184 protein-coding genes, 7 tRNA genes and 1 pseudogene (1 of these 192 only partly in view) are annotated in these 211220 nt (G+C 72.3%); 139 read left to right on the top strand and 53 right to left on the bottom strand.

The features are described from left to right. Together DQ392_RS13435 and DQ392_RS13430 are read right to left on the bottom strand one after the other, a co-directional pair. The coding region (locus tag DQ392_RS13435; protein WP_281272982.1) for a helix-hairpin-helix domain-containing protein at positions 1 to 407 on the bottom strand (407 nt) is incomplete at its 3' end. Continuing rightward, a complete protein-coding gene (locus DQ392_RS13430) occupies positions 404 to 1459 on the bottom strand; it encodes an aldo/keto reductase (RefSeq protein WP_114015803.1) in 1056 nt (351 codons plus the stop codon). The genes DQ392_RS13430 and DQ392_RS13435, both read right to left, overlap by 4 nt. A gap of 85 nt (positions 1460 to 1544) precedes the next feature. Here DQ392_RS13430 and DQ392_RS13425 point away from each other — a divergent pair, with 85 nt between their 5' ends. Both DQ392_RS13425 and DQ392_RS13420 read left to right on the top strand, forming a co-directional pair. Then, positions 1545 to 2597 carry an LLM class F420-dependent oxidoreductase gene (locus DQ392_RS13425; protein WP_114015819.1) on the top strand — a complete coding sequence of 351 codons (1053 nt, stop codon included), beginning with the start codon at positions 1545 to 1547 and terminating at the stop codon, positions 2595 to 2597. 515 nt (positions 2598 to 3112) lie between these two features. Then, positions 3113 to 3904 carry a ferritin-like domain-containing protein gene (locus DQ392_RS13420; protein ID WP_114015802.1) on the top strand — a complete coding sequence of 264 codons (792 nt, stop codon included), beginning with the start codon at positions 3113 to 3115 and terminating at the stop codon, positions 3902 to 3904. 115 nt (positions 3905 to 4019) lie between these two features. On the opposite strand, the gene corA is transcribed toward DQ392_RS13420, so the two are convergent. After that, entirely contained in the window at positions 4020 to 5012 is a 993-nt protein-coding gene (corA, locus tag DQ392_RS13415) for a magnesium/cobalt transporter CorA (protein WP_114015801.1), read from the bottom strand. 67 nt (positions 5013 to 5079) lie between these two features. Between corA and DQ392_RS13410 the strand changes: the two genes are divergently transcribed. The 4 genes from DQ392_RS13410 to mshC all read left to right on the top strand — a co-directional run bounded on the left by DQ392_RS13410 (position 5080) and on the right by mshC (position 8684). Then, positions 5080 to 5784 (top strand): histidine phosphatase family protein, encoded by a 705-nt coding sequence (locus tag DQ392_RS13410; RefSeq protein WP_114015800.1) that lies wholly within the window; start codon positions 5080 to 5082, stop codon positions 5782 to 5784. A gap of 74 nt (positions 5785 to 5858) precedes the next feature. After that, positions 5859 to 6449, top strand: coding sequence for a DUF3090 domain-containing protein (locus DQ392_RS13405; RefSeq protein WP_114015799.1), 591 nt, complete (start codon positions 5859 to 5861; stop codon positions 6447 to 6449). Then, a complete protein-coding gene (locus tag DQ392_RS13400; RefSeq protein WP_425470524.1) occupies positions 6413 to 7387 on the top strand; it encodes an SCO1664 family protein in 975 nt (324 codons plus the stop codon). Before DQ392_RS13405 ends, DQ392_RS13400 begins: the two co-directional genes overlap by 37 nt. Before the next feature lie 67 nt (positions 7388 to 7454). Beyond that, on the top strand, positions 7455 to 8684 hold the full coding sequence (gene mshC / locus DQ392_RS13395) for a cysteine--1-D-myo-inosityl 2-amino-2-deoxy-alpha-D-glucopyranoside ligase (protein WP_114015797.1): 1230 nt from the start codon (positions 7455 to 7457) through the stop codon (positions 8682 to 8684). Between the two features lie 103 nt (positions 8685 to 8787). On the opposite strand, the gene DQ392_RS13390 is transcribed toward mshC, so the two are convergent. From DQ392_RS13390 to DQ392_RS13365, 7 genes are all read right to left on the bottom strand, one after another. After that, positions 8788 to 9768 (bottom strand): PAC2 family protein, encoded by a 981-nt coding sequence (locus DQ392_RS13390; protein ID WP_114015796.1) that lies wholly within the window; start codon positions 9766 to 9768, stop codon positions 8788 to 8790. A gap of 236 nt (positions 9769 to 10004) precedes the next feature. Continuing rightward, the gene (locus DQ392_RS13385) at positions 10005 to 10676 is read right to left on the bottom strand and encodes a FadR/GntR family transcriptional regulator (RefSeq protein WP_114015818.1); all 672 of its coding nucleotides are present in this window, start codon (positions 10674 to 10676) and stop codon (positions 10005 to 10007) included. A 36-nt stretch (positions 10677 to 10712) separates the two neighbouring features. Further along, complete coding sequence (locus DQ392_RS34450) at positions 10713 to 10877, bottom strand: hypothetical protein (RefSeq protein ID WP_181856409.1); 165 nt, start codon at positions 10875 to 10877, stop codon at positions 10713 to 10715. Positions 10878 to 10958: 81 nt separating this feature from the next. Next, positions 10959 to 12563: a glycerol-3-phosphate dehydrogenase/oxidase gene (locus DQ392_RS13380; protein ID WP_114015795.1), complete on the bottom strand. Its 1605-nt coding sequence runs from the start codon at positions 12561 to 12563 to the stop codon at positions 10959 to 10961. Positions 12564 to 12568: 5 nt separating this feature from the next. After that, positions 12569 to 14113, bottom strand: a complete 1545-nt coding sequence (glpK, locus tag DQ392_RS13375; protein WP_114015794.1) for a glycerol kinase GlpK — start codon at positions 14111 to 14113, stop codon at positions 12569 to 12571. 85 nt (positions 14114 to 14198) lie between these two features. Next, positions 14199 to 14963 carry an MIP/aquaporin family protein gene (locus tag DQ392_RS13370; RefSeq protein WP_114015793.1) on the bottom strand — a complete coding sequence of 255 codons (765 nt, stop codon included), beginning with the start codon at positions 14961 to 14963 and terminating at the stop codon, positions 14199 to 14201. Between the two features lie 273 nt (positions 14964 to 15236). Beyond that, a complete protein-coding gene (locus tag DQ392_RS13365; protein WP_114015792.1) occupies positions 15237 to 16001 on the bottom strand; it encodes an IclR family transcriptional regulator in 765 nt (254 codons plus the stop codon). Positions 16002 to 16220: 219 nt separating this feature from the next. Here DQ392_RS13365 and metH point away from each other — a divergent pair, with 219 nt between their 5' ends. The 3 genes from metH to DQ392_RS13350 all read left to right on the top strand — a co-directional run bounded on the left by metH (position 16221) and on the right by DQ392_RS13350 (position 22555). Further along, a complete protein-coding gene (gene metH, locus DQ392_RS13360; RefSeq protein ID WP_114015791.1) occupies positions 16221 to 19751 on the top strand; it encodes a methionine synthase in 3531 nt (1176 codons plus the stop codon). A gap of 104 nt (positions 19752 to 19855) precedes the next feature. Beyond that, positions 19856 to 20557, top strand: coding sequence for an HAD family hydrolase (locus tag DQ392_RS13355; RefSeq protein ID WP_114015790.1), 702 nt, complete (start codon positions 19856 to 19858; stop codon positions 20555 to 20557). A gap of 405 nt (positions 20558 to 20962) precedes the next feature. Further along, positions 20963 to 22555 (top strand): ABC transporter substrate-binding protein, encoded by a 1593-nt coding sequence (locus DQ392_RS13350; protein ID WP_181856403.1) that lies wholly within the window; start codon positions 20963 to 20965, stop codon positions 22553 to 22555. A 345-nt stretch (positions 22556 to 22900) separates the two neighbouring features. On the opposite strand, the gene DQ392_RS13345 is transcribed toward DQ392_RS13350, so the two are convergent. Both DQ392_RS13345 and DQ392_RS13340 read right to left on the bottom strand, forming a co-directional pair. Then, positions 22901 to 23572 carry a response regulator gene (locus tag DQ392_RS13345; RefSeq protein ID WP_114015788.1) on the bottom strand — a complete coding sequence of 224 codons (672 nt, stop codon included), beginning with the start codon at positions 23570 to 23572 and terminating at the stop codon, positions 22901 to 22903. Between the two features lie 64 nt (positions 23573 to 23636). Then, positions 23637 to 24518: a RecB family exonuclease gene (locus tag DQ392_RS13340; RefSeq protein ID WP_114015787.1), complete on the bottom strand. Its 882-nt coding sequence runs from the start codon at positions 24516 to 24518 to the stop codon at positions 23637 to 23639. Positions 24519 to 24655: 137 nt separating this feature from the next. Here DQ392_RS13340 and DQ392_RS13335 point away from each other — a divergent pair, with 137 nt between their 5' ends. From DQ392_RS13335 to prcA, 9 genes are all read left to right on the top strand, one after another. Then, a complete protein-coding gene (locus DQ392_RS13335) occupies positions 24656 to 25936 on the top strand; it encodes a site-2 protease family protein (RefSeq protein WP_114015786.1) in 1281 nt (426 codons plus the stop codon). 183 nt (positions 25937 to 26119) lie between these two features. Next, positions 26120 to 27025: a tRNA (adenine-N1)-methyltransferase gene (locus tag DQ392_RS13330; RefSeq protein WP_114015785.1), complete on the top strand. Its 906-nt coding sequence runs from the start codon at positions 26120 to 26122 to the stop codon at positions 27023 to 27025. A gap of 252 nt (positions 27026 to 27277) precedes the next feature. Then, positions 27278 to 27838: a hypothetical protein gene (locus tag DQ392_RS13325; RefSeq protein WP_114015784.1), complete on the top strand. Its 561-nt coding sequence runs from the start codon at positions 27278 to 27280 to the stop codon at positions 27836 to 27838. Between the two features lie 284 nt (positions 27839 to 28122). Beyond that, a complete protein-coding gene (gene arc / locus DQ392_RS13320; protein ID WP_114015783.1) occupies positions 28123 to 29886 on the top strand; it encodes a proteasome ATPase in 1764 nt (587 codons plus the stop codon). 226 nt (positions 29887 to 30112) lie between these two features. Beyond that, positions 30113 to 31624 carry a depupylase/deamidase Dop gene (gene dop, locus DQ392_RS13315; protein ID WP_114015782.1) on the top strand — a complete coding sequence of 504 codons (1512 nt, stop codon included), beginning with the start codon at positions 30113 to 30115 and terminating at the stop codon, positions 31622 to 31624. Between the two features lie 157 nt (positions 31625 to 31781). Continuing rightward, entirely contained in the window at positions 31782 to 32000 is a 219-nt protein-coding gene (locus tag DQ392_RS13310) for a ubiquitin-like protein Pup (protein WP_114015781.1), read from the top strand. A 96-nt stretch (positions 32001 to 32096) separates the two neighbouring features. Beyond that, complete coding sequence (locus tag DQ392_RS13305; RefSeq protein ID WP_425470523.1) at positions 32097 to 32366, top strand: endonuclease domain-containing protein; 270 nt, start codon at positions 32097 to 32099, stop codon at positions 32364 to 32366. Further along, on the top strand, positions 32318 to 33163 hold the full coding sequence (gene prcB / locus DQ392_RS13300) for a proteasome subunit beta (RefSeq protein ID WP_114015779.1): 846 nt from the start codon (positions 32318 to 32320) through the stop codon (positions 33161 to 33163). Before DQ392_RS13305 ends, prcB begins: the two co-directional genes overlap by 49 nt. A 53-nt stretch (positions 33164 to 33216) precedes the next feature. Beyond that, entirely contained in the window at positions 33217 to 33954 is a 738-nt protein-coding gene (gene prcA, locus DQ392_RS13295) for a proteasome subunit alpha (protein WP_114015778.1), read from the top strand. 122 nt (positions 33955 to 34076) lie between these two features. On the opposite strand, the gene DQ392_RS13290 is transcribed toward prcA, so the two are convergent. After that, positions 34077 to 35048, bottom strand: a complete 972-nt coding sequence (locus tag DQ392_RS13290; RefSeq protein WP_245981431.1) for a LacI family DNA-binding transcriptional regulator — start codon at positions 35046 to 35048, stop codon at positions 34077 to 34079. 168 nt (positions 35049 to 35216) lie between these two features. On the opposite strand from DQ392_RS13290, the gene DQ392_RS13285 reads away from it, so the two are divergent. From DQ392_RS13285 to DQ392_RS13240, 10 genes are all read left to right on the top strand, one after another. Continuing rightward, complete coding sequence (locus tag DQ392_RS13285) at positions 35217 to 36536, top strand: MFS transporter (RefSeq protein WP_114015776.1); 1320 nt, start codon at positions 35217 to 35219, stop codon at positions 36534 to 36536. A 15-nt stretch (positions 36537 to 36551) separates the two neighbouring features. After that, positions 36552 to 37913, top strand: coding sequence for a Pup--protein ligase (gene pafA, locus DQ392_RS13280; protein ID WP_114015775.1), 1362 nt, complete (start codon positions 36552 to 36554; stop codon positions 37911 to 37913). 370 nt (positions 37914 to 38283) lie between these two features. Beyond that, positions 38284 to 39174 (top strand): FKBP-type peptidyl-prolyl cis-trans isomerase, encoded by an 891-nt coding sequence (locus DQ392_RS13275; protein WP_245981417.1) that lies wholly within the window; start codon positions 38284 to 38286, stop codon positions 39172 to 39174. Between the two features lie 131 nt (positions 39175 to 39305). After that, positions 39306 to 39680, top strand: a complete 375-nt coding sequence (locus DQ392_RS13270; RefSeq protein WP_114015773.1) for an FKBP-type peptidyl-prolyl cis-trans isomerase — start codon at positions 39306 to 39308, stop codon at positions 39678 to 39680. A gap of 159 nt (positions 39681 to 39839) precedes the next feature. Continuing rightward, entirely contained in the window at positions 39840 to 40856 is a 1017-nt protein-coding gene (locus DQ392_RS13265) for a helix-turn-helix transcriptional regulator (protein ID WP_114015772.1), read from the top strand. Between the two features lie 15 nt (positions 40857 to 40871). Beyond that, a complete protein-coding gene (locus tag DQ392_RS13260) occupies positions 40872 to 41834 on the top strand; it encodes a helix-turn-helix transcriptional regulator (RefSeq protein ID WP_114015771.1) in 963 nt (320 codons plus the stop codon). Between the two features lie 108 nt (positions 41835 to 41942). Next, a complete protein-coding gene (locus DQ392_RS13255) occupies positions 41943 to 42173 on the top strand; it encodes a hypothetical protein (RefSeq protein ID WP_114015770.1) in 231 nt (76 codons plus the stop codon). Between the two features lie 248 nt (positions 42174 to 42421). Then, positions 42422 to 42709, top strand: a complete 288-nt coding sequence (gene tatA, locus DQ392_RS13250) for a Sec-independent protein translocase subunit TatA (RefSeq protein WP_114015769.1) — start codon at positions 42422 to 42424, stop codon at positions 42707 to 42709. Between the two features lie 98 nt (positions 42710 to 42807). Beyond that, positions 42808 to 43785, top strand: a complete 978-nt coding sequence (tatC, locus tag DQ392_RS13245; protein ID WP_114015768.1) for a twin-arginine translocase subunit TatC — start codon at positions 42808 to 42810, stop codon at positions 43783 to 43785. A gap of 235 nt (positions 43786 to 44020) precedes the next feature. Beyond that, positions 44021 to 46831: a DEAD/DEAH box helicase gene (locus tag DQ392_RS13240; RefSeq protein ID WP_114015767.1), complete on the top strand. Its 2811-nt coding sequence runs from the start codon at positions 44021 to 44023 to the stop codon at positions 46829 to 46831. 398 nt (positions 46832 to 47229) lie between these two features. On the opposite strand, the gene DQ392_RS13235 is transcribed toward DQ392_RS13240, so the two are convergent. Both DQ392_RS13235 and DQ392_RS13230 read right to left on the bottom strand, forming a co-directional pair. After that, positions 47230 to 48099 (bottom strand): siderophore-interacting protein, encoded by an 870-nt coding sequence (locus tag DQ392_RS13235; protein WP_114015766.1) that lies wholly within the window; start codon positions 48097 to 48099, stop codon positions 47230 to 47232. A 120-nt stretch (positions 48100 to 48219) separates the two neighbouring features. After that, a complete protein-coding gene (locus DQ392_RS13230; protein WP_114015817.1) occupies positions 48220 to 49125 on the bottom strand; it encodes a 5'-3' exonuclease in 906 nt (301 codons plus the stop codon). Positions 49126 to 49466: 341 nt separating this feature from the next. On the opposite strand from DQ392_RS13230, the gene DQ392_RS13225 reads away from it, so the two are divergent. Next, a complete protein-coding gene (locus DQ392_RS13225) occupies positions 49467 to 50585 on the top strand; it encodes a quaternary amine ABC transporter ATP-binding protein (RefSeq protein ID WP_114015765.1) in 1119 nt (372 codons plus the stop codon). Then, on the top strand, positions 50578 to 53193 hold the full coding sequence (locus DQ392_RS13220; RefSeq protein WP_114015764.1) for an ABC transporter permease/substrate binding protein: 2616 nt from the start codon (positions 50578 to 50580) through the stop codon (positions 53191 to 53193). The genes DQ392_RS13225 and DQ392_RS13220 overlap by 8 nt, the downstream gene beginning before the upstream one ends. 709 nt (positions 53194 to 53902) lie before the next feature. On the opposite strand, the gene DQ392_RS13215 is transcribed toward DQ392_RS13220, so the two are convergent. Further along, complete coding sequence (locus tag DQ392_RS13215; protein ID WP_114015763.1) at positions 53903 to 54862, bottom strand: TIGR03557 family F420-dependent LLM class oxidoreductase; 960 nt, start codon at positions 54860 to 54862, stop codon at positions 53903 to 53905. 108 nt (positions 54863 to 54970) lie between these two features. Between DQ392_RS13215 and DQ392_RS13210 the strand changes: the two genes are divergently transcribed. After that, complete coding sequence (locus DQ392_RS13210) at positions 54971 to 55699, top strand: helical backbone metal receptor (protein WP_114015762.1); 729 nt, start codon at positions 54971 to 54973, stop codon at positions 55697 to 55699. A 65-nt stretch (positions 55700 to 55764) separates the two neighbouring features. Here DQ392_RS13210 and DQ392_RS13205 read toward each other — a convergent pair whose 3' ends face one another. The 3 genes from DQ392_RS13205 to DQ392_RS13195 all read right to left on the bottom strand — a co-directional run bounded on the left by DQ392_RS13205 (position 55765) and on the right by DQ392_RS13195 (position 58919). Next, positions 55765 to 56493, bottom strand: a complete 729-nt coding sequence (locus DQ392_RS13205; RefSeq protein WP_114015761.1) for a gamma-glutamyl-gamma-aminobutyrate hydrolase family protein — start codon at positions 56491 to 56493, stop codon at positions 55765 to 55767. Positions 56494 to 56556: 63 nt separating this feature from the next. Continuing rightward, the gene (eat, locus tag DQ392_RS13200; RefSeq protein ID WP_114015760.1) at positions 56557 to 58044 is read right to left on the bottom strand and encodes an ethanolamine permease; all 1488 of its coding nucleotides are present in this window, start codon (positions 58042 to 58044) and stop codon (positions 56557 to 56559) included. A gap of 140 nt (positions 58045 to 58184) precedes the next feature. Then, positions 58185 to 58919 (bottom strand): FadR/GntR family transcriptional regulator, encoded by a 735-nt coding sequence (locus DQ392_RS13195; RefSeq protein ID WP_114015759.1) that lies wholly within the window; start codon positions 58917 to 58919, stop codon positions 58185 to 58187. A gap of 72 nt (positions 58920 to 58991) precedes the next feature. Here DQ392_RS13195 and DQ392_RS13190 point away from each other — a divergent pair, with 72 nt between their 5' ends. The 5 genes from DQ392_RS13190 (at position 58992) to DQ392_RS13170 (ending at position 64996) form a co-directional block, all read left to right on the top strand. Beyond that, a complete protein-coding gene (locus tag DQ392_RS13190; protein ID WP_114015758.1) occupies positions 58992 to 60359 on the top strand; it encodes a glutamine synthetase family protein in 1368 nt (455 codons plus the stop codon). A gap of 12 nt (positions 60360 to 60371) precedes the next feature. Further along, a complete protein-coding gene (locus tag DQ392_RS13185) occupies positions 60372 to 61790 on the top strand; it encodes an aldehyde dehydrogenase family protein (protein WP_114015757.1) in 1419 nt (472 codons plus the stop codon). Continuing rightward, on the top strand, positions 61787 to 62572 hold the full coding sequence (locus DQ392_RS13180; protein ID WP_114015756.1) for a 3-oxoacyl-ACP reductase: 786 nt from the start codon (positions 61787 to 61789) through the stop codon (positions 62570 to 62572). Before DQ392_RS13185 ends, DQ392_RS13180 begins: the two co-directional genes overlap by 4 nt. A 102-nt stretch (positions 62573 to 62674) precedes the next feature. Continuing rightward, positions 62675 to 63964 (top strand): HAD family hydrolase, encoded by a 1290-nt coding sequence (locus DQ392_RS13175; RefSeq protein WP_114015755.1) that lies wholly within the window; start codon positions 62675 to 62677, stop codon positions 63962 to 63964. 126 nt (positions 63965 to 64090) lie between these two features. Further along, positions 64091 to 64996, top strand: a complete 906-nt coding sequence (locus tag DQ392_RS13170; RefSeq protein WP_114015754.1) for a DUF2510 domain-containing protein — start codon at positions 64091 to 64093, stop codon at positions 64994 to 64996. A 58-nt stretch (positions 64997 to 65054) separates the two neighbouring features. Here the strand turns inward: DQ392_RS13170 and DQ392_RS13165 are convergent, their stop codons facing one another. Beyond that, positions 65055 to 66269, bottom strand: a complete 1215-nt coding sequence (locus DQ392_RS13165; RefSeq protein ID WP_114015816.1) for an amino acid deaminase/aldolase — start codon at positions 66267 to 66269, stop codon at positions 65055 to 65057. A gap of 919 nt (positions 66270 to 67188) precedes the next feature. On the opposite strand from DQ392_RS13165, the gene DQ392_RS35205 reads away from it, so the two are divergent. The 4 genes from DQ392_RS35205 to DQ392_RS13145 all read left to right on the top strand — a co-directional run bounded on the left by DQ392_RS35205 (position 67189) and on the right by DQ392_RS13145 (position 71294). Beyond that, complete coding sequence (locus DQ392_RS35205; protein WP_245981414.1) at positions 67189 to 68310, top strand: hypothetical protein; 1122 nt, start codon at positions 67189 to 67191, stop codon at positions 68308 to 68310. Next, positions 68307 to 69509 (top strand): type VII secretion-associated serine protease mycosin, encoded by a 1203-nt coding sequence (mycP, locus tag DQ392_RS13155; protein WP_114015753.1) that lies wholly within the window; start codon positions 68307 to 68309, stop codon positions 69507 to 69509. The genes DQ392_RS35205 and mycP overlap by 4 nt, the downstream gene beginning before the upstream one ends. Positions 69510 to 69646: 137 nt before the next feature. Continuing rightward, entirely contained in the window at positions 69647 to 70393 is a 747-nt protein-coding gene (locus tag DQ392_RS13150; RefSeq protein WP_114015752.1) for an SseB family protein, read from the top strand. Positions 70394 to 70529: 136 nt separating this feature from the next. Next, the gene (locus DQ392_RS13145; protein ID WP_114015751.1) at positions 70530 to 71294 is read left to right on the top strand and encodes an MIP family channel protein; all 765 of its coding nucleotides are present in this window, start codon (positions 70530 to 70532) and stop codon (positions 71292 to 71294) included. A gap of 73 nt (positions 71295 to 71367) precedes the next feature. Here the strand turns inward: DQ392_RS13145 and DQ392_RS13140 are convergent, their stop codons facing one another. Next, positions 71368 to 71754, bottom strand: coding sequence for a DUF1844 domain-containing protein (locus tag DQ392_RS13140; protein ID WP_114015750.1), 387 nt, complete (start codon positions 71752 to 71754; stop codon positions 71368 to 71370). 415 nt (positions 71755 to 72169) lie between these two features. Between DQ392_RS13140 and infC the strand changes: the two genes are divergently transcribed. The 8 genes from infC to DQ392_RS13100 all read left to right on the top strand — a co-directional run bounded on the left by infC (position 72170) and on the right by DQ392_RS13100 (position 81722). Further along, positions 72170 to 72850, top strand: a complete 681-nt coding sequence (gene infC / locus DQ392_RS13135) for a translation initiation factor IF-3 (RefSeq protein WP_114015815.1) — start codon at positions 72170 to 72172, stop codon at positions 72848 to 72850. 102 nt (positions 72851 to 72952) lie between these two features. Then, entirely contained in the window at positions 72953 to 73147 is a 195-nt protein-coding gene (gene rpmI, locus DQ392_RS13130; RefSeq protein WP_114015749.1) for a 50S ribosomal protein L35, read from the top strand. A 110-nt stretch (positions 73148 to 73257) separates the two neighbouring features. Further along, positions 73258 to 73641 (top strand): 50S ribosomal protein L20, encoded by a 384-nt coding sequence (rplT, locus tag DQ392_RS13125; protein WP_114015748.1) that lies wholly within the window; start codon positions 73258 to 73260, stop codon positions 73639 to 73641. 214 nt (positions 73642 to 73855) lie between these two features. Next, entirely contained in the window at positions 73856 to 74659 is an 804-nt protein-coding gene (locus tag DQ392_RS13120; RefSeq protein ID WP_114015747.1) for a TrmH family RNA methyltransferase, read from the top strand. A 108-nt stretch (positions 74660 to 74767) separates the two neighbouring features. After that, positions 74768 to 75832 carry a sensor histidine kinase gene (locus tag DQ392_RS13115; RefSeq protein WP_114015746.1) on the top strand — a complete coding sequence of 355 codons (1065 nt, stop codon included), beginning with the start codon at positions 74768 to 74770 and terminating at the stop codon, positions 75830 to 75832. Between the two features lie 206 nt (positions 75833 to 76038). Continuing rightward, on the top strand, positions 76039 to 77169 hold the full coding sequence (pheS, locus tag DQ392_RS13110; protein ID WP_114015745.1) for a phenylalanine--tRNA ligase subunit alpha: 1131 nt from the start codon (positions 76039 to 76041) through the stop codon (positions 77167 to 77169). Then, a complete protein-coding gene (gene pheT / locus DQ392_RS13105) occupies positions 77169 to 79727 on the top strand; it encodes a phenylalanine--tRNA ligase subunit beta (protein ID WP_114015744.1) in 2559 nt (852 codons plus the stop codon). The genes pheS and pheT overlap by 1 nt, the downstream gene beginning before the upstream one ends. Before the next feature lie 228 nt (positions 79728 to 79955). After that, positions 79956 to 81722 carry an MFS transporter gene (locus DQ392_RS13100; protein ID WP_245981412.1) on the top strand — a complete coding sequence of 589 codons (1767 nt, stop codon included), beginning with the start codon at positions 79956 to 79958 and terminating at the stop codon, positions 81720 to 81722. A 103-nt stretch (positions 81723 to 81825) separates the two neighbouring features. Here the strand turns inward: DQ392_RS13100 and DQ392_RS13095 are convergent, their stop codons facing one another. From DQ392_RS13095 to DQ392_RS13085, 3 genes are all read right to left on the bottom strand, one after another. Continuing rightward, entirely contained in the window at positions 81826 to 82698 is an 873-nt protein-coding gene (locus DQ392_RS13095; protein WP_181856407.1) for a 3-hydroxybutyryl-CoA dehydrogenase, read from the bottom strand. A 265-nt stretch (positions 82699 to 82963) separates the two neighbouring features. Then, positions 82964 to 83164 carry a DUF1918 domain-containing protein gene (locus DQ392_RS13090; protein WP_114015743.1) on the bottom strand — a complete coding sequence of 67 codons (201 nt, stop codon included), beginning with the start codon at positions 83162 to 83164 and terminating at the stop codon, positions 82964 to 82966. Positions 83165 to 83211: 47 nt separating this feature from the next. After that, entirely contained in the window at positions 83212 to 84183 is a 972-nt protein-coding gene (locus DQ392_RS13085) for a DMT family transporter (protein ID WP_114015742.1), read from the bottom strand. Here DQ392_RS13085 and DQ392_RS13080 point away from each other — a divergent pair. Further along, positions 84182 to 85642, top strand: coding sequence for an aminotransferase-like domain-containing protein (locus DQ392_RS13080; RefSeq protein WP_114015741.1), 1461 nt, complete (start codon positions 84182 to 84184; stop codon positions 85640 to 85642). The genes DQ392_RS13085 and DQ392_RS13080 overlap by 2 nt on opposite strands. 63 nt (positions 85643 to 85705) lie before the next feature. Here DQ392_RS13080 and DQ392_RS13075 read toward each other — a convergent pair whose 3' ends face one another. Together DQ392_RS13075 and DQ392_RS13070 are read right to left on the bottom strand one after the other, a co-directional pair. Further along, complete coding sequence (locus DQ392_RS13075; protein WP_114015740.1) at positions 85706 to 86692, bottom strand: aldo/keto reductase; 987 nt, start codon at positions 86690 to 86692, stop codon at positions 85706 to 85708. Between the two features lie 109 nt (positions 86693 to 86801). Next, complete coding sequence (locus DQ392_RS13070; RefSeq protein WP_114015812.1) at positions 86802 to 87512, bottom strand: class I SAM-dependent DNA methyltransferase; 711 nt, start codon at positions 87510 to 87512, stop codon at positions 86802 to 86804. Between the two features lie 327 nt (positions 87513 to 87839). Between DQ392_RS13070 and argC the strand changes: the two genes are divergently transcribed. The 5 genes from argC to DQ392_RS13045 are packed head-to-tail and all read left to right on the top strand — an operon-like array spanning position 87840 to position 92805. After that, the gene (argC, locus tag DQ392_RS13065; protein ID WP_114015739.1) at positions 87840 to 88886 is read left to right on the top strand and encodes an N-acetyl-gamma-glutamyl-phosphate reductase; all 1047 of its coding nucleotides are present in this window, start codon (positions 87840 to 87842) and stop codon (positions 88884 to 88886) included. After that, the gene (gene argJ / locus DQ392_RS13060) at positions 88883 to 90055 is read left to right on the top strand and encodes a bifunctional glutamate N-acetyltransferase/amino-acid acetyltransferase ArgJ (RefSeq protein ID WP_114015738.1); all 1173 of its coding nucleotides are present in this window, start codon (positions 88883 to 88885) and stop codon (positions 90053 to 90055) included. Before argC ends, argJ begins: the two co-directional genes overlap by 4 nt. Beyond that, on the top strand, positions 90052 to 91029 hold the full coding sequence (argB, locus tag DQ392_RS13055; RefSeq protein ID WP_114015737.1) for an acetylglutamate kinase: 978 nt from the start codon (positions 90052 to 90054) through the stop codon (positions 91027 to 91029). The genes argJ and argB overlap by 4 nt, the downstream gene beginning before the upstream one ends. Then, on the top strand, positions 91026 to 92234 hold the full coding sequence (locus tag DQ392_RS13050) for an acetylornithine transaminase (protein WP_114015736.1): 1209 nt from the start codon (positions 91026 to 91028) through the stop codon (positions 92232 to 92234). Before argB ends, DQ392_RS13050 begins: the two co-directional genes overlap by 4 nt. Before the next feature lie 43 nt (positions 92235 to 92277). After that, the gene (locus DQ392_RS13045) at positions 92278 to 92805 is read left to right on the top strand and encodes an arginine repressor (protein WP_114015811.1); all 528 of its coding nucleotides are present in this window, start codon (positions 92278 to 92280) and stop codon (positions 92803 to 92805) included. Positions 92806 to 92846: 41 nt separating this feature from the next. Here the strand turns inward: DQ392_RS13045 and DQ392_RS13040 are convergent, their stop codons facing one another. The 3 genes from DQ392_RS13040 to DQ392_RS13030 form a co-directional block, all read right to left on the bottom strand. Then, positions 92847 to 93212, bottom strand: coding sequence for a DoxX family protein (locus tag DQ392_RS13040; RefSeq protein WP_114015810.1), 366 nt, complete (start codon positions 93210 to 93212; stop codon positions 92847 to 92849). Between the two features lie 235 nt (positions 93213 to 93447). Continuing rightward, a complete protein-coding gene (locus tag DQ392_RS13035; RefSeq protein WP_245981411.1) occupies positions 93448 to 94455 on the bottom strand; it encodes a bile acid:sodium symporter family protein in 1008 nt (335 codons plus the stop codon). 198 nt (positions 94456 to 94653) lie between these two features. Continuing rightward, the gene (locus tag DQ392_RS13030; RefSeq protein WP_114015734.1) at positions 94654 to 95538 is read right to left on the bottom strand and encodes an SCO6745 family protein; all 885 of its coding nucleotides are present in this window, start codon (positions 95536 to 95538) and stop codon (positions 94654 to 94656) included. A 73-nt stretch (positions 95539 to 95611) separates the two neighbouring features. On the opposite strand from DQ392_RS13030, the gene DQ392_RS13025 reads away from it, so the two are divergent. The 7 genes from DQ392_RS13025 (at position 95612) to DQ392_RS12995 (ending at position 103524) form a co-directional block, all read left to right on the top strand. Next, entirely contained in the window at positions 95612 to 95992 is a 381-nt protein-coding gene (locus tag DQ392_RS13025) for a DUF488 domain-containing protein (RefSeq protein ID WP_114015733.1), read from the top strand. Between the two features lie 100 nt (positions 95993 to 96092). After that, positions 96093 to 97289, top strand: coding sequence for an argininosuccinate synthase (locus DQ392_RS13020; RefSeq protein WP_114015732.1), 1197 nt, complete (start codon positions 96093 to 96095; stop codon positions 97287 to 97289). A gap of 115 nt (positions 97290 to 97404) precedes the next feature. Next, positions 97405 to 98832 (top strand): argininosuccinate lyase, encoded by a 1428-nt coding sequence (gene argH / locus DQ392_RS13015; protein WP_114015731.1) that lies wholly within the window; start codon positions 97405 to 97407, stop codon positions 98830 to 98832. 238 nt (positions 98833 to 99070) lie between these two features. Then, positions 99071 to 100042 carry an aldo/keto reductase gene (locus DQ392_RS13010; protein ID WP_114015730.1) on the top strand — a complete coding sequence of 324 codons (972 nt, stop codon included), beginning with the start codon at positions 99071 to 99073 and terminating at the stop codon, positions 100040 to 100042. A gap of 100 nt (positions 100043 to 100142) precedes the next feature. After that, positions 100143 to 101216 carry an alpha/beta fold hydrolase gene (locus tag DQ392_RS13005; protein ID WP_114015729.1) on the top strand — a complete coding sequence of 358 codons (1074 nt, stop codon included), beginning with the start codon at positions 100143 to 100145 and terminating at the stop codon, positions 101214 to 101216. A gap of 194 nt (positions 101217 to 101410) precedes the next feature. Next, positions 101411 to 101962 (top strand): TetR/AcrR family transcriptional regulator, encoded by a 552-nt coding sequence (locus tag DQ392_RS13000; protein ID WP_114015728.1) that lies wholly within the window; start codon positions 101411 to 101413, stop codon positions 101960 to 101962. Beyond that, positions 101959 to 103524: an MFS transporter gene (locus DQ392_RS12995; RefSeq protein ID WP_245981409.1), complete on the top strand. Its 1566-nt coding sequence runs from the start codon at positions 101959 to 101961 to the stop codon at positions 103522 to 103524. The genes DQ392_RS13000 and DQ392_RS12995 overlap by 4 nt, the downstream gene beginning before the upstream one ends. A gap of 152 nt (positions 103525 to 103676) precedes the next feature. On the opposite strand, the gene DQ392_RS12990 is transcribed toward DQ392_RS12995, so the two are convergent. Further along, a complete protein-coding gene (locus tag DQ392_RS12990; protein ID WP_114015727.1) occupies positions 103677 to 104354 on the bottom strand; it encodes a lysophospholipid acyltransferase family protein in 678 nt (225 codons plus the stop codon). Between the two features lie 308 nt (positions 104355 to 104662). Here DQ392_RS12990 and DQ392_RS12985 point away from each other — a divergent pair, with 308 nt between their 5' ends. From DQ392_RS12985 to DQ392_RS12975, 3 genes are all read left to right on the top strand, one after another. Further along, the gene (locus tag DQ392_RS12985; RefSeq protein WP_114015726.1) at positions 104663 to 105838 is read left to right on the top strand and encodes a glycerophosphodiester phosphodiesterase; all 1176 of its coding nucleotides are present in this window, start codon (positions 104663 to 104665) and stop codon (positions 105836 to 105838) included. A 128-nt stretch (positions 105839 to 105966) separates the two neighbouring features. Continuing rightward, entirely contained in the window at positions 105967 to 106650 is a 684-nt protein-coding gene (locus DQ392_RS12980) for an RNA polymerase sigma factor (protein ID WP_342774940.1), read from the top strand. Then, on the top strand, positions 106641 to 107135 hold the full coding sequence (locus tag DQ392_RS12975) for a GNAT family N-acetyltransferase (RefSeq protein ID WP_114015725.1): 495 nt from the start codon (positions 106641 to 106643) through the stop codon (positions 107133 to 107135). Before DQ392_RS12980 ends, DQ392_RS12975 begins: the two co-directional genes overlap by 10 nt. Before the next feature lie 119 nt (positions 107136 to 107254). Here DQ392_RS12975 and DQ392_RS12970 read toward each other — a convergent pair whose 3' ends face one another. Continuing rightward, complete coding sequence (locus DQ392_RS12970) at positions 107255 to 107704, bottom strand: hypothetical protein (RefSeq protein WP_114015724.1); 450 nt, start codon at positions 107702 to 107704, stop codon at positions 107255 to 107257. Then, complete coding sequence (locus DQ392_RS12965; RefSeq protein WP_114015723.1) at positions 107697 to 108068, bottom strand: hypothetical protein; 372 nt, start codon at positions 108066 to 108068, stop codon at positions 107697 to 107699. Before DQ392_RS12965 ends, DQ392_RS12970 begins: the two co-directional genes overlap by 8 nt. Before the next feature lie 70 nt (positions 108069 to 108138). On the opposite strand from DQ392_RS12965, the gene DQ392_RS12960 reads away from it, so the two are divergent. From DQ392_RS12960 to DQ392_RS12925, 8 genes are all read left to right on the top strand, one after another. Beyond that, the gene (locus DQ392_RS12960) at positions 108139 to 108792 is read left to right on the top strand and encodes an HAD-IA family hydrolase (protein WP_114015722.1); all 654 of its coding nucleotides are present in this window, start codon (positions 108139 to 108141) and stop codon (positions 108790 to 108792) included. Between the two features lie 435 nt (positions 108793 to 109227). Then, on the top strand, positions 109228 to 110289 hold the full coding sequence (locus tag DQ392_RS12955) for a methionine ABC transporter ATP-binding protein (RefSeq protein WP_114015721.1): 1062 nt from the start codon (positions 109228 to 109230) through the stop codon (positions 110287 to 110289). Then, positions 110286 to 111836 (top strand): MetQ/NlpA family ABC transporter substrate-binding protein, encoded by a 1551-nt coding sequence (locus DQ392_RS36190; protein ID WP_114015720.1) that lies wholly within the window; start codon positions 110286 to 110288, stop codon positions 111834 to 111836. The genes DQ392_RS12955 and DQ392_RS36190 overlap by 4 nt, the downstream gene beginning before the upstream one ends. 143 nt (positions 111837 to 111979) lie before the next feature. Next, positions 111980 to 112705, top strand: coding sequence for a GNAT family N-acetyltransferase (locus DQ392_RS12945; RefSeq protein WP_114015719.1), 726 nt, complete (start codon positions 111980 to 111982; stop codon positions 112703 to 112705). Between the two features lie 136 nt (positions 112706 to 112841). Further along, entirely contained in the window at positions 112842 to 114077 is a 1236-nt protein-coding gene (cbiE, locus tag DQ392_RS12940; RefSeq protein ID WP_114015718.1) for a precorrin-6y C5,15-methyltransferase (decarboxylating) subunit CbiE, read from the top strand. Between the two features lie 257 nt (positions 114078 to 114334). Then, positions 114335 to 118990 carry a nicotinate-nucleotide--dimethylbenzimidazole phosphoribosyltransferase gene (gene cobT / locus DQ392_RS12935; RefSeq protein WP_114015717.1) on the top strand — a complete coding sequence of 1552 codons (4656 nt, stop codon included), beginning with the start codon at positions 114335 to 114337 and terminating at the stop codon, positions 118988 to 118990. Positions 118991 to 119336: 346 nt separating this feature from the next. Then, positions 119337 to 120584: a uroporphyrinogen-III C-methyltransferase gene (gene cobA, locus DQ392_RS12930; protein ID WP_114015716.1), complete on the top strand. Its 1248-nt coding sequence runs from the start codon at positions 119337 to 119339 to the stop codon at positions 120582 to 120584. Positions 120585 to 120723: 139 nt separating this feature from the next. Next, complete coding sequence (locus tag DQ392_RS12925) at positions 120724 to 121569, top strand: TrmH family RNA methyltransferase (protein WP_114015715.1); 846 nt, start codon at positions 120724 to 120726, stop codon at positions 121567 to 121569. A gap of 30 nt (positions 121570 to 121599) precedes the next feature. Here DQ392_RS12925 and DQ392_RS12920 read toward each other — a convergent pair whose 3' ends face one another. Beyond that, on the bottom strand, positions 121600 to 123075 hold the full coding sequence (locus tag DQ392_RS12920) for a serine/threonine-protein kinase (protein ID WP_114015714.1): 1476 nt from the start codon (positions 123073 to 123075) through the stop codon (positions 121600 to 121602). A 633-nt stretch (positions 123076 to 123708) separates the two neighbouring features. Here DQ392_RS12920 and DQ392_RS12915 point away from each other — a divergent pair. The 3 genes from DQ392_RS12915 to DQ392_RS12905 all read left to right on the top strand — a co-directional run bounded on the left by DQ392_RS12915 (position 123709) and on the right by DQ392_RS12905 (position 125535). Beyond that, positions 123709 to 123918, top strand: a complete 210-nt coding sequence (locus tag DQ392_RS12915; RefSeq protein ID WP_114015713.1) for a hypothetical protein — start codon at positions 123709 to 123711, stop codon at positions 123916 to 123918. Between the two features lie 263 nt (positions 123919 to 124181). Continuing rightward, positions 124182 to 125159 (top strand): phosphotransferase family protein, encoded by a 978-nt coding sequence (locus DQ392_RS12910; protein ID WP_114015808.1) that lies wholly within the window; start codon positions 124182 to 124184, stop codon positions 125157 to 125159. An 82-nt stretch (positions 125160 to 125241) separates the two neighbouring features. Next, positions 125242 to 125535, top strand: coding sequence for a TFIIB-type zinc ribbon-containing protein (locus tag DQ392_RS12905; RefSeq protein WP_114015712.1), 294 nt, complete (start codon positions 125242 to 125244; stop codon positions 125533 to 125535). Positions 125536 to 125605: 70 nt separating this feature from the next. Here the strand turns inward: DQ392_RS12905 and DQ392_RS12900 are convergent. The 5 genes from DQ392_RS12900 to DQ392_RS12880 all read right to left on the bottom strand — a co-directional run bounded on the left by DQ392_RS12900 (position 125606) and on the right by DQ392_RS12880 (position 126046). Beyond that, positions 125606 to 125680 (bottom strand) — tRNA-Val (locus DQ392_RS12900). Between the two features lies 1 nt (position 125681). Continuing rightward, positions 125682 to 125753, bottom strand: a tRNA-Val gene (locus DQ392_RS12895). Positions 125754 to 125792: 39 nt separating this feature from the next. Next, positions 125793 to 125864 (bottom strand) — tRNA-Val (locus tag DQ392_RS12890). A 1-nt stretch (position 125865) separates the two neighbouring features. Beyond that, positions 125866 to 125939, bottom strand: a tRNA-Cys gene (locus DQ392_RS12885). A 34-nt stretch (positions 125940 to 125973) separates the two neighbouring features. After that, positions 125974 to 126046, bottom strand: a tRNA-Gly gene (locus tag DQ392_RS12880). 152 nt (positions 126047 to 126198) lie between these two features. On the opposite strand from DQ392_RS12880, the gene DQ392_RS12875 reads away from it, so the two are divergent. Genes DQ392_RS12875 through DQ392_RS12865 form a run of 3 tightly spaced genes read left to right on the top strand, consistent with a single transcriptional unit; the run spans position 126199 to position 129055 of the window. Beyond that, positions 126199 to 127305 carry a chorismate-binding protein gene (locus tag DQ392_RS12875; RefSeq protein ID WP_114015711.1) on the top strand — a complete coding sequence of 369 codons (1107 nt, stop codon included), beginning with the start codon at positions 126199 to 126201 and terminating at the stop codon, positions 127303 to 127305. 38 nt (positions 127306 to 127343) lie between these two features. Continuing rightward, a complete protein-coding gene (locus tag DQ392_RS12870; RefSeq protein ID WP_114015710.1) occupies positions 127344 to 128165 on the top strand; it encodes an aminotransferase class IV in 822 nt (273 codons plus the stop codon). A 41-nt stretch (positions 128166 to 128206) separates the two neighbouring features. After that, positions 128207 to 129055: a GNAT family N-acetyltransferase gene (locus DQ392_RS12865; protein ID WP_114015709.1), complete on the top strand. Its 849-nt coding sequence runs from the start codon at positions 128207 to 128209 to the stop codon at positions 129053 to 129055. Positions 129056 to 129064: 9 nt separating this feature from the next. Here DQ392_RS12865 and DQ392_RS12860 read toward each other — a convergent pair whose 3' ends face one another. After that, positions 129065 to 129568, bottom strand: a complete 504-nt coding sequence (locus DQ392_RS12860; protein ID WP_114015708.1) for a DsbA family protein — start codon at positions 129566 to 129568, stop codon at positions 129065 to 129067. 102 nt (positions 129569 to 129670) lie between these two features. On the opposite strand from DQ392_RS12860, the gene DQ392_RS12855 reads away from it, so the two are divergent. Next, positions 129671 to 130132, top strand: coding sequence for a hypothetical protein (locus DQ392_RS12855; protein ID WP_114015707.1), 462 nt, complete (start codon positions 129671 to 129673; stop codon positions 130130 to 130132). A 162-nt stretch (positions 130133 to 130294) separates the two neighbouring features. Continuing rightward, positions 130295 to 130456 (top strand): hypothetical protein, encoded by a 162-nt coding sequence (locus tag DQ392_RS34445; RefSeq protein WP_181856402.1) that lies wholly within the window; start codon positions 130295 to 130297, stop codon positions 130454 to 130456. A 57-nt stretch (positions 130457 to 130513) separates the two neighbouring features. Here the strand turns inward: DQ392_RS34445 and DQ392_RS12850 are convergent, their stop codons facing one another. Next, the gene (locus DQ392_RS12850; RefSeq protein WP_114015807.1) at positions 130514 to 131083 is read right to left on the bottom strand and encodes a CGNR zinc finger domain-containing protein; all 570 of its coding nucleotides are present in this window, start codon (positions 131081 to 131083) and stop codon (positions 130514 to 130516) included. A 404-nt stretch (positions 131084 to 131487) separates the two neighbouring features. Further along, positions 131488 to 131901 (bottom strand): SsgA family sporulation/cell division regulator, encoded by a 414-nt coding sequence (locus DQ392_RS12845; protein ID WP_016467747.1) that lies wholly within the window; start codon positions 131899 to 131901, stop codon positions 131488 to 131490. Positions 131902 to 132101: 200 nt separating this feature from the next. Here DQ392_RS12845 and DQ392_RS12840 point away from each other — a divergent pair, with 200 nt between their 5' ends. From DQ392_RS12840 to DQ392_RS12810, 7 genes are all read left to right on the top strand, one after another. Continuing rightward, positions 132102 to 132473, top strand: a complete 372-nt coding sequence (locus DQ392_RS12840; RefSeq protein WP_245981407.1) for a TIGR02611 family protein — start codon at positions 132102 to 132104, stop codon at positions 132471 to 132473. Positions 132474 to 132542: 69 nt separating this feature from the next. Further along, a tRNA-Val gene (locus DQ392_RS12835) sits at positions 132543 to 132617 on the top strand. A gap of 65 nt (positions 132618 to 132682) precedes the next feature. Next, positions 132683 to 133153: an SRPBCC family protein gene (locus DQ392_RS12830; protein ID WP_114015705.1), complete on the top strand. Its 471-nt coding sequence runs from the start codon at positions 132683 to 132685 to the stop codon at positions 133151 to 133153. Between the two features lie 51 nt (positions 133154 to 133204). Continuing rightward, a tRNA-Val gene (locus DQ392_RS12825) sits at positions 133205 to 133276 on the top strand. A 178-nt stretch (positions 133277 to 133454) separates the two neighbouring features. Further along, positions 133455 to 134369 (top strand): hypothetical protein, encoded by a 915-nt coding sequence (locus DQ392_RS12820; RefSeq protein ID WP_114015704.1) that lies wholly within the window; start codon positions 133455 to 133457, stop codon positions 134367 to 134369. A 149-nt stretch (positions 134370 to 134518) separates the two neighbouring features. Continuing rightward, on the top strand, positions 134519 to 136501 hold the full coding sequence (gene thrS, locus DQ392_RS12815) for a threonine--tRNA ligase (protein WP_114015703.1): 1983 nt from the start codon (positions 134519 to 134521) through the stop codon (positions 136499 to 136501). Positions 136502 to 136593: 92 nt separating this feature from the next. Then, entirely contained in the window at positions 136594 to 137133 is a 540-nt protein-coding gene (locus tag DQ392_RS12810) for an HIT family protein (protein ID WP_114015702.1), read from the top strand. Positions 137134 to 137240: 107 nt separating this feature from the next. Here DQ392_RS12810 and DQ392_RS12805 read toward each other — a convergent pair whose 3' ends face one another. Together DQ392_RS12805 and DQ392_RS12800 are read right to left on the bottom strand one after the other, a co-directional pair. After that, complete coding sequence (locus tag DQ392_RS12805) at positions 137241 to 138920, bottom strand: hypothetical protein (RefSeq protein ID WP_114015701.1); 1680 nt, start codon at positions 138918 to 138920, stop codon at positions 137241 to 137243. Positions 138921 to 139152: 232 nt separating this feature from the next. Then, on the bottom strand, positions 139153 to 141369 hold the full coding sequence (locus DQ392_RS12800) for an elongation factor G-like protein EF-G2 (RefSeq protein WP_114015700.1): 2217 nt from the start codon (positions 141367 to 141369) through the stop codon (positions 139153 to 139155). Positions 141370 to 141593: 224 nt separating this feature from the next. On the opposite strand from DQ392_RS12800, the gene pgsA reads away from it, so the two are divergent. The 15 genes and pseudogenes from pgsA to DQ392_RS12725 all read left to right on the top strand — a co-directional run bounded on the left by pgsA (position 141594) and on the right by DQ392_RS12725 (position 157428). Further along, the gene (pgsA, locus tag DQ392_RS12795) at positions 141594 to 142346 is read left to right on the top strand and encodes a phosphatidylinositol phosphate synthase (protein ID WP_114015699.1); all 753 of its coding nucleotides are present in this window, start codon (positions 141594 to 141596) and stop codon (positions 142344 to 142346) included. Then, positions 142343 to 143281 carry a phosphatidylinositol mannoside acyltransferase gene (locus DQ392_RS12790; protein ID WP_114015698.1) on the top strand — a complete coding sequence of 313 codons (939 nt, stop codon included), beginning with the start codon at positions 142343 to 142345 and terminating at the stop codon, positions 143279 to 143281. The genes pgsA and DQ392_RS12790 overlap by 4 nt, the downstream gene beginning before the upstream one ends. Further along, a complete protein-coding gene (locus DQ392_RS12785; RefSeq protein WP_114015697.1) occupies positions 143278 to 144450 on the top strand; it encodes a glycosyltransferase family 4 protein in 1173 nt (390 codons plus the stop codon). Before DQ392_RS12790 ends, DQ392_RS12785 begins: the two co-directional genes overlap by 4 nt. 57 nt (positions 144451 to 144507) lie before the next feature. Continuing rightward, positions 144508 to 145056: pseudogene (locus tag DQ392_RS12780) on the top strand (LemA family protein); the annotation flags it as partial. A gap of 331 nt (positions 145057 to 145387) precedes the next feature. Further along, positions 145388 to 146320, top strand: coding sequence for a pyridoxal 5'-phosphate synthase lyase subunit PdxS (gene pdxS, locus DQ392_RS12775; RefSeq protein WP_114015696.1), 933 nt, complete (start codon positions 145388 to 145390; stop codon positions 146318 to 146320). 48 nt (positions 146321 to 146368) lie between these two features. After that, positions 146369 to 146959 carry a pyridoxal 5'-phosphate synthase glutaminase subunit PdxT gene (gene pdxT / locus DQ392_RS12770; RefSeq protein WP_114015695.1) on the top strand — a complete coding sequence of 197 codons (591 nt, stop codon included), beginning with the start codon at positions 146369 to 146371 and terminating at the stop codon, positions 146957 to 146959. A gap of 109 nt (positions 146960 to 147068) precedes the next feature. Further along, the gene (locus DQ392_RS12765; protein WP_114015694.1) at positions 147069 to 147821 is read left to right on the top strand and encodes a YebC/PmpR family DNA-binding transcriptional regulator; all 753 of its coding nucleotides are present in this window, start codon (positions 147069 to 147071) and stop codon (positions 147819 to 147821) included. A 173-nt stretch (positions 147822 to 147994) separates the two neighbouring features. Continuing rightward, positions 147995 to 148570: a crossover junction endodeoxyribonuclease RuvC gene (gene ruvC / locus DQ392_RS12760; protein ID WP_114015693.1), complete on the top strand. Its 576-nt coding sequence runs from the start codon at positions 147995 to 147997 to the stop codon at positions 148568 to 148570. After that, positions 148567 to 149184, top strand: a complete 618-nt coding sequence (ruvA, locus tag DQ392_RS12755) for a Holliday junction branch migration protein RuvA (RefSeq protein ID WP_114015692.1) — start codon at positions 148567 to 148569, stop codon at positions 149182 to 149184. The genes ruvC and ruvA overlap by 4 nt, the downstream gene beginning before the upstream one ends. Before the next feature lie 4 nt (positions 149185 to 149188). After that, positions 149189 to 150247, top strand: a complete 1059-nt coding sequence (gene ruvB / locus DQ392_RS12750; RefSeq protein WP_114015691.1) for a Holliday junction branch migration DNA helicase RuvB — start codon at positions 149189 to 149191, stop codon at positions 150245 to 150247. Positions 150248 to 150410: 163 nt separating this feature from the next. Then, the gene (gene yajC, locus DQ392_RS12745; RefSeq protein WP_114015690.1) at positions 150411 to 150947 is read left to right on the top strand and encodes a preprotein translocase subunit YajC; all 537 of its coding nucleotides are present in this window, start codon (positions 150411 to 150413) and stop codon (positions 150945 to 150947) included. Positions 150948 to 151125: 178 nt separating this feature from the next. After that, positions 151126 to 152952, top strand: coding sequence for a protein translocase subunit SecD (gene secD, locus DQ392_RS12740; RefSeq protein ID WP_114015689.1), 1827 nt, complete (start codon positions 151126 to 151128; stop codon positions 152950 to 152952). 1 nt (position 152953) lies between these two features. Next, positions 152954 to 154078 (top strand): protein translocase subunit SecF, encoded by a 1125-nt coding sequence (gene secF, locus DQ392_RS12735; RefSeq protein WP_114015688.1) that lies wholly within the window; start codon positions 152954 to 152956, stop codon positions 154076 to 154078. A 3-nt stretch (positions 154079 to 154081) separates the two neighbouring features. Then, positions 154082 to 154657, top strand: coding sequence for an adenine phosphoribosyltransferase (locus DQ392_RS12730; protein ID WP_114015687.1), 576 nt, complete (start codon positions 154082 to 154084; stop codon positions 154655 to 154657). Positions 154658 to 154845: 188 nt separating this feature from the next. Further along, positions 154846 to 157428: a RelA/SpoT family protein gene (locus DQ392_RS12725; RefSeq protein ID WP_114015686.1), complete on the top strand. Its 2583-nt coding sequence runs from the start codon at positions 154846 to 154848 to the stop codon at positions 157426 to 157428. Between the two features lie 134 nt (positions 157429 to 157562). Here DQ392_RS12725 and DQ392_RS12720 read toward each other — a convergent pair whose 3' ends face one another. Further along, positions 157563 to 158792 carry a DUF349 domain-containing protein gene (locus tag DQ392_RS12720; RefSeq protein ID WP_114015685.1) on the bottom strand — a complete coding sequence of 410 codons (1230 nt, stop codon included), beginning with the start codon at positions 158790 to 158792 and terminating at the stop codon, positions 157563 to 157565. Positions 158793 to 158960: 168 nt separating this feature from the next. Continuing rightward, positions 158961 to 159770, bottom strand: a complete 810-nt coding sequence (locus DQ392_RS12715) for a peptidylprolyl isomerase (protein WP_114015684.1) — start codon at positions 159768 to 159770, stop codon at positions 158961 to 158963. Between the two features lie 207 nt (positions 159771 to 159977). Between DQ392_RS12715 and DQ392_RS12710 the strand changes: the two genes are divergently transcribed. From DQ392_RS12710 to DQ392_RS12695, 4 genes are all read left to right on the top strand, one after another. After that, positions 159978 to 160697 (top strand): MBL fold metallo-hydrolase, encoded by a 720-nt coding sequence (locus tag DQ392_RS12710; protein ID WP_114015683.1) that lies wholly within the window; start codon positions 159978 to 159980, stop codon positions 160695 to 160697. An 11-nt stretch (positions 160698 to 160708) separates the two neighbouring features. Continuing rightward, entirely contained in the window at positions 160709 to 161971 is a 1263-nt protein-coding gene (hisS, locus tag DQ392_RS12705) for a histidine--tRNA ligase (RefSeq protein ID WP_114015682.1), read from the top strand. 71 nt (positions 161972 to 162042) lie between these two features. After that, positions 162043 to 162672, top strand: coding sequence for a vitamin K epoxide reductase family protein (locus DQ392_RS12700; protein ID WP_425470522.1), 630 nt, complete (start codon positions 162043 to 162045; stop codon positions 162670 to 162672). A 104-nt stretch (positions 162673 to 162776) separates the two neighbouring features. After that, complete coding sequence (locus DQ392_RS12695) at positions 162777 to 164174, top strand: replication-associated recombination protein A (protein WP_114015680.1); 1398 nt, start codon at positions 162777 to 162779, stop codon at positions 164172 to 164174. On the opposite strand, the gene DQ392_RS12690 is transcribed toward DQ392_RS12695, so the two are convergent. Together DQ392_RS12690 and DQ392_RS12685 are read right to left on the bottom strand one after the other, a co-directional pair. After that, positions 164161 to 165534 carry a PP2C family protein-serine/threonine phosphatase gene (locus DQ392_RS12690; protein ID WP_114015679.1) on the bottom strand — a complete coding sequence of 458 codons (1374 nt, stop codon included), beginning with the start codon at positions 165532 to 165534 and terminating at the stop codon, positions 164161 to 164163. The two genes, DQ392_RS12695 and DQ392_RS12690, sit on opposite strands and share 14 nt — an antisense overlap. Positions 165535 to 165626: 92 nt before the next feature. After that, positions 165627 to 166430 carry a DUF2470 domain-containing protein gene (locus tag DQ392_RS12685; RefSeq protein WP_245981403.1) on the bottom strand — a complete coding sequence of 268 codons (804 nt, stop codon included), beginning with the start codon at positions 166428 to 166430 and terminating at the stop codon, positions 165627 to 165629. A gap of 55 nt (positions 166431 to 166485) precedes the next feature. Between DQ392_RS12685 and rpsD the strand changes: the two genes are divergently transcribed. From rpsD to nusB, 14 genes are all read left to right on the top strand, one after another. After that, positions 166486 to 167097 carry a 30S ribosomal protein S4 gene (gene rpsD, locus DQ392_RS12680; RefSeq protein WP_114015677.1) on the top strand — a complete coding sequence of 204 codons (612 nt, stop codon included), beginning with the start codon at positions 166486 to 166488 and terminating at the stop codon, positions 167095 to 167097. Positions 167098 to 167345: 248 nt separating this feature from the next. Further along, positions 167346 to 167786 (top strand): DUF948 domain-containing protein, encoded by a 441-nt coding sequence (locus DQ392_RS12675; protein ID WP_114015676.1) that lies wholly within the window; start codon positions 167346 to 167348, stop codon positions 167784 to 167786. Positions 167787 to 167792: 6 nt separating this feature from the next. Beyond that, on the top strand, positions 167793 to 168188 hold the full coding sequence (locus DQ392_RS12670) for a DUF6167 family protein (protein WP_114015675.1): 396 nt from the start codon (positions 167793 to 167795) through the stop codon (positions 168186 to 168188). Further along, the gene (gene alaS / locus DQ392_RS12665) at positions 168188 to 170863 is read left to right on the top strand and encodes an alanine--tRNA ligase (protein ID WP_114015674.1); all 2676 of its coding nucleotides are present in this window, start codon (positions 168188 to 168190) and stop codon (positions 170861 to 170863) included. Before DQ392_RS12670 ends, alaS begins: the two co-directional genes overlap by 1 nt. Then, positions 170863 to 171360, top strand: a complete 498-nt coding sequence (gene ruvX / locus DQ392_RS12660; protein ID WP_114015673.1) for a Holliday junction resolvase RuvX — start codon at positions 170863 to 170865, stop codon at positions 171358 to 171360. The genes alaS and ruvX overlap by 1 nt, the downstream gene beginning before the upstream one ends. Positions 171361 to 171491: 131 nt before the next feature. Continuing rightward, positions 171492 to 173486, top strand: a complete 1995-nt coding sequence (gene mltG, locus DQ392_RS12650; protein ID WP_114015672.1) for an endolytic transglycosylase MltG — start codon at positions 171492 to 171494, stop codon at positions 173484 to 173486. A gap of 15 nt (positions 173487 to 173501) precedes the next feature. Further along, on the top strand, positions 173502 to 174338 hold the full coding sequence (locus DQ392_RS12645; protein ID WP_114015671.1) for a shikimate dehydrogenase: 837 nt from the start codon (positions 173502 to 173504) through the stop codon (positions 174336 to 174338). A gap of 173 nt (positions 174339 to 174511) precedes the next feature. Further along, positions 174512 to 175696 carry a chorismate synthase gene (aroC, locus tag DQ392_RS12640; RefSeq protein ID WP_114015670.1) on the top strand — a complete coding sequence of 395 codons (1185 nt, stop codon included), beginning with the start codon at positions 174512 to 174514 and terminating at the stop codon, positions 175694 to 175696. Next, complete coding sequence (locus DQ392_RS12635; RefSeq protein ID WP_114015669.1) at positions 175693 to 176226, top strand: shikimate kinase; 534 nt, start codon at positions 175693 to 175695, stop codon at positions 176224 to 176226. Before aroC ends, DQ392_RS12635 begins: the two co-directional genes overlap by 4 nt. Then, positions 176223 to 177323, top strand: a complete 1101-nt coding sequence (aroB, locus tag DQ392_RS12630) for a 3-dehydroquinate synthase (RefSeq protein ID WP_114015668.1) — start codon at positions 176223 to 176225, stop codon at positions 177321 to 177323. The genes DQ392_RS12635 and aroB overlap by 4 nt, the downstream gene beginning before the upstream one ends. A gap of 220 nt (positions 177324 to 177543) precedes the next feature. Then, complete coding sequence (locus DQ392_RS35190) at positions 177544 to 178608, top strand: AAA family ATPase (protein WP_245981402.1); 1065 nt, start codon at positions 177544 to 177546, stop codon at positions 178606 to 178608. Positions 178609 to 178724: 116 nt separating this feature from the next. After that, a complete protein-coding gene (locus DQ392_RS12615; protein ID WP_114015666.1) occupies positions 178725 to 179906 on the top strand; it encodes an aminopeptidase P family protein in 1182 nt (393 codons plus the stop codon). An 81-nt stretch (positions 179907 to 179987) separates the two neighbouring features. Then, positions 179988 to 180554 (top strand): elongation factor P, encoded by a 567-nt coding sequence (gene efp / locus DQ392_RS12610; RefSeq protein WP_114015665.1) that lies wholly within the window; start codon positions 179988 to 179990, stop codon positions 180552 to 180554. Between the two features lie 2 nt (positions 180555 to 180556). Beyond that, a complete protein-coding gene (gene nusB / locus DQ392_RS12605; protein WP_114015664.1) occupies positions 180557 to 180982 on the top strand; it encodes a transcription antitermination factor NusB in 426 nt (141 codons plus the stop codon). A 246-nt stretch (positions 180983 to 181228) separates the two neighbouring features. Here nusB and bldD read toward each other — a convergent pair whose 3' ends face one another. After that, a complete protein-coding gene (bldD, locus tag DQ392_RS12600; RefSeq protein WP_114015663.1) occupies positions 181229 to 181729 on the bottom strand; it encodes a transcriptional regulator BldD in 501 nt (166 codons plus the stop codon). Positions 181730 to 181968: 239 nt separating this feature from the next. On the opposite strand from bldD, the gene pyrR reads away from it, so the two are divergent. The 13 genes from pyrR (at position 181969) to metK (ending at position 196817) form a co-directional block, all read left to right on the top strand. Further along, positions 181969 to 182625, top strand: a complete 657-nt coding sequence (gene pyrR / locus DQ392_RS12595; RefSeq protein WP_114015662.1) for a bifunctional pyr operon transcriptional regulator/uracil phosphoribosyltransferase PyrR — start codon at positions 181969 to 181971, stop codon at positions 182623 to 182625. Positions 182626 to 182836: 211 nt separating this feature from the next. After that, on the top strand, positions 182837 to 183832 hold the full coding sequence (locus DQ392_RS12590; RefSeq protein ID WP_114015661.1) for an aspartate carbamoyltransferase catalytic subunit: 996 nt from the start codon (positions 182837 to 182839) through the stop codon (positions 183830 to 183832). A gap of 1 nt (position 183833) precedes the next feature. After that, complete coding sequence (locus DQ392_RS12585) at positions 183834 to 185129, top strand: dihydroorotase (protein WP_114015660.1); 1296 nt, start codon at positions 183834 to 183836, stop codon at positions 185127 to 185129. A 5-nt stretch (positions 185130 to 185134) separates the two neighbouring features. Continuing rightward, positions 185135 to 185731 carry a PH-like domain-containing protein gene (locus tag DQ392_RS12580; protein WP_181856400.1) on the top strand — a complete coding sequence of 199 codons (597 nt, stop codon included), beginning with the start codon at positions 185135 to 185137 and terminating at the stop codon, positions 185729 to 185731. Beyond that, positions 185731 to 186921, top strand: a complete 1191-nt coding sequence (carA, locus tag DQ392_RS12575) for a glutamine-hydrolyzing carbamoyl-phosphate synthase small subunit (RefSeq protein WP_114015659.1) — start codon at positions 185731 to 185733, stop codon at positions 186919 to 186921. Before DQ392_RS12580 ends, carA begins: the two co-directional genes overlap by 1 nt. After that, entirely contained in the window at positions 186914 to 190249 is a 3336-nt protein-coding gene (carB, locus tag DQ392_RS12570) for a carbamoyl-phosphate synthase large subunit (protein ID WP_114015658.1), read from the top strand. Before carA ends, carB begins: the two co-directional genes overlap by 8 nt. A gap of 88 nt (positions 190250 to 190337) precedes the next feature. Beyond that, the gene (locus DQ392_RS12565; RefSeq protein ID WP_114015657.1) at positions 190338 to 191453 is read left to right on the top strand and encodes a quinone-dependent dihydroorotate dehydrogenase; all 1116 of its coding nucleotides are present in this window, start codon (positions 190338 to 190340) and stop codon (positions 191451 to 191453) included. Continuing rightward, on the top strand, positions 191450 to 192289 hold the full coding sequence (gene pyrF, locus DQ392_RS12560) for an orotidine-5'-phosphate decarboxylase (RefSeq protein ID WP_114015656.1): 840 nt from the start codon (positions 191450 to 191452) through the stop codon (positions 192287 to 192289). The genes DQ392_RS12565 and pyrF overlap by 4 nt, the downstream gene beginning before the upstream one ends. Positions 192290 to 192539: 250 nt before the next feature. Beyond that, positions 192540 to 192863, top strand: coding sequence for an integration host factor (locus DQ392_RS12555; protein WP_114015655.1), 324 nt, complete (start codon positions 192540 to 192542; stop codon positions 192861 to 192863). A 37-nt stretch (positions 192864 to 192900) separates the two neighbouring features. Beyond that, positions 192901 to 193497 carry a guanylate kinase gene (gmk, locus tag DQ392_RS12550; RefSeq protein ID WP_114015654.1) on the top strand — a complete coding sequence of 199 codons (597 nt, stop codon included), beginning with the start codon at positions 192901 to 192903 and terminating at the stop codon, positions 193495 to 193497. A 105-nt stretch (positions 193498 to 193602) separates the two neighbouring features. Further along, positions 193603 to 193881, top strand: a complete 279-nt coding sequence (rpoZ, locus tag DQ392_RS12545) for a DNA-directed RNA polymerase subunit omega (protein ID WP_027737075.1) — start codon at positions 193603 to 193605, stop codon at positions 193879 to 193881. 187 nt (positions 193882 to 194068) lie between these two features. Continuing rightward, entirely contained in the window at positions 194069 to 195247 is a 1179-nt protein-coding gene (gene coaBC / locus DQ392_RS12540) for a bifunctional phosphopantothenoylcysteine decarboxylase/phosphopantothenate--cysteine ligase CoaBC (RefSeq protein ID WP_245981423.1), read from the top strand. 361 nt (positions 195248 to 195608) lie between these two features. Continuing rightward, positions 195609 to 196817, top strand: a complete 1209-nt coding sequence (metK, locus tag DQ392_RS12535) for a methionine adenosyltransferase (RefSeq protein ID WP_114015652.1) — start codon at positions 195609 to 195611, stop codon at positions 196815 to 196817. Between the two features lie 542 nt (positions 196818 to 197359). On the opposite strand, the gene DQ392_RS12530 is transcribed toward metK, so the two are convergent. Genes DQ392_RS12530 through DQ392_RS12515 form a run of 4 tightly spaced genes read right to left on the bottom strand, consistent with a single transcriptional unit; the run spans position 197360 to position 202740 of the window. Continuing rightward, positions 197360 to 198691 (bottom strand): hypothetical protein, encoded by a 1332-nt coding sequence (locus DQ392_RS12530; protein ID WP_114015651.1) that lies wholly within the window; start codon positions 198689 to 198691, stop codon positions 197360 to 197362. Positions 198692 to 198725: 34 nt separating this feature from the next. Beyond that, a complete protein-coding gene (locus DQ392_RS12525) occupies positions 198726 to 200684 on the bottom strand; it encodes a hypothetical protein (RefSeq protein WP_114015650.1) in 1959 nt (652 codons plus the stop codon). Next, the gene (locus DQ392_RS12520; protein WP_114015649.1) at positions 200681 to 201424 is read right to left on the bottom strand and encodes a toll/interleukin-1 receptor domain-containing protein; all 744 of its coding nucleotides are present in this window, start codon (positions 201422 to 201424) and stop codon (positions 200681 to 200683) included. The genes DQ392_RS12525 and DQ392_RS12520 overlap by 4 nt, the downstream gene beginning before the upstream one ends. 41 nt (positions 201425 to 201465) lie before the next feature. Then, on the bottom strand, positions 201466 to 202740 hold the full coding sequence (locus DQ392_RS12515) for a helix-turn-helix domain-containing protein (RefSeq protein WP_114015648.1): 1275 nt from the start codon (positions 202738 to 202740) through the stop codon (positions 201466 to 201468). Positions 202741 to 202954: 214 nt separating this feature from the next. Here DQ392_RS12515 and DQ392_RS12510 point away from each other — a divergent pair, with 214 nt between their 5' ends. The 3 genes from DQ392_RS12510 to DQ392_RS12500 all read left to right on the top strand — a co-directional run bounded on the left by DQ392_RS12510 (position 202955) and on the right by DQ392_RS12500 (position 206454). Beyond that, on the top strand, positions 202955 to 203596 hold the full coding sequence (locus tag DQ392_RS12510) for a TetR/AcrR family transcriptional regulator (RefSeq protein WP_245981399.1): 642 nt from the start codon (positions 202955 to 202957) through the stop codon (positions 203594 to 203596). A gap of 265 nt (positions 203597 to 203861) precedes the next feature. After that, positions 203862 to 206039 carry a primosomal protein N' gene (locus tag DQ392_RS12505; RefSeq protein ID WP_114015646.1) on the top strand — a complete coding sequence of 726 codons (2178 nt, stop codon included), beginning with the start codon at positions 203862 to 203864 and terminating at the stop codon, positions 206037 to 206039. A gap of 181 nt (positions 206040 to 206220) precedes the next feature. Beyond that, positions 206221 to 206454: a hypothetical protein gene (locus DQ392_RS12500; RefSeq protein WP_114015645.1), complete on the top strand. Its 234-nt coding sequence runs from the start codon at positions 206221 to 206223 to the stop codon at positions 206452 to 206454. 163 nt (positions 206455 to 206617) lie between these two features. Here DQ392_RS12500 and DQ392_RS12495 read toward each other — a convergent pair whose 3' ends face one another. Further along, positions 206618 to 207250 (bottom strand): hypothetical protein, encoded by a 633-nt coding sequence (locus DQ392_RS12495; protein ID WP_114015644.1) that lies wholly within the window; start codon positions 207248 to 207250, stop codon positions 206618 to 206620. Positions 207251 to 207631: 381 nt separating this feature from the next. Here DQ392_RS12495 and fmt point away from each other — a divergent pair, with 381 nt between their 5' ends. The 3 genes from fmt to rpe all read left to right on the top strand — a co-directional run. Then, positions 207632 to 208594, top strand: coding sequence for a methionyl-tRNA formyltransferase (gene fmt, locus DQ392_RS12490; RefSeq protein WP_114015643.1), 963 nt, complete (start codon positions 207632 to 207634; stop codon positions 208592 to 208594). Positions 208595 to 209055: 461 nt separating this feature from the next. Then, positions 209056 to 210567, top strand: a complete 1512-nt coding sequence (locus tag DQ392_RS12485) for an RsmB/NOP family class I SAM-dependent RNA methyltransferase (protein WP_114015642.1) — start codon at positions 209056 to 209058, stop codon at positions 210565 to 210567. Between the two features lie 126 nt (positions 210568 to 210693). Further along, positions 210694 to 211220, top strand: partial view of a ribulose-phosphate 3-epimerase gene (gene rpe / locus DQ392_RS12480; protein ID WP_114015641.1) — the 5' portion only. The gene runs 157 nt beyond the window's last position; 527 of the gene's 684 nt are visible here — the first part of the coding sequence; it begins with the start codon at positions 210694 to 210696; the stop codon falls past the right edge of the window.

The following is a 211220-nucleotide window of genomic DNA, read 5'->3' as shown; positions in this document are numbered from 1 at the left end:
AGGAGGGCGCGGGCGAATCCGTCGGCCTGTTCGGGCCGCACCCCCGCGACCGCGAGCAGCTGCCACGGGTCGGCACGCAGCACTTCGGCGGCGCCCTCGCCGAGGGCCTCGACCACGCGCGGGGCCAGGGACTCGGGCGCGCCGCCTTCCGCCAGCAGGGCCCGCACCTCCTCAGGGACCACGACCCGGCCCTCCCCGTGCGCGGGACGTGGCGCGGCCGAGCCGGCCGGGGCGCGCCCCGCCGGTACGCTCCCGGCGTCCGCGCGGCCCTGTGCGCCGCCGGGCGCCGGCCTGCGGGCCGGGGAGGCGGGCTGCTTCCGCTCGGTGAAGAAGGAGTCGGCGGAGCGCTCGCCGCTCTCCACCGCGCGGACGGCGGCGAGGAGTTCGGCTGTCCGATCGTTGCTCACAGCTCGCTCCAGTCCTGGTCGGGGTAGCGGTGCACGGGCGCCGAGACGTCGTCCAGCGCCGCGCGAATTTCACCAGGAAGACTAAGGCCCTCCACTGACAACGCCTCCGCGAGCTGCTGCGACGTGCGCGCGCCGACGATCGGCGCCGTCACGCCCGGCCGGTCGCGGACCCACGCGAGCGCCACCTGGTGCGGGGGCAGCGCGAGCCCGTCCGCCGCCGTCGCCACCGCGTCCACGATCCGCCCCGCGGTCTCGTCCAGGTACGGCTCGACGAACGGCGCCAGCCGCTCCGAGGCGCCGCGCGATCCCGGGGGCGGGGGTCCTGGCTGCCGGTACTTGGCGGTGAGCACCCCGCGGCCCAGTGGTGAGGAGGGCAGCAGGCCGATGCCGAGGTCGAGCGCCGCGGGCAGCACCTCGCGTTCGACGCCGCGTTGCAGCAGCGAGTACTCCATCTGGGTACTGGCCAGCCGGTGCCGTACGCCCGGCGCCGCCAGCTGCCAGGTGCCCGCCTTGGCCAGCTGCCAGCCCGAGAAGTTCGACACCCCGGCGTAGCGGGCGCGCCCGCTGGCCACGGCGGTGTCCAGCGCCTGGAGCGTCTCCTCAAGCGGTGTGCAGGGGTCCCACGCGTGCACCTGCCACAGGTCCACGTGGTCGGTGCCGAGCCGCTCCAGTGAGGCGTCGAGCGCGGCGAGGAGGTGGCCGCGCGAGCAGTCGAAGCGGCGGTCGGGTTCCGGGACACTGCCGGCCTTGGTGGCGATGACCAGGTCCCGGCGCGGCACCAGGTCGCGCACCATCCGCCCCAGCAGGTACTCGGCCTCTCCGTCGCCGTACACGTCGGCGGTGTCCACGAGGGTGCCGCCCGCCTCCCAGAACGCCTTGAGCTGGTCGGCGGCGTTGCGCACGTGCTGTTCGTGGCTCTCGCCCGACTCCTCGCGGCCGCTGTGCGCCCCGCCGCTGCCCGAGGGCCCGCCGCTGCCCCGCGCCCAGCTGAGGGTGCCGAGTCCGATCCGGGATACGCGCAGGCCAGTGCGGCCGAGGTGCCTTAGCTCCATGGGCGTTGAGCGTAGTTGTGGTGGGCGTTAGAGTCCGTGGGGTACGGGACATTACTGATCAGTAGGGAGTTGGGTGCGGATGGGGATGCGACTGGGCATCAACCTCGGCTACTGGGGCGCCGGGATGGATGCGGACAACCTGGCCGTCGCCAAGGAGGCCGACCGGCTCGGCTACGACGTGTGCTGGGCGGCCGAGGCCTACGGGTCGGACGCCGCGACCGTGCTCACCTGGGTGGCGGCCCAGACCGAGCGGATCGACGTGGCCTCCGGCATCTTCCAGATCCCCGCGCGGACCCCGGCCATGACCGCCATGACGGCCGCGACGCTCGACTCCCTCTCCGGCGGCCGTTTCCGCCTCGGCCTCGGCGTCTCGGGACCGCAGGTCTCGGAGGGCTGGTACGGGGTGAAGTTCGACAAGCCGCTCGCCCGCACCCGCGAGTACGTGGAGATCATCCGTAAGGCGATGTCCCGCGAACGGCTGACCCACGAGGGCGAGCACTGGACGCTTCCGCTGCCCGGCGGCCCCGGCAAGCCCATCAAGCTGACCGTCCACCCCGAGCGGGAGGAGATCCCGCTCTACATCGCCGCGATCGGGCCCAGGAACCTGGAGCAGACCGGCGAGATCGCCAACGGCGCGCTGCTGGTCTTCTTCTCCCCGGAGCACGCCGAGGAGACGACGCTCCAGCACCTGCGGGCGGGCCGCGAGAAGGCCGGCAAGAGCATGGACGGCTTCGACGTGTGCCCCACTGTTCCGATGGCGCTGGGCGACGACATCGACGCGCTGGCCGGCCTCTTCCGCCCCTACACCGCGCTGTACGTGGGCGGCATGGGCAGCCGCAAGCAGAACTTCTACAACAAGCTCGCCCAGCGCATGGGCTACGCGGACGAGGCCGCCGAGATTCAGGACAAGTACCTGGCCGGCGACAAGGAGGGGGCCGCCGCCGCCATTCCGCGCGACCTGATCGACTCCACCACGCTGATCGGCCCCAAGGAGCGCATCGCCGAGCGGATGCGGGCCTACGCGGACGCCGGGGTGACGACGCTGTCGCTGGCCCCCGCGGGGTTCACGCTGGACGAGAGGCTGGCCGCGCTCCGGGCCGGCGTCGAGGCCCTGGAGCTGGCGGGGCTGGCCTCCTAGGGAGTGTCTTCAAAGTAGCGGCGTCCGCCCGGAGGGCGTGCCAGGCGCCGCCAGGCAGGCGGGACTTTGAAGACACGACCTAGGGGCCGCCCCACGGACTCCCCGGACCTCCCGGCGTCCCCTCGGACACACCGCACCGGACGTCCCGGGCCATCCGGCAGGGAGGTCGCCGGCCCGTACGGAGGTCACGGGCGCGTAGGGGCGGCGCGGCCCGTACGGGGGCGCGGCCCGTACGGGCTACGGCGCCGTACCGCGTTCGCGGTGCAGTCCGCCGTCAGGTGTTCGCGGCCGTGGTGGGGGCTCGGGGGTCATCCCCGCCACGGCCGTCACGCAGCACAACGCCGGTCCGTCCGCGCGGTTACGCGGTGGACGCGAGGTTACGCGCCGGGTCGAGCGCGTCTGATGCGTTCTGCGCAGAACGGCTCAGCATCTGTTGCCCCGAAGCGTGCGTGGCATTTGACTCGTTCCTTGCAAATGTCGTGCTTTGTGGGATCTCGCGCACGGAGGTGGCAGCGATGCTCTCGGCCAGGAGTCTGTTCACGGAAATCCTCGACAACGACGAGTCCTTCCGGCTCTTCTGTTCCATCGCCGCCAGTGGTGAGGCGCAGGGCGGCTGGGAGAACGGCCGTATCGCCGCGCTCGTCCCCGAGACCCAGCGCTCTCTCGCGCCGAAGATCGCCCGGCACGGTGCGGACGAGGACAAGCACGGCCGGATCTTCATGGCGCTGCTGAACAAACGGGGGCTGGAGGCGGCCGAGATCCCCGACGACACCGACTACACGATGATCCTCGAAGGGCTGGGCATCGGCCTGGCCCACGAGAAGCTGCGCCGCGAGGAGCCGCTGACCGAGCGGGACGTGCTCGCCTACCTCGCGCACAGCCGGGTCACCGAGCAGCGGGCCGCCGAGGAGATGGCCCTGTTGGTGAAGGTGGCGGGCGACCGTCCGGACCTCGGCCGCGCGGTCGCCATGATCTCCCGGGACGAGGACAACCACCTCGCCTACTGCCACGAGGAGCTGCTCCGGCTGGCCCGCGCCGGGCACGGCCGCGCCATCCACACGCTGCTGCGGGAGAGCGCCATGGCGGAGATCACGGTCTACCGCGACGTCGGTCTCGCGGTGATGAGCCGGATGGCGCGCATCCTGGGCTGGTCACGCGCCAGGTACACGCTTGTCGCGCTGGGCATCCACGGCCGGTACGTCTACGAGCGGCTGGGCGGCTGGCGGCGCATGGTCCGCCTGCGGATGCCCGAGCGGCGCGACGCGCTGGGTACGGGCCGGGCGGAGGCGGCCGTCGAGTTCGCCTGAGGCGCCGGGGCCGGACGGCCCGGCGCGGGGGCCCGGGGGACGCGCCACCACCTCCCGCCCCCTCCGGAGCGGCCACCTGAAGCGGCCACCCCGAGTGGCCCCGTGCCGCGCCGGCTCAGAACCAGTCCCTGCGCTTGAAGATGCGGAACAGCACCACGCAGATGGCGACCATCAGCAGGATCGTCGCCGGGTAGCCCCACACCCAGTGCAGCTCCGGCATGTGGTCGAAGTTCATGCCGTACACCCCGGCGATGGCCGTCGGTACGGCGAACATCGCCGCCCAGGCCGAGATCTTGCGCATGTCGTCGTTCTGGCGCACGCCCATCTGCGCCAGGTACGCCGAGAGGATGTCCGTCAGCAGCCGGTCGATGGACTCCACCTGCTCGTTGACCCGCGAGAGGTGGTCGGCCACGTCGCGGAAGAACAGCCGCGAGTCCCTGTGCACGAACGGCAGCCCCGCGCCCGTCAGCCGGGTGACCGGGTCGGTCAGCGGCATGGTGGCTCTGCGGAACTCCAGGGCGCGGCGTTTGAACTCGTAGATCCGCCCGGCCGTGACCGCGCCGAGCCGCGCCTCCTTGGCGAAGACGGCGGCCTCCAGCTCGTCCAGGTCCTCGTGGAGCGCGGCGGCGACGTCGAGGTAGTGGTCGACGACGGTGTCGCTGACCGCGTACATCACCGCCGTGGGGCCGTGCCGCAGCACCTCGGGGTCCTCCTCCAGGCGCCTGCGGACCGAACCGAGCGGGTTCGCCCCGCCGTGCCGGACGGTCAGCACGAAGGAGTCGCCCACGAACACCATCAGCTCGCCCGTGCTCAGGGTGGCGGCCTCGTCGTCGTACGCGACCGGCTTGAGCACCAGGAACAGCGAGTCCGCGTACACCTCCAGCTTCGGCCGCTGGTGGGCGTGCAGGGAGTCCTCCACCGCCAGCGGATGCAGCCCGAAATCGCGGGTGATACGGGCGAACTCCTCCTCCGTCGGCTCGTGCAGGCCGACCCACAAGAACGCGTCGTCGAAGGAGCGGGCCCGGTGCAAAGCGGCGGAGAAGTCCTCCGGCTGCTCGGTCCTGTGCCCGTGCCGGTAGAGCGCGCAGTCGACGATCACCTCTCGCATTGTCCCGCGCACAGGCCGCTCCACAACCGGGCAGCCGCATCCGGGCGGACTCGCTTAGGGTTGCGGCATGCCCACGCTCATCCTCGTACGTCACGGCAGGTCGACGGCCAACACCGAGGGGCTGCTGGCCGGCCGCACGCCCGGGGTCGCCCTGGACGAGCACGGCCAGCGGCAGGCCTCCGGGCTGGTGCGCCGGCTCGACGAGCTGCCCCTGGTCGCCGCCGTCAGCAGCCCGCTGCGCCGCTGTCAGGACACCCTCGCCCCACTGGCCGAAGCCCGCCCCGGGATGCCGCTGCACACCGAGGAGCGCGTCAACGAGTGTGACTACGGACAGTGGTCGGGGCGCAAGCTCGCCGAGCTGAGCGACGAGCCCCTCATGGCCACCGTGCAGCGCCACCCCTCGTCCGCGGCGTTCCCCGGCGGCGAGTCGATGCGCGCCATGCAGCACCGTGCGGTGGAGGCCGTACGCGACTGGAACGCGCGCATCGAGGCGGAACACGGGGCGAGAGCCGTCTACCTGATGTGTTCGCACGGTGACGTCATCAAGTCGATCGTCGCCGACGCGCTCGGCATGCACCTCGACCTGTTCCAGCGCATATCGGTCGGCCCCTGCTCGGCCACGGCCATCACCTACACGCCGCTGCGCCCGTTCCTGCTGCGGCTGGGCGACACCGGGGAGCTCGGCTCCCTCGCGCCGCCGGCCCCGACGGAGGAGGAAAGCGGCCCTGAGGAGGGCTCGCAGGGCAACGCGACGGTGGGGGGCAGCGCCTGAGCACGATGATCGGTACGCACAGTAGGGTGCGGTTGTCCGAAGCCACTCAAGCTGTCGATCCAACGGAGCAGAACGTGTCCCGTCAGGTGTTCCTGTACGACCCGCCGGACCGGTTCGTCGCCGGTACCGTCGGGCTGCCTGGCCGCCGCACCTTCTTCCTCCAGGCCAGCGGGCAAGGCCGCACCACCAGCGTGGCCCTGGAGAAGGCGCAGGTCGAAGCGCTCGCCGAACGGATCGACGAGCTGCTGGACGAGGTGGTGCGGCGCTCCGGCGGCAGCGCTCCCGTCCCCGCCGTGGCGCCTTCCGAGGTCGACGACACCGCGCCGCTGGTCTCCCCCGTGGAGGAGGAGTTCCGGGTCGGCACCATGGCGCTGGCCTGGGACGGCGAGGGTGAGCGCATGGTCGTGGAGGCGCAGGCCGTCGTCGAGCTGGAGCCCGGCGAGGACGAGGATCTCGCCGACGCCGAGGAACGGCTGTTGCAGGACGACGAGAACGGTCCGCCGATGCTCCGTGTGCGGATCAGCGGCACCATGGCGCGGGCCTTCGCCAAGCGGGCCATGGAGGTCGTCAACGCGGGCCGTCCGCCGTGCCCCCTGTGCAGCCTGCCGCTCGACCCCGAAGGACACGTATGTCCGCGCCAGAACGGATACCGCCGGAGCGAATGAGCGGCACAGCATCCCGGAGTGCGGCGCAGCCGGCCGCCGAGACGACCCGGCGGCTGATCGCGCAGGGCACGCTGACGGTCCGCGGACAGATCACCGAGGCGTCGAACGCGGTGCTGTTCGGCACGGTCGAGCACGAGGGCATCGTCCTTCCCTGCGTCTACAAGCCGGTCGCCGGCGAACGCCCGCTGTGGGACTTCCCCGACGGCAGTCTCGCCCAGCGTGAGGTGGCCGCCTACGAGGTCTCGCGCGCCACGGGATGGGACCTGATACCGGCGACGGTGCTGCGCGACGGCCCCTACGGGACGGGCATGTGCCAGGCGTGGGTGGGAGAGCCGCCGGACGCGCCGGAGACCGGTTCCGCTGAGGGCGCGGGCGGGGACGACTCCGAGGACGGCACTCCCCAGGACGGCGGCCAGCAGGGCGGCGCCGAGGAGGACGGCTCCGGGACAGGCCCCGCGCCACTGCTCGCGCTGGTGGGCGAGCAAGAGCCGGGGGAGGGCTGGAAGGCCGTCGGCTTCGCGGATGTCGGCGGCGGCAGGACGGCGCTGCTCGTACACGCCGACGACCCCGCGCTGCGGCGGCTCGCCGTCCTGGACGCGGTGATCAACAACGGCGACCGCAAAGGGGGCCACCTGCTGCCCCGCCCCGACGGCACCCTGTACGCCATCGACCACGGGGTCACCTTCCACGTCGACGACAAGCTGCGCACCCTCCTGTGGGGCTGGGCGGGCGAGGAGCTGACCGGCGAGGCGGTCGAGGCGCTGCGCACCCTCTCAGGTGAGCTGGCCGTGGGCGCTGAGCTGGCGGCACGGCTGGCCGAACTGCTGACGGACGCCGAGGTGGAGGCCGTGCGGGGGCGGGTGGAGGCGCTGCTCAGCTCGGGAGCGCACCCGCTGCCCAGCGGCGACTGGCCCGCCATCCCCTGGCCCCCCGTCTAGGTACCCGGCGCCCGAACGGCGTGCATCCGGCCGGATACGGAACACCAGTCCGGGTTAGGCTCAAGGTATGCATGCCTGGCCCGCTTCCGAGGTCCCCGTCCTGCCTGGCCAGGGCCGCGACCTCGACATCCACGACACCGCGACCGGTGGCCGGGTGGCTCTCGCCCCCGGTCCGGTTGCCCGTCTCTACGTGTGTGGCATCACGCCCTATGACGCCACACACCTGGGGCACGCGGCGACCTACAACGCGTTCGACCTCGTGCAGCGCGTGTGGCTCGACACCAAGCGGCAGGTTCACTACATACAGAACGTCACCGACGTCGACGATCCACTCCTGGAGCGGGCCGTCGCCACGGGCACCGACTGGACGGCCCTGGCCGAGCGTGAAACCGCCCTCTTCCGCGAGGACATGACAGCTCTTCGGATGCTGCCGCCGAAGGACTACGTCGGCGCCGTGGAAGCCATCCCGAAGATCGTTCCGCTGGTCGAGCGGCTGCGCGACATGGGCGCCGCCTACGAACTGGAGGGCGATGTCTACTTCTCCGTGGAGTCCGACGCCCACTTCGGCGAGGTCTCCCGCTACGACGCGGAGACGATGGGGCTGCTGTCCGCCGAGCGCGGCGGCGACCCCGAGCGGCCCGGCAAGAAGAACCCGCTCGACCCGATGCTGTGGGTGGCGGCCCGCGAGGGCGAGCCCCACTGGGACGGCGGCTCCCTCGGCCCCGGGCGCCCCGGCTGGCACATCGAGTGCGTGGCCATCGCCCTGGAGCACCTGGGCATGTCCTTCGACGTGCAGGGCGGCGGTTCCGACCTGGCCTTCCCCCACCACGAGATGGGCGCCTCGCACGCACAGGTCCTCACGGGGGAGTTCCCCTTCGCCCGCACGTACGTGCACGCCGGGATGGTCGGTCTGAACGGCGAGAAGATGTCCAAGTCCAAGGGCAACCTCGTCTTCGTCTCCCAGCTGAGGCGGGACGGCGTCGACCCGGCCGCCATCCGGCTCGCCCTGCTGGCCCACCACTACCGTGCCGACTGGGAGTACACGCAGGCGGTGCTGGACGAGGCGAAGGAGCGTCTCGCGCGGTGGCGCGACGCGGTCTCGCGCCCCGACGGGCCGCCCGCCGAGGACATGCTGGAGAGCGTGCGGGTCGCCCTCGCCGACGACCTCGACAGCCCCGCGGCGCTGGCCGCGGTGGACGCCTGGGCCGAGGAGCAGGCCACCCGGGGCGGCACGGACGAGGGAGCCCCCGGCCTCGTCTCCCGGACGGTGGACGCGCTGCTGGGTGTGGCGCTGTAGCGTCCCGGTCGGCCGGCGGCCCGGCGGTGCCCACTTCACCGGCACCGCCGGGCCGCCGCGCTCGGAGCGGGGGCCGCCGCGCGGCCACGCGGCCGGGGCCGGGCTACTCCTCGCCGTCCTCGTCGCTGTCGCCAGGTCTGGGGGGTTCACCGCCGGGCTTGGGCGGCGGAGGCTGTGTTCCGGACTCCCGGCGGTAGGGGGCGGTGCCCGGCGCGGTTCCGCCGTCGGGGGCGCCGTCGCGCCGGCGCAGGTAGCGCTCGAACTCCTTCGCGATGGCCTCACCCGAGGCCTCCGGCAGCTCCGCGGTGTCCCGGGCCTCCTCCAGGGACTGCACGTACTCGGCGACCTCGCTGTCCTCCGCGGCGAGCTGGTCGACGCCCAGCTGCCAGGCGCGCGCGTCCTCCGCGAGCTCCCCCATCGGGATCCGCACGCCCAGCATGTCCTCCAGGCGGTTGAGGAGAGCGAGCGTCGCCTTCGGGTTGGGCGGCTGGGAGACGTAGTGCGGAACGGCGGCCCACAGGCTGGCGGCGGGCACGCCCGCGTGGGTGCAGGCCTCCTGGAGGATGCCGACGATGCCCGCCGGGCCCTCGTACCGCGACTCCTCCAGGTTCATGGTGCGGGCCAGGTCCGGGTCGGAGGTGACGGCGGTGACGGGGACGGGCCGGGTGTGCGGGGTGTCGCCGAGCAGCGCCCCCATCACGAGGACCAGTTCGACACCGAGTTCGTGCGCGAAGCCGAGGATCTCGTTGCAGAAGGAGCGCCACCGCATGCTGGGCTCGATGCCCCGCACCAGGACCAGGTCGCGCCGTTTGCCCTTGCCGTCGGAGTCCTCGACGCGGATCACGGACAGGCGCGTGGTGGGCCAGGTGACCTTGCGGACGCCGTCGTCCATGAAGACCTGCGGCCTGTTGACCTGGAAGTCGTAGTAGTCCTCCGCGTCGAGGGCGGCGAAGACCTCGCCCTTCCACTCCCGCTCCAGGTGTGCCACCGCCGTGGAGGCGGCGTCCCCCGCGTCGTTCCACCCCTCGAACGCGGCCACCATGACTGGGTCGACCAGCTCGGGAACCCCCTCCAGCTCGATCACCCAGCGCCTCCTTAGCCTGCTTTCGCCTGTGCGGCGTGCCGTTCCGTCTGCTCCGCGCCGGTGGCCGCTCCCGCTGCCGCCGACGCGCTTCGTGCGGGCCCCAGCCTACGGCGTGACGGTGCCTGTGCCGCAGCCCCCGCACGGCGCCCGTGACCGCTGCGCGCCGAGGCCGGCCACGCCTTTCCCGGCAGCACATCGGACCTGTGGGCATGGGCGGCCGGGACGCACGCCGGGGCTCACAGGGTCGAGCGCAGCCACTGCTCCACGCTGGCGATGTGCACCGTGGACCAGGAGCGCGCGGCCTCCGCGTCGCGGGCGCGCAGCGCGGCGAGGATCTGCCGGTGCTCGTGCAGGGTGCGGCTGACGGCGTCCTGCTGGGTGAGCCCCCGCCACACCCTGGCGCGGGTGGTCGGCCCCGACAGGCCGTCCAGCAGCGAGCACAGGACGGTGTTGCCGCCGGCCGCCACGATGCGCCGGTGGAACTCCAGGTCGGCCGCGACCAGTTCCTCCACGGAGGGTTCCGTGCCCAGCGCGTCCAGCTGCCTGCCCAGCGCGTCCAGCTCCTCCTCGGTGATCCGCGCTCCGGCCATCGCCGTGGCGGCGGGCTCCAGGATGCGGCGCACGGCGAGGAACTCCAGGACGGTGTCGTCGCGGTGGAAGTCGACGACGAAGCTCATCGCCTCCAGCAGCAGTTTCGGGTCGAGACTGGTCACGTAGGTGCCGTCGCCCTGGCGTACGTCCAAGACCCTGATGAGGGCCAGGGCGCGGACCGCCTCGCGCAGGGAGTTGCGCGACAGGCCCAGCTCGGTGGCCAGCTCGCTCTCCTTGGGCAGCCGGTCACCTGGGCCCAGCGCTCCCGAGACGATCATTCCTTTGATCTTCTCGATCGCCTCGTCGGTAACCGCCACGCTGCCTCCCATAGACATCGGATGTCTGCCCGTCGATTATGAACCGTCCGGCGCACACCAGCCCCGCCGGTAGGCCGCCCAGTCTTCCGCCGTCGCCGCGAAATCGACATACAGGGCGACGCCGAACCTTCTGCCCGGCGTCGCGGGCCGGGCCGCCTCGTGCGCGCCCTCGTCCCGCTGTGCCCCCGCCCCGGTGCTCATGCCAGGGACAGTGCCACGAGCGCCCCCTCGACGTGGCGTCGAGGGGGCGCTCGTTACGAAACTGCCGAACTGGTGTACCGGTCAGCGCTGCTTGAGCACGTCCTCGATCCGTCCGCGGACGTCGTCGGTGTCCAGGCCGCGGATCGTCAGCGTGGTGCGGCGACGCGCCACGTCGTCCACCGTCTCGGCCCACTCGTGGTCGCGGGCGTAGACGACCTGCGCCCAGATCTCGGGTCCGTCCGGGTGGATGCGCTCACCGAGCGAAGGATCCTCGTTGACCAGACGGGCGATGTCGAAGGAGAGCGAACCGTAGTGGGTGGCCAGCTGGCGTGCCGTCAGCGGGTCCATCCGGACTCCGGGCTCGCGGTCGACCAGCAGCCGGTGCGCCACCGCGTTGGGGTTGGCGATACCGGGCAGCGGGGTACGCCGCACCAGGTCCTTCACCGGCACGCTGTCGTCAGCGATGCCTCCGCCCGGCAGCTTCTCCAGCTTGTCCATGACCGTGCGGCCGATGTGCCGGTAGGTCGTCCACTTGCCGCCCGCGACCGACAGCATGCCGCCCCGGCCCTCGGTGACCACCGTCTCGCGCTTGGCGGACTCCACGCCGCCGGGACCGCCGGGCAGCACCCGCAGCCCCGCGAACGCGTACGTCATCAGGTCGCGGTCCAGGTCCGCGTCCCGAACCGAGAAGGCGGCCTCGTCGAGGATCTGCTGGATGTCGGACTCGGTCGCGGCGACGTCGGCCGGGTCGCCGGTGTACTCCTCGTCCGTGGTGCCCAGCAGCAGCTGGTCCTCCCACGGCAGCGCGAAGGTGATGCGGTACTTGTCGATCGGGGTGGCCATCGCGGCGCCCCACGGCGACTTGCGCTTGAGCACCAGGTGGGCGCCCTTGGACAGCCTGATGGAGGGCGCCGCACCGCTGTCCTCCATCTTCCGCAGGTGGTCCACCCACGGCCCCGTCGCGTTCAGCACCAGGCGCGCGTCGACGCCGAACTCCGTACCGTCCGTCCGGTCCTTGAGCTCCGCGCCGGTGACCCGGCCGTCGGAGAAGCGCAGCCCGGTGACCTCCGCGTGGTTGAGTACCACGGCGCCCGACTCGGCCGCGGCGCGGACCGTCATCACGGCCATCCGCGAGTCGTTCATCTGGTGGTCGCCGTAGACCGCGACGGCCTTGAGGTTGTCGGTGCGCAGCGCCGGGTTGTCGGCCGCGGCCTTCGCCGGGGAGATGACGCGGCCGACGCCGTCGCCGAACGCGGACAGCGCCGAGTAGGCGAAGACGCCCGCGCCCAGCTTCGCCGCGCCGTGCGGACCGCCCTTGTAGACGGGCAGGTAGAAGGTGAGCGGGTTGACCAGGTGCGGGGCCACGTCCTTGGCCAGCACCCGGCGCTCGTGGTGGTTCTCCGCGACGAGCTTGACCGCGCCGGTCTGCAGGTACCGCAGGCCGCCGTGCACCAGCTTCGAGGACGCGGACGAGGTGGCGCCGGCGAAGTCGCCGGCGTCCACCATCGCGACCCGCAGCCCCGACTGCGCGGCGTGCCAGGCGACCGAGGTCCCCAGGATGCCGCCGCCTATGACCAGCAGGTCGTACGTCGCGTTCGCGAGCAGCCCTCTGGTCTCTGCGCGGCCAGGATTGCTGCCGGCAGTCGGGTGCGTCCCGAGGGTGGGGACGCTCTGCAGGGTGTTCATTGCTCTCAGTTCTCCTCTTCGATCCAGCCCATGGTCCGCTCGACGGCCTTGAGCCAGTTCCGGTACTCCCGCTCGCGCGTGTCCGCGTCCATGCGGGGGGTCCATTCCGCGGCGCGCTTCCAGTTGGCCCGCAGCTCCTCGGTGCCCGACCAGAAGCCGACGGCCAGACCGGCCGCGTACGCCGCGCCGAGACACGTCGTCTCGGCCACCATCGGACGGACGACCGGGGCGTCCAGTGCGTCCGAGATGGTCTGCATCAAAAGGTTGTTCGCGGTCATGCCGCCGTCGACCTTGAGCGAGGAGAGCTCCACCTCGGAGTCCTTCTGCATCGCGTCGACGATCTCCCGCGTCTGCCAGGCCGTGGCCTCCAGCACCGCGCGGGCCAGGTGCGCCTTGGTGACGTAGCGGGTCAGGCCCGCTATGACGCCGCGCGCGTCCGAGCGCCAGTACGGGGCGAACAGCCCGGAGAAGGCCGGGACGAAGTAGGCGCCGCCGTTGTCCTCCACCGAGCTGGCCAGCGTCTCGATCTCGGCGGCGCTGTTGATCAGCCCCATCTGGTCGCGCATCCACTGCACCAGCGATCCCGTGACCGCGATGGAGCCCTCCAGCGCGAAGACCGGCTCCTGGTCGCCGATGCGGTAGCCGACCGTGGTGAGCAGCCCGTTGTAGGAGTTGACCGGCTGGTGCCCGGTGTTCATCAGCAAAAAGGTGCCGGTGCCGTAGGTGGACTTCGCCTCGCCCTGGTCGAAGCAGGTCTGGCCGAACAGCGCCGCCTGCTGGTCGCCGAGCGCGGAGGCCACGGGCAGCCCGGCCAGGTCACCGGTCGCCTCGCCGTACACCTCGGACGAGGAGCGGATCTCGGGCAGCAGCGCCATCGGGATGCCGAGGGAGGCGCAGATCTTCTCGTCCCAGCTCATGGTGTGCAGGTTCATCAGCATGGTGCGGGACGCGTTGGTGACGTCCGTGACGTGCTTGCCGCCGTTGGGGCCGCCGGTCAGGTTCCAGATGACCCACGAGTCCATGGTGCCGAAGAGGATCTCGCCCCTCTCGGCGCGCTCGCGCAGCCCGTCCACGTTGTCGAGCAGCCAGCGGATCTTCGGCCCGGCGAAGTACGAGGCCAGCGGCAGCCCGGTCTCGCGGCGGAAGCGGTCCTGGCCGACGTTGCGGCCCAGCTCCTTGCAGAGCGCGTCGGTGCGGGTGTCCTGCCAGACGATGGCGTTGTGCACCGGCTTTCCGGTGGCCTTCTCCCACAGCAGGGTCGTCTCGCGCTGGTTGGTGATGCCCAGCGCCAGCACGTCCCGCTTGGTGATCCCCGCCTTGTCCATCGCGCCGCCGACGACCTGCTGGACGTTGGTCCAGATCTCGGCCGCGTCGTGCTCGACCCAGCCCGGCTTCGGCAGGATCTGCTCGTGCTCCTTCTGGTCGACCGCGACGATCCGGCCGTCCTTGTCGAAGACGATGCAGCGGCTGGAGGTGGTGCCCTGGTCGATGGCCGCGATGAAGGGGCCGCCGCCGTGCGCGGAGGCGTGGGTCTCGTGGGTGTCGCTCATGGTGTGTGTGCTCCGATGCGTCGTTGTGTCGGTCTGCCGGCCCGGGTGGCGGCCCGCCGCCGGGCGGGGCTCCCCGGGTGCGGGCTCATCCCCACGCGAGGTTGTAGACGCCCGCGGCGATCGCGGCGCCGGCCAGCGGCCCCACCACCGGGACCCAGGCGTAGCTCCAGTCGCTGCCGCCCTTGTTGGGCAGCGGCAGCACCGCGTGGATGATCCGGGGACCGAGGTCACGGACCGGGTTGATGGCGTAGCCCGTCGGGCCACCGAGCGAGAGACCGATACCGACGACGACCAGCGCGGTGATCAGGGCGCCCATCCGCCCGAGGCCGACGCTGCCGTCGGCGTCCTTGACCAGGCCCTGCGTCAGGATCGCGATGATCAGCACGAAGGTGGCGATGAGCTCGGTGAGGAAGTTCAGCAGCGGCTTGCGCACCTCGGGGGAGGTGAAGAAGACGCCGTGCACCTGCCCGGGGTTCGCGTCCTTCATCTCGGCGGCGTCGGGCTCGCGGAGAGTGACCTGGAACTGGCTGTAGTAGGCCAGCCAGACGAGGACCGCGCCGATCATGGCGCCGAGCAGCTCGCTGCCCATGTAGACGGGCACGTCCCCCCAGGGGGTGTCGCCCTTGATGGCGAGGGCCAGCGTCACCGCCGGGTTCAGGTGGGCTCCCGAGGACTGCGCCACGTAGGCGCCGGTGAGCACCGCGAAGCCCCAGCCGAAGGCGACGGCCACCCAGCCGGCCTCGAACGCCTTGGAGCGCTTCAGATTGACGGCGGCGCACACGCCGCCACCGAGGAGGACCAGCAGCATCGTGCCGAGGACCTCGCTCGTGAAGATGTCAGAGCTGGACACCCGCGGACTCCTTTGTCCTTTTGTCTTTGGGGGCACCCCCGGCCGGAGGCCGGGGGAGGATAAGCGGGTCGGGTCGGTAAGCCGGTCGTTCCCCGTCCGGTGTTCGACAATGTCGACCGCTGAACGGCAACTCTTCTCCTCTACGGAGGTCGCGTCAAGGGGCTGTGACGGATCACTCCCAGGTGCCCATCGTGCGCGCACGCGCCCCGTCCGGCACGTCGGGGCGGGCCACCGGGGCGCCGCATCCCCCGGGCCCCGGGCGGCCGCGCGCCCTCAGAAGCGCCGCGCACCCAGGTCGCGCGAGACCGCACGCGCCGTGTCCCGCACGGCCGCCACCAGCAGCGCACGCAGATCCTCGCCCTCGCAGACCCGCTCCACGGCGCCCGTGATCCCCACCGCGCCCACCGGCATCCCCCGCCGGTCGTGGATGGGGGCCGCCACCGACGCGAGCCCGTCCCAGGTCTCCTCCACGTCGGACGCCCAGCCGCGCCCCCTGGTCAGCTCCAGGACCGCCTCCAGGCCGTCCTCGCCGGTCACCGTCCGCTCGGTGAAGGCCTGCCGCTCCCCGTCGAGCGCCTCGCTCAGCGCCACCGGGTCGTAGGCCGTCAGCACCTTGCCCAGCGCCGTGCTGTGCAGCGGCTGCATGGCGCCCACCTCCAGCACCTGGCGGCTGTCGTCCGGGCGGAAGACGTGGTGCACGATCAGCACGCCCTGCTGGTGCAGGACGCCCAGGTAGACGCTCTCGCCGCTGGAGCGGGCCAGGTCGTCCGTCCACACCAGGGCGCGTGCCCGCAGCTCGTGGACGTCCAGGTAGCTGTTGCCCAGGCGCAGCAGCTCGGCGCCCAGCTGGTAGCGCCCGGTGGCCGTGTCCTGCTCGACGAAGCCCTCCTGCTGGAGGGTGCGGATCAGACCGTGCGCGGTTCCCTTGGCGAGGTCGAGCGCGGTGGCGATCTCGGAGAGCCCGAGCCGTCGCTCACCGCCCGCGAGCAGCCGTAGCACGGCCGCCGCCCGCTCCAGCGACTGGATGGTCCGGGCCATCGGTCCTCCCTGACCTGCCGTTCCGTCATTCGACAATGCCGAACGGTATCGCTTCATGTCGACGCGCCGGTAGTCGGGATCGAGCCGTGATCGGCCCGCGGAGTGTCCGATGGTCGGAATGTCGACCTGCACTCTTGCGTCCGCCCGCTACGCTGACCGGGTGCGCTGCCTCACCGGCACGCAAAGCCGACAGCCGTCGCAACCCAGGGAGCCTCTTCCATGGCATCGAGTTCGAAGTCGCCGAGCAGCACGTCCGCATCCTCGAACCCCACCCGGGCCGACGCCCTTCGCCAGGCACTGGCCTCGCGCGTGGTCGTCGCCGATGGAGCGATGGGGACGATGATCCAGGCGCAGGACCCGACGCTGGAGGATTTTCAGCAGCTCGAAGGCTGCAACGAGATCCTGAACGTGACCCGCCCCGACATCATCCGGTCGGTCCACGAGGAGTACTTCGCCGCCGGCGTGGACTGCGTGGAGACCAACACCTTCGGCGCCAACCACGCGGCGCTGGGGGAGTACGACATCACCGACCGCATCTTCGAGCTGTCCGAGAAGGGCGTGGCGATCGCCCGCGAGGTCGCCGAGGAGTTCGCGTCGTCCGACGGCCGGATGCGCTGGGTGCTGGGCTCCATGGGTCCCGGCACCAAGCTGCCCACCCTCGGACACGCCCCGTACGCCACGCTGCGGGACGCCTACCAGTGCAACGCCGAGGGCATGATCGCCGGCGGGGCCGACGCGCTGCTGGTGGAGACCACCCAGGACCTGTTGCAGACCAAGGCGTCGGTCATCGGCGCCCGCCGGGCCATGGAGGCCACGGGCGTGAGCCTGCCCCTGCTGTGCTCGGTCACCGTCGAGACGACCGGCACCATGCTGCTCGGCTCCGAGATCGGCGCGGCCCTCACGGCGCTGGAGCCGCTGGGCATCGACATGATCGGGCTGAACTGCGCCACGGGCCCGGCCGAGATGAGCGAGCACCTGCGCCACCTGGCCCAGCACGCCCGCGTCCCGCTCTCCTGCATGCCGAACGCCGGTCTGCCGGTGCTGGGCAAGGACGGCGCCAGCTACCCGCTCACGCCCGGGGAGCTGGCGGACGCGCACGACACCTTCGTCCGCGACTACGGGCTCTCCCTGGTCGGCGGCTGCTGCGGTACGACACCCGAACACCTGCGCCAGCTCGTGGAGCGGGTCCGCGGCATGGAGCAGAGCGCGCGCGAGCCGCGCCCCGAGCCGTCGGCGGCCTCCCTCTACCAGGCGGTGCCCTTCCGCCAGGACACCTCGTACCTGGCCATCGGCGAGCGCACCAACGCCAACGGCTCCAAGAAGTTCCGCGAGGCCATGCTGGACGGCCGCTGGGACGACTGCGTGGAGATCGCCCGGGAGCAGATCCGCGAGGGCGCCCACATGCTCGACCTGTGCGTCGACTACGTCGGCCGCGACGGCGTCGCCGACATGGCGGAGCTGGCCGGACGGCTGGCCACCGCCTCCACGCTGCCGATCGTGCTGGACTCGACCGAGATCGCCGTCATCCAGGCGGGGCTGGAGAAGCTGGGCGGCCGCGCCGTCATCAACTCCGTCAACTATGAGGACGGCGCCGGCGCCGACTCCCGGTTCGCGAAGGTCACCAAGCTGGCCGCCGAGCACGGCGCGGCCCTCATCGCGCTGACCATCGACGAAGAGGGCCAGGCCCGCACGGCCGAGCACAAGGTCGCCATCGCCGAACGCCTCATCGAGGACCTCACGGCCGACTACGGCATCCGCGAGTCGGACATCCTCATCGACACCCTGACCTTCACCATCTGCACGGGCCAGGAGGAGTCCCGCAAGGACGGCGTCAACACCATCGAGGCCATCAGGCAGCTCAAGCGCAAGCACCCGGACGTGCAGACGGTGCTGGGCCTGTCGAACATCTCCTTCGGCCTCAACCCGGCCGCGCGCATCGTGCTCAACTCCGTCTTCCTCGACGAGTGCGTCAAGGCGGGCCTGGACTCCGCGATCGTGCACGCCAGCAAGATCCTGCCGATCGCCCGCTTCGACGAGGAGCAGGTCGAGGTGGCCCGCGACCTGGTCTACGACCGGCGCAGCGAGGGCTATGACCCGCTCCAGAAGCTGATGCAGCTGTTCGAGGGCGCCACCGCGAAGTCGATGAAGGCGGGCAAGGCCGAGGAGCTGGCGGCCCTGCCGCTGGAGGAGCGCCTCCAGCGGCGGATCATCGACGGCGAGCGCAACGGCCTGGAGGCCGACCTGGACGCCGCGCTGGAGGAGCGTCCGGCGCTCGACATCGTCAACGACACGCTGCTCGCCGGGATGAAGGTCGTCGGCGAACTGTTCGGCTCGGGACAGATGCAGCTGCCCTTCGTGCTCCAGTCGGCCGAGGTGATGAAGGCGGCCGTGGCCCACCTCGAACCGCACATGGAGAAGTCCGAGGACTCCGAGGGCAAGGGCACCATCGTGCTGGCCACGGTCCGCGGCGACGTCCACGACATCGGCAAGAACCTGGTGGACATCATCCTGTCCAACAACGGCTACCAGGTCGTCAACCTCGGCATCAAGCAGCCGGTGGGCGCCATCCTGGACGCCGCGGCCGAACACAAGGCGGACGTGATCGGCATGTCGGGCCTGCTGGTGAAATCCACGGTGATCATGAAGGAGAACCTGGAGGAGCTCAACCAGCGCCGGATGGCCGACGACTTCCCCGTCATCCTCGGCGGCGCGGCGCTCACCCGCGCCTACGTCGAACAGGACCTGCACGAGATCTACGAGGGCGAGGTCCGCTACGCCAAGGACGCCTTCGAGGGGCTGAGCCTCATGGACGCCCTGATGGACGTCAAGCGCGGCGTGCCCGGCGCCAAGCTGCCCGAGCTCAAGCAGCGCCGGGTGGCCAAGCGCACCATCGACATCCCCGAACCGGAGGAGAACGACGGCTCCATCCGGTCCGACGTGGCGGTGGACACGCCCGTGCCCACCCCGCCGTTCTGGGGCACCCGCGTCATCAAGGGCATCGGCCAGCACGACTACGCCTCCTGGCTCGACGAGGGGGCGCTCTTCAAGGGCCAGTGGGGGCTCAAGGAGTCCCGCAAGGGCGACGGGCCCTCCTACGAGGAGCTGGTGGAGGCCGAGGGCAGGCCGCGGCTGCGCGGCTGGCTGGAGCGGTTGCAGACGGAGAACCTGCTGGAGGCGGCCGTCGTCTACGGCTACTTCCCCTGCTACTCCAAGGGCGACGACCTGATCCTGCTCGACGAGCAGGGCAACGAGCGCACCCGCTTCACCTTCCCCCGCCAGCGGCGCGGCCGCCGGCTGTGCCTGGCGGACTTCTTCCGCCCCGAGGACTCGGGCGAGACGGACGTCGTGGGCCTCCAGGTCGTCACCGTCGGCTCCCGGATCGGCGAGAAGACCGCCGAGCTGTTCGCGGACAACGCCTACCGCGACTACCTGGAGCTGCACGGACTCTCGGTCCAGCTGGCCGAGGCACTGGCCGAGTACTGGCACGCGCGGGTCCGCAGCGAGCTCGGCTACGCGGGCGAGGACCCGAACGAGATGCAGGGCATGTTCGACCTGAAGTACCGGGGAGCGCGTTTCTCCCTGGGCTACGGCGCCTGCCCCAACCTGGAGGACCGGGCCAAGATCGCCGAGCTGCTGCGCCCCGAGCGGATCGGCGTCGAGCTCTCCGAGGAGTTCCAGCTCCACCCCGAACAGTCGACCGATGCCATCGTGCTGCACCACCCCGAGGCCAAGTACTTCAACGCCCGCTGAGCACGCACGTCGTAGACTGATCGGTCCGGTTCAGGCCGGTCGTCCCCTTCCACCGGGTAGAGAGGGGACGACCGGCCTTGTCGTCCCTTTGGAGGTGTTCGCGGATGGCCGGTACTTCCCCCGCCGTCACCACCCTTACGGGTGAAGAGCCCGCTTTGCAGGCCGTGCTGCTGGACATGGACGGCACGCTCGTCGCCACCGAGGACTTCTGGTGGGACGCGGAGGTAGAGGTCTTCGCCGAGCTGGGACACCGGCTGCGGGACGAGTGGCGGCAGATCGTGGTCGGCGGCCCCATGTCGCGCAGCGCCGGCTTCCTCATCGAGGCCACGGCGGCGGACATCGCCGTGGACGAGCTCAGCGTGCTGCTGAACGCCAAGTTCACCGAGCGTCTCGACAAGGGTGTCGAACTGATGCCCGGGGCGCGCAGACTGCTGGCCGAGCTGGCCGCGCACCGGATCCCCGCGGCCCTGGTCTCGGCCTCCCACCGCACCGTGGTGGACCGCATGCTGACCTGGATCGGACGGGAGAACTTCGCCCTCACCGTCGCCGGGGACGAACTGGTGCGGACGAAGCCCCACCCGGACCCCTATCTGATCGCGGCGCGCAGGCTGGGCGCCGATCCGGCACGGTGCGCCGTGGTCGAGGACACCGCCACCGGCGTCGCCGCGGGGGAGGCCGCGGGGTGCCAGGTCGTGGCCGTCCCCTCCATCGCGCCCATCGAGCCCAAGTCGGGGCGCACCATTGTGAGTTCGCTCGAAGAAGTCGATCTCGAATTGCTGCGTTCCCTGATCATGGTCGCTCGCTGAACGCCCGGCATTCCGCCGAAGCGGCATTGCCACTGTTCCGGGAAACCCCGTCCGGGGCGGGCGGCCGGCGGATTCCGTGAGCCGTCGGAGAAGGGCGAATTACGGTGTCCGGTGCCCGGATTGGTCCAGTGACCTTCGTCACGTTCACCCCTCTCGACAGGCGGCCACCCCTGTGGTGCTCCTGTGGCTGGTGGGGAAAATGTCCTTCCCTTGTGTCCGCATTGGTGGGGCGACGCCAAATACGTTCCGACGTCCGGATAGCGGACAGGAAGCCCGTGGTTCCTGTCCGTGAAAGCTCCCTGGTGACCAAGGCTTCAGGGATTACCCGAGCGGACGATTAATGTCGGAGCACCGGCCATTCCACCCCCTGCAACAAACCCCGGCCGGGCGAGGAGATCGTCGACGATGAACCGTAAAACTCTGGTGCTGCCCGTGCTCGTCGGGCTTCTCGCGCCCGCTCTCGCCGCATGCGGGTCGGAAGAGGGCGGGAGCGCGGACGGCGAACCCATCGTCGTCGGGACGACGGACCACTTCGCGGCCGGCAAGGGCGCGCCCGCTCCGTTCGACCCCGCGGCCGCGTACGACGTCGCCGCCTGGAGCGTCATGCGCAACACCTTCCAGACGCTGCTGCGCCTGCCCCGCACCGGCACCTCGCCCGAGATGGACGCCGCGTCCCAGTGCGGCTTCACCGACGCGCAGAACGAGCAGTACCGCTGCACCGTGCGCAAGGGGCTGACGTTCTCCAACGGGAACGAGCTCGACGCCAAGGACGTCGCCTTCTCCCTCCAGCGCCTCCAGCGCATCAACCACAAGGGCGGGCCCGCCGTCCTCTTCAGCAACCTCGACCGCGTCGAGGCGCGAGGCAAGCGCGAGGTCGTCTTCCACCTGAAGAACCCCGACGCGACTTTCCCGTACAAGCTGACCACGCCCGCGGCCGCCATCGTCGACAGCCAGACCTACCCGGCCGACTCGCTGGTCCGCGGCTCCGAACTGACCGGCTCCGGCCCGTACGCCCTCGACCGCATCAACGCCAAGTCCGCCTCGCTCACCAAGAACCCGCACTACAACGGCGGCCTGGAGATGCACAACAGCAAGATCGAACTGCGTTTCTTCGACACCTCGCGCTCCATGGAGAAGGCGCTCAAGGCCGACAAGATCGACGTCATGGGCCGCACCATCTCGCCCGACCAGGCCAACCGGCTCGAAGGCGCCCAGAACAAGGGAATCGAGCTGGTCGAACAGCCCGGCCAGGAGATCCGCTACCTCGCCTTCGACACCGACGACGACACCGCGGGCAAGAAGGCCGTCCGCCAGGCCATGGCCCAGCTCGTCGACCGCAAGGAGATCACGCGCGACGCCTACGACCGCAGCACCGAGGCCCTCTACAGCCTCGTGCCCGCCGGGCTGACCGCGCACCGCAACTCGTTCTTCAGCAAGTACGGGGAGCCCGACAAGGAGAAGGCCGAGCGCATCCTGAACGGCGCCGGCATCCACAAGCCCGTCGAGCTGACCCTCACCTACACCACCGACCACTACGGCGACGCCACCGCCAAGGAGTTCGCCGCCCTCAAGAAGCAGCTCAACGACAGCGGCCTCTTCAAGGTGAAGACCAAGGGCGTCGAGTGGAGCACGTTCCGCCCCGCGGCCACCAGCGGCAAATACCAGGTGTGGGGCTACGGCTGGTACCCGGACTTCCCCGACGCCGACAATTTCGTCGCGCCCTTCTTCGAGAAGGACAACTTCCTCGGCTCGCCCTACACCAACCGGAAGATCCGCGACAAGATCGTCCCGCAGACCCGCCGGCAGACCGAACGCACCTCGACCACCGAGGCCTTCGGCCGCGCGCAGGACATCGTCGCCGAGGACGTGCCCGTCCTGCCGCTGTGGCAGGGCAAGCAGTACCTGGCGTCGGGCGACGACATCACCGGCGTCGAATGGGCCCTCAACTCCTCCTCCGTGCTCCAGTTCTGGGAACTGGGCCGCGGCGAGGAAGGCTGACGGCTGACCCCGAGGGCGCGCCCCCCCCCGAGCCTCGCCCCGCCGTCTCGGCCCGCCCCCGGTCCACGGCTCCGGAGCCGGAGCCGTGGACCGGGACCGAGGACAGGGACAGCGCAAGGGTGGCCGGGAGGGGAAGGGACGACGGCCTCCGCCAAGGGGAAAGGCGACGGCCGCCGCCCGAACGACGAGGCGACGGCCGTCGGTCGGGATGTCGGGCCGCGAACGGCTGCCGGCCGTCACGGCAGGCCGGGAGCCTTCCGGCGTGGACGCCGGGCCGGAAGCCGCTCCCCGTGGAGACACCGGGCCGCTGAACGGCCGCCGGCCCACGCCGGCGGCCGCGAGCGGCTACGCGGAGCCCGGCCGGACGAGGCCGCTCTCGTAGGCGTACACCGCCGCCTGCACCCGGTCACGCAGCCCCAGCTTGGTCAGCACGTGGCCGACGTGGGTCTTGACCGTCGTCTCGCTCACGAACAGGTCCGCGGCGATCTCCGCGTTCGACAGCCCGCGCGCCACCAGCTTCAACACCTCCACCTCGCGCTCGGTCAGCTGGTGCAGGGTGTCAGGCACCGGCTCCTCACCCGAGGGCAGCTTGCCCGCGTACTTGTCCAGCAGCCGCCGCGTGATGCTCGGCGCCAGCATCGCCTCGCCCGCCGCCACCACCCGGATGGCCTGCACCAGCTCCCCGGCAGGGGCGTCCTTGAGCAGGAACCCGCTCGCGCCGGCCCGCAGCGCCTCCACCACGTACTCGTCCAGGTCGAACGTCGTGAGGACCAGCACCTTGGCCGGTCCTTCCTTGGCCGGGCCGGTGATCCGCCGGGTGGCCTCCACCCCGTCCATCCGCGGCATCCGGATGTCCATCAGCACCACATCGGGCTGGAGCGCCCGCACCTGGTCCAGCGCCTGCAAGCCGTCCCCCGCCTCACCGACCACCGCCAGATCCTGCTCGGCCTCCAGAATCATCCGGAAGCCGGTGCGCAGCAGCGGCTGGTCGTCCACCAGCAGTACGCGGATTGCCACAGGAACTCCTTCGGCGGGGCGGCAGCGATCGCCCCATTCTCACCCAGCCGCCGTGGCGACCCGCTCAGTCCCCCGCCTCTGTGGCCGCCACCTCCCCGGCCGAGCGCGGCTCCGGCAGCCGGGGCTGGATCGTCAGCGGATACGGCGGGGGAGTGCCACCGAACTCGGGGCAGTGCGCCTGGTGGTCGCACCAGCCGCACAGCTTGCCGGGCCTGGGCCGCCAGTCACCCGTCTCCGTCGCCCTGCTGATCGCGTCCCACAGTGCAAGCAGCTTGCGTTCCGTGGCACGCAGGTCGCTCTCCTGCGGGTCGTAGGTGAGCACATCGCCGCTGCCGAGGAAGACCAGTTGCAGCCGCCGGGGCAGCACGCCGCGCAGTCGCCACAGCACCAGGGCGTAGAACTTCATCTGGAACAGCGGCCCGTCCGCGTACTCGGGCCGTGGCGCCTTGCCCGTCTTGTAGTCGACGATGCGCACCTCACCCGTCGGTGCGACATCGACGCGGTCGATGATGCCGCGCAGCCGCAGCCCCGACTCCAGCCGGGCCTCCACGAACAGCTCCCGCTCGGCGGGCTCCAGCCGGGTGGGATCCTCCAGGGTGAACCACCGCTCGACCAGCTCCTCGGCCTGCGTCAGCCACTGCGCCAGTTGGGCGCCGTCCTCGGCGTCCTCGGCGAACAGCTCCGCCAGCTCGGGCCGCTTGGCCAGCAGCCGCTCCCACTCGCCGGCCACCAGGCCCCGGGCGCGCCCCGCGCTGCGCTCGGCGGCAGGCGCGTCGAAGAGTCTTTCGAGCACCGCGTGGACCACCGTGCCGCGGGTGGCGGCGGCGGAGGGTTTCTCCGGCAGTTTGTCGATCACCCGGAAGCGGTAGAGCAGCGGGCACTGCATGAAGTCCGCTGCCCGGGAGGGCGACAGCGAGGTCGGCGGTGTGGCCGCGCGGGTTTTCATGGGATAAGACCCTAAGGCCCACCACTGACAGCGGACACTTACCATCGACGGCAGACCCCTCGCACCGTACGGCAGGCCGATCCGGCAGGCGGCGCGGCGGAGCGGCGGGACGCGAGGGAAGCAGCAGAGGGGAACCCGTGGCGGACGAGGACAACGACGGGATGCCGGCGGCCGGTGGCTCCGGCCAGGGGAACGGCCATGGTGGGCCGTCCTCCCGCAAGCCGACCCCCGGCAGACCCGCCCGCCCAAACCCGCCCGGCGGCGGCATCCTGATGGGGCGCCCCTTCGGCGTTCCGGTCTACGTCGCGCCTTCGTGGTTTTTGGTGGCCGCGCTCATCACGTGGGTCTTCGGCGGCCAGCTCGAACGGGTCCTGCCCGAGCTGGGCGCTCTGCGCTATCTGATCGCGCTGTTCTTCGCCGTGGCCTTCTACGCCTCGGTGCTGGTCCACGAGCTCGCCCACACGGTCGCCGCGCTCCGCTTCAAGCTGCCGGTGCGCCGCATCCAGCTACAGTTCTTCGGAGGCGTCTCCGAAATCGAGAAGGAGTCGGAGACGCCAGGGCGTGAGTTCGTCCTCGCGTTCGTGGGGCCGCTCTTCTCGCTGCTGCTGGCCGGGGTCTTCTACGCCGCGATGCGCGCGGTGGAGCCGGGCACCGTCCCCGGCGTCCTGCTGGCCGGGCTGATGGTCTCCAACCTGCTCGTGGCCGTCTTCAACCTGCTGCCGGGGCTGCCGCTGGACGGCGGCCGGATGCTGCGCGCCATCGTGTGGAAGATCAGCGGCAAGCCCATGACCGGCACGGTCGCCGCCGCCTGGGTGGGCCGGGCGCTGGCCGTGGCCGTGCTGATCGGACTTCCGCTGGCCACCCACGCGGGCGGGCTGGCCAGGGGCGGCGTCAGCGGTATGGACTCCCTGACCGACGCGCTGCTCGCCGCGATCCTGGCGGCCATCATCTGGACCGGCGCGGGCAACAGCCTGCGGATGGCCCGGCTGCGCGAGCGCCTCCCCGAGCTGCGCGCCCGCACGCTGACCCGCCGAGCGGTGCCCGTCGAGACCGACACCCCGCTGTCCGAGGCCCTGCGCCGCGCCAACTCCGCCGGGGCCCGCGCACTGGTCGTCGTCGACGGCAAGGGTGACCCGCTCTCCCTCGTACGGGAGGCCGCCATCGCCTCCGTTCCCGAGCACCGGCGCCCCTGGGTGGCCGTCAGCACGCTGGCGCAGGACCTCAAGGAGGGCATGCGCGTTCCGGCGGAGCTGGCGGGGGAGGACCTGCTGGAGTGGCTGCGTGCCACCCCCGCGACCGAGTACCTGGTCGTGGAGGACACCGGTGAGATCTACGGGGTGCTGTCCACCGGGGACGTCGAGCGGGCGTTCGTCGCGGCCATGTCCAACCACGCCGACGGCCGGAGCGCCCGTACCTGAGCCCGGCCGGGCCGAGGGGGGCCGGTCTCCGGGGCGCAGTGCCCGAGACCGGGCAGGGCGAGGGGTCTGGCGGCCCGGGGGTTCCGGTCGCCGGCGGGCTGCCGGGGTCCCGCGGCTGGTGGTGGCCCGTGCCCCGGGCGGCCCAGCGCACCGCGGCACGCCGGGACCGGCTAGGCTGTCGGCATGTCCGAACCGACCGGTGCCGCCCGCCGTCGCGGGCCCTTCAAGGTCGGGGACCAGGTCCAGCTCACCGACCCCAAGGGCCGCCACTACACGATCACCCTCGAAGAGGGGAAGAGCTTCCACACCCACAAGGGAGCCTTCCCCCACGACGAGCTGATCGGTGCGCCCGAGGGGAGTGTCGTCCGTACCACCGGAAACGTCGCCTACCTCGCGCTGCGTCCCCTGCTCCCCGACTATGTCCTGTCCATGCCACGGGGGGCCGCCGTCGTCTACCCCAAGGACGCCGGCCAGGTGCTCGCCATGGCCGACATCTTCCCTGGCGCACGCGTCGTCGAGGCAGGCGTCGGCTCCGGCTCCCTGAGCGCCTTCCTGCTCCGCGCCATCGGCGACCAGGGCATGCTCCACTCCTACGAGCGCCGCGCCGACTTCGCCGACATCGCCCAGCAGAACGTGGAGCGCTACTTCGGCAGCCCCCACCCCGCCTGGACCCTGACCGTCGGCGACCTCCAGGACAACCTGTCCGACACCGACGTCGACCGCGTCATCCTCGACATGCTCGCCCCCTGGGAATGCCTGGAGGCCGTCTCCAAGGCGCTGGTGCCCGGCGGCATCCTGTGCGCCTACGTCGCCACCACGACACAGATGGCCCGCATGGTCGAGTCGATCCGCGAGTTCGGGACGTTCAACGAGCCGCAGGCATGGGAGACCATGGTCCGCAACTGGCACGTCGAGGGCCTCGCCGTCCGCCCCGACCACCGCATGATCGGCCACACCGGCTTCCTGCTGACCGCCCGCCGCCTCGCCGACGGCGTCGAGCCCCCGCTGCGCCGCCGCCGCCCCGCAAAGGGCGCCTACGGCGAGGACTACACGGGACCCGGCAGCCAGTCAGGCGGCCGCGCCTCCTAGCGGCTGCGTCTCTCAGCGCAACCGGCCCGGCTCGACGGGCCCCCGAACGACACGCCCACTGCCCCGCACCCGCCGCGAAACCGGGTGCGGGGCAGCCGTGTTGGGAAGCGGGAACGAGCCGAAGGGGACCCGGACGTTCCGTGCCGGTGTGACCTGTGGCACCATGCGAAGCACCTCCTCCTCGCACCCGCTCCGCACTCCTCGCCGCTCCACACCGCACACGTCGTCGCCCGCACCCAGGAGTCACCCCGCGTGACGGAACTGCCGCACACCCGCTCCCGTACGGCCCACTGGCTCGCCACCGCCGCCGCCCTCGCCGCGGTCCTCGGGGCCACCGCGCTCCTCCAGCCGGCCACCGCCACCCCGGCTTCCTCCTCCGGCGACTCCTCCGCCCCGGCGCCCGATCCGGACCAGGCCCACTACCCCCTCGACTGCGGGCAGGGCGGCTCCGGGACCGACGTACTCGATGCGGCGAGCGCCGACTTCGACGGGGACGGCACCGACGAGACCGTCGCCGTCGTCCGCTGCCGCGCCCACGGCGGCACCCCGCCCAGCGCCGTCTTCGTCCTCGCCAGGTCCGCCGACGCAGGCGCGCCCCGGGTCGCCGCCACCCTCGTCGAGCAGAGGGAAGGGATGTCGGTCGACGACCTCGCCGTCCGCGGCGCCGCCATTTCCGCCACTCTGCTCGGCTACTCCTCCGCCGATGTGCCCCGCTGCTGTCCCGACAAGCGCCGCAAGGTCAAGTGGGAGTGGCGCGAGGGGAAGTTCGTCCTGCGAGCCGCGCCGGTCGCGGGCGGCGGACTCAGCGTCTGAGCAGGCGCTCCGGTGCCGCGCACGGCCCGCGAGACGGCCGCGCCGAGCCGCCCGGCCTGAGGCGTCCGGCGGTGAAACAGGGCCGCTGTTGAAGGGTGTTGAACATCTCGCCGCCGCAACCGGTCGCTTTGCGATGGTGGTGGATGGGTATTCCCAGTGCTGAGGGGAGTGCGCAAGGGTGAAGATCGGACACACCCCGACCGTCTTTGTGATCTAGGGGTTTCAACCCGCACCGGCCCAGGTAGGGTCGAAGCGTCCAGCTCCCCCTGGAGGAGGTGAGGACCGTGGCAGCCCACGACGACGACACCAACCGCGGCATCCGGCCCGGTCGGGGCGACGACCCGTCCGGCCAGATCGCCTACCTTGAGCAGGAGATCGCCGTCCTGCGCCGCAAGCTCGCCGACTCTCCGCGCCACACTCGTATTCTCGAGGAGCGGATCGTCGAGCTACAGACCAACCTGGCCGGCGTGTCCGCCCAGAACGAGCGCCTGTCGAACACGCTCCGCGAGGCGCGCGACCAGATCGTGGCCCTCAAGGAAGAGGTCGACCGGCTCGCCCAGCCGCCGTCCGGCTTCGGGGTCTTCCTACAGGCCAACGAGGACGACACGGCCGACATCTTCACCGGCGGCCGCAAGCTGCGGGTGAACGTCAGTCCGAACGTGGAACTCAAAGAGCTCGAGCGTGGCCAGGAGGTCATGCTCAACGAAGCGCTCAACGTGGTCGAGGCCATGGAGTTCGAGCGCGCGGGTGACATCGTCACCCTCAAGGAAGTGCTGGACGACGGGGAGCGAGCGCTCGTCGTCGGCCACACGGACGAGGAGCGCGTGGTCCGGCTCGCCGAGCCGCTGCTGAGCGCCACCCTGCGGGCCGGGGACGCCCTCCTGCTGGAGAGCCGCTCGGGCTACGTCTACGAGGTCGTGCCCAAGAGCGAGGTCGAGGAGCTCGTCCTCGAAGAGGTCCCCGACATCGACTACACCAAGATCGGCGGGCTCGGCGGCCAGATCGAGCAGATCAGGGACGCCGTCGAGCTGCCCTACCTCTACCCCGACCTCTTCCGGGAGCACCAACTGCGCCCGCCCAAGGGTGTGCTGCTCTACGGCCCGCCGGGATGCGGCAAGACGCTGATCGCCAAGGCGGTGGCCAACTCGCTGGCCAAGAAGGTCGCCGAGGTCACGGGCAAGCCGCAGGGCAAGAGCTACTTCCTCAACATCAAGGGCCCCGAGCTGCTGAACAAGTACGTCGGCGAGACGGAGCGGCACATCCGCCTCGTCTTCCAGCGGGCCCGCGAGAAGGCCAGCGAGGGCACGCCCGTCATCGTCTTCTTCGACGAGATGGACTCCCTCTTCCGCACGCGTGGCTCGGGCGTCAGCTCGGACGTGGAGAACACCATCGTCCCGCAGCTGCTCTCCGAGATCGACGGTGTGGAGGGCCTGGAGAACGTCATCGTCATCGGCGCCTCGAACCGCGAGGACATGATCGACCCGGCGATCCTGCGCCCGGGACGCCTCGATGTGAAGATCAAGATCGAGCGCCCCGACGCCGAGGCCGCCAAGGACATCTTCTCCAAGTACCTGACCTCCACGCTGCCGCTGCACGCGGACGACGTGGCCGAGCACGGCGGCAACCTGGAGGCCGCAAGCGACGCCATGATCCAGTCGGTCGTGGAGCAGATGTACGCGGAGTCCGAGGAGAACCGCTTCTTGGAGGTCACCTACGCCAACGGTGACAAGGAAGTGCTCTACTTTAAGGACTTCAACTCCGGCGCCATGATCGAGAACATCGTCGGCCGCGCCAAGAAGATGGCCATCAAGGCCTACCTCGACCACAACCAGAAGGGTCTGCGCGTCTCCCACCTGCTGTCCGCCTGCGTGGACGAGTTCAAGGAGAACGAGGACCTGCCCAACACCACCAACCCGGACGACTGGGCCCGCATCTCCGGTAAGAAGGGTGAGCGGATCGTCTACATCCGCACCCTGGTCACCGGCAAGCAGGGAGCGGACACCGGCCGGTCCATCGACACCGTCGCCAACACCGGTCAGTACCTGTAGAGAGGACCAGTCCGGCTGCGGGTTCCCGACGGGGCACCCGCAGCCGGATCGTTTCCCGGCGCCAAGGAAGTCCCCCCGGTGATCTGCCGCCCCCGGCCCGCGCGTCATAGGCTCGTCCCTACCGCCGAGACGCGCAGTGGCGGGAGGGGGCCGCACGCGGGAAGGACGCGCAGCGGGACTTGAACGGCGGTCCACCGGCGGACCGCCGTCAGGCAAGGAGGGCAGCATGACCGTACGGCGCGTAATGGGCATCGAGACCGAGTACGGGATCTCCGTGCCCGGCCACCCCAACGCCAATGCCATGCTCACCTCGTCCCAGGTGGTCAACGCCTACGCGGCGGCGATGCACCGGGCGCGGCGCGCCCGCTGGGACTTCGAGGAGGAGAACCCGCTGCGGGACGCCCGCGGCTTCGACCTGGCCCGTGAGTCGGCCGACGCCAGCCAGCTGACCGACGAGGACATCGGTCTGGCCAACGTCATCCTCACCAACGGTGCGCGCCTCTACGTCGACCACGCCCACCCCGAGTACAGCGCCCCCGAGGTCACCAACCCGAGGGACGCCGTGCTGTGGGACAAGGCGGGGGAGCGGATCATGGCCGAGGCCGCCGAACGGGCGGCCGAGGTGCCGGGTACGAGCCCCATCCACCTCTACAAGAACAACACCGACAACAAGGGCGCCTCCTACGGCACGCACGAGAACTACCTGATGAGGCGGGAGACCCCCTTCTCGGACATCGTGCGGCACCTGACCCCGTTCTTCGTCTCCCGCCAGGTCGTGTGCGGCGCGGGACGGGTGGGGCTGGGCCAGGACGGCAGCGAGCACGGGTTCCAGCTCAGTCAGCGCGCCGACTACTTCGAGGTCGAGGTGGGGCTGGAGACCACGCTCAAGCGCCCCCTCATCAACACGCGCGACGAGCCGCACGCCGACGCGGAGAAGCACCGCAGGCTGCACGTGATCATCGGGGACGCGAACCTCTCGGAGGTCTCCACCTACCTGAAGCTGGGCACCACCGCGCTGGTGCTCTCCATGATCGAGGACGGCTTCATCGCGGTGGACCTCGCCGTCGACCAGCCGGTGCGCACCCTGCACCAGGTCTCGCACGATCCGACGCTCGCGCAGCTGATCACTCTTCGTAATGGGCGCACTCTGACAGCGGTCCAGCTCCAGATGGAGTACTACGAGCTCGCCCGCAAGTACGTGGAGGAGCGCTGGGGCGCGGACGCGGACGAGCAGACCCGCGACGTGCTGGCCCGCTGGGAGGACGTGCTCGGCCGGCTGGAACGCGACCCCATGACCCTCTCCAGGGAGCTGGACTGGGTCGCCAAGCGCGAGCTGATGGAGGGCTACCGCCGCCGTGACCAGCTCGACTGGGACGCTCCCAGGCTCCACCTGGTGGATCTCCAGTACGCGGACGTGCGCGGCGACAAGGGCCTCTACAACCGCCTCGTCTCCCGCGGCTCGATGCAGCGCCTGCTCTCGGAGGAGGAGGTCAAGGAGGCGGCCTTCAAGCCCCCCGAGGACACCCGTGCCTACTTCCGCGGCCGTTGCCTGGAGCAGTACGCCGACGACGTGGCCGCCGCGTCCTGGGACTCGGTGATCTTCGACCTGCCGGGCCGTGACTCTCTGCAACGAGTTCCCACGCTGGAGCCGCTGCGGGGTACCCGCAACCACGTCAAGGAGCTGCTCGACCGCTGCCGGACGGCGGAAGAGCTGGTCAAGGTGTTGTCCGGGAACTGATGCGGGGGCCGAATCGTGGCTATTCGGTCCGCCGGGCGGGAATCATCGGGGTGGTTCCCGGACGTTGAAGCAACCAAGGAGCCGATGTCAGTCCCGGCTTGTAGGGTCTGATCTTGTACGTTCCGCGTGCATCACCGAACCGAGCGGGGTGAGGGAAATGGCGACCAAGGACACCGGCGGCGGACAGCAGAAGTCCACCCGCCAAACCGAGGAGACCGAGGAGCAGGCGCAGGACGCGCAGGCTTCGGAAGACCTCAAGGAGCGCCAGGAAGCGCTGTCGGAGGACGTCGACTCGGTGCTGGACGAGATCGATGACGTGCTCGAGGAGAACGCCGAGGATTTCGTGAGGTCCTTCGTGCAGAAGGGTGGCCAGTGATTCTCCCTTCGAAGCGAAGGGAGAGGCCCGGGCGGGTGGCGGTGTGGCCGAGCGCGGTGCGCGCCGTCGGCGGAGCCTGTTCCCGGTGGCCTGTGGGTGCCGCCGGAGCCGGACGGGACGGCTCCGCGCGGGAGCGCCGCCCGCGTGCGCGCCTCCGCGCGGCAGAGCCGAAGACCGTGCCCGGAGCATGTGGAACACGATCATGAGCCGGGTAAGGTCCGGGGCGTACCGTGCTTCAGCCGCGACGCCGCGCTGGGGCACCTCGAGGATCGGCCGGACGCCCGTCGGCGCGCGGCCGCCTATGTGGAAGGAAACGTGTGGAAGCCGAAATTCGTAGCACCGGGCGTCTACCTGCTGCCTTCCTGACGCCGGGGTCGTCGTCGTTCATGGACTTCATGTCCACCCACGCTCCCGAGCAGCTGCCGGGCAACCGGTCGCTGCCGCCCGTCGAGGGCGCCGTCCAGGCGCCCCACGGGACGACGATCGTGGCCGCGACCTTCGCCGGCGGCGTCGTCCTGGCCGGGGACCGGCGGGCGACGATGGGCAACGTCATCGCGCAGCGCGACGTCGAGAAGGTCTTCCCGGCCGACGAGTACTCGGCGGTGGGCATCGCGGGCACCGCGGGCCTGGCCGTGGAGATGGTCAAGCTCTTCCAGCTGGAGCTGGAGCACTTCGAGAAGGTGGAGGGCTCCACGCTCTCCCTGGAGGGCAAGGCGAACCGCCTCTCCACGATGATCCGCAGCAACCTGGGGATGGCCCTGCAGGGGCTCGCCGTGGTCCCGATGTTCGCCGGGTACGACGTGGACAGGGACAGGGGCCGCATCTTCTCCTACGACGTGACGGGCGGCCGCTCGGAGGAGTACGGCTTCGCCGGTGTCGGCTCGGGCTCCGTCTTCGCCCGCGGCGCGCTCAAGAAGCTCTACCGGGAGGAGATGACGGAGGAGCAGGCCGCCACCGTCGTCCTCCAGGCCCTCTACGACGCCGCGGACGACGACTCGGCCACCGGCGGCCCGGACATGACGCGCCGCATCTACCCGATCGTGGCGACGATCACCCAGGACGGTTACCGCAGGCTCGGCGAGGACGAGGTCTCCGGGCTGGCCCAGGCGGTCTACGACGGCCGCCTCCAGCAGCCCAACGGCCCGCAGGCTCCGGCCTCCTAGGCCCGGACACCCCGGACATCGCATCCATACGGACAGGAAGGGACGGATAGCCGGTGTCGACGCCGTTCTATGTGTCGCCCCAGCAGGCAATGGCCGACCGCGCGGAGTATGCCCGCAAGGGCATCGCGCGCGGCCGCAGCGTGGTCGTGTTGCAGTACGCGGACGGCATCGTCTTCGTCGCCGAGAACCCTTCTCGGGCGCTGCACAAGGTCAGCGAGATCTATGACCGCATCGCCTTCGCGGCGGTCGGCAAGTACAACGAGTTCGAGAACCTGCGCATCGGCGGCGTCCGCTACGCCGACCTGCGCGGGTACACCTACGACCGCGAGGATGTCACCGCGCGGGGTCTGGCCAACGTCTACGCCCAGACGCTGGGCACCATCTTCTCCTCGAACGCGGAGAAGCCCTACGAGGTCGAGCTGATCGTCGCGGAGGTGGGCGCGGCCCCCGAGGACGACCAGATCTACCGCCTGCCGCACGACGGCTCCATCGTGGACGAGCACGGTTCGGTCGCCGTCGGCGGCAACTCGGACCAGATCGGCAGCTACATGGACCAGCGGCACCGGGAGGGAATGTCGCTGGGCGAGGCGCTGAAGCTGGGTGCCGTGGCGCTGGCGCGGGACAGCAGCGGTGGCGAGCGGGAGCTGTCGGCGGAGCAGCTGGAGGTTGCCGTGCTCGACCGGCAGCGCTCCCAGAAGCGCAAGTTCAAGCGTGTCCCCGCCGCCCAGGTGGCCCGTCTGCTGGAGGAGACGCCCACTCCGGAGGCGAGCGAGGACTCCTCGGAGGAGTAGCCCGTGACGGCCCGGGGCCCGGACGTTCCGCGTCGCGCTCCGGGCCGTGGAGGGTCGTTCCTCACCGCGTGACGACCGACTGTGCCGGGGCCCGGGCGGGCGTCGGCAGACCGTACCGGGTCTCAGGGGCGCGGCCCGGTCGAGCCGCGCTCCAGCAGGCGTACCGGGAGCCGGACCGGCCGCGGCGGCCGCCCTTCCACGACGGCCAGCAGCGCTTCCATGCCGGCCGCGCCCACCCGCTGGGCCGGAAGTGCCACGGTGGTGAGTTCGGGCTCCACGGCGGTGGCGAGCGTCAGGTCATCGAACCCGGTCACCGACACCTCCTCCGGTACCCGCAGCCCGAGTCGCCGCGCGGCCTTCAGCGCTCCGGCGGCCAGCAGATCGTCGTCGCACACGACCGCGGTCGGTGTGCGTGCGCTCCCCGGGGCCAGCACCCGTGTGGCCGCGTCCAGCCCGCCCGCGACGCTGAGGGCCGCCCTTTCGGTACGCACCACGGCGCCCCCTCCCGCCCGCAGGGCGTGTGCGAGGGCTTCCGCTCGCGCGGTGAAGGTCCAGGAGTCCACGTCGGCCGCGAGGTGGGCGACGTCGCGGTGGCCGAGCGCGAGCAGATGGGCCGCCACCTGCCGCATGCCGTCGGCGATGTCGACGTTGACGGTGGCGTCGCAGTCCCCCTCGTCGCTGTCCAGCATCACCAGGGGCAGGCCCTCGCCGCGGAGGGTGGCGAGGGCGTCGGGGGCCATGGAGGAGGCGATGACGCCGTCCAGGGCCGTGCGGGCCGAGGCGAAGGGGTCGGGCGTCTTCTCGATGCCCTCGGGGGAGGGGTAGAGGACGATTCCGAAGTCGTGCGAGGTGGCGACCTCGACGGCTCCTTGGTGCACGGCGGCGAAGAACTCCCCGGTGAGGGCGGGGACAACGAGCAGCGCCGTGCGGGTGCGGCCGAGGCGCAGGGTGCGGGCCGCCAGGTTGGGGCGGTAGCCGAGGGTGCGGGCCGCGGCGCGTACGGCCTCGGCGGTGCGGGGCGAGACCCTGCCCTCCCATTTGCCGCCGAGGACGAGGGAGACGGTGGCCTGGGAGACTCCGGCGGCGTCCGCCACGTCGTGTCCGGTGGGGCGTGCGGAGCGGGCCGCCGTCTGGTGGCGGCGTGGGGTTCCGCCGTCTCGGGTGTGCTGTGCCGGCACGGAAACTCCTTCACCGCGGCTCGCTCGCATGGTACGTATGGCGAGCGCGTTATACGTAAAACTATGACGGAGGGGCGGGGTGGAATGGCGACGGGCTACGCCGAACTGCTGCGGGCCAGGCACGCGGTGCGCCTGCTGGCGGGAACGCTGGTGGGCAGGCTGCCGAATGCGACGGGCCCTATCGCCATCGCGCTCTTCGTCCGCGCGGAGGGCGGCAGTATGACGCTCGCCGGGGCGCTCTCCGCGTTCTACGGGCTCGCCACGGCGTTCGGCCAGCCGATGCTGGGCCGCCTGGTGGACCTGTTCGGGCAGCCCAGGGTGATGCTGCCCGCCGCGGTGCTCTCCGCGGCGGGCGCCGGGACGCTCGCCCTCACGGGGGTCGGCCTGCCGCCGCTCGCCTGCGGATGCGTGCTGGTGTTCGGACTGTTCACGCCTCCGCTCGAGGGCGGCCTGCGGGCGCTGTGGCCCAGCGTGCTGCGCCGCCAGGAACAGGTCCACACGGCCTACGCGCTCGACGCCGTCGCCCAGGAGGTGATGTTCGCGGCGGGACCGCTGCTGGTGACGCTGCTGGTCGCAGGGTGGAGCGAGGCGGCCGCGCTGCTGGTGGTCAACGCGCTGGGGGTGCTGGGCGCCCTCTCGGTCGTCCTCTCGCCCCCGTCCCGCCGCTGGCGGTCGGCGCCCCGTACCCCGCACTGGCTGGGCGCGCTGCGCTCGCCGGGGCTGAAGGTGATGCTGGCGTCGTTCTTCTTCGTCGGCCTGGCGCTGGGCACGTTCGCGCTGGCCGCCGTCTCCTACGCGGACGACCACGGCGACCCGCTCATCTCGACGTACCTGCTGGCGGCCCAGGGCGCGGGCGCGCTGGTGGGTGGTGTCGCCTACGGGGGTCGCGGCTGGCCGGGCACCCACGAGGGCCGGCTGCTGGCGCTGGTGGGCCTGTTCGCGGCGGGCAATCTGCCGCTGGCCCTGGTGCCCGGCGTACCGCCGATGGTGGCGCTGGGCGCCCTTTCGGGATGTTTCCTGGCTCCGGCGCTGGCGTGCGCGTTCGTGGTCGTGGACCGGCACGCGCCGTCCGGCACGGTGACCGAGGCGTTCTCGTGGCTGGTGACGACGTTCGGCGTGGGTGCCGCCGCGGGCACCGCCGTGGTGGGCACGGTCCTCGAGTCGGCCGGCACGGGGGCCGGGTTCGCCCTGGCGGGGGCCGGGGGACTGGCCGCGCTGGGCGTCATGCTGGCGGGGCGCGGGGCGCTGCGCCTGACGGAGGGTGACGCCCGCCGTGTGGCGGCCGGCGCTCCGGCCCGGCCGCCGGGCGGGGAAACTCCGCCGCCCGAGGCGGAAACCCGAGCCCCAGGTGCGCAAACAGATCGGAACGGTGACCCGGAACCCGGTTTCAGATCGTCTCTGTAGGCGTAATGTTCAGTCATGGACCGCCGAATCTTCGGGCTGGAGAACGAGTACGGCGTCACATGTACGTTCCGGGGGCAGCGGCGGCTGTCCCCCGACGAGGTGGCGCGGTACCTCTTCCGCCGTGTGGTGTCATGGGGCCGCAGCAGCAACGTGTTTCTGCGGAACGGCGCGCGCCTCTATCTGGACGTGGGCTCGCACCCGGAGTACGCGACACCCGAGTGCGACAGCGTGACCGAGCTGGTCACCCACGACAAGTCGGGGGAACGCATCCTCGAAGGCCTCCTGGTCGACGCCGAACGCCGTCTGCACGAGGAGGGCATCGCGGGCGACGTCTATCTCTTCAAGAACAACACCGACTCGGCGGGCAACTCCTACGGCTGCCATGAGAACTACCTGGTGGCCAGGCACGGGGAGTTCTCCCGGCTGGCGGACGTCCTGATCCCGTTCCTGGTGACGCGGCAGCTGGTGTGCGGCGCCGGCAAGGTGTTGCAGACCCCGCGGGGCGCCGTCTACTGCGTCAGCCAGCGCGCCGAGCACATCTGGGAGGGCGTCAGCTCGGCGACGACGCGCTCGAGGCCCATCATCAACACCCGTGACGAGCCGCACGCCGACGCCGAGCGCTACCGCAGGCTGCACGTCATCGTGGGCGACTCGAACATGTCCGAGACGACGATGCTGCTCAAGGTCGGCGCCACCGACCTGGTGCTGCGCATGATCGAGGCGGGCACCGTGATGCGGGACCTGACGCTGGAGAACCCGATCCGGGCGATCCGCGAGGTCAGCCACGACATCACGGGCCAGCGCAAGGTTCGGCTGGCCAGCGGCCGGGAGGCCTCGGCGCTGGAGGTGCAGCAGGAGTACTTCGACAAGGCGCTGGACTTCTGCGACCGGCGCGGTATCCGCACGGGCCGGGTCGAGCAGGTGCTGGAGCTGTGGGGCCGGGCTCTGGAGGCGGTCCGCACCCAGGAGCTCGACAAGATCAACACCGAGATCGACTGGGTGATGAAGTACCAGCTCATCGAGCGGTACCGGAACAAGAACAACATCACGATGTCGCACCCGAGGATCGCGCAGATAGACCTCGCCTACCACGACATCCACCGCCGCAGAGGGCTGTACTACCTGCTGGAGCGCAGCGGCAAGGCGACCAGGATCTGCAACGACGTGAAGATCTTCGAGGGCAAGTCGGTGCCGCCGCAGACGACGCGCGCCCGGCTGCGCGGCGACTTCATCCGGCGGGCCCAGGAGCAGCGCCGCGACTTCACGGTGGACTGGGTGCATCTGAAGCTGAACGACCAGGCACAGCGCACGGTGCTGTGCAAGGACCCGTTCAGGTCGGTGGACGAGCGGGTGGAGAAGCTCATCGCGGGCATGTGACGTGAGCATGCGCGCCGAGGGCGCTGGCGTCGCGCATGCCACCTGAGTGTGACGGACGTCTCCTCGCGTGCGCTCCGTGGGGCGCGCGGCCTGGCACGGCCGCGCGCTCGCGCGCAGGTGGAGGGCGGATCGGGTCTCTTCCGAGCGTCCTGAGGCGCTCCCGGTCAGCCTGGCGTTGACAGGTGGCGGGAGTGTGCCGTGTCGTCGGCGGTGGCGGCCTCGTTGCCGGGTCGTAGGCTGAGGCACCGTACGCACACCCCTGAACCCGCGAGTGGAATACATGTTGCATTTTGCCGGGGGCTCGAACCCCCGTACCCCCCGAGCCTCCCGGGCCCTTTCGAGGAAGGGCACGCGCCGCATCGCCGCGCTCGTGGCCGTACCGTTGCTCGCCGTCTCGGTGGCGGCCTGCTCAGACGACGACGGGTCCGACTCCAAGCCCCCGTCCGTCAGCGGGTCGTGGGGCAAGAAACCCAAGATCGACAAGGGGGCCGGCGACCCGCCGTCCGACCTGAAGACGCAGGTGCTCAAGAGCGGCGACGGGCAGAAGGTCCGCAAGGGCGACGCGGTCAGCGCGCACTACGTGGGCCAGCTGTGGAACGGCAAGGAGTTCGACAGCAGCTGGAAGCGCAAGGCCCCCGCCACCTTCCAGATCGGCACGGGCAAGGTCATCAAGGGCTGGGACGAGGCGCTGGTCGGCAAGAAGATCGGCAGCCGGGTCGAGATCGTCGCCCCGCCGAACAAGGGCTACGGCAAGAAGGGCCAGCCGCCCACGATCCCCGGCAACTCCACGCTGGTCTTCGTCGTGGACCTGGAGAAGATCGCGCCGAATAAGATCGACGGCAAGCCCGTGGACAAGCCCCAGAACTCGCAGCTGCCCAAGGTCAGCACGAAGGTCGACAAGGACAAGGCGCCGTCGATCGAGATGCCCAAGGGCAAGGACGAGGCCCCGGACGAGCTGATCAGCGAGACCGTCGTCAAGGGCGACGGCAAGAAGTCGGTCGACGAGAAGAGCACCATCCTCACCCACTTCACGGCCAAGGCGTGGAAGGGCGGCAAGCAGCTCGACGACACCTGGGCACAGGGCGGCGCGCCGCAGGAGATCCCGGTCGCGCAGATCCCCGGCTGGGGCAAGGGCCTCAAGGGCGCCAAGGCGGGCAGCCGCGTGGTGGTCTCGGTGCCGCAGAGCGAGTTCCCCAAGGAACAGCGCAAGCAGTTCAAGGACGGTGTCGTCTTCTCGGTCGACATCCTCGAGGTGAAGTGACCGCCTCAGGTGAAGTGACCGCCTCGCCGTGAGGTGACCGCTCGCACCGGTCCGGCCGGTCTGCGCGACGCGGCCACGTCCGTGGCAGACTGGCGCGGTTGTCCCGCAGATTCGTTCGTAGGAGCAATTTCGTGAGCATCGACAAGCCCGAGGTCGATTTCCCCGAGGGCGCCCCGCCCGCCGACCTGGAGATCCAGGACCTGTGGGAGGGCGAAGGAGCCGAGGCCAAGGCCGGCGACAACGTCTCCGTGCACTACGTGGGCGTCTCCTTCTCCTCGGGTGAGGAGTTCGACGCCAGCTGGAACCGCGGCAAGCCGCTCCAGTTCCAGCTCGGCGCAGGCCAGGTCATCGAGGGGTGGGACAAGGGCGTCCAGGGCATGAAGGTCGGCGGTCGCCGTCGGCTGACGATCCCCGCCCACCTCGCCTACGGTGACACCGGCGCGGGTGGCGGGCGGATCAAGCCGGGCGAGACGCTGATCTTCGTCTGCGACCTCATCGCCGTCTGACAGCAGAGAAACACCAGGGAAGCGGCGGTCGGAAACGGGCGTCGCTACCACACGGGCCGGGAGTCCCGCACCTCGCGGGGCTCCCGGCTTTTGTCGACGGCCGCGCCGACGGTACGGTCAAGGGTCCAGAAGAGCATGAGAGAGGGCACGAGGGTACCCATGGCGATTGCCAAGGCCGAGCGGCTGATGAATCTGGCGCTGTGCCTGCTGGGGGCCCGCCGCCCGCTCACCAAACGGGAGCTGCGCGCCTCCATCGAGGCCTATGTCGAGGCCTTCGGCTCGGGAGAGGCCGGTGCGGCCTCGGGCGGTGAGGGCGCCACCGGCTCCGCCGAGTCCTTCAGCCGCATGTTCGAACGGGACAAGGACGACCTGCGTGAGCTGGGCCTGGTCATCGACACCGTCGAGAACGTGGACGGGGAGACCGCCTACGTCGCCCGCCGCGACAGCAACCGCCTTCCGCCGCTGGCCCTGGACGCCGCCGAGGCCACCGCGCTGGGGCTCGCCGCCCGCGTCTGGCAGCAGGCCCGCCTCGCGGCCGCGGCCAGCGGGGCCTTGCAAAAGCTGCACGCCGCGGGCGGTATGCCGCCCGGGGCCATCCCCGAGCAGGGCGGGGAGCGCCAGCTCGGCACGCTGGAGCCGCACATCCCCGCGCGGGAGGCCGCGTTCGAGCCGCTCATGCTCGCCTGCCGCGACCGCCGCCCCGTCGTGTTCGACTACCGCAAGTCCAACGCCGCCCGCTCCGAACGGCGCCAGGTCGAGCCCTGGACGCTGGAGTGCTGGCGCGGGCACTGGTATCTCGCGGGCTGGGACCGGGGCCGGCAGGACGAGCGGGTCTTCCGCCTCTCCCGGATCACCGGCCCCGTCCGCTCGCGGACCGGCGCCTTCTCCGCTGCCGTACCCGATCAGGTGACGGTGCGGGAGACGGTGGAGCGCTGGGCGGGTGAGGGAGCCACCAGCACCGCCCGCATCAAGCTGAGGGAGGGCGCGGGCTACCCGCTGCGCGCCCGGGCGCTCGCCACCCGGAAACTCGGATCCGGGTGGGACGAGTTGGAGATTCCGTACGGGCACGGGCTGGACGCCTGGCTGGTGGAGTTCGGCCCCGACGTCGTCGTGCTGGAACCCGCCGAGCTGCGTGCCGACGTCATCGACCGGCTGCGCGCCGTCGCCAAGGGCTGAGGGGAGGAGAGCCGCATGGCTGTGAACGCGATCGATCAGACCCGCAGGATGCTCTCGCTGGTCACCTACCTCAAGGACCGTCCGGGGGCCAGGGTCGAGGAGGTCGCACGCGCGTTCGGCATCAGCGCCGACGAGCTGATCTCCGATCTGAACGTGCTGCCCATGTGCGGTACGAGCTTCCGCGGCGGGGACCTGCTGGAGATCGACACCGATGGCGAGCGCATCTGGTGGCGCAACTCCGACGCGCTGGGTGCCGACACCGCCCAGCCGCTGCGGCTGGCCGCGGACGAGGCCACCGCGCTGCTGGTCGCGGCCCGCGCCGTGGCCACCCTCCCGGGGCTGCGCGAGAGCGACCGTGACGCGCTCCAGCGGGCCACCGCCAAACTGGAGTCGGCCGCGGGGGAGACCGCGGGCGCCAGCGCCCGGCTGTCGGTCACCTTCGAGTCGGAGGGCGGCGTCTTCGCCGACGTCGACCGGGCCATCGCCGAGCGCCGCAGGCTGTGGATCAAGTACTACTCGCCGGCCAGGGACGAGCTGACCGAGCGCGAGGTCGACCCGATCCGCCTCTTCGCCGTCGGCCACACCTACGTCGAGGCCTGGTGCCGCCTCTCCGAGGCGCGGCGCACCTTCCGGCTCGACCGGGTCGCCGAGATCGAACTGCTGGACGAGCGGGCCGATCCGCCGCCGATAGAGCCCCGCGACCTGAGCGCCGGGCTCGTGCAGCCCGCAGCCACCGATCCGGAGGTCGTCGTCGAGGTGGGGCCCGGCGGGCGCTGGGTCGCCGAGTACTACCCGTACGACAGCGCGGAGGAACTGCCCGACGGTGGTCTGCGCATCACCCTGCGCACGCCGGATCCCGCCTCCCTGCGCCGCCTGGCCCTGAGGCTGGGGCGCGACGGGCGCATCACGGCCCCGGCGGACCTGGCCGCGAGCGCCCGGGAGGCCGCCGGGAAGGCACTGGCCGCGTACGACGCGTAGGCCGTGGTGTGGGCCCCGCTCCCGGGTCGCCGGCCCGCGGAGGGGCGGCTGCCGGGAGGCGGAAGCGGTGATTCGGCAGGCCCTCGGTGACGGCCTAAGCTGGCGGGCATGCTCTGGCCGATGTTCTTCCTGGCGCTCGCGTTCTGCGGGATCGCCGTCCTCGGAGTCCTCGCCGTCCGTGTGGGACTGGAGGTGCGGCGCTTCTCGCGAGCCGTCGGTGACAGCTCGGAGCGGATCACACGAGCGGCTCAGAATCTGGAGCGCGCGGCGCTTCCGCTGGCGGCGCGCGGTGGCCGCGGGCCGGGCACGGGCGGCGCCGAGGACCCGGAGGGAAGGTAGCCGCAGGGGCCGCGAGACGTCGCGGACATCGCCGTCGTACAGGCGGTCTCCAGGTGAGCGCGGAGGAGCGGTAGGCTGCCTGATGTCGCGTCGATGCGGCCTGGAGCGCGCAATCGGGTCGATGCACGGGGATTGCCCGGTGTTCACTCCGCAGGGTTACGATCGATTCGGCACGTCAGCACGATGCAGCCAGTCCGATTCATCCGGCAGGTACAGCAACCCGCCGCCCGGCGAGAAGGTAGTGGCACATGATCGCAGGTTTGAAGCCCATGGAGATCGTTCTGATCCTCCTTGTCATCCTGCTGCTGTTCGGCGCCAAGAAGCTCCCGGACATGGCCCGTTCGCTCGGCAAGTCGGCCCGCATCCTCAAGAGCGAAGCCAAGCAGATGAAGAAGGAAGGCTCCTCCTCCGACAGCGACACGGAAAAGCGTGGCGACGCGAGCCAGTCGACGGCGAAGACCATCCAGGCGGCGCCGGGCGACGTGGCGACCTCGCGCCCCGTCTCGGAGCCGGCCGACCAGGCCAAGCAGAGCTGAGCGGCCAGGCGCGCCGACCGTCTTCCCGTCCGTCGCCCGGTGCCGGCCGAGCGGCGGCGGAGCACGCTTATCCGACACTTCGAGACTGAGGACCAGGGTTGCTCAAGTCCGCCCGTAAGCAGGGTCAACAGCAGAAGGATCCCGAGGGGCGCATGCCGCTCGCGGACCACCTGCGGGAGTTGCGCAACCGTCTCATGAAGTCGGTGCTGGCCATCCTCGTCGTCACGATCGTGGCGATGATCTACTACAAGCAGATCGCCGACTTCCTGATGAACCCGGTGCGCGAGTCGGTCGGGTGCAGCAAGGGTTTCGGAGAGGCCGCCAAGGAGGGCGAGACCTGCGCCGAAATCACCATCAACGGCCTGATCGCCCCCTTCACGATCATGCTGAAGGTGGCGCTGACCGCGGGCGTCGTCGTCGCCTCGCCCATCTGGCTCCACCAGCTGTGGGGCTTTCTCGCCCCCGGGCTGCACAAGCACGAGAAGCGCTACGCGCGCTCCTTCGTGGGCGCCGGCGTGCCGCTGTTCGTGGCCGGGGCCTACCTCGCCTACCTGATCCTGCCGAAGGCCGCCGAGACGCTGCTGGACTTCAGCCCCGAGGGTGCGGGCAACCTCATCCCGCTCGACGACTTCCTCAACATCGTCACCCGTCTGGTGATCGTTTTCGGGCTCGCCTTCGAGCTGCCGCTGCTGCTCGTCCTGCTGAACTTCGGCGGTGTGCTGACCGGCAAGCGGCTCCTGGGCTGGTGGCGCGGCATGGTCATCGGGATCACCGTCTTCTCCGCCGTCGCCACCCCCACGGGCGACCCGCTGACGATGCTGGCGCTCGCCGCGCCGATCGTGGCGCTGTACTTCAGCGCGGTCGGCATCTGCCTGTTCAACGACCGCAGGCGCAAGCGCGACAACCCCTACGCCGGTCTCGACGACGACGAGGCCGCCCCGCTCGACCACGCCCCGGAGACCGTCGGCGCCTCCGACGGCCTGCCCGCGCCCCGCACGGGTGCCGAACCCGACACCGGCGGGGACACGGGTCACGGCGACGGACCCCGGCGCGGCGGCTACGACGACATCACCTGAGCGACCACCGACCGCCGGTGACCGGGACGGTACGGCTGCCGATCGCCCGTGACCGGCGCGGCGGGGCCGCCGTCCGCCTGTGACCCGGGCGGCACCGCCGACCGTCCGCGGGCGGTCCTCGGCCGGGCGCCGCTCCCTCCACCGGTCGCGCGCCCCGGCCCGGCTCGGCCCACGTGCCATCAGCCGGTAAAGATCGTGAGTTGTGTCGGGGGCGGCCGGTAGGCTCGTACATACGATGACCGAGGATCTGTCCCCAGCAGAGCGGTACGCGGCGGCGCGCGAGCGAGCCGCGGAGCAGGCCACCGCTCTCGCCCCCTTCCGTGACATGTACGACTTCGATCTGGACCCCTTCCAGATAGAGGCGTGCCAAGCCCTCGAAGCAGGAAAGGGGGTGCTGGTCGCCGCGCCGACCGGTTCAGGCAAGACCATCGTGGGCGAGTTCGCCGTCCACCTGGCCCTCACCGAGGGCCGCAAGTGCTTCTACACGACGCCCATCAAGGCGCTGTCGAACCAGAAGTACAACGACCTGGCCAAGCGGTACGGCTCCGACAAGGTCGGCCTGCTGACCGGTGACAACAGCGTCAACTCCGAGGCGCCCGTCGTCGTGATGACGACCGAGGTGCTGCGGAACATGCTGTACGCGGGCTCCAAGTCGCTGCTGGGCCTCGGCCACGTCGTCATGGACGAGGTCCACTACCTCTCCGACCGCTTCCGCGGCGCCGTGTGGGAAGAGGTGATCATCCACCTCCCGGCGTCGGTGACCCTGGTGTCGCTGTCGGCGACGGTCTCCAACGCGGAGGAGTTCGGTGACTGGCTGGACACCGTGCGCGGCGACACCCAGGTGATCGTCTCCGAGGAGCGCCCGGTGCCGCTGTGGCAGCACGTGCTGGCCGGACGGCGGATGTACGACCTGTTCGAGGAGTCGCGGGACAAGCGCGAGGTCAACCCCGACCTGGTGCGCATGGCCCGGATGGAGAACAGCCGCCTGCCCCGCGACCGCCGCAGAGGGCGGCCCCAGCGGGAGGCCGACCGCGAGCGGGAGCGCCGCCAGCGCGCCAGGATCTGGACGCCGAGCCGCCCCGAGGTCATCGACCGGCTCGACGCGGAGGGGCTGCTCCCCGCCATCACCTTCATCTTCAGCCGCGCGGGCTGCGAGGCCGCCGTCCAGCAGTGCCTGTACTCGGGGCTGCGGCTGAACGACAACGCGGCCCGAGCGAGGGTCCGCGAGCTCGTCGAGGAGCGCACCAGCGACATCCCCGACAAGGACCTGCACGTTCTGGGCTACTTCGAGTGGCTGGAGGGCCTGGAGAGGGGCATCGCCGCGCACCACGCGGGCATGCTGCCCACCTTCAAGGAGGTCGTCGAGGAGCTGTTCGTCCGCGGGCTGGTCAAGGCGGTCTTCGCCACCGAGACGCTGGCGCTGGGCATCAACATGCCGGCGCGTTCGGTGGTGCTGGAGAAGCTGGTCAAGTGGAACGGCGAACAGCACGCCGACATCACCCCGGGCGAGTACACGCAGCTGACGGGGCGCGCGGGCCGGCGCGGCATCGACATCGAGGGCCACGCCGTGGTGCTGTGGCAGCGCGGCATGGACCCGGGCGCGCTCGCGGGTCTGGCCGGGGCGCGGACGTATCCGCTGCGGTCCTCCTTCAAGCCGTCGTACAACATGGCGGTCAACCTCGTCTCGCTGTTCGGCAGGCACCGCTCGCGTGAGCTGCTGGAGACGTCGTTCGCCCAGTTCCAGGCCGACCGCTCGGTCGTCGGCATCTCCCGGCAGGTGCAGAAGAACGAGGAGGGCCTGGCGGGCTACCGCGCCTCCATGACCTGCCACCTGGGCGACTTCGAGGAGTACGCGGGGCTGCGCAGGCAGCTCAAGGACCGCGAGACGGAGCTGGCCAAGCAGGGCGCCAACCAGCGCCGCGCGCAGGCCGCCACCGCGCTGGAGCGGCTCAAGCCGGGTGACGTCATCCACGTGCCCACCGGCAAGTTCGCGGGGCTCGCCCTCGTGCTGGACCCGGGGGTGGGCGGCGGCCGCGGCTCGGGGCACCGCAGGGGCTACGACGGCGGTGCCGGCAGCGAGGGGCCCCGCCCGCTGGTGCTGACGGCGCAGCGGCAGGTCAAGCGGCTGGGTCCGATCGACTTCCCGGTCCCTGTCGAGCCGCTGGAGCGGATGCGGATTCCCAAGTCGTTCAACGCGCGCAGCCCCCAGTCGCGGCGGGATCTGGCCTCGGCGCTGCGCACGAAGGCGGGCCACCACGTGCCCGAGCGGCACCGCAAGCAGCGTTCGGCCGCCGCCGACGACCCCGAGATCGAGCGGCTGCGCAAGGCCATCCGCCAGCACCCCTGCCACGGGTGCGACGAGCGCGAGGACCACGCCCGATGGGCCGAGCGCTATCAGCGGCTCAGGCGCGACACCCGCCAGCTGGAGCGGCGCATCGAAGGGCGCACGAACACCATCGCGCGCACCTTCGACCGGGTCTACTCCCTGCTCTCCGAGCTCGGCTACCTCTCGGGAGATCACGTCACCGACGACGGGCGGGTGCTGGCCCGGCTCTACGGCGAGCTGGACCTGCTGGCTTCCGAGTGCCTGCGCGAGGGCGTGTGGGAGGGGCTGCCGCCCGCGGAGCTGGCCGCCTGCGTGTCCGCTCTGGTCTTCGAGGCGCGCAACGGGGACGACGCGCTGCCGCCCAAGATGCCCGGTGGCCGGGCCCGCGCCGCGCTGGGTGAGATGGTGCGCATCTGGGGGCGGCTGGACGCGCTGGAGGAGGACCACCGCCTCAGCGCCGCCGAGGGCGTCGGCCAGCGCGAACCCGACCTCGGTTTCGCCTGGGCCGCGTACCGCTGGGCGGAGGGCCAGGGGCTGGACGAGGTGCTGCGCGAGGCCGACATGCCCGCGGGTGACTTCGTGCGCTGGTGCAAGCAGGTCATCGACGTCCTCGGGCAACTGGCCGCAGCGGCGCCGGCGTCGGGCACCGTGGCCAGGAACGCCCGCAAGGCGATCGACGGCATGCTGCGGGGCGTGGTGGCCTACTCCAGCGTCGGCTGAGCCCCGCCCGCGCTGTCTCGGGCGGGCCGCGAGCCCCGAAGGGGGGCGCGGGGAACGGCGCGACAAACCACGTCCCACCCGCGCACTGCACATGACGAGCAGGGGCAGCCCCTCGTCAGCACGCTCCGCGGGAGCCCCTGAGGCAACGCCGGCCGACGCGCGGCTCGCCGCAGCGAGCGGTCGCCAACCAGGTGGGGGCGCAGCCGGACCGGACCCGTCCGTCCGCCCCGGGATGCCGGGGTCCGGCCCCCGGACCCCGAAGCCCGCGCCCGAAGGGGCGCGGGGAACGGCGCGACCAGCCACCCCACCTGCGGACCGCGCGCGACGAGTGGCGGGACCCCCTCACAGCACGCTCTTGCCAGAGCACCACTCCGTCGGAGCGCCCGAGGCTCCGACGGTCACGCGGCGGAGGTCTGGCCCTCCTGCTCGGCCTCGACCTGGGCGTTCCACTCGCGCTTGGACGCCTGCCAGCCGTCCTCGTCCGCGCCGAGGCGCCAGTACCCGGAGATGGAAAGCTGCTCCCTGGCGATGCCGCGCTCGAGGCGCAGGTGGCCGCGGAGTTCCTTGACGAACCCCGCCTCGCCGTGGACGAAGGCGAGCACGCGTCCCTCGGGGAAGTCCAGTTCCCGTACGGCGGTGACGAGGCGTTCGCCGACCGGCGCCGCGCCCCGGTGCAGCCAGACGATCTCGGCGCCGGGCGGCGCGGCGAGTGGCTGTTCCTCCTCGGCCCCGGCGACCTCGATGAACGCCCGGACGGGCGCCCCCTCGGGCACCCGGGCCAGCGAGGCGGCGATGGCGGGCAGCGCGCTCTCGTCGCCGACGAGCAGGTGCCAGTCGGCGTCGGGGCTGGGGGAGTAGGCGCCGCCGGGGCCGAGGAAGTACACCTCGTCGCCGACGCCGGCGGACCGTGCCCAGGGGCCTGCGAGGCCCTCGTCCCCGTGGACGACGAAGTCGATCGTCAGCTCGCCGGTGGCCGGATCCCAGGCGCGCACGGTGTAGGTGCGCATGGCGGGCCACTGGTCGCGCGGCAGCTCGGCGCGGATGCGCTCGATGTCGAACGGCTGCGGGTAGTCGACCCCGGGCGCGGGAAAGAGCAGTTTGACGTAGTGGTCGGTGTGCTCGCCCGCGGGGAAGCCCGTCAGGCCGTCGCCTGAGAGGACGACCCGCACCATGTGCGGGGTCAGCTGTTCGGTGCGGGCCACGCGGGCGTGGTGGAGCTGCGGCTTCCGGCGGGCCGGGCGGGCTGGACTGGCCTGGCGGTCTGGCACGGGGCCTCCATGGACGGATGCGGGCACGGGCAGAGGGCACAAACGGAGAGACCGTAACTTAGGTATGCCTAACTTAACAGACGCGTGCCCGCATGATCATCGAAGGTCCACGGTGGGGGATCAGCCCGCGAGCGTGGTCAGCAGCCGTCGCAGCGATCCGCCGAGCCCCCACCGCTCGGCCAGCTCCGCGAGACGGTCCTGCTCGCGCGCGGTCCGGGGCAGTGCGAGGTCGGCGTCGGGGAGCTCCACGTCCCTGGCGACCCGCACCACGGCGGGTGCGACGTCCAGGTAGGCGGCGGCCTCCTTGAGTTTGGTGCGCTGCGCCGGGGTGATCCGGGAGACGGGGTCCGCCGCGGCTGCCCGGATGCCGTCGAGGTCGCCGTACTGGTCCAGCAGCTTCGAGGCGGTCTTCTCGCCGATGCCGCGCACGCCGGGCAGGCCGTCGCTGGGGTCGCCGCGCAGTACCGCCAGATCCGCGTAGCCGGCACCGTCGACCCCGTACTTGGTCGCCAGCGCCGAGCCGTCGTAGACGTCGAGGCTGCCGACGCCCTTGACCGGGTAGAGCACGCGGACCGCGCGCGCGTCGTCGACGAGCTGGAAGAGGTCGCGGTCGCCGGTGACGATGTCGACGGGGCCCGTGGCCCGGGTCGCCAGCGTGCCGATCACGTCGTCGGCCTCGTACCCCGCGGCTCCGAGGCGGGCGATCCCCACGGCGTCCAGCACCTGCTCGATCACCGGCACCTGGGGGCCGAGGGTGTCGGGTGTCTCCTCCTCGTCAGGGCCGCCCTCGATCTCCTCGGCGACGCGGTGGGCCTTGTAGGAGGGGATCAGGTCCACCCGCCACTGGGGGCGCCAGTCGGCGTCCATGCAGGCCACCAGCGCGTCGGGCCGGTGGTCGTGGACGAGCCTGGCGATGAAGTCGAGCAGGCCGCGCACGGCGTTGACGGGGGTGCCGTCCGGGGCGCGGACGCTGTCGGGGACGCCGAAGTAGGCGCGGAAGTAGAGCGAGGCGGTGTCCAGGAGCATCAGCCGGGGGCCGCCGGGCCCTTCGGGGGTCTTCGGTGCGTTTGCCGTGTTCGCCGGAGTGATGGTCACGGCCCGATGATGCCGCATGGGTCGGACAGCGCGTGCGCGGCGCGGAAGGGCCCTCGTGGGGCGCGTGGGACGTGGGCGGAGGCGGTGCGTCCATTTTTGCCGGTATGAAGCGCGTCACTACCGGTTTGGAAGTTGAACTTTCGAGCAGGAGCACCCTGGCAAGGCCTTCGTGTAAAGTGCATCTTTCCGGTATGCACCGTTTGCAGCGATTTACCGCTCGAACCGAAGCGTGGGGGTGTGCCGGTACCTGTTGTCAAGACAAGAAGGTGAATGTGTCCAGGCTGAGAGCCGAACACCTGTACAAAGTGTTCGGGAGGAGAGCGGACCAGGCAGTGGCCAGGCTGGAAGCCGGCACCGACCGCGAGGAACTGCGTGCCCAGGGCACGACCGCCGCAGTGATCGACTCCTCCTTCGAGGTTGAGGAGGGGCAGATATTCGTGGTCATGGGGCTGTCAGGCTCCGGTAAGTCCACGCTGCTGCGGATGCTCAACGGCCTCCTCGAGCCCACCGCGGGACGGGTCCTGTTCGACGGTGAGGATCTGACGGCGCTCCCCGCGCGCGAGCTGCGTGAGGTACGAGCCCACAAGATCAGCATGGTTTTCCAGCACTTCGCGCTCTTCCCCCACCGCAGCGTGCTGGAGAACGCCGCCTACGGCCTCGAAGTACAGGGCGTACCACGCGAGGAGCGCGACAAGCGCGCCACCGAAGCCCTGGAACTGGCCGGGCTCAAGGGCTGGGAGGCGTCCTGGCCCGACGAACTGTCCGGCGGTATGCAGCAGCGGGTCGGCCTCGCCCGCGCGCTGGCCACCGACGCGGACCTGCTCTTGATGGACGAGTCGTTCAGCGCCCTGGACCCGCTGATCCGCCGTGACATGCAAGACCAGCTCCTCCAGTTGCAGAAGACGCTGAAGAAGACCATCGTCTTCATCACCCACGACCTCAACGAGGCCATGCGCCTGGGTGACCGCATCGCCGTCATGCGTGACGGACGCATCGTCCAGATCGGCACCGCCGAGGACATCCTGGTCCGTCCGGCCACCGACTACGTCGCCTCCTTCATCCAGGACGTGGACCGTTCGCGGGTGCTGACCGCGGGGTCGATCATGGATGAGGACAAGGCCGACGCGGCCGCCGCACAGGGCCGCGGACTCGGCAAGGCGCCGACGGTCACCACCGAGACCCCGCTCGCCGAGCTGTTCACCCCGTTCTCCACCAGCGAGGACGCGATGATCGTCACCGACGACGCGGGCACCCCCGTCGGCGTCGTCGACCGGGAGCGGCTGCTGGCCGCCCTCGCCGAGGAACCCCGCGTGGACGCGGCCGCCGCGGTGCCCGCCGGCGTCGCGACGGAGAAGACGAGCAAGGACGCCGGGGTGAGAGCACGTGCCTGAGTTCCACCCCGGAAACTGGGTCGAGGACGCCGTCGACTGGCTTCAGACGCACCTCGGCTGGCTCTTCGACTTCATCAACACGGTTCTGACCGGGCTGTACGACGGGATCAACGCCGTCCTGGGCGGCGGCGAGCCGCTGCTGCTGGCCGGTATCTTCGCCGTCATCGCGTTCTGGCTGCGCGGGCTGGCCGCGGGCGTCATCGCCTTCGTGGGCTTCGTGCTCATCGACCTCTTCCAGTTGTGGGACGAGGCGATGCAGACGCTCTCGCTCGTCCTGGCCGCCGCCGTCATCACCATCGTGATCGCGGTGCCCACCGGTATCTGGGCGGCGCGCAAGAAGTCGGTCAGCGCCGCGGTGCGCCCGGTGCTCGACGTGATGCAGACGATGCCGGCCTTCGTCTACCTGATCCCCGGCGTGATGTTCTTCTCCGTCGGCACGACCCCGGGTCTGCTGGCGACGATCATCTTCTCCATGCCGCCCGGCGTCCGGATGACCGAACTGGGCATCCGGCAGGTCGACGGCGAGCTGGTGGAGGCCGCCGAGGCGTTCGGCACCAGCCCCAAGCACACGCTCACGCGGGTGCAGTTCCCGCTGGCGCTGCCGACGATCATGGCCGGTGTGAACCAGGTCATCATGCTCGCGCTGTCCATGGTGGTCATCGCCGGTATGGCCGGTGCTCCCGGTCTCGGTGAGCGGGTCTACGCGGCCGTCACCCAGGTCCAGATCGGTCTGGGCGTCGAGTCGGGTGTCGCCGTCGTCATCCTCGCCATGTACCTGGACCGGATGACCGGTGCCCTCAACGTGCGGGTCTCGCCGCTCGGCCGCCGCGCCGCGGCGAAGGCGACCGCGATGATGGGCCGGATGCGCTTCGTGCGCTACAAGCCCGGTTCGGCCGTCGCGCTGTGCGGCGTCGTCGTCCTCGCGCTGGTCGCCGGCGGTATGAACTTCGCCGACTCCGGCTCCAAGGAGCAGGCCTCCGGCAGCACGAACGTCGGCAAGGGCAAGCAGCTCAACATGGGCTACATCCCCTGGGACGAGGGCATCGCCACCTCCTACCTGTGGAAGGAGGTGCTGGAGCAGCGCGGCTTCAAGCCCAACCTCAAGCAGTTGGACGCCGGACCGCTCTACACCTCCCTCGCCCAGGGCGAGACGGACTTCCAGACGGACGCCTGGCTGCCCACCACGCACCAGCAGTACTGGGACAAGTACGGCTCCAAGATGGAGAAGCTCGGCTCCTGGTACGGCCCCACGTCGCTGGAGCTGTCCGTTCCCTCCTACGTCAAGGGCGTGAAGTCCCTGGCGGACCTGAAGGGGAAGGGCAAGAAGTTCGACGGGAAGATCATCGGCATCGAGTCCAGCGCCGGTGAGATGAAGATCCTCAAGGAGAAGGTCCTCAAGGACTACGGCCTGGAGGGCGAATACAAGGTCGTCTCCTCCAGCACCTCCTCGATGCTCTCCGAGCTCAAGCGCTCCATCCAGAAGAAGGAGCCGGTCGTCGTCACGCTGTGGTCCCCGCACTGGGCCTACAACGCCTACGACCTGACCAAGCTGGACGACCCCAAGGGCTCGTTCGGCAAGGGAGAGAAGCTCTACAACGTCGGCCGCAAGGGCTTCGCCAAGGACAACCCGGTCGTCGCCAGCTGGCTGAAGAACTTCCACCTCAAGGAGAAGCAGCTCACCTCCCTGGAGGACAAGATCCAGGGTGCGGGCAAGGGCCAGGAGCAGAAGGCCGTCAAGGAGTGGCTGAAGGACCACCCGGGCTTCGTCGACAAGATGGCGCCGGCTCCCGGCGGCGAGAAGAAGCAGGGCAAGGACGCCGGCAAGGCCGTCCAGATGGGCTACTTCCCCTGGGACGAGGCCATCGCGACGACCTACCTGTGGCAGAACATCCTGGAGGACCGCGGCTACAAGCCGAACGTCAAGCAGCTCGACCCCGGCCCGCTCTACACGGCGCTGGCCCAGGGCCAGATGGACTTCCAGACGGACGCCTGGCTGCCCACCACCCACGAGCAGTACTGGCGCAAGTACAAGGACAGACTGACCGACGTCGGCTCCTGGCACGGACCGACCTCGCTGGAGCTGTCCGTGCCCGATTACGTCAAGGGCGTCGACTCGCTGGAAGACCTCAAGGGCAAGAGCGACATGTTCGGCGGGAAGATCACCGGCATCGAGTCCAGCGCGGGCGAGATGAAGATCCTCAAGAAGGTGCTCAAGGACTACGGCCTGGACAAGGAGTACAAGGTCGTCTCCTCCAGTACCTCCTCGATGATCTCCGAGGTCGACCGTTCGGTGAAGCAGAAGAAGCCGGTCGTGGCGACCACCTGGTCCCCGCACTGGGTCTACAGCAAGTACCCGATGAAGAAGCTCGACGACCCCAAGGGCTCCTGGGGCAAGGGCGACCACATCCATGTCACCGCCAAGAAGGGCTTCGAGAAGGACTTCCCCGAGCTGTACGGCTGGCTGAAGGACTTCCACATGTCCGAGGACGACCTCGGCTCCCTCGAGGCCACGATCCAGAGCGGCGGCAAGGGCAAGGAGAAGGAGTCGGCGCGCAAGTGGCTGGACTCCCACCCGGGCATGGAGGACAAGCTGGCCCCGGTCAAGTGACCGGCGCCGCGGCCTGATCCCACCGCCTCAGGGACGGCCCCGCGCCGCGTGCGAGAGCACGCGGCGCGGGGCCGTCCCGCGTTTCGGGGGCGCGGTAATCCACATGACGGGCCGCGAGGGGACGCCTACCTTCGTACGCGTGAACGAACGCACCTCCAGGTGCGAGGACGACGGTTACTCCTTCGGCGGATTCCACGGGTTCGATCCCTGACACCGTCGTCGCATCCGGTCACGGGAGGCGGGCTCGGCACATCGAGGGGAGCACCCGGTGCGCAGACCACGGATACGTCACTCCGGCTGAACCGGCCGTCGCCGCACCGAGACCTCGGGCGCCTTCCGGTGGACGCCGTGCGCGCCGTCCTCTCCCCGGGCGCGATGCCGTTCCTCCTCCGTCGACGCACCCGCTGTCGACGGGCAGTCATGCGATGCGGGGGAATCATGAGCGAGTTCGACAAGCGGCGCTCCACGGCGCCGCGCACGCTCACCACCACCTACGAGGGCGGCAGGGCGTACGTGTGCGACACCCGGTCCGAGCCGGCGCTGCTCGCCGTCGTCGACACCACCGGGTACGCACCCCCGGCCCTTGATCCGTCCCGGCCCAACCGGTTCGAGATCGGCGGCTTCTCGGACGAGCTGTTCACGGTGATGGAGCTGCGGGCGCGCGGGGAGTCCGCGCCCGCCGTGGGAGGGGTGGCCCCGCCCGAGGGGCTCAGCCGCCGTGGAAGGCGGGCAGCACCTCGTCCGCGTAGACGCGGAAGAACTCCTCGTGGCGGGAGCCGATCTGCTGGACGTACACCTCGTCGAACCCGGCGTCCGCGTAGCTGCGCACCCGGGCCCGGTGCCGTTCGGTGTCGGGCCCGCACACCATCTGGTCGGCCACCGCGTCCCGCGGTACCAGGGAGGCGGCGGCCGCGAAGTCCTTCTGGCGGGTGAGGGTGGAGGGCACCTGGCCCGGCAGCAGTTCGTTGGCCCAGAGCCGGTGCGCCTGCTCCAGCCCGTCCTCCTCGTCGGGCGCCCAGCACACCTTCATGCCGCCCTGCACGGTCCGCCGGCCGCCGCCCGCGTCGCGGTAGCGCGCGACCAGTTCGCGGTCGGGGGAGGCGGTGCAGAAGGCGTCGCCGATGCGCGCGGCCAGTTCGACGGCCTTGGGGCCGAAAGCGGAGACGGAGATCGGCACGGGCTGTTCCGGCACCGTGTAGAGGCGGGCGTCGTCGACGCGGTAGTAGGTGCCGTGGTGGGTGGTGCGCTTGCCGGTGTGCAGCCTGCGGATGATTCCGACGGCCTCCTCCAGGCGGGCCAGCCGTTCGCCCGGCGGCGGCCAGTGCTGGCCGAGGATGTGTTCGTTGAGCGCCTCGCCGGATCCGACGCCCAGGGTGAAGCGGCCCTCCAGCTGCACGGCGGCGGTCGCCGCCGCGTGGGCGACGATGGCCGGGTGCATCCGGAAGGTGGGGCAGGTGACCGCGGTGCCGACCGGCAGCGAGGTGGCCTGGGAGAGCGCTCCGATGACGGACCAGACGAAGGGGCTCTGGCCCTGGGCGTCCATCCAGGGGTGGAAGTGATCGGAGATCCACAGCCGCTGGAATCCGGCTTCCTCGGCCATCTGTGCCTGGCGGACCAGTTCGCGGGGTCCGAATTCCTCGCAGGAGAGAAAGTATCCGATGCTGACCATGCACCAATGGGTACCTTTTCCACCCATAACGAAACAGAACTGTCAGGCCGTCACCTCCCTGCGTACTCCCCGCGTCCTTCCTGAGCGTTCTCTCCGTAGGGTGGAGCCATGACGTGCCGGTCGGTGGTGTCCCTCGTTCCCTCCCTCACCGAGGCGGTGGCCGCCACCGCGCCCGGTCTCCTCGTCGGCGCGACGGACTGGTGCACGCACCCGGGCGACCTCGACGTCACCAGGGTGCGCGGCACCAAGAACCCGGACGTGGCGGCCGTCGTCGGGCTGGCCCCCGACCTGGTGCTCGCCAACGAGGAGGAGAACCGCCCCGAGGACCTGCGCGCCCTCCGGCAGGCAGGGTTGCGGGTCCTGGTGACGGAGGTGCGCTCGCTGGAGCAGGGCTTCGCCGAGCTGCACCGGGTGCTGACCGAAGGCTGCGGCCTGCCGCGCCCCGACTGGCTGGACGCGGCCGAGCACGCGTGGGCGCGGCCCCGCGTTCGCCTGGACGTACGGGCCGTCGTCCCCGTCTGGCGGCGGCCGTGGATGGTGCTGGGCGCAGACACCTTCGCCGGTGGACTGCTGGCGCACCTCGGCGTGCGCAACGTCTACGCCGCGCACGCCGAGCGCTACCCCCGGGTGCCGCTTTCACAGCTCGCCCAGCCCGGCCGCGCCGAGGTGGTCGTCCTGCCCGACGAGCCCTACAGGTTCACGGCCGACGACGGACCCGAGGCCTTTCCCGGCACGCCCGCCGCGCTCGTCAGCGGACGGCACCTCACCTGGTACGGGCCCTCGTTGGTGCAGGCGCCCGACGTCCTCGGTGCGGCGCTGTCGGCCGCGCTGAGCTGAGCCGGCCGCCCACGAGCTCCGCGCACCGGCCGCCGGACCCGCGCGTCAGCCGCCGGGCCCGTGGATCAGGCGCTCCCGCCGACCCGCCGCTCCTGTGCGGCCGCTACCAGGGCGGCCATCACGCGCAGGTCCTCGCCCGCCTCCGGGTGCCACTGGACGCCCAGCACGAAGCCGTCGGCGTCCGGGAACTCGACTGCCTCGACGGTGTCGTCGCCGGCGGCGTGGGCGCTGGGGACGAGGCCCGCGCCGAGCGCGTCCAGCGCCTGGTGGTGGTAGGTCGGCACGGTGACGGAATCCTCCTCGTCCAGCACCTTGGCGAGCAGCGTGCCGGGGACCGGGACGATCGCGTGCCTGCCGAAGACCCCGGGCGCGCCACGGTGGGCCCGGGTGGTCGGCATGTGCTGGACGAGCGTGCCGCCGAGGGCGACGTTCAGCAGCTGCATGCCCCGGCAGACCGCGAGCAGCGGCACGCCGCGGGCCATCGCCTCACGGGTGAGGGCCAGCTCCCAGGCGTCCCGTTCGGGATAGGGCGGCCCCGTGCGCGGGTCCCGTTCCGCCCGGTAGCGGGCCGGGTCCACATCGGGGCCGCCCGCGGTGACCAGCCCGTCGAGGCGGGAGACCAGGTCTGCCACCGCGGCGGGGTCCTCGTCGGGCGGGAGGAGCAGGGCGCGGGCGCCCGCGCGGTGCGCCATGCGGTGGTACGCCGCAGGCAGGAGGGCTGCCGGCAGGTGCCAGTTGCCCCAGCGGGCCGAGGGTTCCAGGTAGGTGGTGATGCCGATGAGGGGCGGTGTCACGGTTGCTCCTGGTGCGGGTACGGAACGAGAAAGGAGCGGGGGAGAGGGGCGCGGTGGGCGTGCTCAGTCCCGCAATTCTTCCTCCGCCTTCGCCAGCGCGGCGAACTCCTCCTCCGGGGCGGCCGCCACCAGCCGGTGGCGGGAGTAGAAGGCGAAGTAGGCGAGGGCCACCGCGTAGACCAGCAGGGCGATCAGCGCGGCCCGCTTGTCGACCAGGAAGGTGGCGACCAGGGCGGCGAGCGCCAGGACGAAGGCGACCGAGGAGGTGAGGACGCCGCCCGGGGTGCGGTAGGGGCGCGCCAGGTGGGGTTCGCGCTTGCGCAGCACGATGTGGGAGAGGGACATCAGGGCGTAGGAGATGGTGGCACCGAAGACGGCGATGTTCAGCATCGTGGCCCCCTCACCGCTGCCCGCGGCCAGGGCGAAGCCGAGGGCGCCGGGGAGCAGCAGGCCGAGGTAGGGGGCCTTGCGGCGGCTGGTGAGGGAGAGGAAGCGGGGCAGGTAGCCGGCGCGGGAGAGCGCGAACAGCTGGCGGGAGCCGGCGAAGATGAGGGAGAAGAAGGACGCCACGAGGCCGGCGAGGCCCGCGTAGTTGACGACGCGGGAGAGCGCGGTGGCCTCGCCGCCCGGCTGAAGGGCCTCGACCAGCGGGTTGCCGACGTCCTGGAGGGCGGCGGAGCCGCGTGCCCCGGTGGCGGCGACGAAGGTGAGCAGGGCGAGCAGCAGCAGGACCCCCATGGAGGCGGCCATCGCCTTGGGCAGCGTACGCGCCGGGTCGCGGGTCTCCTCGGCGGCCAGCGGCACGCCCTCGACCCCGAGGAAGAACCACATGCCGAACGGGAACGCCGCCCAGATGCCCAGCAGCCCGAACGGCAGCCAGGAGTTCGCACCGGCCGCGCCGTGGTCCACGGGGATGTCGTCGAGGCCGCTGATGTGGAAGTCGGTGAGGGCGCCGAAGACGAACACCAGCAGCGCGGCGACGGCGATCGCGGTGACGACGAGGGAGAAGCGCAGCGCCTCGCCGACGCCCCACAGGTGGACGCCGATGAACAGGACGAAGCAGGCCAGGTAGACGGGCCAGCCGGACTCCAGGCCGAACAGGCCGAGGGAGGCGACGTAGTCACCGATGAAGCAGACGATGGCGGCCGGTGCGAGCACGTACTCGATCAGGATGGCGGTGCCCGTCAGGAAGCCGCCCCAGGGGCCGAGGGCACGGCGGGCGAAGCCGTAACCGCCGCCCGCGGTGGGCAGGATGGCGGACAGCTCGGCCAGCGCGAAGACCATGCAGGTGTACATGAGGCCCATCAGGACAGCCGCGATGGCCAGTCCGCCGAAGCCGCCCTCGGCCAGGCCCGCGTTCCATCCCGAGTAGTCTCCCGAGACGACGTAGGCGACACCGAGTCCGGTCAGCAGCAGCGGGCCCGCGCTGCCGCGCCGCAGGGTGCGGCGCTCCAGGTAGGCGGCGTCCGGGTCGGGGCGCGGTGCCGCGGCGGGTGGGGCCGGGTCGCCGTCCCGCACGGGATCGGACCAGGACGCGGACTGTTCGGTCATGTGCCACACTCCCGCCGTCAGCCAATGGTGTGCTGGCACACCTTTGTGCGCGCGGGTCGTCCAGCGCAACCCTTGTGCGGCAACAAGCTGCGACCGCGGGCGGCGTTCCGGGGCGTACGGGACACAGCGCGCGCCCGGCCTCACGCCAGGAAGCCCCGCAGCAGGGACGCCGTCCCCGCGCAGTGCTCGCGTGCGATCGCCCGCGCCCCCTCGCCGTCCCCCTCCAGCACGGCGGCCACCAGCGCGGCGTGCTGCCGCTGGGCGTGCTCCAGGTTCCGCACGAGCAGCGGGATGCGGCCCAGCAGGTCGTTGAGGGAGGCGCGGACCGCGGCGTACTGCACGGTCAGGGACGGCGATCCCGCCAGCTCCACCAGCGTCAGGTGCAGCAGCGTGTCGTGCCTGCGGTAGTCGGTGAGCGCCGCCTCGCGGGTGGCGTCCAGTGCCTCGCGCAGCCGCGCGGCCTCGGCGGCGGACAGGCCGCGCGCCGCGCACAGCTCGGCCGCCCCCGCCTCCAGCACCTCGCGGAAGGCGAGCGTGTCCTCCAGGTCGGGGGCTTGTGCGCCGCGCACCCGCTCCCGCGCCGCCGCGCCGCCGGCGGGCGACGGGCGGGGGAGGACGAAGGTGCCGCCGTACCGGCCGCGCCTGCTGACCACGACGCCCTGTTCGGCCAGCACCCTCAGCACCTCGCGGAGGGTGACCCGGCTGATGCCCAGGCGCTCGGCCAGCTCCCGCTCGGCGGGCAGCCGTTCGCCCTCGGCGACCAGGCCCAGCCGGACGATCTGGAGTATCTGTTCCAGCGCTTCCTCGAACCCGTTTCCCGCGCGCACCGTGCGCAGCACCGTGGCCAGCCTGTCGTCCTGCGGCGTGGAAGGCATGGGAACCTCTTCCGTTTCAATGGTATCCGTGACTACCTTATGGCTTCCGCTGACCCGACAGGAGGCCCGCTCGTGGCAGACCGCCCACCACCCCTCTCCGTCGACGAACTGAGGAACAGCGTCGACGCGGGCGAGACCGACACCGTCGTCCTGGCCTTCACCGACATGCAAGGCCGCCTGGCGGGCAAGCGGTTCGCCGCGCCCTACTTCCTCCAGCACGTCCTCGACGGCGGCAGCGAGGGCTGCAACTACCTGCTCGCCGTCGACGTGGACCTCAACACCGTGGACGGCTACGCCATGGCCTCCTGGGAGCGCGGCTACGGCGACTTCGCCATGCGCCCAGACACCGCCACCCTCCGCCGCGTCCCATGGAACCCGGGCACGGCGCTGCTGACCGCCGACCTGGCCTGGCACGACGGCTCGCCCGTCGTCGCCTCGCCCCGGCAGATCCTCTTGCGCCAGCTCGACCGGCTCGCCGAGCGCGGCTGGAGCGCGTACGCCGGCACCGAGCTGGAGTTCATGGTCTTCCGCGACACCTACGAGCAGGCCTGGGACAGCGGCTACCGCGGCCTGACCCCCGCCAACCAGTACAACGTCGACTACTCCGTCCTCGGCACCGGACGCGTCGAGCCGCTGCTGCGCAGGATAAGGAACGAGATGGCCGCGGCCGGCATGGTCGTCGAGTCCGCCAAGGGCGAGTGCAACCTGGGACAGCACGAGATCGCCTTCCGCTACGCCGACGCACTGACCACCTGCGACCAGCACGTCGTCTACAAGACGGGTGCCAAGGAGATCGCGGCGCAGGAGGGCCAGGCCCTCACCTTCATGGCCAAGTACGACGAACGCGAGGGCAACTCCTGCCACATCCACCTCTCGCTGCGCGACGAGAGCGGCGCGGCCGTCCTCGCCGACGACGCGGGCGAGGCGGGCATGTCGCCCCTGATGCGGCACTTCCTGGCGGGACAGCTGGCCGCCATGCGGGAGTTCACCCTCCTCTACGCCCCGAACATCAACTCCTACAAGCGCTTCCAGCCCGGCTCCTTCGCCCCCACCGCCGTCGCCTGGGGACCCGACAACCGCACCTGCGCCCTCCGCGTCGTCGGCCACGGACCCGGGCACCGGCTGGAGAACCGGGTCCCGGGCGGAGACGTCAACCCCTACCTCGCCGTCGCCGGCATGATCGCGGCCGGACTGCACGGCATCGACAACGCGCTGGAGCTCCCCGACGCCTGCACGGGCAACGCCTACGAGGGCGACGCGGCGCACGTCCCCGCCACCCTGCGCGAGGCCGCGCTGCTGTGGCAGGGCAGCGGCCTGGCCCGCGAGGCCTTCGGCGGCGAGGTCGTGGACCACTACGCGAACATGGCCCGCGTCGAACAGCGGGCCTACGACACGGCCGTGACGGACTGGGAGCGCTACCGCTCCTTCGAACGGATGTGAGGACCCACCGCAGTGCAGCACGCAACCGCACAAGGCCGCACCGGGCCGCCGGCCGAGCAGCTGGAGATCATCAACCCGGCGACCGAAGAGCTGATCACGACCGTCCCCGTCACCACCCCGCAGCAGGTGGACGCCGCCGTCACCCGCGCGGCGGCGGCACAGCGCACCTGGGCGGCGCTGGCACCGGCCGACCGGGCCAGAACGCTGCGCCGGTTCGCCTCCGCCGTCGACGGCCACATCGAGGAACTGGCCGTCCTGGAGACCCGCGAGGCCGGGCACCCGCTGGGCAACGCCTGCTGGGAGGCGGGCAACGTCCGCGACCTGCTCGACTACTCCGCCGGCGGTGTCGAACGGCTGACCGGTCAGCAGATCCCCGTCGCCGGGGGCGTCAACCTGACCTTCGCCGAGCCGCTGGGCGTGGTCGCCGTCATCGCCCCGTGGAACTTCCCCATGCCGGTCGCCGCCTGGGGAACCGCGCCCGCGCTCGCCGCCGGGAACGCCGTGCTCCTCAAACCGGCCGAGACCACTCCGCTGACCGCGCTGCGGCTGGCCGAACTGGCGCTGGAGGCCGGCCTGCCCGAAGGGCTCTTCCAGGTACTCCCGGGCGAAGGACCCGTCACCGGCACCGCGCTGGTCGAACACCCGCGCGTCGCCAAGGTCGTCTTCACCGGCTCCACCGCCGTCGGGAAACGCCTCATGGCCCAGTGCGCCGCCACCGTGAAACGCCTGACCCTCGAACTCGGCGGCAAGAGCCCCAACATCGTCTTCGCCGACGCCGACCTGGAACGCGCCGCGGCCGCCGCCCCGGGATCCTTCCTCGACAACACCGGACAGGACTGCTGCGCCCGCAGCCGCATCCTCGTCCAGCGCAGCGTCCACGACCGCTTCCTGGAACTGCTGGAGCCGGCCGTCCACGCCTTCCGCGCCGGCAATCCGGCCGACGCCGGCACCGACATGGGCCCGCTCGTCTCCGCACGCCAGCGCGAGCGCGTCCGCTCCTACGTGCCCGAGGACGCGCCCGCGCTGATCCGCGGCACCGTGCCCGAGGGCCCCGGCTTCTGGTACCCGGCCACCGTCCTGGCGGGGGCACCGGGCGACCGGGCCGCGGCCGAGGAGATCTTCGGCCCCGTCGCCGTCGTCCTCCCCTTCGACGACGAGGACGAGGCGGTACGGCTCGCCAACGACACCGACTACGGGCTCTCCGGCTCCCTGTGGACCCGCGACGGCGCACGCGCCCTCCGCGTCTCGCGGGCCGTCGCCGCGGGCAACCTGTCCGTCAACTCGCACGCCAGCGTCCGCTACTCCACCCCCTTCGGCGGCTACAAGCAGTCGGGGCTCGGCCGCGAGCTCGGCCCCGACGCGCTCGCCGCCTTCACCGAGACCAAGAACGTCTTCCTCAGCACCGAGCCGAGTACCCGGGAGAGCCCGTGACCGACCAGACCGCCGCATGCCGCCGCCTCGTAGGACGTACGGCCGTCGTCACCGGCGCCGGCAGCGGTATCGGACTCGCCACAGCCCGACGGCTGGCCTCCGAGGGCGCCCACGTGGTCTGCGCCGACGTGGACGCCGAGCGGGGCCGGGCCGCCGCCGAGGAGTCCGCGGGACTGTACGTGCAGGTGGACGTCACCGAGCCCGAGCAGGTCGAGGCGCTGTTCCGCACCGCGAACGAGACCTACGGCTCGGTGGACGTCGCCTTCAACAACGCGGGCATCTCGCCACCAGACGACGACTCCATCCTGGAGACCGGCCTGGACGCCTGGCAGCGCGTCCAGCACGTCAACCTGACCTCCGTCTACCTGTGCTGCAAGGCGGCGCTGCCCTACATGCGCGCCCAGCAGCGCGGCTCCATCATCAACACCGCCTCCTTCGTGGCCCTCATGGGCGCCGCCACCTCCCAGATCAGCTACACCGCCTCCAAGGGCGGCGTGCTGGCCATGTCCCGCGAACTGGGCGTCCAGTTCGCCCGCGAGGGCATCCGGGTGAACGCCCTGTGCCCGGGGCCGGTGAACACGCCCCTGCTCAAGGAGCTCTTCGCCAAGGACCCCGAGCGCGCGCAGCGCCGCCTGGTCCACGTCCCGGCGGGCCGCTTCGCCGAGCCCGAGGAGATCGCCTCGGCGGTGGCGTTCCTCGCCAGCGACGACGCCTCGTTCGTGAACGCGGCCGAGTTCCTGGTCGACGGGGGCATCGCGGGCGCGTACGTCACTCCGCTGTAGCCCGCGCCACTGTGCTGCGATCCGGCCCGGGCGCCCACGGTGCGGCGCCCCTTGGATGTAGCGTGCACACGGTCAACGTCGACGACCCAGGAGGGGCGCCACATGCGCAGCAGACCCGTGCTGACCGGCCTCACCATGGCTGCGGCTCTCGCAGCCACTCTCGCACCCGGACCCGCCCAGGCCCAGGGCCACCACGGCGGTGCCCACTGCCCCCAGCTGTCCACCGAGTTGCCGTGGCACGGCGACAACCGCGCCAAGCTCCAGCGCACCATCGACGAGCGCGGCACCTGCTCACCGCACTGGCGGGGCGGCAAGCACCGGCCCGTGGCCGCGTTCGACTGGGACAACACGATCGTCAAGAACGACTCGACGGACGCCACCATCTCCTGGGCGCTGCGGCACGACAAGATCCTGCGGCCCAAGGACTGGGCGGCCACCAGCGAGTGGCTCACCCCGGCGGCCGACCGCGCGCTGACCGAGGCGTGCGGCACCGACGTCCCCGTCGGGCGCCCCCTCCCCACCTCGACGAACGACGACTGCGCCGACGAGATCCTGCAGGTGCGCGGCGAGGCGGAGACGATGAGCGGCCAGGAGGCCTTCGCCGGGAAGTGGAACCACCGGCGCACCGTCCCCGAGTACGCCTGGGTGCCGCAGCTGTTCGCGGGCCACACGGTCGCCGAGCTGCGCTCCTACGCACGCGCGGCCCGTGACGAGGCGCTGGCGGCGCCCGTCGGCAGCGAACGGAAGGTCGGCACGCACACGGTCCCCGCGTACAGCCGCTACTACGCGCAGCAGAAGGACCTCGTCCGCACCCTCCAGAAGGCCGGCTTCGCCGTCTACATCGTCTCGGCCGGCTCGGAACCGGTGACCGAGGAGTGGTCGAGCGGCGTCGGGATCGACCGGAAGCACACCCTCGCCATCCGCAGCGTCGTCAGGCACGGCCGCATCACCCCCTACACCGAGGGCTGCGGAGGCACCGGCGTCAGCAAGGGCGAGGAGATCCCCTACATCGAGGGCAAGCGCTGCGTCATCAACCAGGAGATCTTCGGCATCGAGGGGAAGAAGGCCTGGAAGAAGCAGGACTGGCGGCACCGTGTCGCGATCGGCGGGGGTGACGCGGACACCGACGTGACGTTCGTCGGCGACGCCACGGGGACGCACCTCGTGCTCAACCGCAACAAGCCGGAGATCATGTGCCGCGGGTACGACGACGCGGACGGGCGCTGGGCGGTGAACCCGATGTTCATCGAGCCGCTGCCGCGCCAGGAGGACGCCTACCCGTGCTCCAGCGAGGGCTTCACCAACCCGGACGGATCCCTCGGCCCCGTCCGCAGGGGTGACGGCTCGGTCATCCCCGACCAGGAGGACACGGCCTACGGCGAGGACGCGTAGATGATCGAGTAGGGCCTCTCGTCCGTACCGTGCCGGAACCGCGGGCCCAACACGCGCTGCGGGGGCGCCTCTTGCAGGGGCGCCCCCGTGTGTCGTACGGATGTGCCATAGAGTTCGAGCGTGAGCATGACGACCCCGCCCGGCTGGTACCCAGAACCCGGGCAGACGCCCCAGTATCCGCCGCGGGAGCGCTGGTGGGACGGCCACGCCTGGACCGCCCAGACCCGGCAGGCCGCGGGCACGCCCCTCGCTCCGGGCGGCGGCCGGTCCGGGCGCCGCCCGCTCATCGGGCTCGTCGCGGGGATCGCGGGCGCTGTCGTGCTCGCCGCAGCGCTCGCCGTGGGCAGCGTCCTCCTGCTGGGCGGTGACCCCGACAAGGGCGGCGGCACCGAGGCCGGACCCGGCGCCCCCTCCGAGGCACCCGAGGGCACAGGCCCCGGCGAGGAGGACGAAACCACCCCGCCACGGGAGGACGAGCCGCCCTCGAAGGTCCCAAAGGTCGCCCGCGATCCCCTTCTCGGCGTCGGTCTCACGGTGCCCGAGGGGTGGGAGCGGGCCAGCGACAGCCACGCGGCCGTCAGCAGCGAGCAGGCATACGAGTGCCCCGCCTCCCACAAGGAGGAATGCGTCAGGGGCGGCGGCGTCCTCCAGTCGACGAACGGCGCCTGGAGCGACAAGGAGACGCTCAAGAAGCTCACCGAAGCGCAGGTGGCCGAGAACGCGGAGACGTCGTACCCGAAGAAGTCGTACGGCGGCGTCACCGGGCACCAGGTCGTCGAGTCGGGTTCCGTCACCGTCGCGGGCGAGCCGGGCTACCGCGTCAGGTGGCGCGTGGCCAACAAGCTCAAGCCCGACGCCTACGTCGAGGCCGTCGTCTTCCGCTCACCCGAGAGCTCCGAGCGGACCCTCGCGCTGCTGAGCAGCGTCGACATCGCCGAGGACGCGCCCGGGGCCTCCGTCCTGGACGAACTGCGCAAGGGCGTCGTCGGCACCGGCGACGGCGAGGAGGAGGGCCCCCGCGAATCCGTCTGAGCGGGGCCAAGCGGGCCGGCCGGAAGGAGGCGGCGCCCCGCACGGCCGCAAGCCTCGCTCACAGGAACGTCATACCCTCGCCCCGGTACGTCGGCACGGACTCCACCACCCGCTCGCCCGCCACCAGGTGCAGCCTCTCGAACCGTTCGCACAGCTCGCCCGACTTGGCGTGCCTGAACCACACCTTGTCCCCGATCAGCAGATCGTCGGCGGGCTGCCCCAGCAGCGGTGTCTGCACCTCGCCGGGGCCTTCCTGCGCGTCGTAGCGCAGCCCGCCCGGCAGGTACGGCTGCGGCAGCCGGTCGCGCCCCGCCACGCCGGAGGCCGGATAGCCCCCGCCCAGCACGGTCACCACCCCCACGCCCGGCCTGCGCACCACGGGCATGGCGAACAGCGCCGCGGGACGGCCGGTGAACGAGGTGTAGTTGTCGAACAGGCGCGGCACGTACAGGCCCGAGCCCGCGGCGATCTCCGTGACCGCCTCCTCGGCCGCCGTGTGCTGCACGCTGCCTGTGCCGCCCCCGTTGACGAACTCCACGTCCGGGGCCACAGCGCGCACGGCCGCCACCGCCGCCGCCCGGCGGGCGGCCAGCTCACGCCGCGCCGCCGCCTGCATCAGCCGCACCGCGCGTGAGCGCAGCGCAGCCCCGGGAACGGCGTCGCCGACCCCCGCCACGTGCCCCTCGTAGGCCATCAAGCCCACCAGCCGGAAGCCGGGCCGCCGCTGGACGAGACGCGCTACGGAGGCCAGATCAGCGGGGGAGTGCAGCGGCGAGCGGCGAGCACCGATGCGCACCCGCCCGCCCAGCATCCGAAGGGACGTGTCGAGTTCGAGACAGACACGGATCTCCTCGCGGCCACCCTCCCGCGCGGCGTCGATCAGCGCCAGCTGCGCGGGATCGTCGACCATCACGGTCACCGAAGCCGCCAGTTTCGGGTCCCCCGCCAGCTCCGCGTAGCCAGACCTGTCGGCCGAGGGGTAGGCGAGCAGCACGTCCGTGACGCCCGCGCGGGCCAGCCACAGCGACTCGGCGAGGGTGTAGCTCATCACCCCGCGGAAGCCGTTCCGTGCCAGCACCCGCTCCAAGAGCGCACGGCAGCGCACCGACTTGGTGGCGACGCGCACCGGTTTCCCCCCGGCCCGCCGGACCAGGTCGTCGGCGTTGGCGTCGAACGCCTCCAGATCGACCAGGGCGAGCGGCGCGTCCAGGTGAGCGGTCGCACGGTCGTACCGTGCGCGGTCGGCGGCGAGATCGACAGTCGAATCGAACACCCTCGCAGCTTGCCAGAGCCGCGCGCCGCGGCACAGCCCCGGCGCCCGCCGATCCCGCGCCGCACCCTGCGCGTTCGCCCACCTCGGCACGGCCCTCAGCGCCGGCTCGGGCGGGTTGCCCACCTGCCAGGTCGGCACCGTAGAGTGACGCCGCACGCCGTGACGGGACGGCACACGGCAACAGTTCACTGTGGCCCCGGCGAACCGCCCTGCACCGCACGGCGTTCGTGCGGGCCGCATCGCGCGAAGGGGGGCGCACATGGGAGCCGACGCCGAGCGCGCCCCGGTCCCCGAGCGTCCCTCCACCCCGCCCAGGCCCGCCGTGCCGCCGCGCCCGTCCCGCGCGCCGGCCGACGTGTCCCACGCGACGCCCCCACCGTCCGTGCCGACGCGACCGGCCGCCCCACCCCGCCCCGCCGTTCCTCCACGCCCGAGCGTCCCCCCGCGCCCCGCCTTCTCGCTGTTCACCGCCCCCGGACCCACGGGCGGACCGGACAGCACCCCGGCCGAGCCGACCAGCACAGCCGCCCGCGGCGGTGGCGACCTGGACGAGCCCGGTGAGGAAGCCGCCCCCTCGGGCGGTGCCCAGCAGGAGACGGGTGGCGAGCCGGAAGCGGAGCCGACACCGGAAGACGAGTCCAGCGAACAGATGCCACATCCCCGGGAGAACACCGAGGAGACGGAGGCGGAGCGGTCCGGGCACACGCCGGTGACCGCCCCCGGCGACCGCTCGCGCGCCCTCCGCCCCCCGGTACCCGCCTCACCGCCCCAACCCGCTCCCCCCACCGGAGAACCCCTCACGGCCCCGCGTCTTCCCCCGCAGCGCCCGCACCCGGGCCGCCGCGACGCCGATCCCCGGCCGCCCCGGAACCCGGAACCGAACACCGCCCCTCCCTCTCGTCCGGCGGACGCCGGGACCGTGGCCACCACCGCGAAGGCGGCCACCGCCCCGCCCCGCCCCGGCACCGAGGCCGCACGCACCCCGGCACCGCCCACCGGGCCGCCCCGTGCCACGCCGCCCGCCCCGCCACCCGGCTCGACGCTGCTCGACGACGCCCCCCGCGCTGTTCCGCCGGAGACCGCCCCGCCGGTGCCGGCCGCTTCGCCGCCGCACGAGGACGCGTTCGGTGCCGGGGACGGACGGCCGGAGGGACGCTCCCCGCTGGCCGTGCGGACCGTCGTCGCGGCCGTCTGCCTCGTGCTCGGCGTCGGCCTGCTCGGCGGCTCGGGCGCCGGCATGCTGCTGAGCGGGGACACCGAGCAACGCCCCGCTCTCGCGCAGGGATTCGACGGCGCGCGGGCCGCCTGGCACGAGATCCCCGTCGACGAGCTGTTCCCGCGCACGCTCCAGGGGAAGGGCGCGGGGCCCGGCGGCGCGGACCGGAGCTGGACGCGCGTCGCCGTCGCCCCGGACGGCACCTGCGCCCACGCGTTCGACCCGCTGCTGGCCAAGGCGCTCGCCCCGGTGGGCTGCGCCCGGCTGGTACGGGCCACCTACACCGACGAGACCACCAGCCGTGTCACCACGGTCGGGCTGATGTTCACCAAGGCGGACCCGGCCGCCATGCGCGACCTGCGCGAGCGGTTCGCCACCCAGAACCTGACCGAGCGCACCGATCTGATGCCCCGCCCGTACGCGGCGCGCGGCACCCTCGCCGCGGACTTCGGCGACGCACAGCGCGCCAGTTGGTCCCTCCACGTGCTGCGGGACGTGCCCGTGGTGGTCTACTCCGTCTCCGGCTTCGCCGACGGGCGGGTCGTCACCGACCCCCAGCCCGCCGGGGCCGCCACCCGCAAGGGTGAGACCTCAGCGGCCGCTCAGGCCGGGCTCGGACACGACGCGCAGGGCATCGCCGACCGCGTCGAACAGCGGCTCCGCAAGGCGACGATCGAGGGCCACGAGGACAAGGACGAGTTCCCCCGGCCACCGGGCGACCGGGGGAAGAACGAGCCACGGAGCGACCGGGGCACCGGGGCGTCCCGCAGCGACCGGGGCGAGGACGAGTCGCCGAGCGGCCAGGAGAAGGGCGAACCCCGATGAAGCGGCTGCTGCGTACCGTGCTCCCCGTGCTGTGCGCCCTCCTGGCCGTGGCCCCGGCCACCGTCGGCACCGCGCACGCGCGGGGGGAGGGGCTCCAGCGCCAGGAGTGGGCCCTCAGGGCGCTCAATGCGAAGGCCGCGTGGAAGACCACCAAGGGCCAGGGCATGACCGTGGCCGTGCTCGACACCGGCGTCGACGCCGACCACCCCGACCTGCGCGAGAACGTGCTGGCGGGCGAGGACCTGGTCGGCATGGGCGCCAGCAGGGGAGACCGCGCCTGGGCACGGCACGGCACGGCCATGGCCGGCATCATCGCGGGACACGGGCACGGCAAGGGCGGCGAGGACGGGATCCTCGGCGTCGCGCCCGAGGCCCACGTGCTGCCCGTGCGCGTACTGCTGGAGGACCAGGACCCGCAGCGCGCCAAGGCCCGCGACGAGCGCGGCACGGCGCTGGCCAAGGGCATCCGCTGGGCCACCGACCACGGCGCCGACGTCATCAACCTCTCGCTGGGGGACGACAGCGACTCCGCGCACCCCGACGCGCACGAGGACGCCGCCGTCCGCTACGCGCTCCGCAAGGGCGTGGTCGTCGTCGCGTCGGCGGGCAACGGCGGCGAGGACGGTGACCACGTCTCCTACCCCGCCGCCTACCCGGGCGTCATCGCCGTGGCAGCCGTCGACCGCAAGGGGGCACGGGCCTCCTTCTCCACCCGCCGCTGGTACGCCACCGTCGCGGCGCCGGGCAAGGACATCCTCATCGCCGACCCCGACCGGACCTATTACCAGGGGTGGGGCACCAGCGCCGCGGCGGCGTTCACCTCGGGCGCCGTCGCGCTGGTCCGCGCCGCGCACCCGGACCTGAGCCCCGCGCAGATCAAGGAGCTGATCTCGGACACCGCCCGCAACACCCCGGAGGGCGGTCGCAGCGACGCCGTCGGCACCGGCGTGGTGGATCCGGCGGCCGCCATCGAGATGGGCTCGCACGTCAAGCCGGAGAAGCAGCGGCCGCGCGTCGGTGAGTACGACAAGGAGTACTTCGGCGCGGCCCGCCCGGCGGACGGTGCGGGTCCCGGCTGGTTCGCGCTGGTCGCCGCCGTGGTGGGGGTGCTGCTGATCGGCGTGGCCTTCGCGGTCCACCGGGGCGTCGCCTTCCGCGTCCCGCCCCGCCTGCGGCGCGGGCCTCCCCGCCCGCTGTGAGGCCCGTCCGCCCGTGAGGTGCCCGAGCCCGCCATGACGTGCCCATGCCTGGCCCGAGGCGCCGGGGCCCCGGAGCCCCTCCTCGTGGGGGCCGGGCCCGCGCCGGGCCCCCGCCGGGCACCCGATAGGCTCGGCGGGTGGCGCTCAAGAACATCCCCCGGTCGGCCTTCTCCCGCGACGACGGCACCGCGGACGACGCGCTCGCCGAGGCCCTGGCCGCGTGGCGGGCCGACCCCCGCGCGCCCGCCGCCGAGTCGCGCGTCCTTCAGGCGCTGGGCGGGGCGCGGCTGCTGGTGCCGGTCGTCGCCGTCCTGACGGAGGCGGAGACCGGCCAGGACGGACTGCGCCGCGACAAGACCAGCGAGATGGCCGTGCCCACCCTCAACGCGCCGGGCGGGCGCCGCGCGCTGCCCGCCTTCACCTCCACCGAGGCGCTGGCCCGCTGGCGTCCCGACGCGCGGCCCGTCGCCGTCCCGCTCCACCAGGCGCTCCAGGCGGCAGCCCACGAGAAGGCCGACACCGTGGTGCTGGATTTGGCAGGACCTGTGACCTACGAGCTGACCGGACCCGCGCTCCACGCGCTGGCAGCGGGCCGCACGCACAGCCGCCCGCTCGACGACCCCGCCGTCGGCGAGGCGGTACGCGCAGTTCTCGCCGCCGAGCCGGAGATCGCCGGTGCCCATCTGGCGCCCGGCGACTCCACGGGCGACGGCACACTGGCCCTCTCGCTGACGCCGGGCGCCGACGTGCCGGCCGTGGCCCGCCGCGTCGCGGAGGCGCTCGCCGCCGACGAGACGGTACGCGCCCGGCTGGTGGAGGGGTTCGACCTGGCGCTGCTGCCACCGGGCAGTGCCCTGCCCGAAAACGCCTTCTACCGAGCCTGACCAGGGCGGAAAGGCGCCCTCCCGGGAGCGGCGGGCCCGCCCGAGGTGCGAGCCGCCCTGACGCGTCGGACACTCGGGAGGAAGCGCCGGGACGGACCGTCCCGGCCTGCTCCTACGACCCCCACGGGAGGTCGACATGCAGGTCAAGTCGCTCCAGGCGAGTCCGGAACAGCTCAAGAACCTGGAAGACAAGCCCCAGCCGGTCGCCGCGGAGTTCCTGGGCACCCTGCTCCTGGTGTTCTTCGGAGTGGGTGCGGCCGTGCTGGCCGCCGAGTACGTGGGCTCACTCGGTATCGCGCTCACCTTCGGCTTCGTGATGCTGGCGCTCGCGTACGCGATCGGCCCGATCTCCGGCTCGCACCTGAACCCCGCGGTGACGCTGGGCATGTTCCTCGCGGGCCGCCTCGACCTGGAGCTGGCGGTCAAGTACTGGGTCGCGCAACTGGTGGGCGGCATCGCGGGAGCCGCGCTGCTCTTCCTGGTCGCCAAGCAGGTACCGGGTCTACAGACGAGCGAGACGTTCGGCAGCAACGGCTTCGGCGACCGCTCGGCCGTCCACATCAACACCGGGGGCGCGTTCGTCGCCGAGATGGTGCTGACGTTCCTGTTCGTCTACACGGTGCTGGCGGTCACCCACAAGGTGGCGGTCGTCGGCTTCGACGGGCTGCCCATCGGCATCGCGCTGGCCGTCGTCCACCTGGTCGGCATCCCGCTGACCGGTACCTCGGTGAACCCGGCCAGGAGCCTGGGCCCCGCGATCTTCGCGGGCGGGGCCGCGCTGACCCAGCTGTGGATGTTCATCGTCGCGCCGCTGGTGGGCGGGGCGATCGCGGCGTACGTGCACGTGCTCACGCACCCCCAGCCCAACCGCAGGCCGCGCCGCGAGATGCGGGTGAGCTGAGCTGAGCTGGGCGGCCGGGTGTGCGGACGCTGACGGGCCGCTGTGCCGCGGGAAGGACCGGGCGCCGGGCGGCTCAGCCGTGTACGGGTCCCGTGTACTTCTCACCGGGGCCCTGGCCGGGCTCGTCGGGCACGGTCGAGGTCTCCCGGAAGGCGAGCTGGAGCGACTTGAGGCCGTCCCGCAGCGGTGCGGCGTGGTACGAGCCGATCTCGGTGGCGCTCGCAGTGACCAGCCCGGCCAGTGCGTGGATCAGCTTCCGCGCCTCGTCCAGGTCCTTGTGCTGCTCGCCGTCCTCGGCCAGCCCGAGGTTGACGGCGGCGGAGCTCATCAGGTGCACCGCCACCGTGGTGATGACCTCGACGGCCGGGACGTCCGCGATGTCGCGGGTCAGGCTGTCGAAGTCGGGACTGTTCTGGCCGGAGGGGTCGAAGGGCTGCCCGGCGGCTGCGGCGTCGCTCATGCGGCTCAGCCTAAGCCCCGCCCGTCGACCGCCGTCGTACGGGCCGCTCGTACCGTACGCGGGCTCTTCCCGCGGGCTCTTCCGGTGGGCGGGCAGGTGGGCCGGCAGGCGTGTGTGCCGGCGGGCCCCGTCCGGTGTGCCGGCGGGCGACGGCAGGTGGCGGGCGGTGCCGGGCGGCGCTCCGCCGGGCCTGCTGGTATGCTCGGGAGACGACCGGCCGGAGACCGCCCGCACGAAGGCGGACCCCGGCCCGCAAGTGGAGGCTCCGATCTCCCACCTGGTGGCCCTGTGGGCCGCGGGTCAAAGGTCAGGCTGCGCCCCGCGGAGTTCCGCGGCGGTGCTCCCGGTCTGTGAGGAGCCCCGCCTGTGACCCGTCCGGGGCGCTTTGCGCTTTCTGCGGCGGTGGTCACCACTCATTACAGACTCGTGCGCGGTCGTCCGCCAGACGGTCGCGCGGTGTACCCGAGGAGGCCCCATCAGCGCCGAGCCCCGCATCAACGACCGGATTCGCGTCCCCGAGGTGCGACTCGTCGGTCCCAGCGGCGAGCAGGTCGGCATCGTGCCGCTTGCCAAGGCCCTTGAACTCGCACAGGAGTACGACCTCGACCTGGTCGAGGTGGCGGCGAACGCCCGCCCGCCGGTGTGCAAGCTCATGGACTACGGCAAGTTCAAGTACGAGTCGGCCATGAAGGCCCGTGAAGCGCGCAAGAACCAGGCGCACACGGTCATCAAGGAAATGAAGCTCCGGCCGAAGATCGATCCGCACGACTACGACACCAAGAAGGGTCACGTCGTCCGGTTCCTCAAGCAGGGTGACAAGGTCAAGATCACGATCATGTTCCGCGGTCGTGAGCAGTCCCGCCCCGAGCTGGGCTTCCGACTGCTCCAGCGGCTCGCGGACGACGTGGCCGACCTGGGCTTCGTGGAGTCCAACCCGAAGCAGGACGGCCGCAACATGATCATGGTTCTCGGTCCGCACAAGAAGAAGACCGAGGCCATGGCCGAGGCCCGCGAGGCCCAGGCGGCCCGCAAGGCGGAGCGCCAGCAGGGGCCTGCTCCAGCCGAGGCGCCCACCGAGGAGACCGCCGAGGCGTGAGCCCTCCCGGGGCACCGCCCCGGAACCGACACGGAACAACTGGCGCTTCCGCCTGCCCGCGCGGCGATCCGGAGGCGTCACTGACGAGGAGAGAACGGCGACATGCCGAAGAACAAGACGCACAGTGGTGCCCGCAAGCGCTTCAAGATCACCGGCTCCGGCAAGGTGATGCGCCAGCGCGCCGGCCGCCGCCACCTTCTCGAGCACAAGCCGTCCACGCTGACGCGTCGCCTTGCCGGTAAGACCGAAGCGGCCCCGGCGGACGCCAAGAAGATCAAGAAGCTTCTCGGCAAGTAGGACCCCGCTCGACCGGGACCCCATCGATCCGGGTCGGAGCGGACGGCGTCGAGCGGTGAGCGGCGACGCCGGGCAGACCGCCTCCCGGCCCCCCAACAAGGAGTAATCACGTGGCACGCGTCAAGCGGGCAGTAAACGCTCAGAAGAAGCGCCGGGCGATCCTGGAGCAGGCCAGCGGCTACCGCGGTCAGCGTTCCCGCCTGTACCGCAAGGCGAAGGAGCAGGTCACCCACTCCTACGTCTACAACTACAACGACCGCAAGAAGCGCAAGGGCGACTTCCGTCAGCTGTGGATCCAGCGGATCAACGCCGCTGCCCGCGCCAACGGCATCACCTACAACCGCTTCATCCAGGGTCTGAAGGCCGCCTCCGTGGAGGTCGACCGCAAGATGCTGGCCGACCTCGCGGTCAACGACGCGGCTGCCTTCACCGCGCTGGTCGAGGTCGCGCAGAAGGCGCTGCCGAGCGATGTGAACGCCCCGAAGGCCGCCTGAACAGCTGCGGCCGCGCCGGCGAGCGCGCTTGCCGGCCTGCACCGCCCGGCCTTCCTCCCTCAGCCTCAGGCCGGGGGATTGCGGCCTCTCGCCGCCGTGGTTTCCGCCCCCTGCTCCGCGCGGGGGCGTTTCCACGGCGGCGAGAAGTCTGTGCGGCGGCCGGGTCCGGCGGCCCTCTCCGTCGCACTCTTGGAAAGTGAGCGAACTCTCCCCGATGCCGCCCGAGTTGACCTCCCTGCGCTCGCCTCGTGTCAGCACCGCACGCAGGCTCGGCAAGCGCGGCTTCCGCGCCAAGGAGCGGCGGTTCCTCGCCGAGGGGCCGCAGGCCGTGCGGGAGGCGCTGGCGCACCTGGTCGAGGTGTACGTGACGCCCGAGGCCGCCGAGCGGCACGCGGACATCCTGCGGGCGGCCCGCGCCGCACGCCTGCCGGTGCTCACCGCTTCCGACGAGGTGCTCGGCGAGATGGCCGACACGGTCACCCCGCAGGGCATCGTCGGGCTCTGCCGCTTCCTCGACCGGCCCCTGGAAGAGATCGCGGCGGCCCGGCCGCGGCTGGTGGCCGTCCTCGCCCACGTACGCGACCCGGGCAACGCGGGGACGGTCCTGCGCTGTGCCGACGCGGCGGGGGCCGACGCCGTGGTGCTGACCGACGCGTCCGTCGACGTCTACAACCCGAAGGCCGTGCGCGCCTCGGCCGGTTCGCTCTTCCACCTGCCGGTTGCCGTGGGCGTGCCCGTCGAGGAGGCGCTGCGTCAACTGGCCGTTGCCGGTGTGCGGGTGCTGGCGGCCGACGGCGCGGGGGAGCGGGACCTGGACGAGGAACTGGACGCGGGGTCGATGGCCGGGCCGACGGCCTGGGTCTTCGGCAACGAGGCGTGGGGGCTGCCGGAGGAGACCCGTTCGCTGGCCGACACCGTCGTGCGGGTGCCCCTGCACGGCCGCGCCGAGAGCCTCAATCTGGCCACGGCGGCGGCCGTCTGCCTCTACGCCTCGGCGCGCGCCCAGCGCACCCGGTGACCGCGCGCGGTGACAGCCCGCACGGTGAGGGTGCCGCGCGGTAACCCTGAGCTAGTAGGGTGTCGGCCCCGGGTGGCGGGACGAGGTGTCGGAAAGGGGCGGTACGGGATGGATGTGAACCCCGACGACCTGCCCGACGGGCTCGTGATCGCCGACGCAGGCGGCGACGTCGTCTGCTTCAACGCGGCGGCGGCCCGCCTCACAGGCCGGGAGCCCGGCGAGGCGCTGGGCAGTCCGCTGCCCGCCGTGCTGCCGCTCGAGGATCTGGACGGACGTCGCTGGTGGCAGCTGACCGACCCCTATCGCGGCCTGGCGATCAGCAACGGGCACCCCGAGCGGAACCTGCTGCTGCCGGGCGGACACGAGGTACTGGTCTCGGCGCGGTACGTCCGCGCGCGGGCGGGGGGCCCCGTCCAGCGCGTCGTCGTCACTCTGCGCGGTACCGAGGCGCGGCGGCGCACCGAGCGCAGCCACGCCGAGCTGATCGCCACCGTCGCCCACGAACTGCGCTCGCCCCTCACCTCCGTCAAGGGTTTCACCGCCACCCTGCTGGCCAAGTGGGGGCGGTTCACCGACGACCAGAAGCGGCTGATGCTCCAGACCGTCGACGCGGACGCGGGCCGCGTGACCCGCCTGATCGCCGAGCTGCTCGACATCTCCCGGATCGACTCGGGGAGACTGGAGGTGCGCCGCCAGCGGCTGGACATCGCCAGGGCCGTGCGGCGGCACGTGGGCGCCCACCTCGCGGCGGGCGAGCCGGACTCCCGCTTCGCGGTCGACATCGCGGCCGACCTGCCCGACCTGTGGGCGGACCCGGACAAGATCGACCAGGTGCTCGGCAACCTGCTGGAAAACGCGGTGCGGCACGGCGAGGGAACTGTCACCATCGAGGTCCAGCCCGCCTCGTCCCCGCGCGATCCCGGGGAACCTGGGGAGAAGGCCACGACCGTCACGGTCACCGACGAGGGGCCCGGCATTCCGGAGGAGTCCATGAGCCGTGTGTTCACCCGCTTCTGGCGGGGCAGCAGGCGCGGCGGCACGGGCCTGGGCCTCTACATCGTCAAGGGCATCGTCGAGGCACACGGTGGCGTGATCACCGTCGAGCGGGCGCCCGTGGGCGGCGCCCGGTTCCGATTTACCCTGCCCGTGGGCGCCCCGGCCTTCCTGGCCTGACGGATCCGATCCCGCTGATCCGCGATCACACGGCGCGCACGGGCCCACCCCGGAACCTGACCCAGGCCGCTGCCGCGGCCTCCGCTTACCCGTCCTCGGGTACGCCCCCGTAGACTCGGGCCCCGGCACGCATGTCCGGGACGGGGCGCAGCCAGGGGGCACTCTCCCAGCGACAGCTGGGAGACAATCGGAAACCACGGGAAGAGATGTCGGCACCCAACAAGTCGTACGACCCTGTCGAGGTCGAGGCACTGAAACCGGAAGAGATCGACCGGGCCACAGACGAGGCGCTCGCCGCCGTCGCGGCGGCCGGTGATCTGGAGGCACTGCGCGAGGTGAAGGTGGCCCACGCGGGCGACCGCTCCCCGCTGGCGCTGGCCAACCGCGAGATCGGCGCCCTGCCCCCGCACGCGAAGGCCGAGGCCGGCAAGCGTGTCGGGCAGGCGAGGGGCGCGGTCAGCAAGGCGCTCAAGGCCCGCCAGGAAGAGCTGGAGCGGGAGCGCGACGAGCGGGTGCTGGTCGAGGAGGCCGTGGATGTCACGCTGCCCTACGACCGCCGCCCCGCCGGCGCCCGCCACCCGCTGACGACGCTCTCGGAACGCGTCGAGGACGTCTTCGTCGCGATGGGCTACGAGGTGGCCGAGGGCCCCGAGGTCGAGGCGGAGTGGCTGAACTTCGACGCCCTCAACATCGGGCCCGACCACCCGGCCCGCACCATGCAGGACACCTTCTTCGTGCGCGGCCGGGACGGCTCGCCGACCGAGGAGGACTCCGGCGTCGTGCTGCGTACCCACACCTCGCCGGTGCAGATCCGGTCGCTGCTGGAGCGCGAGCTGCCGGTCTACGTCATCTGCCCGGGCCGCGTGTACCGCACCGACGAGCTGGACGCCACACACACCCCCGTCTTCGGCCAGGTCGAGCTGCTGGCCATCGACGAGGGCCTGACCATGGCCGACCTCAGGGGCACGCTCGACCACATGGTGCGGGCGCTGTTCGGCGAGGGCCTGGGCACGCGGCTGCGGCCCTCCTACTTCCCCTTCACCGAGCCGTCCGCCGAGATGGACATGGTGTGCTTCGTGTGCCGGGGCGCGTCCGTGGGAGACCCGGACAACCCGTGCCGCACCTGCTCCAGCGAGGGCTGGATCGAGCTGGGCGGCTGCGGCATGGTCAACCCGCGGGTGCTGACGGCCTGCGGCGTCGACCCGGAGCGCTACAGCGGGTTCGCCTTCGGGTTCGGCATCGAGCGGATGCTGATGTTCCGCCACAACGTCGAGGACATGCGAGACATGGTCGAGGGTGACGTGCGCTTCACCAGGCCGTTCGGGATGGAGATCTGATGCGGGCGCCGCTGTCGTGGCTCCGGGAGTACGTCGAGGTGCCGGCCTCCGAGTCCGGCCGGGACGTCGCGGCCAGGCTGATCGCGGCCGGTCTCGAGGTCGAGACGGTCGAGCAGACCGGAGCCGGTCTCACCGGTCCGCTGGTGGTGGGCCGGGTGCTGGCCATCGAGGAGCTGACCGGCTTCAAGAAGCCGATCCGCTACTGCCAGGTGGACGTCGGCCGGGGCCCTGAGGCCCCGCAGAACATCGTCTGCGGGGCCACCAACTTCGCCGTCGGCGACAACGTCGTCGTCGTGCTGCCCGGCGCCGTGCTGCCCGGCGGGTTCGAGATCAGCGCCCGCAAGACCTACGGTCACGTCTCCGAGGGCATGATCTGCTCCGAGCGCGAGCTGGGCATGGGCGAGGACCACGACGGGATCATGGTGCTGCCGCCCGAGGCCGAGGTGGGCGCCGACGCCATCGAGCTGCTGGAGCTCGTCGACGAGGTCCTCGACATCGCCGTCACCCCCGACCGCGGCTACTGCCTGTCGATGCGCGGCCTGGCCCGCGAGACGGCCACCGCCTACGGGGTGCCGCTGCGCGACCCGGCGCTGCTGGACGTGGCCACGCCCAACGCGCACGGGTACCCCGTCGAGGTCGCCGACCCGCTGGGCTGCGACCGGTTCACCGCCCGTACGGTGTCGGGGCTGCGCCCCGGCGCGGTCTCGCCGATCTGGCTCAGGCGCAGGCTCCAGAAGGCCGGCATGCGCCCGGTCTCGCTGCCGGTCGACATCACCAACTACGTGATGCTGGAACTGGGCCAGCCGCTGCACGCCTACGACCGCCACCGCGTCGAGGGACCGATCGGGGTGCGAGCGGCCCGCAGCGGGGAGAAGCTGACCACGCTCGACGGCGTGGCGCGCGTCCTCGACCCCGAGGACCTGGTCATCACCGACGACCGCGGGCCCATCGGCCTCGCGGGTGTCATGGGCGGCGCCAACACCGATATCGCCGACGGCGAGGGCGGTGGCGAGGCGCAGCGCACCACGGACGTGGTGATCGAGGCCGCCCACTTCGACCAGGTGCGGGTGGCCCGCACCGCGCGCCGCCACAAGCTCTCCTCCGAGGCCTCCCGCCGCTTCGAGCGGGGCGTCGACCCGGAGGCGGCGGCCGCCGCGGCACAGCGCAGCGTCGACCTGCTGGTGCTGCTGGCCGGCGGCACCGTGGAGCCCGGCGTCACCGAGATCCGCACCCCCTCGGGCCCGCGCACCGTCCGGATGGCCGCCGACCACCCCGACAGGGTCGCGGGCGTCGGCTACGGCCGCGAGACCGTCGTGCGCCGCCTCCAGCAGGTCGGCTGCGATGTCTACGGGGACATCGGCCCGAGCGCCCTGGAAGGCGGCGAGCGGTCCACCGAGGGTCCCGAAGAGCTGACGGTCACCGTGCCGTCCTGGCGGCCCGACCTGAGCGACCCCAACGACCTGGCCGAAGAGGTCATCCGCCTGGAGGGCTACGAGAACCTGCCCTCCACCCTGCCCAGGCCGCTGCCGGGCCGCGGGCTGACCGAGCGGCAGCGGCTGCACCGCCGCGTGGGCCGTGCCCTGGCGGGCGCCGGCTACGTCGAGGCGCTGTCGTACCCGTTCGTGGGCGAAGCCGTCTTCGACCAGCTCGGCCTGGAGCCGGGCGACGCGCGCCGCCGCACCGTCCAGCTGGTCAATCCGCTCTCCGACGAGGAGCCGGGGCTGCGCACCACGCTGCTGCCGGGGCTGCTGGGCGCGCTGCGCCGCAACGACGGCCGCGGCAGCCACGACCTGGCGCTGTTCGAGACCGGTCTGGTGTTCCTGCCGACCGGCACCGAGACGGTCGCCGAGCGGCTGCCCGTCACCCAGCGGCCCACCGACGAGCAGGTGGCCTCCCTGGACGGTGCGCTGCCCGAGCAGCCCCGGCACGTGGCGGTCGTCCTGGCGGGCGCCCGTGAGCGGGCCGGCTGGTGGGGCGGTGGCCGCCCCGCCGACTGGGCCGACGCCATCGAGGCCGCCCGCACCGTGGCCGCTGAGGCGGGCGTCGAGCTGACGCTGGAGAGCGGCCGGTACGTGCCCTGGCACCCGGGCCGGTGCGCCGCGCTCCACGTCGAGATCGACGGCGACCGCACCCTGGCAGGCCACGCCGGTGAGCTGCACCCGCGCGCCCTCAAGGCGCTCGGGCTGCCGCCGCGCACCTGCGCGATGGAACTCGACCTCGACCTGGTGGAGCGCGCCGGCGCGGGCGCGCTGCGCGCCCCGCACGTGTCCACGTTCCCGGTGGCCACCCAGGACGTGGCCCTGGTGGTGGATGCCGCGGTGCCGGCCGCCGAGGTGGAGAGCGCGCTGCGCGCGGGCGCCGGTGAGCTGCTGGAGTCGCTGCGGCTGTTCGACGTCTTCACCGGCGAACAGCTCGGGGCGGGCCGCAAGTCGCTGGCCTACGCGCTGCGCTTCCGTGCCTTCGACCGGACGCTGAAGGCGGAGGAGGCTTCCTCCGCGCGGGACGCGGCCGTCGCGGAGGCCGTCGAGCGCACCGGCGCGGTGCTGCGCGGGGCCTGAGAACGGGCCACCCCTCCCCGGCGCGCGCCGGGGGGGGGGGGAGGGGACATCCGTCACCGGCGGGTGTCCCCTCCGCCGTGGCGCCTCATCTTTTCGGGTGAGATGACCGGTCGGGCTCCGGGTGCGGGGGCGAGGCTGGTTACGGGTGACGAGGTGGCAGCAGCGAACTCATCATCCCGTCCGGCGGACGCTCCGCTCCGCAGCCTGATCCCTGCACGTATCGACCGGATGCCCTGGTCCGGCTTCCACACGAAGATGATCGCGGCGCTGGGCTGTGCGTGGATCCTCGACGGGCTGGAGATCACGGTCGCCAGCTCGGTCACCTCGATCCTCACCCAGGAGGACACCCTCGGGCTGTCCTCCAGCGAAGCGGGTCTGATCGCGACCGTCTACCTGGTCGGACAGGTGACGGGCGCGCTCTTCTTCGGCCGGATGGCCGACAGGTTCGGGCGCCGGAAGCTCTTCCTGCTCACGTTCGGCGTCTACCTGTTCGGCAGCGGCATGACCGCGCTGACCTACGGGCAGGGCCCCGGCTGGGACGCGTACCTCTACCTGACCCGCTTCATCGCCGGCACCGGCATCGGAGGTGAGTACGCCGCCATCAACTCGGCCATCCAGGAGATGATGCCGGCGCGCTTCCGGGGCCGGGTCGACCTGCTGGTCAACGGCACTTACTGGGCGGGCGCCATCGTCGGCACCCTCGCCGAGCTGGTGATCCTCGCCTACTTCGACGACACCGTCGCCTGGCGCATCGGCTTCCTGCTCGGCCCCGTGCTCGGCTTCTCCGTGCTGTTCGTACGCCGCCATCTGCCGGAGAGTCCACGCTGGCTGATCATGAACGGGAGGGAGGCCGAGGCGGAAGCCGCGATCGGCCGCATCGAGGCGGCCGTGCGCCGGCACGGCAAGAAGCTGCCGCCGGTCGACGAGAAGGACGCCATCGAGATCAGCGAGTCGGCGCACAGCACCTACGTGACGCTGCTGCGGGTGCTCTTCAGGGAGTACCCCAAGCGCGCCGTGCTGGCCTCGACCCTGATGATCACCCAGTCGTTCCTCTACAACGCGATCTTCTTCACCTACACGCTGGTGCTCACCACGTTCTACGGCGTCTCCGCCGCGAGCGCCCCGATGTACCTGCTGGCCTTCGCCGCCGGGAACCTGCTCGGGCCGATCGTGCTGGGTCCCCTCTTCGACATCGTCGGCCGCCGCTGGCTGATCGCCGGCACCTATCTCTTCTCCGGGTGCGCGCTGGCGGTGACCGCCTCCCTGTTCGCGGCGAACGTCCTGACGGCGACCACGCAGACCGTCGCCTGGTGCGTGATCTTCTTCTTCGCCTCGGCCGGCGCGTCCTCGGGCTATCTGACGGCCGGTGAGATCTTCCCGCTGGAGGTACGCGGCAAGGCCATCGCGCTCTTCTTCGCCATCGGGCAGGCCGCGGGGGCGACGGGCCCTTACCTGTACGGCTGGCTGATCGGCGACGGCAGCAACCGGGGCAGGCTCTACGTCGGGTTCCTCGTCGGCGCCGTCATCATGGTCATCGGCGGTCTGGCCGAGACCTTCCTCGGCGTGGACGCCGAGCGCAAGCCGCTGGAGTCGGTCGCCAAGCCCCTCTCCGTCGTGCGCACGTCGGTCGGTGCGGCGCGCAGGCGGACGGTGCGGAAGCTGCGCAAGCCGGGCGCACCGCAGGACGCGGGGGCGCCACCGGGCGAGGAGCGGCCACCGGCCGGCGCCCCGGATGCGGGCGCGGGTGCGGGAGCGGGCGTGCCGCCCGTTGCGGGGGTGCGTGAGGCGGCCGAGGCCGGTGCGGCGCTCGGCGCGGGACCGGTCGAGCCGGAGCCCGCCGCGCTTCCCGACGAGATCTCGAAGGCGACGCCAGGAGCCGCGCCGGACGACACCGCCGCCCAGGCGCAGGACGGGAACGACACCGCTGCCCCGGCGAAGGACGGGAACGACCCCGATCCGGGGGACGAGCCGACGGCCGGCACGCCCGCGGTGTGAACCGGCCGCGGCGGCGCGCCTGCCGCCTGGCGTCCACCGCCCACCGCCTGCCCTGGGCGTCCGCGTTCCGCCGGGCCCGGGGCAGGCCACTCGTTGGGGGTGCTCAGGAGTAGGCGTAGAAGCCGGCGCCCGCCTTGCGGCCCAGGCGGCCCGCGTCGACCATCCGCTGGAGCAGCGGGGGAGCCGCGTACAGCGGCTCCTTGAACTCCGCGTACATCGAGTCGGCGACCGAGGCGACGGTGTCGAGGCCGATGAGGTCGGCGAGCTTGAGGGGGCCCATGGGGTGGGCGCAGCCCAGCTCCATGCCGTTGTCGATGTCCTCACGGCTGGCGATGCCGGACTCGAACATCCGGACGGCGGAGAGCAGGTACGGGATCAGCAGCGCGTTGACGACGAACCCTGACCGGTCCTGCGCCCGGATGGTGTGCTTGCCCAGCGTCCCGCCGACGACCGCCTCGGCGCGCTTGATGGTCTCCTCGCCGGTGGTCAGCGCAGGAATCAGCTCCACCAGACGCTGTATCGGGGCCGGGTTGAAGAAGTGGATGCCGATGACCTGGTCGGGACGGGAGGTTGCGACGGCGAGCTTCACCAGCGGGATCGAGGAGGTGTTCGACGCCAGGATCGCCTCCGGACTGGTCACCACCTGGTCGAGCACCTGGAAGATCTCGGTCTTGACCTGCTCGTTCTCGATGACGGCCTCGATGACGAGGTCACGGTCGGCGAAGTCGCCCAGATCCGTGGTGAAGGTCAGCCGCTCCAGCGTCTCGTCGCACTCCTGACGGCTCATCTTCCCCCGGTCAGCCGCCTTGCCGAGCGAGTTGACCAGCCGGGTTCGGCCGATCTCCAGCGCCTCGCCGGTCGTCTCCGCGACCAGCACGTCGAGCCCGGACCGCGCGCACACCTCCGCGATACCCGCACCCATCTGGCCACAGCCCACCACTCCGACGCGCTCCACGCCGGCTACAGACTCCGTCACCTCGTGCCTTTCGCTGATCTTCACGGTCCGCAGCGGCCGTTCACCGGGCTGTCGGAGCACCGGACGCAGCCGCTTCGCCGCCCGACGTTACCCGTGGGGGAACGCCGGATGGAGACCGGGTGCGAAAGGTCACCTGTGCGTGCTCTGCGTGGTCGGGGGAGTCGAGGGACGCGAGCGAGGCCGTATGCGGCGCGGCGTCCGGTGCGGGCGCCGCGCCACACGGCCGCGCCGGCCCCTCAGCGCGGTGCGTGCGCTTCCCGCCGGCTCAGCGCTGTCCCTGCCCGTGCGGTTCCTGCACCACGGAGTCCGGGCCGGGGGAGACCACCGCCTCGTGGCCGTCGTCGAAGCGCACACGGTACGGGGGCTCGCCCCTGGCGCCCATCACCTCGACGATCGTCGCCGTCCTGTCCTGCTGTCCCACGACCCGTCCGTGCATCAGCAGTTCGTCGCCTGTGTTGGCTCGCATGGCATGTACCTCCACTCGCCCTCCGGAGTCCGCCTGCCCGCGTGTTCTCACGCGCGGGTGCGCTGTACGACCACGATGCACACCAGTACGGCGAGCGCCGCCGCGGGAGCGGCGGGGGTCAGGCGCTCGCCGAGCAGCAGCACCGCCCATACCAGCGTAAGCAGCGGCTGCGCCAACTGCACCTGGCTCGTCCTGGAGACACCGACGAGCCCCATCGCCCGGTACCAGAACAGCAGCCCGAGAAACTGCGAGCCCAGCGCGCTCCACGCCAGGCCCGCCGCCGCCTGCCCCGTCAACGCCACCGGCTCGTACGCCAGTGCGAGGGCGCTGCTCACGGCGGCCAGCGGCAGACAGCCCACCAGCGCCCAGCCGATCACCTCCGAAGCGGGGAGCTCCCGCGCCAGCTTGCCGCCCTCGGCGTATCCGGCGGCGCAGACCAGCAGGGCTCCGCACAGGAAGAGGTCGCCGGCGCCGGGCGCGCCGCCGCTCTGGTACAGCGCGAAGGTGACCACCACCGCCGCGCCCGCCAGCGCGGCGCCCCAGAAGGCCGGGGAGGGCCGCGCTCCGGTGCGCAGCGAGGAGTAGACGGCCGTGGTCAGCGGGAGCAGCCCCACCACGACAGCGGCGTGCGAGGTCGTCGAGGTCTGCAACGCGAGCGTCGTCAGCAGGGGGAACCCGATCACGACGCCCGATGCCGCCACCGCGAGCCCCGCCCAGTGCCGACGGGCGGGCAGCGGCACCCGGCGCACACCCAGCGTCACCGCGGCGATCACCCCGGCGCTCAGCATCCGCAACGCGGTCGCCGTCCAGGGGCCGAAGCCGCGCAGGGACCAGTCGGTGGCGGGAAAGGTGAGGGAGAAGCAGACGACACCGGCGACGGCCAGCCATACTCCGGCGCGGACCGCCCTGTCCGGTGCCGGCCCGCTCGTCCCCGCCCGGCGGGCGGCCCCCGCCAGGCCGGTGTCCCACGCCGGGGCCGTTATCCTCGGCTCGTCGATAGCGCTATCGTATGCTCTCATGTCTGAGCGTAGCAGTATCGCCGAACTGGCTGAATGGTTGCGTGGGGAGCTGGACCGCTACTCGCCGGGTGAGAAGCTGCCGTCCAGCCGGGCCCTCGTGCAGCGGTTCCGCGCCAGCCCCGTGACCGTCTCGCGGGCACTGGCCGTACTGGCAGCCGAGGGGCTGGTCGTCACCAGACCGGGGGCCGGGGTGTACAGGGCCGAGGCCCGGCGCGCCGACACGGCGTCCGGGCAGCGGGGCGACACCTCGTGGCAGGAGGTCGCGCTGAGTGCCGACGCCTCCGCCGACCAGGCGCCCCGCAGCGTGGATGCGGGCGGTGTGACCGCGACGCTCGACAGGCCGCCGCCCGGCGTGCTGGAGCTGAACGGCGGCTACCTGCCGCCCGGTCTCCAGCCCGAGAAGGCGCTGGCCGCCGCGCTCGCCCGCGCGGCCCGCCGCCCGGGCGCCTGGGGCAGGCCGCCGGTCGAGGGTCTGGAGGAGCTGCGCGGCTGGTTCGCCCGGGAGATCGGCGGGAGCGCCGGGACGGTGGCCCCCGGCGACGTCCTGATCACCGCGGGCGGGCAGTCGGCGATCACCACCGCGCTGCGCGCGCTGGCGCCCCCGGGGGCCGCCGTGCTGGTCGAGTCGCCCACCTACCCCGGCATGCTGGCCGCGGCCCGCGCGTCGGGGCTGCGCCCCGTGCCGGTGCCCGTGGACTGCGAGGGCGTGCGCCCCGATCTGCTGGCGGCGGCGTTCCGTGCCAGCGGCGCCCGCGCACTGGTCTGCCAGCCGCTGTTCCAGAATCCGACGGGCGCCGTGCTGAGCCCGCGGCGGCGCGGCGAGGTGCTGCGGGCGGCGCGTGCGGCGGGCGCCTTCGTGGTGGAGGACGACTTCGCCAGGAACCTCGCGCACGAGGACGCCGGGCCGCTGCCGCCCACGCTGTGCGCCGAGGACCCGGACGGCGTGGTCGTCCACATCCGGTCCCTGACCAAGGCGACCTCGCCCAGCTTGCGCGTGGGCGCGCTCGCCGCGCGCGGGCCCGTGTGGGAGCGGTTGCGCGCCATTCAGATCGTCGACAGCTTCTTCGTCCCGCGGCCGCTCCAGGAGGCCGCGCTGGAACTGGTCGGGGCGCCCGCCTGGTCCCGTCATCTGCGCGCCGTGGGCACCGAGTTGCGGATACGCCGCGAGATCATGCTGGGCGCACTGGCCCGCGAGGTGCCCGCGCTCCACCTCGGCCACGCCCCGCGCGGCGGCTACCACCTGTGGCTGCGGCTCCCCGACGGTACGGACGAGACCACGCTGGCCGCCGCCGCCCTGCGCGCCGGGGTGGCGGTCGCGCCCGGCGCCCCCTACTTCGCCGCCGAATCCCCGGCCCCGCACCTGAGGGTGACGTTCGCGCCGGCGGCGGCCGAGAGCGACATCGTCGAGGGCGTCCGGCGGCTGGGCACGGCCTGTGGCCAGGTGCTGCCGAGCGGCTGAACCGGTACCGCCGTCACCGGCGACCCCCGCGTCCCGAGCGAGGGCACAAGAGGGCGGCGCGGCTCACCCGTTGACGTAGGAGAGGTTTCCCTCGTCGTAGCGGGCGCCGGCGACCTGGTCGCGGGGCGCGGCCGCCTCGATGGCCGCCAGCTCTTCGCCGGTGAGGGAGAGGGTGAGCGCCTCGACGTTCTCCTCCAGGTAGGTGCGCCGCCGGGTGCCGGGGATCGGCACCACGTCCTCGCCGCGGTGCTGTACCCACGCCAGTGCGAGCTGCCCGGCGGTGACCCCGCGCTGTGCGGCGAGTTCGGTCAGGCGCTGGACGATCGCCAGGTTCCGGTCGAAGTTGCCGTCGGCGAACCGGGGCATGTTCCGCCGCGAGTCCGTCTCCTCCATGGCGTCGACGGAGGCGTAGCGTCCGGTCAGAAAGCCGCGGCCCAGCGGCGAGAACGGCACGATGCCGATGCCGAGTTCGCGGCAGACCGGTGCGATCTCCTCCTCGATGTCGCGGGTCCACAGCGACCACTCGCTTTGCAGGGCGCTGATCGGGTGGACGGCGTGGGCGCGCCGCAGAGTGGCCGCGCCGGCTTCGGAGAGCCCGAGGTGGCGCACCTTGCCCTCGGCCACCAGTTCGGCCATGGCGCCGACGGTCTCCTCGATCGGCACCCGGGGGTCGACGCGGTGCTGGTAGTAGAGGTCGATGTGGTCGGTGCCCAGCCGTCGCAGTGAGGCCTCGCACGCCTGCCTGACCCAGGCGGCGTCTCCCCGGATGAGCGTGGCCTCGCCCAGCTTGTTGGCGAACCCGAACTTGGTGGCCAGCACCACCTCGTCGCGGCGGCCTGCGACGGCCCGGCCGACGAGTTCCTCGTTGTGGCCCGCGCCGTAGAAGTCGGAGGTGTCCCAGAGGGTGACGCCCAGGTCGAGGGCGTGGTGGAGGGTGTCGATCGAGGTCCGGTCGTCGGCCGAGCCGTAGCCGTGGCTCATGCCCATGCAGCCGAGCCCCTGCCCGGAGACGGTCAGTTCGCCCAGCCGGCGGGTGGGGAGGGTGGTCATGCGGGTGCCTCCGTGGTGCTGTGGTGTGCCGTGTACGGTTCCGGTCGCTGACGCTAGGTCTTGGAGCGCACTCCAGGGCAAGCGCACGCCTCGCCGGGGACGGACTCGCTCACGCCGCGCCGTCCCGCTGCCACACCAGGGCGGCCGAGACCGGGTGGTTGCGGTACTTCTCCCACTGGGGTTTGCGCTCCAGCCAGCGCCCGTCGACGATTCCCTCGCGCATCTCCACGAGCCGCCACCCGGCCCCGAGCCCCGCCGTCACATGGTCGCTGAGCAGGTGGATGTGGGTGCTGATGGCGATGTGTTCACCCGAGCCGTCGGTGAAGTGGGTCGGCATGCCGGAGGCCATGATGAAATGCGGGTGGATCGCGACGACGACGCAGAACCCACCGGGCGCCGCGAGCCGGCCGGCCTCCGTGTAGTAAGGGCCCAGCTCGGGCAGGTGTTCGTCGATGAGCGAGGAGATCACCAGGTCGTAGGCGCCGGACTCCAGACCGGTGGCCCGTACGTCGCCCTCCGCGAGCCGGTCGTGCGCGCCCTTGGCGCGGGCGACCCGCAGCATCCCGGGTGTCAGATCCACCCCGTCCAGCGTGCCGGAGACGCCACGCTGCCGCAGCCAGGCGCCGGTCCGCCCCGTGCCGCAGCCGAGGTCGGCCACGTGGCGCAGGCGCCCCCAGTCGACGGCGGTCAGCTCCTCCAGCAGCGCGAGGTCCATCACGTCCTCGACGGTGTCCTCGTAGGTGCCGACCCACTGGCCGTATCCGGTGGCGACGTCAACGGTGCGGTAGCCGCGGGTGTCGAAGTCGGAGAAATCGAGCATGCCCGCGAGTATCGCCGGGGGCGGCGCGCACCGCACGAGGGTTTCCCCGCTCCCAGTCCGCCGGCCCGCCGTGTTCCGCTCGCCCAGGTGCGCGTCCGGCTCGCGCCGGCGGGGGCCACGGCGCTGAACGGATGGCCGGCCGGCCGGAGGGCGGGGCTGGACGACGGGGTGCCGGGCGAGGGGTTTCCGGCCCGGTCCGGAGTCCGGCGGCTACACGGCCCAGTAGCCGACCCGAACGCCGAGCCGCGTCTCCCGGCCGCTGATCACACCATTCATTGCATAAAACTGCCGCCATGCGTATAGTCATGCCTTCGAGGAGGAGGTCACATGACAGTGCGTGCGGCAGTGGCGGGTGCGAGCGGGTACGCGGGGGGTGAACTCCTGCGGGTGCTGGCCGGGCACCCCGAGGTCGAGGTGGGGGCGCTGACCGGCAACAGCAACGCGGGACAGCGCTTCGGGGCGCTGCAACCGCACCTGGTGCCGTTCGCCGACCGCGTGCTGGAGGAGACGAGCGCCGAGGTGCTGCGCGGCCACGACGTGGTCTTCCTCGCGCTTCCGCACGGGCAGTCCGCCGCCGTCGCCGAGCAGCTCGGCACCGTGGCGCACGGGCCGCTCGTCATCGACTGCGGAGCCGACTTCCGGCTGGCCGACGCCGCCGACTGGGAGCGCTACTACGGCACTCCGCACGCCGGTACCTGGCCCTACGGGCTGCCCGAGCTGCCCGGCGCCCGCGCGGCGCTGCGCGGCAGCAAGCGCGTCGCCGTGCCCGGGTGCTTCCCCACGGCCGTCTCCCTCGCGCTGGTGCCCGCCTTCGCGGGCGGCCTCGCCGATCCCGAGGCTCCCGAGGCGGTGATCGTCGCGGCGACCGGAACCTCGGGAGCGGGCAAGGCACTCAAGCCGCACCTGCTGGGCAGCGAGGTGATGGGCTCGATGAGCCCCTACGGCGTCGGCGGCGTCCACCGGCACACCCCCGAGATGATCCAGAACCTCTCGGCGGCCGCCGGGCGGCGCGTCAGCGTCTCCTTCACCCCGACCCTGGCCCCCATGGCGCGCGGCATCCTCGCCACGTGCAGCGCGAAGGCGGCGCCCGGCACGGCGGCCGAGCAGCTGCGCGCCGTCTACGAGAAGACCTACCAGGACGAGCCGTTCGTCACCGTGCTCCCTGAGGGGCAGTGGCCGTCCACCGCCTCGGTCGTCGGCTCCAACTCCGTCCACCTCCAGGTGGCGCACGACCCGGACGCGGCCCGTCTCCTGGTCGTCGCCGCCGTCGACAACCTCACCAAGGGCACCGCGGGCGGTGCCGTCCAGAGCATGAACCTCGCCCTCGGCCTGGACGAGGGGCTGGGACTTTCCACGATCGGAGTCGCACCATGAGCGTGACAGCCGCCAAGGGTTTCACGGCGGCCGGTGTCGCCGCCGGGATCAAGGAGAGCGGGGGCCTCGACCTCGCGCTCGTCGTCAACACCGGGCCGAGCCGCGCGGCTGCGGGGGTCTTCACCGCCAACCGCGTCAAGGCGGCCCCTGTCCTGTGGTCCGAGCAGGTGCTGAGGGACGGCCGGCTCTCAGCCGTGGTCCTCAACTCCGGTGGCGCCAACGCCTGCACCGGCGCGCCCGGTTTCCAGGACGCCCACGCCACCGCGGAGAAGGTCGCCGAGGAGCTGACGGCGGCCACCGGCACCGAACACGGCGCGGGCGAGATCGCCGTCGCCTCCACCGGGCTGATCGGGCTGCGGCTGCCGATGGACAAGCTGCTGCCGGGCGTCGGTGCGGCGACCTCGGCGCTGTCCGAACACGGCGGTGAGAAGGCGGCGCTCGCCATCAAGACCACCGACACCGTGCACAAGACGGCCCGCATCTCCAGCCCCGCGGGATGGACCGTCGGCGGCATGGCCAAGGGCGCGGGCATGCTCGCGCCCGGCCTGGCCACCATGCTCGTCGTCCTGACCACCGACGCGGATCTGTCCGCCGACGAGCTGGAGGGGGCTCTGCGCGGCGCGACCCGCACCACCTTCGACCGCATCGACTCCGACGGCGCCATGTCCACCAACGACACGGTGCTGCTGCTGTCCTCGGCGGCGAGCGGGGTACGCGCCGAGCAGGCCGAGTTCGCCGAGGCGGTGCGCGCGGTCTGCGACGACCTGGGCCAGCAGCTCGTCCACGACGCGGAGGGCGCCACCAAGGACATCCGCATCGAGGTCGTGAACGCCGCGAGTGAGGACGAGGCCGTCACCGTCGGCCGCACCATCGCCCGCAACAACCTCTTCAAGTGCGCCGTGCACGGCGAGGACCCCAACTGGGGCCGGGTGCTGGCGGCCATCGGCACCACGGCCGCCGCCTTCGACCCCGATGCGCTGGACGTCGCCATCAACGGCGTCCAGGTCTGCCGCGCCGGTGCGGTCGGCGAGGACCGCGACAAGGTCGACATGCGCTTCCGCGAGGTCCGGGTCACCGCGGACCTGCACGCCGGCTCGGCGTCCGCCGTCATCTGGACCAACGACCTGACGGCCGACTACGTCCACGAGAACAGCGCCTACTCGTCATGAGCACCAGCGAGGCGAGCACCCGCAAACACACCGCGCTGCCCAAGGCGCAGACCCTCATCGAGGCGCTGCCCTGGCTGACCCGGCACCACGGCAGGACCGTCGTCATCAAGTTCGGCGGCAACGCCATGGTGGACGAGGAGCTGAAGGCGGCCTTCGCGCAGGACGTCGTCTTCCTGCGCCACGCGGGCCTGCGCCCGGTGGTGGTGCACGGCGGCGGCCCGCAGATCAGCAAGCAGCTCGACGCGCTCGGCCTGGAGTCTCAGTTCCGTGCCGGGCTGCGGGTGACCACGCCGGAGACGATGGACGTGGTGCGGATGGTGCTGGCCGGGCAGGTGCAGCGCGAGCTGGTCAACCTGCTCAACCAGCACGGGCCGCTGGCCGTCGGCATGACCGGGGAGGACGCCCGCATCATGGCGGCCACCCGGCACTTCGCCGAGATCGACGGCGAGGCGGTCGACCTGGGCCGGGTGGGCAGCATCACCTCCGTCGACACCGGCGCGATCGAGGCGCTGCTGGACGACGGCCGCATCCCGGTGATCTCGTCCATCGCCCACAGCGCGGACGCCGGCGACGGCGGGGTCTTCAACGTCAACGCCGACACCGCGGCCGCCGCCCTGGCCGCGGCGCTGGGCGCCGAGACACTGATGGTCCTCACCGACGTGGAGGGCCTGTACGCGGACTGGCCGCGCAGCGACGACGTGATCAGCGAACTGACCGCCTCCCAGCTGGAGAAGCTGCTGCCGGAGCTGGCCAGCGGAATGGTTCCCAAGATGGAGGGCTGCCTGCACGCGGTGCGCGGCGGCGTGCACACGGCGCGGGTGCTGGACGGGCGGGTGCCGCACTCCATCCTGCTGGAGATCTTCACGGACGAGGGGATCGGCACCATGGTCGTGCCCGACGCCGTCCCGGAACCCAGGGCGCAGGCACCCGACGACCTTCGGACACAGCCACGGAAAGCGGAGGGCCCCGCATGACCATCGCCCACGACAACTCCGCCCTCACCGGCCGGTGGCAGGGCGCGCTGATGAACAACTACGGCACTCCGCGCGTCCCGCTGACCCACGGTGAGGGGACCCAGTTGTGGGACGCGGAGGGCAGGCAGTACACGGACTTCGTCGGCGGCATCGCGGTCAACGCGCTGGGCACGGGACACCCGGCCGTCGTCCGCGCCGTTTCGGACCAGATCGCCACCCTCGGCCACGTCTCCAACCTCTTCATCGCCGAGCCGCCCGTCGCGCTCGCCGAGAAGCTGCTGGAGGTGGCGGGCAGGCCGGGCCGGGTGTACTTCGCCAACTCCGGTGCCGAGGCGGTGGAGGCCGCCTTCAAGATCGGCCGGCGCACGGGGCGCACCCACATGGTCGCGGCCGAGGGCGGATTCCACGGCCGCACCATGGGAGCCCTCGCCCTGACCGGGCAGTCCGGCAAGCAGGAGCCGTTCCGCCCGCTGCCCGGGGAGGTCACCCACGTCCCGTACGGGGACGTCGAGGCGCTGCGCGCGGCGGTCACCGACCGGACGGCCTTCGTGATCCTGGAGCCCGTCCAGGGCGAGAACGGCGTCGTGCTGCCGCCCGCGGGCTACCTGGCCGCCGCCAGGGAGATCACCGCCGCCACCGGCACGCTGCTGGTCGTGGACGAGATCCAGACCGGTGTCGGCAGGACGGGCCACTGGTTCTCCTGCCAGGCAGAGGGTGTGGAGCCCGACCTGGTCACGCTCGCCAAGGGGCTGGGCGGCGGGCTGCCGCTGGGGGCCACGCTCGCCTTCGGGGACGCGGCCGAGCTGCTGGAGCCCGGCCAGCACGGCTCCACCTTCGGCGGCAACCCGGTCGCCTGCGCGGCCGGACTCGCCGTCCTGGAGACGATCGCGGCCGACGGGCTGCTCGACCACGTCAAGCGCGTCGGCACCCGGTTGCGCGAGGGCATCCTCGGGCTGGACCACCCGGGCGTCGCTCAGGTCCGCGGCGCGGGGCTTCTGCTGGGTATCGTGCTCACCGAGCCGATCGCGCCGCGCGCGCAGCAGGCCGCTCAGGACGCGGGTTTCCTGGTGAACTCCGTCGCACCGGACGTCGTCAGGATCGCTCCGCCGCTGATCCTCACCGAGGCGGAGGCGGACGCGTTCGTGCGGGCACTGCCCGCCGTCCTCGACGCGGCGGGCGGCGCCGGAGCCGGCCGGGAGCGATGAGACACGCGGCGACGCGGAACAGATGAAGAGGGGTACGCGCACGATGACCGAGGAGCACCAGGCGGGGCAGGCCGTCCCGCAGACGCGGATGGCCCGCCACCGCCGGATCGTCGACATCCTCAACCGGCAGGCGGTCCGCTCCCAGAGCCAGCTGGCCAAGCTGCTGGCCGACGACGGGCTCACGGTCACGCAGGCGACCCTCTCCCGGGACCTCGACGAGCTGGGCGCCGTCAAGATCCGCAACACCGGGGGTGAGCTGATCTACGCGGTTCCCGCCGAGGGCGGGGACCCCACCCCCCGGGCTCCGCTGGGCGAGTCGGCCAGCGAGGCGCGGATGGCACGGCTGGCGGGCGAGCTGCTGATCACCGCGGAGGCCTCCGCGAACCTCGTGGTGCTGCGTACCCCGCCGGGAGCCGCGCAGTTCCTGGCTTCCGCCATCGACCAGGCCGGGGTGCACGAGATCATCGGGACGATCGCCGGCGACGACACCCTGCTGCTGATCAGCCGTGATCCGGTCGGTGGCCAGGCCCTGGCCGACCACCTGCTGGCGCTGGCGCAGAAGGAGCGCTGAGCGCGCCGCCGGGCCTCGCGGAACGGGCCGGGCCGAGCCGGTCAGCCCCGCTCGCCTTCGCCTGCCGCCGCGGCCTCGGCGGCGCCCTGGCGCGCGGCGAGCAGTGCCCAGGCGGCGAGCGGCACCTGGAGGGGGAGGCGGCCGTAGGCGAGGGCCTTCAGCGGCGCGGGGCGCTCGCGCCAGTCGTAGGCCATCTGCACGTTGGCCGGGAAGACGGCCGCGATGAGTCCGGCCGCGGCGAGTCCGCCCGCCCTGCGCGTGCGGGGGAAGGCGAGCGCGGCGGCCACGGCGAGTTCGGCGGCGCCGCTGGCGTAGGTGTAGGCGCGGGCCTTTCCCGGAAGGGAGCGCGGCACGATCGAGTCGAAGGGTTTCGGCGCGAGAAAGTGCAGCGCCCCCATGCCGCCCATCACGCGGGCGAGGGAGCGGGCGGGATCGAAAGTCACGGGCGAGCCTCCGGGTCGGTCTGCGGCCACTGGGTTGGTCGGCGCCCGGAAAGGCGCGCCGGGAGCCACGGTAGTTACCTACCGGTAAGGATGGGAAGAGGGGCCCGCCAGCCGGGGTAACCCGTGGTAACGACGCGAGGGTCCCCGTCCGGTGGTCCCGTCCCGCCCGGTGGCCGCGCCTCGTCCGCGGCCCCGCGTCTCAGCCCTTCTTCCGCGACAGCCAGGCCGCCGCGAGCGCGCCCGAGACGTTGTGCCACACGGAGAAGACCGCGGCCGGCAGCGCTGCCAGCGGGCTGAAGTGCGCCGTGGCCAGCGAGGCGGCGAGGCCCGAGTTCTGCATGCCGACCTCGAACGCCATGGCGCGGCTGGAAGGTTCGCCGAGCCGGGCCAGCCGCCCGGCGCCGTACCCGAGGGCCAGTCCGAGCCCGTTGTGCAGCACGACCGCGAGCATCACCAGCGCCGCGGCGGACTTGATGGCGTCCGCGCTGCCCGCGACGACCACGGCCACGATGACGGCGATGGTCAGCGCGGAGAGCCACGGCAGCACGGGCAGCGCCCTGGTGACCAGCCGCGAGGCCACGAGCCGCACCACCAGCCCCGCCAGCACCGGCAGCAGTACCGTCTTGAGGATGTCGGTCACCATCGACCCCGCGTCCACCGGCAGGTACTCGCCCGCCAGCAGCAGCGTCAGCGGCGGCGTCACCAGGGGCGCCACCACCGTCGAGACCGTCGCGACCGACACCGACAGCGCCACGTCGCCCCGCGCCAGGTACGTCACGACGTTGGAGGCGGTGCCGCTCGGCGCACAGCCGACGAGGATCACACCGGCGGCCAGCTGCGGGGACAGGTCGAGCGCGTGTGCGACCAGCCAGCCCAGTCCGGGCATGAACACGTAGTGCGCGACCAGCCCGAGCGCCACCGCCCACGGCCGCTTGGCCACGCCCCGGAAGTCCCGCGGCGTCATCGTCACGCCCATGCAGAACATCACCACACCGAGCAGGTACGGCACCGCCTCGCCGCCGCCCTCGAAGGTGCCGGGCGCGAGGAGGCCGAGCACACCGGCCAGCAGGACCAGCACGGGGAAGACGGTCACCGCGCGGCGCGCGCCGCGCTGCTCGGCCGCGTCGGAGGAGGGGGAGGGGGAGGGGCCGGCAGGACCTGCGGGGTCGTCCGGGCCCGGGGAGGCGTTCTGCTGTTCGGTTCGCACCCGCAGAGAAAACGCCCGCACTGCGCGGGTGCGCAAGGCCGTCTCGCGATGTGACCGCTGCCGAGGGGCACGGGCGTGCGTCTGCTCGCCCGCCCGGCAGCACGGACGACGAAGCCCCCGCGGGCGGATCTGGCGACGGGGACCACCGGGTCGGCCGTTCGGTGGCCCTCCGGCGCGGTGGGGGTGCCGTGTGCCGTGTCAGCGCGGGGCGGGGGCGGGCACGGTGAGGATCCCCAGTGTCGACCGGGCGGGCAGCAGCCCCGTCTCCAGGACGGCCGCGAAAACGGGGCGGCTCAGCTCCGCGAGCCGTGCGCACCCCGCGGCGCCGAGGGCCCGGTACGGCGCCGCCGCCAACTCGTCCGTCCGCCGCTCCACCTCGTCGCGCAGGGCCCGCCCTGCGTCGGTGGCGGACCCGTCCGCGTCCACCAGTCCCCGTACCGTGAGCCGCTTTCTGGCGGCGGCCCACTCCTGTGGGCTCCAGCCGCGCGAGGCGAAGTTCTCCACCGGCGCGGCGCCGATCGCGGCGAAGGAGACCAGCGCCTCGCAGCCGTCCAGCCCGGCGGTCAGGAGTGCGGCGAGGTGGCCGTCGCCCCGGTGCTCGCGCAGGATGTTCGCCGCCTGCCACAGCACCAGGTGCGGCTCCCCTGGCCAGGGCAGCGCCGCGTTGGCGGCGGCGAGCGGGCGCCCGGCCAGGTCGGCGGCCTCGGCGGCCTTCCTGGCCAGTGCCGCCGCCTCGGTGAGGCCGTCTTCGGTGATGCGGTCGCCGAGGGCGGCGCGCAGGGCCGCGTCCACGCCCCGGGTGCGCGCCGCCACTACCGCCTCGGGCGTGGCCGTCTTCCAGGCCGCGGGCACGTGGGTGGCGACCGTGCGCGGACTGAAGCTGAAGAAGGTGGCGGTCACCGTCTCGGGGGCGGCGGGGCCGAGCGGCGCCCCCCGCAGGGCGAAGTAGGACGGCCAGCGCTCGGTGGTGTCGTAGCCGAGCGCCGCGGTCTCCGCGGCGACCTGGGGAGCGAAGTAGACGGAGGCGTAGACGGGTTCGAGCTGGTGCCACATCTGCCGCGCGAGACTCGGGAAGTCAGCCATGGCGGTAAGCTAACGGGTCAATGTGAACAGCGTCAACATGCGGTGGTGCCGCTCGTGCCCGCACTCTGGCGTCATGGCGGCAAAGAAGAAGCCGAAGATCCAGGTGCGGCGCGTCTACGAGGAGTCAAGGCCCGACAGCGACGGCGTCCGGGTGCTGGTCGACCGGGTGTGGCCGCGCGGGGAGTCCAAGGAGAAGGCGGCGCTGGACGAGTGGAACAAGGGCGTCGCGCCCAGTACCGCACTGCGCAAGTGGTACCAGCACGACCCCGACCGCTACGAGGAGTTCGCCCGGCGCTACCGGGCCGAGTTGGCCACGGGGGAGGGTGAGCGGGCGCTCGGCGCGCTGCTGGAGACCGCGTCGGGCGCCGGCACCCTGACGCTGGTCACGGCGGTGAAGGATCCCTCGATCGGTCACACCCGGGTGCTGGAGGAGGAGCTGGAGGATCGCCTCTGAGCGGGCGCCGGGGTTGCGTCGCAGGTCAGACGTGCGTTGACGAAACATACGAGGGAGTGCATACTTATACCAGTCAGCGCATGCACGTAAGGAGAAGCCAGTGACCGAGCGCGTCGTACTCGCCTACTCCGGCGGCCTTGACACCTCAGTCTGCATCGGCTGGATCGCCGAGGAGACCGGTGCCGAGGTCGTCGCCGTCGCCGTCGATGTCGGCCAGGGCGGCGAGGATCTGGACGTCATCCGCAAGCGCGCGCTGGCCTGCGGTGCCGTCGAGGCCGAGGTCGCCGACGCCAAGGACGAGTTCGCCGACGAGTACTGCCTCCCGGCGATCAAGTCCAACGCGCTCTACATGGACCGCTACCCGCTGGTCTCCGCGCTCTCCCGGCCCACCATCGTCAAGCACCTGGTGGCCGCCGCGAAGAAGCACGGCGCCGGTACCGTCGCCCACGGCTGCACCGGCAAGGGCAACGACCAGGTGCGGTTCGAGGCCGGCATCTCCTCCCTGGCCCCCGACCTCAAGTGCATCGCGCCCGTCCGCGACTACGCCATGACCAGGGACAAGGCCATCGCCTTCTGCGAGGAGAAGGGCCTGCCCATCGCGACGAGCAAGAAGTCGCCCTACTCCATCGACCAGAACGTCTTCGGGCGCGCCGTCGAGACCGGCTTCCTCGAGGACATCTGGAACGCCCCGATCGAGGACGTGTACGACTACACCTCCAACCCCGCCACCCCGCGCGAGGCCGACGAGGTCGTCATCACCTTCTCCGCGGGCGTCCCCGTCGCCGTCGACGGCAAGCCCGTCACCGTGCTCCAGGCGATCCAGCAGCTCAACGAGCGCGCCGGAGCCCAGGGGGTCGGCCGGATCGACATGGTCGAGGACCGCCTGGTCGGCATCAAGTCCCGCGAGGTCTACGAGGCCCCCGGCGCCCTCGCGCTGATCACCGCGCACCAGGAGCTGGAGAACGTCACCGTGGAGCGCGAACTGGCCCGCTACAAGCGGCAGGTCGAGCAGCGGTGGACCGAGCTGGTGTACGACGGCATGTGGTTCTCCCCGCTGAAGCGGGCGCTCGACGGTTTCATCACCGAGGCCAACCAGCACGTGTCGGGTGACGTCCGGATGACCCTGCACGGCGGGCGCGCCGTCGTCACGGGCCGGCGCTCCGAGCAGTCGCTGTACGACTTCAACCTGGCGACGTACGACACGGGCGACACCTTCGACCAGTCGATGTCGAAGGGCTTCATCGAGATCTTCGGCCTCTCCTCCAAGATGGCGGCCAAGCGCGACCAGCAGGCGTAGCCGACGTTCTTGCCCCGGCCCCTCCCTTCCGCCTGAGACCGCGGGGCACCTCGCGGGACAGGCGGGGGAGGGGCCGGGGTACTCCCACCACCTCAGGAGCAGGAGCACCCCAGCAGTGACCAGCAACAACGAAGACGTCCGCCTGTGGGGCGGCCGCTTCGCCGACGGCCCGGCCGAGGCCCTCGAAAAGCTGTCCGCGTCGGTCCACTTCGACTGGCGACTGGCGCCCTACGACATCGCGGGCTCCCGCGCCCACGCCCGCGTCCTGCACACGGCGGGCCTGCTCACCGCCGACGAACTGCGCCAGATGATCGACGGCCTGGACGCCCTCGAACAGGACGTCGCCTCCGGCGCCTTCCAGGGAACCCTCGCCGACGAGGACGTGCACACGGCGCTGGAGCGCGGCCTGCTGAGACGCCTCGGCAAGGACCTGGGCGGCAAGCTGCGCGCGGGCCGCTCCCGCAACGACCAGGTCGCCACGCTCTTCCGGATGTACCTGCGCGACCACGCCCGCGTCCTCGGCGGCCTGCTGGCCGATCTCCAGGGCGCTCTCGTCGGCCTCGCCGAGGCGCACGCCGACGTCGCGATGCCAGGGCGCACCCATCTCCAGCACGCGCAGCCCGTCCTGTTCGCGCACCACGTCCTCGCGCACGCGCAGGCCCTCGCGCGGGACGCCGAGCGGCTGCGCCAGTGGGACGCGCGTACCGCCGTCTCGCCGTACGGCTCCGGGGCGCTGGCCGGGTCCTCCCTCGGCCTCGACCCGGAGGCGGTCGCCGCCGACCTCGGCTTCGAGGGCGGCAGCGCGGCGAACTCCATCGACGGGACGGCCTCCCGCGACTTCGTGGCGGAGTTCGCCTTCGTCACGGCGATGATCGGCGTGGACGTCTCGAAGATCGCCGAAGAGGTCATCATCTGGAACACGAAGGAGTTCTCCTTCGTCACGCTCGACGACGCCTTCTCGACGGGCTCGTCGATCATGCCGCAGAAGAAGAACCCCGACATCGCGGAGCTGGCCCGCGGCAAGTCCGGGCGGCTGATCGGCAACCTGACCGGGCTGATGGCGACGCTCAAGGCGCTGCCGCTGGCCTACAACCGCGACCTCCAGGAGGACAAGGAGCCGGTCTTCGACTCCCTCGACCAGCTGGAGCTGCTGCTGCCCGCGTTCACCGGCATGATGGCCACCCTCACCGTGCACGGCGACCGGATGGCCGAGCTGGCGCCCGCCGGGTTCTCGCTGGCCACCGACGTCGCGGAGTGGCTCGTCAAACGCGGCGTCCCCTTCCGGGTGGCGCACGAGGTCGCGGGCGCCTGCGTCAAGGAGTGCGAGAGCGCGGGCATCGAGCTGCACGAGCTGACGGACGAACAGTTCGCCGGGCTCTCCGAGCACCTGACGCCCGAGGTGCGCGAGGTGCTGAACGTGCCGGGCGCCCTGGCGGCGCGCGACGGCAAGGGCGGTACGGCGCCCTCCGCGGTGGCGGCCCAGCTCGCCGCCTTCCGCACCGACCTGGCCCGGCAGCGCGAGTGGGCGGACGCCAAGCGCTGACCCGCCGGCGCGCATGGTGCGCCGCGCCACCGCACGACACCCCGACCGCCCCGGTCACCCGCGCCACGGTGCGGCTGGCCGGGGCGTGCCGCGTCCCTCGTGGTGCGGCCCGCCGGAGCCGACTACGGTGGTGCGGCAGCCGCCCGGCCGGATCGGGGTCACCGCCCGGCACCGCGCCGGGTCCACACCTCAGCCGACGCCGCAGTGCCCCTGAGGGCACCCGGCCGGGGAGATGCCGATGTCCTTCACCCGCCTCGCCGCCGCGACCACACCGACCGCCCACCTCGGTCTGGGGCTGGCCGCGGTCGGCCGGCCCGCCTACCTCACGCTCGGCCGGGAGGCCCAGCTGCCCGCCGAGCGCAGTGTGGAGGCGCTGCGCGCCCGTACGCACGAGCTTCTGGACGCGGCCTACGCGCAGGGGGTGCGCTACCTCGACGTGGCCCGCTCCTACGGGCGGGCCGAGGAGTTCCTGGCCGCGTGGCTGCGCGAGCACCCCGAGGCCGACGACGTGGTGGTCGGCAGCAAGTGGGGCTACACCTACGTGGGGGAGTGGCGCACGGACGCCGAGGTGCACGAGGTCAAGGACCACGCGCCGGAGGCGTTCGAGCGGCAGCTCGCCGAGAGCCGCGCGCAACTGGGCGACAGGATCGACCTGTACCAGATCCACTCCGTCACCCCCGACAGCCCGGCGCTGACCGACACCGCCCTGCACGAGCGGCTGGCCCGGCTCGCGGCGGACGGCGTCACGATCGGGTTCAGCACGAGTGGCCCCGCGCAGGCGGACGCCATCCGCGCGGCTTTGGAGGTCACCGTCGCGGGCGAGCCCCTTTTCCGTACCGTCCAGAGCACCTACAACCTGCTGGAGACGTCGGCGGCCGGCGCGTTGGCACAGGCGCACGAGGCGGGGCTGAAGGTCATCGTCAAGGAGGCGATGGCCAACGGGCGTCTCGCGGGCGGCCAGGAGCCGCGTGACCTGCACATGGTGGCGCAGGAGGCGGGCGTAGGACCGGACGCGGTGGCGCTCGCCGCGGTGCTGCGGCAGCCGTGGGCCGGGGTCGTGCTGTCCGGCGCCGCCGACATCGGATCCCTGCACTCCAACCTGCTGGCCGCCGCCACCGAGCTGGACGGGGCCCAACTGGCCTCGCTGGCCGAGCTGGTGGAGGACCCGGAGGTCTACTGGCGGCGGCGCGCGGAGCTGCCCTGGCAGTGAAGGCCCAGGTCATCGGGGTGCCCACCGGTTTTTGCGTGCATGTCACACCGGTTTCGGGGCAGGCGCTCTCCCGCACGTTGAGAACTGGGAGATACGAAAAATGAAAAAGGCACCGACAGCCGCCGTCGCCACCGCCCTCTCCGTGGCGGCGCTCGCCGGAGGGATCGGGTTCACCGCCGGATCCTCGCAGGCCCAGGCGGACCGCAAGCCGAAGCCCGCCGTGCAGAACGAGTTCGACCCGCTCGGCCCGGCGATGCACGAGACGAAGAACGCGGGCCGCACCGTCCACTACAGCGACACCGGTGAGAAGAACGCCACCCCCGTGCTGTTCATGGGCGGTACCGGCACCACGGCCCGCGCCTCGGGCATGACGGAGTTCTTGCGCACCACCCGGCAGAAGCTGAACCTGCGGCTGATATCGGTGGAGCGCAACGGCTTCGGCGACACCGAGTACGACGCGAAGCTCGGCTTCGACGACTACACCTCGGACGTGCGCGCCGTCCTCGACAAGCTGCACCTGCGCAAGGCGGCCGTCGTCGCCATCTCCGGCGGCGGCCCGTACGCGGCGCACTTCGCCGCCGACGCGCCCGGGCGGATCTCCTCCCTCCACCTGGCCGCGGCGCTTCCGCCCTACGGCGCCAAGGCGGACTACTGCGGCAAGAGCGACGCCGAGCTGACGAAGTACTTCGGCGAGCAGATCCGCGACCCGCGCGAGTGGTGGGGATTCCCCGAGGACAGCCCCATGCACGACATCCCCGGCTTCACCGACCGGGCGGAGGAGGACGGCGGCCGCTCGTACTACCTGCGCGGCCAAAAGGGCGACCCGGCGGCCCAGGTGCACGAGCAGAAGCTCTACTGCGAGCGCCCTGGCCCCGACCTGTCGAAGCTGGAGGCGCCGGCGTACGTCTACACCGGTGCGAAGGACACCACCGTGCCGCCCGCGACGCAGGCCCGCTGGAAGAAGGCGCTGCCCTCCGAGCCGACGGTGCGGACGTACGACGACAGCGGCCACGACGTGCAGTACCGGCACTGGGACCAGATCCTGCTGGACATGGCCGGCTACGCCGACCGGACGGCCGTGTGCACGGGACGCAAGACCCGGGTGCTGCCGCACGAGAAGGCCGAGCGCGCCGTACGGAAGGGCGCCACGCTGGGCAGCTGCGCCTGGCGCTGACGTCGGCCGGGCGGGGCGCTCGCCCCCTGCGACCTGCGCCCCGTCCGTGGCACGTCCCCCCGGCTCATGACGATTGCCGGCCCTCGATGACGAATGCCGGCCCAAGGTGACGAGTGCCCCGCCGTGACGAACGGCGGGGCACTTTCGTTGTCTCGCATGCGACACGAATGTCTCACAAGAAGTATGCTTGTCTCATGAGCCTGGACCGGGAAGAGCTGCTGAGCACGGCGGCGGACGTACTGACGCGGCGGCCGACCTCCTCGATGGACGACATCGCCAAGGCGGCCCGCATCAGCCGCGCGACCCTGCACCGGCACTTCGCCGGGCGCGACGCACTCATACGCGCCCTCGAACAACTCGGCCTCGCACGCCTGGACGCCGCGCTGGACGCCGCCCGCATCGACGAGGGCGACGCCGCCGAAGCCGTACGGCGCGTCATCGCCGAGGCCGAACCCCACGCCGGGTTCCTCGGCTTCCTCGTCACCGAGAACCAGCTCTTCGAGCCGGGAGAACAGAACGAAGGCTGGACCAGGATCGACGCACGCATCGGCGCCCTCTTCCAGCGCGGACAGCAAGAGGGCGCCTTCCGCGTCGACCTGACCGCGGCCTGGCTGACCGAGGCGCTCTACGCGCTGGTCACCGCGGCCGCCTGGGCGGTCCAGGACGGCAGGGTCGCCGCCCGCGACGCGGTACGGATGACCGCCGAGCTGCTGCTCGGCGGCGCACGACGGAGCAGTGAGAGATGAGCGCCAGTACCAAACGATCCGGAGCGGCAGCCCGCGGCGCCAAGCCCGGGGGTGACGGATCCCGGCTGCGCTGGGTCGCCCTCGCGGTACTGGTGCTCGCCGTCCTCCTGGTCGGCATCGACGTCACCGTCCTCGGGCTCGCCGCGCCGTTCCTCAGCGAGGACCTGCGCCCCTCCAGCACCCAACTGCTGTGGATCGGCGACGTCTACTCCTTCGTCATCGCCGGGCTCCTCGTCTCGATGGGCAGCCTCGGCGACCGGATCGGCCGCAAGAAGCTGCTGCTCACCGGCTCCATCGCCTTCGGTGCCCTCTCGGTGCTGACCGCCTACGCGCACAGCGCCGAGGCCATGATCCTGTGGCGGGCGCTGATGGGCGTCGCGGGCGCCACCCTGATGCCCTCCACGCTCGCGCTGATCCGCAACATCTTCCCCGACCCGAGGGAGCGCAGCCTGGCCGTCGGCATCTGGGGCGCCATGACGGCCGCCGGCACGGCCGTGGGCCCCCTCGTCGGCGGGTTCCTCCTGGAGCACTACTGGTGGGGCTCGGTCTTCCTGATCAACCTGCCGGTGATGGCCGTGCTCGTCCTCGTCGGCAGCAGGCTGCTGCCCGAGTCGCGGAACCCGGCGCCGGGGCCGTGGGACCTGCCCAGCGTCGGCCTGTCCATGGTCGGCGTCATCGCCCTCGTCTACGCCGTCAAGGAGGCGGCGGCCTACGGCTTCCGCTGGGACGTGGCGGTCACCGGCGTCGTCGGTCTCGCCGGTCTCCACGCGTTCGTGCGCCGCCAGTTGCGGCTGCCGACGCCACTGCTCGACATGCGCCTGTTCGCCAACCGGGGCTTCACCGGCGCCGTGCTCGCCGACCTGCTGACCATCCTCGGCATGTCCGGGCTGGTCTTCTTCCTCTCCCAGTTCCTTCAGATGGTGCAGGACCGCACGCCCTTCCAGGCCGGACTCGCCGAACTGCCCGCCGCGGTCGGCTCCGTCGTCGCCGGGCTCTTCGCGGGCTGGGTCGCCCGCCGCACCTCCGTGCGCGGCGCCGTCTCCGGCGGCCTGACAGCGGTCGGCCTGGCGCTGGGCGCCTGCCTGTGGCTCCAGGCCGGCTCCGGTTATCTGCTGCTGGGCAGCGTGCTGCTGGTCGTCGGCGTCGGCGCGGGGCTGGCGTTCACGGTGACCGCCGACGTGATCCTCTCGGCCGTCCCCAAGGAGCAGGCGGGCGCGGCCTCGGCGGTCTCCGAGACCGCCTACGAACTGGGCGCCGCGCTGGGCATCGCCCTGCTCGGCTCGGTCGTGACGGGCGTCTACCGCTCCTTCCCGACGCCTGAGGGGGTGCCGGCGGGGACGGCAGAGCACGCCCGTCAGTCACTGGGCGAGGCCGTTTCGACCGCGCACCAACTGCCGGGCGGCGCCGAGCACGCGCTGCTGGACGTCGCGCGGGACACCTTCACCGAAGGACTGCGGTACGGCGCCGGCTTCGGCGCCGTCATCCTCCTGGCCGCGGCGGTACTGGCATGGCGCCTGCTACGCGGCCAGCGCCTGGAAGAGGTACCGGCCGAGGAGGACTAGCGTCTCTGCATCCGAGCAGAGACGCGCCGAAGGGGCGCGGGGAACTGCGCGCCGAACCACAGCCCATCCGCGGACCGCACACCACGGCCAGGGGCACCCCCTCACCGGAGCGGAAACAGATCCGCAGAAAAGCTCTCCGCAGGAGAAACGCTCTAGGCCGCCTTCGCCTTCGTGGCGTAGACGTCCACGTACTCCTGTCCCGACAGCTCCATGACCTCGCTCATCACCTCGTCGGTGACGGCGCGCAGCACGTAGCGGTCGCGGTCCATGCCCTCGTAGCGGGAGAAGTCGAGGGGCGCGCCGAAGCGGACGCTGATGCGGCCGCCGCCGATCCTGGGCAGCCCCTTGCCGCCCGGCTGCACCGCGTCCGTGCCGATCATCGCGAACGGCACGACCGGCGCGCCCGTCATCAGAGCGAGGCGCGCGATGCCGGTGCGGCCTCGGTAGAGGCGGCCGTCGGGGGAGCGGGTGCCCTCCGGGTAGATCGCGAAGGGGTGGCCCTCCTCCAGCACGCGGCGGCCGGTCATCAGCGCGGCGACACCGCCGCGGCCGCCGTCCCGGTCGACGGGGATCATGCCGGAGCCCGTGAAGAACCACGCCATCATGCGGCCCTTGAGGCTCTTGCCCGTGACGTACTCGTCCTTGCCGATGAAGAAGACCTGGCGGGTGGTGACCAGCGGCAGGATCATCGAGTCGATGAAGGTGAGGTGGTTGCCCGCCAGGATCACCGGACCCGAACCGGGAATCCGGTCGGCCCCTTCGATCTTCGGCCGGAACAGCACGCGAAGAAGCGGGCCGAGCACTGCCTTGATCAGCCGGAAACGGGACAACGGACCCTCCGCCCAGTCGGTATGGTCGTGCGCGCGGCTCTGCGCACGGACGTGTGGTTCTGCGCACGGACGCGCAGACGAGGACGATACTCGCAGGCCCGGGTGGTGTGCACACCGGGTTGCTCGCACCTTTACGGGGAGTTGACACGGGTTGCACCCGTATTGCGCCGCCCCGCGCCTTCTCGGGTCATCCGTGTTTCCCGCCTGTTCGCACTTATGTCTCCCCTGTGCCGTCCAGCCGGTCCTACGATCAGCCCGACGTGTGGCAGGGCCGGACATCGGCGCCACGGAGACTTCTGGGAGAGCGCATGGGACAGGAGCAGCAGCCGGGCCGCAGAACCCTGCTCGGAGCGGCAGCGGCGCTGAGCGCGGCGGGCGCGGTCACCCTGGGGGCCGGCGGCACGGCACAGGCCGCGCCCCGGCGGGCGGACCGCACCACGGGGCGCGGGGGCGGGGGCGGACGCCACGAGCTGCCCACCCCCTGTGTCATCGCGCACCGCGGCACCAGCGGCTACCGCCCCGAGCACACCCTGGGCTCCTACCAGCTCGCCCTCGACATGGGCGCCGACATCATCGAGCAGGACCTGGTCCCCACCAAGGACGGGCACCTGGTGTGCCGGCACGAGAACGACATCACCGCCACCACCGACGTGGCCGACCACCCCGAGTTCGCCTCCCGCAAGGCCACCAAGACGGTGGACGGCCAGAAGCTCACCGGCTGGTTCACCGAGGACTTCACCCTCAAGGAGCTCAAGACGCTCCGGGCGAAGGAGCGCATCCCGCAGACGCGCCAGCACAACACCCTCTACGACGGCCACTGGGAGGTGCCCACCTTCGAGGAGGTGCTGGACTGGGCCGAGGAGCAGAGCCGCCGCGGCGGCCGCCGCGTATGGCTCCACATCGAGACCAAGCACCCCACCTACTTCCGCGAGCTGGGCCTGGGGCTGGAGAAGCCGCTCGCCAGGCTGCTGCGCCGCTACGGGCGGCACAAGGCGCACTCGCCGAACTTCGTGCAGTCCTTCGAGCCGAGCAGCATCCGGACGCTGAGCAAGCTGGTGGACTGCCCCGGCGTCGTACTGCTGTCGGGCCTCGACTCGCGGCCCTGGGACTTCGTGGAGGCGAACGACCCGCGTACCGTCGCCGACCTGGTCGAGCCCGAGGGCCTGAGGTGGATCGCGGACTTCGCCCAGGGCATCGGACCCACTCTGGAGCTGGTCATCCCCCGCAACGAGGACGGCACACTCGGCGACCCCACGGACCTGGTGCGGGACGCGCACGCGCAGCGGCTGGTACTGCACCCGTACACCGTGCGCAACGAGAACACCTTCCTGCCCGCCGACTTCCGCAAGGGCGACGACCCGAACGCCTACGGTGACGCCTTCGGAGTCTTCAAGCGGTACTTCGCCACCGGCATCGACGGCCTCTTCTCCGACAACTGCGACACCGCGCTGCTGGCGGCCGCGGACTTCCGCGACGACGGCTGAGCACGTCACGCCACGGAAGCCCGCAGCCGGGAGCCTCCCGTGGCGGGGTACGCGAAAGATCCACACCGAACGAGTGACGCGCCGCCCGTCCCGCAACCGCGGGGCGGGCGGCGCGCGTGCAGCGGCGTATGACCCAGCCCTCCCTTGAACCCTCCCTGCTCCAGCCGAGGTTGCGCGCACTGCTGGACGCCGAGTGCGCGGCCGAGGCGGCGGCGCTCCCCGGTGCCGAGGCCGCCGACCTGCGTCAGGGCGTGTGGCTGCGCTGGCTGCTGAGGACCCGCGAGAGCGGGCCGCCCGCCGAACCCGGCGCCTGGCTGCGCGAGGCGGTGAGCGCCGAGGCCCGGTCCGTGCGGGCCCGCCAGCGCCGCGAGGTGCCGCAGGGCGCCGCGCTCCCGCCGCACCGCGTGCCGCCGCAGCGCCGGGTCACCGCCGCGGACGGGCGCGACGACCCGGCCAGCGAGGCGGAGGCACCGCTGCTGAGCGCGGAGAGCCGCCGTGAGCTGAGCGGAGCGGTCGCCAGGCTGCCAGGACGCTGCCCCGCCGTGCTGCGGGCGCTGCTGTCGGGCGTGGAGCCCACATACGCCCAAATCGCCCGCGAGTTGGGAATCTCACAGGGCGCCGTGGGGCCGCTGCGTTCCCGCTGTCTGGAATGCCTGCGCAGAATGCTCGCGGCACAGGTTCCACCACCCGGCCTCAGGGGAAGGGTGCGAGAGGAAACCAGCGTCACCAGGGCAGACAGCACGGGCGCGGCACCCTCACATCCGCGTGCCCGTGCGCACACAACTTGGGGAGGCATGCGCACATGGGCATGAGCGTGACCATCTCTGCGGCGGACGAGCGGGACGTCGAACAGATACTGAAACTGCAGTACCTCTGCTTCCAGACCGAGGCCGCGCTGTACGGCGACTACCGCATCGAACCGCTCGTCCAGACGGTGGACGACCTGCGTACGGAACTCGCGCAGGGGTGCGTGATGGTGGCCCGCCTCGGTGACGAGGTCGTCGGCTCGGTCCGCGGCCGGGTCGACACCGAGGGCACGGCGCGGATCGGCCGGCTGTGCGTCCACCCCCGCCTCCAGGGCCACGGCCTGGGCGGACGGCTGCTGGCCGCGGTCGAGTCCCGGCTGACCGCGGAGTACGCCGCCAAGCGGTACCACCTGGTGACCGGCAGCCGCAGCGAGGGCAACCTGCGGCTGTACCGGCGCAGCGGTTACGCCCCCGTCGGCACCGAGCGGGACCGCCAGGTGACGCTGGTCGCGTTGCAGAAGGACGCGGCGGAGTACGCGAAGAGCGCCTAGCGTTCTCCTGCGGCTGATCCGGCCCCAAGGGGCGCCACCGGCCGTCGTGTGCCGACCGCGGGCCGGTTGTGGCTCGGCGCGCTGTTCCCCGTGCCCCTTCGGGACGGGGGCGCCGCCCGTCAGTGGGCCGCGGCCTGCTCGCGGTGGCCGCGTCGCAGCCACCACAGGCCCGTCAGCGGGAGGGCTACCGGGATGAACAGGTAGCCCATCCCGTAGTCGGACCAGACGGTGGCGTCGGGGAAGGCGGACGGCTCCACCAGCGTCCAGGTGCCGACGGCGAGCACGCCCAGCAGTTCGAGACCGCAGCAGGTGAGCGCGGCCTTGCGGGCACCCTCACCGCCGCGGACGAGGGAGAGCGTGATGAAGGCGTACACCACGGCGGCGACGGCCGAGAGGACGTAGGCGAGCGGCGCCTCCTCGAAGCGCGTCGTCAGCTGGACGAGGGAGCGCGAGGCGGCGCCCACCGTGAAGATCCCGTACAGCGTGACCAGCAGCTTGCCGGGGCCGGTGTTGATGCGGCCCGCGCGCCCGGGCGAGGGAGCGCTCTTCGTGGTCGTCGGTTCAGGCACCGGTGCCGCCTCCCCAGATGTCGTAGAGCCGCACCTGGAGCACCGCGAGGACGACGGCTCCGGCGACGACGGTCAGTGAACCCCACTTGGTGCGCTCGGTCAGCGAGACGAGCCCCACCACGGGCACGCACGCCAGGACGCCGACCAGATACGAGACGAAGATCACCGCGCCGTCCGCCGGGTCCCGTCCCTGCGCGAGCTGGACGACCCCGACCACCAGCTGGACCAGGGCGAGCACGGTCACCACGGCCATGCCGATGAAGTGCCAGTCCTTGGTCGGCTGGTCGCGGTAGGCCGCCCAGCCGCACCACGCGGCCAGCGCGAGCGCGGCCACGGCCAGCGTGACGGTGAGCGGGGTGAGCATGCTCAGGAGTCTAGAAGGGCGCACGGGCCCGCCGACGCGCGCCCCCGAGGCCCCCCGTACGCTGCCCGGCATGAAGTGCGAAGCCCCCACGACCCTGCTGTTCGACAACGACGGCACCCTCCTCTCCTCCATGGAGTCCGTCCAGCGGTGCTGGACCGCGTGGGCGCGCGAGTACGGGATCAGCGCGGAGGACTTCGCCGCCGTCGAGCTGCACGGGAGGCCCGCCGCCGACATCGTCGGCGACCTGCTGCCGGCCGAGCGCGTGCCGGAGGCGCTGGCCCGCATCGAGCGGCTGGAGGTCGAGGACGTGAGCCGCGGCGGGGTGGTGGCGCTGCCCGGCACCGTCGAGCTGCTGGCCTCGCTGCCCCCCGGGAGCTGGGCCGTGGTCACCTCGGCCACCCGGGAGCTGGCGGAGGCGCGGCTTGGGGCCGTCGGGATCGAGGCGCCGCTGGTCATCGCCGCCGACGACATCACGCGCGGCAAGCCGCACCCGGAGCCGTACCTGCTGGCGGCCAGGAAGCTGGGCGCTGACCCGGCCCGCTGCGTGGTCTTCGAGGACGCCCCCGCGGGGCTGACGGCGGGCCGCGGCGCGGGCATGCGGACCGTGGGCTTGGCCACAACCCACGCGCGCGAGGAGCTGGTGGCCGACGTCGTGGTGGAGGACCTTGCTTCGGTGGCCGCGCAGGTCACGGAAGAGGGTGTGACGGTCGTCGCAGAGGACTGAAGGGGTGCGGGCATCGGCGGGTGGTGTCCACGACGGCGTCCGGCATTCGGACAGCGCCCTCCGCCGCGACCGCCCCGTCTGGTTTACTGAGCACCATGAACACGACGAGCTGCCGCACTTCTGCGACCGAGGCGACCTGGGCGCCCGGTGCTCGTTGTCTGCGCGCGCGGGCCTGTACGCCGCCCACCGCGCGGCGAATGTGTGCCCGCTGAGGGCCCCCGCCTGAGCTGACCGAGGCGACTCGCGCCCCGAAGCGAGTCACGAGCCCGCGCGCCCCGCCCGCCGGCAGAGCCACCTCCACCGCACCGCGGTCCCCCGTGCCCGCACGCCGCACCGCCGCGGCCGCGGGAGCTCTGCCCGTGTGCGCGGACCGCCGCGCGCTCCCGGACGCCACCCACCCAAGCGCTCACCCCACCGACACCCACGGATGTTTCTGTGATCACGACAAAGGACCTCACGAAGGTCTACCGCACCCCTGGCCGCGAGGTCACCGCACTGGACGGCGTGGATCTCCACGTAGGCGAGGGCGAGGTCTTCGGCGTCGTCGGCCAGAGCGGCGCCGGGAAGTCCTCGCTGATCCGCTGCGTCAACCTCCTGGAGCGCCCGTCCTCGGGCACCGTCACCGTCGACGGGCAGGAGCTGACCGCGCTCGCCGGCAGCGGCAAGCGGGCCGGCAAGGAGCTCCGCAGGGCGCGGGCCCGCATCGGCATGGTCTTCCAGCACTTCAACCTGCTGTCGTCGCGCACCGTGCTCGGCAACGTCGAACTGCCGCTGGAGATCCTCGGCCACTCAGGACACGAGCGCACCCGCAAGGCCCACGAGCTGCTCGAACTGGTCGGCCTCGGCGATCACGCCAGGGCCCATCCCGCGCAGCTGTCCGGCGGCCAGAAGCAGCGCGTCGGCATCGCCAGGGCGCTGGCAGGCGACCCCAAGGTGCTGCTGTCCGACGAGGCGACCTCCGCGCTCGACCCCGAGACCACCCGCTCCGTCCTGCAACTGCTGCGCGACCTCAAGGAGCAACTGGGCCTGACCGTCCTGCTGATCACCCACGAGATGGAGGTCGTCAAGGCGGTCTGCGACTCGGCGGCCCTGATGAAGTCCGGGCGGATCACCGAGTCGGGCACGGTCCCCGAGCTGCTGGCCACCCCGGGCTCCGAGCTGGCGCGCGAACTCTTCCCCGTCGGCGGCACCCCCTCGGCCGACGACCGCACGGTCGTGGACGTCACCTTCCACGGCGAGACCACCACCGAGCCGGTGATCTCCAAGCTGTCGCGTACCTACAACGTGGACATCTCCATCCTCGGCGCCGCCATGGACACCGTCGCGGGCAAGCAGGTCGGGCGGATGCGCATCGAGCTGCCCGGCAGCTTCGACGACAACGTCGTGCCGATCGGATTCCTGCGCGAGCAGGGGCTGACGGTGGACGTCGCGGACGTCGCGCCCGTCGCGGCGGAGCCCCAGGACAACGCAGGACTCGTCAAGGAGGGTGCCAAGTGAGCTGGTCCGAGATACAGCCGCTGCTGTTCCAGGGGTTCTGGGACACCCTCTACATGGTCGGCTGGTCGACGCTGATCGCGCTGGTGGGCGGGCTGCCCATCGGTGTGCTCCTCGTCCTGACCGACAGGGGCGGGATGCTGCACAACGCGCTGGTCAACAAGGTCGTCGGCGCGGTGGTGAACGTCGGCAGATCGCTGCCCTTCATCATCCTGCTGATCGCCCTCATCCCCTTCACCCGCTTCGTCGTCGGCCAGTCCGTCGGCTCCACGGCGGCCGTCGTACCGCTCGCCATCGGCGCGATCCCCTTCTTCGCACGGCTGGTGGAGACAGCGATCCGCGAGGTGGACCGCGGCCTGGTGGAGGCCGTCCAGGCGATGGGCGGCGGCACCCCCACCGTCGTCTTCAAGGCGCTGCTTCCGCAGGCTCTGCCGTCCCTGGTCGCCGGGTTGACGACGACGGTCATCGTGCTGATCGGGTACTCGGCGATGGCCGGCACCGTCGGCGGCGGCGGACTGGGCTCGGTGGCCGTGCAGTACGGCTACCAGCGCTTCGAGACCAGCGTCATGATCGCCACGGTGGTCGCGCTGATCGTCATCGTCACGGCCGTCCAGATCATCGGCGACGCGGCCGTGCGTCTGCTGGCCTCGGGCCGGGGCGGTTCTGCCTCCGGCCGGGGCGGCTCCACCGCGGACGGCGGCGCCGGCAAGCGGCTCGCCCGCCTCGGCCGCGGCCGCACCGTGGCACTCGCCGCCGCCGTCGTCCTGCCGCTCGCGCTGATCGGCTACGGCATCGGCCAGAGCGGAGGCGACAAGCAGACGCTCAAAATCGCCGCGTCCCCCACGCCGCACGCCGAGATCCTGGAGTACGTCGAGAAGAACCTCGCCGAGAAGGAGGGGATCGACCTCGACATCCGCAAGTTCAACGACTACGTCGTGCCGAACACGGCCACCGAGTCCGGCGAGGTCGACGCCAACTTCTTCCAGCACAAGCCGTACCTGGACGACTTCAACAAGAAGAACGGCACGCACATCGTGCCGGTCGTCGACGTCGAGCTGGAGCCGCTGGGCCTCTACTCCAAGAAGGTGGACAGCCTGGGGGGCCTGGGCTCCGGCGACACCGTCGCCGTCCCCAACGACTCCACCAACGAGGGACGCGCCCTGCACCTGCTGGCCAAGCACGGCCTCATCGAGCTGAAGCCGGGTGCGGGCCAGGAGGCCACCCTGGGCGACATCGCGGACAAGAAGGGGCTCACGTTCAAGGAGCTGGAGGCGGCAGCGGTCCCGCGCGCCCTCGACGACGTGGACGCCGCCGTCGTCAACGGCAACTACGCGGTCGACGCCGACCTCAACCCGGCCAAGGACGCGCTGGCGGCGGAGAAGGTCGCGGGCAACCCGTACGCGAACTTCCTCGCGGTCAAGGACGGCGACCAGGACGACCCGCGGATCAGGAAGCTCGCCAAGCTGCTCAACTCCCCGCAGGTCGAGGAGTTCATCGAGAAGAAGTACAAGGGGGCCATCGAACCCGCATTCGGGCATGTGGGATCGTGAACCCCACGGCCTGAACCGGGGAAAGTCCCCGTGTCGACAAGTCTTCTCATCAGCGCCGGGCCCCTCCCGTCGAGAGGGGCCCGGCGCTGCACATCACGGTGCCGATGCTGCATGCTGTGCACCCCGACGTGTAGGAGCGGCGCATGACCTCGACCTTCCCGGACATCTCGATCAGCACGGACCGGCTCGTGCTGCGCCCGTTCGAGGAAGCGGACGTCCCCGCGCTCACCGCCATGATGGCCGACGACCAGATCACCGCCTGGATGACGTCGCCCTTCCCCTACACCGAGACCGAGGCCCGCGACTTCGTCACCCGCCGCGCCCCCGCGCTGCGCACCGGCGGAGAGGGCATCGTCTTCGCCGTCACCGAACTCCTCACCCAGCGGCTCGTCGGCTCCGTCGAGCTGCGCGGCACCGACTGGCGGGTGCGCTCGGCGGAAGCCGTCTACGCCACCGCCTCCTGGGCCCGCGGCGAGGGCTACGCCTCCGAGTCGCTGCTGGCGCTCGCCCAGTGGCTCTTCCAGGACCAGAAGTTCGAACGCGTCGAGATGCGCACCGCCGCCGACAACACCGCGGCACAGCAGGTCGCCCAGAAACTCGGCTGCATCAGCGAAGGCGTGCTGCGCAACGCCTGGATCGCGCGCACCCGCACCGAGAACTGGGGCGCCCCGGAACCGGAGGGACAGCGGGACCGCCCGGTACCCCACGGCCTGCCCGAGACCCAGGGAGGATGGGAGGACCCCGCGACGGACCGCCCCGACCCCCAGCAGGGAGGCTGGGCGGAGATCCGCACCGACCTGATCGTCTGGAGCCTGCTGCCCGAGGACCTCGACGGCACCTTCGAGCAGCTGGAGCAGCACGCCTGGTGAAGGACCGCCTCGCAGGCCCCACGCCCCGTGCGCTACAGCGCTGCGCACCCGCGCGAAACCGCGCCTTCCGCGCGAGGGGGTACCCTCAGTGGGCCCCGACCTGCGATGAGCACGAACCAGCCAGGAGACCCCCAGCATGGCCGACCGCGTCACGGTGATCGGGTGGGACGGCTCGCCGCTGACCGACGCCGCCCGCTCGGCCCTCGCCGCGGCCACCCTCGTCGCCGGTGCCGCGCACCACCTGGCACTGCCCGAGGTCCCGCCGCACGCCGAACGCATCCGCCTGGGCAGCGCCACCCTCGCCGCCCGCCGCATCGCCCGCCACCGCGGCTCCGCCGTCGTCCTCGCCGACGGCGACCCCGGCTTCTTCGGCGTCGTACGGACCCTGCGCGCCCCCGAGCACGGCCTGGAGGTCGAGGTCGTGCCCGCCGTCTCCGCCATCGCCGCCGCGTTCGCGCGCGCCGGGATGCCCTGGGACGACGCACAACTGGTCGTCGCCAACAGCCGCACCCTGCGCCGCGCGGTCAACGTCTGCCGCGCCCACAAGAAGGTCGCCGTCCTCACCTCGCCGGGCGCCGGGCCCGCCGAACTCGCCCTCCTGCTCGAAGGCGTCCACCGCACCTTCGTCATCTGCGAGGCGCTGGGCACCGAGCGCGAGCAGATGACCGTGCTCACCTCCGACAAGGTCGCCGACCACACCTGGCGCGACCCGAACGTCGTCATCGTCGTCGGCGGCACCGGCGCTGGTGCCGAGACCGGCGCACCCCAGGGCGCCGCCTGGCTGGCCGGGCACGAGGTCGGCTACCCGCCGGCCGTACGCGGCTGGGCGCTGCCGGTCGCCGAGTACGCCGGCTCGGGCAGCGGCACCCCGACGCGCGCCGGCGAGTCGGTACAGCTGCGCGCAGCCCAACTCGCCCGTCTCGGACCGCGCGTCGGCGACCTGGTGTGGGACATCGGCGCGGGCAGCGGCGCCTTCGCGGTCGAGGCGGCACGCTTCGGGGCCGCCGTCATCGCCGTCGACAGCGACGCGGACGCCTGCGCCCACGGCTACGCCGCCGCGCGGCGCTTCGGCGTCCAACTGGAGACCGTGCACGGCCTGGCTCCGCACATCCTCCAAGACCTGCCCGAGCCCGACGTGGTGCGGGTCGGCGGCGGGGGAGCGGCCACCGTCACCGCGGTCGCCGACCGCCGCCCCACGCGCATCGTCACTCACGCCTCCACCAGAGATGAGGCAGAGGAGTTGGGAAGGGCGCTCACCGAACGGGGCTACGCCGTCGAGTGCGCCCTGCTCCAGTCCGTCGGACTGGAGACGGCGCACTGGGCGGAAACCGAACGGGCCGTTGTCTTTCTGCTGTCCGGTGTCCGTATCTGAAACCCCTGTGACGCGTGCCGGACGAACCCCGACGAAGTGCGGTTTCTCTCCCACCCGTGGCCGGAGCGGCACTCGGCGACGGGTAGGCTGATGGACTGTTGTGCCACCGTTCGGGGTTGACGCTTCGTCCGTCATTGTCCGGATGGTGTAGGCGAAAGGCACGTGCCGCACGGAGTGCGTGCTCGTTCTTCATCTACGGGGCGCGGCGGCCCGTCCGCCGGGTTGGAAGGAGCACCAGCGATGCGCGAGGGGAACGCATGACAGACACCGGTCAGATCCCGGGTGAGGGGCTGCCGGAGAACGCAGGCGGGCAGCAACCGGGCAGCCGGCCGGACGTCCCGGCGCCCGGCGCCTACCCCCTCACCGACCCGGCCGCCGCCGGGACACGGGACGGCGCCCACGCTCCCCACGGCCCCCACGCCACCCACGACGAAGAGGACCTTCTGCTGATGCCCTCCGCCCAGGGCGCATGGAGCGAGCAGCCGGCGCCGGCCGGCCCCGGAACCCCGCAGGACAACGGACACACCCAGCACTACGCCCAGGGCCAGGCACAGCCGATGCCCCAGCCCCAGCCGGAGCAGCCCGGGCCGATGCCCCAACCCGACACCTACGGGCACGGGTACGACCCGCACGGGCAGGCCGACGCCTACGCGGCACAGCAGCCGTTCACCGACGGCCAGTTGCCCCAGCAGGACGGGTACCCGCTAAACGGGTACCCGCAGGACGTCGCGTACGGCTCGGCGGACGCCTACGCGGCGAACGGGTACGACGCCTACGCGCAGCCCGGACACGTGCCGCGGGAAGCCGCCTACGAGGCGGCGTACGCCCAGCCGGGACAGGGCGCGGGCCCGCAGGCCGCCGGCCCGCACGCCGGCCCGCCTCCGCACGAGCCGCAACCTCAGGCACAGGCACAGGCACAGGCACAGGGACAGCCGCAGGCGCAGTCCGACGGGCCGGAGGGGCAACAGCCCACCGGGGAAGGTGTCCAGGCACCGCAGCCGGAGAGCGGCGCCGTGCCGCAGCCGGCTCAGCCCGAGGAGGGCGCAGCACCGTACCCCGAGGCCGAAACGGCAGCCGTACCCGGGCCGCACGAGACCGACGGCCGCGACTCGGGCACCCTCGACGTGAGCGCCGTACGGCCGTCCCAGCAGCAGCACGCCGCGCAGGCGTCCACCCACAGCACCCCGCCCCACGGGACGCGCCGCCCCCTGCACCTCGGACCGCCGGTGCCCGAGCAGTCCGGTACCGTCCGCCCGCTGTCCGAGCGCCCCGCCGCACAGGTTTCCGCCGCGCAGGCCGCGCCCGTGCAGGGCGCCCCGTCAGGCCGTACGGGCGCCGCCGCCGGCCGGCCCGCCGCCGCGCCCGCGTCCGACGCGCCCCAGGGGGACGAACCCGGGGCGGGGGACCTTCCGTTGGCGGACGGCACTGCCACGGGCCCGCAGCCCGTGGGGGATCAGCCGACGCCCGAGCAGCCCACCGAGCCGCAGGCGCCGGCGCAGCACGCGCCCTCGGCCCCGGCAGATGAGCCGGTGGAAGAAGAGCCGCTGCCGGGCCCGCAGCTCGGTCAACTGCCGCCCGAGCGACCCGGAGAGCCGGAGCAGGCCGAGCAGCAGGGGCAGTCCGGGCAACTCGCGAACGGGGCACCGGACGGTGAAGCCGCGACGGCGACGGCCGAGATGGCCGCCCCCGCGCCCGTGGAGGCCGACGGGGCGTCGGCTCCCGCGCCGCAGCAGGCGCAGGAGCCGGCGACGGACGAGGCACCGGCCGCAGCGGTGACGGCTGCCGGAGCCCCGACTTCCCAGGACGTGCCGGCTTCGGCCGGCCCGTCCTCCACGGTGGACACCCCGACTGCCCCGGACGCCCCGGCTGCCCCGGACGCATCCACGGACGCCTCTGCCTGTGCCCCTGTCTCTGCGGACGCCTCTGCCTCTGCGGACGCGCCCGCCGAGCCCGCGGCGCCCGGTGAGACCCCGGCGCCCGCTGAGGCGCCCGCGTCCGGTGAGGCCCCGGTGTCCACCGGGACTTCGGTTTCCGCCGAGGGCCCGGCTTCCACCGAGGCCCCGGTGCCCGCTGAGGCCCCGGTGCCTGCGGAGGAGCCCGTGTCCACCGGGGCGCCCGTGCCGGCCGAGGTTCCGGTTTCCGGGGAGACGGCCACAGCAGGCGAAGCCGCCGCGGCGGGCGAGACGGGTGCGCACGCGGAGGCCGCCACGCGCGAGACCGAGGTGGCTGCCGAGGCCGCCGGGGCGGAGGCGCCGGTCGAGCCCGCTTCCGTTCCCGCTCCCGCGTCCGGCGATGCGACCGCGCCCGGCGACGCGACCGCGCCCGGCGATGCGACCGTGCCCGGACCGCGCCAGGAGACCCGGCCGGGCGGACTGGCGACGGTGCCCGCGCAGGGGGGCGAGCCCGAGACCCAGCAGGGCGACGCCGCGCAAACCCCGTCCGGGACACCGCCGATGAACCAGGGCGCGAGCCAGGAGACCGGCGCTCGGCCTCCGCAGGCCTCGGCCGGTATCCCCGAGCAGACCACGGCACCCGCGTCCGCCACCGACGCCGGTACGGACGCGCCGGTTTCCGCTCCCTGCGGGCCTGTGACGCCGCAGCCCGAGTCACAGCCGCAGCCGCAGGAGAGCGCCGCTGCCGAGGCGCCCGAGGCTGCCGCCGCGTCCGCGAGCGGCGAAACGTCCATGCGCCGCCAGACGTCGGAGGCGGACGCGGCAGCTGAGGCGTCGGGCGCCGGCGAAGAGACCGTGCCCGTGCCCGCGGAGGCGTCCGGGCAGGACGCCGACTCGACGGCGGCCGGAGCAACGGCACCTGCCGAGCCCGTCGAAGAAGAGGTGCCGCACTCCGCCGCCGAGGCGGAGCCCGCACCGCACGAGGCGCCCGGCCCGGACACCGACGTCCTCGCGGCATCGGCCACGGCCTCCACCGAGGAGGCCGCGCCCTCCACCGCGGCCGTCGAGACCGGCACGGCCGTCGAGCCCACCGCGGCCGTCGAGACCGACAAGGCCGATGGCTCGGAGGCCGGCACCGACGGTGCCCAGCCCACCGGGCAGGAGGCCGGAGCGCCCACACACCAGGACGCTGCCGCGTCGGCGCCGGGGCCCGAGCCGTCCGGCGGCGTTGTGCTCCCGGGAGGACCCCCGGAAGAAACCCCGGAGGGCCCCGTGGTCCCGGAGCCGGAGGCCGCCCCCGGGTTCGCCGAAGCGGAACGGGAGGCCGTGCACCGGCTGATGCGGGAGCGGCGGGACATCCGCAACGGCTTCAGGTCCGACCCGATCCCGCACGACGTGCTGCTGCGCGTGCTGGAGGCGGCACACACCGCGCCCAGCGTCGGGCACTCGCAGCCCTGGGACTTCGTCGTCATCCGGTCGGAGGAGACCCGCCGGGCGATGCACGAGCTGGCCGAGGCGCAGCGTGACGCGTACGCCAAGTCGCTGCCCAAGGGCCGGGCGAAGAAGTTCAGGGAAATGAAGATCGAGGCGATCCTCGACACCCCGGTCAACATCGTGGTGACCGCCGATCCCACCCGCGGGGGCCGGCACACGCTCGGCCGTCAGACGCAGCCGCAGATGGCGCCGTACTCCTCGGCGCTGGCCGTGGAGAACCTGTGGCTGGCGGCGCGGGCCGAGGGGCTGGGCGTGGGCTGGGTCAGCTTCTTCGACCAGCCCGAGCTGGTGCGCGCCCTCGAACTGCCGGAGCACCTGGAGGTCGTGGCGTACCTGTGCGTCGGGTACGTCGACGAGTTCCCCGAGGAGCCGGAGCTGATGCAGGCCGGCTGGTCGAAGCGGCGTCCGCTCTCCTGGGTCGTGCACGACGAGTCGTACGGGCGGCGTGCGCTGCCCGGCGCCGAGCCGACCGGCATGCTCGCCGAGACGCTCGGCACCATCCGCCCCCTGGACGCCAAGGCGCTCGGTGAGGCGTGGGAGCGGCAGAAGCAGATGACGAAACCGTCCGGCGCGCTCGGCATGCTGGAGATCATCTCCGCGCAGCTGTGCGGCCTCTCCCGCAAGTGCCCCCCGCCGATTCCCGAGCCCGCCGCCGTCGCGGTGTTCGCCGGGGACCACGGGGTGCACGCGCAGGGCGTCACGCCGTGGCCGCAGGAGGTCACCGCGCAGATGGTGAGCAACTTCCTGGCCCAGGGCGCGGTCTGCAACGCGTTCGCCAACCAGGTGGGTGCGGAGGTCTGCGTCGTGGACGTCGGCGTGGCCGCGGAACTGCCCGCGCAGCCGGGCCTGCTGCCCCGCAAGATCCGTGCCGGTACGGCCGACATGACGGCCGGGCCCGCGCTGACCCGCGAAGAGGTCGAGCGGGCCCTGGAGGTCGGCATCGAGACGGCGCGTGACCTGGTGGCGGCGGGCAATCGCGCGCTGCTCACCGGCGAGATGGGCATCGCCAACACCACGGCGTCCGCCGCCTTGATCGCCGCCTGCACGGGAGCGGACCCCGCCGAGATCACCGGGCGTGGTACGGGCATCAACGACGAGACGCACGCACGCAAGGTCGAGGTCGTCCGGAGGGCGTTGGAGCGGCACCAGCCGGACCCGGCCGATCCGATCGGGATGCTCTCGGCGTTCGGCGGGCTGGAGCACGCGGCGATGGTCGGCCTGATCCTGGGCGGCGCCTCGCTGCGGACGCCCGTCATCCTCGACGGCGTCAGCGCGGGTGCCGCCGCGCTGGTGGCCCGCGCGGTGGCGCCCGAGGCGCTGGCCGCCTGTATCGCGGGGCACCGCAGCGCCGAGCCCGGTCACGTCGCGGCCCTCACCAAGCTGGGGCTGCGTCCGTTGGTCGATCTCGACCTGCGGCTCGGTGAGGGGACGGGCGCGCTGCTCGCGCTGCCGATGGTGCAGAGCGCGGCCCGTGCCATGCACGAGGTGGCCACGTTCGACGGGGCGGGCGTCACCGAGAAGGGCTGACCTCCGCCGTCCGGGCGGGACCCCTCCACCGAGGGGCCCCGCCCGCCGCACCGCGAGGAGCGGATGCCGGGCGCGACGACGTCCGCGCCCGTCACCCGACCCCTTCGGTCCGGTATCCCGGCTCCGCCGCGTCCCGCCACGCGCCGGTGCCACCCGCTGCGCGGCCGTTCCGGCCGGGGTCGGCGACGGGTGGGTGGCCCGTCGGTGACCTGCAAAACAGCCGCACCGGTCGGTCCCGCATAGGCTGTTCCCCTGCCCCTCCGTCCCGGCCGCTCCACCGCCGCAGCGGCTCGTCGTCGGCTCGGCCCCGCGAGTCGGCCCGACCCCGAGAAGGATGCCGTCCCCGATGCCTGTGAACCCCGGCGACGCCGCCACCCCCGCCTACCCCGTAGGACTCCGCCTGGCCGGGCGCCGGGTCGTACTCGTCGGCGGCGGCGGTGTCGCCCAGCGCCGGCTGCCCGCGCTGCTGGCGGCCGGTGCGCACGTCACGGTCGTCTCCCCGCGGGTGACGCCCTCGGTGGAGGCGATGGTCACCGGCGGGGAGATCTCCTGGGAGCGCCGCGGCTACCGGGAAGGGGACCTGGCCGGCGCCTGGTACGCGCTGGCCGCCACCGACGATCCGGCCGTCAACGCCGCCATCACGGCGGAAGCCGAGTCGCGCCGCGTCTGGTGCGTACGGGCCGACGACGCGGACGAGGGGACCGCCTGGACGCCGGCGACCGGCCGCAGCGACGGCCTGACCGTCGCCGTCCTCACCAGCGGGGTGCACGGCGCGGCGGGCCGCGATCCGCGCAGGTCGGCGGCGATACGTGACGCCATCGTCGCCCGTCTGGGCGACGGCACCCTCGTCACCGGGCAGCGCGGGCCCCGTACCGGGGGCGTCGCCCTGGTCGGCGGGGGTCCGGGCGACCCCGACCTGATCACGGTACGGGGCCGCCGGCTGCTGGCGGAGGCGGACGTCGTCGTCGCCGACCGGCTCGGCCCCCGCGACCTGCTCGACGAGCTGCCGCCGCACGTCGAGATCATCGACGCCGCGAAGATCCCCTACGGCCGCGCCATGGCGCAGGAGGCCATCAACGCCGTCCTGGTCGAACACGCCAAGGCGGGCAGGGCCGTCGTGCGGCTCAAGGGCGGTGACCCCTTCGTCTTCGGGCGCGGCATGGAGGAGGCCCAGCAACTGGCCGCCGAGGGCGTCGAGGTCACCGTCGTGCCCGGCATCTCCAGCTCCGTCAGTGTGCCGGGCGCGGTCGGCATCCCCGTCACCCACCGGGGCGTCGCCCACGAGTTCACCGTGGTCAGCGGCCATGTCGCACCCGACGACGCCCGCTCTTTGGTGGACTGGCCGGCACTCGCCAGGCTGCGCGGCACGCTCGTGCTCCTGATGGCCGTCGAGAACCTCGGCGCGATCGCCGCGGCTCTCCGCGCGCACGGCCGGTCGGACGACACCCCGGTGGCCATGATCCAGGAGGGCACCATGGCCACGGAGCGCCGCGTGGACGCCACCTTGGCCACGGCCGCCGAGCGGGCGGCGGCCGAGGGCGTACGCCCTCCGGCGGTCATCGTCATCGGCGACGTCGTCGCCGTGAACCCGTGAACGGCCCGTCACCCCTCACCCCGTGAACCTCCGCTTCGACGGCGTGCGGTGACCGGGCGGGGCCACCGCCCCCAGCCCACGCCGTACGCGGCGGTAACGACACATTGGCACTTCGAGCGCGACAAGGCAGTATCGGCCCGTGGCTACCGCATCCTCCCCCGGAACACCTCAGCAACCGTCGACGGACAAGCTCGTCACCGTCGAGCGCCCCGACGATCCCCGTCTCGCCGACTACACGGGGCTGACCGACGTCGAGCTGCGCCGCAGGCGCGAGCCGGCCGAGGGGCTGTTCATCGCGGAGGGGGAGAAGGTCATCCGTCGCGCCCTGCACGCCGGGTACGAGATGCGTTCGATGCTGCTCTCCGCCAAGTGGCTGGACACCATGGGCGACGTGATCGACGAGGTGCCAGCGCCCGTCTACGCCGTCAGCCCCGAGCTGGCCGAGCGCGTCACCGGCTACCACGTGCACCGTGGCGCCCTCGCCTCCATGCAGCGCAAGCCGCTGCCCACGCCGGAGGGGCTGCTGGCCGGAGCCCGCCGTGTCGTCATCATGGAGTCGGTGAACGACCACACCAACATCGGCGCCATCTTCCGCAGCGCCGCGGCCCTCGGCATGGACGCCGTCCTGCTCTCGCCGGACTGCGCCGACCCGCTCTACCGCCGTTCGGTCAAGGTGTCGATGGGCGCCGTCTTCGCCGTTCCCCACGCGCGCCTGGCCGGCTGGCCGCACGGTCTGGAGACGGTGCGGGACGCCGGGTTCCACCTGCTCGCGCTCACCCCCGACGAGAAGGCCGTCCCGCTCGACACTGTGGCCACGGCCGGCGACCGGCGAACGGCGCTCCTGCTGGGCGCCGAGGGCAGCGGACTGACCTCACGCGCCCTGCGCGCCGCCGACGACTGGGTCCGCATCCCGATGGCCCACGGAGTCGATTCCCTCAACGTGGGCGCGGCCGCCGCCGTCGCCTTCTACGCGATAGCGAGGTAGCGCGCAGAGGCTGGAGCGGGCGGGAAGCCCTCACGGCCCCGCGGTGGACGACGCCGACGCCGCGGACACCCGTTCGGTGACGTGGCCCAGGCCGCGGGTGGGACCCTCGCAGCCCTGGGCCGCGGCGATCCCCAGGGCGACCAGCAGGGTGACCACCACGAAGACGATGAGCCGCTGGCGCAGCAGCCGCCGCCTGCGGGCCGCCGGGCTGAGGCCGGCCCGTGGACGGCCGCCGCCCTCCTGGCGGGGGCCGCGCGCGGCGCTCTGCCGTGCGCCCGTGGAACGGCCGCTCCCGGACCGCTCAGCGCCGCCCCGTTCGGCGCCGCGGGGCGGCGGCGGCCCTGCGGGACGGCGCACCACCCGCTCGTGGCCTTGGCGCCCCCCGCTCCCCGTCGGATAACCGGCGTCCCGCGCGGGCCGCGACATCCGCGAGCGGGCGGATCCCGCCCCGGTCGCGCGGGCGGTACGCGGGGTGGCGGCCCGGGGCGCGCCCGTCACCCCGTCACGTCCACGGGCCGAGGCGTCCCGCTGCGTCCGCTGCTGCGCGTGGTCGCGGGCCCGCCGCTCGGCCGACAGCGGCTCACGCCGCCCGCCGGGCACCGGGCGCCCACCGGCACCGGGCCGCCCCGCGCCCGTGGCTCTGCCGCCGCCCGGCCCGGACGCCTCACCGCCTTCGGAGAGCCCGCGCGCCTCGCGCGCCGCGATCTCCTTGAGCCGCAGCGAGAGCTGCAACGTGCTCGGCCGGTCCTCGGGGGACTTGACGAGGCAGGCGTGGACCAGGGGAGCCAGCGCCGCGTGCACCTCGTCGAGCTGCGGCTCCTCGTGCACCACCCGGTAGAGCATGATGTCCGAACTGCCCTGCCCGAACGGGGAGTCCGCCGTCGCCGCGTATGCCAGCGTCGCGCCCAGCGCGAACACGTCCGTCGCGGGGGTCACCGCCGCGCCCCGCACCTGCTCGGGCGCCAGGAATCCCGGGGACCCGACGGCGGTGCCGACGTGGGTGAGGGTACTCGCCCCCGTCGCCCAGGCGATGCCGAAGTCGATGATGCGCGGGCCCTTGGGGGAGAGCAGGATGTTCGACGGCTTCAGGTCCCGGTGCACGACCCCCGCCTCGTGCACGGCCACCAGCCCCTCGGCGAGCGCGGCCCCGATCGAGGCGACCTGCGAGGCGGGCAGCGGCCCACCCTCGGTCACCTTGTCGTGCAGCGAGGGCCCCGGCACGTACTGGGTGGCGAACCAGGGGCGGTCGGCCTCCAGATCGGCGGCCACCAGCCGGGCCGTGCACCCGCCGCGGATGCGCCGTGCGGCCGACACCTCCCGCGCGAAACGGGAGCGGAACTCCTGGTCCTCGGCGAGGTCGGGACGGATCACCTTCAGCGCCACCCGCTGGCCACGCCGGTCCGAACCGAGGTAGACCACGCCCATGCCGCCGGCCCCCAGGCGGCGGTGAAGCCTGAACGAGCCGACGACTCGCGGGTCCTCTCGCCGGAGCCGCATCATCGCCATGTCCGTTCCCTACCTCCGGTGTCCGGCGGGGCGGGGCCCGCCTCCGGCGCCCGGTGGGAGGCCCACCCGCTGACCGGTCCGTCTGACGACGACAGCTTACGGACTGCCGACGCGTGGCGACGATAGGCCGCGCACGCGGCGCCAGACGGAATGTCAGGGCACAGCAGGCGGTGGTCAGTCAGCAGAACGCGCCGTGGCCGCGCGCCTGTGCGCCCTGCCGCGCCGCCCCCAAGCCACCGGCCGGGTACGGAGATTGACGGGGCGAAAGCCGGCACGGCGGAAGGCGCCTGCGGCCTCGGGGCCGGGCCTTGTGACCCGGCGTCTCCGTCGCGACCGCGGCCCGCGGAAGGGCGGGACGGGCCGGGGGTACGCACCGCGGAGTGAGCGAACTCACCCGTGGAGGCGCGGCCGTGTGATACCCCCTGGGGGAAGACCCCGGGAAACCGGACGGCGCCTCCACCCTGGGGAGTAGGCGGCGCCGCTCGACGTCATCCTGCGGGAGGCCACCGAGTCGGTACGCGCGCATGACGCCGCAGGTCACGCCGGTGCCTAATGTGGTGGTCAAGCGGCGGACGCAGCACTCGTCCCCCGAGGTCAGACGTCCGCCGCCCCACACGACGACAGGAGCGGATCATGGCGCACACCGCCGGGCGCACGGCGCCCACAGGGAAGGGGAAGCCGACGGCACTGGCCGGTCCCGGTACCCGTCCCGGCGGGCGGCGCCATCCGCTGGTGGCAGCCGCCATGGTGCTGCCACTCGCCCTCCTCCTCGGCCTGGTTTCCGGCTGGGGTCGGACGGTCCTGGCACAGGCGTCGTCCGTTGCCGGAATGCTGGGGTCCTGAGCGGACCCCGGGCCCGGTGGAGCGGACCGGGTCGGGGACTTCCGGTGGTTACAGCCCCGTGGGGACGGGGGTGCGGCGGACGGCAAGAGAGGCCCGGGCAGCTGGGGAGCTGCCCGGGCCTTCGCGCTGTGACGGCACGTGGCCCCTGAGCGGGTCATCGGTACCGCGGCGCGGGAGCGGCTCTGCCCAGGTGCACCGCGCCGGGGCGCGGCGGCGAACCGTAGGCTGTGGCGTTCTCCGACGCCGAGGGGGTTTCCGTGCCGATGTCCGACCAGCGGGCCGCCGGCCCCGCGCTGCGCGGGGCGCTCGCGCGGCTGATGGGCGCCACGGACGGTGAGGTGCTGGCCGAGCGGTCCGACGGGACGGTCGTACGCGTCGGGGACCGTGTCGCCAAGGCGCACGATCCGGACGCGGAGGCCGGGGCGCTCGCCGTACGGCTGGGGGTCGCGGCAGCGGAGCAGTACGCGGGCGTGCTGCTCGCCCCGCTTCCCCGCGGTGGTCCTGTGGAGGTGTGCGGCGGCAGGAACGCCAGCGTCTGGCCGTACGGCAGCCCTGTGGACCCGGACGATCCCGGCGCTGCTCCCTGGGAGGCGGCGGGCGACCTGCTGGCCCGGCTGCACGCGGCACCCCTCCCGGTGCCCGGCCGGCTTCCCGGCCCCCTGCCGCCGATGAGGGGCCCGGTGAAGGCGGCACGGGCCGTTACCCGCATGCGGAGCGCCCCGGGAGGCACCCTCGTGGCGGCGGCCCGCACCGTGGAGCGGGCGTGGGCAGCGCTGCCCGCCTGGTGCCGCGGCGAGGAGCCGCCGCCCCGCGCCACCACGGTGTGCCACGGCGACTTCCACCTGGGGCAGCTGGTCCGCCACCCGGCCGGCACGGGGGGCTGGCACCTCATCGACGTCGACGACCTCGGCCTCGGCGATCCGGCCTGGGATCTGGCCCGGCCCGCCTGTTGGTACGCCACCGGTCTCCTGGTGCCCGACGCGTGGGAGCGTTTCCTCGGCGCCTACGTGCGCACCGTGCGGGCCGCCGGTGCCCGGAGCGGCCTCGCCGAGGAGGACCCGTGGCCCCGGCTGGACGCACCAGCGCGCGCGTTGACGGTACAGAGCGCCGCGCTCGGCATCGCCAAGGCGCGTGCCGCGGGACGTGTCCTCGACGAGGCGGAGGAGACCTGCGTGGCCGCCTGCGCGCGGATGGCGGCCGTTGCCGCCCAGGCCGAACTCCCCGCACCTCAGGGGCCGTAGGGTGGTGCCCGCCCGGCGGATACCGGTCGGCGTCCGAGGCCGGCTCTCGGCCACCGGGCACGGGTAGAGAGGGAGCAGGCGAATGATGTGTCCGAAGTGCGGTGCGCCCATGCACACGTACAACCGCAGCGGCGTGCAGATAGAACAGTGCGCCAACTGCCGGGGAATCTTCCTCGACTACGGTGAGTTGGAGGCCATCACCAGGATGGAGGCGCAGTGGACGCAGTCCGCACCACCTCCGCCGCCGCCCGCCGGGCAGGCGTATCCGTCGGGTCCGGCCTGGGGCGCCCCGCACCACGGCTCGCACGGGCACTACGGCCACCACGGGCACCACGGCCGTCACGGGGGCTTCGGGCGGATGCTGTTCTCCTCCTGAAGCCCGTGCTCTTGCCGGGCGAGAGCACGAAGAGGGCCCCGGCCGACCGGCCGGGGCCCTCTTGGCGAGCTGGTGGACGATACTGGGATTGAACCAGTGACCTCTTCCGTGTCAGGGAAGCGCTCTCCCGCTGAGCTAATCGTCCGTGCGCGGTACTGGGATTGAACCAGTGACCTCTTCCGTGTCAGGGAAGCGCTCTCCCGCTGAGCTAACCGCGCGTGGGGCCGAGATGAACCCCGAGGTCCTCGCGGACCCGGTGGACGATACTGGGATTGAACCAGTGACCTCTTCCGTGTCAGGGAAGCGCTCTCCCGCTGAGCTAATCGTCCTTGGAGGTGGAGACGGGATTTGAACCCGTGTAGACGGCTTTGCAGGCCGTTGCCTCGCCTCTCGGCCACTCCACCGAGTGCGGGGGTCCCGGGAGGAGCCCCCACATCGAGCGGACGACGAGATTCGAACTCGCGACCCTCACCTTGGCAAGGTGATGCTCTACCAACTGAGCCACGTCCGCAGGCGCCCGCTCAAGACCGTGATCTCCCGGGTGCCTCGTCTCCGGAGCGCTTGCACGCCGCGGCGACGTGTTGAACTTTAGCGGATTCCCGGGCCAGCTCAAATTCCGTTTCCGCAGCGTGGCCGCCAGGCGGCCCCCATAGACTCGGCGCCGTGTCCGATCTGACCCCGCTCGCCCGCTTGGGCGGGCACCTCGCCACCGACCTGCGCGACGTCACCAGCGACCCCGAGGCCCTCGACTCGACGGGCTGGTGGGCCGTGGTCGCCGACTACGAGGGAGGGCTGCGCTGCGCCCGTTTCGGAGACGTACGCGCCGCGCCCCTGCCCGAGCCGGTGCCGGGCCGCTGGCGCGGACCGGCAGCGGAGGACTGGGTGAGTTCGCTGGATCACGCCGCGTACACGGAGGGGGTACGGCGGATCCGCGCGGCGATCGCCACCGGCGACGTCTACCAGGTCAATCTCTGCCGCGTCCTGTCAGCGCCGCTGCCCGACCCGTCCCCGCGGGCCTGCGACATCGACCAGCTCACCGCCCGGCTCGCCCGGGGCACCCCCGCGGCCTACGCCGGAACCGTCCGCCTCCCCGCCCACGGCATCGAGATCGCCACCGCCTCGCCCGAGCTGTACCTGGCCAGGGACGGCCGCACCGTCGAGTCCGGGCCCATCAAGGGGACGGGCCGCTCCGCGGCCGACCTGGGGGACAAGGAGCGGGCGGAGAACGTGATGATCACCGACCTGGTCCGCAACGACCTCGGCCGGGTCTGCGTCCCCGGCTCCGTCACCGTCCCCGACCTGTGCTCGGCCGAGCCGTACCGCGGGCTGGTCCACCTGGTCTCCACCGTCCGCGGCGAACTGCCTAAGGACGCGAAGCGGCCGTGGGCACGGCTGCTGGAGGACACCTTCCCGCCGGGATCCATCACCGGGGCGCCCAAGTCGAGCGCCCTGCGCCTGATCGACGCGCTGGAGGCGGCGCCGCGCGGCCCCTACACCGGCGGCATCGGATGGGTCGACGCCGACCGCGGTGTCGGCGAGCTGGCCGTCGGCATACGGACGTTCTGGATCGAGCGCGAGCACCCGCGCGCCCTGCTGCGCTTCGGCGCGGGCGCCGGGATCATCTGGGACTCCGATCCGGAGGCCGAGTGGCTGGAGACCGAGCTGAAGGCTTCCCGGCTGCTCGCGGTAGCGTCGGGGGAGTACGAGGAAGACGAGGCCGCGCCACGGCAGGCGGGTGCGCGAGGACACCTGAGCGTGCACGCACGGTGACGAAGCGGTCCCCTTCAGGCTCCCTGAGGTGAACAGCAGTGAAAATCTGGCTCGACGGCGGCCTGCGGGACGCCCACAGCGCGAACGTCTCCGTGCTCGACCACGGACTGACGGTCGGCGACGGCGTCTTCGAAACCGTCAAGACCTCCGAGGGCACCCCCTTCGCCCTCACCCGGCATCTGCACCGGCTGGCCTCCTCCGCGCGCGGTCTCGGCCTGCCCGAGCCCGACCAGGACGAGGTCCGCCGCGCCTGCGAGGCGGTCGTCGCGGCGAACCCGATGCCCTACGGACGGCTGCGGATCACCTACACGGGTGGTCTTTCCCCGCTCGGCTCGGACCGCGGCGACGCGGGCCCGACGCTCGTCGTCGCACTCGGTGAGGCCGCCCGCAGGCCGGACGTCACCTCCGTCGTCACCGTCCCGTGGACGCGCAACGAGCGCGGCGCGATCACCGGGCTGAAGACCACCTCCTACGCGGAGAACGTCGTGGCCCTGGCCCGGGCCAGGCAACAGGCCGCCACCGAGGCCCTGTTCCCCAACACGCACGGACAGCTGTGCGAGGGCACGGGCTCCAACGTCTTCCTCGTCCTCGACGGCGAACTGCACACCCCGCCGCTGACGTCGGGCTGCCTGGCGGGCATCACCCGCGCCCTCGTCCTCGAATGGACCGGCGCGCGGGAGACGGAGCTGCCCATGGAGGCGCTCGAGCGGGCCGAGGAGATCTTCGTGACCTCCAGCCTGCGCGACGTTCAGGCGGTCGCCCGGCTGGACGGGCGCGCCCTCGCGGGAGCGCCGGGACCGGTGACCAGCAAGGCGATGCGGGTCTTCGAGGAGCGCTCCGCCGCCGACATCGACCCGTGAATCCGGTGGCGGTACCCCGCGTCGGCGGGTAGAACCATGGCGTGACGACAACCCTGCGCCCCACCGGGCCCGAAGGCCGCGACGCCGAGGGCAGACGCTCCCGTGCGTACGAGATCCGCGTCAACTCCCGCCCGGTGGGAGCCCTCACGCTCCGCGGGCCCAGCGAGACCGGGCCCCCGTTCGGCACGATCGAGCACCTCCGCGTCGAGGAGGGGGACCGGCGGCGGGGCAGGGGCACCGTCGCGGCGCTGGCGGCGGAAGAGATCCTGCGCGGCTGGGGCTGCACCCACGTGGAGGCCCGCAGCGCGGCGGCGGCCGGGGAACGGGCCTCGGGTGACCACCTGTTGTCCGCTCTCGGCTACGCGGAGCACAGTCTGCACATGATCAAGGAGCTGCGCGAGCGCCCCGCACTGCCGCCCGGCAGCGAGGCCAGACCGCTGCGGGACGAGGAGTTCGCGGCGTGGTGGGAGGCGTCCGCCGCGACGCACGTCGGCGGCATGATCGCCCGCGGCCTCACCCCCGCCCAGGCGGCGGCCGGGTCCGAGACGGCCCGGCGCGTGCGGCTGCCGGACGGCGCGGCGACGCCGGGGGTCGCGCTCCGCGTCCTGACCTGCGACGGCGCTGACGTCGGCGCGATATGGCTGGCCTTCACCGCCCCGCTGCCCCGCAGCGACGTGGACGCCTGGATCTTCGACGTCAACGTCGACCCCGCGCGGCGTGGAGCGGGGCACGGGCGCTCACTGATGGCGGTGGCGGAACACGAGTGCCTCGCCAGGAGCGCCCCGATCCTTGGACTGAACGTCTTCACGGACAACACGCCCGCCGTGCGGCTCTACACCTCGCTCGGGTACCGCACGGCCGAGCGGTTCTACGTCAAAAAGCTGCCGTAGCGGCGCTGTTCAGCTCGCCAGCAGCCGGTCGGTGATCTCCTCGACGCGCTCCCGCAGCCCCTCCTGGCTCTTGCCGCCGTCCAGCCGTTCCCCGTCGATGACGTAGGTCGGGGTGCCGGTCACACCGATCGCTCTGCCCTCGGCCTGGTCGGCGTCCACCGCCAGCAGGTGCCGGCCGTCGATCAGCGCCGACTCCACCTCGCCGCTGTCCAGGCCGAGCTCTCCGGCCACCTCCACGAGCAGCTCCTCGCCCCGCTCGCCCAACTCGGCGGTGCGTGCCAGCACCGCCTCGGCATAGGCGTCACCCCTGCCCTGCTCGTAGGCCTCCTCGAACGCCTGCGCGGCGGCGTAGGCGTGCTTGTGCTTGTCCAGGGGGAAGTGCCGCAGCCGGATCTCCAGCGCGTCGCCGTACCGCTCGCGCAGCGCCCGCAGGTCGCTGACGGACCGATGGCAGTCGGGGCACTGCAGCTCGCACCACACGTCGAGGGTGACCGGGGGGTGGGTGTTGTCCATGGGGCCAGTCTCTCAGCCCCAGGGAGGGCCCCGACCCCGAGATCTCCCTGAACCCGGCTCGCGCCGTGGCCCTGGCGGCCCGCCCGGTGACACGATGGGGGCATGCTCACCACGACCGTCTGCGCCGCGCTCTCCGCCGCGGGCCTGGCCATCGCCTTCCTCACCGCCTGGCGCCGCCGCTTCGCCGCCGCGACGCGCATCGCCGCCGTCGCGCTGGTGCCGGTCGGGCTCGCGATGTCCGGGCTAGTCGGGCTCGCCGGCAAGATCGGCAGGGCCGTCGGCGGCTGGGCGGCCGATCTGGTGCTCAAGCCCACGGTCTGGGCGGGCTTCGCCGTGCTGGCCTGCGCCGTCGTCCTGTGGGTCATCGCCCGCGTGGCCTCCGGCAGATCCGCGGGCAAGCCCGCCAAGCAGCCCAGGGAGAAGGAGAGGAAGCCGGGCTCGGCCGGGCCCTCCGGTGCTCCGGCGCTGACGACCCCGCCGTCGGCCCAGCAGAAGAAGACGCAGGCCTCCGACGGTGAGGACTTCTCCGACATCGAGGAGATCCTCAAGAAGCACGGCATCTGACGCGCCAAACACGGCATCTGACGCGCCCGCGCTCCGGCCCGACGCGGCGGAAATTCTCTAGCACGCCGGCAGTGGCCATACCGGACTTTTCGCTGGGTTCCACGCGAAATAGGGGCGCGTGCTCGTGGCCGTCCCGGGGGGCTGAGACATGATCACGGCGAGATGGACACGACGCCGGACTCCTCGGTCGAGCTCGACGAGCTGCCGCCCCCCGAACCCAGGGGATGCCTGTACGCACTCTCCCAACCACCGCTGATGCTGTTCCTCGCCGTGATCGCGGTGCTGATCGGTACCGCCGCGGCGCACGATCTGCTGTTCCTGTGAACACCGCTTCCCTGTGCGCCGCCCGATCGGCCGACGAGGAGCGCGGCCGGCGCCGGCTCAGCCCCGGGGGGCTTCCGCCGACTCGCGCTGCCGGGCGCGGTAGGCGGCGACGTGCAGGCGGTTGCCGCAGGTGCGGCTGTCGCAGTAGCGGCGGGAGCGGTTGCGGGACAGGTCCACGAAGGCGCGCCGGCAGTCGGGCGCCTCGCAGCGCCGCAGCCTGTCGCGCTCGCCCGAGACCAGGAAGAACGCCAGTGCCATGCCGCCGTCGGCGGCGAGGTGCTGGGCGAGGGAGGCGCCGGGTGCGAAGTAGTGGACGTGCCAGTCGTAGCCGTCGTGGTCGGTCAGCTGCGGCGTCGTGCCCGCCTCCGCGACCAGCGCGTTGATCAGCCGGGCCGCCGTGCGCGACTCCGGGGCGGCGAACACCTGCGCGAAGCGGCTTCGGACTGCTCTGACGTCGCTCACGTCGTCCGCGGCGAGTGCCTCGACCCCGCTGACGTCGTGGCGCTCGACGAAGGCGCGCAGGTCGGCCACGGACACCAGCGTGTCGGGGGTCTCGCCGTCCGCCATGGTGTTGAGCAGCCCGACCACCTGGTCGAGTGCGCACCGGGTGTCGTGGTTGATCTGCACGGGCCGCTCCGCTCCTGCCGTGTCCGGGAACATCCCTCCGGCTGCCGCTCAGAGAGCGTAGTCGCTCCCGTCCGTGTCGAACGCTCAGCGGCCCGTACCGGTTCCCGCCCGCTTGGCCCCCGTACCGGTCCTCTCGGGCCACCCGGGTCGGCGCGTCCCGGCCGGAGGCGCCCGTAGGGCCCCGCGCCGCGACCTGGGGCGACGCGGTGGCGGCCGCGGAAGCGGCGGTGGCCCGACGTGTGCGACGCCGCGACGTGGGTGTGTCACGCAGCGACGCCGCCGCCACGTACGAGTACGCGGCGGCGGCGTCGCAGTGTGCCGTTACACGAAATGGTGCCGTGGCACACGGCTGCCGGGCCCGCGAACCGTCGCCCCGAGTCGGACGGTCGCGGGAACCGGCGGTCTCAGCTCTCGGCGAGGATGTGCGAGAGCTCTGTGTCGAGGTCGAAGTGACGGTGCTCGGTACCGGGCGGCACAGCCGCGTCGGTTCGCTTGAGGAAGGATTCCAGTGCCCGCGCCGGGGCCTCGAGCAGGGCCTCGCCCTCCGGGGAGCTGAGGGCGATGCACGCCACGGCCTGCCCGTGGCTGCGGGACGGCCAGACTCGGACGTCCCCGGTGCCGGTCGGCCTGTGGAGGCCTTCGGCCAGGAGATCGCGGGCGAAAACCCACTCCACGGTCTCCTCGGCACCGGTATGGAAGGTGGCGTGCACGGCGTAGGGGTCCGCCGTGTCGTACCGCAGGCCCGCCGGGACAGGCAGCGAGGACTCGCTCGAAACAACGAGGCGCAGGTGCAGCTCGCAGCTCACCGTTGTGTTCATAAGCGCCAGGGCCTTTCGCTCAGTGTGCGCTCGGGGATTCGCACGTCGGCGCAATCGACATGCCACCTACGCGCCGGTTGTAAACCCCTCTGACTGATTTGCCCGGAAACGAATCCTTCATACGGCTCTTGTAGGTTTGAGAAGTGCGGCCGATCGAGTGAACCGCCACACTCGGAAGGGGGTCGGGTACCTTGTCCACCATGAGTGCGGAGAGTGACGAAATGCCACTTGCCACCCGCGAAGAGAAACCGGCGGACAAGCCGCTCGGCTCACGTGCGCCCGACTTCATCAAGGCCTCCAGGACGCTCCACACGAGCTGGCGCGCCGGGATATTCCTGGTCGGTCTGGCCATCGTGGTCACGGGGGTCGTCATGTTGCCCCTCCCCGGGCCGGGATGGCTGGTGATCTTCGCCGGAATGGCGGTGTGGGGGACCGAGTTCGTCTGGGCGCAGCACGTCCTGCGGTGGACGAAACGTCAGTACCACGAGGGCACCCGCCGGCTGAAGGAACGGCGCGCCGCCCGCAAGGAGCGCAAGCGTGTCAGGCGTGAGGCCGCCGGCCAGGGCTCCTGAGCCGCCACCCGTGGGCCGTCAGCTGGTCGGGAGCACCCTCTGACATGCGGTAATGTTGTGCCCGCAGGCGGGCGATTAGCTCAGTGGGAGAGCGCTTCGTTCACACCGAAGAGGTCACTGGTTCGAACCCAGTATCGCCCACCACCGTGCACCGGGGCCCGGAAGCCGTATGCTTCCGGGCCCCGGTCGCGTCGTGGGGAGGGGCACGGATGGGGCGCGGTGCGCCGCTGAACCACTACCGCTTCCGCAGCACCTGGCGACTGGCGGCATCCCCGGCCCGCGTCTACGCCGTGCTGGAGCGTGCCGAGCGGTACCCGCACTGGTGGCCGCAGATCCGCTCGCTGGTCAGGACCGGCGAGGAGAGCGGCACCGCCCGCATCCGGTCGGTGCTTCCCTACGTACTCACCGTGACTCTCCGTACTGCCCGCCGGGATGCCGCGTCCGGGATCCTCCAGATCGCCATGGGCGGCGATCTGGACGGCTGGGCCCGCTGGACGATACGGGCCGACGGCGACGGCACCCTCGCGCTCTTCGAGCAGGAGGTGGAGGTGCGCGACCGGCTGCTGCGCCTCCTCGCCCTCCCCGCGAAGCCCCTGCTGGCCCTCAACCACACAGTGATGATGCGGGCCGGCGAGCGCCGTCTGCGGGCCCTGCTCGAAAGGGGTTTGGATGAAGAGTGAGCCGCACTGTATGGTTCTGCACGAGCCGCCGGGCAACCGGCGCGATACCCGGGGCGATTAGCTCAGTGGGAGAGCGCTTCGTTCACACCGAAGAGGTCACTGGTTCGAACCCAGTATCGCCCACCCCGAGTTGCCGCTTCACGAAGGCCGGACCGTCACAGGACGGGCCGGCCTTCTTCGTGTGCGTCCCCCTGCCCGCCCTCCACCCGTTGCGGCAGGTCGGCTCTTCGGTGCCCCGGCCGTTTGCGGCGCCACCGCCCGGTCAGGAGAGGGGCGAAGGGACCGGTACACGGAGAGCGTGATGCGAGTCGCCGACGACGACGAAGTCCACTGCGGACGCGAACTGCCCGCGAGCAACGCGGCAGCCACCTGGCGAGCGCGGCAGAAGCTGGGGACCGCCGTCCGCGCCCTGCTGCGCGCCGCCGCCCTCGCCGCCCACCACCGCACCGGCTACCACGGCGCCAGGGGCGAGCGCCGAGCCGACGCGCTCGTCGAACGCGCGCGCTTCGAGGAGGGCCCCGGCGCGCAGTCCGCGGGGCGCCGGCTGACGGCCCTCCTGGCGCCACCGGCCCGCGACGGGCCCCGTGAGGCCGTCGCGCTGGGCCGGGCGCTGCGCGCCGCCGTGGACGCCACGCGCGGCTACCGGGCCACCGGAGACCTCGCCCACTTCGACGCCGCGGTCGCCCACGGCTGCTGCGCCGAACTGACCGATGCGCTGTGCCAGTTGCTGCGCGGCACGGAAGGCGTGCGCATCCGGCTCGGCTGGTCGTGCACGGCCGGGACGCCGCACGGCTGGCAGGCGTGCCCCGAACCGTTCCGCTTCGCCCCGCACGACCTGAGCGCCCTCGAAGAGGCGGGCAAGCACTACGTGCGCACCGAACCCTCCGTCCCCGTACGCGTGACCGGAACCGTCGTGCGTCTGCGGCGCGCCGGTCCGGGCGGGCCGGGCTCGATGCGCATGGACGTCCTCGCCGGGGCCGAGGTCACCCAGGTGCGCGCCCGGCTCGACGAGGACGACTACCGCCTCGCCGTCCACGCCCACCTGGCCGGGCTGCCCCTGCGGATCGGGGGGCTGCTGGAGAGCAGGGGCGGTTTCCGGCGCGTCAGCGGCGTGCGGGACGTCGCTCCTGTGCCCGTCCCCGAGGCCGCCCGCGAGCGGCTGCTCAAGCGGCTGCGGGGCGACCTCGACGCCTTCGAGCGCGGCCTGGGCGGCTGAGCGGGACCCCGCCCGCGAGCCGGGACGGAGCCCGGGTGACCGTTTCGCGGTCGGGCCCGGTGGCTCGGTACGATTCGGGGGCGCGGCTCCACTCCGCGCGCTCAGCGCGGTAGCGGCCGCGCACCCCAGGTGAGAGTCAGGAGAGACCGGTGTCAGATGCCCGTGTGACCATCCAACGCGATTCCGAGCGGGAAGAGCGCGTGGTGACGACGGGCACGACGGCCGCCGCGCTCTTCGAGGGCGAGCGCTCCGTCGTGGCCGTCCGCGTCGCGGGCGAGCTCAAGGACCTCGCTCACCAGCCGGCCGACGGCGAGGAGATCGAGCCCGTCGAGATCACCAGCGAGGACGGGCTGAACATCCTGCGCCACTCCACGGCGCACGTGCTGGCGCAGGCGGTCCAGGACCTCTTCCCCGAGGCCAAGCTCGGCATCGGCCCGCCCGTCAAGGACGGCTTCTACTACGACTTCGACGTCGCCGAGCCCTTCACCCCCGACGATCTCAAGCGCATCGAGAAGAAGATGCAGCAGATCCAGAAGCAGGGGCAGCGCTTCTCCCGCCGCGTGACCACCGACGAGGACGCCCGTGAGGAGCTGGCGGACGAGCCGTACAAGCTGGAGCTGATCGGCCTGAAGGGCAATGCGGCCGGCGCCGCCGAGGGCGCCTCGGCGGAGGTCGGCTCCGGCGAGCTGACCATCTACGACAACCTCGACGCCAAGAGCGGCGAGCTGTGCTGGAAGGATCTGTGCCGGGGCCCGCACCTGCCCTCCACCCGGCTGATCCCCGCCTTCAAGCTGATGCGGTCCGCCGCCGCCTACTGGCGGGGCTCCGAGAAGAACCCGCAGCTCCAGCGGATCTACGGCACCGCGTGGCCCACCAAGGACGAGCTCAAGCAGTACCTGGAGTTCCTCGCCGAGGCCGAGAAGCGCGACCACCGCAAGCTCGGCACCGAGCTGGACCTCTTCTCCATCCCCGAGGAGCTCGGCTCGGGGCTGGCCGTCTTCCACCCCAAGGGCGGCGTCATCCGCAAGGTGATGGAGGACTACTCGCGCAAGCGGCACGAGGAGTCCGGCTACGAGTTCGTCAACACCCCGCACATCACCAAGGAGCGGCTGTTCGAGATCTCCGGGCACCTGCCGCACTACGCGGAGGGCATGTTCCCGCCGCTGGAGTTCGACGAGCAGAACTACCGCCTCAAGGCGATGAACTGCCCGATGCACAACCTGATCTTCCGGGCGCGCGGCCGCTCCTACCGTGAGCTGCCGCTGCGGCTCTTCGAGTTCGGCACCGTCTACCGGTACGAGAAGTCCGGCGTCGTGCACGGGCTGACCCGCGCCCGCGGCTTCACCCAGGACGACTCGCACATCTACTGCACCAAGGAGCAGATGCCGGACGAGCTGGACAACCTGCTCACCTTCGTCCTGAACCTGCTCCGCGACTACGGGCTGTCCGACTTCTACCTGGAGCTGTCCACCCGCGACCCCGAGTCGGACAAGTTCCTGGGCACCGACGAGGAGTGGGAGGAGGCCACCGAGGCGCTGCGCCAGGCGGCAGGCAAGCAGGGCCTCGACCTGGTCATGGACCCGGGCGGCGCGGCCTTCTACGGCCCGAAGATCTCCGTACAGGCGCGCGACGCCATCGGCCGCACCTGGCAGATGTCCACGATCCAGGTCGACTTCCAGCAGCCGCAGCGCTTCGGCCTGGAGTACACCGCCGCCGACGGCTCCCGCCGGCAGCCGGTGATGATCCACCGCGCGCTCTTCGGCTCCATCGAGCGCTTCTTCGCCGTCCTGCTGGAGCACTACGCGGGCGCCTTCCCGGCCTGGCTCGCGCCCGTCCAGGCCGTCGGCATCCCGATCGGCGACGACCACGTGCCGTACCTGACGGAGTTCGCGGCCGCCGCGAAGGCCAAGGGGCTGCGGATGGAGGTCGACTCCTCGTCGGACCGGATGCAGAAGAAGATCAGGAACGCGCAGAAGGCCAAGACGCCCTTCATGGTGATCGCCGGTGACGAGGACGTCGCCAACGGCGCGGTCTCCTTCCGCTACCGGGACGGGTCGCAGAAGAACGGGATCCCGCGTGACGAAGCCCTGAGCGAGATCGCCGACGCGGTGGAACGCCGCGTGCAGGTGTGACACCGGCCGCCTGGTCGTGACCGGGAGGGGGCGGGCCCGCGGGCCCGCCCCCTCCTCGTGTCAGGCGCTGTCAGGCGCATAAGCTGGCGGGCATGACGAGTGAGCCGGAGCAGCAGATCGGAGTGGGGACGCCGGACGCGTTCCAGCGCCTGTGGACCCCCCACCGGATGGCCTACATCCAGGGCGAGAACAAGCCGAGCGGTCCCGGAGCCGAGGACGGCTGCCCCTTCTGCTCCATCCCGGAGAAATCCGACGAGGACGGGCTGATCCTCGCCCGCGGTGAGCACGTGTACGCGGTGCTCAACCTCTACCCGTACAACGGCGGCCACCTCATGGTGGTGCCCTTCCGGCACCTCGCGGACTACACCGAACTCAACGAGGCGGAGACGGTCGAGCTGGGGGAGCTCACCAAGCGCGCGATGACCGTGCTGCGCCGCGTCTCGGGCGCACACGGCTTCAACATCGGCATGAACCAGGGCTCCGTCGCGGGCGCGGGCATCGCCGCACACCTGCACCAGCACGTGGTGCCCCGCTGGGGCGGGGACACCAACTTCATGCCGGTGGTCGGCCACACCCGCGTCCTGCCGCAGCTCCTCGCGGACACCAGGGCGATGCTGGCCGAGGCCTGGTGACCACCGCTTCGACGCATAGCTCCTCGGACGCCCAGCCGCGCCCACGTGCGTGAACGACGGCTGGGCGCCGTGGCCGTCGGCGCTCGGCCACGCACCGCGGACGATGCCTACGCGTCGTAGACATCCGCCGTCGACGGCTTGGCGTCCTGTACCGCCGCGCTGAGGTTGAGCGAACGGCTTCCGAACTTCTCCACGTCGCAGCCGTTCTCCTCCAGTACCCGGATGGCCGCCGCGTGGACGACCCGCAGCACGGGCGTCGCCGCCCGCATCGCGTCGTCGGCCATGAAGCGGTGCCGCCACGGCTTCTTCGCCCAGGCGTGCCGCAGCCCGAACGGCTCGGGCAGGCTGAGCTTGCCACCGAGGAAGTCCAGGACGGGCGGGAACCAGGTGAAGGGCGCGCGCGCCGCCAGGCGTACGACCTCCTTGGACTCCACCAGCGGCAGGTTGACGGTGCGGGTCTCCCAGAACTTGACGCTCTTGGAGACCTCTTTGGTCTTGGCCTTCGGGCCACTGGTGAACAGCCCGTCCACCGGACCCAGCGCGTGCCCGGTGACCTCGATGCGCAGCGTGTGGTGCAGCACGGTCACGGTGATCAGCAGCGTGATGACCAACTGGCCGTCCCAGAGCACGAACTGCACGCCCAGGTAGTGGCGGTTGCCGGCGCCGAACTGCTGCTCGTTGCAGATGCGCTGTATCTCGAAGTCCTTGACGCGGTAGCCCTCGATCTCCTGGCCCTCGGGGCGCTTGACCGCCTTGGCCCCCTCGGCGATGGGGGAGACGACCCAGTGCCGTATCGAGGGCGCGGGGAAGCCGCCGGTGTGCAGGGGGCCGCGCTCCAGCATGCGGAGCTGGTCGTGGATGGCGCGGATGACGTCCCAGCTGCGGAACGGGTTGATGTCCTCGCCGTCCTTGGCGGGGATCAGTTCCTCCGCCAGCTGCCAACTGCCCCAGCGGGTGCCCATGCCGAGTATCCCCCTGGGGCCCGCGTAGTAGACGATGTTGCTGGCCTGCTCGGCCGCCACCTTGGCCAGGCCCAGACGGATGCGTTCGGCGCCGGCGTCGCCCGGGTCCTGGGGAACGGCCTCGGGGATCTTGGCGCCGACCCCCGTGCCGCCCAGCAGGCTCTCCCAGCGGCTGCGCAGATCCTTGGCGTAGCGCTCGCAGATCTGCTTGGCCCACAGGCCGCCGAGCAGCGGGGCGACCAGCATGGCCCGCAGATAGATGCCCAGGAAGCCGTTGAAGGGCAGCAGAACGGCGAAGAGGACCACCAGTGCGCCGACGGCGACGAGTACCACCATGCCGATGGCTCCCGCCCGCCGGTCCTTGGAACCGGCGATCAGGCGGCGCATCTGGAAGGCCAGCAGCCACAGCAGCACGCCGGGCAGGAACAGCAGCCCGAAGACGGCCATCACCAGCGTCAGCCGTGCGTCGCGCTGCTTGCGCACCCGCGTGGCGGCCAGACAGTGCTCGACCACGGTCTGCGGTTCGATCCCGAAGGACTGGATGAGGGGCGCCCGTGCCCCGCCGAGCAGCCGGGTCTGGACAGCGCGCGCGTACGCCTCGCCGAGGTTGGGCTCGAACAGGGAGAGCTTCGGTTTCTTGAAGCCGGCGTCGGGGTTGGCCGCGACCAGCTTCTCCACCTCGTCGTCGCGGTAGGCGGCCGAGGCCAGCGCCTGCGACGCCGCCGTCTGACCGCCCTGGCCAGGGCCTGAGAGCGGGATCTGGGCGCCTGGGCTGAAGTCGGATGCCGCGTCGGTCTGGCTGCTGAGGTCGTCGAAACCGGCCACTTGGCCCCCACTCCGCTCGGATCTGGCTCACGGCACCGCGGGCCCGGCCTCGGCCCGGTGAAATGCCGCCGACCACGACGGCTTCCCAACTGCCATGGTCGGCACACATCTTGCCTCAGCCGAGCCGTTCCCGGCGACCGCCCTTTTCAGTGACCGTTCTTCTCGGTGACCGCCCTTGTGGACGAGCGCCCTTGTCCACGACCGTCCTTTTCGGCGACGGCCCTGCGGTCCTTCAGTGGCCGCCGCCCGCGGCTGCTGCCTCCTGGAGGATGCGGGCGGCCTGCTGCTGCGGCATCGGCTCGTGCCGCGCGTAGGCGCGGGAGAAGCGCCCCGTGCCGTGCGACATGGAGCGCAGGTCGATCGCGTACCGGCTGATCTCGATCTCGGGCACGCAGGCGCGCACCGATGTGCTGCCCGTGGCGGCCTGTTCGGTGCCCAGCACCCGGCCCCGGCGGGAGGACAGGTCGCTCATCACGGCGCCGACGTAGGAGTCGGGCACGGTGACCTCCACCTCGGCCACCGGCTCCAGCAGGTGGATGTTCGCCCGGGAGGCGCACTCGCGCAGGGCCAGTGCGCCGGCGGTCTGGAACGCCGCGTCGGAGGAGTCGACGGAGTGCGCCTTGCCGTCGAAGAGGGTGACCCGCACGTCCACCAGCGGGTAGCCCCCGGTGACCCCCTTGGCGGCCTGGGCGCGGACCCCTTTCTCCACCGAAGGGATGAACTGGCGCGGTACCGCCCCGCCCACCACCTTGTCGACGAACTCGATGCCGGAGCCGTTCTCCAGCGGTTCGACGGTCAGCTCGCAGATCGCGTACTGCCCGTGCCCGCCGGACTGTTTGACGTGCCGTCCGCGCCCGGTGACGGACGAGGCGAACGTCTCCCGCAGCGACACCTCGTGCGCCACGGTGTCCACCCGCACTCCGAAGCGGGAGCGCAGCCGCTCCACGGCGACGTCCCGGTGCGCCTCGCCCATGCACCACAGAACGAGCTGGTGGGTGTCGGGGTTTGGTTCCAGGCGCATCGTGGGGTCCTCGGCCACCAGCCGGGCCAGGCCGTGGGAGAGCTTGTCCTCGTCGGCCTTGCTGTGCGCCTCGATGGCGACCGGCAGCAGGGGGTCGGGCATCGCCCAGGGCGCCATCAGGAGCGGCGCGTCCGGGGAGGAGAGCGTGTCGCCGGTCTCGGCGCGGCCCAGCTTGGCCACGACGGCGAGATCCCCCGCGATGGCCGCGTCCAGGGGCCGCAGCTGCTTGCCGAACGGTGCGGACAGCGCCCCGACGCGCTCGTCCGCCTCGTGGAGGGCCGGGTCCTGGCCGGAGCGGTCGGCCGTCCCGTGCCCGCAGACGTGCACGGTCGCGTCGGGCCGCAGGGTGCCGGAGAAGACGCGGACGAGCGAGACGCGGCCGACGTAGGGGTCGGAGGAGGTCTTGACGACCTCGGCGGCCAGTGGCCCGTCCGGATCGCAGGACAGCGCGGGGCGCGGGGCGCCCTGCGGGGTGGTGACCGCGGGGATGCCGTGCTCGTCGGGGGTGGGGAACCCGCCGGTGATCAGCTCCAGCAGCTCGACGCTGCCCAGGCACTGGCGGGCGCTGCCGTCGGCGGGGGCGGCGGGCAGCACCGGGTGGAAGACGCCACGGGCGACGGCCTTCTCCAGATCCGCGACGAGCGTTTTGACGTCGCACTCCTCGCCGCCGAGATAGCGGTCCATGAGCGTCTCGTCCTCGCTCTGCGCGATGATGCCCTCGATCAGCCGGTTCCTGGCCCGAGTCAGCCGCGGCAGCCGGCCCTCGCCGGGCTCGCGTTCGGTGCGCTGTCCGCCGCTGTAGTCGAACAGCCGCCGCGTGAGGAGCCCGGCCAGTCCGGTGAGCGGGGTGCTCCCGTCGGCTCCCCGTTCGCCCAGGACGGGCAGGTAGAGAGGGATGACGGCGTCCGGATCGTCGCCGCCGAGCACGTCCTGGCAGACGGTGACCATCTCGTCGAAGTCGGCGCGCGCCGCGTCGAGGTGGGTGACGACCAGGGCGCGCGGCATGCCCACGGCCGCGCACTCCTCCCACACCAGCCGGGTCGATCCCTGGACACCGTCGGCGGCCGAAACGACGAAGAGGGCGGCATCCGCCGCCCTCAGGCCGGCCCGCAGCTCTCCGACGAAGTCGGCGTACCCGGGGGTGTCGAGAAGGTTGATCCTGATGCCGTTCCAGGTGAGCGGCGCCAGCGCGAGCTGTACGGAGCGCTGCTGCCTGTGCTCGATCTCGTCGTGGTCGCACAGCGAGGTACCGTCCGCCACCCGTCCCGCGCGGGTGATCGCTCCCGAGGCGAGTGCCAGGGACTCGACCAGAGTCGTCTTGCCGGCTCCGCTGTGGCCGACCAGCACCACGTTGCGTATCGCGGCGGGGTGGTCGGCCGCCGCTGCCCTGCCGGCGGCTCCGGGGTGCGCGTTCGCTTTGTCGGCCATGTGTCCCGCCTTCCGTCGTCACCTGCTGGAGCACGTTGGAGGGGCCGAGGGGTCGCGAGGACCACCGGTTCTTCTCGAGCTTTCCACCGCTGCCGACAAGCGTCCATACGTGGAACACGGCACTACCCGACCGTGTGCGCCGGGCGCTGTCCGGGCGTGGCTACGATGGGCCACCCGGTGGCCACACCGTCATCCGGCTCACCCCCGACGTACCAGGGACGGTCATGCTGAACAAGTACGCGCGTGCCTTCTTCACGCGTGTCCTCACCCCGTTCGCCACGCTGCTGCTGCGCCTGGGAGTGAGCCCCGACGTCGTCACCCTGATCGGCACGTGCGGGGTGACGGCCGGCGCCCTGGTCTTCTACCCGATGGGGGAGTTCTTCTGGGGCACCGTCGTCATCACGCTGTTCGTCTTCTCGGACATGCTCGACGGCAACATGGCGCGTCAGCTGGGCCGCTCCAGCCGCTGGGGCGCCTTCTTGGACTCCACGCTCGACCGGGTCGCGGACGCGGCCGTCTTCGGCGGGATCGCACTGTGGTACGCGGGTCGTGGCGACGACCTGACGCTGTGCGCGGTGACGCTCTTCTGCCTGGCGAGCGGGCAGGTCGTCTCCTACACCAAGGCGCGGGGCGAGAGCATCGGGCTGCCGGTGGACGTCAACGGCCTCGTGGAGCGGTCGGAGCGGCTGGTGATCACCCTGGTGCTGGCGGGCTTCTCGGGCTTCGAGAAGTCCTTCGGCGTCCCGCACATCGCCATCCTGCTGCCCATCGCGCTGTGGGTCGTCGCGGTCGGCAGCGCCATCACCCTCGGACAGCGGGTGGTGACGGTACGGCGGGAGGCCGCCGAGGTGGACGCGGCGGAAAACCACGATGCCCCCTCGTCCCCCGACGCGTCCTCGGCCTCCGGTACGTCCTCCGCCCCCGACGCCTCCTCGGCCTCCGCCGCCGGGGACGAGGAGAAGCGGAGGACCGTGTGAGCGGGGAGGAGGGCCGGGGGAACGAGCTGCGGGACCGGCTCACCGACTCCCTGTACGGGCTCGGCTGGGCCGGAGTGAAGAAGCTGCCCGAGCCCGCGGCCCAGGCCCTGGGCAGGAGGATCGCCGACGAGGCGTGGCGCCGCAGGGGCAAGGGCGTCGCCCGCCTGGAGAGCAACCTCGCCCGCGTCGTCCCCGGCGCCTCTCCCACGCAGCTGCGGCGGCTCTCGCACGCGGGCATGCGCTCGTACATGCGCTACTGGATGGAGTCCTTCCGGCTGCCCTCCTACAGCGAGCAGCAGCTCATCCGCAGCGTCTCCGTCGAGGGCCTGCACCACCTGACCGAGGGGCTGGCGGCGGGCCGAGGCGTCGTGCTGGCGCTGCCCCACCTGGCGAACTGGGACCTGGCGGGCGCCTGGGCGGTCACCGCCACGCGCACCCGGTTCACCACCGTCGCGGAGCGCCTCAAGCCGGAGAGCCTCTACGACAGGTTCGTCGCCTACCGGGAGAGCCTGGGCATGGAGGTGCTGCCGCACGGGGGCGCCACCGCGTTCGGCACGCTGGCGCGCCGGCTGCGGGCGGGCGGCCTGGTGTGCCTGGTGGCGGACCGCGACCTGTCGGCCACCGGGATCGAGGTCACGTTCTTCGGCGAGGCCGCCCGGATGCCGGCCGGGCCCGCGCTGCTGGCCCAGCAGACCGGGGCGCTGCTGCTGCCCGTCACGCTGTGGTACGACGACGTCTCGCCCGCCATGAACGCCCGGGTCCACGCGCCCGTCCCGGTGCCGGACGTCGAGGGCCGCAGGGAGCGGGTGGCCGCGATGACGCAGACCGTGGCCGACACCTTCGCCGCCGGCATCGCCGCGCACCCGGCGGACTGGCACATGCTCCAGCGTTTGTGGAGCGCGGACCTGGAGCCCGCGGGGAGGGCCGGTAGATGAGGATCGGCATCGTCTGCCCGTACTCCTGGGACGTGCCGGGAGGTGTCCAGTTCCACGTACGGGACCTGGCCGAACACCTGATCGGGCTCGGCCACCAGGTGTCGGTGCTCGCGCCGTCGGACGACGAGACACCGCTGCCCTCCTACGTCGTCTCCGCGGGGCGCGCCGTGCCCGTCCCGTACAACGGTTCGGTGGCCCGGCTCAACTTCGGTTTCCTCTCGGCGGCCCGCGTGAGGCGCTGGGTCAACGACGGCGACTTCCACGTCCTGCACATCCACGAGCCCGCCACGCCCTCGCTCGCGCTGCTGGCATGCTGGGCGGCGCAGGGGCCGATCGTCGCCACGTTCCACACCTCCAACCCCCGGTCGCGGGCGATGATCGCCGCGTACCCGATCCTGCAGCCCGCGCTGGAGAAGATCAGCGCGCGGATCGCGGTCAGCGAGTACGCCCGCCGCACCCTGGTCGAACACTTGGGCGGGGACGCGGTCACCATCCCCAACGGCGTGGACGTCCGCTTCTTCGCCGACGCCGAGCCGAAGTCCGCGTGGCAGGGCGCCCCCGGCGCTCACACGATCGGGTTCATCGGCCGCATCGACGAACCGCGCAAGGGCCTCCCCGTCCTGATGAAGGCCCTGCCGGCCATCGTCGAGCAGGCACCCGGCACCCGCCTGCTGGTGGCGGGCAGGGGCGACGAGCAGGAGGCCGTGGCGGGCCTGCCGCGCGCCCTGCGGGACAACGTCGTCTTCCTCGGCATGGTCAGCGACGAGGACAAGGCACGGCTGCTGCGCAGCGTCGACCTGTACGTGGCACCGAACACCGGCGGGGAGTCCTTCGGGATCATCCTGGTGGAAGCCATGTCCGCCGGAGCGCCGGTGCTCGCCGCCGACCTCGACGCCTTCGAGCAGGTGCTCGATGGAGGAGCGGCCGGCGAACTGTTCCCCGTCGAGGACGCCGAGGCACTCGCCGCCCGCACCGTCGCCCTGCTTCAGGAACCGGGGCGCCGCGCCGATCTGCGGGAGAGAGGCGCGCGGCACGTGAGACGGTTCGACTGGGCCACCGTCGGCGCCGACGTCCTCGCCGTGTACGAGACGGTCACCGACGGCGCCGCGTCCGTCGCCCCCGACGAGCGCACCGGGCTGCGCGCCCGCTTCGGCCTCGCGCGGGACTGACCAGCCCCCTCCCATGCCGCCCGCCGAGGGCCCGGACCCGAGGACCCGATACCCACGATGCCGACCCTCACCACCGTCATCTGGATCGTCGTCGCGCTGCTGCTCGTCGGCGTCTACCTGAGCTGGACCGCGGGCCGCCTCGACCGGCTGCACGCCAGGATCGACGCCGCCAGGGCGGCGCTGGACGCCGGGCTGCTGCGCCGCGCCTCCATCGCCCAGGAGCTGGCCACGGCGGGCGTACTGGACCCCGCCGCTTCCATGGTGCTCTACCAGGCCGCGCACGACGCGCGGCTGGCCGAACAGGACCACCGCGAGGTCGCCGAGAGCGAGCTGAGCCAGGCGCTGCGGGCCGTCTTCGCCGAGGGCACGCAGCTCGAAGCGGTGCGGGCGGCGCCCGGCGGCCGGGAGACCGCCGAGGAACTGGGCGCCGCCGTACGCAGGGTCCCGATGGCACGGCGCTTCCACAACGACGCCGTACGCGCCGCGCGGGCGCTGCGCAGGCACCGCAAGGTCCGCTGGTTCCGGCTGGCCGGACACGCCCCCTTCCCGCTGGCTTTCGAGATGGACGACGAGCCGCCCCCCGTACTCGCCGACCGCGGGCACGGCGCGGACCCGGCACCCGGCGTCCCCGGTGCCGGCCCCGGTGGCCCCGGTGGCGGTGGGGAGTCCGGCGGAAGCGAGGGGCCCGACCCCGAGGGGCAGGACTCCGAAGGGCACCACCCCGAAGGACACCACTCCGAAGGGCACGACGACGAGGGTCACGGGTCCGGACAGGGGCGCGGCCCGGAAGACTGAGCCGGCTCCGCGGGGCGAGTGTGCGGGCCACAGCAGAGCGATTGGCCCTTTCCGCGGGTGACCTCGGTCCACGACAGTGGCAGGCGGACCCGGTGAGGGTCCGCCTGCCATCCCCTCATCGCCCCTTTCAGCGAGGTCGAACGTGTCAACTCCGTCCACCACCCCAGCCTCCTCGGAATCCTCAGCGGCCCGTCCCGAGACCGGCACAGCCCGCGTCAAGCGGGGCATGGCCGAGCAGCTCAAGGGCGGCGTGATCATGGACGTCGTCACCCCGGAGCAGGCGAAGATCGCCGAGGACTCCGGCGCCGTCGCCGTCATGGCGCTGGAGCGCGTCCCGGCCGACATCCGCAAGGACGGCGGGGTCGCCCGGATGTCCGACCCCGACATGATCGAGGGCATCATCGGCGCCGTCTCGATCCCGGTGATGGCCAAGTCCCGCATCGGCCACCTCGTCGAGGCGCAGGTTCTCCAGGCGCTGGGCGTCGACTACATCGACGAGTCCGAGGTCCTCACCCCGGCCGACGAGGTCAACCACAGCGACAAGTTCGCCTTCACCACGCCCTTCGTCTGCGGCGCCACCAACCTGGGCGAGGCCCTACGCCGCATCGCCGAGGGCGCGGCCATGATCCGTTCCAAGGGCGAGGCGGGCACGGGCAACGTCGTCGAGGCCGTCCGGCACATGCGCCAGATCAGGAGCGAGATCGGCAAGCTGACCGTCCTGGACGGCAACGAGCTCTACGCAGCGGCCAAGGAGCTGCGCGCCCCCTACGAGCTGGTCAGGGAGGTCGCGGTCGCGGGCAAGCTGCCGGTCGTCCTCTTCTCCGCGGGCGGCGTGGCCACCCCGGCGGACGCGGCGCTGATGCGGCAGCTCGGTGCCGAGGGAGTCTTCGTCGGCTCCGGCATCTTCAAGTCGGGCGACCCGGCCAAGCGCGCCGCCGCCATCGTGAAGGCCACCACCTTCTACGACGACCCCAAGATCATCGCGGACGCCTCCCGCGGACTCGGCGAAGCCATGGTCGGCATCAACTGCGACACGCTGCCCGAGACCGAGCGCTACGCGTCGCGGGGCTGGTGACCCGCGGGTCGGGCCCCGCACCCGCCCCCGGGAAGGACGGTGAGCATCATGTCTGAGCCGACCATCGGCGTCCTCGCCCTCCAGGGCGACGTCCGCGAACACCTGGCCGCCCTCGCGGCGGCGGGGGCGCGGCCCCTCCAGGTGCGCCGCCCGCAGGAGCTGGAGGACGTGGCGGGCCTCGTCGTACCCGGCGGTGAGTCCACCACTATCAGCAAGCTCGCCACCGCCTTCGGTCTGATGGCGCCGCTCCGCGAGCGGGTGGCGGGCGGCATGCCCGCGTACGGCTCGTGCGCCGGGATGATCATGCTGGCGGACAAGATCCTCGACCCCCGTTCGGGACAGGAGACGGTCGGCGGTATCGACATGATCGTCCGCCGCAACGCCTTCGGGCGGCAGAACGAGTCGTTCGAGGCGGCCGTCGAGATGGCGGGCGTCGACGGCGGTCCTGTGGAGGGCGTTTTCATCCGCGCCCCCTGGGTCGAGTCCACGGGCGCGGCGACCCGGACGCTGGCCTCCTACGAAGGGCACCCGGTGGCCGTCCGCCAGGGCCATCTGCTGGCCACCGCCTTCCACCCGGAGCTGACCGGTGACCACCGGGTGCACGCGCTGTTCACGCGGATGGTGCGGGCCGCGGCCTGAGCGCGACGCGCCGGGGGCTCGGAGCCCGTGAAGGGGACGTGAGCACAGCGAGCCGCTGACGGTAGGATCTCCGCGTCGAGAGAAGTTGGGACTGTGAAGGAGCGAGGCTGTGTCCGGCCACTCTAAGTGGGCAACCACCAAGCACAAGAAGGCCGTGATCGATGCCAAGCGCGGCAAGCTCTTCGCGAAGCTGATCAAGAACATCGAGGTCGCGGCGCGGATGGGCGGCGCCGACCCGGAGGGCAACCCGACCCTCTATGACGCGATCCAGAAGGCGAAGAAGCAGTCGGTTCCCAACAAGAACATCGACAGCGCGGTCAAGCGCGGCGCGGGTCTCGAGGCCGGTGGCGCGGAGTACGAGACGATCATGTACGAGGGTTACGGCCCCAACGGCGTCGCCGTGCTCGTCGAGTGCCTGACGGACAACCGCAACCGCGCCGCGTCCGACGTCCGTGTCGCCATGACCCGCAACGGCGGCTCGATGGCGGACCCGGGTTCGGTGTCGTACCTGTTCAACCGCAAGGGCGTCGTCATCGTCCCCAAGAACGGCCGTGGCGAGGACGACGTGCTCGCCGCCGTCCTCGAAGCGGGCGTCGAGGAGGTCAACGACCTCGGTGAGAACTTCGAGGTGATCAGCGAGGCGACCGACCTCGTCGACGTGCGCACCGCGCTCGTCGACGCCGGGATCGACTACGACTCCGCCGAGGCCAGCTTCGTCCCCAGCATGCAGGTGGAGCTGGACGAGGAGGGCGCACGCAAGATCTTCAAGCTGATCGACGCGCTCGACGACAGCGACGACGTGCAGAACGTCTTCGCCAACTTCGACGTCCCGGACGACGTGATGGCGAAGGTCGACGCGTAGCGCTCCACGCGGCCCGGGCAGCCGTCCGGACCGACGATCACGGCACAGGCTCCAGGCGGCCCGGCGGAGACACCTTCCGCCGGGCCGTCGGCTCATGTCGGTGCTCCCCGATAACCTGCGGGAACACGGACACGGACGATCAGCGAGAGCGGAGCGCGGAAGGGGGGACGGCGGTGCGCGTGCTGGGAGTCGACCCGGGGCTGACCCGCTGCGGTGTCGGCGTGGTCGAGGGCGTCGCGGGCCGGCAGCTGACCATGGCGGGCGTCGGAGTGATCCGCACGTCCGCCGAGGCGGAGGTCCCCGACCGGCTGGTGCTCATCGAGCGGGGGCTGGAGGAGTGGCTGGACACCCACCGTCCCGAAGCGGTCGCGGTGGAGCGCGTGTTCACCCAGCACAACGTCCGCACCGTCATGGGCACGGCCCAGGCCAGCGCCGTGGCCATGCTGTGCGCGGCCAGACGGGGGCTCCCGGTCGCGCTGCACACCCCCAGCGAGGTCAAGGCCGCCGTCACCGGCTCGGGGCGCGCCGAGAAGGCCCAGGTCGGCGCGATGGTGACCCGCGTGCTGCGGCTCGCCGCGCCCCCGAAACCCGCGGACGCGGCGGACGCGCTGGCGCTGGCGATCTGCCACATCTGGCGCGGCCCGGCGAACAACCGCCTCCAGCAGGCCGCCGCCGCACGGCAGTCCCCTCCCGCGCCCCCCACGCCGTACAGGAACCGCACGCAGCACCAGAAAGGCACCGTTCGATGATCGCCTTCGTCTCAGGGCCTGTGGCCGCTCTCGGCCCCGACTCCGCCGTGATCGAGGTCGGCGGAGTCGGCATGGCTCTCCAGTGCACGCCGGACACGCTGGCCGGGCTGCGGATGGGCGAGCCCGCCCGCCTGGCCACCTCGCTCGTGGTGCGCGAGGACTCACTGACCCTCTACGGCTTCGCGCAGGACGACGAACGGCAGGTCTTCGAACTGCTCCAGACCGCCAGCGGGGTGGGGCCCAGGCTGGCGCAGGCCATGCTCGCGGTGCACAGCCCCGAGGCGCTGCGGATCGCCGTCGCGGGCGGGGACGAGAAGGCGCTGACGGCCGTGCCGGGCATCGGCAAGAAGGGCGCGCAGAAGCTGCTGCTGGAGCTCAAGGACAGAATCGGGGCCCCGCTGGGCACGGCCGCTGCGCCGCGGGCCGCCTCCGCCTCAGCCGCCGCCGGCTGGCGGGAGCAACTCCACGCCGCTCTCGTCGGGTTGGGTTACGCCACCCGGGAGGCGGACGACGCCGTCGTGGCCGTGGCGCCGCAGGCCGAGGCGGACGGGGGCTCCCCTGATGTGGGGGTTTTGCTGAAGTCCGCACTCCAGTCGCTGAACCGGGCACGGTGACGTCATGACGCACGAGGACCGACTGGTGGACGCCCAGGCCGAGGACGAGGAGCAGGCGGTGGAGGCCGCTCTGCGCCCCAAGCAGCTGGGGGAGTTCATCGGGCAGCCCAAGGTGCGCGAGCAGCTGGACCTGGTGCTGCGGGCGGCGAGAGCGCGCGGCGGCACGGCCGACCACGTGCTGCTGTCGGGAGCTCCAGGGCTCGGCAAGACGACACTGTCGATGATCATCGCAGCGGAGATGGGCGCCCCCATCCGGATCACCTCGGGGCCCGCCATCCAGCACGCGGGGGACCTCGCCTCGATCCTCTCCTCCCTCCAGGAGGGCGAGGTGCTCTTCCTCGACGAGATCCACCGGATGTCCCGCCCGGCCGAGGAGATGCTCTACATGGCCATGGAGGACTTCCGCGTCGATGTGATCGTCGGCAAGGGCCCCGGCGCCACGGCCATTCCGCTTCAGCTGCCGCCGTTCACCCTCGTCGGCGCCACCACGAGGGCCGGGCTGCTGCCCCCGCCGCTGCGGGACCGCTTCGGCTTCACCGCCCACATGGAGTTCTATGAGCCGGCCGAGCTGGAGCAGGTGGTGCGCCGCTCGGCCCAGCTGCTGGAGGTGCGCACCGACCCGGAGGGCGCCGTGGAGATCGCCGGGCGTTCCCGCGGCACGCCACGCATCGCCAACCGGCTGTTGCGCAGGGTCAGGGACTACGCACAGGTCAAGGCGGACGGCGTCATCACCCGAGAGATCGCCTCGGCGGCGCTCGAGGTCTACGAGGTGGACGAGCGCGGCCTCGACCGGCTCGACCGCGCCGTGCTCGGCTCTCTGCTGAAGCTCTTCGGCGGCGGCCCCGTCGGGCTGTCCACGCTGGCCGTCGCGGTCGGCGAGGAGCGTGAGACAGTGGAGGAGGTGGCCGAGCCGTTCCTCGTGCGCGAGGGGCTGCTGGCCCGGACACCGCGTGGCCGTGTCGCCACCCCCGCCGCATGGGCTCACCTGGGGCTCACCCCGCCTCAGCAGACCCCGCGGGGGGCCTCAGGAGGACCTGGACAGCAGGGTCTGTTCGGAGGGTGACGGTACGCGTACGCGTCGGGCCAGGAACCTCGGTGCCATGCTTGACGTTGTTCCATCGGCGAAGGCTCGCTTAGACTCCGCCGACGCCCTCCCTCTGCGGAGGCCTGCCCACCCCGAATACCCAGGCCGCTGAGACGCGGCCATGCGAAGGAACTCTTCCGCCGTGGATCCTATTGCTCTGCTCCCGTTCATCGTGATCATCGGGGCCATGTTCCTGATGACCCGCTCCGCCAAGAAGAAGCAGCGTCAGGCCGCGCAGATGCGTGACCAGATGCAGCCCGGCACGGGCATTCGGACCATTGGGGGCATGTACGCCGTCGTCAAGGAGATCCGAGAGGACACCGTCCTCGTGGAGATCGAGCCCGGCACGCACGCGCTGTTCGCCAAGAACGCCATCGGCGCCGTGCTCTCGGACGAGGAGTTCGACCGCATCACGAACGGCCCCGAGGGCGAGGAGTTCGACGTCGACACGGTGGTTCCGGACGACGCCTCCTCGCTGACCGAGAGCGGGGAGACCTCCGACGCGAAGCCCAACCTCGCCAAGAAGGACGCCGAGGACACCCAGGCTGCCGAGGACACCAAGGGCGCGGACGAGGCGAAGGCCGCCGGGCCGTCCGAGGAGCCCGAGGCCGAGAAGGCCAAGGCCGACACCGCCGAGTCCAAGGACCGCAAGCGGGACGAAGACGCCGACTCCAAGTAAGGTCGGCGCCGCCGGGCCGGGGCACGACCCGACCGCAGGCCGGGGCACCCTCTTGCCGAGGGCGGGGGTCCAGGGCCCGGCGGCGTAGCACGTCCACAGACCACTTCGCGCGCCGCTGTGCCGCGCCCGGCCGAACTCGGGGGGCGGCACGGGCGGTTGGACAGGGAGAATCGAGAAGGTGGCAGCACCGAAGAGGGGCCGCAAGGCCTCCGGCGCCATGGGGAGGCCGTGGCGCTCCCTAGTGCTTATTTTGCTGGTGATGGCCGGGCTGGTCGCAGGGATGTTCCTCTCCGGCCACAAGTCTCCGCGGCTGGGTATCGACCTCGCGGGCGGTACCAGCATCACGCTGGAGGCCAAGAACCAGCCCGGCAAGCCCGACGCGATCAACAAGACCAACATGGACACCGCTGTCGGCATCATCGAACAGCGCGTCAACGGTCTTGGTGTGTCGGAAGCCGAGGTCCAGACCCAGGGCGACCGGCACATCATCGTCAACATCCCCAAGGGCACCAACTCCCAGCAGGCGCGCGAGCAGGTGGGCACCACGGCCCAGCTCTCCTTCCGCCCCGTGCTCACACTCGCTCAGGTCGGTAAGGGCAAGCAGCCCCAGCCCAACCCGTCGTCGTCCGGCTCCGGCAAAAAGTCCGACAAGGGTGCGGACAACAGCGCGGACAAGGGCTCCGACGAGAGCGCGGAGAAGGGCTCGGACAAGGGTGCGGACGAGAGCGCGGACGAGGGCTCGGGTCAGGAAGGCGGACAGGGCGGGCAGGGCCGCGCCGTCACCGAGGGCCTGACCGCCAAGACCGCCCCGGAAGACCCCACTCCGACGCCGACCGAGTCCGGCGGCAAGAAGGAGACCCCCGACCCCTCGACGCCGCCGCAGCAGCCGCAGCAGCCCGGGATCCCGGCCGACGTCGCCAAGAAGCTCAACGCGCTGGACTGCGGCACCAAGGAAGCCCGCGCCAAGGCCAGCGAGAAGGCCGCGGGCTCCAAGGGCTCGCAGCCGATCGTCGCCTGTGACGCGAAGGAACCGATCAAGTACGCGCTCGGTCCCGTCGCCGTGCAGGGCAAGAACGTCGACAAGGCAAAGGCGGTCTTCGACCAGCAGCGCAGCCAGTGGATCGTCCAGATGTCGTTCAACGACAAGGGCTCCGACCAGTTCGGCGACGTCACCGGCAAGCTCTCGAAGAAGCCGCAGCCGCAGAACCAGTTCGCCATCACGCTGGACGGCCAGGTCCAGTCCGCGCCGACCGTGCGCGAGAGGCTGACCAACAACGCGGAGATCTCCGGCAGTTTCACCCAGGAGTCCGCGCAGGAGCTGGGCAACATCCTCTCCTACGGTGCGCTGCCGCTCTCCTTCGAGGAGTCCGACGTCACCACCGTCACCGCCGCGCTGGGCAGCGACCAGCTGACGGCCGGTCTGATCGCGGGCGCCATCGGCCTCGCCCTGGTGGTCCTCTACCTGCTGTTCTACTACCGGGGTCTGTCGCTGATCGCGGTCTTGAGCCTCCTCGTCTCGGCCCTCCTGACGTACGCGATCATGACACTGCTCGGCCCTGCGATGGGCTTCGCGCTGAACCTGCCCGCGGTCTGCGGCGCCATCGTCGCCATCGGCATCACGGCGGACTCGTTCATCGTCTACTTCGAACGCATCAGAGACGAGGTGCGCGAGGGCCGTACGCTGCGGCCCGCGGTCCAGCGGGCCTGGCCGCGCGCCCGGCGCACGATCCTGGTGGCGGACTTCGTCTCGTTCCTCGCCGCCGTGGTGCTGTTCATCACCACCGTCGGCAAGGTGCAGGGCTTCGCGTTCACGCTGGGCCTGACCACCGCACTCGACGTCGTCGTGGTCTTCTTCTTCACCAAGCCGGTCATGACGTTGCTCGCCCGCAGGAAGTTCTTCTCCGACGGACACCCCTGGTCGGGACTCGACCCCAAGCGGCTCGGAGCCAGGCCACCCCTGCGGCGCGGCCGGCGCACCGTCAGCACCGACACGAAGGAGGCGTGAGATGTCCCGTCTCGGCAATCTCGGCGCCCGGCTCTACCGCGGCGAGGTCGGCTACGACTTCATCGGGCACCGCAAGATCTGGTACGGCGTCTCGATCCTGATCACCATCACGGCGATCGTCGGGCTCGTCGTCCGCGGCCTCCACATGGGCATCGAGTTCGAGGGCGGCGCCGTCTTCACGACGCCCAAGACGGCCGCTTCCGTGGAGCAGACCACGGACGCCGCGGAGCGGGTCTCCGGCCACCAGGCCATCGTCCAGGCGCTCGGCGACGGCGGAAAGCGCGTCCAGATCGCCGAGGTCGACACCAAGACCTCCACCGAGGTCAAGGAGAAGCTGGCCGACGAGCTCAAGGTCGACGCGAACAAGGTCGACGCCCAGTTGGTCGGGCCGAGCTGGGGCGAGCAGATCGCCAACAAGGCGTGGCAGGGCTTGGGGATCTTCATGATCCTGGTGGTGCTCTATCTCGCCATCGCCTTCGAGTGGCGGATGGCGCTGGCCGCCCTCATCGCCCTCATCCACGACATCACCATCACCGTCGGTGTCTACTCGCTCGTCGGATTCGAGGTCACACCGGGCACAGTGATCGGTCTGCTGACGATCCTCGGCTACTCGCTCTACGACACCGTCGTCGTCTTCGACGGCCTGAGAGAGAGCAGTAAGAACGTCACCAAGCAGACCAAGTTCACCTACGCCGAGATCGCCAACCGCAGTATCAACGGCACGCTGGTGCGTTCCATCAACACCACCGTCGTCGCGCTGCTGCCGGTGGCCGGCCTGCTGTTCATCGGCGGCGGAATGCTCGGTGGCGGCATGCTCAACGACATCGCGCTCTCGCTGTTCGTGGGTCTGGCTGCGGGCGCCTACTCCTCGATCTTCATCGCCACGCCTCTGGTCTCCGACTTCAAGACGCGCACGCCGGAGATGAAGGCCCTGGCCAGGCGCGTGCACACCAAGCGGGCCAAGGCGGCGGAGCGCGAGTCGCACGAGCAGGACGGGCCGGACGACGACGGCGACGAGGACGGCCCCCGCACCGGCCGCGACGGGCGTACCGCCGCCGCGGTCTCCGGGCAGCGGCGGCAGCCGCCCGCGCGCGGCCGCGGCAGGCCGTCCGGAAAGCGCAGGTGAGCGGTGGGTACCCGCGAGTCATCCACCGCCTCGCAGCTCCCCGACGGGGTGAGGGAGCTGCTGGCCGACCGGATCCACGACGTGGCCGACTACCCCAGGCCCGGGGTGATGTTCAAGGACATCACGCCGCTGCTGGCCGACGCCGAGGCGCTCTGCGTCCTCACGGACGTGCTGGCGGGGATCGCACGGGAACACGGCGCCACCAAGATCGTCGGCCTGGAGGCGCGCGGCTTCATTCTCGGAGCCCCGACGGCGGTCCGCGCCGGCGTCGGCTTCGTGCCCGTCCGCAAGGCCGGCAAGCTCCCCGGGGCCACGCTCTCCCAGGCGTACGACCTCGAATACGGCAGCGCGCGGATCGAGGTCCACGCCGAGGGGCTCACCGAGGGTGACCGGGTGCTGGTGGTCGACGACGTGCTCGCCACCGGCGGCACCGCTGAGGCCGCCGTGCAGCTCTTGCGGCGTACAGGCGCCGAGGTCGTCGGCCTCGCCGTGCTGCTGGAGCTCGGCTTCCTGGAAGGACGCGGCAGGGTCGAGCGCGCTCTGGCGGGCGCGCCACTGGACGCCCTGCTCGCCGTCTGAGCGGCCCGCGCCCCGCCGTCCACGGCGCGGCGTACGAGGCGGCCCCCCGGCACGTCGTCCGACGGCGGGGAGGCCGCCTGTCGTCGTCTCCGCCCCTCCGAGGAGTTCCCACCCCCCCTTCGAGGAGGGGCCGTGCCGCCGGGGTGGCTACCATGGCAGTCGGACCTGGGGTCGACCGAGGAGTGCTCTTGCCAGACGAGGCCCAGCAGCTCACCGCAGCACAGCGCAAGGAAGCGGAGGCCGCCGGCGAGGCGGCGCAGCGCCGGCAGGGCGCCGCGGCCGACGGCGCGCTGCCCGCGAAGAGCGAGGGCACAGGACGGTCCCGTTCCGCCGACACCGCCACGAAGCAGGGCGGCAGCCCGCACAGCGGCTCAGGGCGGAGTGGAAAGAGCGCCGAGAGCGGCTCCAGGGATCGTGTGGCGCCCGCGCGTGCCGTCTCCGGGGTCTCGGGCCGCTCGGGCTCCTCCAACCGCGTACGCGCCCGTCTGGCGCGTCTGGGGGTGCAGCGCGCCAGCCCGTTCAACCCGGTGCTGGAACCCCTGCTGCGGATAGTGCGCAGCAACGACCCGAAGATCGAGTCCACCACACTGCGCCAGATCGAGCGGGCGTACCAGGTCGCCGAGCGCTGGCACCGCGGTCAGAAGCGCAAGAGCGGCGACCCGTACATCACCCATCCGCTCGCCGTCACCACGATCCTGGCCGAACTCGGCATGGACCCGGCCACCCTGATGGCCGGGCTGCTGCACGACACCGTGGAGGACACCGAGTACGGCCTCGACACCCTCCGTCGCGACTTCGGCGACCAGGTGGCGCTCCTCGTCGACGGCGTCACCAAGCTGGACAAGGTCAAGTTCGGCGAGGCCGCGCAGGCCGAGACGGTGCGCAAGATGGTCGTCGCCATGGCCAAGGACCCCCGCGTCCTGGTCATCAAGCTCGCCGACCGGCTGCACAACATGCGCACGATGCGCTACCTCAAGCGGTCCAAGCAGGAGCAGAAGGCCCGCGAGACGCTGGAGATCTTCGCACCGCTCGCCCACCGGCTGGGCATGAACACCATCAAGTGGGAGCTGGAGGACCTCGCCTTCGCGATCCTCTACCCCAAGATGTACGACGAGATCGTGCGGCTGGTCGCCGAGCGGGCACCCAAGCGGGACGAGTACCTGGCGCTGGTCACCGACGAGGTCCAGGCCGACCTGCGCGCGGCCCGCATCAAGGCCACCGTCACCGGGCGCCCCAAGCACTACTACAGCGTCTACCAGAAGATGATCGTCCGCGGCCGGGACTTCGCGGAGATCTACGACCTGGTGGGCATCCGCGTCCTCGTGGACACCGTGCGTGACTGCTACGCAGCGCTGGGCACCGTCCACGCCCGCTGGAACCCGGTTCCCGGGCGGTTCAAGGACTACATCGCGATGCCCAAGTTCAACATGTACCAGTCGCTGCACACGACGGTCATCGGGCCCGGCGGCAAGCCCGTCGAACTGCAGATCCGCACCTTCGACATGCACCGCCGCGCCGAGTACGGCATCGCCGCGCACTGGAAGTACAAGCAGCAGGCCGTCGCCGGCGCCTCCAAGGTGCGCACCGACGTGCCCAAGGGCGGCGGCAAGGGCGGTGCCGCCGACGACACGATCAACGACATGTCGTGGCTGCGGCAACTCCTCGACTGGCAGAAGGAGACCGAGGACCCCGGCGAGTTCCTGGAGTCCCTGCGGTTCGACCTCTCCCGCAACGAGACCTTCGTCTTCACCCCCAAGGGCGACGTCATAGCACTGCCCGCCGGAGCCACCCCGGTCGACTTCGCTTACGCCGTGCACACCGAGGTCGGACACCGCACCATCGGCGCACGCGTCAACGGCCGCCTGGTGTCGCTGGAGTCCACCCTCGACAACGGCGACACGGTGGAGGTCTTCACCTCCAAGGCCTCGGGCGCCGGCCCCTCCCGGGACTGGCTCAACTTCGTCAAGTCGCCCCGCGCCCGCAACAAGATCCGCGCCTGGTTCACCAAGGAGCGGCGTGACGAGGCCATCGAACAGGGCAAGGACGCCATAGCGCGCGCGATGCGCAAGCAGAACCTGCCCATCCAGCGCATCCTCACCGGCGACTCGCTGGTCACCCTCGCCCACGAGATGCGCTACCCCGACATCTCCGCCCTCTACGCCGCCATCGGCGAGGGCCACGTTTCCGCGCAGAGCGTCTGCCACAAGCTGGTGCAGGCGCTCGGCGGGGAGGACGAGGCGAAGGAGGACATCGCGGAGACCGCGCCGCCGATGCCGGCGCGAACCTCGCGCCGGCGCACCAGCGCCGACCCGGGTGTCGTCGTCAAGGGCGCCGGATCGGACGTGTGGGTCAAACTCGCCCGCTGCTGCACGCCCGTGCCGGGCGATCCCATTATCGGGTTCGTCACCCGGGGCAACGGCGTCTCGGTGCACCGCACCGACTGCGTCAACGTCGACTCCCTCACCCAGGAACCGCAGCGCATCCTCGACGTCGAGTGGGCGCCCACCCAGTCGTCCGTCTTCCTCGTCGCCATCCAGGTCGAGGCGCTCGACCGCAGCCGGCTGCTGTCCGACGTGACGCGCGTCCTGTCCGACCAGCACGTCAACATCCTCTCGGCGGCCGTCCAGACCTCCCGCGACCGCGTCGCCATCTCGCGCTTCACCTTCGAGATGGGCGACCCCAAGCACCTCGGACACGTGCTCAAGGCGGTACGCGGGGTGGAGGGCGTGTACGACGTCTACCGGGTGACCTCCGCGAGGCGGCCCTCGTAGGTGTGACCGGACGTTGCGGTGCGGGCCGTCTGCCACTCCGCCGGCCCCTCACCGCTGTGGCCGCGGCGACGACGGTGAGGGGGACGGTGTGCGGGGGGCGGCCTCGGCAGTAGCGTTCGGCCGCCCCGTCGGGGTCACCCGCCGAATTCCTGGAGGCCCTTTTGGGCCTGGTCGAGCAGGGCCTGGCGGCCCTCCAGCTCGCGTTCCAACTTGGCGGCCTTGGCGGTGTTCCCCGCGGCCCGTGCCTTCTCCAGTTGCGCGTGCAGCTTGTCGACGGCGTCCTGGAGCTGGCCCGTCAGCCCCGCCGCGCGGGCCCGCGCCTCGGGGTTGGTGCGGCGCCACTCGGCTTCCTCGGCCTCCTGGATGGCGCGTTCCACGGCGTGCATCCGGCCCTCGACCCTGGGCCGGGCGTCGCGCGGGACGTGGCCGATGGCGTCCCAGCGTTCGTTGATGCCGCGGAAGGCGCCGCGCGCGGCCTTCAGGTCGGTGACCGGCAGCAGCTTCTCCGCCTCGGCGGCCAGTTCCTCCTTGCGGGAGAGGTTCTCGCGCTGCTCGGTGTCGCGCTCGGCGAAGACCTCGGCGCGGGCCTGGAAGAAGACGTCCTGGGCGCCCCGGAAACGAGCCCACAGGTCGTCCTCGTGTTCCCGCTGGGCCCGTCCCGCGGCCTTCCAGTCCTGCATGAGGTCGCGGTACTTGGCGGCCGTGGGGCCCCAGTCCCGCGAGCCGGAGAGCGCTTCGGCCTCGGTGACCAGCTTCTCCTTGCGCTGCCTTGCTTCCTCACGCTGCGCGTCGAGCTGCGCGAAGTGGGCCTTGCGGCGCTTGGAGAAGGCCGAGCGCGCGTGCGAGAAGCGGTGCCACAGCTCGTCGTCGCTCTTGCGGTCGAGCCGCGGCAGGCCCTTCCAGGTGTCGACCAGCGCCCGCAGGCGTTCACCGGCGGCGCGCCACTGGTCGCTGTCCGCCAGCCGTTCGGCCTCGGCGACCAGTTCCTCCTTGGCGTGCCGCGCCTCCTCGGACTGCTGGGCCTTGCGGGCCTTGCGCTCCTCGCGGCGCGTCTCGACCTTTCCGGCCAGCGTGTCGAGGCGGGCACGCAGCGCCTCGAGGTCGCCCACGGCGTGGTGGGCGTCGACCTGCTCGCGCAGGTGCTCGATCGCGGTGGTGGCGTCCTTCGCCGACAGGTCGGTGGTCTTGACCCGGCGCTCAAGCAGGTCGGTCTCCACGACCAGACCGTCGTACTTGCGCTTGAAGTAGGCGAGGGCCTCGTCGGGCGAGCCCGCCTGCCACGACCCGACGACCTTCTCGCCGTCCGCCGTACGCACGTACACAGTCCCCGCGTCGTCGACGCGGCCCCACGGGTCGCTGCTCACAGCGCCTCCTCCACAAGATGCCCGGGAGGGGCGTTGCTGGCCCCCCGGCATCGTCCACGGTTCTCGTCACAGCCAACATAGGCGACCGGCGCCCGCGCTGTCCGCATCCGGCGGGCGGCGAATTGCCGGTCCGGGACGGCGGATGCGCGGGCGGCGACGGCCGGTCCTTCAGGACTTACGGACCGTAGCCTTGTCGATCACCACGGTGGCGTTGGGCGGGCCGTCGCCCTGCGGGGCCGCCACCCCCGCGTCCGCGATCTTCTTCAGCACCTTCATGCCGGAGTCGGTGACCTTCCCGAACGGCGTGTAGTTGGGCGGAAGCGCGCTGTCCTTGTAGACGAGGAAGAACTGGCTGCCGCCGGTGTCCGGGCCGCTGTTGGCCATCGCGACGGTGCCGGCCGGGTACTCGGCGCCCTTGAGGTTCTCGTCGTCGAGTTCGTAGCCGGGGCCGCCCGCCGGGCTGCCCTTCGGGGAGCCGCACTGCAGCACGTACAGCGGCTTGGGCTTGGGCAGCGCCGTCATCCGGTGGCAGGGCGAGTGGTCGAAGTACTTCTCGCCTGCCAGGAAGTTGAAGGAGTTGACGGTGTGCGGGGCCTTGTCCGCGTCCATCTCGACGGGGATGTCCCCGCAGCTGGTCTCCAGCTTCATCGTGTAGTCGGCGGACTCGTCCACCGTCATGGCCGGTTCCTTCTTCCACTGCTTGTCGCTGGGCTCGCCCTTGGCGGGCTTGTCGCAGGGGTCGGGGGCCTTGCTGGTGGGTGCCTCGGAGGGCTTGTCGGCCGCTTCGTCCTTCTTCTCGTCCCCGTTCAGCCCGCCCGTGGCGGCATAGGCGCCGCCGGCCGCGAGGACGAGCACCACGCCGATGGCGATCGCCGTATTGCGGACGCGGGCCCTGCGCCTGGCTTCTTCCTTGCGCTTGAGGTACCGCTCGTACTTCTCCCGGGCGAGCTGCTTTCTGCGCTGCTCACTGCTGACCACGGTCTCGTCTCCTTCGAGGCGTCGCACCTGCGGGGGCTCACGTACCGTATACGTCTCCCCTGTGGGCCGCCCCGCCCTCGTTGGTGCTTCTTACCTGTTGGCCCGGCGTACACCGGCGCCGGTAGGCTGGCTGCTGCCTGACCGGCGAAGCGCCTGCTCGGCCGCTTCGCCGCTGTGATCCGCTGTCGGACGAAATGAAGGACGATCGTGCTTGTTGCGGGGTTCCCCGCCGGGGCCTGGGGGACCAACTGTTACCTGGTCGCCCCCGCCGCCGGTGAGGAGTGCGTGATCATCGACCCTGGCCACCAGGCCGCCGAGGGGGTCGAGGAGGCCGTCGCCAAGCACCGGCTCAAGCCGGTCGCGGTGATCCTCACGCACGGCCACATCGACCACGTCGCCTCCGTCGTCCCCGTCTGCGGTGCGCACGACGTGCCCGCCTGGATCCACCCGGCCGACCGCTACATGATGAGCGACCCGGAGAAGGGCATCGGGCAGACCATCGGAGCGCCCCTGATGGGCGAGCTGACGGTGGGCGAGCCGGACGACGTCAAGGAGCTGTCCGACGGCGCCGCGCTGCGGCTGGCCGGGCTGGAGTTCACCGTCGCGCACGCGCCCGGCCATACCAAGGGGTCGGTGACGTTCAGGATGCCCGAGAAGGCGGACGTACCGCCTGTGCTGTTCTCGGGCGACCTGCTGTTCGCCGGCTCCGTCGGACGCACCGACCTGCCCGGAGGCGACTCGGAGGAGATCCTCGGCTCGCTGGCACGCGTGTGCCTGCCGCTGGAGGACGAGACCGTGGTGCTGGCCGGGCACGGCCCCCAGACGACGATCGGCACCGAGCGCGCCACCAACCCCTTCCTGCGGCAGGTGGCGGCCGCCGGGCCAGGAGGCGGCGTCGGCGACGCCGCCCCGCGACGAGGAATGTGACGAGAAGCCACGTGAGCACCTTCAACGCCCCCAAGGGCACCTACGACCTGCTGCCGCCCGACTCCGCGACGTACCTCGCCGTGCGCGAGGCCATGGCGGCGCCGCTGCGCAGGTCGGGATACGGCTATGTGGAGACGCCCGGATTCGAGAGCGTCGAGCTGTTCGCACGCGGTGTCGGCGAGTCCACCGACATCGTGACGAAGGAGATGTACACCCTCACCACCAAGGGCGGCGACGAGCTGGCGCTGCGCCCCGAGGGCACCGCCTCGGTGCTGCGCGCCGCGCTGGAGGCCAACCTCCACCGGGGCGGCAACCTCCCGGTGAAGCTGTGGTACTCGGGCTCCTACTACCGCTACGAGCGCCCGCAGAAGGGCCGTTACCGGCACTTCTCCCAGGTGGGGGCCGAGGCCATCGGTACCGAGGACCCGACGCTGGACGCCGAGCTGATCATCCTGGCGTACGACGCCTACCGTTCACTCGGGCTGAGCGGTTTCCGGCTGCTGCTCAACTCCCTGGGCGACCGCACCTGCCGCCCCGTCTACCGGGCCGCACTCCAGGAGTTCCTGCGCGGCCTCGACCTGGACGAGGACACCCGCGCCCGCGTCGAGATCAACCCGCTGCGGGTGCTCGACGACAAGCGGGAGAGCGTCCAGCGGCAGTTGGCGGGGGCGCCGATGATGCGCGACCACCTGTGCGAGGAGTGCGAGGCATTCCACGAGGAGGTGCGCGCGCTGCTCACCGACGCGGGCGTCCCCTGCGAGGACGATCCCCGGCTGGTGCGTGGACTCGACTACTACACGCGTACCACTTTCGAGTTCGTTCACGACGGCCTGGGATCCCAGTCCGCGATCGGCGGGGGCGGCCGCTACGACGGTCTCTCCGAGATGATCGGGGGGCCTGAGCTGCCGTCCGTCGGATGGGCACTGGGGGTGGACCGCACGGTCCTCGCGCTGGAGGCGGAGGGCGTCGCTCTCGCGCTGCCCGCGGTCACCGAGGTGTACGCGGTGCCGCTCGGCGAGGAGGCCAGGCGACGGCTGTTCCGCCTGGTCACTCAGTTGCGCAGGGAGGGCGTCGCGGCCGATCTCGCCTACGGCGGCAAGGGCATGAAGAACGCCATGAAGTCGGCCAACCGTTCCGGGGCGCGCTTCGCGCTGCTGCTGGGCGAGCGCGATCTCGCCGACGGCGTCGTCCAGCTCAAGGACCTCGCGAGCGGCGAGCAGACCGCCGTCGAGCTGGCGGCCGCGGTGGCCGGGGTACGGGACAAGCTGCGCTGACCACACAGCGAGTTGGGGCAGAATGAGCCCGGTACCGGACATGACCAGATGACGGGACGAAGGCTATGACGATGACGGCACCCCCCGGTGAGGCGCATGCGACCGCTGACGCACCGAAGGGGGGTGCCGTCGGCGCGAGCAAGGCGTTCGGCTGGATGCTGATCATCACCGGCGCCGCGGGCCTGCTCGCGTCCTGGGTCATCACGCTGGACAAGTTCAAGCTCCTGGAGGACAAGAACTTCAAGCCGGCGTGCAGCATCAACCCGGTCATCGCCTGCGGCAACATCATGCGCAGCGACCAGGCCGCGGCCTTCGGCGCCCCCAACCCCATGATCGGCCTGGTGGCCTACGGCATCGTCGTCTGCGTCGGTGTCTCCCTGCTCACCCGCGTCACCTTCCCGCGCTGGTACTGGCTGACGTTCAACGCGGGCTGCCTCTTCGGTGCCGGCTTCGTGTCGTGGCTCCAGTACCAGTCGCTGTACGTGATCGGCAACCTGTGCCTGTGGTGCTGCCTGGCCTGGGTCATCACCATCGTCATGTTCTGGTACGTGACGGCGCACAACGTCCGCAACGGGTTCCTGCCCGCGCCCGCTGCGGTGCGCGGCTTCGCGGACGAGTTCCCGTGGGTGCTGCCGGTGCTGCACATCGGCGTGATCGGCGTTCTCGTCCTCACGCACTGGTGGGACTTCTGGACGGGCTGACCCCGCCGTCGGCATGGTGGGGGACCCCGCGCTGAGGGCGAGGCGCGTGCGAGCGACCCGGCGGGCGGGACCTTCGTCGGTGGCCTGACTTAGGGTTTCTTGTTGTGGAGCCCGATCTTTTCACCGCAGCAGCAGAAGACCGCCAGGCCAAGGACCCCTCCGCCAGCCCGCTGGCCGTGCGGATGCGCCCGCGCGACCTGGACGAGGTCGTGGGGCAGCAGCATCTGCTGCGCCCGGGCTCGCCGCTGCGCCGCCTGGTGGGGGAGGGCGGCGGCGGCCCCGCGGGGTCCTCGTCGGTGATGCTGTGGGGCCCTCCGGGCACCGGCAAGACGACGCTCGCGTACGTCGTCAGCCAGGCCACGGACAAGCGGTTCGTGGAACTGTCGGCGATCACCGCAGGGGTCAAGGAGGTGCGTGCCGTCATCGACGGTGCCCGCCGTTCCTCGGGCGCCTACGGCAAGGAGACCGTCCTCTTCCTCGACGAGATCCACAGGTTCAGCAAGGCCCAGCAGGACTCCCTGCTGCCCGCGGTGGAGAACCGCTGGGTCACCCTGATCGCCGCGACGACGGAGAACCCGTACTTCTCCGTGATCTCGCCGCTGCTCTCCCGTTCCCTGCTGCTGACGCTGGAGCCGCTGACCGACGACGACATCCGCGGACTGCTGCGGCGCGCCGTCGCCGACGAGCGCGGGCTCGACGCCCGTGTCACCCTCCCCGAGGACGCCGAGGCGCACCTGTTGCGCATCGCGGGCGGCGACGCACGGCGCGCGTTGACGGCGCTGGAGGCGGGCGCGGGCGCGGCGATGGCCAAGGGCGAGTCCACCGTCGCCCTGTCCACCGTCGAGGAGGCGGTGAACAAGGCCGCGGTCAAGTACGACCGGGCGGGCGATCAGCACTACGACGTGGCCAGCGCGCTGATCAAGTCCATCCGCGGCTCGGACGTGGACGCGGCGCTGCACTACCTGGCGCGGATGATCGAGGCGGGCGAGGACCCGCGGTTCATCGCCCGCCGTCTGATGATCTCCGCGAGCGAGGACATCGGGCTCGCCGATCCCCAGGCGCTCCAGACGGCGGTGGCCGCGGCGCAGGCCGTCGCCATGATCGGTTTTCCCGAGGCCCGCATCACGCTGAGCCAGGCCACGGTGGCGCTGGCGCTGGCCCCCAAGTCCAACGCGGTCTACCTCGCCGTCGACGCGGCGCTCGCGGACGTGCGGGCGGGGCACGCCGGGCCCGTGCCGTCCCACCTGCGGGACAGCCACTACAAGGGCGCGCAGAAGCTGGGCCACGGCAAGGGCTACCAGTACCCGCACGACCTTCCCGGCGGTATCGCGGCCCAGCAGTACGCGCCGGACGAGGTCCACGGCAGGCGCTACTACGAGCCCACCGGGTACGGCGCGGAGGCCCGCTACGCCCAGGTGGCCGAGCGCGTCAGGGCGCGGCTGCGCGGGGAGGACGTCCAGCGCCCGCCGAGCGGCGAGCAGGGGCCTGCTACAGCCGGATGACGACCAGCGCGACGTCGTCCACGGAGCCCTCGCTGACGCCCAGCCCGGCCAGCAGCGCGTCCGCCAGGTCCTCGGGGCCCAGGCCGCCGCGTTCGGAGACGGCCGCGGTCAGGCGCGCGAGCCCCGTGTCGATGTCCTCGTCCCGGCGTTCGATGAGGCCGTCGGTGTACAGGACGAGGACGTCTCCCGGGGTGTAGGCCCGGGTGGCCTGCGCGCGCGGTTCCGCCTCGTCGGCGCGGGTGGCCAGTGGCGGATCGGTGGCCTGGTCGAGGAGTTCGCAGCTGCCGTCCGGGCGCCGCAGGATCGGCGGCGGGTGGCCCGCGCTGCTGTAGGTGAGCGTGCGGTGCTGGCTGTCGACCACGACCTTGACGGCTGTCGCGTTCATCGCCCCCTCGACGGTGCCCGCGTACAGGCCCAGGACCTGTAGGGCCCTGGCGGGGCCGTCCGTGGCGCGCATCGCCGCGCTGAGCGCGCTGCGCAGCATGCCCATGACGGCTGCCGCCTCCAGGCCGTGGCCGACCACGTCGCCGACGGCCGCCGCGAATCTGCCCTCGTGGGTGTCGGTCACGTCGTACCAGTCGCCGCACACGTTGAGGGTTCCCGCGGCCGGCAGGTAGCGGACGGCGACGTTCGGCCGGGGGAGTCCCGGCGAGTAGAGCATCGCTTCCTGGAGGGTGAGCGCCACCTGCCGTTCCTGGGCGTTGGACCGGCGCAGTTCCTCGTTGATCCGGACGAGTTCCTGGGCCCGCGCGTACAGCTGCGTCGTCAGATCGGGCGCGGTCTTGCCGGTGGGCGGGTCGGCTGGTTGCGCGCCCTCACGGGCCGCCACCTGTGTGCCGTCCCGCGACGGCAGGTCCGCGCCGTCTGCCGTCGCCTCGGTGAGGGCGGGGATGCTGCCGTGCTGCTCCTGGTAGGAGCGGATGAAGCCGGTCATGTCCTCTTCGCGGCACAGCACGGCCTCCACGGATCCGTCCGGGGCCAGCAGTGGGGTGTTGACCGTGTGCCACCAGCGCTCCTCGAAGACCCCGGGCTTGCCGGCGACCGGGATGTCGTACTTCTGGAGGGGGATGACGTCCACCTTGCGGAAGGTGATGACCCGGTGCAGCGAGGATTTCAGGCTGCGGATGCCGTCGGCCTCGGGGTCGGCGCGGTTCTCCGGGAAGACGTCGAAGATGTGCTTGCCGACCAACTCGTCCCTGATGCGCAGGGTGAGCTCCAGATACGCGCGGTTGACGTCCCTGATGACCAGGTCGGGGCCCAGCAGCGCGTAGGCGCTGGGCGAGGCGGCGAAGAGGGCCGCGTAGTCGATCTCCGGAGACGTCACACGCTCCCTGCCGGCTTCCGGGCAAAAGGGACACATCCACTCTAGTGAGGGCTGTGGCCTGCCGCGCGGCGGGGCGGCCTCGGTGTTCTGCCGCGCGGCAGGGCGGGCGGCCTGCGGGGCGTGCCGCGTCAGCCGCCCCGGGTGAACAGGGAGTGCATCGCGTGCCGCAGCCCGGCGACGGAGGAAACGGGCTCGGCGAAGTCGAAGCGGGTGTCCGCGCACGCTCCGGCGGCGTTCCACCCCCGCACCCGCAGTCCGAACCGGTCCAGGGCCAGCGGTGCGGAGCGCTCCCACCCCTGGCAGGCGCACAGCGCGCGCACCTGCTCGGCGTGGGCCGCGGCCAGGTGCTGGAGGAGTTCGGCCTCGTGGGCGGCGAGGGGGTCGCGGGTGGCGTCGGCGAAGGCGTCGGGTTCCACCTCCTCGGCGCCCCACAGGTCGTCGACGTAGGCCTCGCCGACCTCCAGGCGCAGCATCTGCCGGGAGGTCCCGGCGACGGGCGCGGAGGGGGCGGCCTCGGCCAGCAGGCGGGCGCAGGCGGCGCGCTCGTCGCCGCGTACGGGGGTGAGCCAGCCGGCGATCCAGGCGCGTCCGCGTACGCGGTGCGGTACCGAGACCGGCGCCACGTCCGTGATCTCCATCACCGCGGCGAGGTCGTCGTCCTGCGCGTAGGCGCACACGCGGGCTTCCACGGAGTCCGCCGCAACCAGCACGATGACGTCCCCACCGGGGGTGACGGCGCGGGCCTCGGGGATGCCGGCTGCCGGGTCGGCGCCGGCTTGGGCGGCGCCGGGAATGGTGAGCAGGGCGGATACGCTGGATTGCGCGAGGGTTCGTACACGTTCGGCGGCGGTCGGCTGCCGGGCGTCTTCCACGGGACGCGGCTGTCCCTCCTCGGCGTGTGTGCCAGGCAGGGGGATCCCAGGTCGAAACATGCGTACTCCTCAGCTAAGGTAAGGCTCACCTAACTTACACGGAGGTCCGTTCAACGTGAACCAGTCGCGTCCCAAGGTCAAGAAGTCGCGTGCCCTGGGCGTCGCGCTGACCCCGAAGGCCGTCAAGTACTTCGAGCAGCGCCCGTACCCGCCCGGGGAGCACGGCAGGGGCCGCAAGCAGAACAGCGACTACAAGGTCCGTCTGCTGGAGAAGCAGCGCCTGCGCGCGCAGTACGACATCAGCGAGAGCCAGATGCGCCGCGCGTACGACCGCGCGCGCAAGACCGACGCCAAGACCGGCGAGGCCCTGGTCGTCGAGCTGGAGCGGCGGCTGGACGCGCTCGTGCTGCGGGCCGGCCTGGCCCGCACCATCTACCAGGCGCGCCAGATGGTCGTGCACGGCCACATCAGCGTCAACGACCGGAAGGTCGACAAGCCGTCCTTCCGCGTCCGTCCCGACGACGTGGTGATGGTGCGCGAGCGCAGCCGCCAGAAGTACCCCTTCCAGGTCGCCCGTGAGGGTGGCTACGCGGGCGAGGGCGAGACCCCGCGCTACTTGCAGGTCAACCTGCAGGCGCTCGCGTTCCGCCTGGACCGGGACCCCAACCGCAAGGAGATCCCGGTGATCTGCGACGAGCAGCTCGTCGTCGAGTACTACGCCCGCTGACCTCAGCGGTTCCCCAGCGGCCCGTCCCGCGGCACCGGCCAGATCCGGTACGCGAGGGCGGGCCGCTGCATTTCCCCTCCGGCCTCCCTCCCGCTCGTCTCCCGCCGGTACGCCCGGCGGCGCCCAGGGCCGGAATCCGGTACAGGGCCGGTCCCGCCACGCGATAAGGTCGGTACCTCATACGCCGCCGCGGTCGGCCACCCGGCGAGCGGCGGCCGACCCCATGACCTCAAGGGAAGCGGTGCAGCGTGTCCGGTGGAGAAGTGGCCGGTCTCCTCGTGGCCGTCTTCTGGGCGATCCTGGTGTCGTTCCTCGCCGTGGTGCTGGTGAGGCTCGCACAGACGCTCAAGGCGGCGACCAAGCTGGTGACGGGCGTGACGGAGCAGGCGGTCCCCCTCCTGGGAGAGGCGTCGGCGACCGTCCGCTCCGCACAGACCCAGCTGGACCGCGTCGACGCGATCGCCTCGGACGTCCAGGAGGTCACCTCCAACGCCTCCGCGCTCTCCTCCACGGTCTCCACCACCTTCGGCGGCCCGCTCGTCAAGGTCGCGGCGTTCGGCTACGGCGTACGGCGCGCTCTCGGCCGCAAGGAGCCCGGGTCCCAGGAGACGCGGGACGCGGGGAACGTCGTCGTCGGCCGTACCGTTCCCGCCGCCCGGCGCGGCGGCCGCAAGCGCCGAAGGGGCTGATCCCGCATGTTCCGCCGAGCCTTCTGGTTCACCACCGGCGCCGCCGCCGGTGTCTGGGCCACCACCAAGGTCCAGCGCAAGATCCGCAGCCTCGCCCCCGACGCGCTGGCCGTCCGCGCGGCCGACAAGGCCGTCGAAGGCGGCCACCGGCTGCGCGAGTTCGCCCTCGACGTCCGCGCGGGAATGGCGCAGCGCGAGAGCGAACTCAAGGACGCGCTGGGCCTCGACACGCCCGAGGACGACGGCCCCGGGCCGCAGCTCCCCGGTCGCGGGACGGCCTCGCTCCCGCGGCAGCAGGGCGTCCCGCAACTGGGCACCGTCCACCCCGCGCCCGGGCGCAAGGACCTGAGCGGCCCCCGGGCTCACCCCCACCACTCGAACGACCGGAATGAGGACCACTGATGGAGTCGGCTGAAATCCGCCGCCGCTGGCTGCGCTTCTTCGAGGAGCGGGGGCACCACGTCGTGCCGTCGGCGTCGCTGATCGCGGACGACCCGACGCTGCTGCTGGTTCCCGCGGGCATGGTCCCCTTCAAGCCGTACTTCCTGGGCGAGGTCACCCCGCCCTGGTCGCGCGCCACCAGCGTGCAGAAGTGCGTGCGCACGCCGGACATCGAGGAGGTCGGCAAGACCACCCGGCACGGCACCTTCTTCCAGATGTGCGGCAACTTCTCCTTCGGCGACTACTTCAAGGAGGGCGCGGCCAAGCTGGCCTGGGAGCTGCTGACCAGCCCTCAGGGGCAGGGCGGCTACGGCCTCGACCCCGAGCGTCTGTGGATCACGGTCTACGAGCAGGACGACGAGGCCGAGCGCATCTGGCGCGACGTCGTCGGCGTGCCCGAGGAGCGCATCCAGCGCCTGGGCATGGAGGAGAACTACTGGTCCATGGGCGTTCCGGGGCCGTGCGGACCCTGCTCGGAGATCAACTACGACCGCGGGCCCGAGTTCGGCCGCGAGGGCGGCCCGGCCGTCAACGACGAGCGGTACGTGGAGATCTGGAACCTCGTCTTCATGCAGTACGAGCGGGGCGAGGGCTCCACCAAGACGGACTTCGAGATCCTCGGCGACCTGCCCAGCAAGAACATCGACACCGGTCTCGGTCTCGAACGCCTGGCGATGATCCTCCAGGGCGTGCACAACATGTACGAGATCGACACCTCGCGCGCCGTCATCGACAAGGCCACCGCGCTGACCGGCGTCTCCTACGGTGCCGCCGAACAGAGCGACGTGTCGCTGCGCGTCGTCAGCGACCACATCCGCACCTCGGTCATGCTCATCGGCGACGGCGTCACCCCCGGCAACGAGGGCCGCGGCTACGTGCTGCGGCGCATCATGCGCCGCGCCATCCGCAACATGCGCATCCTGGGCGCCACCGGACCCGTGGTCCAGGAGCTGATCGACGTCGTCATCGAGACGATGGGGCAGCAGTACCCCGAACTGATCACCGACCGCAAGCGCATCGAGACCGTCGCGCTCGCCGAGGAGGCCGCCTTCCTCAAGACCCTGAAGGCCGGCACCAACATCCTCGACGGGGCCGTCACCGAGACCAAGCAGTCCGGCGGCTCCGTCCTGTCCGGCGACAAGGCGTTCCTGCTCCACGACACCTGGGGCTTCCCCATCGACCTCACCCTGGAGATGGCCGCCGAACAGGGCCTCTCGGTGGACGAGCGGGGCTTCCGCAGGCTGATGAAGGAGCAGCGGGAGCGGGCCAAGGCCGACGCCCGGGCGAAGAAAACCGGCCACGCCGACATGTCGGCCTACCGCGAGATCGCCGACAGCGCGGGATCCACCGACTTCACCGGCTACTTCGAGACCTCGGGCGAGGCCACCGTCGTCGGGCTGCTGGTCGACGGCGTCTCCTCGCCCGCCGCGAGCGAGGGCGACGACGTCGAGGTCGTCTTGGACCGCACCCCCTTCTACGCCGAGGGCGGCGGCCAGCTCGCCGACACCGGCCGCATCCGGCTGGAGGGCGGCGCCGTCATCGAGGTGCGCGACGTCCAGCAGCCGGTGCCCGGCGTCAGCGTGCACAAGGGCACCGTCCAGGTCGGTGAGGTCACCGTCGGCTCGGCGGCGCACACGCGGATCGACGGGGACCGGCGCCGTTCCATCGCCCGCGCCCACAGCGCCACCCACCTCACCCACCAGGCACTGCGTGACGCGCTGGGTCCCACGGCCGCCCAGGCCGGGTCGGAGAACGCCCCGGGCCGCTTCCGCTTCGACTTCGGCTCGCCCGCCGCCGTTCCCGGCACCGTGCTCACCGACGTCGAGCAGAAGATCAACGAGGTCCTCGCCAGGGAACTCGACGTGCAGGCCGAGTACATGGGCATCGACGACGCCAAGAAGCAGGGCGCGCTCGCCGAGTTCGGTGAGAAGTACGGCCAGACCGTGCGCGTGGTGACCATCGGCGACTTCTCCAAGGAGCTGTGCGGCGGCACCCACGTGCACAACACCTCGCAGCTCGGCCTGGTCAAGCTGCTGGGCGAGTCCTCCATCGGCTCCGGCGTGCGCCGTGTGGAGGCGCTGGTCGGCGTGGACGCCTACAAGTTCCTGGCGCGGGAGCACACCGTCGTCTCGCAGCTGACCGAGCTCGTCAAGGGCCGCTCGGAGGAGCTGCCCGAGCGGATCTCCGGGATGCTGACCCGGCTCAAGGACGCCGAGAAGGAGATCGAGCGGTTCCGGGCCGAGAAGGTCCTCCAGGCCGCCGCCGGGATCGCCGACGGCGCCAAGGACGTGCGCGGCACCCTTCTGGCCGCCGCCCGGGTTCCCGACGGCACCGCCGCCGACGACCTGCGCACCCTCGTCCTGGACGTGCGCCAGCGCCTCGGCAGCCGTCCTGCCGTGGTCGCGCTGTTCGCCGTCACGAACGGCCGCCCGCTCACCGTCATCGCCACCAACGAGGGCGCCCGCGAGGCCGGACTGCGCGCCGGTGACCTGGTGCGTACGGCCGCCAAGGCGCTGGGCGGCGGCGGTGGCGGCAAGCCGGACGTCGCCCAGGGCGGCGGCCAGGACCCGGAGGCCGTCGACGAGGCCGTCGCCGCCGTCGAGCGCCTCGTGGCCGAGGCCGGGGGCAACGCCTGATGGACGCGGTGGACCCCGGTGCCGCGGCGTCCTTCCGGCGCGGCAGGCGGCTCGCCGTCGACGTCGGTGACGCCCGGATCGGGGTCGCGAGCAGCGACCCCGACGGGGTCCTCGCGACCCCCGTCGAGACGGTGCCGGGCAAGGACGTGCCGGCGGCGCAGCGGCGGCTGGCCGTGCTGACCGAGGAGTACGAGCCACTGGAGGTCGTCGTCGGGCTGCCCCGTTCGCTCAGCGGCGGGGAGGGCCCCGCGGCGGCGAAGGTGCGCGCGTTCGCCGAGCAGCTGGCGAAAAACATCACACCGGTCCCGGTGCGGCTCGTGGACGAACGCCTCTCCACGGTCACCGCCGCGGCGGGCATGCGGGCCTCGGGAGTCAGCTCCAGGAAGGGGCGTTCACGCATCGACCAGGCGGCGGCCGTGGTGATCTTGCAGAACGCGCTGGAGACGGAGCGCAGCTCGGGAGGGCCGCCGGGGCAATGCGTCGAAGTGGTTGTCTGATCGCGGTGCGGTAACGTTCCGCGCGACACGGCAGCCGCCGCATCCTCACGCGTGCCGCACACGCCCCGGCCGGTTCCGACCCGGACGCCCGGCACGCGGCCCGGCTGCCGCCTCGCGTCTCAAGGGGATCGATGACTGAGTATGGCCCGGGACAGGGCTCCCAAGCGTGGGACCCTGACGACCCTCTCTACGGGGATCAGCAGCCCGGATACCCCGGTGGCTGGAACCAGCCCTCGCCCCACCCCGAGCAGCAGTACGCGCAGCAGCAGTACGCAGAACAGCAATACGAACAGCAGTACCCGCAGCAGTACGGCGACGGCGGCTGGTTCGATCCCCAGCACGATCCGTACGCCTCGCAGGGGCACGGGCAGCACTACGCCCCCGCGTCGTACACCGACACCGGAGGACACCACCAGGTTGGTCAGGCCGGGGATCCCTACGGCACCGGGCAGTACGCCACCGGCACCTACCCGACGGGCGCGTACCCGTCAGGGGAGTACGGCGCCCTCGGGTACGCGGCGGGTGAGTACCCCTCCGGGGAGTACTCCACGGGCGGATACCCGGCGGGCGGGTACGCGGCAGGGGCATACGGCACGGGGGAGTACCCGTCAGGGGAGTACGGCACCGTCGGCTACCCGTCGGGTGAGTACGCGACCGGCCAGTACCCGGCCGGAGGCCCGCACACCGGCCAGTACCCGGCGCAGGGGTACGGCTCGGGCGAGTACCCGGTCGGCGAGTACTCCTCGGGCGGGTACGCCCCGGGCGAGTACTCCACTGGTGAGTACCCGACCGGCGAGTACGCCACGGGCCAGTACCCGGCGGGTGCCTATCCGGCAGGGGAACACACGGGCGAGACCCCCGCGCCGTACGGCTACCGGACCGAAGCCGTGCCCCCGCAGCACCCGCACGAGGGCGGCCCCACTCCCGGCCCCTCGGCGGCCCCCGGCACCGGCGCCGACCCGGAAACCGGCTGGGACCCGGGCCCCGACCAGGGCGAGCGCGCCTTCTTCCTGGACCGCGACGACGACGATCCCGACGGCGCCTGGGACGAGGACGACGCGGACGGCGACGCGGGCCCCCGAAGGGGGCGCCGGGGCGGGAGCGGCGCCAAGCGCGGCCGCGGCTGCGCCCTGGTCATCTCCGCGGCCCTCATCGCCGGCGTCGGTGTCCTCGGCTATGTCGGCTACGACTTCTACCAGTCGCACTTCGCCCCCGCCCCCGACTACGCGGGCAAGGGATCGGGCGAGGTCATGGTCGACGTCCCCGAGGGAGCCTCGCTCTCCGAGATGGGCCAGGTGCTGCGCAAGGCAGGCGTGGTCAAGAGCGCCGGGGCGTTCGTGGAGGCGGCGGACGGCAAGAGCATCCAGGCCGGCACCTACACCCTCCGCAAGAGGATGTCCGGGGCCGGCGCCGTGGAGATGATGCGCGACCCGGCGAGCCAGAACGGCCTCATCATCGCCGAGGGCTGGCGGGCGAAGAGGATCTACGAGGAGATCGACAAGAAGCTCGACGTCGACGAGGGCACCACCAAGAAGGCGGCCGCCTCGGGCGACATCGGGTTGCCCAAGTGGGCACACGGCAAGCCGGAAGGTTTCCTCTTCCCCTCCAGGTACAGCGTCGGCAAGGACAGCACCCCCAAGGACGTGCTCCGCAAGATGGTCGACCGCGCGGAGGCCGAGTACGCCAAGACCGGGCTCCAGGACGAGGCGAAGAAGGCGGGCAAAACGCCGGAGGAGATCATCACCATCGCCTCGCTCGTGCAGGCCGAGGCGCAGGAGGACCACGAGTTCGGCAAGGTCTCCCGGGTCATCTACAACCGCCTCGACAAGGACATGGCCCTCGGCTTCGACTCGACGATCAACTACGCGATGGGCCGCTCCACGCTGAACACCTCTGTCGCCGACACCAAGTACCCCTCGCCGTACAACACCTATCTGCACAAGGGGCTCCCGCCGGGGCCGATCGGCAACCCCGGTCACCAGGCGATAACGGCCGCCCTCGACCCGACCGCGGGTGACTGGCTGTACTTCGTCACGGTCAAGCGGGGGGACACCCGCTTCACCGACGACCCGAGCGAGCACCGCAAGAACGTCGAAGACTTCAACAAGGAACAGCGCAAGAAGTAAGGAGAGCGGCGGCTGATGCCCCACCCCGTTCCCGAGACCGCCACCCGCGCCGCGGTCCTCGGCTCCCCGATCGCCCACTCCCTCTCGCCGGTGCTGCACAGGGCGGCCTACGCGGAGCTCGGGCTCGACGCGTGGACCTACGGCAGGTACGAGGTCGACGAGGAGGGCATCGCGGGCTTCCTCGCCGGTCTGGACGCGCGGTGGGCGGGTCTGTCGCTCACCATGCCGCTCAAGCGGGCCGTGCTGCCGCTGCTCGACGAGGTCACCGAGACGGCCGCCTCGGTGGAGGCCGTCAACACGGTCGTGTTCACCGGCGAAGGACGCGGACACGGCGACAACACCGACATCCCCGGCCTGGTCGCCGCGCTTCACGAGCGCGGCATCGACAGTGTCGAGTCCGCCGCCGTGCTGGGTGCCGGAGCCACCGCCTCCTCCGCGCTGGCCGCCCTCTCCCGCGTCTGCGAGGGCGAGGTCACCGCCTACGTCCGCAGCCAGGAGCGGGCCCGCGAGATGCACGGCTGGGGCGAGCGGCTCGGGGTGGCCGTGCGGACGGCGGACTGGGCGCGGGCCGCCGAGGGGCTGCGGGCGCCGCTGGTGATCTCCACGACGCCGGCGGGGGCGACGGACGGGCTCGCCCAGGCGGTCCCCGCGTCCGGCGGCACCCTCTTCGACGTCCTCTACGACCCGTGGCCCACGGCGCTGGCCGCCGCCTGGCCCGGCACCGTCATCGGCGGCCTCGACCTGCTGGTCCACCAGGCGGTGCTCCAGGTGGAGCAGATGACGGGCCGCCCCGCGCCCTTGGCCGCGATGCGGGCCGCCGGCGAGGCCGAGCTCCGTTCCCGCGCCGTCTGACGGCACCCGGACGGCCCGCCGCACTCCGTCCCCCGCTTCCGCACCGGGTGCGAACGGGGGTGCGAACCGGGGTCCGTCCGGAGGGTGGGCACGGGAGCAGGCCCTCGCCACCGGCATGGGAGGATCGCTCCCAGGAAAGAGGACGGGCCGCACGGCGGCCGAGAGGAGCACCGTTGAGCAGGTTGCGCTGGCTGACCGCCGGGGAGTCGCACGGCCCCGCACTCGTGGCGACGCTGGAGGGCCTCCCCTCCGGCGTCCCGGTGACCACGGACATGGTCGCCGACGAGCTGGCGCGCCGCCGCCTCGGCTACGGCCGCGGCGCCCGCATGAAGTTCGAACGCGACGAGGTCACCTTCCTCGGCGGCGTACGCCACGGGCGGTCCCTCGGCTCGCCGGTCGCGGTCATGATCGGCAACACCGAGTGGCCCAAGTGGGAGAAGGTGATGGCGGCCGACCCGGTCGAGGCCGACGAGCTGGAGCAGCTGGCCCGCAACGCTCCGCTGACCCGTCCCCGCCCCGGCCACGCCGACCTGGCCGGGATGCAGAAGTACGGCTTCGACGAGGCCCGCCCGATCCTGGAGCGCGCGTCCGCGCGCGAGACCGCGGCCCGGGTGGCGCTCGGCACCGTGGCCCGGTCCTTCCTCCGCGAGACGGCAGGCCTCGAACTCGTCTCGCACGTGGTGGAGCTGGGCGCCGCCAAGGCGCCCTACGGCACGGTCCCGCAGCCCGCGGACGTCGCGCGGCTGGACGCCGACCCGGTGCGCTGCCTGGACGCCGACGCGAGCGAGGCGATGGTCGCGCAGATCGACCAGGCACACAAGGACGGTGACACGCTGGGCGGCGTGGTGGAGGTCGTGGCGCACGGCGTGCCCGTCGGACTGGGCTCGCACGTGCACTGGGACCGGCGCCTGGACGCGCGGCTGGCCGGGGCGCTCATGGGCATCCAGGCGATCAAGGGCGTCGAGCTGGGTGACGGCTTCGGTCTGGCGCGGGTGCCGGGCTCCGCGGCGCACGACGAGATCCTCGCCACCCCCGACGGCATCCGCCGCGCCTCGGGCCGCAGCGGTGGCACCGAGGGCGGCCTGTCCACCGGCGAGCTGCTGCGCGTGCGGGCGGCGATGAAGCCGATCGCGACCGTGCCGCGCGCGCTGGCCACCGTCGACGTCCGCACCGGCGAGCCGGACAAGGCCCACCACCAGCGCTCGGACGTGTGTGCGGTGCCGGCGGCGGGGATCGTCGCCGAGGCGATGGTGGCGCTCGTGCTGGCGGACGCGGTGGCCGAGAAGTTCGGCGGCGACAGCGTGGCGGAGACGCGCCGCAACGTGCGCGGTTACCTCGACTCCCTGGAGATCAAGTGAGTGGCCCCGCGGTGGTGCTCGTCGGCCCCATGGGGGCCGGAAAGTCGACGGTCGGCGCAGTGCTGGCCGAGCGCCTGGGAGTGACCTGCCGCGACACCGACCAGGACATCGTCGAGGCGGCGGGCAAGCCGATCTCGGAGATCTTCCTCGACGAGGGCGAGCCGCACTTCCGCGAGCTGGAGCGGGCCGCCGTGCGCACCGCGCTCGCCGAGCACACCGGCGTCCTCGCCCTCGGTGGCGGCGCCGTGCTGGCGGACGAGACCAGGGCGCTGCTGGCCGGGCAGCCGGTGGCCTTCTTGGAGATGGACGTCTCCGAGGCCGTCAAGCGCGTCGGCCTGGACGCCGCACGGCCGCTGCTCATGATCAACCCCCGCCGGCAGTGGCGCACGCTGATGGAGGAGCGCAGGCCGCTGTACACCGAGGTGGCCCGCGTCGTCGTCAGCACTCAGGACCGTACGCCCGAGCAGGTCGCCGACGAGATCCTCGCCGCCCTTCAGCTCCCGTCCACCCAGCCGGAGAACCAGCGATGACCACCCCTCACCCGTCCGTAGCCCGCATCACCGTGGGCGGCTCGGCGGGCACCTCCCCCTACGACGTGCTCGTCGGCCGGCAGCTCCTCGGCGAGCTTCCCCAGCTCATCGGCTCGACAGCGCAGCGCGTCGCCGTCCTGCACCCCGAGGCGCTGGCCTCCACCGGTGAGGCGCTGCGCGAGGACCTCGCCGAGCAGGGCTACGAGGTCATCGCCGTCCAGCTGCCCAACGCGGAGGAGTCCAAGACCGCCGAGGTCGCCGCCTACTGCTGGAAGGCGCTGGGGCAGACCGGCTTCACCCGCACCGACGTGATCGTCGGTGTCGGCGGTGGGGCCACCACGGACGTGGCCGGGTTCGTGGCGGCGACGTGGCTGCGCGGGGTGCGCTGGGTCGCCGTGCCCACGACGGTGCTGGGCATGGTGGACGCGGCGGTGGGCGGCAAGACCGGCATCAACACCGCCGAGGGCAAGAACCTGGTGGGCGCCTTCCATCCGCCCGCCGGGGTGCTGTGCGACCTGGCGGCGCTGGAGTCGCTGGGCGTCCACGACTACGTCAGCGGTCTCGCCGAGATCATCAAGGCGGGCCTCATCGCCGATCCGGCCATCCTGGAGCTGATCGAGTCCGACCCGCAGGCGGCCAGGACGCCTCAGGGCCACCACACCGCGGAGCTGATCGAACGCTCGATCCGGGTGAAGGCCGAGGTCGTTTCGGAGGACCTGAAGGAGTCGGGCCGCCGGGAGATCCTCAACTACGGGCACACGCTCGGGCACGCCATCGAGAAGAACGAGCGCTACAACTGGCGGCATGGCGCGGCCGTCTCGGTGGGCATGGTCTTCGCCGCCGAGCTCGGCCGGATCGCCGGCCGGCTCGACGACGCGACCGCCGACCGGCACCGCGCGGTGCTGGAGTCGGTCGGGCTGCCCGTCACCTACCGTGGCGACCAGTGGCCCAAGCTGCTGGAGACGATGAAGGTCGACAAGAAGTCGCGGGGCAACCGGCTGCGCTTCATCGTCCTCGAAGGGCTCGCCAAGCCGGCCGTACTGGAGAGCCCCGACCCGGCGATGCTGCTGGCCGCGCACGCCGAGATCGCCGCCTGAGCAGCGCCGTCGGCCGGGCGGGCAGGCCGCTTCTCCCGGGCGGCCCGCGGCCTTGGGGAGGGAACCGCCGGGCGGCCTGGGTGCGTCGGGCACTCGGGAGCGGACCCGGCCGTTCCCACAGGGGCGGCCGGGGACGGTACCGTCAGTAGCCGAACGCACAGCATCACACCGGGCGTTGCGCTGCGACGCTCGCACACCTTGAGACGGAGTTGGGGTCCGGATGCAGCACAGCGGTGCCCAAGGCGCCCAGCCAGGCTTCGGGGCGCAGTGGCCCGTCCCCGCGCCGTCGCCGGGCGGTCTCGCGGCGGCCGGCTTCTCCCCGCGGCCTTCCCACGCGCAGGTCCCGCCACCACACCCTCACCAGCCCCAGTCGCATCCGCAGCCTTCCCAGCCGCAGCCGCAGCCGCAGCCGCCGGGCCCGCCGCCGGGCCCGGGCCAGGGGTCTGCCCCCCAGCCGCCCCACCCTCCTCAGCAGCCACCGCACCAACCGCCGCTCCAGCCATCGGCGCCTCCCCAGCCGCAGTCCCAGCCCCAGCCACACCCCCAGCACCCGCAGCAGCCTCTTCCGGCTCAGCCGCAGTCCGCCCCCGCGCCTCCGGCGGGTCCGCCCGCGCAGCCGGGCGGCAGCATGCCCCCGGCCGAGGCGACCGGCCACGTCAGACTGGGGCCGGGGGCGCCGGTCGAGATACCCGCGCCGGACGCCACCCCGGCCCAGCTGGACGCCACCAGGGCCGCCGTAGCGGTCCTGCTCATCGGTCCGGCGGGCGCGGGCAAGACCACGGTCGCGCGGTACTGGGCCGACCACCGCGCGGTGCCCACCTCCCACATCAGCCTCGACGACGTGCGCGAGTGGGTGCGCTCCGGCTTCTCCGACCCCCAGACGGGCTGGAACGAGAACTCCGAGGCGCAGTACCGCCTCGCCCGCCGCACCTGCGGCTTCGCCGCCCGTAACTTCCTGGCCAACGGCATCTCCTGCATTCTGGACGACGCGGTCTTCCCCGACTGGCCCGTCATCGGCCTCGGCGGCTGGAAGAGGCACGTGGGCCCCGGGCTCATCCCCGTGGTCCTGCTGCCGGGGCTGGACATCGTGCTGGAGCGCAACGCGCAGCGCAGCGGCAACCGGCGCCTGGCCGACGAGGAGGTGGCCCACATCCACGGCCGGATGGCGGGCTGGTACAGCTCGGGGCTGCCGATCATCGACAACTCGCGCCAGGACATCGCGAGCACGGCGCAGATGCTCGACAACGTCGTCGCGCGCAGCCTCGCCAGCCCGGTGAGCTGGTGACCGGCGCGCGCCGCCGTCCCGGAACGACCCTCGGCTGACCCGACAATCGCAATCCGCCTCGCCCGCACGGCCGTGTCCGGGCGGCCCGCGCGCCCCGCGCTGCGTACCCTCGGCATATGTCCGAGGTGCATGTGTCCCGCCGCGCCCGGCTGCGCGACCGCTGTGCGGCGAGCACCGCCCACGACGGTCCCGCGGACGCGGTGCTGATCTCCCGCCCCGCCAACGTCCGCTATCTGACCGGCCGTGCGGCGCCCGGCAGCGTGCTGCTGCTCGGCCCCGACGGCCGGGACACCCTCGTCTCGACCCCGGGTCAGGGCCCCGCCAACGGCGCGCACCCGGCCGACGACCTGAAAGAGATCACCCTGGACGTGCCGGGCGGGCCCCTGGGGGCACCGTCGGCGGCGGAGACGGGGGAGGAGGCGCAAGGCGGTACCCGTGGCGACGCCGCGGTGGTCGCCGCCTCGCTCGCCGAGCGCGGCGGCGCCCGCGCGCTCGCCGTGGAGGAGCACCATCTGACGGTCGCCAGACACCGTGCGCTGACCGCCGCCGCGCCCTCGGTGCACCTGGCCGACCTCGGCCTGGTCGTGGAGCAGCAGCGGGTGGTCAAGGACGAGGAGGAGATCTCCGCGCTGCGCGTCGCCGCGGAGATCACCGACCAGGCCCTCGGCGAGCTGCTGGAGTCGATCCTGGTGGGGCGTACGGAGCGGCACCTGGCGCTGGAGCTGGAGCGCAGGCTGATCGACCACGGGGCCGAGGGCGCCGCCTTCCCCACGTCGGTGGCCACGGGGCCGAACTCGGGGCTGCCGGGGCACCGGCCGACGGACCGGCGGGTGGAGGAGGGCGATTTCCTCTCGGTACGCCTGGGGGCGCGCTATCGCGGATACCGCTGTCAGATCGGTCGCACGTTCGTGATCGGGACCGCGCCCGACGCCTGGCAGGTCGAGCTGTACGACGTCGTCTTCGCCGCTCAGCGGGCTGCGCGGGAGTCCCTGGGCCCCGGGACCGAGTGCCGCGAGGTGGACCGTGCGGCCCGCCAGGTGCTGGGCGCCGCAGGGCACGGTGCGGCGCTCGGAGAGTCGACGGGGCACGGTGTGGGGCTGGAAATCGGTGAGGACCCTCGGCTGTCGCCGGAGGCCGTGGGTAAACTTGACGCTCGTGTGCCGGTCACCGTCGAACCGGGGGTTCATCTCCCGGGCCGGGGCGGCGTCCGGATCGACGACACGCTCGTCGTCCGCCCGCAGGCGGACGGCGGACCCGAGCTACTCACCATCACGACCAAGGAGCTGCTCGCCCTGTGACCCCTGGCGGGGTCGGGCCCACGGGCCGTAGGGTGCGGCAGCGCCCTGGTCTCCGCAGCAGTCTCAGGAGATTCCGCGACCGTGGCATCCACGAACGACCTCAAGAACGGCATGGTGCTCAAGCTCGACGGCGGCCAGCTCTGGTCCGTTGTCGAGTTCCAGCACGTCAAGCCGGGCAAGGGCCCCGCCTTCGTCCGTACCAAGCTGAAGAACGTCCTGTCCGGCAAGATCGTCGACAAGACGTTCAACGCGGGCACCAAGGTCGAGACGGCCACCGTGGACCGACGGGGCATGCAGTTCTCGTACATGGACGGCGACTACTTCGTCTTCATGGACATGGAGACCTTCGACCAGCTCCACATCGACCGCAAGGTCGTCGGCGACGCGGCCAACTACCTGATCGAGGGGTTCGACGCCACCGTCGCCCAGCACGAGGGCGAGGTGCTCTACGTCGAGCTGCCGGCCGCCGTCGACCTGACGATCAAGCACACCGAGCCGGGCGTCCAGGGCGACCGCTCCACCGGCGGCTCCAAGCCCGCCGAGCTGGAGACCGGCTACAGCATCCAGGTGCCGCTCTTCATCGTCACCGGTGAGAAGATCAAGGTCGACACCCGCTCCGGCGAGTACCTCGGCCGGGTGAACAGCTAACCGTGGCCGCACGCAACAAGGCCCGCAAACGTGCCTTCCAGATCCTCTTCGAGGCCGACCAGCGCGGCGCCGACGTGCGGACCGTGCTCGCCGACTGGTTGCGGCTCGCACGGACGGACACCCGCCAGCCGCCCGTCTCCGAGTACGCGATGACCTGCGTGGAGGGCTACGCGGAGAACGCCGCACGGATCGACGAGCTGCTGTCCACCTACGCGGTGGACTGGACACTCGACCGCATGCCGGACGTCGACCGCAGCATCCTCAGGCTCGGTGTCTACGAGCTGCTGTGGAGCGAGGACGTCCCGGACGCCGTCGTCATCGACGAGGCCGTCCAGCTGGCAAAGGAGTTCTCCACGGACGAGTCCCCGGGCTTCATCAACGGCCTGCTGGGCCGGCTGAAGGACCTCAAGCCGACGCTGCTGCGCTGACGCCCGGCCTCCCGCCGCCGAAGGGGGTGCCTTCCCGGAGGAGAAGGCACCCCCTTCGTCTGGTGTGCGGAGCGTCTTCTGTGCGCCGCACACGTCGGCTTCCGTGCGGCGTACGAAAAAACGGCGGTGCCGAACCGGCCGCACTCGCCGGACGTGGCCGGGTGCGGTCGGTTCGGCACCGCCGGTTCCGCCGTCTCGCGAAAGGGCGCTCGATGGGAAGGGTGTCCTGCGGCGGGAGGCGCGCTCTCAGACCTCTTCGTGGGAGACGGCCCGCCGCGCGTCGGCGTCCAGGACCCCCCAGCTGATGAGCTGCTCCGTGAGCACGGAGGGGGACTGGTCGTAGATCACGGCCAGTGTGCGCAGGTCGTCCTGGCGAATGGAGAGGACCCTGCCGTTGTAGTCCCCGCGCTGCGACTGGATCGTCGCCGCGTACCGCTGGAGCGGGCCCGCCTTGTCGGCCGGCACGTGGGCGAGGCGCTCGAGGTCGAGCACCAGCTTCGGCGGCGGCTCGGCCGCTCCGCCGGGGGTGGTGCCCGGCAGCAGCTCTTGGACCGGCACCCCGTAGAAGTCCGCCAGCTCGGCGAGGCGCTGGACGGTCACGGCCCGGTCGCCGCGCTCGTACGAGCCCACCACGACCGCCTTCCAGCGGCCCTGGGACTTCTCCTCGACACCGTGGAGGGAGAGGCCCTGCTGGGTGCGGATGGCGCGGAGCTTGGCTCCGAGCTGTTTGGCGTATTCGCTGGACATATGGCTCCCCGGACGCTGGATCTCGCTGAGCGGCTGCGCCACGCGGTGCGCTGCGCCGCGCTCTTCGTAACTCACTGTGAGGTTACGCAGCGTAATGTGCCGCGTCAAGCCGAGGGGGGCCAGACGGCTGGTGCGGCCCCTGTGCGAGGGCACCGGGGCGGCCCTGGTAGCGTGGGGCGACGACGACAAGACGTCCTTTAAGTCCCGTCCCGTGAGGCGGCCAAGGAGGTCCGATTTCCATGGACAACAGCAGCACCGGTCTGCAACCGGCACGCCCCGTACTGGAGGCGCCGGACATCAAGCGGGTCCTCACCCGCATCGCCCACGAGATCGTCGAACGCGCCAAAGGCGCCGACGACGTGGTACTTCTCGGCATTCCCACCCGCGGCGTCTTCCTCGCCGGGCGGCTGGCCGACAAGCTCGAGGAGATCACCGGCAGCGCCGTTCCGGTCGGCTCACTCGACATCACGATGTACCGGGACGATCTCCGCCTGGGCCCCGCGCGCGCCCTCGCGCGCACCGAGATCCCGGCCACGGGGGTCGACGGACGACTCGTCGTCCTCGTCGACGACGTGCTCTACTCAGGGCGCACGATCCGCGCCGCGCTCGATGCCCTGGGTGACATCGGGCGTCCCCGCGCCGTCCAGCTCGCCGTTCTCGTCGACCGCGGTCACCGTGAGCTGCCCATCCGCGCCGACTACGTGGGCAAGAACCTGCCCACCTCGCAGCGCGAGACCGTCAAGGTGCAGCTGACCGAGGAGGACGGCCACGACGGCGTGCTGCTCGGCGTCCGCGAAACCGGCCGCGAAGCCGGTGGCCGCCAGACGGACGTCCGCGAAGCCGGCGCCGGCGACGCGGCGGAGCGCTCCCGCCACGGCACCGCCCCCGCGGGCTAGCCACACCTCGGCACCCTCCACGCCGCACGCCCCGAGCCGTCGGCCCGGCGTGGCCGCCGCGCGGCCCGCACCGCGCCGCACACCCGTGTGTCCGCTGTCAGGCCGCGCCCCGCGCCCGCCGGGGCACGCACCGGCGCGCGACGCGCACGCCCGCGCCGCATCCGACCCTCGCGACGACCTCATCCCACCCCACGGAAGGCCCAGGCAACAGATGAAGCGTCACCTCATCTCGGCCGCCGACCTCACCCGCGACGACGCCGTCCTCATCCTCGACACCGCCGAGGAGATGGCCAGGTTCGCCGACCGGCCGATCAAGAAGCTGCCCACCCTGCGCGGCCGCACCATCGTCAACCTCTTCTTCGAGGACTCCACCCGCACCCGGATCTCGTTCGAGGCCGCCGCCAAGCGGCTGTCCGCCGACGTCATCAACTTCTCGGCGAAGGGCTCCTCGGTCTCCAAGGGCGAGTCCCTCAAGGACACCGCACTCACCCTGGAGGCCATGGGAGCCGACGCCGTCGTCATCCGGCACGGCGAGTCCGGGGCCCCGCACCGGCTGGCGACCTCGGGGTGGATCGGCGGTTCGGTCGTCAACGCGGGCGACGGAACCCACGAGCACCCCACCCAGGCGCTGCTGGACGCCTTCACCATGCGCCGCCGCCTGGTCGGACGGGAGGGTGCGGGACTCGACGGGCTGCGCGTCACCGTCGTCGGCGACATCCTGCACAGCCGCGTCGCCCGCTCGAACGTCCACCTGCTGTCCACCCTGGGCGCGCACGTCACCCTCGTCGCCCCGCCCACCCTGGTGCCGATCGGGGTGGAGTGCTGGCCGTGCGAGGTGTCGTACGACCTGGACGCCGTGCTCGCCAAGTCGGACGCGGTGATGATGCTGCGCGTCCAGCGGGAGCGGATGAACGCGGCGTTCTTCCCCACCGAGCGTGAGTACGCCCGCCGCTACGGGCTCGACGACGACCGCATGGGGCGGATGCCGGACAACGCCATCGTGATGCACCCCGGGCCGATGAACCGCGGCATGGAGATCACCGCGCAGGTCGCCGACTCGCCCCGCTGCGCCGCTGTCGAGCAGGTCGCCAACGGAGTCAGCATCCGGATGGCCGTGATGTACCTGCTGCTCGGCGGCGCCGAGCCGGCGCTTTCCCGGACGGACGAAGCCCCCACCGAGACCCCGACGCCCCAGGAGAACAACTGAGATGACCGATCAGAAGACGACACTGCTGCGCGGCGCCAGGGTCCTGGGGGGCGAACCGCAGGACGTGCTGATCGAGGGCGGCGTCATCGCCCGGGTCGGCCGCGGTCTTCAGGCCGCGGGCGCCGAGGTGGTCGAGGCCGAGGGGCGCGTGCTGCTGCCGGGCCTGGTGGACCTGCACACCCACCTGCGCGAGCCGGGCCGTGAGGACTCCGAGACCGTGCTGACCGGCACCCGCGCCGCCGCCAGGGGCGGTTACACCGCGGTGCACGCCATGGCCAACACCTTCCCCGTCGCCGACACCGCGGGCGTGGTCGAACAGGTGTGGCGGCTCGGCCGGGAGTACGGCTACTGCGACGTGCGGCCCGTCGGCGCCGTCACCGTCGGCCTGGAGGGCAAGCAGCTCGCGGAGCTGGGCGCCATGCACGACTCCGCCGCAGAGGTGCGGGTCTTCTCCGACGACGGCAAGTGCGTGGACGACGCCGTGATCATGCGGCGGGCGCTGGAGTACGTGAAGGCGTTCGACGGCGTGGTGGCCCAGCACGCACAGGAGCCCCGGCTGACCGAGGGCGCCCAGATGAACGAGGGTCTGGTCTCCGCCGAGCTGGGCCTGGCAGGCTGGCCGGCCGTCGCGGAGGAGTCGATCATCGCCAGGGACGTGCTGCTCGCCGCGCACGTCGGCTCCCGCGTCCACATCTGCCACCTGTCGACGGCAGGGTCGGTGGAGATCGTGCGCTGGGCCAAGTCCAAGGGCTGGAACGTCACCGCAGAGGTCACCCCGCACCACCTCCTCCTCACCGACGAGCTGGTCCGCTCCTACGACCCGGTCTACAAGGTCAACCCGCCGCTGCGCACCGAGGCCGACGTCATGGCGCTCCGTGAGGCGCTGGCCGACGGCACCATCGACTGCGTCGCCACCGATCACGCTCCGCACCCGCACGAGGACAAGGACTGCGAGTGGGGCGCGGCCGCCATGGGCATGGTCGGTCTGGAGACGGCGCTGTCGGTCGTGCAGCACACCATGGTCGAGTCCGGGCTGCTGGACTGGGCGCAGGTCGCCGACCGGATGTCCCACCGGCCCGCCGCCATCGGGCGGCTGGCGGGACACGGCCGCCCCGTGGCGCCCGGCGAGCCCGCCAACCTGGTTCTCCTCGATGCCGCTTACCGTGGAGGCGTGGACCCCGCGGGCTTCGCCTCGCGCAGCGCCAACACCCCGTACGAGGGCCGTGAGCTGCCCGGACGCGTCACCCACACCTGGCTGCGGGGCCGCGCGACGGTCGTGGACGGGGCATTGAAGTGAGCAGTGTGAGCACGTTGAACCACCCCGTGGCCGCCCTGGCGGCCGCACAGGAATCACAGGACGTCACCGACTGGGCCGCCCGGATCGGCTGGGTCGTCGGGCTCGTCCTGTTCATCGCGCTGCTGTACTGGCTGATGCGCCAGGGCTGGAAGTGGCGCGGCACCCTCCAGGGTGACCTGCCCGAGCTGCCGCAGCGCCCCGACGACCCCGGGCAGCCGCTGCTGGAGGCGGCCGGGCGCTACCACGGCTCCACCAGCGCGGGGCAGTGGCTCGACCGGATCGTCGCCCACGGCCTGGGCACCCGCAGCCGCGCCGAGCTGGCGCTGACCGAGCGGGGTCTGGAGATCGTGCGGCCGGGCGCCGAGGACTTCTTCGTCCCCGCCGAGCGGCTGTGCGGCGCCCGGCTCGACACCGGCATCGCGGGCAAGGTGCTCACCGAGGGCGGCCTGCTGATCGTCACGTGGGAGCACGGCGGGCGGCGGCTCGACTCCGGGTTCCGCTTCGACCGCTCAGCCGAGCAGGCCGCATGGGCCGAGAAGATCAACGCAATGAGCGGCGACAAGGGTGCCGCCGCCACGCAGCAGCACAAGGAAGGCGCATGATGACGACCTCCGCCAGGGGAGCGACCGGTACGACGGCAGATCCCGCCCTTCTCGTCCTGGAGGACGGCCGCACCTTCCGCGGACGGGCCTACGGGGCCGTGGGGGAGACCTTCGGCGAAGCCGTGTTCTCCACCGGTATGACCGGCTACCAGGAGACCCTGACCGACCCGTCCTACCACCGTCAGGTCGTCGTGATGACGGCCCCGCACGTCGGCAACACCGGCGTCAACGACGAGGACCCGGAGTCGGCCCGCATCTGGGTGGCGGGCTACGTCGTCCGCGACCCGGCCCGTACCCCCTCGAACTGGCGCTCCACCCGCTCCCTCGACGAGGAGCTGCGCGGCCAGGGGGTCGTCGGCATCAGCGGGGTCGACACCCGCGCCCTGACCCGGCACCTGCGGGAGCGCGGCGCCATGCGCGTCGGCATCTTCTCCGGCGAGGCCGCGGCGGCGGGCGAGGCCGCGCTGCTGGCGCGGGTGCGGGAGGCGCCCGCGATGCAGGGCGCCGACCTGTGCGGCGAGGTCGCCACCCAGGAGTCCTACGTGGTCCCCGCCCACGGTGAGAAGCGGTTCACCGTCGCCGCGATCGACCTCGGCATCAAGGGCATGACGCCGCACCGCATGGCCGAGCGCGGGATAGAGGTGCACGTGCTGCCCGCCACCGCGACGGCCGAGGACATCGACGCCGTGCACCCCGACGGTGTCTTCTTCTCCAACGGCCCGGGCGACCCGGCCACCGCACACCAGCCGGTCGAACTCATGCGCGGCGTGCTGGAGCGCGGCACCCCGCTGTTCGGAATCTGCTTCGGCAACCAGATCCTCGGCCGCGCCCTCGGCTTCGGTACCTTCAAGCTCAAGTACGGCCACCGCGGCATCAACCAGCCCGTACAGGACCGCACGACGGGCAAGGTCGAGGTCACCGCGCACAACCACGGCTTCGCCGTCGACGCGCCCACCGACCGGGTCAGCGACACCCCCTACGGGCGGGCCGAGGTCAGCCACGTCTGTCTGAACGACGGCGTCGTCGAGGGCCTGCGGCTGCTCGACAAGCCGGCCTTCAGCGTCCAGTACCACCCCGAAGCGGCAGCCGGTCCGCACGACGCCGCCTACCTCTTCGACCGTTTCGTCGAGCTGATGCGCGGCGGAGACAACCAGCACCACGCCACCCCCCTGGAGGACCAGCGTGCCTAAGCGCACCGATATCCAGTCCGTCCTGGTCATCGGATCGGGTCCGATCGTCATCGGACAGGCCGCCGAGTTCGACTACTCCGGCACCCAGGCGTGCCGCGTGCTCAAGGCCGAGGGCCTGCGCGTGATCCTGGTCAACTCCAACCCGGCCACCATCATGACCGACCCGGAGATCGCCGACGCCACCTATGTCGAGCCGATCACCCCCGAGTTCGTCGAGAAGATCATCGCCAAGGAACGGCCCGACGCGCTGCTGCCCACCCTCGGCGGCCAGACCGCGCTCAACGCGGCCATCTCCCTGCACGAGTCCGGTGTCCTGGCCAAGTACGGCGTCGAGCTGATCGGCGCCCGCCCCGAGGCCATCCACAAGGGCGAGGACCGCGACCAGTTCAAGGAGGTCGTCGAGGTCGTCCGGGGCAAGACGGGGCACGGCGAGTCCGCGCGCTCCTACATCTGCCACTCCATGGACGACGTGCTGCGCGGCGTCGAGGAGCTCGGCGGCTACCCCGTCGTCGTCCGGCCCTCCTTCACCATGGGCGGCGCGGGATCCGGCTTCGCGCACGACGAGGAGGAGCTGCGCCGCATCGCGGGCCAGGGCCTCACCCTCTCGCCGACCACCGAGGTGCTCCTGGAGGAGTCCATCCTCGGCTGGAAGGAGTACGAGCTGGAGCTGATGCGCGACAAGAGCGACAACGTCGTGGTCGTCTGCTCCATCGAGAACTTCGACCCGATGGGCGTGCACACCGGTGACTCGATCACCGTCGCACCCGCCATGACGCTGACCGACCGCGAGTACCAGATCCTCCGTGACATCGGCATCGCCGTCATCCGCGAGGTCGGCGTCGACACCGGCGGCTGCAACATCCAGTTCGCCGTCAACCCCGAGGACGGCCGGGTCGTCGTCATCGAGATGAACCCGCGCGTCTCCCGGTCCTCCGCGCTGGCCTCCAAGGCCACAGGCTTCCCGATCGCGAAGATCGCCGCCAAGCTGGCCGTCGGCTACACGCTGGACGAGATCCCCAACGACATCACCCAGGAGACCCCGGCCTCCTTCGAGCCCACGCTCGACTACGTCGTGGTCAAGACGCCCCGCTTCGCCTTCGAGAAGTTCCCCGCGGCCGACCCCACCCTCACCACGACCATGAAGTCGGTCGGCGAGGCCATGGCGATCGGCCGCAACTTCACCGAGGCGCTCAACAAGTCCCTGCGCTCGCTGGAGAAGAAGGGCAGCCAGTTCGACTTCGCCACCCCGGCGGCGGAGCTCGGCAAGAAGACCGACCTGCTCGAGCTGGCCTCCCGCCCCACGGACGGGCGCATCAACACGGTGATGGCCGCCATCCGCGCCGGCGCCACCCAGCAGGAGGTCTTCGAGGCGACGAGGATCGACCCCTGGTTCGTCGACCAGCTCTTCCTGGTCAAGGAGACGGCCGACGCCATCGCCGCGGCCCCCGAGCTCAGCGCCGAGATGTTCGCCGAAGCGAAGCGGCACGGCTTCTCCGACGCCCAGATCGCCTCCATCCGCTCGCTGCGCGAGGACGTGGTCCGCGAGGTGCGGCACGCGCTCGGCATCCGCCCCGTCTACAAGACCGTGGACACCTGCGCCGCCGAGTTCGCCGCGAAGACGCCGTACTTCTACTCCTCCTACGACGAGGAGAGCGAGGTCGCGCCCCGCGAGAAGCCCGCGGTGATTATCCTCGGCTCCGGTCCCAATCGCATCGGCCAGGGCATCGAGTTCGACTACTCGTGCGTCCACGCCTCCTTCGCGCTCGGCGCTGCGCCTTCTCCTGTGGGCGGCTACGAGACCGTCATGGTCAACTGCAACCCCGAGACCGTCTCCACCGACTACGACACCTCCGACCGGCTCTACTTCGAGCCGCTCACCCTCGAGGACGTCCTGGAGGTCGTCCACGCCGAGCAGCAGGCGGGCCCGGTCGCCGGTGTCCTCGTCCAGCTCGGCGGCCAGACGCCGCTCGGTCTCGCCCAGGACCTCAAGGACAACGGCGTGCCCATCGTCGGCACCTCGCCCGAGGCCATCGAGCTGGCCGAGGAACGAGGCGCCTTCGGCCGGGTGCTCACCGAGGCCGGGCTGCCCGCGCCCAAGTACGGCACCGCCTTCTCCTTCGAACAGGCCAAGGGCATCGCCGCCGAGATCAACTACCCGGTCATGGTCCGCCCCTCCTACGTGCTGGGCGGCCGCGGCATGGAGATCGTCTACGACGAGCCCTCGCTGGAGTCCTACCTCCAGCGCCACGCGGGCCTCATCGAGCGCCACCCCGTCCTCATCGACCGCTTCCTCGACGACGCCATCGAAATCGACGTCGACGCCCTCTACGACGGCAACGAGCTGTACCTCGGCGGCGTCATGGAGCACATCGAGGAAGCCGGCATCCACTCGGGCGACTCCGCCTGCGCCCTGCCCCCGATCACCCTGGGCGGCTACGACATCAAGCGGCTGCGCGCCTCCACCGAGGCCATCGCGCGCGGCGTCGGCGTCCAGGGCCTGATCAACATCCAGTTCGCGATGTCGGGCGACATCCTCTACGTGCTGGAGGCCAACCCGCGCGCCTCCCGCACCGTGCCGTTCACCTCCAAGGCCACAGCCGTCCCGCTCGCGAAGGCGGCCGCCCGCATCTCGCTGGGCGCCACCATCGCCGGGCTGCGGGCCGAGGGGCTGCTCCCGGCGCACGGCGACGGCGGCGACCTGCCGCTGGACGCCCCCATCTCCGTGAAGGAGGCCGTCCTGCCCTGGAACCGCTTCCGCGACGTGCAGGGGCGGGGCGTGGACACCGTGCTCGGCCCGGAGATGCGCTCCACCGGCGAGGTCATGGGCATCGACTCGCTCTTCGGCACCGCCTACGCCAAGTCGCAGAGCGCCGCGTACGGGGCGCTGCCGGGCAAGGGCCGCGCCTTCGTCTCCGTCGCCAACCGCGACAAGCGCGCGCTGATCTTCCCCGCCCGCGAGCTGGTCGCCATGGGCTTCGAACTGCTGGCGACCTCGGGCACCGCGGAGGTCCTCAAGCGCAACGGCATCAACGCCACGGTCGTCCGCAAGCAGAGCCAGGGCACCGGGCCCGCCGGTGAGCCCACCATCGTGCAGCTCATCCACGACGGCCAGGTCGACCTCATCGTCAACACCCCCTACGGGACCGGCGGCCGGCTGGACGGGTACGACATCCGCACCGCGGCCGTCGCCAGGTCGGTGCCGTGCCTGACGACGGTGCAGGCGCTGGCCGCCGCGGTGCAGGGCATCGAGGCGCTGGCGCGCGACGAGGTCAGCGTGCGTTCCTTGCAGGAGCACGCCGAGCACCTGGTCGCGGCCCGCGAGAGCTGAGCCCGGCTTGTCACCCCCGTCCCTCCTTCGGACTTCGTCCGGGGGGAGGGACGGGGGCCACAACACACCACAGGAACCCACCACCCACATGTACGGACTCCTCTTCCGCACGCTCTTCCGCCGCATGGATCCGGAAAACGCCCACCACCTCGCGTTCTCCTGGATCCGCACCGCGGCCCGCACCCCCGTCGTGCGCACGTTCGCCGCCGCGGCCCTCGCCCCCCGCCACAGGGCACTGCGCGTCGAGGCGCTGGGCCGCCGTATGCAGGGACCGTTCGGCCTGGCCGCGGGATTCGACAAGAACGCCGAGGGCATCGACGGCCTGGCGATGCTCGGCTTCGACCACGTCGAGGTCGGCACCGTGACCGGCCGCGCTCAGCCGGGCAACCCGAAAAAGCGGCTCTTCCGCCTGGTCGAGGACCGGGCGCTGATCAACCGGATGGGCTTCAACAACGAGGGCTCGGCCGCCGTGGCGGCGCGGCTTGCCGCGCGCAGCGCGGTCTTCCGTACCACCGTCGGCGTCAACATCGGCAAGACGAAGACCGTACCGGAGGAGGAGGCGGCCGCCGACTACGTCGCCTCGACGAAGGCGCTGGCCCCGTACGCCGACTACTTGGTCGTCAACGTCTCCTCGCCGAACACCCCGGGACTGCGCAACCTCCAGGCGGCCGCACACCTGCGCCCGCTCCTGACCGCCGTGCGTGAGGCGGCCGACCGCACGGTCACCGGGCGCCGCGTGCCCCTGCTGGTCAAGATCGCGCCGGATCTGGCGGACGAGGACGTCGACTCCGTCGCCGACCTGGCCCTCGAACTGGGACTGGACGGGATCATCGCGACCAACACCACCGTCGCCCGCAACGGGCTGGGCCTCAGCGCGGGCCCGTCCCTGAGGGCCGAGGCCGGCGGACTGTCGGGGGCTCCGGTCCGCGACCGCTCGCTGGAGGTGCTGCGGCGGCTGTACGCGCGCGTCGGCGACCGGCTCACGCTGGTCGGGGTCGGCGGCGTGACCACCCCCGAGGACGCGTGGCGCCGCATCCTCGCCGGTGCCACGCTGGTGCAGGGCTACACCGCCTTCCTGTACGAGGGACCGCTGTGGATGCGCCGGATGCACGACGGGCTCGCCCGGTTGCTGGCGGCCAGCCCGTACGCCACCCTCGCCGAGGCCGTCGGCGCCGAACACCGCGAACAGGAGGCCGCCGCGTGAGGGAACAGGAACCCTTCGGCGTCCGGCTGCGCCGCGCCATGGACACGCGCGGGCCGCTGTGCGTGGGCATCGACCCGCACGCCTCCCTGCTGCGCGACTGGGGCCTGGACGACGGCGTGGCGGGTCTCGAACGGTTCAGCCGTACGACCGTGGAGGCGCTCGCCGACCGGGTGGCCGTCCTCAAGCCGCAGTCGGCGTTCTTCGAGCGCTTCGGCTCGCGCGGCATCGCCGTCCTGGAGAAGACGGTGGCCGAGGCGCGCGCGGCCGGAGCGCTGGTGCTCATGGACGCGAAGCGGGGCGACATCGGCTCCACGATGAGCGCCTACGCCGCCGCGTTCCTCGATCCTGCGGGGCCGCTGTTCTCGGACGCGCTCACCGTCAGCCCCTATCTGGGGTTCGGGGCGCTGGCCCCCGCCGTGGAGGCGGCCACCGCCGCAGGCGCCGGCCTCTTCGTGCTGGCGCTCACCTCGAACCCGGAGGGTCAGGAGGTGCAGCGCGCGGCCGGTGCCGACGGGACGACGGTGGCGGCCACCGTGCTGCGCCACCTGGCGGAGTCGAACGCGGGTGCGCGGCCCCTGGGCTCCTTCGGTGCCGTGGTCGGCGCCACGCTGGGGGATCTGTCGGCGTTCGAGCTGGACGTGAACGGTCCGCTGCTCGCTCCGGGGATCGGGGCGCAGGGCGCGACGCCCGCGGACCTGCCCGCGGTCTTCGGCCCCGCCGCCCGGAATGTCGTCCCGAGTGTGAGCCGGGGAGTCCTTCGTCACGGACCCGCTACAACCGGACTGCGGGAGTCCGCCGCACGGTTCGCCGACCAGGTGCGCGAAGCCGTGGGCTGAACCAGGCGGTATCCGGGCCTGTGACCCGCGTGACCCCCGGAAAATGCGTCGGGTATGTCCAGAAAAGTCCTGGTCGAGCGAGGCTGACCAGGACTTTTCGTCTGTTCTCGCTGACTCCTGGCCTCACTGCCGCTAGTCTCCGTCGAGAGCACCGCGCACAAGCGCGTTGCTCGTTGCTCCGCAGGTGGGGGAGTACTAGGTTTCCTCACCGATCCGTATCCGACAGTTCGACATCCGAGGTGACGTAGGCGTGGCTCTTCCGCCCCTTACCCCTGAACAGCGCGCAGCCGCGCTCGAAAAGGCCGCCGCGGCTCGCCGGGAGCGCGCCGAGGTCAAGAACCGGCTCAAGCATTCCGGTGCGTCCCTGCACGAGGTCATCCAGCAGGGCCAGAAAAACGATGTGATCGGCAAGATGAAGGTCTCCGCTCTCCTGGAGTCCCTCCCCGGCGTCGGCAAGGTCCGCGCCAAGCAGATCATGGAGCGCCTGGGGATCTCCGAGAGCCGCCGTGTCCGCGGCCTCGGGTCCAACCAGATCGCCGCCCTGGAGAAGGAGTTCGGCGGGAAGGCCGCCTGAGGTCTCAGGCACTCCCGTTAACCGGGATAATCACTGCATGAGTTCCGCAGTTCCCCGGGGGGAGACCCCGGTACCCCCGGTCAGCACGTCGCGGCTGACCGTGCTCTCCGGTCCCTCCGGGGTCGGCAAGAGCACGGTCGTCGCCCACATGCGCAAGGCCCACCCCGGAGTCTGGCTCTCCGTGTCCGCCACCACCCGCAAGCCGCGGCCCGGTGAGCGGCACGGCGTGCAGTACTTCTTCGTCGACGACGAGGAGTTCGACAAGCTCGTCGCCAACGGTGAGCTGCTCGAGTGGGCCGCGTTCGCGGGAAACCGCTACGGCACCCCCAGGCAGGCGGTGCTGGAGCACCTGGAGCGGGGAGAGCCCGTCCTGCTGGAGATCGACCTGCAAGGGGCGCGGCTCGTCAAGCAGTCCATGCCCGAGGCGCAGCTGGTCTTCCTCGCACCGCCCAGCTGGGACGAGCTGGTCAGGCGACTGACCGGCCGGGGTACCGAGGCGCCCGAGGTCATCGAGCGCAGGTTGGCCGCTGCCCGTACCGAGCTGGCCGCCGAAGCCGAGTTCGACCTGACCCTGGTCAACACCTCCGTCGAGCAGGTCAGTGCCGAGCTGCTAGCCTTGATGCGTATCGATTGACCCCGCAGCCCCGGCTGTGCCTGCCACGCAGCGTGCGGACGCGTGCCGCGCCGCTGCTCGCACGGCGATCGATCCCCTCTTCATTCACCCTTCGGAAGGCAGAGAGTGTCCTCTTCCATCACCACGCCCGAGGGCATCATCAACCCGCCGATTGATGAGCTGCTCGAGGCCACCGACTCCAAGTACAGCCTCGTGATCTACGCCGCCAAGCGCGCGCGCCAGATCAACGCGTACTACTCACAGCTCGGTGAGGGCCTCCTTGAGTACGTGGGCCCCCTGGTGGACACCCACGTGCACGAGAAGCCGCTCTCCATCGCGCTCCGCGAGATCAACGCCGGCCTCCTCACCTCCGAGGCCGTCGAGGCTCCGCCGGTCGGTCAGTGACCGGTCGGTAGCACTTCCACCAGGGGCCCGGCAGCGCGGCTGCCGGGCCCCTGGTGTGTCATAGGGGCACCAGGACGCGCGTGGGGAGAGACGAGTGACGCAGGAGCGGGACGAGGCAGCCGAGGCACCCGGTGCGGGTGGCGGGCGGCAGGCCGGGCCGAAGGTCGTACTCGGCGTCAGCGGAGGCATCGCCGCCTACAAGGCGTGCGAGCTGGCCCGGCGCTTCACCGAGAGCGGCCACGAGGTGCGCGCCGTCCCCACTCAGGCCGCGCTCCACTTCGTCGGGGCCGCCACCTGGTCGGCGCTGACCGGCAACCCCGTCGCCACCGAGGTGTGGGAGTCCGTCCACGAGGTGCCGCACGTGCGCATCGGCCACCAGGCCGACCTGGTCGTCGTCGCGCCCGCCACCGCCGACCTGCTCGCCAAGGCCGCCCACGGACTCGCCGACGACCTGCTCACCAACACCCTGCTGACCGCGCGATGTCCCGTTGTCTTCGCCCCCGCGATGCACACGGAGATGTGGGAGCACCCCGCCACCCAGGAGAACGTCGCCACGCTGCGCCGCCGCGGCGCCGTGGTCATCGAGCCCGCCGTCGGCCGGCTGACCGGCAAGGACACCGGCAAGGGACGGCTGCCCGACCCGGATGCGCTCTTCGACGTCTGCCGCCGGGTGCTCGCCCGGGGCGTGGCGGGCGCCGGCCCCGACCTCGCGGGGCGCCACGTCGTCGTCAGCGCGGGCGGCACCCGCGAGCCCCTCGACCCGGTGCGCTTCCTCGGCAACCGCTCCAGCGGCAAGCAGGGCTACGCCCTCGCCCGTACGGCCGCCGCGCGGGGTGCGCGGGTGACGCTCGTCTCCGCCAACAGCGCACTGCCCAAGCCCGCGGGTGTGGACCTCGTCCACGTCGGCAGCGCGCGGGAACTGCACGAGGCGGTGACCGAGGCGGCGGCCGACGCGGACGCGGTGGTGATGGCCGCCGCCGTCGCTGACTTCCGTCCTGCCTCCTACGCCGGCGGGAAGATCAAGAAGAAGGACGGCCAGGACCCCGAGCCGCTGGCGCTGGTCCGCAACCCGGACATCCTCGCAGGACTGTCGGCGGACCGCCCGCGTGCCGGACAGGTGGTGGCCGGCTTCGCCGCCGAGACCGACGACGTGCTGGCGCACGGCCGCGCCAAGCTCGCCGCCAAGGGCTGCGACCTGCTGGTCGTCAACGAGGTGGGGGAGTCGAAGACGTTCGGTGCCGAGGAGAACGAAGCCGTCGTGCTGGGCGCCGACGGCAGCGAGACCGCCGTTCCCCACGGGCCGAAGGAGGCCCTCGCCGAGACCGTGTGGGACCTGATCGCGCAGCGCTTCCCCGGCCAGGGGTGAGCGGCTGAGCCCCGAGGCGCGGGCGAACCACGCGGAACCGGAGCTTCCGGGCCCGGAGCGGGCCTGATCCGGCCCCCGCCCGAGTGGGCCGGAAGTCGTCGAACGCCGTCGAACGGGGCCGGAAGGGCGCTCTTGACCCTGGTGGCGGCTGACCGACACGCCCTGACATGTCAGCATCTTCCACCCGGTTGCGGTGGCGAGCGCATTCGAATCGAGCAGGTCACGGTCGTCTCGTAGTTCGAGAGTCCGTGATTGGATACCGGCGGAGATGGATAAACTGGCCGCGGACCGTGCTTGGGCGCAGCCCCCGACCGGTCCGCCCCATGCTCAGCCAGCAGCCGCTGCAACCCCAGGGAGCGATGTGTCGCGCCGCTTGTTCACCTCGGAATCCGTGACCGAGGGTCACCCTGACAAGATCGCTGACCAGGTCAGCGACACGATCCTCGACGCACTCCTCAAGGAGGACCCGCACTCCCGGGTCGCCGTCGAGACGCTGATCACCACCGGTCTCGTCCACGTGGCCGGTGAAGTGACGACCAAGGCCTACGCGCCGATTTCCACCCTCGTGCGCAACAAGATCCTCGAGATCGGTTACGACTCGTCGAAGAAGGGCTTCGACGGCGCCTCCTGCGGCGTCTCCGAGTCCATCGGCGCCCAGTCGCCCGACATCGCGCAGGGCGTCGACAGCGCCTACGAGCGCCGCGTCGAGGGGGATGAGGACGAGCTCGACGAGCAGGGCGCGGGCGACCAGGGCCTGATGTTCGGCTACGCCTGCGACGAGACCGCCGAGTTCATGCCGCTGCCCATCACCCTGGCGCACCGGCTCTCCGAGCGGCTCTCGACCGTCCGGAAGAACGGGACGATCCCGTACCTGCGCCCCGACGGCAAGACCCAGGTCACCATCGAGTACAACGGCGACAAGGCCGTGCGCCTGGACACCGTGGTGGTCTCCTCCCAGCACGCTGCCGACATCGACCTGGACTCGCTGCTGGCACCCGACATCCGCGAGTTCGTCGTGGAGCCCGAGCTGAAGGCCCTCGTCGACGAGGGCATCAAGCTCGACACCGAGGGCTACCGCCTGCTGGTCAACCCGACAGGGCGGTTCGAGATCGGCGGCCCCATGGGTGACGCCGGGCTGACCGGACGCAAGATCATCATCGACACCTACGGCGGCATGGCCCGGCACGGTGGCGGCGCCTTCTCCGGCAAGGACCCGTCCAAGGTGGACCGCTCCGCCGCCTACGCCATGCGCTGGGTCGCCAAGAACGTGGTGGCAGCGGGGCTCGCCTCCCGCTGCGAGGTCCAGGTCGCCTACGCCATCGGCAAGGCCGAGCCGGTCGGTCTCTTCGTGGAGACCTTCGGCACGGCGACCGTCGACACCGAGAAGATCGAGCAGGCCATCTCGGACGTCTTCGACCTCCGCCCGGCCGCGATCATCCGCGACCTCGACCTGCTGCGACCCATCTACGCGCAGACGGCCGCCTACGGTCACTTCGGCCGTGCGCTCCCCGACTTCACCTGGGAGCGCACCGACCGCGTGGAGGCCCTCCGCAAGGCGGCCGGGATCTAGTTCCCGGCCGCGCGGTGCGGGGCCTGCCCGTGCCGGGCCGGGACGGGCTTCGGCCCGTCCCCTCGTCCCGCCCCGGCTCCCGTCCCCGGCGATCCCGCCGGGACGGCAGCCGGCCGGGACGGCGGTCCGTCCCGGGCTTCGCCCCCGCGCCGACCGTCTCCACGCCGAGCCCACACCGGAGGCCCGGCACCCCATGCTGGCGGGGTGCCGGGCCTCCGGCCTGGGCGCATGCCCGCGTGCGAGGGCTTTCGCACGGGAGCGCGGGCTGTGGGTGGGTGAACTGTCGGCGTGCGGACTGTGCGCGTGCGGACTGTGCGCGTGCGGGGCGCGCGATCTGGTGCGTTCCGCGGATGGTAATCGCCTCGCCCGGTTCGGGCCGCGGCCCCTACGCTGACCGTGGACGCGCCCGGTGCGCAGGCGGGGGCTACTTCCCATGTGAGTGATCTCTTCGCGGGTTCGCATCCCGTCGCCGGTCCCTCTCCGGGACCGGTGTGGCCGAGCGGCCCAAGGCGATGGCAGGGCTTTGGCCCACGCCTCCGCCCTCAGACCTCGGGCGCGTCCACCGGGCCTGGAGCACTCGATGTGCCGGACGTGTCCGGTGGGGCCGACGCGTCTGGTGTGCTGGGCATGCTGGACGTGTCCGGCATGGCCGACGGGCCTGGCGCGCTGGGCGTGTCCGGTGGGGCCGACGCGTCTGGCGTGCCCGGTGAGGCCGGCTCCGGTGCCGCGGGGTCGAAGCGTTGCCTGATGGCCTCGCTGGCCCCTTCCCGCGCGATCTTGAGGGCGCCCTCGTGCAGCGCTCTGGCCAGTACTCCCGCGTCCGGGTCGCCGGCCGGGACCTCCATCGCCGCCAGCAGGTCGGTGAAGACCTCCACCGGTGAGGGCGCCGCGTCCGCGTCCGTCTCGAACGGCGCGCCGAACGGGGGAGCATCGCCTGGCGCGCTCCCCGGGAAGTTCCCGTGGCCGTGCGCGCCGGCGTATCCGTGCCCGTACCCGTCGACCTGCCCGGCCGGGCCGCCGTCGCGGTGCCCGTTCAGGTAGCCGTTCGCAGTCGGCGCGGCCCCCTCCGGGACGCCGGTGGGGTGCGGCACCAGATGCGCGTAGCGCTCAGGGACCTCCTGGTTGTTCGCGGCCGAGGTCAGCTGGGCGAGCACGCCGAGATCGTCGACGGTCTTGCGGATCTGGTCGTCGTTCTTGGCGAGCCACCACACCACGGCGCTGCCGGTGTCGTGGAGCACGTCGTTGCCCAGGTACTCGCGGCGGTCCCGCTCGTACCGGCGCTCGTGCGCCCACAGCGTCTCGTCCTTGCGCACCGTGGCCAGCTTGCGCAGCCGCACGGCGTCCGCCTCCGACAGGGTGAGCGTCACGTTCTCCGCCATGGCGAGCACCCGTCCCTCGGGGTCGGCCCGCATGACAGCGAGCTCGCCGCTGAGCCGGTGCTGGGCCACCGAGCCGCGGTGCGGCTGCCACTGCTCGGTCACCTCGCGCGCTCTGTCCAGCACCGCGCTGACGGCCACCCCCGCGGGGCTGAACGGAGCGCTGTTCTTGGGCTGCTCCTCGGGCCACCAGCGGATGGTGGCGGAGAACCGGAAGTCGTAGTCCTGGGCCGCCGACGGGAGCACCACGTCCGCGACGGTCTCCTCTCTGCGCTCGGGCGGATCGGTCGGCCGGTCGGGCTCGGCCGTGAACTCCTGGGAGAGCGGATCGATGGGAGGGACGGCCCAGCGCCGCATGGCCAGGCAGACGGTCACGAAGGCGACCGCTGCCGCGCCCCAGGCCCAGGCCGGCCAGCGCAGGGCGAGGCCGGCGATGACCAGGACCAGGCCGAGAAGGACGGTGCAGAAGCCGGTCACCGTCTTGTGGCCAGAACTCATGGGGTCTCCTGACTCCTCTCGGTGCGTACGGCGCTCAGCGGGCGGCCGCGGCCGTACGGGAAGGTTGGGGGCGCGGCACGGATCCGGCGGCCTCCCAGAGGGCGTTCACGGTGCGACGGCGTGCGGGGTCGCCCGCCGCCCAGGAACAGGCGGCGGCGTAGACGGCTCCGAACGCCGCCCGCTGCCTGGCACACGCCGTGGCCAGTGCCCGCAGCGCGGGCCTGCGGGCGACGGGCCGGGTATGGGCCCGCTCCAGCCACGCTCGCAGAGGCTGTTCCCACCGTCGCGGTGGCAGGTGGGCGAGCGCGGCCGTCCAGTGGTCCGCCAGCAGCGCCCCCACCGTGGCGTCGCCCGCCATCCGGGCCGGATCGGCGACATGGAGGAAGATGCCAAGGTCGCGGAGTCCACGGGGCTCCTCCCCCGGGGCGAGCCGCTTGAGCAGGCTGCGGTAGAGGCGGTCGTCGGAGTCCGTGATGCGGGCCAGCGCCTCACGGGCCGTGACCCGCACGCCCTGTTCCCTGTGCCGGCTCACGTGGCGCAGCCGGATCATCGCCTGGTCGGGGAAGCGCCGGGAGAGCACCTCGGAGCACACGCCGATCACGACGTGGGCGCGGTGGCCCGGCAGCGCGGTGTCCTGGGCCCACCTGTAGAGCTGTTGCCTGAAGTGGCTGCCGTACCGCGCGTGGACCACGCCCTCGCCCAGTGCTCTGGCAGCCATCGTCAGCTCCTCCGGCGAGGCGGACGGCCCCGACCAGCGCTCAGCCAGGGCCGCCAGGCCGTCCGGGGGCCCGGTGCGCAGGCGCTCGTGCGCGAAGCGCGTGACCAGTTCGAGCCGGTCGGCGCGCTCCAGCGCCGTGAATCCGGGTGCGGTGCGGAGCCAGTCGGCCAGTGGTCCGCGCAGCTGCGGATAGTTGTCCCAGAACCAGCGGCGTACGCCGGCGTCGTAACCGGCCACGGTGAAGCGGACGCGGCCTCGGTGGGCTGCGGCCTTGATCTCGGCGAGCCGGGCGGTCAGCGTGCGGTGGTGCAGCAGGGGAGTGGCCACCTCGGGAAGTTCCGCCGCCCGGGCGAGCCGGGCGGCGGCCTCGTGGACCGTGTCGGTCCGTGCCCCGTGCAGCAGCGCCGTCGTCAGCAGGAGTGCACGCTGCGCACCGCTGTCCAGCCCGGACAGGTGCGCTTCGACGTCCTGTGCTCCAGGAGCGCGTGCGGCGAGGGCGGTCTTGAGCCACGCGGCGAAGCCTGATCCTGGCGGGGCGTTCTCCCGCGCGGCCCTGATGTCCTCGCTCAGGTCCGCAGTCTGGGCCATGGTGGCCGTCGTCAGCTCGTGCTCCAGCTCGGGCACGGCCACCTCGGCCCGCCGGACGTGGATGCCGACGTCGCGCAGGTGCGCTTGGAGTACGGCCGCCGGGTCGGGGCGCTCGAGGCGCACGACGAGTCCGCGGAAGACGTGCTCGAACCCCGCCCGCCACAAGGCCGGCAGCACGACGGCCAGCCAGGCGTCGCACTCCCGCACGACCTTGAGGAACCAGGGCAGCTCCGCCATGAACGTCTCGTAGCGGCGCGAAGAGACGGTGGACAGGTCGAGCAGCAGGGCGGCTCCCCGCTCCACCTGTTCCCGGTCCAGGGCGCGGCCGGCGGAGTCGCCCTCCTCCGCCTGGTCGACCAGTTCACGGAACCGGCGGCTGCCCTGCGGGAGTTGACAGAGGAAGACCTTCGCGGCTGTCCGGGCGCCGTGTCCGCGTCCGGCCGTGAGCATGACGGCGCGCTTGTCCTCCAGCAGCTCGCGGGCCCGGTCGCTGCCCACGGGATCGACGAACCGCCGACGCAGAGCGCGGAGTTCCTCGACGGCGACCTGACGGGGATCCCGGCCGCTGCGGTCGGAGGACGCGGAGGCCCTGATGTCCCCGTAGTAGATGTGCTGGTCGCCCGGGCCCGTGTGGAGCGGACCGCGTGCGTCGGTGACGTGACTGGAGGAGCCGGAGGAGGTGGTCATCGACGCTCCCCGAACCGGTGCCGCACGCCCCCCTTGTTGTCACCGCTGATGTAGGTGGCGCCTTCGCCCTCCAGACGCGGCTGGTGCACGTGCTGCGCCGCCGGGCCGGTGTTGAGGGGGCCGTGCGCGTCGCGGACCACCGTGGAGGTGACGCCTCCGGTGACGTCGCGGGCCTGGATGTGGCCGTCGCCGTCGCCCGTGAGCGTGTTGGAGGTGCCGCCGTCACCGACGGGGCGTTCGGACGGCTCGGCGGCGTCGTGTTCCTCCAGGCCCGGGACCAGTTCCGAGAGCACCTCGGCGAGCCGGGCGAGGTCCGTCGACGCCTGCTGGTGGTCGTAGCGTACGGACTGCACGTAGGCGAGCCGGGCCAGCGGCTGGGGGAGCGTCGCGGCCTTGAGGCGTTCCGTCCGGCGCCCGAGGAGCACCGGAATGACCAACCTCCCCTCCGAGATGGCCTCCAGGATCTCCTTGCGCACCCAGTCCTCGGCGTTGTCGAGCGCCCTGCACTCGGGACGCGCCGGATCCGGGGCATCCAGCCAGCCGGGGCCGATCAGGGCGAGGAGGGCGTCGCTGCGGCGGACGCCGGCGAGCAACTCGTCCGGGTAGAGCTGCCCCGGCCGAATGGACTCGCTCGCCCGGAAGACCAGCCCTTCGCCGAAGCGGTGCGACAGGTCGCGGGCGATGGTGGTGGCGGCCTGCTCACCGTCGCCGGTGCGGTAGTTGACGAAGACATGCGGCATGGCGGCTCCTTGTCGGGGTCGGGACGTGTGGCAGCTGCGGGTCAGATGTGGGTGGCCAGCCACGGAGCGAGTTCGCTCCCTGACCGGGTGGGATGGCGCCGCAGGACGTGCGCGAGGCGGCGCAGGTCCGTCCTGATCGTCGCGGAGGCGACCGAGTCCGTCGCCGCGGTGAGCGTTTGGACGACTGCGCAGGCGTGGTCGACCTCGCCCGCGGCGGCGTGCGCGAGCGCCCGCCGTATGCCGTACCTGGCCTGCGACCTGAGCGCGTGCGGCGGGAGTACGGCCGTCTGGCGGTCCAGCACCCGCGCGGCCTCGGCGGGCAGGCCGAGGTCGTACAGGCACCAACCGGTGATCATGGAGACCGGGTCGGCCAGTGTGCTGCTGCCGATGACCGGGGTCTGCTCCCGCGTGTCCTCGTCGGCCGACGCCAGTAGTTCCCTGGCCGATTCCAGATCGCGCATGCACGAGCGGTGGTCACCCGCCAGCGCGTGTCCCTGCGCCTCGCGCTGCGCCGCCAGCCCGCGCACCCGGTCGCTGCCGGCCAGCCGCCGCGCCCGGCGGGCCAGTTCGACCGTCTGTGCCGCGTCGCCGCGGTAGAGGGTGACCAGCGCGCGACGCACCAGAGCGTACGCGGCCAACCCGTGATCGCCGCCGTCCTCGGCGAGTTCCACCGCGCGGTCCGTCCACCACAGGGCGCCACGCTCGTCACCGGTCTCCTGGACGAGCCAGCCGATGTACTCGGCGTAGCGGGACGCCAGCGACAGCAGCCCATTCCTGGAGCGCAGGTCGGCCTGGTGCGCCAGCGAACGCAGGGTGTGCGTCTGCGCGATGAGCGGCGGGAGGACCAGGTGCGGGCCCGCGCTCTGGCCCAGGGAGCGGTAGTGGGCGAACAGGGAGCGTGCCGTGTGCAGGACCGCACTGCTGTCGGTCCGCGGCGCCGGCCGTCCCAGCGGAACGACCGAGGCGGCACCGGCCGCCACCACGCTTCTGCGCGGCACCGACTCGAAAGAGGCGCCGCCCGTGGGATCAAGACGCATCAGCCAGGTCTCACCTTCGTCGGAGGCGGGCTCGGGGGTCGGACTCGAAAGAGTGAAGGAGGGCGCGGAAGCCGCCAGGTCCCCGTCCGCCTCCAGCGCCGTGTCGCAGAGGCGGGCCAGCTGGGCTGACGGGGCCTTGAGGCCCCGCTCGACCTTGCTCAACTGGCTCTTGCTGTAGTGGACGAGAGCGCTGAGCTGACCGAGCGTGAACCCTCTGGCGAGGCGCAGCCGACGGAGTTCAGGACCGAATCCGAGCGGCTGCCGGGGCTGGTGGAGCACTGCTGACCTCCGTGTCTCTCACTCCGGGCGGGTGCCCCCTCGCCGCACTCAGCTTGGGGGCGCGCTCACCCGGCCAACAAGGCGTGGGGGCCGTTTCCCGTTTCCCCCTGCGGAGCAGGCAACAGCAATCGCGGTGCCGCGTCGAGACCGCCCGCCGGGCGGAGTGAGTACTTACTCCTTGACGGAGTGAGTGCTCACTCCGTAAGCTCGACGCATGAACGAACCACAGGCGAGGCGCAGGGCGCCCGCGATGGATCCGGAGCAGCGGCGCGCGATGATCGTGTCGGCGGCGCTCCCGCTCGTCGTCGAGTACGGACCGTTGGTGACGACCGCGAAGATCGCCCGCGCGGCCGGAATCGGCGAGGGCACCATCTTCCGTGTCTTCACCGACAAGGAGGCGCTGCTCGCCGCCTGCCTGGAAGAAGCGCTGCGGCCCGACGACACCCTCGCGCACCTCGAAGCCATCTCCCTCGATCAGCCGCTGTCGGACCGCCTCACCCAGGCGGCCGCGGTCATGCGGGGTCACATGAACCGGATAGGGGAGGTCGCCGGGGCCCTCGCCTCCGTCGGCAAGGCGGCGAGGCCGCCCGCCGCCGAGGCCGAAGGCCCGGAGGAGGGCCGGAGCCGACACGAGGCCGGGCCTGCCGCACCCCGCGCCGCGCTCACCTCACTCTTCGAGCCGGACCGAGCGGTGCTGCGCATGGCACCCGAACGGCTCGCCGACACCTTTCAGCTGCTGCTGATGAGCGCAGGCCGCCCGGGAGCCCCCCAACCTCTGGAGGACGCGGAGCTCGTCGATCTCTTCCTGCACGGAGCCCTCACCGGCGGACCGAAGCAGCCGGAGGAAGCCACGTGATCGGGCTGATGGGCACTCTGGGCGCTCTCCTGGCCATGGCCGTTCTTGTGCGCACCCGCTTGTGCGCACCCGCGACGTGACGCTCCCCGCGGCCGGCCGCACACCGGCGCGAGAGGCGACCGCCACGAGGACGAGCGCGCGAGCCCGTCACGAGACGAAAGGGGACAGTGATGAGCAGGACTGCCACCGGCGTGGGGCAGCGCGGCAGCCCCGGGCCGGATCGACAACAGGCCACCGGCTTCGGGCCGTCTGCGAAACTGAGCCGGTGAGCAGGGACAACGGCGGGCCGGAGGACAGGGGCGAACAGTCGCAGCAGCCCGAACAGGCCGAGCAGCTCGCCCTCATCCGGGAGACGGTCCGCGAGCGCAAGGCCCGTCCCCCCAGGGCGAAACCCCGCACCTGGCGGGGCGCGGAGCTCGCCACGCGGCTGCCGGTGGCGCGCGTGCTGGTCGACAAGGGACTCGTCCACCTCGACCGGTTCTTCGACTACGCCGTGCCCGCGGCGATGGATGAGGAGGCTCAGCCGGGCGTGCGCGTCCGGGTGCGCTTCGGCGCCGGGGAACGGGAAGGGCGCCGCGAAGGCGGCGGCCTCATCAACGGATTCATCGTGGAACGCCGTGCCGACTCCGACTTCACGGGACGGCTCGCCCCCCTCGCACAGGTCCTCTCACCCGAACCGGTCCTCACCCCCGAGCTGCTCCAGCTGTGCCGCTCGGTCGCGGACCGCTACGCCGGATCGCTGGCCGACGTGGTCCAACTGGCCGTCCCACCGCGACGCGCGAGAGCCGAGAAGCAGACTTCGCCGCGCCGCCCACCCAGGCCGCGGGCCCCGGAGCCCGGCGGCTGGTCCCGCTACCCGCAAGGCCCCGCCTTCCTACAGGCGCTCACGGACAAGTCCGCGCCTCGCGCGGTGTGGACGGCCCTGCCGGGCCCGCGCGACTGGGCCGACGAGCTGGCTCGCGCCATGGCCACCACCCTCGCCTCCGGGCGCGGCGCATTGGCCGTGCTGCCCGACGGCAAGTCGGCCGCCCGGGTGGACGCGGCGCTCACCGCGCTCGTCGGCGAGGGACAGCACGTGCTGCTGACCGCCGACGCCGGCCCCGAGCCCCGGTACCGCCGATGGCTGGCCGTCAGCCGCGGCGCGGTGCGCGCGGTCGTCGGCACCAGGGCGGCGATGTTCGCGCCGGTGCGGCGCCTCGGGCTGGCCGCGATCTGGGAGGACGGCGACTCCGGGCACAGTGAGGAGCGTGCCCCGCAGCCGCACGCCCGGGAGGTGCTGTTGCAGCGAGCCGTCACCGAAGGCGCGGCGTTCCTGCTGGGGGCGCACGGCTGCACGGTGGAGGCGGCCCAGTTGGTGGAGTCCGGGTTCGCCCGCCCCCTGGCCGCCGACCGTGACACGGTGCGGGCCGTGATGCCCCGGGTCCGCACGGCCGGCGAGGGCGACGAGGGGCGCGACCCGGCCGCCCGCAGCGCCCGGCTGCCCAGTCTCGCCTGGCGCACCGCGCGGGACGCGCTGGAGCACGGCCCGGTGCTGGTCCAGGTGCCGCGCCGCGGGTACGTGCCGAGGCTGGTGTGCGAGCGGTGCCGGGAGCCGGCCCGCTGCGCCCACTGTTCGGGACCGCTGGAGGCGTCGGGGGAGGGGACGGCGCTGCGCTGCGGCTGGTGTGCGCGCGAGACCCCGCAGTGGCGCTGCCCGATGTGCGCGGGCACACGGTTGCGCGGCAGCGTCATCGGGGCCCGGCGTACGGCAGAGGAACTGGGGCGCGCCTTCCCCTCTGTGCCGGTGCGGACATCCGGTGGCGAGCACGTGCTGGAGTCGGTGCCGGCGCGCCCGGCGCTCGTGGTCGCCACCCCGGGGGCCGAGCCGGTGCCGGAGGGCGAGGACGGGTATGCGGCCGCCCTGTTGCTGGACGGCTGGGCGCTGCTGGGGCGGCCCGATCTGCGTGCGGGCGAAGAGGCCCTGCGCCGGTGGCTGGGTGCCGCCTCGCTGGTGCGTCCGCAGGGCGAGGGCGGCAGCGTGGTGCTCGTCGCCGAGGAGTCGATGCGCCCGGTCCAGGCTCTGGTGCGCTGGGACCCGGCCGGGCACGCGCTGCGGGAGCTCGCCGACCGGGCCGAGCTGGGCTTTCCCCCGGTCTCCCGGATGGCGGCGGTCACCGGCCCGCCCGAGGCCGTCGCCGCGTTGCTGGACTCCGCCCGGGAGTCCGGACTGCCGGAAGGCGCCCAGGTGCTGGGCCCTGTGCCGCTGCCGGCCCCGGCCTCCGGGCGGCCGCGACGCCCCGGCGATCCGCCGCCGGGCCAGCTCTGGGAGCGGGCGCTGGTCCGGGTGCCGCAGGGCAGCGGCGCCACGCTGGCAGCGTCGTTGAAGACCGCTCTGGCGGGGCGGCTGGCACGCAGGGAGGGCGCGGTGCCGCACGTGCGGGTCGACCCGGTGGACATCGGCTGAGGCGGGCGCCCCGGCGGGGTCCCAGTACGCCCGCCTGCCGGCCCAAGCGCGAGGAGCCCGCCGCGTACGGGGAGTTCGCGCGCATCTGCACGATGCCGCGGTCACCTACCCGGATCCCGCGCACCCGGCCGGCTTCCTGGCCATCAGCGCGGCAACCGACGTCACTGAGCAGGACGCGCACGTGCGGGCGTTCCTCCGCGATCTGCGTAACAAGGACGTGGACGGGTGCGAGGCCCGGCTGCGTGAGGTGCAGCGGGCGGGAGAACTGCCCGCTCAGGCCGGCCCTCGGGCGCGGGCCGACTACTTCGCCACCGTCCTCCAGGGGCTCTCGCAGCGAGCCCAGGACGGGGCAACCGCCCCCCGAACTGACCGCGGCGGCCGAACCGGCGCTGGCCTGGCCGCAGCGCAACGCTGATCGGTTCACCCACTCCGACTGCAAGAGCACGGGCCACGGCTGGAGTACCGGCCCCACGAGGTGCCGCCCCTCCCCGGAGGGGCGGCACCTCGTGGGGCCGGGCGGGTGGCCGACGGCGCGCGGGAGCCGGCGGTGGTCGCCCGGCGGGGGCGTCGGGCGCCGGCTAGCCGTTGCGGGGGGAAGGGAGCGCGCCGGGGCGCGGGTCGTGACGGTCGAGGCGCTCGTGGCGAGGGTCCCGCCGGGGTTCGGACCGGGGCTCGGGGGGCGGCGCGGGCGATGCGGACTGCTGCGGCGGGATCGACCGGGCGACGGGCACGGCGGGACGTGGACCGGTCACCGCGCCGGGGGAGGCGGGCAGGGGGCGGGGCCCGGCGGGTACGACCGGTACGGCTTCCGGCTGCCGGGCGGCGGGCGCCTCGGTGTTCTCCGGGACACCTCGGGCGGTCCCGCGCCGGGAGGAGCCGTACCTGCGGTGCACGGCCTGCTTGGTGACGCCGAGCGCCGAGCCCACGGCGTCCCAGGAGAAGCCCAGTGAACGGTCGAAGTCGACGGCGGCGGTGACCAGCGTCTCGACGCTGTCGCGCAGTTCCTGGGCGAGCCTGACGGTCGGCGCGGGGGCGCGGCCGTAGACGACGAAACCGGCGGAGGGGCCGGTGCGTCGGGGGCGATAGACGTTGCCGAGCTGCGCGGTGAGGGTGCGCAGCGCGTCCACCTGCCGGCGGACCCGCTCGATGTCGCGCACCAGAAGGTGCAGGCTGGCCCGCGCCTGGGCGTCGTGCGTTGCGTGGTCGGCCATGAAGAAGCCTCTCGGACCGGCTGAAAGGGGGCGTTTCAGCTGTCGTGCTGGATGGGGTGACTGGATAACTGGAGGGGGGTGACTGGGGCGTGAAGGGCGGTGTGGAAGAAGGGAAACGGGAGAAAGGGGGGAAGGAGGGGAAGGGTGAACGGAGGGGGGAGGGGGTGGGAACGAGGCAGCGGCGCCTTCGGGGGCGGGGCGGCAACTCGATTCGGTCAATCTGACTTGACCAACGCGACGACGGGCCCTCGGGTCACGCTGCGGGGGCGCGGACGGAGTGCCGGCACGGCGCGCGGGTGCCCGTACGCCCCCTCCGGCGCGGGCCTCCTGATGACCGTAAACTGGACTGTCTTTCCGCGTGTGAGAGGTAGTTCGCCACCGATGAGGCTCGTCTTCGCAGGCACACCAGAGGTCGCCGTCCCGGCGCTCGATGCCCTGATCGCTTCCGAGCGGCACGAGGTCGCCGCCGTGGTCACCCGGCCCGACGCGCGGGCGGGACGCGGCAGGCGGCTGGTGCCCAGCCCCGTGGCCCAGCGGGCGCAGGAGGAGGGCATCGAGGTGCTCAAGCCCGCGCGCCCCCGGGACGAGGACTTCCTCGCGCGGCTGCGGGAGATCGGACCCGACTGCGCGCCTGTCGTCGCCTACGGCGCGCTGCTGCCCCGCGTCGCGTTGGACGTTCCCGCCAGGGGCTGGGTCAACCTGCACTTCTCGCTGTTGCCGGCCTGGCGCGGTGCGGCGCCCGTGCAGCACGCGTTGCTCGCCGGGGACGAGATGAGCGGTGCCACCACCTTCCTCATCGAGGAGGGACTGGACTCGGGTCCCGTCTACGGCGTGGTCACCGAAGAGGTGCGGGCCAGGGACACCAGCGGTGACCTGCTGACCCGGCTGGCGTTCGCGGGGGCGGGGCTGCTCGCCGCCACGATGGACGGTATCGAGGACGGCAGTCTGCAAGCGGTGCCGCAGCCGGAGGAGGGCATCTCCCTGGCGCCGAAGATCAATGTGGAGGACGCCCGCATCGACTGGACCGCGCCCGCGCTCCGGGTCGACCGGGTGGTGCGCGCGTGCACGCCGGCGCCCGGAGCGTGGACCGTTTTCCGTGGCGAGCGGCTGAAGGTGCGCTCCCTCGCGCCGCTGTCCGCGACGGCCACGACCGCGGCTGCCGTCGCGGGTGGGGAGGGGCTTCCGCCGGGTGAGCTGAGGGCCGGCAAGAACGCGGTGCACGTGGGTACGGGGTCGCACCCGGTCGAGCTGGAGTGGGTGCAGCCGCAGGGTAAGAAGCCCATGCGGGCGGCCGACTGGGCGCGGGGCAGCCGCATCGAAGAGGGTGCCGGGTTCGAGGCGTAATCCGGCTCCCGGGCTCCGCGGTCGGGGAAGTTCGCCACCTCCGGAGTTCGGGGCTCCGGCAGCTTCTCAGCTCCGACGCGCCGAGCGCCCGCTTCGGCAGCTCCGACACTCCGAGGAACCGAGACCCCCGAACTCCGACGTCCGAGGAGCCGAGGCACCCGGCTCCGCAGCTCCGACACTCTGAGGGACACCCGAGCACCGAGCCACCGAGGCGCGAGCTCCGACGCCCCGAGGGGCGGTCTCCGAGGCTCGGGGCCCGACGGGGGCCTCGACGCTCCGGGGCCGCGACGCTCCGCGGCCCCGAACCCGGGAGCCCCCGGGGCCCCGCGGCCGGTGCCGGGCGCGGGTGTGCGCGCCGTCGGAGCCGCCGCGGCGGACGGGGAGGGCTGCGTGGCGGTGAGGGGGGCGCGGGGTCGTAGGGTGGAGGTCTTGATCCCTCGTTACGCGGAGCACCTTCAGCTGTGAGCACCCCACCCCGTCACGGCGGCCGGCCGGGCAGGTCTACAAAACCGGGCAAGTCAGGTAAGTCGGGCAAGCCCGGGAAGCCGTACCGGCGGCCGCGCAAGGACCCGGTCCGCGTCCTCGCGTTCGAGGCGTTGCGCGCTGTCGACGAACGCGACGCCTACGCGAACCTGGTGCTGCCGCCGCTGCTGAGGAAGGCCCGCGAGAAGGGCACCGACGAGGGCGGTCTGGACGCGCGGGACGCGGCGCTGGCCACGGAGCTGGTGTACGGCACGCTGCGGTGGCAGGGCACCTACGACGCGATCATCGCTGAGTGCGTCGACCGCCCGCTGCGCCAGGTCGACCCGCCGGTGCTGGACGTGCTCTCGCTGGGTGCCCATCAGCTGCTGGGCACCCGCATTCCGCAGCACGCCGCGGTGAGCGCCACGGTGGAGCTGGCCCGGGTGGTGCTGGGCGACGGGCGGGCCAAGTTCGTCAACGCGGTGCTGCGGCGGATCACCGCCGATGACCTGGAGGGCTGGCTGGACCGGGTCGCGCCGCCCTACGACGAGGATCCCGAGGAGCACCTGGCGCTGCGCCACGCCCACCCGCGGTGGGTGGTCTCCGCGCTCTGGGACGCGCTGCCTTCGCGGGCCCAGGGGGGCGGCGGCCGTGCGGACATCACCGCGCTGCTGGAGGCCGACAACGAGCGGCCGGAGGTCACGCTGGTGGCCCGCCCCGGCCGGGCGTCCGTCGAGGAGCTGACCACCGGCGAGACGGCGCCGGGGCGCTGGTCGCCGTACGCGGTGCGGATGGCCGAGGGCGGTGAGCCCGGGGCGCTGGACGCCGTGCGTGAGGGCAGGGCGGGGGTGCAGGACGAGGGAAGCCAGCTCGTCGCGCTCGCCCTGGCCGACGCGCCCGTGGAGGGCGGGAGCGACAGGCAGTGGCTGGACGTCTGCGCGGGTCCCGGCGGTAAGGCCGCCCTGTTGGGGGCGCTCGCGGCCGGGCGGGGGGCGATGCTGTTGGCGGCCGAGAAGCAGCCGCACCGTGCCCGGCTGGTGGCCCGTGCGCTGGAGGGCAATCCGGGTCCGTGGGCCGTGGTCAGCGCGGACGGGACGCGCCCCGCGTGGCGGCCCGGGAGTTTCGACCGGGTGCTGGTGGACGTGCCGTGTACCGGCCTCGGCGCGCTGCGGCGCAGGCCGGAGGCCCGATGGCGGCGCACCCCTGAGGATCTGGCGGGGTTCGCTCCGTTGCAGCGCGGGCTGTTGCGGCAGGCGGTGGCGGCGGCCCGGGCGGGTGGCGTCGTCGGGTATGCGACGTGCTCGCCGCACCTGGCGGAGACCCGCGCGGTCGTCGACGACGTGCTGCGCGGGCTGGAGAAGGATCCGCGCGGCCCATCGGTCGAACTCCTGGACGCCCGCCCTCTGCTGCCCGGCGTACCTGAGCTGGGCGAGGGTCCTGATGTCCAGCTGTGGCCGCATCTGCACGGTACGGACGCGATGTACCTGGCGCTGCTGCGCCGCACGGCGTGAAGGCCGCACGGCGTGAAGGTCCCACGGTGTGGAAGCCGCACGGGCGCGAAGGCCCACGGCGCGAAGCGCACGGCGTGAGCCCCACCGAATGATCACTTCGAACGTCCACACGGAATACTGGTAACCATGGCTCAGATCAACCCCAGCATCCTGTCCGCCGACTTCGCGCGGCTCGCCGACGAGGCGGACGCGGTCTCCGGCACCGGCGGCGCCGACTGGCTGCACGTCGATGTCATGGACAACCACTTCGTGCCCAATCTGACCCTGGGCGTGCCCGTCGTCGAGTCGCTGCGCAAGGCCACGGACACCCCGCTGGACTGCCACCTGATGATCGAGGAGCCGGACCGCTGGGCGCCGGCGTTCGTGGAGGCGGGCGCGGGTTCGGTCACCTTCCACGCGGAGGCGGCCGCGGCTCCGGTGCGGCTGGCCCGCGAGGTCCGCGCCCAGGGGGCCCGTGCGTCCATGGCGCTCAAGCCGGCCACCCCGATCGAGCCGTACGAGGACCTGCTGCCCGAGCTGGACATGCTGCTGGTGATGACGGTGGAGCCGGGCTTCGGCGGGCAGGCGTTCCTCGACATCATGCTGCCGAAGATCCGCCGCACCCGGCAGCTGATCGACAAGCACGGTCTGCAACTGTGGCTCCAGGTGGACGG

The organism is Streptomyces reniochalinae (genome assembly GCF_003323735.1).
Classification (GTDB): domain Bacteria; phylum Actinomycetota; class Actinomycetes; order Streptomycetales; family Streptomycetaceae; genus Streptomyces; species Streptomyces reniochalinae.
Note: the sequence above shows the minus strand (reverse complement) of the source record. Positions and strands in the feature narration are given on the sequence as shown.

Coding starts and splice junctions, on each gene's coding strand:
- DQ392_RS34445 (WP_181856402.1), top strand. CDS start 130,295: ATGGACACGACGCCGGACTCCTCGGTCGAGCTCGACGAGCTGCCGCCC.
- pyrR (WP_114015662.1), top strand. CDS start 181,969: ATGGACAACAGCAGCACCGGTCTGCAACCGGCACGCCCCGTACTGGAG.
- DQ392_RS13425 (WP_114015819.1), top strand. CDS start 1,545: ATGCGACTGGGCATCAACCTCGGCTACTGGGGCGCCGGGATGGATGCG.
- DQ392_RS12820 (WP_114015704.1), top strand. CDS start 133,455: ATGCGAGTCGCCGACGACGACGAAGTCCACTGCGGACGCGAACTGCCC.
- ruvB (WP_114015691.1), top strand. CDS start 149,189: ATGACGCACGAGGACCGACTGGTGGACGCCCAGGCCGAGGACGAGGAG.
- DQ392_RS12905 (WP_114015712.1), top strand. CDS start 125,242: ATGATGTGTCCGAAGTGCGGTGCGCCCATGCACACGTACAACCGCAGC.
- DQ392_RS13120 (WP_114015747.1), top strand. CDS start 73,856: ATGCCGCCCGAGTTGACCTCCCTGCGCTCGCCTCGTGTCAGCACCGCA.
- DQ392_RS13410 (WP_114015800.1), top strand. CDS start 5,080: ATGCCCACGCTCATCCTCGTACGTCACGGCAGGTCGACGGCCAACACC.
- DQ392_RS13285 (WP_114015776.1), top strand. CDS start 35,217: ATGGCGACGGGCTACGCCGAACTGCTGCGGGCCAGGCACGCGGTGCGC.
- DQ392_RS13265 (WP_114015772.1), top strand. CDS start 39,840: ATGGCGATTGCCAAGGCCGAGCGGCTGATGAATCTGGCGCTGTGCCTG.
- ruvA (WP_114015692.1), top strand. CDS start 148,567: ATGATCGCCTTCGTCTCAGGGCCTGTGGCCGCTCTCGGCCCCGACTCC.
- DQ392_RS13070 (WP_114015812.1), bottom strand. CDS start 87,512: ATGCTCGATTTCTCCGACTTCGACACCCGCGGCTACCGCACCGTTGAC.
- cobT (WP_114015717.1), top strand. CDS start 114,335: ATGACAGACACCGGTCAGATCCCGGGTGAGGGGCTGCCGGAGAACGCA.
- DQ392_RS12965 (WP_114015723.1), bottom strand. CDS start 108,068: ATGCTCACCCCGCTCACCGTCACGCTGGCCGTGGCCGCGCTCGCGCTG.
- DQ392_RS13330 (WP_114015785.1), top strand. CDS start 26,120: ATGTCCGAACCGACCGGTGCCGCCCGCCGTCGCGGGCCCTTCAAGGTC.
- DQ392_RS13215 (WP_114015763.1), bottom strand. CDS start 54,862: ATGGTCAGCATCGGATACTTTCTCTCCTGCGAGGAATTCGGACCCCGC.
- cbiE (WP_114015718.1), top strand. CDS start 112,842: ATGGCCGACCGCGTCACGGTGATCGGGTGGGACGGCTCGCCGCTGACC.
- mltG (WP_114015672.1), top strand. CDS start 171,492: ATGACTGAGTATGGCCCGGGACAGGGCTCCCAAGCGTGGGACCCTGAC.
- DQ392_RS13090 (WP_114015743.1), bottom strand. CDS start 83,164: ATGCGAGCCAACACAGGCGACGAACTGCTGATGCACGGACGGGTCGTG.
- metH (WP_114015791.1), top strand. CDS start 16,221: ATGGCATCGAGTTCGAAGTCGCCGAGCAGCACGTCCGCATCCTCGAAC.
- DQ392_RS13175 (WP_114015755.1), top strand. CDS start 62,675: ATGCGCAGCAGACCCGTGCTGACCGGCCTCACCATGGCTGCGGCTCTC.
- DQ392_RS12975 (WP_114015725.1), top strand. CDS start 106,641: ATGGGCATGAGCGTGACCATCTCTGCGGCGGACGAGCGGGACGTCGAA.
- DQ392_RS12840 (WP_245981407.1), top strand. CDS start 132,102: ATGAGTGCGGAGAGTGACGAAATGCCACTTGCCACCCGCGAAGAGAAA.
- DQ392_RS13350 (WP_181856403.1), top strand. CDS start 20,963: ATGAACCGTAAAACTCTGGTGCTGCCCGTGCTCGTCGGGCTTCTCGCG.
- DQ392_RS12800 (WP_114015700.1), bottom strand. CDS start 141,369: ATGGCCGACAAAGCGAACGCGCACCCCGGAGCCGCCGGCAGGGCAGCG.
- DQ392_RS13400 (WP_425470524.1), top strand. CDS start 6,413: ATGTCCGCGCCAGAACGGATACCGCCGGAGCGAATGAGCGGCACAGCA.
- DQ392_RS12525 (WP_114015650.1), bottom strand. CDS start 200,684: ATGACCACCTCCTCCGGCTCCTCCAGTCACGTCACCGACGCACGCGGT.
- pdxT (WP_114015695.1), top strand. CDS start 146,369: ATGTCTGAGCCGACCATCGGCGTCCTCGCCCTCCAGGGCGACGTCCGC.
- DQ392_RS34450 (WP_181856409.1), bottom strand. CDS start 10,877: ATGAGCACCGGGGCGGGGGCACAGCGGGACGAGGGCGCGCACGAGGCG.
- aroB (WP_114015668.1), top strand. CDS start 176,223: ATGACCACCCCTCACCCGTCCGTAGCCCGCATCACCGTGGGCGGCTCG.
- DQ392_RS13050 (WP_114015736.1), top strand. CDS start 91,026: ATGACCATCGCCCACGACAACTCCGCCCTCACCGGCCGGTGGCAGGGC.
- rpmI (WP_114015749.1), top strand. CDS start 72,953: ATGCCGAAGAACAAGACGCACAGTGGTGCCCGCAAGCGCTTCAAGATC.
- DQ392_RS13030 (WP_114015734.1), bottom strand. CDS start 95,538: ATGGCTGACTTCCCGAGTCTCGCGCGGCAGATGTGGCACCAGCTCGAA.
- DQ392_RS12910 (WP_114015808.1), top strand. CDS start 124,182: ATGTCCGACCAGCGGGCCGCCGGCCCCGCGCTGCGCGGGGCGCTCGCG.
- DQ392_RS13260 (WP_114015771.1), top strand. CDS start 40,872: ATGGCTGTGAACGCGATCGATCAGACCCGCAGGATGCTCTCGCTGGTC.
- DQ392_RS12520 (WP_114015649.1), bottom strand. CDS start 201,424: ATGCCGCATGTCTTCGTCAACTACCGCACCGGCGACGGTGAGCAGGCC.
- DQ392_RS12690 (WP_114015679.1), bottom strand. CDS start 165,534: ATGTGTCCCTTTTGCCCGGAAGCCGGCAGGGAGCGTGTGACGTCTCCG.
- argC (WP_114015739.1), top strand. CDS start 87,840: ATGACAGTGCGTGCGGCAGTGGCGGGTGCGAGCGGGTACGCGGGGGGT.
- DQ392_RS13420 (WP_114015802.1), top strand. CDS start 3,113: ATGCTCTCGGCCAGGAGTCTGTTCACGGAAATCCTCGACAACGACGAG.
- DQ392_RS12830 (WP_114015705.1), top strand. CDS start 132,683: ATGGGGCGCGGTGCGCCGCTGAACCACTACCGCTTCCGCAGCACCTGG.
- DQ392_RS12670 (WP_114015675.1), top strand. CDS start 167,793: ATGTTCCGCCGAGCCTTCTGGTTCACCACCGGCGCCGCCGCCGGTGTC.
- DQ392_RS13380 (WP_114015795.1), bottom strand. CDS start 12,563: ATGAACACCCTGCAGAGCGTCCCCACCCTCGGGACGCACCCGACTGCC.
- DQ392_RS13365 (WP_114015792.1), bottom strand. CDS start 16,001: ATGGCCCGGACCATCCAGTCGCTGGAGCGGGCGGCGGCCGTGCTACGG.
- DQ392_RS12920 (WP_114015714.1), bottom strand. CDS start 123,075: ATGGCGATGATGCGGCTCCGGCGAGAGGACCCGCGAGTCGTCGGCTCG.
- DQ392_RS13240 (WP_114015767.1), top strand. CDS start 44,021: ATGACCGAGGATCTGTCCCCAGCAGAGCGGTACGCGGCGGCGCGCGAG.
- DQ392_RS13195 (WP_114015759.1), bottom strand. CDS start 58,919: ATGCCTTCCACGCCGCAGGACGACAGGCTGGCCACGGTGCTGCGCACG.
- dop (WP_114015782.1), top strand. CDS start 30,113: ATGACCGTACGGCGCGTAATGGGCATCGAGACCGAGTACGGGATCTCC.
- DQ392_RS13210 (WP_114015762.1), top strand. CDS start 54,971: ATGACGTGCCGGTCGGTGGTGTCCCTCGTTCCCTCCCTCACCGAGGCG.
- DQ392_RS13255 (WP_114015770.1), top strand. CDS start 41,943: ATGCTCTGGCCGATGTTCTTCCTGGCGCTCGCGTTCTGCGGGATCGCC.
- DQ392_RS13355 (WP_114015790.1), top strand. CDS start 19,856: ATGGCCGGTACTTCCCCCGCCGTCACCACCCTTACGGGTGAAGAGCCC.
- DQ392_RS13170 (WP_114015754.1), top strand. CDS start 64,091: ATGACGACCCCGCCCGGCTGGTACCCAGAACCCGGGCAGACGCCCCAG.
- DQ392_RS12960 (WP_114015722.1), top strand. CDS start 108,139: ATGAAGTGCGAAGCCCCCACGACCCTGCTGTTCGACAACGACGGCACC.
- DQ392_RS12980 (WP_342774940.1), top strand. CDS start 105,967: ATGACCCAGCCCTCCCTTGAACCCTCCCTGCTCCAGCCGAGGTTGCGC.
- DQ392_RS13340 (WP_114015787.1), bottom strand. CDS start 24,518: ATGAAAACCCGCGCGGCCACACCGCCGACCTCGCTGTCGCCCTCCCGG.
- alaS (WP_114015674.1), top strand. CDS start 168,188: ATGGAGTCGGCTGAAATCCGCCGCCGCTGGCTGCGCTTCTTCGAGGAG.
- DQ392_RS12685 (WP_245981403.1), bottom strand. CDS start 166,430: ATGTTTCGACCTGGGATCCCCCTGCCTGGCACACACGCCGAGGAGGGA.
- argJ (WP_114015738.1), top strand. CDS start 88,883: ATGAGCGTGACAGCCGCCAAGGGTTTCACGGCGGCCGGTGTCGCCGCC.
- DQ392_RS13430 (WP_114015803.1), bottom strand. CDS start 1,459: ATGGAGCTAAGGCACCTCGGCCGCACTGGCCTGCGCGTATCCCGGATC.
- carA (WP_114015659.1), top strand. CDS start 185,731: ATGACGACCTCCGCCAGGGGAGCGACCGGTACGACGGCAGATCCCGCC.
- DQ392_RS12915 (WP_114015713.1), top strand. CDS start 123,709: ATGGCGCACACCGCCGGGCGCACGGCGCCCACAGGGAAGGGGAAGCCG.
- DQ392_RS13045 (WP_114015811.1), top strand. CDS start 92,278: ATGACCGAGGAGCACCAGGCGGGGCAGGCCGTCCCGCAGACGCGGATG.
- ruvX (WP_114015673.1), top strand. CDS start 170,863: ATGGACGCGGTGGACCCCGGTGCCGCGGCGTCCTTCCGGCGCGGCAGG.
- DQ392_RS12945 (WP_114015719.1), top strand. CDS start 111,980: ATGACCTCGACCTTCCCGGACATCTCGATCAGCACGGACCGGCTCGTG.
- DQ392_RS12985 (WP_114015726.1), top strand. CDS start 104,663: ATGGGACAGGAGCAGCAGCCGGGCCGCAGAACCCTGCTCGGAGCGGCA.
- DQ392_RS13010 (WP_114015730.1), top strand. CDS start 99,071: ATGTCCTTCACCCGCCTCGCCGCCGCGACCACACCGACCGCCCACCTC.
- DQ392_RS13145 (WP_114015751.1), top strand. CDS start 70,530: ATGCAGGTCAAGTCGCTCCAGGCGAGTCCGGAACAGCTCAAGAACCTG.
- pafA (WP_114015775.1), top strand. CDS start 36,552: ATGGACCGCCGAATCTTCGGGCTGGAGAACGAGTACGGCGTCACATGT.
- secF (WP_114015688.1), top strand. CDS start 152,954: ATGTCCCGTCTCGGCAATCTCGGCGCCCGGCTCTACCGCGGCGAGGTC.
- tatA (WP_114015769.1), top strand. CDS start 42,422: ATGATCGCAGGTTTGAAGCCCATGGAGATCGTTCTGATCCTCCTTGTC.
- DQ392_RS13025 (WP_114015733.1), top strand. CDS start 95,612: ATGGCGGCAAAGAAGAAGCCGAAGATCCAGGTGCGGCGCGTCTACGAG.
- corA (WP_114015801.1), bottom strand. CDS start 5,012: ATGCGAGAGGTGATCGTCGACTGCGCGCTCTACCGGCACGGGCACAGG.
- DQ392_RS13310 (WP_114015781.1), top strand. CDS start 31,782: ATGGCGACCAAGGACACCGGCGGCGGACAGCAGAAGTCCACCCGCCAA.
- eat (WP_114015760.1), bottom strand. CDS start 58,044: ATGACCGAACAGTCCGCGTCCTGGTCCGATCCCGTGCGGGACGGCGAC.
- DQ392_RS12590 (WP_114015661.1), top strand. CDS start 182,837: ATGAAGCGTCACCTCATCTCGGCCGCCGACCTCACCCGCGACGACGCC.
- bldD (WP_114015663.1), bottom strand. CDS start 181,729: ATGTCCAGCGAATACGCCAAACAGCTCGGAGCCAAGCTCCGCGCCATC.
- DQ392_RS12845 (WP_016467747.1), bottom strand. CDS start 131,901: ATGAACACAACGGTGAGCTGCGAGCTGCACCTGCGCCTCGTTGTTTCG.
- DQ392_RS13115 (WP_114015746.1), top strand. CDS start 74,768: ATGGATGTGAACCCCGACGACCTGCCCGACGGGCTCGTGATCGCCGAC.
- DQ392_RS35190 (WP_245981402.1), top strand. CDS start 177,544: ATGCAGCACAGCGGTGCCCAAGGCGCCCAGCCAGGCTTCGGGGCGCAG.
- argB (WP_114015737.1), top strand. CDS start 90,052: ATGAGCACCAGCGAGGCGAGCACCCGCAAACACACCGCGCTGCCCAAG.
- DQ392_RS13230 (WP_114015817.1), bottom strand. CDS start 49,125: ATGCTCCTGGACACCGCCTCGCTCTACTTCCGCGCCTACTTCGGCGTC.
- DQ392_RS12530 (WP_114015651.1), bottom strand. CDS start 198,691: ATGAGTTCTGGCCACAAGACGGTGACCGGCTTCTGCACCGTCCTTCTC.
- pheS (WP_114015745.1), top strand. CDS start 76,039: ATGTCGGCACCCAACAAGTCGTACGACCCTGTCGAGGTCGAGGCACTG.
- fmt (WP_114015643.1), top strand. CDS start 207,632: ATGAGGCTCGTCTTCGCAGGCACACCAGAGGTCGCCGTCCCGGCGCTC.
- DQ392_RS12860 (WP_114015708.1), bottom strand. CDS start 129,568: ATGGACAACACCCACCCCCCGGTCACCCTCGACGTGTGGTGCGAGCTG.
- gmk (WP_114015654.1), top strand. CDS start 192,901: ATGAGTTCCGCAGTTCCCCGGGGGGAGACCCCGGTACCCCCGGTCAGC.
- pgsA (WP_114015699.1), top strand. CDS start 141,594: ATGCTGAACAAGTACGCGCGTGCCTTCTTCACGCGTGTCCTCACCCCG.
- pheT (WP_114015744.1), top strand. CDS start 77,169: ATGCGGGCGCCGCTGTCGTGGCTCCGGGAGTACGTCGAGGTGCCGGCC.
- DQ392_RS13005 (WP_114015729.1), top strand. CDS start 100,143: ATGAAAAAGGCACCGACAGCCGCCGTCGCCACCGCCCTCTCCGTGGCG.
- DQ392_RS12810 (WP_114015702.1), top strand. CDS start 136,594: ATGACGAGTGAGCCGGAGCAGCAGATCGGAGTGGGGACGCCGGACGCG.
- DQ392_RS12510 (WP_245981399.1), top strand. CDS start 202,955: ATGAACGAACCACAGGCGAGGCGCAGGGCGCCCGCGATGGATCCGGAG.
- DQ392_RS13040 (WP_114015810.1), bottom strand. CDS start 93,212: ATGGGCGGCATGGGGGCGCTGCACTTTCTCGCGCCGAAACCCTTCGAC.
- DQ392_RS13075 (WP_114015740.1), bottom strand. CDS start 86,692: ATGACCACCCTCCCCACCCGCCGGCTGGGCGAACTGACCGTCTCCGGG.
- DQ392_RS12565 (WP_114015657.1), top strand. CDS start 190,338: ATGTACGGACTCCTCTTCCGCACGCTCTTCCGCCGCATGGATCCGGAA.
- DQ392_RS12615 (WP_114015666.1), top strand. CDS start 178,725: ATGTCCGAGGTGCATGTGTCCCGCCGCGCCCGGCTGCGCGACCGCTGT.
- DQ392_RS12585 (WP_114015660.1), top strand. CDS start 183,834: ATGACCGATCAGAAGACGACACTGCTGCGCGGCGCCAGGGTCCTGGGG.
- DQ392_RS12785 (WP_114015697.1), top strand. CDS start 143,278: ATGAGGATCGGCATCGTCTGCCCGTACTCCTGGGACGTGCCGGGAGGT.
- DQ392_RS12700 (WP_425470522.1), top strand. CDS start 162,043: ATGACGGCACCCCCCGGTGAGGCGCATGCGACCGCTGACGCACCGAAG.
- mycP (WP_114015753.1), top strand. CDS start 68,307: ATGAAGCGGCTGCTGCGTACCGTGCTCCCCGTGCTGTGCGCCCTCCTG.
- DQ392_RS13085 (WP_114015742.1), bottom strand. CDS start 84,183: ATGAGAGCATACGATAGCGCTATCGACGAGCCGAGGATAACGGCCCCG.
- DQ392_RS13000 (WP_114015728.1), top strand. CDS start 101,411: ATGAGCCTGGACCGGGAAGAGCTGCTGAGCACGGCGGCGGACGTACTG.
- mshC (WP_114015797.1), top strand. CDS start 7,455: ATGCATGCCTGGCCCGCTTCCGAGGTCCCCGTCCTGCCTGGCCAGGGC.
- DQ392_RS12495 (WP_114015644.1), bottom strand. CDS start 207,250: ATGGCCGACCACGCAACGCACGACGCCCAGGCGCGGGCCAGCCTGCAC.
- DQ392_RS13080 (WP_114015741.1), top strand. CDS start 84,182: ATGTCTGAGCGTAGCAGTATCGCCGAACTGGCTGAATGGTTGCGTGGG.
- DQ392_RS12645 (WP_114015671.1), top strand. CDS start 173,502: ATGCCCCACCCCGTTCCCGAGACCGCCACCCGCGCCGCGGTCCTCGGC.
- glpK (WP_114015794.1), bottom strand. CDS start 14,113: ATGAGCGACACCCACGAGACCCACGCCTCCGCGCACGGCGGCGGCCCC.
- cobA (WP_114015716.1), top strand. CDS start 119,337: ATGCCTGTGAACCCCGGCGACGCCGCCACCCCCGCCTACCCCGTAGGA.
- DQ392_RS12995 (WP_245981409.1), top strand. CDS start 101,959: ATGAGCGCCAGTACCAAACGATCCGGAGCGGCAGCCCGCGGCGCCAAG.
- DQ392_RS13100 (WP_245981412.1), top strand. CDS start 79,956: ATGCCCTGGTCCGGCTTCCACACGAAGATGATCGCGGCGCTGGGCTGT.
- DQ392_RS12855 (WP_114015707.1), top strand. CDS start 129,671: ATGCTCACCACGACCGTCTGCGCCGCGCTCTCCGCCGCGGGCCTGGCC.
- DQ392_RS13140 (WP_114015750.1), bottom strand. CDS start 71,754: ATGAGCGACGCCGCAGCCGCCGGGCAGCCCTTCGACCCCTCCGGCCAG.